This window comes from Pseudoalteromonas sp. SR43-3, from assembly GCF_014163875.1.
Taxonomy (GTDB): Bacteria; Pseudomonadota; Gammaproteobacteria; order Enterobacterales; family Alteromonadaceae; genus Pseudoalteromonas; species Pseudoalteromonas distincta.
This window is the reverse complement of sequence record NZ_JACJEC010000001.1, coordinates 142,349-373,034: the sequence shown is the minus strand read 5'-3', so window position 1 is coordinate 373,034 and position 230,686 is coordinate 142,349. Positions and strand designations below refer to the sequence as shown.

At 38.5% G+C, this 230,686-nt stretch carries 207 protein-coding genes, 2 tRNA genes and 3 pseudogenes (1 of these 212 only partly in view); 124 read left to right on the top strand and 88 right to left on the bottom strand.

Going from position 1 to position 230,686, the window contains the following annotated elements:
• Both H5088_RS01640 and H5088_RS01635 read left to right on the top strand, forming a co-directional pair.
• A protein-coding gene (locus tag H5088_RS01640; protein WP_182752057.1) for a GGDEF domain-containing protein crosses the window boundary here: on the top strand, nt 1-1,706 show its 3' portion. It extends 682 nt beyond the left edge of the window; 1,706 of the gene's 2,388 nt are visible here — the last part of the coding sequence; its start codon lies beyond the left edge, outside the window; its stop codon occupies nt 1,704-1,706.
• Between the two features lie 189 nt (nt 1,707-1,895).
• On the top strand, nt 1,896-2,315 hold the full coding sequence (locus tag H5088_RS01635; protein ID WP_182752056.1) for an MAPEG family protein: 420 nt from the start codon (nt 1,896-1,898) through the stop codon (nt 2,313-2,315).
• Between the two features lie 127 nt (nt 2,316-2,442).
• Here H5088_RS01635 and H5088_RS01630 read toward each other — a convergent pair whose 3' ends face one another.
• Nucleotides 2,443-4,290 carry an ABC transporter ATP-binding protein gene (locus H5088_RS01630; RefSeq protein WP_182752055.1) on the bottom strand — a complete coding sequence of 616 codons (1,848 nt, stop codon included), beginning with the start codon at nt 4,288-4,290 and terminating at the stop codon, nt 2,443-2,445.
• Between the two features lie 97 nt (nt 4,291-4,387).
• Nucleotides 4,388-5,224: a hypothetical protein gene (locus H5088_RS01625; protein ID WP_182752054.1), complete on the bottom strand. Its 837-nt coding sequence runs from the start codon at nt 5,222-5,224 to the stop codon at nt 4,388-4,390.
• A gap of 225 nt (nt 5,225-5,449) precedes the next feature.
• On the opposite strand from H5088_RS01625, the gene H5088_RS01620 reads away from it, so the two are divergent.
• Nucleotides 5,450-5,854 carry a GFA family protein gene (locus H5088_RS01620; protein WP_182696479.1) on the top strand — a complete coding sequence of 135 codons (405 nt, stop codon included), beginning with the start codon at nt 5,450-5,452 and terminating at the stop codon, nt 5,852-5,854.
• Nucleotides 5,855-5,860: 6 nt separating this feature from the next.
• Here H5088_RS01620 and H5088_RS01615 read toward each other — a convergent pair whose 3' ends face one another.
• The gene (locus H5088_RS01615; RefSeq protein WP_182752053.1) at nt 5,861-6,658 is read right to left on the bottom strand and encodes a hypothetical protein; all 798 of its coding nucleotides are present in this window, start codon (nt 6,656-6,658) and stop codon (nt 5,861-5,863) included.
• A gap of 14 nt (nt 6,659-6,672) precedes the next feature.
• Here H5088_RS01615 and H5088_RS01610 point away from each other — a divergent pair, with 14 nt between their 5' ends.
• From H5088_RS01610 to H5088_RS01600, 3 genes are all read left to right on the top strand, one after another.
• Nucleotides 6,673-7,221: a hypothetical protein gene (locus H5088_RS01610; RefSeq protein WP_259398074.1), complete on the top strand. Its 549-nt coding sequence runs from the start codon at nt 6,673-6,675 to the stop codon at nt 7,219-7,221.
• Between the two features lie 174 nt (nt 7,222-7,395).
• Nucleotides 7,396-8,799, top strand: a complete 1,404-nt coding sequence (locus tag H5088_RS01605) for a M28 family peptidase (RefSeq protein ID WP_182752052.1) — start codon at nt 7,396-7,398, stop codon at nt 8,797-8,799.
• A gap of 117 nt (nt 8,800-8,916) precedes the next feature.
• Nucleotides 8,917-9,363, top strand: a complete 447-nt coding sequence (locus H5088_RS01600) for a DUF4826 family protein (protein WP_024594685.1) — start codon at nt 8,917-8,919, stop codon at nt 9,361-9,363.
• Nucleotides 9,364-9,424: 61 nt separating this feature from the next.
• Here H5088_RS01600 and H5088_RS01595 read toward each other — a convergent pair whose 3' ends face one another.
• The 12 genes from H5088_RS01595 to H5088_RS01540 form a co-directional block, all read right to left on the bottom strand.
• Complete coding sequence (locus tag H5088_RS01595) at nt 9,425-9,883, bottom strand: GNAT family N-acetyltransferase (RefSeq protein WP_024594684.1); 459 nt, start codon at nt 9,881-9,883, stop codon at nt 9,425-9,427.
• 154 nt (nt 9,884-10,037) lie between these two features.
• Complete coding sequence (locus tag H5088_RS01590) at nt 10,038-11,195, bottom strand: cupin domain-containing protein (protein ID WP_182752051.1); 1,158 nt, start codon at nt 11,193-11,195, stop codon at nt 10,038-10,040.
• 88 nt (nt 11,196-11,283) lie between these two features.
• On the bottom strand, nt 11,284-12,654 hold the full coding sequence (purB, locus tag H5088_RS01585; protein ID WP_149602566.1) for an adenylosuccinate lyase: 1,371 nt from the start codon (nt 12,652-12,654) through the stop codon (nt 11,284-11,286).
• A 31-nt stretch (nt 12,655-12,685) separates the two neighbouring features.
• Nucleotides 12,686-13,288 (bottom strand): high frequency lysogenization protein HflD, encoded by a 603-nt coding sequence (gene hflD / locus H5088_RS01580; protein WP_182752050.1) that lies wholly within the window; start codon nt 13,286-13,288, stop codon nt 12,686-12,688.
• A complete protein-coding gene (gene mnmA, locus H5088_RS01575) occupies nt 13,288-14,388 on the bottom strand; it encodes a tRNA 2-thiouridine(34) synthase MnmA (protein ID WP_002962705.1) in 1,101 nt (366 codons plus the stop codon). Before mnmA ends, hflD begins: the two co-directional genes overlap by 1 nt.
• A 247-nt stretch (nt 14,389-14,635) precedes the next feature.
• On the bottom strand, nt 14,636-15,076 hold the full coding sequence (locus H5088_RS01570; RefSeq protein WP_182752049.1) for an NUDIX hydrolase: 441 nt from the start codon (nt 15,074-15,076) through the stop codon (nt 14,636-14,638).
• Nucleotides 15,069-15,755, bottom strand: coding sequence for a pseudouridine synthase (locus H5088_RS01565; RefSeq protein ID WP_165723496.1), 687 nt, complete (start codon nt 15,753-15,755; stop codon nt 15,069-15,071). The genes H5088_RS01570 and H5088_RS01565 overlap by 8 nt, the downstream gene beginning before the upstream one ends.
• A complete protein-coding gene (locus H5088_RS01560) occupies nt 15,755-16,084 on the bottom strand; it encodes a TusE/DsrC/DsvC family sulfur relay protein (protein WP_182752048.1) in 330 nt (109 codons plus the stop codon). Before H5088_RS01560 ends, H5088_RS01565 begins: the two co-directional genes overlap by 1 nt.
• Before the next feature lie 3 nt (nt 16,085-16,087).
• Complete coding sequence (locus H5088_RS01555) at nt 16,088-16,354, bottom strand: DsrH/TusB family sulfur metabolism protein (RefSeq protein WP_008133664.1); 267 nt, start codon at nt 16,352-16,354, stop codon at nt 16,088-16,090.
• Nucleotides 16,351-16,707, bottom strand: coding sequence for a sulfurtransferase complex subunit TusC (gene tusC, locus H5088_RS01550; RefSeq protein WP_182696472.1), 357 nt, complete (start codon nt 16,705-16,707; stop codon nt 16,351-16,353). Before tusC ends, H5088_RS01555 begins: the two co-directional genes overlap by 4 nt.
• The gene (gene tusD / locus H5088_RS01545; RefSeq protein ID WP_182752047.1) at nt 16,704-17,057 is read right to left on the bottom strand and encodes a sulfurtransferase complex subunit TusD; all 354 of its coding nucleotides are present in this window, start codon (nt 17,055-17,057) and stop codon (nt 16,704-16,706) included. The genes tusC and tusD overlap by 4 nt, the downstream gene beginning before the upstream one ends.
• 55 nt (nt 17,058-17,112) lie before the next feature.
• Complete coding sequence (locus H5088_RS01540) at nt 17,113-17,778, bottom strand: Bax inhibitor-1/YccA family protein (protein WP_008133668.1); 666 nt, start codon at nt 17,776-17,778, stop codon at nt 17,113-17,115.
• A 251-nt stretch (nt 17,779-18,029) separates the two neighbouring features.
• On the opposite strand from H5088_RS01540, the gene H5088_RS01535 reads away from it, so the two are divergent.
• The 24 genes from H5088_RS01535 (at nt 18,030) to H5088_RS01420 (ending at nt 49,526) form a co-directional block, all read left to right on the top strand.
• Nucleotides 18,030-18,120, top strand: a tRNA-Ser gene (locus H5088_RS01535).
• A gap of 83 nt (nt 18,121-18,203) precedes the next feature.
• Nucleotides 18,204-18,294: transfer RNA gene (locus H5088_RS01530), tRNA-Ser, on the top strand.
• 371 nt (nt 18,295-18,665) lie between these two features.
• Nucleotides 18,666-19,562, top strand: a complete 897-nt coding sequence (locus H5088_RS01525) for a LytTR family DNA-binding domain-containing protein (protein ID WP_259398073.1) — start codon at nt 18,666-18,668, stop codon at nt 19,560-19,562.
• Between the two features lie 118 nt (nt 19,563-19,680).
• Complete coding sequence (locus H5088_RS01520; protein WP_182752046.1) at nt 19,681-20,493, top strand: CPBP family intramembrane glutamic endopeptidase; 813 nt, start codon at nt 19,681-19,683, stop codon at nt 20,491-20,493.
• A gap of 13 nt (nt 20,494-20,506) precedes the next feature.
• Nucleotides 20,507-20,752 carry a hypothetical protein gene (locus H5088_RS01515; RefSeq protein ID WP_182752045.1) on the top strand — a complete coding sequence of 82 codons (246 nt, stop codon included), beginning with the start codon at nt 20,507-20,509 and terminating at the stop codon, nt 20,750-20,752.
• 173 nt (nt 20,753-20,925) lie between these two features.
• Nucleotides 20,926-21,306, top strand: a complete 381-nt coding sequence (locus H5088_RS01510) for a hypothetical protein (protein WP_002961912.1) — start codon at nt 20,926-20,928, stop codon at nt 21,304-21,306.
• 128 nt (nt 21,307-21,434) lie between these two features.
• Nucleotides 21,435-21,893 (top strand): GAF domain-containing protein, encoded by a 459-nt coding sequence (locus tag H5088_RS01505; RefSeq protein WP_002961911.1) that lies wholly within the window; start codon nt 21,435-21,437, stop codon nt 21,891-21,893.
• Nucleotides 21,893-22,171 (top strand): hypothetical protein, encoded by a 279-nt coding sequence (locus tag H5088_RS01500; protein WP_002961910.1) that lies wholly within the window; start codon nt 21,893-21,895, stop codon nt 22,169-22,171. Before H5088_RS01505 ends, H5088_RS01500 begins: the two co-directional genes overlap by 1 nt.
• 15 nt (nt 22,172-22,186) lie before the next feature.
• A complete protein-coding gene (gene proQ, locus H5088_RS01495; protein ID WP_002961909.1) occupies nt 22,187-22,837 on the top strand; it encodes an RNA chaperone ProQ in 651 nt (216 codons plus the stop codon).
• 26 nt (nt 22,838-22,863) lie between these two features.
• Entirely contained in the window at nt 22,864-24,888 is a 2,025-nt protein-coding gene (gene prc / locus H5088_RS01490; protein WP_165723491.1) for a carboxy terminal-processing peptidase, read from the top strand.
• 181 nt (nt 24,889-25,069) lie between these two features.
• Nucleotides 25,070-26,533 carry a Na+/H+ antiporter NhaC gene (gene nhaC, locus H5088_RS01485; RefSeq protein WP_002961908.1) on the top strand — a complete coding sequence of 488 codons (1,464 nt, stop codon included), beginning with the start codon at nt 25,070-25,072 and terminating at the stop codon, nt 26,531-26,533.
• Between the two features lie 47 nt (nt 26,534-26,580).
• Nucleotides 26,581-29,175 carry an aminopeptidase N gene (pepN, locus tag H5088_RS01480; protein ID WP_182752044.1) on the top strand — a complete coding sequence of 865 codons (2,595 nt, stop codon included), beginning with the start codon at nt 26,581-26,583 and terminating at the stop codon, nt 29,173-29,175.
• Nucleotides 29,176-29,397 carry a DUF2835 family protein gene (locus H5088_RS01475; protein WP_010552655.1) on the top strand — a complete coding sequence of 74 codons (222 nt, stop codon included), beginning with the start codon at nt 29,176-29,178 and terminating at the stop codon, nt 29,395-29,397.
• 252 nt (nt 29,398-29,649) lie between these two features.
• On the top strand, nt 29,650-31,749 hold the full coding sequence (locus H5088_RS01470; protein ID WP_154903039.1) for a DUF1302 domain-containing protein: 2,100 nt from the start codon (nt 29,650-29,652) through the stop codon (nt 31,747-31,749).
• 13 nt (nt 31,750-31,762) lie between these two features.
• Nucleotides 31,763-33,127 carry a DUF1329 domain-containing protein gene (locus H5088_RS01465; RefSeq protein WP_182752043.1) on the top strand — a complete coding sequence of 455 codons (1,365 nt, stop codon included), beginning with the start codon at nt 31,763-31,765 and terminating at the stop codon, nt 33,125-33,127.
• Nucleotides 33,128-33,253: 126 nt separating this feature from the next.
• On the top strand, nt 33,254-34,249 hold the full coding sequence (locus H5088_RS01460) for a YCF48-related protein (protein ID WP_182752042.1): 996 nt from the start codon (nt 33,254-33,256) through the stop codon (nt 34,247-34,249).
• Nucleotides 34,249-36,570 (top strand): RND family transporter, encoded by a 2,322-nt coding sequence (locus tag H5088_RS01455; RefSeq protein WP_182752041.1) that lies wholly within the window; start codon nt 34,249-34,251, stop codon nt 36,568-36,570. Before H5088_RS01460 ends, H5088_RS01455 begins: the two co-directional genes overlap by 1 nt.
• Before the next feature lie 208 nt (nt 36,571-36,778).
• Nucleotides 36,779-41,620, top strand: a complete 4,842-nt coding sequence (locus tag H5088_RS01450) for an NAD-glutamate dehydrogenase (RefSeq protein WP_182715536.1) — start codon at nt 36,779-36,781, stop codon at nt 41,618-41,620.
• A gap of 120 nt (nt 41,621-41,740) precedes the next feature.
• On the top strand, nt 41,741-42,751 hold the full coding sequence (gene pyrD / locus H5088_RS01445) for a quinone-dependent dihydroorotate dehydrogenase (RefSeq protein ID WP_039488000.1): 1,011 nt from the start codon (nt 41,741-41,743) through the stop codon (nt 42,749-42,751).
• A gap of 117 nt (nt 42,752-42,868) precedes the next feature.
• Nucleotides 42,869-43,399, top strand: coding sequence for a cell division protein ZapC (locus tag H5088_RS01440; protein WP_002961896.1), 531 nt, complete (start codon nt 42,869-42,871; stop codon nt 43,397-43,399).
• A gap of 91 nt (nt 43,400-43,490) precedes the next feature.
• A complete protein-coding gene (rlmKL, locus tag H5088_RS01435) occupies nt 43,491-45,608 on the top strand; it encodes a bifunctional 23S rRNA (guanine(2069)-N(7))-methyltransferase RlmK/23S rRNA (guanine(2445)-N(2))-methyltransferase RlmL (RefSeq protein ID WP_138489126.1) in 2,118 nt (705 codons plus the stop codon).
• Nucleotides 45,601-45,840 carry a glutaredoxin family protein gene (locus tag H5088_RS01430; protein WP_002961779.1) on the top strand — a complete coding sequence of 80 codons (240 nt, stop codon included), beginning with the start codon at nt 45,601-45,603 and terminating at the stop codon, nt 45,838-45,840. Before rlmKL ends, H5088_RS01430 begins: the two co-directional genes overlap by 8 nt.
• A 15-nt stretch (nt 45,841-45,855) precedes the next feature.
• A complete protein-coding gene (locus tag H5088_RS01425) occupies nt 45,856-47,769 on the top strand; it encodes an ABC transporter ATP-binding protein (RefSeq protein ID WP_002961781.1) in 1,914 nt (637 codons plus the stop codon).
• Nucleotides 47,770-47,780: 11 nt separating this feature from the next.
• A complete protein-coding gene (locus tag H5088_RS01420) occupies nt 47,781-49,526 on the top strand; it encodes a DUF3466 family protein (RefSeq protein WP_182692356.1) in 1,746 nt (581 codons plus the stop codon).
• A gap of 102 nt (nt 49,527-49,628) precedes the next feature.
• Here the strand turns inward: H5088_RS01420 and H5088_RS01415 are convergent, their stop codons facing one another.
• A complete protein-coding gene (locus H5088_RS01415) occupies nt 49,629-50,135 on the bottom strand; it encodes a DUF2062 domain-containing protein (protein ID WP_024595571.1) in 507 nt (168 codons plus the stop codon).
• Here H5088_RS01415 and H5088_RS01410 point away from each other — a divergent pair.
• The 7 genes from H5088_RS01410 to tcdA are packed head-to-tail and all read left to right on the top strand — an operon-like array spanning nt 50,115 to nt 57,576.
• Nucleotides 50,115-52,382, top strand: a complete 2,268-nt coding sequence (locus tag H5088_RS01410) for a DNA internalization-related competence protein ComEC/Rec2 (protein WP_182752040.1) — start codon at nt 50,115-50,117, stop codon at nt 52,380-52,382. The two genes, H5088_RS01415 and H5088_RS01410, sit on opposite strands and share 21 nt — an antisense overlap.
• Before the next feature lie 60 nt (nt 52,383-52,442).
• Nucleotides 52,443-54,188, top strand: coding sequence for a lipid A export permease/ATP-binding protein MsbA (gene msbA, locus H5088_RS01405; RefSeq protein ID WP_182752039.1), 1,746 nt, complete (start codon nt 52,443-52,445; stop codon nt 54,186-54,188).
• Nucleotides 54,185-55,165, top strand: coding sequence for a tetraacyldisaccharide 4'-kinase (lpxK, locus tag H5088_RS01400; RefSeq protein WP_182752038.1), 981 nt, complete (start codon nt 54,185-54,187; stop codon nt 55,163-55,165). Before msbA ends, lpxK begins: the two co-directional genes overlap by 4 nt.
• Nucleotides 55,155-55,352, top strand: a complete 198-nt coding sequence (locus H5088_RS01395; protein ID WP_002961789.1) for a Trm112 family protein — start codon at nt 55,155-55,157, stop codon at nt 55,350-55,352. Before lpxK ends, H5088_RS01395 begins: the two co-directional genes overlap by 11 nt.
• Nucleotides 55,340-56,101 carry a 3-deoxy-manno-octulosonate cytidylyltransferase gene (gene kdsB, locus H5088_RS01390; RefSeq protein WP_002961791.1) on the top strand — a complete coding sequence of 254 codons (762 nt, stop codon included), beginning with the start codon at nt 55,340-55,342 and terminating at the stop codon, nt 56,099-56,101. Before H5088_RS01395 ends, kdsB begins: the two co-directional genes overlap by 13 nt.
• Entirely contained in the window at nt 56,098-56,778 is a 681-nt protein-coding gene (locus H5088_RS01385; protein ID WP_182752037.1) for a TIGR01621 family pseudouridine synthase, read from the top strand. Before kdsB ends, H5088_RS01385 begins: the two co-directional genes overlap by 4 nt.
• Complete coding sequence (gene tcdA / locus H5088_RS01380) at nt 56,779-57,576, top strand: tRNA cyclic N6-threonylcarbamoyladenosine(37) synthase TcdA (RefSeq protein ID WP_182752036.1); 798 nt, start codon at nt 56,779-56,781, stop codon at nt 57,574-57,576.
• 6 nt (nt 57,577-57,582) lie between these two features.
• Here the strand turns inward: tcdA and H5088_RS01375 are convergent, their stop codons facing one another.
• The 3 genes from H5088_RS01375 to H5088_RS01365 form a co-directional block, all read right to left on the bottom strand.
• Nucleotides 57,583-57,999 carry a SufE family protein gene (locus tag H5088_RS01375; protein ID WP_182752035.1) on the bottom strand — a complete coding sequence of 139 codons (417 nt, stop codon included), beginning with the start codon at nt 57,997-57,999 and terminating at the stop codon, nt 57,583-57,585.
• A gap of 33 nt (nt 58,000-58,032) precedes the next feature.
• Nucleotides 58,033-59,259 (bottom strand): SufS family cysteine desulfurase, encoded by a 1,227-nt coding sequence (locus H5088_RS01370; RefSeq protein WP_182752034.1) that lies wholly within the window; start codon nt 59,257-59,259, stop codon nt 58,033-58,035.
• A gap of 114 nt (nt 59,260-59,373) precedes the next feature.
• On the bottom strand, nt 59,374-60,660 hold the full coding sequence (locus H5088_RS01365) for a citrate synthase (RefSeq protein WP_002961796.1): 1,287 nt from the start codon (nt 60,658-60,660) through the stop codon (nt 59,374-59,376).
• Between the two features lie 420 nt (nt 60,661-61,080).
• Between H5088_RS01365 and sdhC the strand changes: the two genes are divergently transcribed.
• The 8 genes from sdhC to sucD all read left to right on the top strand — a co-directional run bounded on the left by sdhC (nt 61,081) and on the right by sucD (nt 70,944).
• Nucleotides 61,081-61,458 carry a succinate dehydrogenase, cytochrome b556 subunit gene (gene sdhC / locus H5088_RS01360; RefSeq protein ID WP_122975019.1) on the top strand — a complete coding sequence of 126 codons (378 nt, stop codon included), beginning with the start codon at nt 61,081-61,083 and terminating at the stop codon, nt 61,456-61,458.
• Complete coding sequence (gene sdhD, locus H5088_RS01355) at nt 61,449-61,796, top strand: succinate dehydrogenase, hydrophobic membrane anchor protein (protein ID WP_002961798.1); 348 nt, start codon at nt 61,449-61,451, stop codon at nt 61,794-61,796. The genes sdhC and sdhD overlap by 10 nt, the downstream gene beginning before the upstream one ends.
• Entirely contained in the window at nt 61,797-63,569 is a 1,773-nt protein-coding gene (sdhA, locus tag H5088_RS01350) for a succinate dehydrogenase flavoprotein subunit (protein ID WP_002961801.1), read from the top strand. It abuts the gene before it with no gap.
• A gap of 10 nt (nt 63,570-63,579) precedes the next feature.
• On the top strand, nt 63,580-64,296 hold the full coding sequence (locus H5088_RS01345) for a succinate dehydrogenase iron-sulfur subunit (protein WP_002961804.1): 717 nt from the start codon (nt 63,580-63,582) through the stop codon (nt 64,294-64,296).
• A 91-nt stretch (nt 64,297-64,387) separates the two neighbouring features.
• Nucleotides 64,388-67,207 (top strand): 2-oxoglutarate dehydrogenase E1 component, encoded by a 2,820-nt coding sequence (gene sucA / locus H5088_RS01340; protein ID WP_033021680.1) that lies wholly within the window; start codon nt 64,388-64,390, stop codon nt 67,205-67,207.
• Nucleotides 67,208-67,210: 3 nt separating this feature from the next.
• On the top strand, nt 67,211-68,728 hold the full coding sequence (gene odhB / locus H5088_RS01335; RefSeq protein WP_039487977.1) for a 2-oxoglutarate dehydrogenase complex dihydrolipoyllysine-residue succinyltransferase: 1,518 nt from the start codon (nt 67,211-67,213) through the stop codon (nt 68,726-68,728).
• 177 nt (nt 68,729-68,905) lie between these two features.
• Entirely contained in the window at nt 68,906-70,072 is a 1,167-nt protein-coding gene (sucC, locus tag H5088_RS01330; protein WP_002961809.1) for an ADP-forming succinate--CoA ligase subunit beta, read from the top strand.
• Nucleotides 70,072-70,944, top strand: coding sequence for a succinate--CoA ligase subunit alpha (gene sucD / locus H5088_RS01325; RefSeq protein ID WP_002961811.1), 873 nt, complete (start codon nt 70,072-70,074; stop codon nt 70,942-70,944). Before sucC ends, sucD begins: the two co-directional genes overlap by 1 nt.
• Before the next feature lie 58 nt (nt 70,945-71,002).
• Here sucD and H5088_RS01320 read toward each other — a convergent pair whose 3' ends face one another.
• On the bottom strand, nt 71,003-72,073 hold the full coding sequence (locus H5088_RS01320) for a DUF3083 family protein (protein WP_182752033.1): 1,071 nt from the start codon (nt 72,071-72,073) through the stop codon (nt 71,003-71,005).
• A gap of 218 nt (nt 72,074-72,291) precedes the next feature.
• Here H5088_RS01320 and glnS point away from each other — a divergent pair, with 218 nt between their 5' ends.
• Complete coding sequence (gene glnS, locus H5088_RS01315; RefSeq protein WP_182711204.1) at nt 72,292-73,950, top strand: glutamine--tRNA ligase; 1,659 nt, start codon at nt 72,292-72,294, stop codon at nt 73,948-73,950.
• Nucleotides 73,951-74,223: 273 nt separating this feature from the next.
• On the opposite strand, the gene fur is transcribed toward glnS, so the two are convergent.
• The 5 genes from fur to H5088_RS01290 all read right to left on the bottom strand — a co-directional run bounded on the left by fur (nt 74,224) and on the right by H5088_RS01290 (nt 76,761).
• Nucleotides 74,224-74,667, bottom strand: coding sequence for a ferric iron uptake transcriptional regulator (gene fur, locus H5088_RS01310; protein ID WP_002962922.1), 444 nt, complete (start codon nt 74,665-74,667; stop codon nt 74,224-74,226).
• 186 nt (nt 74,668-74,853) lie between these two features.
• Entirely contained in the window at nt 74,854-75,381 is a 528-nt protein-coding gene (gene fldA, locus H5088_RS01305; RefSeq protein WP_007586856.1) for a flavodoxin FldA, read from the bottom strand.
• A 14-nt stretch (nt 75,382-75,395) separates the two neighbouring features.
• The gene (gene ybfE / locus H5088_RS01300; protein WP_002962928.1) at nt 75,396-75,674 is read right to left on the bottom strand and encodes a LexA regulated protein; all 279 of its coding nucleotides are present in this window, start codon (nt 75,672-75,674) and stop codon (nt 75,396-75,398) included.
• Between the two features lie 2 nt (nt 75,675-75,676).
• Nucleotides 75,677-75,898, bottom strand: coding sequence for a DUF2788 domain-containing protein (locus H5088_RS01295; RefSeq protein ID WP_002962930.1), 222 nt, complete (start codon nt 75,896-75,898; stop codon nt 75,677-75,679).
• Nucleotides 75,899-75,993: 95 nt separating this feature from the next.
• Nucleotides 75,994-76,761 carry an alpha/beta fold hydrolase gene (locus H5088_RS01290; protein ID WP_182752032.1) on the bottom strand — a complete coding sequence of 256 codons (768 nt, stop codon included), beginning with the start codon at nt 76,759-76,761 and terminating at the stop codon, nt 75,994-75,996.
• Nucleotides 76,762-76,981: 220 nt separating this feature from the next.
• Between H5088_RS01290 and seqA the strand changes: the two genes are divergently transcribed.
• From seqA to H5088_RS01255, 7 genes are all read left to right on the top strand, one after another.
• Nucleotides 76,982-77,578 (top strand): replication initiation negative regulator SeqA, encoded by a 597-nt coding sequence (gene seqA, locus H5088_RS01285; protein ID WP_002962932.1) that lies wholly within the window; start codon nt 76,982-76,984, stop codon nt 77,576-77,578.
• A gap of 9 nt (nt 77,579-77,587) precedes the next feature.
• Nucleotides 77,588-79,225 carry a phosphoglucomutase (alpha-D-glucose-1,6-bisphosphate-dependent) gene (gene pgm, locus H5088_RS01280; protein ID WP_002962933.1) on the top strand — a complete coding sequence of 546 codons (1,638 nt, stop codon included), beginning with the start codon at nt 77,588-77,590 and terminating at the stop codon, nt 79,223-79,225.
• Between the two features lie 120 nt (nt 79,226-79,345).
• Nucleotides 79,346-80,398 carry a succinylglutamate desuccinylase gene (gene astE / locus H5088_RS01275; RefSeq protein ID WP_182752031.1) on the top strand — a complete coding sequence of 351 codons (1,053 nt, stop codon included), beginning with the start codon at nt 79,346-79,348 and terminating at the stop codon, nt 80,396-80,398.
• A gap of 265 nt (nt 80,399-80,663) precedes the next feature.
• Nucleotides 80,664-81,878 carry a thiamine pyrophosphate-dependent dehydrogenase E1 component subunit alpha gene (locus H5088_RS01270; protein WP_182752030.1) on the top strand — a complete coding sequence of 405 codons (1,215 nt, stop codon included), beginning with the start codon at nt 80,664-80,666 and terminating at the stop codon, nt 81,876-81,878.
• The gene (locus H5088_RS01265) at nt 81,878-82,855 is read left to right on the top strand and encodes an alpha-ketoacid dehydrogenase subunit beta (RefSeq protein WP_165723475.1); all 978 of its coding nucleotides are present in this window, start codon (nt 81,878-81,880) and stop codon (nt 82,853-82,855) included. The genes H5088_RS01270 and H5088_RS01265 overlap by 1 nt, the downstream gene beginning before the upstream one ends.
• Before the next feature lie 8 nt (nt 82,856-82,863).
• A complete protein-coding gene (locus tag H5088_RS01260) occupies nt 82,864-84,450 on the top strand; it encodes a dihydrolipoyllysine-residue acetyltransferase (protein WP_182752029.1) in 1,587 nt (528 codons plus the stop codon).
• A gap of 415 nt (nt 84,451-84,865) precedes the next feature.
• Nucleotides 84,866-85,231 (top strand): DUF805 domain-containing protein, encoded by a 366-nt coding sequence (locus tag H5088_RS01255; protein WP_182692748.1) that lies wholly within the window; start codon nt 84,866-84,868, stop codon nt 85,229-85,231.
• A 61-nt stretch (nt 85,232-85,292) separates the two neighbouring features.
• On the opposite strand, the gene H5088_RS01250 is transcribed toward H5088_RS01255, so the two are convergent.
• Nucleotides 85,293-86,462: a putative manganese transporter gene (locus H5088_RS01250; RefSeq protein WP_182752028.1), complete on the bottom strand. Its 1,170-nt coding sequence runs from the start codon at nt 86,460-86,462 to the stop codon at nt 85,293-85,295.
• Between the two features lie 120 nt (nt 86,463-86,582).
• Nucleotides 86,583-88,208, bottom strand: coding sequence for a M28 family metallopeptidase (locus H5088_RS01245; RefSeq protein ID WP_182674321.1), 1,626 nt, complete (start codon nt 88,206-88,208; stop codon nt 86,583-86,585).
• Nucleotides 88,209-88,321: 113 nt separating this feature from the next.
• Here H5088_RS01245 and H5088_RS01240 point away from each other — a divergent pair, with 113 nt between their 5' ends.
• From H5088_RS01240 to H5088_RS01225, 4 genes are all read left to right on the top strand, one after another.
• Nucleotides 88,322-89,134 carry a DUF3025 domain-containing protein gene (locus tag H5088_RS01240; protein WP_182752027.1) on the top strand — a complete coding sequence of 271 codons (813 nt, stop codon included), beginning with the start codon at nt 88,322-88,324 and terminating at the stop codon, nt 89,132-89,134.
• Nucleotides 89,131-89,919 (top strand): ABC transporter ATP-binding protein, encoded by a 789-nt coding sequence (locus tag H5088_RS01235; RefSeq protein WP_024596859.1) that lies wholly within the window; start codon nt 89,131-89,133, stop codon nt 89,917-89,919. Before H5088_RS01240 ends, H5088_RS01235 begins: the two co-directional genes overlap by 4 nt.
• The gene (locus H5088_RS01230) at nt 89,912-91,120 is read left to right on the top strand and encodes an ABC transporter permease (RefSeq protein WP_165723504.1); all 1,209 of its coding nucleotides are present in this window, start codon (nt 89,912-89,914) and stop codon (nt 91,118-91,120) included. Before H5088_RS01235 ends, H5088_RS01230 begins: the two co-directional genes overlap by 8 nt.
• A 323-nt stretch (nt 91,121-91,443) precedes the next feature.
• A complete protein-coding gene (locus H5088_RS01225; protein WP_404936283.1) occupies nt 91,444-94,455 on the top strand; it encodes an ATP-binding protein in 3,012 nt (1,003 codons plus the stop codon).
• Nucleotides 94,456-94,474: 19 nt separating this feature from the next.
• Here the strand turns inward: H5088_RS01225 and H5088_RS01220 are convergent, their stop codons facing one another.
• From H5088_RS01220 to H5088_RS01195, 6 genes are all read right to left on the bottom strand, one after another.
• Complete coding sequence (locus H5088_RS01220; RefSeq protein ID WP_024596856.1) at nt 94,475-95,320, bottom strand: UDP-2,3-diacylglucosamine diphosphatase; 846 nt, start codon at nt 95,318-95,320, stop codon at nt 94,475-94,477.
• Nucleotides 95,321-95,553: 233 nt separating this feature from the next.
• The gene (locus tag H5088_RS01215) at nt 95,554-97,278 is read right to left on the bottom strand and encodes a proline--tRNA ligase (protein WP_182715517.1); all 1,725 of its coding nucleotides are present in this window, start codon (nt 97,276-97,278) and stop codon (nt 95,554-95,556) included.
• Nucleotides 97,279-97,367: 89 nt separating this feature from the next.
• Complete coding sequence (gene tsaA, locus H5088_RS01210) at nt 97,368-98,072, bottom strand: tRNA (N6-threonylcarbamoyladenosine(37)-N6)-methyltransferase TrmO (RefSeq protein ID WP_002961223.1); 705 nt, start codon at nt 98,070-98,072, stop codon at nt 97,368-97,370.
• Nucleotides 98,073-98,284: 212 nt separating this feature from the next.
• Nucleotides 98,285-98,854 carry an outer membrane beta-barrel protein gene (locus tag H5088_RS01205; RefSeq protein WP_002961225.1) on the bottom strand — a complete coding sequence of 190 codons (570 nt, stop codon included), beginning with the start codon at nt 98,852-98,854 and terminating at the stop codon, nt 98,285-98,287.
• A 259-nt stretch (nt 98,855-99,113) separates the two neighbouring features.
• Nucleotides 99,114-99,578 (bottom strand): acyl-CoA thioesterase, encoded by a 465-nt coding sequence (locus H5088_RS01200; RefSeq protein WP_024596822.1) that lies wholly within the window; start codon nt 99,576-99,578, stop codon nt 99,114-99,116.
• A gap of 132 nt (nt 99,579-99,710) precedes the next feature.
• On the bottom strand, nt 99,711-101,357 hold the full coding sequence (locus tag H5088_RS01195; protein ID WP_182752025.1) for an electron transfer flavoprotein-ubiquinone oxidoreductase: 1,647 nt from the start codon (nt 101,355-101,357) through the stop codon (nt 99,711-99,713).
• Nucleotides 101,358-101,578: 221 nt separating this feature from the next.
• Here H5088_RS01195 and H5088_RS01190 point away from each other — a divergent pair, with 221 nt between their 5' ends.
• Both H5088_RS01190 and H5088_RS01185 read left to right on the top strand, forming a co-directional pair.
• Nucleotides 101,579-102,328: an electron transfer flavoprotein subunit beta/FixA family protein gene (locus H5088_RS01190; protein ID WP_182752024.1), complete on the top strand. Its 750-nt coding sequence runs from the start codon at nt 101,579-101,581 to the stop codon at nt 102,326-102,328.
• Complete coding sequence (locus H5088_RS01185; protein ID WP_182752023.1) at nt 102,329-103,255, top strand: electron transfer flavoprotein subunit alpha/FixB family protein; 927 nt, start codon at nt 102,329-102,331, stop codon at nt 103,253-103,255. It begins immediately after the preceding gene.
• 139 nt (nt 103,256-103,394) lie between these two features.
• Here the strand turns inward: H5088_RS01185 and asnS are convergent, their stop codons facing one another.
• Nucleotides 103,395-104,792, bottom strand: a complete 1,398-nt coding sequence (gene asnS, locus H5088_RS01180) for an asparagine--tRNA ligase (protein WP_182752022.1) — start codon at nt 104,790-104,792, stop codon at nt 103,395-103,397.
• A gap of 297 nt (nt 104,793-105,089) precedes the next feature.
• Between asnS and H5088_RS01175 the strand changes: the two genes are divergently transcribed.
• On the top strand, nt 105,090-105,524 hold the full coding sequence (locus H5088_RS01175; protein WP_002961231.1) for an ATP-binding protein: 435 nt from the start codon (nt 105,090-105,092) through the stop codon (nt 105,522-105,524).
• 89 nt (nt 105,525-105,613) lie between these two features.
• Here the strand turns inward: H5088_RS01175 and H5088_RS01170 are convergent, their stop codons facing one another.
• The 5 genes from H5088_RS01170 to bioA form a co-directional block, all read right to left on the bottom strand.
• Nucleotides 105,614-106,630, bottom strand: coding sequence for an ABC transporter ATP-binding protein (locus H5088_RS01170; RefSeq protein WP_182752021.1), 1,017 nt, complete (start codon nt 106,628-106,630; stop codon nt 105,614-105,616).
• Between the two features lie 14 nt (nt 106,631-106,644).
• Complete coding sequence (locus H5088_RS01165) at nt 106,645-108,144, bottom strand: iron ABC transporter permease (protein WP_024597048.1); 1,500 nt, start codon at nt 108,142-108,144, stop codon at nt 106,645-106,647.
• Complete coding sequence (locus H5088_RS01160) at nt 108,144-109,184, bottom strand: extracellular solute-binding protein (RefSeq protein WP_182752020.1); 1,041 nt, start codon at nt 109,182-109,184, stop codon at nt 108,144-108,146. Before H5088_RS01160 ends, H5088_RS01165 begins: the two co-directional genes overlap by 1 nt.
• Nucleotides 109,185-109,997 (bottom strand): hypothetical protein, encoded by an 813-nt coding sequence (locus tag H5088_RS01155; RefSeq protein ID WP_002961238.1) that lies wholly within the window; start codon nt 109,995-109,997, stop codon nt 109,185-109,187.
• A gap of 171 nt (nt 109,998-110,168) precedes the next feature.
• The gene (bioA, locus tag H5088_RS01150) at nt 110,169-111,470 is read right to left on the bottom strand and encodes an adenosylmethionine--8-amino-7-oxononanoate transaminase (protein ID WP_182752019.1); all 1,302 of its coding nucleotides are present in this window, start codon (nt 111,468-111,470) and stop codon (nt 110,169-110,171) included.
• Nucleotides 111,471-111,564: 94 nt separating this feature from the next.
• Between bioA and bioB the strand changes: the two genes are divergently transcribed.
• From bioB to htpX, 6 genes are all read left to right on the top strand, one after another.
• Nucleotides 111,565-112,605, top strand: coding sequence for a biotin synthase BioB (gene bioB / locus H5088_RS01145; protein ID WP_002961242.1), 1,041 nt, complete (start codon nt 111,565-111,567; stop codon nt 112,603-112,605).
• A gap of 12 nt (nt 112,606-112,617) precedes the next feature.
• Nucleotides 112,618-113,775: an 8-amino-7-oxononanoate synthase gene (locus H5088_RS01140; RefSeq protein ID WP_182752018.1), complete on the top strand. Its 1,158-nt coding sequence runs from the start codon at nt 112,618-112,620 to the stop codon at nt 113,773-113,775.
• A complete protein-coding gene (locus H5088_RS01135; RefSeq protein WP_182752017.1) occupies nt 113,772-114,638 on the top strand; it encodes a methyltransferase domain-containing protein in 867 nt (288 codons plus the stop codon). The genes H5088_RS01140 and H5088_RS01135 overlap by 4 nt, the downstream gene beginning before the upstream one ends.
• Before the next feature lie 66 nt (nt 114,639-114,704).
• Nucleotides 114,705-115,388 carry a dethiobiotin synthase gene (bioD, locus tag H5088_RS01130; protein WP_182752016.1) on the top strand — a complete coding sequence of 228 codons (684 nt, stop codon included), beginning with the start codon at nt 114,705-114,707 and terminating at the stop codon, nt 115,386-115,388.
• 123 nt (nt 115,389-115,511) lie between these two features.
• Nucleotides 115,512-117,095 carry an FAD-dependent oxidoreductase gene (locus tag H5088_RS01125; protein ID WP_182752015.1) on the top strand — a complete coding sequence of 528 codons (1,584 nt, stop codon included), beginning with the start codon at nt 115,512-115,514 and terminating at the stop codon, nt 117,093-117,095.
• A 210-nt stretch (nt 117,096-117,305) separates the two neighbouring features.
• Complete coding sequence (htpX, locus tag H5088_RS01120) at nt 117,306-118,169, top strand: protease HtpX (protein WP_182752014.1); 864 nt, start codon at nt 117,306-117,308, stop codon at nt 118,167-118,169.
• A gap of 82 nt (nt 118,170-118,251) precedes the next feature.
• Here htpX and gloA read toward each other — a convergent pair whose 3' ends face one another.
• Entirely contained in the window at nt 118,252-118,779 is a 528-nt protein-coding gene (gene gloA, locus H5088_RS01115; RefSeq protein ID WP_182752013.1) for a lactoylglutathione lyase, read from the bottom strand.
• A 199-nt stretch (nt 118,780-118,978) separates the two neighbouring features.
• On the opposite strand from gloA, the gene H5088_RS01110 reads away from it, so the two are divergent.
• Together H5088_RS01110 and H5088_RS01105 are read left to right on the top strand one after the other, a co-directional pair.
• Nucleotides 118,979-119,431 (top strand): DUF302 domain-containing protein, encoded by a 453-nt coding sequence (locus H5088_RS01110; RefSeq protein ID WP_182752012.1) that lies wholly within the window; start codon nt 118,979-118,981, stop codon nt 119,429-119,431.
• 64 nt (nt 119,432-119,495) lie between these two features.
• Complete coding sequence (locus H5088_RS01105) at nt 119,496-120,005, top strand: DUF421 domain-containing protein (protein ID WP_182752011.1); 510 nt, start codon at nt 119,496-119,498, stop codon at nt 120,003-120,005.
• Between the two features lie 82 nt (nt 120,006-120,087).
• Here H5088_RS01105 and H5088_RS01100 read toward each other — a convergent pair whose 3' ends face one another.
• Nucleotides 120,088-120,708: a trimeric intracellular cation channel family protein gene (locus tag H5088_RS01100; RefSeq protein ID WP_058550084.1), complete on the bottom strand. Its 621-nt coding sequence runs from the start codon at nt 120,706-120,708 to the stop codon at nt 120,088-120,090.
• A gap of 416 nt (nt 120,709-121,124) precedes the next feature.
• Between H5088_RS01100 and H5088_RS01095 the strand changes: the two genes are divergently transcribed.
• The 3 genes from H5088_RS01095 to H5088_RS01085 all read left to right on the top strand — a co-directional run bounded on the left by H5088_RS01095 (nt 121,125) and on the right by H5088_RS01085 (nt 123,893).
• Nucleotides 121,125-121,733 carry a cold shock domain-containing protein gene (locus H5088_RS01095; protein ID WP_182752010.1) on the top strand — a complete coding sequence of 203 codons (609 nt, stop codon included), beginning with the start codon at nt 121,125-121,127 and terminating at the stop codon, nt 121,731-121,733.
• A gap of 276 nt (nt 121,734-122,009) precedes the next feature.
• Nucleotides 122,010-123,191 carry a DUF4062 domain-containing protein gene (locus tag H5088_RS01090; protein ID WP_182752009.1) on the top strand — a complete coding sequence of 394 codons (1,182 nt, stop codon included), beginning with the start codon at nt 122,010-122,012 and terminating at the stop codon, nt 123,189-123,191.
• Between the two features lie 108 nt (nt 123,192-123,299).
• Nucleotides 123,300-123,893, top strand: coding sequence for a hypothetical protein (locus tag H5088_RS01085; RefSeq protein ID WP_182752008.1), 594 nt, complete (start codon nt 123,300-123,302; stop codon nt 123,891-123,893).
• A gap of 1,008 nt (nt 123,894-124,901) precedes the next feature.
• On the opposite strand, the gene H5088_RS01080 is transcribed toward H5088_RS01085, so the two are convergent.
• Nucleotides 124,902-125,504, bottom strand: a complete 603-nt coding sequence (locus H5088_RS01080) for a thiamine biosynthesis protein ThiC (RefSeq protein WP_182752007.1) — start codon at nt 125,502-125,504, stop codon at nt 124,902-124,904.
• 348 nt (nt 125,505-125,852) lie between these two features.
• Complete coding sequence (locus tag H5088_RS01075; RefSeq protein WP_182752006.1) at nt 125,853-126,554, bottom strand: metal-dependent hydrolase; 702 nt, start codon at nt 126,552-126,554, stop codon at nt 125,853-125,855.
• 263 nt (nt 126,555-126,817) lie between these two features.
• Between H5088_RS01075 and H5088_RS01070 the strand changes: the two genes are divergently transcribed.
• Nucleotides 126,818-127,240 carry a hypothetical protein gene (locus H5088_RS01070; RefSeq protein ID WP_024594971.1) on the top strand — a complete coding sequence of 141 codons (423 nt, stop codon included), beginning with the start codon at nt 126,818-126,820 and terminating at the stop codon, nt 127,238-127,240.
• A 31-nt stretch (nt 127,241-127,271) separates the two neighbouring features.
• On the opposite strand, the gene H5088_RS01065 is transcribed toward H5088_RS01070, so the two are convergent.
• The 5 genes from H5088_RS01065 to msrA all read right to left on the bottom strand — a co-directional run bounded on the left by H5088_RS01065 (nt 127,272) and on the right by msrA (nt 132,766).
• Entirely contained in the window at nt 127,272-128,903 is a 1,632-nt protein-coding gene (locus H5088_RS01065) for a sensor domain-containing diguanylate cyclase (RefSeq protein ID WP_182752005.1), read from the bottom strand.
• The gene (locus H5088_RS01060) at nt 128,896-129,336 is read right to left on the bottom strand and encodes a hypothetical protein (protein ID WP_182752004.1); all 441 of its coding nucleotides are present in this window, start codon (nt 129,334-129,336) and stop codon (nt 128,896-128,898) included. Before H5088_RS01060 ends, H5088_RS01065 begins: the two co-directional genes overlap by 8 nt.
• The gene (locus H5088_RS01055; protein ID WP_182752003.1) at nt 129,336-130,598 is read right to left on the bottom strand and encodes a hypothetical protein; all 1,263 of its coding nucleotides are present in this window, start codon (nt 130,596-130,598) and stop codon (nt 129,336-129,338) included. The genes H5088_RS01060 and H5088_RS01055 overlap by 1 nt, the downstream gene beginning before the upstream one ends.
• A 335-nt stretch (nt 130,599-130,933) precedes the next feature.
• Nucleotides 130,934-131,848 (bottom strand): 2OG-Fe(II) oxygenase family protein, encoded by a 915-nt coding sequence (locus H5088_RS01050; protein WP_165743855.1) that lies wholly within the window; start codon nt 131,846-131,848, stop codon nt 130,934-130,936.
• A gap of 318 nt (nt 131,849-132,166) precedes the next feature.
• Nucleotides 132,167-132,766 (bottom strand): peptide-methionine (S)-S-oxide reductase MsrA, encoded by a 600-nt coding sequence (msrA, locus tag H5088_RS01045; protein WP_154903088.1) that lies wholly within the window; start codon nt 132,764-132,766, stop codon nt 132,167-132,169.
• A gap of 281 nt (nt 132,767-133,047) precedes the next feature.
• Between msrA and H5088_RS01040 the strand changes: the two genes are divergently transcribed.
• Nucleotides 133,048-133,242 (top strand): CPXCG motif-containing cysteine-rich protein, encoded by a 195-nt coding sequence (locus H5088_RS01040; protein ID WP_002962627.1) that lies wholly within the window; start codon nt 133,048-133,050, stop codon nt 133,240-133,242.
• A gap of 58 nt (nt 133,243-133,300) precedes the next feature.
• Here H5088_RS01040 and H5088_RS01035 read toward each other — a convergent pair whose 3' ends face one another.
• The gene (locus H5088_RS01035; protein WP_182752002.1) at nt 133,301-133,501 is read right to left on the bottom strand and encodes a hypothetical protein; all 201 of its coding nucleotides are present in this window, start codon (nt 133,499-133,501) and stop codon (nt 133,301-133,303) included.
• A 107-nt stretch (nt 133,502-133,608) separates the two neighbouring features.
• On the opposite strand from H5088_RS01035, the gene H5088_RS01030 reads away from it, so the two are divergent.
• The 3 genes from H5088_RS01030 to H5088_RS01020 all read left to right on the top strand — a co-directional run bounded on the left by H5088_RS01030 (nt 133,609) and on the right by H5088_RS01020 (nt 135,777).
• A complete protein-coding gene (locus H5088_RS01030) occupies nt 133,609-134,091 on the top strand; it encodes a GNAT family N-acetyltransferase (RefSeq protein WP_182752001.1) in 483 nt (160 codons plus the stop codon).
• 162 nt (nt 134,092-134,253) lie between these two features.
• Nucleotides 134,254-134,865 (top strand): MarC family protein, encoded by a 612-nt coding sequence (locus H5088_RS01025; RefSeq protein ID WP_033029579.1) that lies wholly within the window; start codon nt 134,254-134,256, stop codon nt 134,863-134,865.
• Between the two features lie 30 nt (nt 134,866-134,895).
• Nucleotides 134,896-135,777, top strand: coding sequence for an alpha/beta hydrolase (locus H5088_RS01020; protein WP_182752000.1), 882 nt, complete (start codon nt 134,896-134,898; stop codon nt 135,775-135,777).
• 761 nt (nt 135,778-136,538) lie between these two features.
• Here H5088_RS01020 and H5088_RS01010 read toward each other — a convergent pair.
• A complete protein-coding gene (locus tag H5088_RS01010; RefSeq protein WP_182751999.1) occupies nt 136,539-137,747 on the bottom strand; it encodes a porin in 1,209 nt (402 codons plus the stop codon).
• A gap of 637 nt (nt 137,748-138,384) precedes the next feature.
• On the opposite strand from H5088_RS01010, the gene H5088_RS01005 reads away from it, so the two are divergent.
• The 5 genes from H5088_RS01005 (at nt 138,385) to H5088_RS00985 (ending at nt 145,675) form a co-directional block, all read left to right on the top strand.
• Nucleotides 138,385-139,974, top strand: a complete 1,590-nt coding sequence (locus tag H5088_RS01005) for an ABC-F family ATPase (protein WP_182752123.1) — start codon at nt 138,385-138,387, stop codon at nt 139,972-139,974.
• Nucleotides 139,975-140,125: 151 nt separating this feature from the next.
• Complete coding sequence (gene purE / locus H5088_RS01000; RefSeq protein WP_002962540.1) at nt 140,126-140,608, top strand: 5-(carboxyamino)imidazole ribonucleotide mutase; 483 nt, start codon at nt 140,126-140,128, stop codon at nt 140,606-140,608.
• A gap of 2 nt (nt 140,609-140,610) precedes the next feature.
• Nucleotides 140,611-141,762, top strand: a complete 1,152-nt coding sequence (locus H5088_RS00995; RefSeq protein WP_182752122.1) for a 5-(carboxyamino)imidazole ribonucleotide synthase — start codon at nt 140,611-140,613, stop codon at nt 141,760-141,762.
• Between the two features lie 112 nt (nt 141,763-141,874).
• Nucleotides 141,875-143,038: an endonuclease/exonuclease/phosphatase family protein gene (locus tag H5088_RS00990; protein ID WP_182751998.1), complete on the top strand. Its 1,164-nt coding sequence runs from the start codon at nt 141,875-141,877 to the stop codon at nt 143,036-143,038.
• Between the two features lie 132 nt (nt 143,039-143,170).
• Nucleotides 143,171-145,675, top strand: a complete 2,505-nt coding sequence (locus H5088_RS00985) for a prolyl oligopeptidase family serine peptidase (protein ID WP_182751997.1) — start codon at nt 143,171-143,173, stop codon at nt 145,673-145,675.
• Between the two features lie 81 nt (nt 145,676-145,756).
• Here the strand turns inward: H5088_RS00985 and rrtA are convergent, their stop codons facing one another.
• Entirely contained in the window at nt 145,757-146,341 is a 585-nt protein-coding gene (gene rrtA, locus H5088_RS00980; protein WP_182751996.1) for a rhombosortase, read from the bottom strand.
• Between the two features lie 97 nt (nt 146,342-146,438).
• Here rrtA and ggt point away from each other — a divergent pair, with 97 nt between their 5' ends.
• The 3 genes from ggt to H5088_RS00965 all read left to right on the top strand — a co-directional run bounded on the left by ggt (nt 146,439) and on the right by H5088_RS00965 (nt 150,933).
• Nucleotides 146,439-148,217 carry a gamma-glutamyltransferase gene (gene ggt / locus H5088_RS00975; RefSeq protein ID WP_182751995.1) on the top strand — a complete coding sequence of 593 codons (1,779 nt, stop codon included), beginning with the start codon at nt 146,439-146,441 and terminating at the stop codon, nt 148,215-148,217.
• A 142-nt stretch (nt 148,218-148,359) separates the two neighbouring features.
• Nucleotides 148,360-150,054: an NAD-dependent malic enzyme gene (locus H5088_RS00970; RefSeq protein ID WP_002962527.1), complete on the top strand. Its 1,695-nt coding sequence runs from the start codon at nt 148,360-148,362 to the stop codon at nt 150,052-150,054.
• A gap of 153 nt (nt 150,055-150,207) precedes the next feature.
• Nucleotides 150,208-150,933: an SIMPL domain-containing protein gene (locus tag H5088_RS00965; protein ID WP_024604383.1), complete on the top strand. Its 726-nt coding sequence runs from the start codon at nt 150,208-150,210 to the stop codon at nt 150,931-150,933.
• Between the two features lie 16 nt (nt 150,934-150,949).
• Here H5088_RS00965 and H5088_RS00960 read toward each other — a convergent pair whose 3' ends face one another.
• The gene (locus tag H5088_RS00960; RefSeq protein ID WP_182695943.1) at nt 150,950-152,302 is read right to left on the bottom strand and encodes a DUF2254 domain-containing protein; all 1,353 of its coding nucleotides are present in this window, start codon (nt 152,300-152,302) and stop codon (nt 150,950-150,952) included.
• Nucleotides 152,303-152,454: 152 nt separating this feature from the next.
• On the opposite strand from H5088_RS00960, the gene H5088_RS00955 reads away from it, so the two are divergent.
• The 14 genes from H5088_RS00955 (at nt 152,455) to H5088_RS00890 (ending at nt 167,261) form a co-directional block, all read left to right on the top strand.
• The gene (locus H5088_RS00955) at nt 152,455-152,826 is read left to right on the top strand and encodes an MAPEG family protein (protein WP_002962524.1); all 372 of its coding nucleotides are present in this window, start codon (nt 152,455-152,457) and stop codon (nt 152,824-152,826) included.
• Nucleotides 152,827-152,840: 14 nt separating this feature from the next.
• A complete protein-coding gene (locus H5088_RS00950; protein WP_182751994.1) occupies nt 152,841-153,473 on the top strand; it encodes a sulfotransferase in 633 nt (210 codons plus the stop codon).
• Nucleotides 153,474-153,520: 47 nt separating this feature from the next.
• Nucleotides 153,521-154,093 carry a tRNA-(ms[2]io[6]A)-hydroxylase gene (locus H5088_RS00945; protein WP_165743839.1) on the top strand — a complete coding sequence of 191 codons (573 nt, stop codon included), beginning with the start codon at nt 153,521-153,523 and terminating at the stop codon, nt 154,091-154,093.
• Between the two features lie 212 nt (nt 154,094-154,305).
• The gene (locus tag H5088_RS00940) at nt 154,306-156,225 is read left to right on the top strand and encodes a pilus assembly protein N-terminal domain-containing protein (protein WP_182749449.1); all 1,920 of its coding nucleotides are present in this window, start codon (nt 154,306-154,308) and stop codon (nt 156,223-156,225) included.
• Entirely contained in the window at nt 156,222-156,899 is a 678-nt protein-coding gene (locus H5088_RS00935) for a lipopolysaccharide assembly protein LapB (protein ID WP_138489063.1), read from the top strand. Before H5088_RS00940 ends, H5088_RS00935 begins: the two co-directional genes overlap by 4 nt.
• A 374-nt stretch (nt 156,900-157,273) precedes the next feature.
• Nucleotides 157,274-157,663, top strand: a complete 390-nt coding sequence (locus H5088_RS00930; RefSeq protein ID WP_007586679.1) for a hypothetical protein — start codon at nt 157,274-157,276, stop codon at nt 157,661-157,663.
• Between the two features lie 83 nt (nt 157,664-157,746).
• Nucleotides 157,747-158,514, top strand: coding sequence for a hypothetical protein (locus H5088_RS00925; RefSeq protein ID WP_002960857.1), 768 nt, complete (start codon nt 157,747-157,749; stop codon nt 158,512-158,514).
• Nucleotides 158,515-158,520: 6 nt separating this feature from the next.
• Nucleotides 158,521-159,819 (top strand): CpaF family protein, encoded by a 1,299-nt coding sequence (locus H5088_RS00920; RefSeq protein WP_182751993.1) that lies wholly within the window; start codon nt 158,521-158,523, stop codon nt 159,817-159,819.
• On the top strand, nt 159,812-160,687 hold the full coding sequence (locus tag H5088_RS00915; RefSeq protein ID WP_182751992.1) for a type II secretion system F family protein: 876 nt from the start codon (nt 159,812-159,814) through the stop codon (nt 160,685-160,687). The genes H5088_RS00920 and H5088_RS00915 overlap by 8 nt, the downstream gene beginning before the upstream one ends.
• Nucleotides 160,684-161,499: a type II secretion system F family protein gene (locus H5088_RS00910; protein ID WP_182751991.1), complete on the top strand. Its 816-nt coding sequence runs from the start codon at nt 160,684-160,686 to the stop codon at nt 161,497-161,499. Before H5088_RS00915 ends, H5088_RS00910 begins: the two co-directional genes overlap by 4 nt.
• Nucleotides 161,500-161,508: 9 nt before the next feature.
• Nucleotides 161,509-162,675, top strand: coding sequence for a hypothetical protein (locus H5088_RS00905; RefSeq protein ID WP_182751990.1), 1,167 nt, complete (start codon nt 161,509-161,511; stop codon nt 162,673-162,675).
• A complete protein-coding gene (locus H5088_RS00900; RefSeq protein ID WP_182751989.1) occupies nt 162,672-165,542 on the top strand; it encodes a response regulator in 2,871 nt (956 codons plus the stop codon). The genes H5088_RS00905 and H5088_RS00900 overlap by 4 nt, the downstream gene beginning before the upstream one ends.
• A 96-nt stretch (nt 165,543-165,638) precedes the next feature.
• The gene (locus H5088_RS00895; protein ID WP_024604388.1) at nt 165,639-166,067 is read left to right on the top strand and encodes a response regulator; all 429 of its coding nucleotides are present in this window, start codon (nt 165,639-165,641) and stop codon (nt 166,065-166,067) included.
• A gap of 369 nt (nt 166,068-166,436) precedes the next feature.
• On the top strand, nt 166,437-167,261 hold the full coding sequence (locus tag H5088_RS00890; protein WP_182751988.1) for an alpha/beta fold hydrolase: 825 nt from the start codon (nt 166,437-166,439) through the stop codon (nt 167,259-167,261).
• Nucleotides 167,262-167,770: 509 nt separating this feature from the next.
• Here the strand turns inward: H5088_RS00890 and H5088_RS00885 are convergent.
• The 7 genes from H5088_RS00885 to H5088_RS00855 all read right to left on the bottom strand — a co-directional run bounded on the left by H5088_RS00885 (nt 167,771) and on the right by H5088_RS00855 (nt 175,904).
• Complete coding sequence (locus H5088_RS00885) at nt 167,771-168,520, bottom strand: hypothetical protein (protein WP_182751987.1); 750 nt, start codon at nt 168,518-168,520, stop codon at nt 167,771-167,773.
• A 526-nt stretch (nt 168,521-169,046) separates the two neighbouring features.
• Nucleotides 169,047-170,006 (bottom strand): sugar-binding transcriptional regulator, encoded by a 960-nt coding sequence (locus tag H5088_RS00880; RefSeq protein WP_154903126.1) that lies wholly within the window; start codon nt 170,004-170,006, stop codon nt 169,047-169,049.
• A gap of 248 nt (nt 170,007-170,254) precedes the next feature.
• Nucleotides 170,255-171,256 (bottom strand): ABC transporter ATP-binding protein, encoded by a 1,002-nt coding sequence (locus H5088_RS00875; protein WP_007377154.1) that lies wholly within the window; start codon nt 171,254-171,256, stop codon nt 170,255-170,257.
• Between the two features lie 10 nt (nt 171,257-171,266).
• Nucleotides 171,267-172,097 carry a carbohydrate ABC transporter permease gene (locus tag H5088_RS00870; protein ID WP_182751986.1) on the bottom strand — a complete coding sequence of 277 codons (831 nt, stop codon included), beginning with the start codon at nt 172,095-172,097 and terminating at the stop codon, nt 171,267-171,269.
• A gap of 2 nt (nt 172,098-172,099) precedes the next feature.
• Nucleotides 172,100-172,972, bottom strand: a complete 873-nt coding sequence (locus H5088_RS00865; protein ID WP_002960879.1) for a carbohydrate ABC transporter permease — start codon at nt 172,970-172,972, stop codon at nt 172,100-172,102.
• A gap of 146 nt (nt 172,973-173,118) precedes the next feature.
• Complete coding sequence (locus tag H5088_RS00860; RefSeq protein ID WP_007377152.1) at nt 173,119-174,423, bottom strand: sugar ABC transporter substrate-binding protein; 1,305 nt, start codon at nt 174,421-174,423, stop codon at nt 173,119-173,121.
• A 152-nt stretch (nt 174,424-174,575) separates the two neighbouring features.
• Entirely contained in the window at nt 174,576-175,904 is a 1,329-nt protein-coding gene (locus H5088_RS00855; RefSeq protein WP_165723449.1) for a hypothetical protein, read from the bottom strand.
• A 529-nt stretch (nt 175,905-176,433) separates the two neighbouring features.
• On the opposite strand from H5088_RS00855, the gene H5088_RS00850 reads away from it, so the two are divergent.
• Genes H5088_RS00850 through H5088_RS00830 form a run of 5 tightly spaced genes read left to right on the top strand, consistent with a single transcriptional unit; the run spans nt 176,434 to nt 182,030 of the window.
• The gene (locus tag H5088_RS00850; RefSeq protein ID WP_002960883.1) at nt 176,434-176,817 is read left to right on the top strand and encodes a response regulator; all 384 of its coding nucleotides are present in this window, start codon (nt 176,434-176,436) and stop codon (nt 176,815-176,817) included.
• 13 nt (nt 176,818-176,830) lie between these two features.
• Entirely contained in the window at nt 176,831-177,736 is a 906-nt protein-coding gene (locus tag H5088_RS00845; RefSeq protein WP_182751985.1) for a MoxR family ATPase, read from the top strand.
• A gap of 6 nt (nt 177,737-177,742) precedes the next feature.
• Complete coding sequence (locus H5088_RS00840) at nt 177,743-178,729, top strand: DUF58 domain-containing protein (RefSeq protein ID WP_182751984.1); 987 nt, start codon at nt 177,743-177,745, stop codon at nt 178,727-178,729.
• Nucleotides 178,729-180,699 (top strand): DUF3488 and transglutaminase-like domain-containing protein, encoded by a 1,971-nt coding sequence (locus tag H5088_RS00835; RefSeq protein ID WP_182751983.1) that lies wholly within the window; start codon nt 178,729-178,731, stop codon nt 180,697-180,699. Before H5088_RS00840 ends, H5088_RS00835 begins: the two co-directional genes overlap by 1 nt.
• Nucleotides 180,700-180,707: 8 nt before the next feature.
• Nucleotides 180,708-182,030 (top strand): Na+/H+ antiporter family protein, encoded by a 1,323-nt coding sequence (locus H5088_RS00830; RefSeq protein ID WP_182694104.1) that lies wholly within the window; start codon nt 180,708-180,710, stop codon nt 182,028-182,030.
• A 271-nt stretch (nt 182,031-182,301) separates the two neighbouring features.
• Here H5088_RS00830 and H5088_RS00825 read toward each other — a convergent pair whose 3' ends face one another.
• The 3 genes from H5088_RS00825 to H5088_RS00815 are packed head-to-tail and all read right to left on the bottom strand — an operon-like array spanning nt 182,302 to nt 184,407.
• Nucleotides 182,302-182,733 (bottom strand): acyl-CoA thioesterase, encoded by a 432-nt coding sequence (locus H5088_RS00825; RefSeq protein ID WP_002960891.1) that lies wholly within the window; start codon nt 182,731-182,733, stop codon nt 182,302-182,304.
• 5 nt (nt 182,734-182,738) lie between these two features.
• Nucleotides 182,739-183,557 carry a M23 family metallopeptidase gene (locus H5088_RS00820; RefSeq protein WP_149592377.1) on the bottom strand — a complete coding sequence of 273 codons (819 nt, stop codon included), beginning with the start codon at nt 183,555-183,557 and terminating at the stop codon, nt 182,739-182,741.
• On the bottom strand, nt 183,550-184,407 hold the full coding sequence (locus H5088_RS00815) for a 6-carboxytetrahydropterin synthase (RefSeq protein WP_024595367.1): 858 nt from the start codon (nt 184,405-184,407) through the stop codon (nt 183,550-183,552). The genes H5088_RS00820 and H5088_RS00815 overlap by 8 nt, the downstream gene beginning before the upstream one ends.
• A gap of 203 nt (nt 184,408-184,610) precedes the next feature.
• Here H5088_RS00815 and fabA point away from each other — a divergent pair, with 203 nt between their 5' ends.
• Nucleotides 184,611-185,126, top strand: a complete 516-nt coding sequence (fabA, locus tag H5088_RS00810) for a bifunctional 3-hydroxydecanoyl-ACP dehydratase/trans-2-decenoyl-ACP isomerase (protein ID WP_002960896.1) — start codon at nt 184,611-184,613, stop codon at nt 185,124-185,126.
• A gap of 65 nt (nt 185,127-185,191) precedes the next feature.
• Here the strand turns inward: fabA and rmf are convergent, their stop codons facing one another.
• Nucleotides 185,192-185,362 (bottom strand): ribosome modulation factor, encoded by a 171-nt coding sequence (gene rmf / locus H5088_RS00805; RefSeq protein ID WP_002960897.1) that lies wholly within the window; start codon nt 185,360-185,362, stop codon nt 185,192-185,194.
• Between the two features lie 410 nt (nt 185,363-185,772).
• On the opposite strand from rmf, the gene H5088_RS00800 reads away from it, so the two are divergent.
• From H5088_RS00800 to H5088_RS00790, 3 genes are all read left to right on the top strand, one after another.
• A complete protein-coding gene (locus H5088_RS00800; RefSeq protein ID WP_182724478.1) occupies nt 185,773-186,408 on the top strand; it encodes a TetR/AcrR family transcriptional regulator in 636 nt (211 codons plus the stop codon).
• Nucleotides 186,409-186,457: 49 nt separating this feature from the next.
• Entirely contained in the window at nt 186,458-187,450 is a 993-nt protein-coding gene (locus H5088_RS00795) for an MDR family oxidoreductase (RefSeq protein WP_182751982.1), read from the top strand.
• 72 nt (nt 187,451-187,522) lie between these two features.
• The gene (locus H5088_RS00790) at nt 187,523-187,939 is read left to right on the top strand and encodes a VF530 family DNA-binding protein (protein ID WP_002960902.1); all 417 of its coding nucleotides are present in this window, start codon (nt 187,523-187,525) and stop codon (nt 187,937-187,939) included.
• 97 nt (nt 187,940-188,036) lie between these two features.
• Here the strand turns inward: H5088_RS00790 and H5088_RS00785 are convergent, their stop codons facing one another.
• Nucleotides 188,037-188,468, bottom strand: a complete 432-nt coding sequence (locus H5088_RS00785; RefSeq protein WP_182751981.1) for a DUF3859 domain-containing protein — start codon at nt 188,466-188,468, stop codon at nt 188,037-188,039.
• A gap of 205 nt (nt 188,469-188,673) precedes the next feature.
• Between H5088_RS00785 and H5088_RS00780 the strand changes: the two genes are divergently transcribed.
• The gene (locus H5088_RS00780) at nt 188,674-189,678 is read left to right on the top strand and encodes a YHYH protein (RefSeq protein WP_182751980.1); all 1,005 of its coding nucleotides are present in this window, start codon (nt 188,674-188,676) and stop codon (nt 189,676-189,678) included.
• A gap of 13 nt (nt 189,679-189,691) precedes the next feature.
• The gene (locus H5088_RS00775) at nt 189,692-190,216 is read left to right on the top strand and encodes a hypothetical protein (protein ID WP_182751979.1); all 525 of its coding nucleotides are present in this window, start codon (nt 189,692-189,694) and stop codon (nt 190,214-190,216) included.
• A 114-nt stretch (nt 190,217-190,330) separates the two neighbouring features.
• Here the strand turns inward: H5088_RS00775 and H5088_RS00770 are convergent, their stop codons facing one another.
• Nucleotides 190,331-192,148 carry a protein kinase domain-containing protein gene (locus H5088_RS00770; protein ID WP_182751978.1) on the bottom strand — a complete coding sequence of 606 codons (1,818 nt, stop codon included), beginning with the start codon at nt 192,146-192,148 and terminating at the stop codon, nt 190,331-190,333.
• A gap of 225 nt (nt 192,149-192,373) precedes the next feature.
• On the opposite strand from H5088_RS00770, the gene H5088_RS00765 reads away from it, so the two are divergent.
• A complete protein-coding gene (locus tag H5088_RS00765) occupies nt 192,374-194,389 on the top strand; it encodes a TonB-dependent receptor (RefSeq protein ID WP_182751977.1) in 2,016 nt (671 codons plus the stop codon).
• 114 nt (nt 194,390-194,503) lie between these two features.
• On the opposite strand, the gene H5088_RS00760 is transcribed toward H5088_RS00765, so the two are convergent.
• A complete protein-coding gene (locus tag H5088_RS00760) occupies nt 194,504-194,950 on the bottom strand; it encodes a hypothetical protein (RefSeq protein WP_182751976.1) in 447 nt (148 codons plus the stop codon).
• A 121-nt stretch (nt 194,951-195,071) separates the two neighbouring features.
• A complete protein-coding gene (locus tag H5088_RS00755; RefSeq protein ID WP_182733511.1) occupies nt 195,072-195,731 on the bottom strand; it encodes an NADPH-dependent FMN reductase in 660 nt (219 codons plus the stop codon).
• Nucleotides 195,732-195,981: 250 nt separating this feature from the next.
• Between H5088_RS00755 and H5088_RS00750 the strand changes: the two genes are divergently transcribed.
• Together H5088_RS00750 and H5088_RS00745 are read left to right on the top strand one after the other, a co-directional pair.
• Nucleotides 195,982-197,028 carry a YHYH protein gene (locus H5088_RS00750; protein ID WP_182751975.1) on the top strand — a complete coding sequence of 349 codons (1,047 nt, stop codon included), beginning with the start codon at nt 195,982-195,984 and terminating at the stop codon, nt 197,026-197,028.
• Between the two features lie 12 nt (nt 197,029-197,040).
• On the top strand, nt 197,041-197,334 hold the full coding sequence (locus tag H5088_RS00745; protein WP_182751974.1) for a hypothetical protein: 294 nt from the start codon (nt 197,041-197,043) through the stop codon (nt 197,332-197,334).
• Nucleotides 197,335-197,428: 94 nt separating this feature from the next.
• On the opposite strand, the gene H5088_RS00740 is transcribed toward H5088_RS00745, so the two are convergent.
• The 6 genes from H5088_RS00740 to H5088_RS00715 form a co-directional block, all read right to left on the bottom strand.
• Nucleotides 197,429-197,578 carry a hypothetical protein gene (locus H5088_RS00740; protein WP_182751973.1) on the bottom strand — a complete coding sequence of 50 codons (150 nt, stop codon included), beginning with the start codon at nt 197,576-197,578 and terminating at the stop codon, nt 197,429-197,431.
• Between the two features lie 348 nt (nt 197,579-197,926).
• Entirely contained in the window at nt 197,927-198,217 is a 291-nt protein-coding gene (locus tag H5088_RS00735; RefSeq protein WP_182751972.1) for a hypothetical protein, read from the bottom strand.
• 247 nt (nt 198,218-198,464) lie between these two features.
• Nucleotides 198,465-198,782 carry a hypothetical protein gene (locus tag H5088_RS00730; RefSeq protein ID WP_310737265.1) on the bottom strand — a complete coding sequence of 106 codons (318 nt, stop codon included), beginning with the start codon at nt 198,780-198,782 and terminating at the stop codon, nt 198,465-198,467.
• A gap of 11 nt (nt 198,783-198,793) precedes the next feature.
• Nucleotides 198,794-199,030 (bottom strand): hypothetical protein, encoded by a 237-nt coding sequence (locus H5088_RS00725; protein ID WP_076926026.1) that lies wholly within the window; start codon nt 199,028-199,030, stop codon nt 198,794-198,796.
• Between the two features lie 71 nt (nt 199,031-199,101).
• On the bottom strand, nt 199,102-200,115 hold the full coding sequence (locus H5088_RS00720; RefSeq protein WP_182751971.1) for a DUF5924 family protein: 1,014 nt from the start codon (nt 200,113-200,115) through the stop codon (nt 199,102-199,104).
• Nucleotides 200,116-200,251: 136 nt separating this feature from the next.
• On the bottom strand, nt 200,252-201,001 hold the full coding sequence (locus H5088_RS00715; RefSeq protein ID WP_182751970.1) for an ATP-binding protein: 750 nt from the start codon (nt 200,999-201,001) through the stop codon (nt 200,252-200,254).
• A 620-nt stretch (nt 201,002-201,621) separates the two neighbouring features.
• Here H5088_RS00715 and H5088_RS00710 point away from each other — a divergent pair.
• Nucleotides 201,622-202,599, top strand: coding sequence for a DUF1852 domain-containing protein (locus H5088_RS00710; RefSeq protein WP_008136414.1), 978 nt, complete (start codon nt 201,622-201,624; stop codon nt 202,597-202,599).
• A gap of 78 nt (nt 202,600-202,677) precedes the next feature.
• On the top strand, nt 202,678-203,712 hold the full coding sequence (locus H5088_RS00705) for a methionine synthase (RefSeq protein ID WP_182751969.1): 1,035 nt from the start codon (nt 202,678-202,680) through the stop codon (nt 203,710-203,712).
• A gap of 116 nt (nt 203,713-203,828) precedes the next feature.
• On the opposite strand, the pseudogene H5088_RS00700 reads toward H5088_RS00705, so the two are convergent.
• The 8 genes and pseudogenes from H5088_RS00700 to H5088_RS00665 form a co-directional block, all read right to left on the bottom strand.
• A pseudogene (locus H5088_RS00700) lies at nt 203,829-204,250 on the bottom strand (aspartyl protease family protein).
• 157 nt (nt 204,251-204,407) lie between these two features.
• The gene (locus H5088_RS00695) at nt 204,408-205,004 is read right to left on the bottom strand and encodes a DUF6624 domain-containing protein (RefSeq protein WP_182751968.1); all 597 of its coding nucleotides are present in this window, start codon (nt 205,002-205,004) and stop codon (nt 204,408-204,410) included.
• Between the two features lie 357 nt (nt 205,005-205,361).
• Nucleotides 205,362-206,336 carry a transposase gene (locus H5088_RS00690; protein WP_182751967.1) on the bottom strand — a complete coding sequence of 325 codons (975 nt, stop codon included), beginning with the start codon at nt 206,334-206,336 and terminating at the stop codon, nt 205,362-205,364.
• A 98-nt stretch (nt 206,337-206,434) separates the two neighbouring features.
• A complete protein-coding gene (locus H5088_RS00685; protein ID WP_182751966.1) occupies nt 206,435-207,178 on the bottom strand; it encodes a DUF547 domain-containing protein in 744 nt (247 codons plus the stop codon).
• Nucleotides 207,179-207,776: 598 nt separating this feature from the next.
• Nucleotides 207,777-207,941 (bottom strand): annotated as a pseudogene (locus H5088_RS00680) (isochorismatase family protein); the annotation flags it as partial.
• A gap of 637 nt (nt 207,942-208,578) precedes the next feature.
• On the bottom strand, nt 208,579-209,811 hold the full coding sequence (locus H5088_RS00675; protein ID WP_182736122.1) for an AGE family epimerase/isomerase: 1,233 nt from the start codon (nt 209,809-209,811) through the stop codon (nt 208,579-208,581).
• Between the two features lie 10 nt (nt 209,812-209,821).
• Nucleotides 209,822-210,643: an SDR family oxidoreductase gene (locus H5088_RS00670; protein WP_220488809.1), complete on the bottom strand. Its 822-nt coding sequence runs from the start codon at nt 210,641-210,643 to the stop codon at nt 209,822-209,824.
• Between the two features lie 443 nt (nt 210,644-211,086).
• Nucleotides 211,087-211,308 (bottom strand): hypothetical protein, encoded by a 222-nt coding sequence (locus H5088_RS00665; protein WP_002961860.1) that lies wholly within the window; start codon nt 211,306-211,308, stop codon nt 211,087-211,089.
• 462 nt (nt 211,309-211,770) lie between these two features.
• Here H5088_RS00665 and H5088_RS20425 point away from each other — a divergent pair.
• Nucleotides 211,771-211,848 (top strand): annotated as a pseudogene (locus tag H5088_RS20425) (hypothetical protein); the annotation flags it as partial.
• A gap of 132 nt (nt 211,849-211,980) precedes the next feature.
• Here the strand turns inward: H5088_RS20425 and H5088_RS00655 are convergent.
• From H5088_RS00655 to H5088_RS00625, 7 genes are all read right to left on the bottom strand, one after another.
• Nucleotides 211,981-212,751: an SDR family oxidoreductase gene (locus tag H5088_RS00655; RefSeq protein ID WP_149592399.1), complete on the bottom strand. Its 771-nt coding sequence runs from the start codon at nt 212,749-212,751 to the stop codon at nt 211,981-211,983.
• Nucleotides 212,752-212,760: 9 nt separating this feature from the next.
• Complete coding sequence (gene mmsB, locus H5088_RS00650) at nt 212,761-213,660, bottom strand: 3-hydroxyisobutyrate dehydrogenase (protein ID WP_182693564.1); 900 nt, start codon at nt 213,658-213,660, stop codon at nt 212,761-212,763.
• Nucleotides 213,661-213,670: 10 nt separating this feature from the next.
• The gene (locus H5088_RS00645) at nt 213,671-214,822 is read right to left on the bottom strand and encodes an enoyl-CoA hydratase/isomerase family protein (RefSeq protein WP_182751965.1); all 1,152 of its coding nucleotides are present in this window, start codon (nt 214,820-214,822) and stop codon (nt 213,671-213,673) included.
• The gene (locus H5088_RS00640) at nt 214,822-215,613 is read right to left on the bottom strand and encodes an enoyl-CoA hydratase (RefSeq protein ID WP_182751964.1); all 792 of its coding nucleotides are present in this window, start codon (nt 215,611-215,613) and stop codon (nt 214,822-214,824) included. Before H5088_RS00640 ends, H5088_RS00645 begins: the two co-directional genes overlap by 1 nt.
• A gap of 10 nt (nt 215,614-215,623) precedes the next feature.
• Nucleotides 215,624-216,781: an acyl-CoA dehydrogenase family protein gene (locus H5088_RS00635; RefSeq protein WP_182703246.1), complete on the bottom strand. Its 1,158-nt coding sequence runs from the start codon at nt 216,779-216,781 to the stop codon at nt 215,624-215,626.
• A 162-nt stretch (nt 216,782-216,943) separates the two neighbouring features.
• On the bottom strand, nt 216,944-218,434 hold the full coding sequence (locus H5088_RS00630) for a CoA-acylating methylmalonate-semialdehyde dehydrogenase (protein ID WP_033031563.1): 1,491 nt from the start codon (nt 218,432-218,434) through the stop codon (nt 216,944-216,946).
• Between the two features lie 125 nt (nt 218,435-218,559).
• Entirely contained in the window at nt 218,560-219,741 is a 1,182-nt protein-coding gene (locus H5088_RS00625; RefSeq protein WP_182751963.1) for an acetyl-CoA C-acyltransferase, read from the bottom strand.
• 330 nt (nt 219,742-220,071) lie between these two features.
• On the opposite strand from H5088_RS00625, the gene H5088_RS00620 reads away from it, so the two are divergent.
• The 9 genes from H5088_RS00620 to H5088_RS00580 all read left to right on the top strand — a co-directional run bounded on the left by H5088_RS00620 (nt 220,072) and on the right by H5088_RS00580 (nt 229,879).
• Nucleotides 220,072-220,506, top strand: a complete 435-nt coding sequence (locus H5088_RS00620) for a MerR family DNA-binding transcriptional regulator (protein WP_008135264.1) — start codon at nt 220,072-220,074, stop codon at nt 220,504-220,506.
• Between the two features lie 56 nt (nt 220,507-220,562).
• Nucleotides 220,563-221,738 carry an isovaleryl-CoA dehydrogenase gene (locus tag H5088_RS00615; protein WP_182751962.1) on the top strand — a complete coding sequence of 392 codons (1,176 nt, stop codon included), beginning with the start codon at nt 220,563-220,565 and terminating at the stop codon, nt 221,736-221,738.
• Between the two features lie 10 nt (nt 221,739-221,748).
• Nucleotides 221,749-223,356, top strand: coding sequence for a carboxyl transferase domain-containing protein (locus tag H5088_RS00610; protein ID WP_182736441.1), 1,608 nt, complete (start codon nt 221,749-221,751; stop codon nt 223,354-223,356).
• A 12-nt stretch (nt 223,357-223,368) separates the two neighbouring features.
• Nucleotides 223,369-224,139 carry an enoyl-CoA hydratase/isomerase family protein gene (locus H5088_RS00605; RefSeq protein WP_182751961.1) on the top strand — a complete coding sequence of 257 codons (771 nt, stop codon included), beginning with the start codon at nt 223,369-223,371 and terminating at the stop codon, nt 224,137-224,139.
• Between the two features lie 8 nt (nt 224,140-224,147).
• Nucleotides 224,148-226,136, top strand: a complete 1,989-nt coding sequence (locus tag H5088_RS00600; RefSeq protein ID WP_182751960.1) for an acetyl/propionyl/methylcrotonyl-CoA carboxylase subunit alpha — start codon at nt 224,148-224,150, stop codon at nt 226,134-226,136.
• Complete coding sequence (locus H5088_RS00595; RefSeq protein WP_182711287.1) at nt 226,136-227,032, top strand: hydroxymethylglutaryl-CoA lyase; 897 nt, start codon at nt 226,136-226,138, stop codon at nt 227,030-227,032. Before H5088_RS00600 ends, H5088_RS00595 begins: the two co-directional genes overlap by 1 nt.
• 261 nt (nt 227,033-227,293) lie before the next feature.
• Nucleotides 227,294-227,992: a CoA transferase subunit A gene (locus H5088_RS00590; RefSeq protein ID WP_008135270.1), complete on the top strand. Its 699-nt coding sequence runs from the start codon at nt 227,294-227,296 to the stop codon at nt 227,990-227,992.
• 14 nt (nt 227,993-228,006) lie between these two features.
• Nucleotides 228,007-228,663, top strand: coding sequence for a CoA transferase subunit B (locus tag H5088_RS00585; protein WP_002961879.1), 657 nt, complete (start codon nt 228,007-228,009; stop codon nt 228,661-228,663).
• A 334-nt stretch (nt 228,664-228,997) separates the two neighbouring features.
• A complete protein-coding gene (locus tag H5088_RS00580) occupies nt 228,998-229,879 on the top strand; it encodes a LysR family transcriptional regulator (RefSeq protein ID WP_182694627.1) in 882 nt (293 codons plus the stop codon).
• Nucleotides 229,880-230,686: the final 807 nt, after the last annotated feature.

Genomic DNA, 230,686 nt, shown 5'->3' with positions numbered 1-230,686 from the left:
GAGAGCAAACGGCTCACTTTTATACAAAAGCTTTAGAGGTATATTCTAATTTAGGTGATTTAAAGCTAATGGCGCGTACTTTAAATACACTAGCAGAAGCCCACCGTTATTTAGATAACTTAGTTTTAGCCCTTGATTATTCTACTCGCGCATTAGAAATACATAAAGACATTGACGACCCTGTTGGCTTTGCTAAGGCATTACTAGGGGCGGGTATTATTTATCGTCATATTAACCTTTATGAAAAATCACTTGAACATATAAATGAGGCATATTTATATTATAAAAAAGTAAATAACATGCTTGGGATTGCTAAAACATCAAATCAAATGGGACTGGTATATACACGATTAAGGCAGTTTGATCAGGCCGAATTTTTCTATCAAATAACTATCGATTTGCCAAAAGGTATGGTCGAGGAAAAAACGCTCGCTTCAGCTTTAAGAGAAATGGCTGTTATTAACCTCGAATCTGGCGACTTAGCATCAGCAATGCAATATGCTAAAAAAGCTTATATCACTTATAAAAACAAAAACCTTACATCGTACATTTCTACAACAGCACGTATTATTGGTAATATTTATCGTGCCCAAGGAAATAACAACAAGGCTATAGAGTATTACAAAGAGTCATTGTCGTTTGCCAGAGAAGCAGGTGGTAAACTTTATGAGGTAAAGTCGCTTACTGCGCTTGCGGGCATTTTAATTGGTATTGATACAAATGAGGCGATTTCTTTACTGAAAAGGTCACTCGCTTTATCAACCGAAATAGATGATAAATTACATATGCTATATGCCTATCGTGAAATTCGAATAGCAGAAAAATTGCGTGGTCGTATAGAAGAGTCACTTCGTTATGCAGAAGAAGAAATAGCCCTAACCGATATTATTCAAAATGAAAGAAGTGAAGATAAGTTGGCGCTTGAAAAAGCACATTTGCATTCGTACAAAATGGAAATAGAGCTTGAGACGTTAAGAGAAAAAGAAAAACGCCATCAGCTTGAGCTTGAAAAGAAAAATAATCAAATTGAAATCGCCGCCCAAGCTAGAGTTATATCAGAGCTAGAGCTTTCAAAGAATAAATACGCCAGTATTGCGCTAGCATTTTTATTAGCCGCTTGTTTAGCTATTGTATTACTGGTTTATAGAAGTTTTATTGCCTCTAAAAAACGTAATGAAGAGTTAGACTATTTGGCAGCAAGAGACCCTTTAACCAATTGTTATAACCGTCGTATTTTATTTGAGGTTATGAATCGCGACTTTTTGGATTTACCTCAGATTGAAGAGTACTGTATTTTAATGGTCGATATTGATCATTTTAAAAGCGTTAACGACACCTATGGGCATAGCATTGGCGACACAGTACTTTGTGGCGTAGCCGAACTTTTACAAGCTAATATACGTAAAAGTGATAGCGTGGCCCGTTTTGGTGGCGAAGAATTTTGTATTATTTTGCCCAACACAACTCAAGAGCAAGCAATACGTATAGCTGAGGCTATTCGTATTAAAGTTGAAAAAGCGACATTTGATGATATTCCTGTTACGTGTAGCTTTGGGGTTACGTCTATTAAATTTAAAGCCAGAACACCTTCTGAGTTGATTGAACAGGCTGATTTAGCTCTTTATGAGGCTAAGTCCTTGGGGCGTAATCAGGTAGCGTTATGGGATGCTTCGCTTGAAGAGTTTAAACTTTATAGATCGGAGTAAATCCAGCAGTATACAGTTTAGTTTTGATGTTATTTTTTTAAATTATAACAAGTAAATCTTATACAATGCTGTGTGTTACTTACATATGTAATTAGGTTTATTAGATTAACCCTTTTAATATCAGTGTGTTAACTTAGGCTTCAAAATTGCAATCAATACTAAGTTAAAAACAAAATAAGGGATTTAATAATGACTGAAGTTGCACTTTCGGCCTATTTGGCATTTTACCTCTATTTAATTATGTTGCTTTTACAGTGGGCTGTGGCTACTTTTAGCAAAGCTAAAGAACCAAATGCTGTACCAGGTAAAATTGACGAGGATTTATCGCACGACAGCTTTATATTTAGAGCACATCGTACGTTTCATAATACGCTTGAAAACAGTGCATTATTTATAGGTACGGTGTTATTTGCGTTTGTAATTAATTATCAAAGCCCGATTTTTGCAATGTGTATTTGGGTGTATTTAATTGCGCGTTTAATTCACATGGCGCTGTACTACGCTATAGCAACGGAGAAAAACCCAAGCCCACGTAGTTACTTTTTTTTAATCGGCGTACTTGCTAATGTGGTTATGCTGATAATGATAGGGTTAAGGCTAATCTCTTAATTTATAAAAAAGTTATAAAATTTATTTATAACGATAAAAAAAGCGAAGAGCCTTTAAGGCATCTTCGCTTTTTTGTTTAAAGTAGAAGCAGAATAAAACTACCTCTAGCGTAATGTAATATTAATGGCTAATCGACGCCTATAAACCCGCCTGTTTGGTGTGTCCATAGGGCTGCGTATATTCCACCCTTAGCGATTAATTGTTCATGAGTGCCTTGCTCAACTACGCCGCCGTCATCAAGTACAATTAATCTATCCATTTGTGCAATGGTTGATAGCCTGTGCGCTATGGCAATAACTGTTTTACCTGTCATTAAATCATCAAGACTTGCCTGAATTGCGGCTTCTACTTCTGAGTCGAGTGCGCTGGTGGCTTCGTCGAGTATAAGTATGGGTGCATTTTTAAGTAGTACACGTGCAATAGCAATACGTTGGCGTTGACCGCCTGAAAGCGTAACACCGCGTTCGCCCACTTGTGCATCAAAGCCTTTATTGCCTTTGCTGTCGACCAAGTCGTTTATAAACTCAAGCGCCTTAGCTTGTTTGGTCGCGTTGATCATCTCATCGTGGGTTGCATCGGGGCGACCGTACAAAATATTGTCTTTTACTGAGCGATGAAGCAAGGAGGTATCTTGCGTTACCATTGCTATGTAGCGGCGTAGGCTTTCTTGGCTAACGTCTGTGATGTTTTGCCCATCAATTTTTATTGTTCCAGAGTCGGCATCGTAAAAGCGCAGTAATAAGTTAACAAGTGTTGATTTACCCGCGCCAGAGCGACCGACTAAACCAATTTTTTCGCCAGGTTTAATATTTAAGTTTAAACCGTTCATTACAGGGCTGCGATTAGTCTCTTTTGCAGCTTTGCCGTAGTTAAAGTGTACGTTGTTAAACTCAATAGCACCTTGGCTTACGTTAAGCGTATCAGCATTTGGTTTATCGGCAACTTCGATAGGGTTCGACAGTGTTTTCATACCATCGGCTACGGTGCCAATGTTTTCGAATAAGCTGCTTATTTCCCACATGATCCACTGCGCCATACCGTTTAATCTAAGCGCTAAGCTAACAGCAACAGCAATAGCTCCGGCGCTAATTACGCTAAGCGACCATAAATAAAGTGATACAGCGGCAACCGAAAATACTAATAGGTAATTTAAGCTTTGAATAACAAAGTTTAAACTGGTTACTAAGCGCATTTGCTTGTACACAGGCTGTAAAAATACATCCATGCTTTGTTTTGCGTATTGCTCTTCACGCTGGGTATACGAAAACAATTTAATAGTTGAAATGTTAGTGTAACTATCAACAATACGACCAGTCATTTCTGAGCGCGCATCGGCTTGTGAGCTGGCAATTTTTTTAAGGCGCGGTACAAAGTAAAGTTGCACGCAAATGTATAAAACCAACCAAACTAATAAAGGGATCATTAAGCGCCAATCAGCTTCGGCAACTAAAAATACCATTGAGCCAAAATAAACCACGATATACATTAATACATCGAGTAGTTTGGTCACTGTTTCGCGAACGGCTAAAGAAGTTTGCAGTACTTTAGTGGCTATTCTTCCTGCAAATTCATTTTGATAAAAGCTAACACTTTGGCGCAGTAAATAACGATGTGCTAACCAACGAATTGACATAGGGTAATTGCCAAGCAATGCTTGGTGCAAAATAGCAGAATGGAAAAAGACAACAATGGGCAATACTAATAACAGCATGACAGCCATTTTAATAAGTTCAGACTTTTGCTCTATAAACAAAGTTTCGGGCGTGTAGGCGGTTAACCAATCAACAAGCTGCCCCATATAGCTAAATAAAGAAACCTCTAAAATAGCGAGCATGGCGGCACTGATTGACATAAGCAGCAACGACAGTTCCATTCCTTTGGTGTAGTGGCGACAAAAAGCAAATAAAGTAGAAGGCGGCTGAGTGGGTTGGTCCTCAGGAAATGCTTTTGTCATTTTTTCAAATAATCGATACATTTTAAAAACTTAAATGGCAAATAATGACGAGTATCATACCATTTAAGTATTTTTAAATGCAGGTTTGTAGGGCACTAATTATGAGTATTATTCTTATTTATTGCGTTGGGTTACTTAGGTTTATTCCTTCGCTCATGTATAAATCGTCATATCTGAGACCACCATTTCCGTAAGGCTTTTTAATTGGGCCTGTATTACAGTTTGCTAAAAAGTATATAAGAGGTTGTTCGCGCTTCATTCTAAATTGTGCATTTTTATATACCAGCGTTTGACTGTTAAACTCACCACCTTTTACGTAAACATCATATTGCTGACCTTGCTCTGAGGCTGCTGCGTTATTAACAACGTACCATACGTCGTACCAAGTATTTGTTTGCAGAGGTTTAGCTGACTGTTTTGTAGTGTAGTTTTGAATGTTGCTATATCCGCTGTCGGTTTTAACCATTAAAGCGCCATCGTTTACAAACCCGTTTGATTCTGTTTTATCGGTTACGCGAAGTGTTGGCTCAAACGCATCGTACGCATGTTTATTTATTAGCGCTGGAGAAAGGTTACTCAATCCAAAAGCATGGTTATTAGGAAACGCAGCCACGTTTATACGCATATAAAATGTGTAGGTGGCGCCAACTTCAACCGCTTGTGGAAGTTTTGTATAAGAAAGCGCTTTACGATTTCCTACAATGCCCTCAGCTGCAGGCTTTTTTAGTAAATAATGATTTATTGATGAGTTTGCTTGTTCTGATTGTATAACTGTTATTTGTGGATTTTTAACCTGTGGTTTAGTTTCATTTTGGGTATCGACACTTTGCCAGTCGCTAAGAGAGTTTTCAAAATTATCAATAAGCAGCCAATCGCTCGATGTATTTTTGTGAATGGTTGAACACGACGCTAACGCGCTTAACAAACATAAAAGTGACATGTGTTTAAAATGCATAATTGGCTCTCAGTAAGTTTAGATGTTTTTGGTTAACCAATTATTGTTTTGGCTATAACTTCAAAGTAAAGGTTATGTAACCAATTTAATGTTTTTATGTCAATCACTAAAACAAAAGTTATGGTTTAATAGAGCTTGAGAAATATAATGTTGTTATTGTATTTATAAAATCAACTCAGCAAATTTTAACTGAGTATAAAAATAATTTAATAGTTAGGATGTTATATGTATACGGGTTCGTGTTTGTGTGGTGAAGTAAACGTTGAAGTGTCGGGCAGTATAACCAGCATTATTCATTGTCATTGTTCACTGTGCAGAAAAAACAGCGGGACTGCATTTGCAACCAATGGCTTTGTAAATACAAGTGACTTTACAATAACAAAAGGTCAAGAACGACTCAGTGAATATAGTTTTAAAGCAGGGCGCACACGTTATTTTTGTAGATGTTGTGGCTCGCCTGTTTACAGTAGCAACAGTGATGACAAAAGCAGAATACGAATTCGTTTAGGAATATTTGATAGCGATATTACTGAGCAGGTTTTATCGCATAATTTTGTTACGTCTAAAGCTAACTGGGAGAAGTTAGAAACAAGCTTACCGTGCTATGAAAAACATGAACCTGGGCGGTAAAGCGTTTCATTCAATGTGGTAAATGCTGTTAATACTTTTATAAAGGTCTGGCGCAAAGTTTATAAACACCGGTGAGTTTTGTATTTCATCAACGTTTATATGCATTAATGTTTGCTGGCTTAGTATAAGCACTATATTTTTGTATTCGTTAAACTCTATTATCGCTAAGCACTTAAAGTGTTGTCTTAAAAGTACTAAAAGCATTTGCAGCTCTTGGCCAGTTTGTGGGTTTAAATTAATGATTACTTGCGTATTTTGCTCACTGCAGCGATTTATATTTTGCCAAAAGCTATCGCTGGTTAAAAAAGGCTGATGATATTCACCACTAAAAATATCGATAGTGATTACGTTAAAGTGATCAGGGCATTGGGTAATATATTGTTCGGCGCATTGTAAATAGCTGCTGTGCTTAATTGGTAACTTAAAGTGCTGTGCAGCAATTAAGGCAATGTTTGGGTTTATTTCTACCGTGTTAAATGTATTGATGGTGTTTATGTAATGCGTATTACTTTGTAAGTGATACATAATTCGCTCAAACCCTGCAGTGCCTAAACCTAAATTTAATATATTTAGTGTATCTACCGGTTTAAGTAAAAATAACATCATACATTGGTTTACAGGCACTATTACTTGCTCAGGGTGTATAAGGTTCATAACGCCTTGAATTGTTATATCTTCATTGGTTTTTTGTGCAAGCGTTAACCAACGGTATTCTTTGTTTTGATACACGCATACGGGGCCGTATGCACTTTGCTGCGACTCAATAAGGTTACTTTTAATTGTATCTTCTTTTAGCTGACGCATAACTTAAACTATTAATGTATACACAATTACAGTGTGCCACGAAAATCGCATTTTTTTATAGATTATTGTGTAACAAGGTTTGTAATTTAACCTCTAAATATAATATTGTATTAGCAATTAATTACTTAGACGTTATTCAAGGATTGGAAATGGGGTTGATTCTAGGGCCTGCTGTTTTAGTGTGGTTTGCGGTATTTATCTATTCTTTACGATTAGGGTATGTGCTTATTTATAAAAATATGAGCGTGTTAACCACAGTGTCTACTTTTGCAATTAGTATTGTTGGTATGTTGGCTTTTATGACGTATGGATATAGGCAGTTTGTAAACAATACCTCTGTTTGGGCATTTGAGATCCCGAGTTACTTTTTATTTAGCAAAATAGCTTTTATAGGTGTATTGAGTGGTTTTTTACTTAACTACTATATTAAGCCTGAAAATAGTTCGGAGTTTTTGAGCTGTTTAGCATTTGTATTAATATTTATGTTTTCTGCTGGTGTGCTTGCAAGCTTAGGAGGACATGAGGCCTTTTTGAAAGAATTTGATATTAAAACCACTCATTAAAAGTATGCATAATAAATTTTGGCCCAGTACCTACTAAAGGTAGTGGGCTTTTTACTTTCCTAGTAACCTCTTGTAAATGCGCTTTAGCGTGCTCCTTTCTGCATCTACCTCAAATGTATTGCCATAAAATCTTAGTTAAGTAATGGTTACACTATAATAATTAGGAGCTAATAGATGCTTAAAACACCTTTGAAAATCACAACAACGTTACTTAAATTTACTGCAATTGCAGGCGCCTGCACACTTGCATTATCAGCACATGGGAAAACACAACTTCAATACACAGAACAGCAAAAATTACATGATATAGCAGCTCAAGTATCAGCCGAACGTATTGGTAGTGACATTCAAACGCTGGTGGATTTCGGTACCCGCCATACGCTTTCAGAAACTAAATCGGATACTCGAGGCATTGGTGCGGCTAGGCGCTGGATAAAAAATGAATTTGAAAAAATATCCGCGCAGTGTGGCGGTTGTTTGGAAATCATTGAAGTAAAGGACACTATATCGGGCGAAAAACGCATTCCTAATCCTGTTGAAGTGGTTAACATTGTGGCTATTCAACGAGGGTCAAGCGAACCTAATCGCATGGTGATTATGTCGGGTGATATAGATTCTCGTGTAAGTGATGTTATGGACTTTACGAGTGATTCACCTGGGGCAAATGATAACGCATCAGGTGTAGCGGGAGTAATTGAAGCTGCTCGTGTTTTAAGTAAATACAAATTTAATGGTTCGGTAGTTTACGCGGCGCTTTCGGGCGAAGAGCAGGGTTTGTTTGGTGGAAAAATATTAACGGCTTATGCGCAAAAGCATGACTGGCAAGTTCATGGCGTTTTAAACAACGATATGATTGGCAATATTACCGGTATTAATGGGGTAACTGATAATACAACTGCGCGTATATTTTCAGAAGGTACCCGTGTTGTAGAAACAAAAGAGCAAGCTAATACTCGCCGCTTTACGGGTGGTGAAGTTGATTCGGCGAGTCGAAATTTAGCGCGCTACATAGATACTATTGCTGACAGATACATTCCTAACCTAGATACAATGCTTGTATATCGATTAGATAGATTTGGCCGTGGTGGGCATCATCGTCCATTTAATGATGCAGGTTTTGCAGCAGTGCGTATTATGGAAACTAACGAGCACTACGATCGTCAGCATCAAGATTTACGCACTGAAAATGGCGTTGAGTATGGCGATACTATTGAAGGCGTTGATTTTGATTATACGGCTAAGTTAACTTCACTTAATGCGGTAACTATGGCATCTATGGCGTGGGCGCCCGCACCGCCAAAAGAAGTTAAAATAAAAGGAGCTGTTACAGCTGATACATCGTTTTCATGGCAACAAAGCAATGATGAAAATATTGCTGGCTATAAAATTTATTGGCGTTACACGAGCGAGCCGCAATGGCAGTTTAGTAAATACGTTGGTAAGGTTTCACAGTACACACTTAAAAACGTAGTGATTGATAATTATTACTTTGGTGTAGCCTCTGTTAGTAAAGACGGTTTTGAGTCGCCAGTAGTATTTCCGGGTGATGTGGGTTCGTTTGATCACAATATAAAATAATAGTTTGGCTAAAAACACAGCAAACAGAGCGCTTTAAGGTGCAAATGACCGTTTTATACTTGCACCTTATTTACTAAGCCCTTAGAGTGTTAAAAAAGAAGTAAAAGGTTAATAAAAATGCAGCAACAAGAAAAAAAGCCGTTAACAGCAAAAGAACAAGTTATAACTGATGAGCAAAGAATGCAGTGGCAACGCGAATGTTTTCAAACAGCGCAAAAGCATTTAGCCGAAAAGGGCATTATGCCAAAATCAGTAGTTGATAAAGACAGTCGATTTTTAGCACCACTTTGTGCAATGTGGAAATTTAAAGCACAGAACGGTAAAACATATTGGGTAGTAACAGGGCGGTTACCTACAGATCATGCTGAAGTAAGTGCAGCTACAGATGCTCGTGATGCAATGCGTTACTTTTCTTTGCAGTGGCAATTAAAAGCGGATCAGATTATGAGTACAGGCGCGCGTGATAAAACACAGGTAGACTTTGCTAACTTACTTATCAATAGAGCACATGGCTTGTACGAAATGTATGATAATGAGCCGCTATGGGCAAATGAGGCAAAGTAACGACGGTTTGGGTTAAGTAAAAAGTGGAGGGTGATAGCTTATTTATCGCCCTTTTCTTTATCTAATGCACAAGTGTGAAGGGAGTAGTATTAAACGCCGAAACAGGGCATTGCATACGTTGCCTAGGAATTCCCGCCTCCATAAATACATTCCCTTGCTGAATAAAGCCATTTCGCTTAAAACGTTCTACCTCATTTAAAATACAATTAATGCTTACTTCTTCAATACCTTGGTTTGAGGCTAATTCAACAATAAAGTTGAGAAGCGATTTATACACTTTGCGATTACGGTGCTCAGGTAATACAGCTATTCTGCCGATCAAGCCATCTTTACATAATCTACCTGTTGCTATTGGGCAGTTTGCATCGTCTGTAACAAGTACATGTAATGCAATTTTATCTAGGCTATCAAATTCGATATGCTTGGGGATATGTAACTCGTAAACAAAAACTCGCTCTCGAATTTTTTGTAGCATATCTTTTTTTATATCCCATTCAACCTTATCAACCAGATAGCCCATTGCAAACTCCTATTGATACCAAATTAGAATGAGTAAGCAATCACAGCAAAATTATTTAAGCCAATATCAGATGAAAATTAAAAATTTTAACTGACCTGTATACATAATATTTTACGCTGTAACGTGCTCATCATTATTAATAAAATTGGTATTATTACTCGTGGTCTATATTAAACCAGATCCCCTCATTAACAAGTGTAGTAAAAGTTTGAGTAAAAACTAAACTTGGCTTTATTAAATTTAATGCTGAACTTTCAAACTCAGTATGATCGGTAAGTAGTTTTACCGCCGCTAAGTCGGTTAACGGCATAGCGTAATTTTCGCCATTTACACTTAGTAAAACTTCTGTATCGAGTTGCTGATAAATAGCGCGTGTGCCACCTAAGCGTTCAAACACTGCTTCTTCATTACTTAAATCATCGCTTATTTGCTCTGACGTAAATGGAGGCTCTACTGGCGCTAAATCCATTTCATGTTTGGGCTGACTAAGCGTTGAGCCTAGCCATTGTTTAAATAAATCGTCATTTTCTAAAAGTGCCGCCATCAATGTTTTAACTTTATCAACTTCAAGGTTTGTAAGTTCACCCTTTGATTTTCTTAATGTGATGTTGTGATCGGTATAACGTTTTTGTCCGCTTTCGGTATCAATAATATGATCGGCAAAGCTCGACAATAAATCTTGTTGGTTTGGCGCCCTAAAACCAACTGAATAATTTAGTGCATTTTCTACAGCGTAACCTTCGTGAGGGCACCCTGGTGGAATATATAAAATATCGCCAGGCTCTAATATGCAATCGATTACGGCTTCAAATGCTTCTACTTGCAGTAATTTTTTGTTTTGAGCAAACTGCTTAAGTGTTGGATCGGGCAGGCCTACGCGCCAATGACGTTTACCTTCGCCTTGAATAATAAATACGTCATATTGGTCTAAATGTGGGCCAACACCACCATTAGGCGTTGAATAGCTAATCATTAAATCATCTATGCGCCAGTTTGGAATAAACCTAAATGGCTCTAGTAGTTGTGCAGCTTCAGGATGCCAATGATCAACAGCTTGCACTAATAAGGTGGCATTTTCGTCTGTTAACTTTTCAAAGTTTTCAAATGGACCTTGGTGCGTTTGCCAATCATTTTTATGATTGGTGATAATACGTGACTCTATGCTTTCTTCCATTGCGAGACCGGCAAGTTCATTAGCATCAAGTGGGTCTTGAAAATCAGCAAAACCTTGTTTGATTAAAAGCGGCTTTTTTTGCCAAAAATGGCTTAAAAACTCTTGCTCAGACAAATTATTTATTTTTAAATGATACATACATTATGCCTACTAGTTAGTGCAATGGGGTTAAAACAAAAAAAGCGAAAGGATGATCCTTTCGCTTTTTAAAAGAGCGATTTAGTTTTTAAACTAAATCATCAATAAACTCAACAGCACGACCAATGTAATTAGCAGGTGTTAGTTTTTTCATTTCTACTTTAGCGTGCTCTGGAAGGTCAAGACCATCGATAAAGTCAGCCATTATTTCTTGATTTACACGTTTGCCGCGTGTTAAATCTTTAAGTTTTTCGTATGGCTTTTCAATACCATATTTACGCATAACTGTTTGAATCGGCTCGGCTAGCAATTCCCAGTTTTGATCAAGCTCGTCAGCTAAACGTTGCTCGTTTACTTCAAGCTTGCTTACACCTTTAAGTGTTGATTGGTATGCAATGATCGCATAACCCATACCTACACCTAAGTTACGTAATACCGTTGAATCGGTAAGGTCACGCTGCCAGCGAGAAACTGGTAATTTTTGTGCAAGATGAGCAAAAATAGCGTTTGCTAAACCTAAGTTACCTTCTGAGTTTTCAAAATCAATTGGGTTAACTTTATGCGGCATTGTAGATGAGCCAATTTCGCCCGCAATTGTTTTTTGCTTAAAGTGATTAAGTGCGATGTAACCCCACATGTCACGGTCAAAATCGAGCAAAATAGTATTAAAACGTGCAATTGCGTCAAACAACTCTGCAATATAGTCATGCGGTTCAATTTGTGTAGTAAATGGGTTAAGTGTTAAACCTAAGCTTGATACAAATTTATCTGCGTGAGTATGCCAGTCGTAATCTGGGTATGCACTAAGGTGAGCGTTGTAGTTACCAACAGCACCGTTAACTTTACCTAGCATTTCTACTTGAGCAATTTGGTCTCGTTGACGCTTTAAACGCATGTATACGTTAGCAAACTCTTTACCCATCGTTGATGGTGTAGCTGGTTGCCCGTGCGTACGAGTCATCATTGGGATTGCTTTGTACTCAATCGCTTTTTCTTTAATTGCGCTTAAAAGCTCATCGCAATAAGGAAGCAAAACCTTGTTACGTGCTTCGCTAAGCATTAAACCATGAGATAGATTGTTAATATCTTCTGAAGTACAAGCGAAGTGAATAAATTCATTGATTGCATGAAGCTCACTGTTATCGGCTACTTTTTCTTTTAATAAGTATTCAACCGCTTTAACATCGTGGTTTGTAGTGCGTTCAATATCTTTAACGCGCTGTGCATCAGCTTCGCTGAAGTTATCTACAATGGCGTTTAGAAGTGCATTAGCTTCTTCGCTAAATGCAGGTACTTCTTTTATATCGCTTGCTGCAGCTAACGCTTGCAACCAACGCACTTCAACAATTACGCGGTATTTAATTAAGCCAAATTCGCTGAAAATACTGCGTAGTTCAGTGGTTTTGCTGCCGTAGCGACCATCCACTGGAGAGATAGCCGTTAACGCTGAAAGCTCCATAATAACTCCTAAATTTTAGTTTGAACGATAGTTAAATTTTTGTTTTAGCAATGGCGAGTATTTTTCTTTTTGCAAAGAAAAAGTGACGGCGTTTACCGCCCATTTGTCGCCATAATACTGCACTTCTAATGCCGGCTAATAATAACGCACGGATTTTATTTTGAGTGAGCTGCTGTTTTAATAACTCGGGTTTACCATAAACCTGTATTCGGTGCCCAAGGGGGCTCAGCACCGACGAGTATATATCTGCTAAACCGGCAACAACGCTCTCGTCGGTAATAGCAAAATGAGCTAAACGACGATGAATATCATCAATTCGTTTGCCTAATTCGTTTAAGCTTTTTTCGTTTGCACTTAGTGCTCGCTCAAGCTGCATCAAACCACCTACGTATTTTACTATTTCAACATCTTTTTGAGCGCCAGCAGTTAGCTGCGCCATTAATGTTTTATAGCCATCACGTAAGTTGTCAGTACCTTGGTAAACATCTTCTGGCGATGCCGGTGATGTTTGAATAATGCTTGAAAGTAATACTTCTAAGTCGTGCTCATTATTACTGCCGTACTGGGCAATTTTTTGAACTTGCTTAGCAACCTGGCACATGGCGGCAAGCGCCATGACTTGGTGTTCATTCATTACTTAATCACCGAGTCAATAATACCACCACCTAAACACACATCTTCTGCATAAAATACAGCAGATTGACCTGGCGTAACTGCTTTTTGTGGTTCATCAAATAATACACGAGCCATGCCGTCTTCACCTACAAGTAGGGTACAGCTTAAGTCTTCTTGGCGGTAACGTGTTTTAACTGTGCAGCGAGTGGTACCTTTAGGGCCAACGCGGTCTACCCAATGTAATTGGTTTGCATTAAGACCATTACTGTATAGGCGAGGGTGATCTTTGCCTTGGCCAACAACAAGTACGTTACGTTCTAAATCTTTATCAACTACGTACCATGGTTCGCCAGAACCTTCCTTCATACCACCAATTAACAAGCCTTTGCGTTGTCCAAGTGTGTGGTACATTAAGCCTTCGTGCTCGCCTACGTTATTACCGTCAGTGTCTTCGATAACGCCAGGTTGCGCTGGTAAGAACTTTTGTAAAAAGTCTTTAAATTTACGCTCACCGATAAAGCAAATTCCGGTGCTGTCTTTTTTATCGTGAGTGATTAGGTCTTGTTCTTCTGCTATGCGGCGCACTTCTGGTTTTTCGATATCGCCTACAGGGAATAACGTTTGGCCAATATGTTCATGGCTTAGGGTATATAAGAAGTAGCTTTGATCTTTATTGTTATCAAGTCCGCGACACATTACGTATTTGTCATCGCGAAGTTCACGGCGAACGTAGTGTCCGGTTGCAATAAAGTCAGCACCGAGTGCTTGAGCCGCAAATTCTAAAAAGGCTTTAAATTTAATTTCTTTATTACACATTATATCTGGGTTTGGCGTACGACCCGCTTTGTACTCTGCTAAAAAGTACTCAAATACATTATCCCAGTATTCAGCAGCAAAGTTCACTGTGTGAAGCTCAATGCCTAATTTGTCGCACACGGCTTGTGCATCTTTTAAGTCATCAGCGGCGGCACAGTATTCATCATTGTCGTCTTCTTCCCAGTTCTTCATAAACAGGCCTTCTACTTGGTAGCCCTGTTGTTGTAATAAATATGCAGATACAGAAGAATCAACACCGCCGGACATGCCAACAATGACTTTAATGTGACTATTTTCGCTCATGAATAATTTCGCTTATACAGATTGCTGTTAACTTGGAAAGGCCGCGATTATAGCATGTATTTTGTTTGTGCTTAAAGAGCGTAGGGCGGCAAAGGACATAATTTGTCACTATTTTATTTGTATAACAAATAGCAAAGTAACCTTACGAAGTATTATATAAATTTATTTATCGATTTTTTGATGAAAAAACGATACTTTCAAATTCCTCAAAAAACATAAACTAGGGATTAGTGCAGGAAACTATAATTTAGTCGTCGTAAATTGTATCTAATCTCAAAGCCTTTTTGCTTAAGCTATCTTCAACACACTTGAGCACTAAAGGGCTCCTAAGCGGTAATGATTTTATTTGCTCTAATGTATGCCAATTAGCGCTGATAATGTCAGAATCTATTGGTGTTGGTGCTTTTATATTATTAGGTGCTTCAAATAAAAAGCAGAATCGCAAATAGTGCACTGCGTTATCGGCATGCAAATTATAAACACCTAAAAAACCAATAGGCGCAAGCGCTAAGCCTGTTTCTTCTAGTAGCTCTCTGCTTGCAGCTTGTGCAAGTGTCTCATTTTGCTCTAAATGACCCGCAGGTTGATTGTAACAAATTTGCTTTGTAAATTTATCGCGCTCTTTTACAAGTAAAAACTCATTTTGCTTTTTTACTATTGCTGCAACCGTGACATGCGGTTTATGCATCAACTACGCCCTTAATTACTTTGTATTCACCACAATTAATATCATCCAACGTATAGTTGCCAATGCTATAGCGGATGAGGCGAAGTGTAGGGTGTCCAATATGCGCGGTCATTCGACGAACTTGTCTGTTTCTACCTTCATTAATGGTAATACTTAGCCAAGTGGTAGGGATTGCTTTTCGCTCGCGTACAGGGGGATTACGCGCCCAAATTGTTGGCTCATCAATTATTTTAACGTTAGCGGGGAGTGTAAGCCCGTCTTTAAGTTCTACGCCATTACATAAATCATTAATTGATTCACTCGTTGGTTCACCCTCAACTTGTGCCCAGTAGGTTTTATTCGTTTTTTTATCAGGAGCAGTTAAGGTGTTTTGTAGTTTCCCACAGTTTGTTAAAAGCAATAAACCCTCACTGTCTCTGTCTAACCTTCCTGCTGCGTAAACTTCTTTAATAGGTATAAACTCTGCAAGCGTTTTTCTGTCTGCGTCATCCGTAAATTGACATAGCACATCAAACGGCTTGTTGAATAACACAATTTTTCTGTCTTTAGATGCTATCTGCGGCTTTATTTCTCTTTTACCAGATGGCGTTTTGTTAAGTGCACTGCGTGAATAAGTACGCCCAGTACTTCTTTTTGGCTTGGTTTGTGTTGCTTGATTATTGCCTGATTTAGCTCTCATTATATGCACCTAGCTGGTTTTGGTAATCCGGCAATTTTTGTTGCTTGCTTGGCTGGGCCTTTAGGAAATAATTTATATAAATAAAGGCTATTTCCTTTATCTTCACCGAGTGCTTTAGCCATTGCTTTTACAAGCATTCTAATTGCTGGGCTGGTGTTATATTCAATGTAAAAATCACGAACAAAATTAATGACTTCCCAGTGTTGCTCACTAAGTGTGATGTTTTCTTGAGTAGCAATTACAGGCGCCAGCTCCTTTGACCATAAAGTATGGTCGAGCAAGTAGCCTAGTTTGTCGGTTTCAATCTGTTGGTTGTTAAATTCAAGCATGAGTTACCACGTAATTGATTGATTAGTTGATAAAGTGAGTGCCACAAAGTCTTCGTAGCTAATTGCTTTATCGTTATCTGCTAATTTTATTGCACGTACTTGCGCGTCTTGTTCAAGTATTAACAGTGTATCTGCAAATTGCCTAAATTGTTTTTTTGCAAAGCAGGCATCACCAACAAGTAGTACCTTATCGCCTGATAAAATTAAATTCTCAAGCTGATTTGCCGAGTAATAGTTAAGCGGCTTTGAAAAAATATGTAACGTACTCATAGGTTCACCACATGTTGCTGCGCTTTAATTAGTGTTTGTTGTTGACTAAAGTTAAGAGCTTTTGCCTCTATGAGTAAATCATGTTTATTTAAACCATAATCAAGCAATGATTTTTCACACACGAAAATGTTTTCAACATCATAAATTTCGAGTGTTTTAATATTTTTAAAAAGGTCTTTTAAGCCAATATTGTTTGGTTGCTGATGCTTTTTTAAAGCTAAAACGGCGGGGCCGCTAAACAACCAACTTACATTTTGGTCAACAGCAGCAAAAATCAATGTCATATCTAGTGCATCACGAATATTTAAATCGTCAAATGGGCTGCACTGACTCATTACTAATACGTTTATCATTTAAATTGCACCCATTTATCTGCGTCGCTTGCAAGCATTGCAAATTCAGCTAACCCTGCGACTTTAAATACACCTGTGTTTTTAATATCTAACCCGCGCTTTTGCGCGGCGGTAACACACAGCATTAAATTTAGTTTTTGATCAGCGAGTTGCTGCCAAAGTGCTGAAATTTGAAGTTCGTCTGAGGATAAATCAAAGTGGGTAGATGCATGATAAATACCTTGCTGGTATAAAAAAATAGCATCAATGGTGTGCCCTTGGGCTAAACATGCATTCGCAAATTTAGCTATGCGTTGCGTGGTATCGTGATCGGATGGTGGTGTATGTAATGAAAGAACAAAGCGTGCCAAAACAATTCCAATAAAAAAGCCCCAATAAAGGGGCTATTTTAACAGAACTATTTAATTAGTCATCACTTGCGCCAAGTAGAGCAAGCAAAGAAGTAAATAAGTTATATACGCTTAGGTATAAAGACACTGTTGCGCGAATGTAGTTAGTTTCACCACCGTTTATGATTCGGCTTGTATCAAATAAAATCAAACCAGACATAATCAGTACAACTGCTGCATTAAGCACCATAAACATCAATGAACTGCCAATAAAAATATTAACGATGCTTGCTACAATCACAACGATTAAGCCAACAGTTAAAAAGCCACCCATGAATGAGAAGTCTTTTTTAGTATTTAGTGCATAAGCAGATAAACCAAAAAAGATAAGCGCTGTAGAACCTAAGGCTTGCATAATAAGCATTGGGCCATTAGGTAATGCAGCATAATGGTTAAGCAATGGACCTAAGCCTGCCCCCATTAAACCTGTGAAAGCAAACACCCAAAATACACCAGATGCTGTATCTGCTTTTTTATTTACAACAAATAATAAACCGAACGAAACGAGTGTAAACACAATTCCCATAAAGTAAGGTAATTGTAGTGCCATTGAAATACCGGCTGTAACTGCACTAAATGCAAGTGTCATAGCTAGTAAAAAGTAGGTGTTTTTAAGTACCTTGTTTGTTTCAATGGTAGACATTACCGGTTTTGCGGTATTGTACGATTGATTAAACGCCATTGTAGAGCTCCTTTAAGTGAAACGTGTGTGTTTCGATAATTTAACTAAAATTAGATTATCAACTCTTATATGTTTGGGCAAACCTTTGTAGATCAATAGAGTTAAATATTTAAATAAAAGTATATTGATGGCTAAATTAAAAACATTTTGTTTTAACTTTAAACAAATCAATTGTTTTTTAGGCACTTAAACAATTAATTTAAAAAAAAGCTTCACAAAAGGGATGGGTTTCCCTATTATGCAGGCCGTGCGGAGAGATGGCAGAGTGGTCGAATGCACCGGTCTTGAAAACCGGCATGGGTTTATAGCCCATCTAGGGTTCAAATCCCTATCTCTCCACCACTTATTTAATAAGTGTGTGGTAATTAAAATATCATTCATTTAAAAAGTTATTAGTACACTCTTACTTTTAACTTAGCAGTATCGGAGAGATGGCAGAGTGGTCGAATGCACCGGTCTTGAAAACCGGCATGGGTTTATAGCCCATCTAGGGTTCAAATCCCTATCTCTCCACCATATAACAGAATAGCCCGCTAACTTAGCGGGTTTTTTTGTGTTTGGAACAATATCAGTACACTTATACCAACCCGCAATAATACTTAATCATTTTGCGTGGCTAAACGTGTCGCTCCCTGCGTTAAAAAATTCTCATTTTGAACAACTAAATAGCGAATTTATTGGCTAGCTGTAAACACGTTTATCCGCCCTCTAAATAGATCACTTAATTAAGCGAATTGGTATTACATCTCTTATCTCTTATTAGTAAAACCTTAAAAGCAGATAGAATTGCTCACACATCATCTTCTGATGTTAAAAAACGTTGATGTTCTCTTCCTATTTTTGTTTTTAATAAAACTACCATCACAAAAAACTTTAAATGAGTTGGAATGCACATATTAATGTGTGTTATTTTTAAATATTGGTGGATTAAAGGTATGCAAAATAGGATGTTGTGGCTCAAAGATGATCTAGATTCGAGAAAGTTAGTTGTATATCGTGCCGTCATGTTTTCGTTTATAACGCTTTTTGTACTTTTTGTATTCCAACCTTTTGGCACTTCAAGCGATACCGAGTCTTACAAGTTTCTGCGGCTTTTTGGCTATGGGTTAGTAACCTTTTGTGCTTTGCTATTGTCAGGTTTCATAGAAATAGTGTTACTTAAGTTTAAGCTGAGTAAATTAAACCGTTTAATTATTATTCCTATCACATATATTTTAATTACTGCGATATTCAATCATGGGTATTTTGTGGTTGCTGTACTTGGATCTTGGTATTGGCAGAATCAATTACTTTTTGTAGGGTATATTTTTTGTATTGGTGTATTTCCTCTTATTTTTTTACTTGTGGTAAATAGGCATGTAATAGATTTAACTAAGCCAAGTAAAGTTAGCGTTGCTCAAGAGCAGTTGAGAGAAGTTGAATTCAAGACAATTACTCTCAAAGGTGATAACAAAAACGACAAAATTAACACGCCTCCTCACCATATTTTATTTATTAAATCTTCAGACAACTATTGTGAAATAACAATACAAGAAGGAGCTTCAACTTCACGTAAACTATTACGTGTATCTCTTAGCGGTTTATTAAAGCAGCTTCCAGAAAAAACAATTATATTACGATGCCACCGTTCTTATGCGGTTAACCTGCAAAACATTCAACACTACAGTGGTAATGCTGGAGGGTTGCAATTATCGCTACATACAATTGATATTAAAATTCCTGTGTCTCGTTCTTATGTAAAAGTAATAAAAGATGCTTTGTCATTAATCCCAAAATCATGTTAATCCCCCCTAAAACATGGGCTTTATACCTCATCTTGTAATTGATACCTAATAGGTCGCTTTGTATTTTTACTATTGCCAAGATTAAGTTGAAATTTACAACTTAACGAGAAAAGTAGATATGAAATACGCTATCAAGGCATTTGTAATAATTTCTATATTTGTGTTTTGCCACTATGTAATGAGGCAGTTTTGGGGAGAAGTTTGGTCTATCTGGTTGTCTGAACTTGATAATCTGACTGGCATTTTATTTACCCCCGCTAAATATACTTTTTTATATGGACCGTTAGTTATTGCGGCTATTATTTTGTTTAAACAAAGTGAGCCTTTTGAAACTATAGGGCTCAATTCCTCTGGTTTTATTAACTATGCACTTGCAGCAATTATTTGTTGTACTCCTATGGCAATAGGTTATGGATTTTTGAGTGATGAACTTAACCTATCAATACCAGCAATAATAACTGGCTCAGTTTATGCGGGTTTTTTTGAAGAGCTAATTTTTAGGGCTGCATTGTTTGGTGTTTTATTTAAATATTGTAGATGGGGCTTTGTGCCTGCGGCATTAATTAGTTCAGTAATATTTGGTCTGGGCCATATTTATCAAGGCAATGATGCGATTTCTGCATTGATGGCGGTTGCAATCACTACTGTAGCAGGTACATGGTTTGCGTGGCTATATTGTGAATGTGGTTATCGTATTTGGTTTCCTATGTGGATGCATATTTTTATGAATGCAGCTTACGGAATATTTGGTATGTCGGGTGGCGCAGTAGGTGATCTACAAGGTAACTTATTTAAAGCAACAGCCATTGTGTTAAGTATTGTGTATGTTGAGATGCTAATTCGACGAGGAAAGCTGCGCGAAGTTACATTATCAAAATTATTTCAATGCACTAAAAATGGCATTTACACGCAACAAGCTAACTTAAACTGAGTGGGAAACGACCATGCTAGAATTATTTATTGTAATAATTATATTTAGCTCACCCTTTTTGATTCTTATTATTACTAAACGTTATTTCACCTATAAAACTACAATAATGGCAGCGCACGCAAAATTTAAAGGACTAAATAATAACAAGATAACAAAATTAGAGGAACAAACAGCGATGTTGAGCAAAAGGGTAGCAGTGCTTGAGGAAATAGTAACATCTCGCCACTTTGAGTTATCAAATAAAATAGCTAAGTTATAAGCATTTTGATAAGTGTAACCCAAACTTATGAGCCTATTAATAAAGTAATAGGCTCATACTGCAATAAGGTTTATTTTTAATCATAAATTACGACCATAGTCTCTGTTTCTAACCTTTAGATCTTGGTGCATGCTTTATACATAGAATTTAGATTTGTGTATTAAGGATTTTAAATGAAACATCAGCTAGCAAAAAGCGTAGGGCTTTCGTTATTATCGCCTGTTATTGTAGGCAGTTTACTTGGTGTTTATTACTCACTTACGCTTGAAGGCGAGTTTGTATCAATATTTCTTACCTTATTAATGACTGCTATATCAAATGCACACATAGTAGGTTTAACAATGGCTGCTTTTGTTGTGCCTGGGTATTTACTCATGTTTAAGTATTCTAAAGTTAATTATTCAGGGGTCTTAACTCTTGGATTACTAGGCGGAGCGATATTTAGTTACTTATTAAGTGCCACAACTGGCGAGATATTTTTGATCAATAGTGTAATGTCAGCATTCGCTGCAGGGCTGTTTTTGTTTGGTCTTCGTAAAACGGCAAAAAAATAATCGCAGCATTATTAACCAAGCGCACTGATAAACGGTGTGATTTCCTTTTTTTTACCTCCAAAAGGTTCCAATTTTTCACGACAAAGAGTACCTTTAGCTACTGTATGTTTAATAAGAAGTAGTTTGGTATGCAAAAGCACGATTTTTACCAGTCATTAGTTAAGCAAACTGAATCGCTGATAGCTGGTGAATCCAATGTAATTGCCAATATGGCAAACATAAGCGCGCTGTTATTTACCTCTTTAGAGGATGTAAATTGGGCGGGCTTTTACTTTATGGATTCTCCTACTGAATTAGTACTTGGTCCGTTTCAAGGTAACCCTGCATGCATTCGTATTCCAGTAGGAAAGGGTGTATGCGGAACTGCTGCGGCAACCGTAGAAACACAATTAATTGAAGATGTTCACGCTTTTGACGGCCACATAGCCTGTGATGCAGCGTCTAATTCTGAAGTGGTTGTACCTATCATGAAACATGGTAAAGTATTTGCTGTACTAGACATTGATAGTCCGAGTATTGGTCGATTTGATGCTGACGATAAAGCCGGTCTAGAAGCATTAGTAAAATGCTTAGAGGCGAGCTTGTAATGAAAGATTTGCTAAATGTTCAAGACTACCTATTTGCTGTACAAGATGTCGGCGATTGGGAAGGCGAAGAAGAACATGTAGCGGAAACGCTCAATGATTTGATTCATATTGCATGGGATCGTCTTCCAGATGATTCAGAATGTGAATTTATTGATGAAACAATTAATGGTATTTGGGAACACCTTCGAGGTGATATGGCTGTTATAGAAGCCGATTTCGAAGAGTTGGTCGACTGGGTAACACACTACGTCGATTCGTCCCTTGATGAAAAGATGTGAAAAATAGGTTCTAAAATGGAAACCACAAACAAGCTAAAAGATATTAATGAAGTGTTGGAATTTTTATATCAAGAATTCCCACAATGTTTTAAACAAAAAGATGGCATCAAGCCGCTTAAAGTAGGTATTTTTAAAGATATTGCTGAGCGTATTGAAGGGTCTGAAAAAGTAAGTAAGACTCAAGTTCGTCAAGCGCTTAGAAAATACACGTCTAACTGGCGTTATTTAGAAGCTGTGACCAAGTCAGAGTTTCGTATTGATCTTGATGGTAATCAAGGTGAAAAAGTTGAGCAAGAGCATATCGACCATGCACAAAAAGCATTGGAAGAAAGCCGCGCTAAAATGGCTAAACGCAAAAAACAACAGCGTCCTCGCCAAGATTCTGATTCTAAATCTTTCAAGAAAAAACCAGCTCATGCTAGCAAACCAGGCGATAAAAACGCTCCTGCAGCTAACAAACCTGCTAAAGCAGCGCCGGCTAAGCGTTCAGGAAAAATTGAACCTTTGCCAGCAACTGAGGTCAAGGTTAATAATAAGGTTAAGGTTAAACTTGGCCAAGCACTTGTAAATGCAGTAATAACTGAAGTGAACAAAGATGATGTTCATGTTGAGTTAGTAACAGGTATGCAAGTTAAAACCAAAGCTGACAGCTTATACATTGTTTAAGTTGTAAATAAATTAAGGAGTTGTGTATGAGTAAAAAGTTTACGCTCATTCCGTTAGTTGCTGCCCTGTTTTCAGGTTCATTATTTGCTGCTGTAGAAGCCGTCACTATTGACGATTTACCCCAGCTCAAGCAAGAGAGTCAACATGGTACTGCTAGCAAACGAGTGGCTAGCTTATTTGCTCGTTCACACTATACACCGGTTCAATTTAACGATGAGCTTTCTAGTAAAGTGTACGATCGTTATATCGAATCCCTTGATTTTAATAAAAGCGTTTTCTTAGCCAGCGATATAGCCTCATTTGAGCAATATCGTGATGACTTTGATAACGCTATTACTACCGGTAAATTAGACTTTACGTTTGATATTTTTAACTTAAGTCTTAAACGCCGTTTTGAACGTTACGAGTATTCACTTACTCTGCTTGAAAAAGAGATGACGTTTGATAAAGAAGATGAATACTTTTTTGACCGTGAAGATTCAGCATGGCCTGCGTCACAAGCTGAGCTTGATGAAATTTGGCGTGAGCGTGTAAAGTACGACGCACTGCGTTTAAAAATGACGGGTAAAGATTGGGAAGGCATTAAAGAGGTGCTGACCAAACGCTACAAAAATGCAGAAAAACGTTTAGTACAATCAAATTCAGAAGATGCTTTTCAAATTGTTATGAATTCGCTAGCACGCAGTATTGAGGCGCATACGTCTTATTTATCGCCACGTCGTGCAGAGCAATTCAAAATGGATATGGACTTAGAGCTTGAGGGCATTGGTGCCGTATTAAGCCCTGATGAAGATTACACCGTTATTCGCAGCTTAGTGCCGGGAGGCCCTGCAGATAAAACAGATCAAATTAAAGCTGATGATCGCATTATTGGTGTTGCTCAAGATGGCGAAGAGTTTGTAGATGTAATTGGCTGGCGTTTAGATGATGTAGTTGATTTAATTAAAGGTCCTAAAGGGACTAAAGTACGTCTACAGTATTTAAAAGGTGTTGATGCTCACGGCGCTCCGAAAGTTGTAGAAATCACTCGCGATAAAATCAGACTTGAAGATAGAGCGGCTAAATCAGAAGTATTTGAAGCAAAATATTCTGATTTAACAAGTAAAATTGGGGTGATTGAAATTCCTGGCTTTTACAATAATCTTTCGAAAGATGTAAAAGTAGAACTTGCTAAGCTTAAAGAAGAAAAGGTTGATGGTATTATTATCGACTTGCGCCAAAATGGTGGTGGTTCATTATATGAAGCAACACAATTGTCAGGTTTATTTTTTGACCAGGGCCCAGTTGTTCAAATTCATACCTTAAATAACCGTATAGAAGAGCAAAAAGATCGTGATGGTATAACTTACTATGACGGCCCTTTAACTGTGTTAGTTGATCGTTACAGTGCATCTGCTTCTGAAATATTCGCAGCAGCAATGCAAGATTACGGTCGCGCTGTAATTATTGGTGAGCAAACATTTGGTAAGGGTACTGTACAGCAGCACAAAGGCTTAGGCCGTGCTTATGACCTATACGATAATGCGTTAGGTAGTGTACAGTATACTATTGCTAAGTTTTATCGTATCAACGGTGGTAGTACGCAACATAAAGGTGTTATCCCTGATATTTCGTTTCCATCAGCAATTGATCCTGCACAGTGGGGCGAAAGTAAGCAAGATAATGCACTTCCTTGGGACAGCATTGTTAAAGCGAAATATAAAAAACTAGGTAATTTAACCCCTATTATTACGTACCTTGAAAAACAACACGAAGTACGAATTAAATCAGAGCCAGAATTTGGTTATGTATTTAATGACATTACCTTATACAACGAAGAGAAAGACCGTAAAACTATCTCTTTAGTTGAAGCAGACCGTATTAAAGAAAAAGATGAAGGTGAAGCACGTGCACTTGTACGTACAAACGAACGTCTTAAGCGTTTAGGTAAAGATCCGGTAGAAAACTTAGACGATATACCAGAAGTAATTGAAGAGCTTGACCCATTTTTGGAAGAGGCTGCATTAATTACTCAAGATTATATAAATTATGGTCGTATAGCTAAAAAGTAATAACTGGTTTTACCTCTGTAAAAAAGGCGCATTGGCGCCTTTTTTACTACCTAAAATTTACTAAATTGTTATAATCTTCGATTACATAAAGTTGAGCTGGATTAATGACGCTCAATTAATGCGCTTTACGTGCTAAAAATAATAATTAAACACACAGCAAGTGTGTGTAGGAGTCTCTATTTTGAAGCCATTGGAAGATAAACCAATCAAACCTGCCTCGTTTTTTGATGCATTAATTCCTATCTCTGTATTAATCTGTTTACTTGGCGCGGCTGTATACTTATTCGGTGACAACTCTTCATCCGGTCCTAACCAAATAGCACTTTTATTTGCCACTTTTGCAGCGGCTTTAATTGGTCTTAAAAACGGTTACACATGGAAAAAATTAGAACAAGCTATGATCGAAGGCATAACGCTTTCACTTGGTGCTATTTTAATTTTACTTATGGTAGGTGCATTAATTGGTACTTGGCTACTTTCTGGGACTGTACCAACTTTAATTTATTATGGCTTACAAGTTATAAATCCAAGTTGGTTTTATGCAGCGAGTTGTTTAATTTGTGGCATTGTAGCAATGAGTATTGGTAGTTCTTGGACCACGGCTGCTACGATAGGTGTTGCTTTATTAGGTGTTGCTACGGGTCTTGGACTTGAGCAAACAGTAACCGCAGGTGCAGTTATATCTGGTGCATACTTTGGTGATAAGCTAAGCCCGCTGTCAGAAACAACCAATCTGGCACCAGCAGTTGTTGGCGCTGATTTGTTTGAGCATATTCAACATATGCTGTGGACGACAGTACCGAGTTTTGTAATTGCACTGATTATATTTATATTCATGGGGTTTAATGCAACAGCTTCAAGCGAAGCAGGGCGCATTGATGAAATAACGGCTATTTTACAGCAAAACTTTAATATTGGTTTTGAAATGCTGATCCCGTTAATCGTACTTTTAGTTTTAGCTATTAAAAAAATGCCAGCATTTCCTGCTATCTCAATTGGTGCTGTTGTGGGCGCTGTTTGGGCTATGTTGTTTCAGTCTGATCTAATTGCTAGCCAAATTGATGTTTCTCAAGGACAGCTAGTTGGCTACTTTAAACTTGTTTGGACTACTTTCTTTGATGGTTTTAGCATAAGTACCGGCGATGATAAGATGGATTCGTTACTCAGCGGTGGCGGTATGGCCGGTATGCTTACAACTACATGGCTGATTATGACTGCACTGATGTTTGGTGCCATTATGGAAAAAACAGGTCTTTTGGATATTTTCGTAAAAAGCATACTTAAAATAGCTAAAAGCACAGGTTCGTTAATTGCGGCGACAATAGCTACGTGTATAGGAACTAACGTAATAGCGGCCGACCAATATATAGCGATTGTTGTACCGGGACGTATGTTTAAAGATGAATACGAAAAACGTGGTTTGAAGCCTGTTAACTTATCTCGTACATTAGAAGATGGCGGTACAATTACTAGCCCACTAATTCCATGGAATACGTGTGGCGCATACATGCAAAGCGTTTTACTTATAAACCCTTTTGATTATGCACTCTACGCTTTCTTTAACTTAATTAACCCTGTTTTAGCGGTTGTTTATGCCTACTTAGGCATTAAAATTTTACGTATTAAGCCAAAACAATCTGCCTAATTTTAAGCAGCTCCTTTTAACTTAAAAGGAGCTGCTTTGGAGTATCTATGACTGAATCAAGTAAACCTCAAGCACAATATCTTAAAGACTATAAAGCTCCTGACTTTCTAATTGACCACACAGAGCTAACATTTGACCTACAACCTTTATCAACCAAAGTAAGCTCTTTACTAACACTTATCCGAGTTGGTGATAAAAAAGCACCTTTAGTGCTTGATGGTGTTGATTTGCGTTTACTGTCTTTATCTGTTGATACAGTTGATATAACGGATTATGAAATTGTTGGTGAGCAGCTAATAATCAATAACCTACCGGATAGTTGCCAATTAAGTATTGTGACCGAGATATCACCTGAGACGAATACTTCTTTAGAAGGTTTATATTTATCGGGCGGTGCGTATTGCACACAGTGCGAAGCGCAGGGGTTTAGAAAAATCACCTATTACATGGATCGCCCTGACGTACTTGCCACGTTTGATGTAACTATTATTGCCGATAAAAAGTATCTACAACTTCTTTCTAATGGTAATCAAGTAGATAGCGGTGAAACATCAGATGGTCGTCATTTTGTGAAATGGCAAGACCCATTTAAAAAGCCGAGCTATTTATTTGCACTTGTAGCGGGCGATTTTGATGTTTTGAAAGATACGTACACGACTAAAAGCGGCAAAGACGTAGAGTTAGCATTATTTGTTGATAAGGGTAATTTATCTAAAACACCTCATGCTATTGCTTCACTTAAAAAAGCAATGCAATGGGATGAAGAACGCTTTAATTTAGAGTATGACCTTGATATTTATATGATTGTAGCCGTCGATTTTTTCAACATGGGCGCGATGGAAAATAAAGGGCTAAACGTTTTTAATAGTAAATGTGTATTAGCCAATCAAGAAACAGCGACAGACAAAGACTACCATACGATTGAATCCATTGTAGGGCACGAATATTTTCATAACTGGACAGGTAACCGAGTTACTTGTAGAGATTGGTTTCAATTATCGCTAAAAGAAGGATTAACTGTATTTAGAGACCAAGAGTTTAGTAGTGATTTAGGTTCTCGTGCACTTAACCGAATTGATGCAGTTAAAGTAATGCGTACGCATCAGTTTAGCGAAGATGCAGGCCCTATGGCGCATCCAATTCGTCCTGAAAAAGTTATTGAAATGAATAACTTTTATACTGTAACAGTATACGATAAAGGTGCTGAAGTTATCCGTATGATGCACACGTTACTGGGTGAAACTAATTTTCAAAAAGGGATGACACTTTACTTTGAGCGCCACGATGGGCAAGCAGTAACATGTGATGACTTTGTCAGTGCAATGAGCGATGCATCAGGTGTTAATTTAGAGCAGTTTAAGCTGTGGTATAGCCAATCGGGTACCCCGCGCTTAAATGCAATACAACATTTTGATAGCAGTTCAAATACGTATACATTAACAATAGAACAAGCAGCACCGGACAATCAGCCAGACAATAAACCACTTCATATACCTTTTGCTATTGAACTACTTGATGCGAATGGGGAAAGTATTGCTCTGCAATACAAAGGTAAAAAACTAGATCATGTGCTTGATGTAACAAGTACGACTCAAACATTTAGCTTTGATAATATCTTAGAAAAGCCCGTTGCGGTTTTACTCGAAGATTTTTCTGCACCTTGTATTTTAAATCAGCAAACAACAGAGCCCGAACTATTACATATTATGCGTTTTGCACGCAGTGATTTTTCACGTTGGGATGCACAACAGCAGCTATTTATTAAAGCGATTAAATCTCAGATTACCGACACAACTAATAGCGTGTTGAGCAGTGAAACTATAAATGCGCTACGTGTACTTATAAACACCAAAGAGGGCGATTTAGCCTTAATTGCAGAGCTGTTTAAACTGCCAAGTTTTGATACATTAGCCGCTGAATTTGAAGTAATACCTGTAGATGAGATTATTGAAATAACAGAAAAGTTTGAGCAACAAATTGCTGACGAACTTGCTGATGAACTGCTTGCTTGTTACGCATCTCTTGAAGATGATGGCAGTATAAGTGCAAGCTCCGTTGCTAAGCGCGCTTTAAAACAAACATGCTTGCATTATTTGGCTAAAACTCAAAAGCCAGAGGCTGTAAGCTTTATTAAAGAAGCCGCAAGTTCGACTAATATGACCAATGTACTTGGTGCACTAAGCGCAGTGGTAAAAGCATTCCACCCTATACAAGATGAGCTTTTGAGTCATTTTGATAGTCAATGGCGCCATGATGTTTTAGTGATGGATAAGTGGTTTGCACTGCAAGCTATGCAGTCAGGCAATAAAGCTATAGATAATATTAAGGCACTTTACGAACATCCGTGTTTTGATTTTTCAAACCCGAACCGTGTCCGTGCACTTGTAGGAAGCTTTAGTCACTTTAATACAGCACAATTTCATCGCTCAGATGCCCAAGGCTATACGTTATTAGGTGACTTGTTAATAAAACTTAATGCAATTAATCCACAAAATGCGTCTCGTATGCTAACACCGTTCATGTCATGGAAGCGTTACGATGATGTTCGCTCTCAAGCAATGAAACTGCAATTACAACGCTTAGCTAATCTAGATGGACTAAGTGCTGATTTGTATGAAAAGGTTGAAAAAGCGCTCGCATAAATGATTGAGTATTATTTTACCTTAAGATTGAGCTATAACGAGTGCATGGATTACTACCATGGCCGTTTTAGCTCTTTACAAGTTGTAGAAGATGGCGGTAAAACGATTCGTTTTGCTGCTACACATTTGAGGCCCTTCATTTCAAGTTTAGGTGTACGTGGCCGTTTTAGACTCTTATTAACCCCCGAAAACAAGTTTATCCGCCTAGAGCGAGTGGCCTGACACTCGGTTTTTATGTTATATATACATAAAAATATTGTATTTTTGTTAATTTCAATTTGTCCTATTGTTAAATTACGTGTATAAATTATCTGGTACGACGTCTTACCAATACGTAAGCGTCAACCAAAATATAAAGTATACGGAAGATTAGAGCGAGTATTTGTAATTTCACTGATTCGCTTCTATCGTTATGATTACACTAAAAACAATAACTTGATCACACAAAATGACCCGCGACAGGGGGGAACCAAAATGATAAGAAGATCGCTTTTTGTTAAAAATAGAATCGCTATAGGTATAGCAGCCGCTAGCTTAGGTTTATCTGCAGCAAGTACACAAGCTGTAACATTTGAAGCTGGAGGTTTTGACATTACCTTCGATTCAACCTTTTCATATGGGCAAAGTGTTCGCGTAGAAGACAGAGACTTTAGCCTAATTGGTAAAAGTAACAATCCGGCATTTGATTGGACAGGTTACAACCCTGCGCTAAACAACACTATTTACTCATCTCAAGATGTATGGGCTCAACCTGGCTCTTATTCAAATAATGGTGATGCTGGTAATTTAAATTTTGACAGTGGTGACTCATTTTCAAAACTTTTGAAGGGAACACACGACCTTTCAATAAATAAAGATAACTACGGTTTGTTCACTCGCTTCATGTATTTTTATGACTTTGCGTTGATGGATGGCTATCATGCATATTCAAATCCTACATCAGGGCAGGGGGTTGATCCGTGTGATGATAAAGACACTAAAGCACAAAGCTGTGCAGATATTCGTTTATTAGATGCGTTTGTATGGGCTGATTTTGATTTAAATGATGGTAATAACCCTTTATCTGTCCGTTTAGGTCAACAAGTAGTTAACTGGGGTGAGAGTACACTTATATCTCATGGTATTAACGTAAACCCAGTTGATATTGACCGATTGAAAGCGCCAGGTGCTGAGCTTAAAGAAGCATTCATACCTGTAGGCATGCTTTGGGCATCGCTTGGCATTACTGACAACATTACCCTTGAAGGTTTCTACCAATACCAATGGCAAGAAACGCGTTTACCAGCAGCTGGTACGTATTTTTCGACTAATGACTTTGCAGCAGAAAATGGTTATCAGCAGAATGTTCAATTAGGTTTTACGTCTAATCCTGATATTGATGTCGCTTTTTTAACAGATAGCTTGAATAACTTAACATCTGATTTTGCATTGGCCGCAGCAGCACAAGGTATTGATCCTTCAAGTGCAGAAGGAAGTGCTTTATTAGCTCAAATGTATCTTGCATACCCAACTAAAGTTGCTTTAAAAGGTAAAGGAGATAATGGTAAAACAGAGCCTGAAGATGGCGGTCAGTATGGTTTACGTTTAGGTGTATTTTTACCTGAATTTAATGATACTGAAATTGCACTCTATCACGTGAATTATCATAGCCGTCGTCCGCTTATATCTGGTCGCGTATCAAACTTTTCACAAGCTGCAATTGCCCAAGATTTAGCGATGATCATGACAACAGAAATCACGTCAGATAATGTTGCTGATTTAACTGCTTTTTCTAAAGCTGAAAACGAGTACCCTGAAGATATTAAGTTATATGGTTTAAGTTTTAATACGACTATTGGCGAAACAGCCTTCGCGGGTGAATTTGCTTTTCGCCAAGATGAACCGCTACAAATTGATGACGTAGAGTTACTTTACACAGCTATGCCTGAGCAATTGGCGGTTGCTGGTATTCGTCCTGATTTTGCGGGTATTTCGCAAATGAGTATAGGCGATGCGGTAAGCTCAGTTGGTGCAGGTGAAGTTGCCAAAGGCTACATTGAACGCGATACATCACAAATTCAATTTACAGCAACACATTTATTTGGTCCTTCATTAGGTGCTGATAGCTGGGCTGTAGTTGGTGAAGTGGGTGTAGTTAAAATTCACGATATGCCTGGCTATGACGAAATGCGTTTAAATGTATCAGGCACTGGCCGTAGTGGCACAATAACAGGCCCAGGTACTACTGATTATTCAACATTGCAACTTGGTCTATCAAATGGCGCTGAAGAGAAATCATTCGCTACAGCATCGTCTTGGGGTTACCGCCTAATTGCGAAAGGCGATTACTTCAACTTTTACAAAGGTATTAACTTTTCACCACGTTTTGTATTTTCTCATGACGTAAACGGTAATACACCAGATCCTATGTTCTTATTTATCGAAGATCGTAAATCTTTAGGTGCTACGATGAACTTTAACTACCAAAATGCGTGGTCACTTGATGTGAGCTATAACTCGTTTTGGGGCGGTGGCGGTGTTAATACATTCTCAGACCGCGATTACGTTTCTTTTAACTTAAAATATTCTATTTAGGGGTAACATTACTATGATTAAAAAACCTACCCTCATCGCTACAGCATTTTGTAGTTTGTTTGCAAGCAGCGCAGCCTTGGCTAAATTAAACGCTGATGAAGTTGCTCAATTAGGTCAAAACTTAACGCCAATGGGTGCAGAAAAAGCTGCGAATGCTGATGGTTCTATTCCAGCGTGGAATAATGGAATTACAACAGCGCCTGCAGGTTATGAAGCTGGTATGCATCATCTTGACCCATTTACAGCTGATAAAGTGCTTTTCACTATCGATAAAAGTAATATTGAAAAGTACAAAGCCAATTTAAGTCCGGGTCAAATTGCTTTATTTGAAGCATACCCAGACACATTTAAAATGCCAGTGTATGAAACACGCCGCTCAGCTTCGTACCCTCAGTTTGTTTATGACGCGACTAAAAAGTTTGCACCGACTGCTGAATTAATCGAAGGCGGTAACGGTATTAAAAATACCGCGATAGGTATTCCTTTCCCTATTCCTAAAACAGGTTTAGAGGCAATTTGGAATCACTTATTACGTTACCGTGGCCAGTCTATTGAGCGCTTTGGTGGTCAAGCTGCACCGACTGCATCTGGCTCTTACAACTATGTTGGTTTTGATGAGCAGCTATTAGTTAAATACTCAGACCCAAGCGCTACACCAGCAGAGCTACAAGACTCAAACATTTTGTTTAAGTTTAAACAAAGCGTTACAGAGCCTGCACGTTTAGCTGGTACTGCATTATTAGTTCATGAAACAATGGACCAAATATTAACGCCGCGCCAAGCATGGACTTATAATTCGGGGCAACGTCGTGTTCGTCGTGCACCTAATGTTGCATATGATGCACCAGGCACAGCTGCAGATAGCCTGCGCACTACCGATGATTTTGATATGTTTAATGGCTCACCAAATCGTTACAACTGGACGCTAAAGGGTAAGCAAGAGTTATACATACCTTACAACAGCTATAAACTTCATAGCGACAAGCTAGAGTACAATGATATTTTAATGCCTGGCCATATTAACCCAGAACATACACGTTACGAAAAACATCGTGTTTGGGTTGTTGAAGCTAACTTAAAAGATGATACACGCCATATCTATAAAAAACGGGTGTTTTACATTGATGAAGATAGCTGGCAAGTACAGGTAACTGATATTTATGATAACCGCGACCAACTTTACCGTGTAGCCATGGCTTATGGCCTTAACTATTACGAAGTTCCTACACAGTGGAGTACTCTTGAGGTTTATCATGATTTGAATTCTCGTCGTTATTTAGCAATTGGTTTAGATAACCAAGAAAAAATGTACGATTTTTCAAAGTCGTTTAACGATAACGAATTTACTTCAAGCGCTTTACGTCGCGCAGGTAGATAGTATTAAACTAGGCACTTAACAATATGTTAAGTGCCTTTTCCTTTCTCATCGCGTTTGTCTTACAGCGCGCAACGCACTCCCTAGTAAAAAGACAAACAACTCTCTCGTACAAGGCGATTAAAATTTATGAAGTATTTGGTATATGCCAGCCTGATAATAAGCGGTGCGAGTGTTGCACAAGAAGCCCCTAACTATGCAATCAGTGCAACAAATGCAGCTAAAACCTTACTCACTGATATAACTAACACGGGTAATGGCTTAATTGCTGTTGGTAAACACGGTACTGTTATTAAAAGTACATCGGGTGTTTCATGGCAACAAGCTGAGCTAGTTCCAACTCAAGTGCTCCTAACTGCCGTTGATTTTAGTAACGAAAATAATGGATGGGCGTGTGGCCACGATGCAACAATCATAAATACTACTGACGGTGGCGTTAATTGGCAGCTACAACAAGCATTACCTGAATTAGACAAACCATGTTTAGATATTTTATTTGAAGATGACTTAAAAGGTTTTGCAGTTGGCGCATATGGCATGTTTTATCAAACTACAGACGGTGGTCAACATTGGCAAAAACGCTTTTTAGATTCGCTACTTTTTAGTGATGATCGTGATTACTTAAACGATTTAAAAGAAAATGACCCACAAGGATACGAAGCGGAAACTGCTTCTATCTTACCGCACTTTAATCGTATAGAAAAAACAGACAATGGATTAATGCTCGTTGGTGAAATGGGTTTAATGGCCAGAAGCGTTGACGATGGTCAAACTTGGCAAAGAATAGAAGAAGTTTATCCCGGTTCATTCTTTGCAGTTGCCTCTGATAGCACTCAAGAAATTGTGGCGGGGCTACGAGGTAATGTTTTTACAAAGCAAAGTGGCGAAAAGCAGTGGCAGCATTTTGAAAATGTTAAAACAGCGACGATTAACAACATCATTAATTATAATAACAAACAATGGCTCATGCTCGCTAATAGTGGCGTTATTTTTCATCTTCAAGATGGGTTACTCACCCATGAGCAGCTTGCTGACGGTAAAGCGATTCTTGATGGTGTAATTTTAGATAACAGATTGATCATGGCTACAGAAGATGGCATTAAAGTGAAGGAGTTAACCCCTTAATGCATAAGTTACTCGATTTTATTGAAAAGGCGATTTTTAGACATCGCTTAATTATGCTTATAAGTTTTGCACTTATAACCTGTTTACTTGTATTTAAAGCGACTCAAATTCAACTTGATGCATCGTTTAATAAAAATATCCCGTTAAATCACGATTACATGAAGGTATACACTAAACATGAAAAACAGTTTGGTGGTGCAAACAGTATTTTAATTTCAGTATGTGACGACAGCGGAGATATATTTAATCCAGAATTTTTTACTCAATTAAAAGCGGTTCACGATCAGCTTTATTTTATTCCTGGTGTAAATCGTCCTTTAGTGAATTCTATATTTTCACCTAGTGCTCGCTTTGTAGAAGTAGTAGAGGATGGCTTTGCCGGTGGTCCAATTATTCCTGCAAACTTTAAAGCAGATACGCGTGGATTAGGTGTAGTAAAGGAAAACATTGAAAAAGCAAAAGTTGTAGGGCGTATGATTGCCAGCGATTACTCTTGTGCAATGGTAACGGCTCAACTTTTAGAAACAGATCCTCAAACACAACAAAAATTAGACACATTAGCTTTTGCACAAAAGCTAGAAAGTGATTTAAGAGAGCCTTTAAGTACAGACAAAGTAAGTATTCATATTATTGGCTTTGCAAAAATGGCTGGTGATATAGCTGAAGGCGCAAAAGGGGTAGTCGTATTTTTTGCCATTGCTATCGCCTTTACCTTTATTATGGTTTGGCTATTTTGTGGCAGTTTAAAGCTAACTATTTTGCCAATCGCGTGTTCTATTATTGCTGTTATTTGGCAATTAGGCCTGCTTTCAAGTTTAGGGTTTGGACTAGACCCTATGTCCATTTTGGTGCCGTTTTTAGTGTTTGCTATTGGTGTAAGCCATGGTGTGCAGATGATCAATGCGATTGGCAAAAAAGTAGGTGAAGGAAAAAGTACGCGAATTTGTTGTCAGTCAAGTTTCAGGGCTTTATTAATACCTGGTGGTATTGCACTGCTTTCAGATACCGTAGGCTTTTTAACATTACTTACTATTGATATTGGTATTATCCGCGAACTTGCTATTACAGCGAGTTTAGGTGTGGCAGTAATTATATTTACAAATTTAATTTTGCTGCCAGTTTGGGCGTCGTACATGAACTTTGAAAACAGTGTACATATTCAATCTGGTGATGCTGAGAAGCCTAATATACTTGATAAGATCAGAGACATTTTAGTAAAAGCAACCGATCCTAAAATCGCTAAAATGATTATCGGTTTTACCCTTGTTTTTTTTGCTCTAGGCTACTGGCAAGCTGATAAAATGCGTATAGGTGACTTACACGCAGGCGCGCCATCTCTGCATCAAGATGCCCGTTATAACCAAGACACGTTTTTAATATCGGATAAGTACACTATCTCGTCTGATATTTTAAAAGTAATTGTAGAGGCGTATCCTGCAGCATGTACTGAGCATGATGTGATGGAGCGTATAAGCCGTTTTCAATACAAAGTTGAGAATGTGGCCGGTGTGCAGTCTGCTGTAAGTTTGAGCTCTGTAGCTCAATCGGTTAACGCGGGCTACAACGAAGGCAATTTAAAATGGCAGAGTTTGCCAAGAAATTCAGCAAGCTTAGTACAGTCAACGTCTCGAGTTGAAACTAGTACAGGCTTACTTAACGGTGATTGTTCTGTTATGCCAGTGATTATATTCTTAGATGATCATAAAGCACAAACTATCGATACTGTAATTAAGAGTGTTAAGCAATTTGCCCAAGAAGAGGGCACTGATAAATTGGCATTTAAATTAGCATCAGGACCTGTGGGCGTAATGGCGGCTACTAATGAGTCTGTATCAGAAGCACAAATACCCATGATGCTTTACGTTTATGGTGCCGTTATTATTTTATGTTTAATGAGCTTTAGAAGCGTAAAAGCAACAGTAGCCGTGGTATTACCGCTTTATATTGTATCAACCCTTGCCCAAGCACTTATGGTACAGCTGGAAATAGGCTTAACAGTTTCTACTTTACCTGTAATTGCATTAGGTGTAGGCATTGGTGTTGATTACGGTATTTATATACTGTCGTCGATGATGGGGCAGCTTAAGCAAAACGTACCGCTTAGTGTTGCTTATCGTAATGCGCTTGTTGAGCGTGGCAGCGCGGTTCTATTTACTGGTATTACATTAGCTATTGGTGTGAGCACTTGGATATTCTCAGATCTTAAATTCCAAGTTGATATGGGTATACTATTAACCTTCATGTTTTTAGTGAATATGTTAGGTGCAGTGTTGTTATTACCCGCAATTGGTAGCCTTCTCTGGACTGACCAGAAAAAATAATGTGAATACTTTTGCTCCTAAATGGCCAGTAATGGCCATTTATATCTATATTTTGTGAATAGATGACCAAATAGCTGAAATGCTTAAAATGTTTTCATCGAAAAGGCTGTTTATTAGCTGTAAAAGGGTTAGAATTTAACTGACTCCACGCTAATAATACGCTGTACAAATATTCTGCTTTTAGCAGTAATAGATTAAGGAACATACAATGACACGAAATGAAGGCCAAGCCTCGGTTATCCTAGATAATGTCTGTAAGCTGATCCAGAAAAAAGTTCGCGCTGATAATGTGTTACTCGTTGAGAAATTCGCCAAAGCCTTGTACAGCAATATGTCTAAAGAGGATTTGGCAAACCGCAACGATAGTGACCTATATGGCGCAGCATTAAGCCTTTGGAACTCGCTAGAAAAAAATACTACTGACGACGCAGTTATCCGCGTTTTCAATCCAGAAGTGGCAAAAGATGGCTGGCAGTCATCACATACAATCGTTGAAATTATCACTAAAGATATGCCGTTCTTAGTTGATTCTGTTCGTATGGCCATGACTCGTGAAAATATCGCCTCTCACTTATTACTTCACTGCCCATTAAAAATTAAGCGTGATGAAAACGCTAAAATTTCTGGATTATCAAATTTAAAAGCAGAGCAAGAATCTTCATCTACTAAAACTGTATTTTTTATTGAAATTGACCGTCAAACAGATTCTTCTGTGATTGAGTCTTTCAAAAAAGAATTAGAGTCTGTGCTTGTTGATGTGTCAGTTGCTGTTGATGATTGGCAACCAATCCGTAAAAAATTGATTGCAGTGACTAAAGAGTTACCTAAACGTCATCATAATAAAAGTAAAGATGAAGTTTCAGAAACAACTGAGTTTTTAGATTGGTTAGCTAAAGATAATTTTACCCTAATGGGTTACCGTGAATATGAGTTAAGCCCAGTTCAAGGTGATTACCAACTAAAAGGTAAAATGGATACAAGCCTAGGCTTGATGAAAAACTCAACTGAAGAACACACTCGCTTATTATCAGAATTACCTGAAGTTGCACGTCAAGAAGCTCGTAGCAGCAACCTACTGATCTTAACAAAAACTAACTCTGTTTCTCGTGTTCATCGTCCAGCTTACATTGATTATGTTGGCATTAAGCGTTTTGACGATGAAGGCAATGTAATTGGTGAAGACCGCTTTATCGGTTTATTCTCATCAAGTTTTTACAATAACAGTGCTACTGATGTGCCTGTGTTAAAAAGTAAAATTAATCGCATTATGGAAATGTGTGATTTTGCTAAAGGTACTCACGCTTACAAAGCTGTTTTAAATATTTTAGAAACCTACCCACGTGATGAGCTAGTTCAAGCGCGCGAAGGTGAGCTACTTGAAGTTGCTATGGGTGTGTTACAAGTACAAGAGCGCGATATGTGTCGCTTGTTTGTACGTAAAGATGCGTATGGTCGTTTTTTATCTTGTATGGTTTATGTACCTCGCGAGCGTTATAACACGGCTCTTCGTCGTGAAACGCAAGATATATTAGCTAATGCATTTAATTCTGACGATAAAGTCGAATTTACTACTTATTTCTCTGAGTCAACACTGGCGCGTACTCATTACACCGTTCGTGTGACCGACAACAAGATCGAATATAACGTGAAAGACATCGAAAACAATTTAGTAGAAGCTGCACGTACGTGGGAAGATAAACTTCAATCTGCACTTTTAGAGTCTGCGGGTGAAGCTCGTGGTAACGATTTAAATCGTAAATACTGTAATGCGTTTGCACGCTCATACAAAGATGAAGTGCTTCCAAGTGCTGCGGTTGTTGATATTGAAAAGTTAGAACTACTTAGCGATGAAAACAAACTAGAAATGTTGTTTTACCGTCCTCAAGAAGAAGCAAACAGCAATATTGTACGATTAAGCTTATTCCATAAAGATGAGCCGATTCACTTATCTGATGTTATGCCAATGCTTGAAAACTTTGGCCTTCGCGTTGTTGGTGAAACACCATACTCAGTTAAAACTAGCGATGGTCGTATCAACTGGATCATGGACTTCTCGATGCTTATTGACAGCAAAGGGATGGCGGATTTTGATAAAATTTCAGCACGTTTTCGTGCTGCATTAACAAATGTTTGGGGCAACCGCCTTGAAAACGATGGTTTTAACCGTTTAGTGTTAATGGGTGGTCTAACAGGCCGCGAAGCCTCTATTTTACGTGCGTATGCTAAATACATGCGTCAAATTGGTGTAACGTTCTCACAAAGTTACATAGAAAGTACATTTGCAAATTATCCAAATATCGCAGCGCAAATTGTTAACTTGTTTGCTAAAAAGTTCTCAGTTAAAAGCCCTGCAAGTGCTAAAACACTTGAAAAGCTAAGCACGCAAATTTATTTAGAGCTTGAAAATGTAGCAAACCTTGATGATGACCGTATTATACGTTTATACGTAGATATGATTGTTGCGACGCTGCGTACTAACTATTTCCAAAAAGACGATGCCGGACAGTTTAAGTCTTATGTGTCGTTTAAAATACAACCTAGCTTAATTCCAGATGTACCACTTCCTTTACCTGCGTTTGAAATTTTTGTTTATTCTCCGCGCGTAGAAGGTGTGCATTTACGTTACGGCAAAGTAGCGCGTGGTGGTCTGCGTTGGTCCGACCGTCGTGAAGACTTCCGTACTGAAGTACTTGGCTTAGTTAAAGCACAACAAGTTAAAAATACGGTAATCGTACCTGTTGGTTCTAAAGGTGGCTTTGTATGTAAACAACTACCGACTGAGCGTGAAGCGTTTATCAAAGAAGGCCAAGAGTGTTATAAAATCTTTATCCGTGGTCTTTTAGATATTACTGATAATATTGAGCGTGGTGAAATAGTACCTGCGCGCGATGTTGTTCGTCACGATGAAGATGATGCTTACCTAGTAGTTGCAGCCGATAAAGGAACCGCTACTTTCTCTGATATCGCAAATGGCATTGCTAACGAATACAATTTCTGGCTAGGTGATGCATTTGCATCTGGTGGCTCGGTTGGTTATGACCATAAGAAAATGGGTATCACAGCAAAAGGCGCATGGGAGTCAGTTAAACGACATTTCCGTGAAATGGATATTGATTGTCAATCTACCGATTTTACAGTAGTAGCAATTGGCGATATGGCAGGCGATGTATTTGGTAATGGTATGCTGTTATCTAAGCATATTCGTCTACAAGTTGCCTTTAACCATATGCACATTTTTGTTGACCCTAATCCAGATGCTGCTACATCTTACCCTGAACGCGAACGTTTATTTAATATGCCGCGTTCTTCTTGGGAAGATTACAATAAAGAGCTAATTTCTGCCGGTGGCGGTGTGTTCTCTCGTGCAGCTAAATCAATTACGCTTAGCCCAGAAATGAAAAAAATGTTGGGCACTAAAAAAGCTAGTATGACACCAAATGAGTTAATGAAAGCCTCATTAATGATGGAGTTTGATTTACTGTGGAATGGCGGTATTGGTACATACATTAAACACTCTAAAGAAACTGATGCCGATGTAGGGGATCGTGCAAACGATGCACTACGTATCAATGGTAGAGATTTAGGCGCTAAAATAATAGGTGAGGGCGGTAACTTAGGTGCAACGCAATTAGGTCGTGTTGAATTTGCAGCTAAAGGTGGTCGTGTTAATACTGACTTTATTGATAACGTAGGGGGTGTTGCCTGTTCAGATAACGAAGTTAACATTAAGATTTTACTTAATGGCTTAGTCGCTGAAGGTGACCTAACACGTAAACAACGTGATGAGCTACTTTACTCAATGACAGATGAAGTTTCTGAATTAGTATTAAAAGACTGTTACCGTCAAACACATACTATTTCAATTACGCAGTCTAAAGGAACTTCAACGCTCAAAGAAAAGATTCGCTTTATTCATGCGCTTGAAAAAGAAGGCAAGTTAAACCGTGCTATCGAATTTATTCCAAGTGATGAAGAATTGGCAGAACGCGCCGCTGCAGGTAAAGACTTAACTCGTCCTGAGCTTTCAGTGCTAGTGTCTTACGCAAAAATGGTATTAAAAGAGTCTTTAGTAAGTGATGAAATTACTGAAAACCCTTACTATCGCCAATTGCTTGTTAAGTCATTCCCACGTCCATTGCGTGAGAAGTTTAACGATGCGATGAACAACCACCCACTTCGTAAAGAAATTATTGCAACTAAACTTGCTAACAGTATCGTTAACGATATGGGTTTAAACTTCATGGTACGTATGCATGAAGAAACCGGTGCTAATGAAGCTGAGATAGCAATGTGTTACTCAATTGCTAGCGAAATATTTGAAATGCGTGAAACATGGTCTTCTATTAGTGCACTTGATAATAAAATACCAGCAGCAGTTCAAACTGAAATGCTTTACCAACTTCGTCGTACTGTGCGCCGAGCAACGCGTTGGTTCTTACGTCATCGTAATAAGTCACAAACTATTGAACAAGGAATTGAATTCTTTGCGCCAACCTTTAAAGATTTAAGCGATAACTTAAATACGTATATGATTGAAAAAGAAAATGATCGTATTGTAATTGAGGCCAATAAGTTAATTGACGCGGGCGTTCCAACAGATATAGCTAATCGTATTGTTTCTTTATCAAGCTTATTCTCTGTGATGGATTTAGCAGAAGTTGCGAATAGTTCAGGTAAGAGTATTTCGATGGTGTCCAATACTTACTTTAAACTAGGTGCAAGAATGGGTCTGCATTGGTTCTTAGAGCAAATAACTAAGCAACCAGTAGCAAATCATTGGCAAGCACTTGCTCGCTCGTCTTATCGAGAAGAGCTTGATTGGCAGCAACGTACGTTATCTGAAGTTGTATTAAATAGCTTTGAAGGTGATGAGAGCGATGTTGATAGTCAAATAGACGAGTGGATGGATAGCCAAGATTTATTACTTCAACGCTGGAAACAAATGCTGGCTGAGTTTAAAACATCACAAAGTCACGACTTTGCTAAGTTCTCGGTTGCACTTCGTGAACTTATGTTGTTAAGCCACAATTGTGATACGTCAGGAAAATAATTTAGCTTTAATCAGTTAATTGTTTAGTAAATAAATAACTGATTGTTAAAATTGTTATACAATACCTCAGCCTTTTCTGAGGTATTTTTTTGTCTAAAATTTAAAAAGAGGATTATATTGATGTTTTATGATTTAGCTCGCCGTTTTATGTTTACCCGTGATGCGGAGTGGGCGCATGAGTTTGCACTTAATAATCTTCGTCGTTTTACCAATACACCTTTAAATTTAGCTTGGTCGCAAAATATTTCTGATAAGCCAGTCGATTTTTTGGGTCTGAAATTTAAAAACCCTGTAGGGCTAGCAGCTGGCCTTGATAAAAATGCGGAATGTATTGATGCATTCAGCCAAATGGGCTTTGGTTTTATTGAAGTTGGCACTATTACGCCGCGTGCTCAAGCTGGTAATGATAAACCTCGTATTTTTAGGTTGCCAGAATCAAACGCTATTATTAACCGTATGGGTTTTAATAATAAAGGCGTTGATAACTTAGTTGCAAATGTAAAAGCAGCAAAATACAGCGGCATACTCGGTATTAATATTGGTAAAAATAAAGATACGCCAAATGAACAAGGTAAAGATGACTATATTCATTGTATGCGTAAAGTGTTTGAACATGCCTCATATATTACGGTAAATATTTCATCACCAAATACACCTGGCTTGCGTGATTTGCAATATGGCGCTGCACTTGATGATTTACTGCAAAGTCTTAAAAACGAACAGTTAGATTTAGTTGCAAAGCACAATAAACAAGTGCCTATGCTTGTAAAAATTGCACCGGATCTAGATCAAATTCAAATTCAACAAGTAAGTGAATCACTTTTAAATAATAAAATCGATGGTGTAATTGCCACCAACACCACGCTTGAGCGAGCTGCAGTTATGGGCCAGCAATATGCAGAAGAAGCCGGCGGTTTATCAGGTCACCCTGTTAGAATGCGTTCTACAGAGGTAGTGAGTGAATTGAAACGCTTAACACAAGGTAAATTACCAATCATCGGAGTTGGCGGAATAGATGATGCGCAATCTGCAAAAGAAAAGTTCGATGCAGGCGCAAATTTAGTCCAGGTTTATACTGGGTTCATCTACAAAGGTCCACAATTGGTAAAGTCGATCGTTAACGGCTTATAAGGATCAGTTATCTAAGCTTTTGATCGTTCGATAAATGTTCTAAGCAAGCATTTTAAAAGTGGTCAAAAGCGGTTATACTGTGGGCAATAATTATTCAACATACCCAAGGAGGAGTAAATGTTACAAGCATCAAAGCAATGGCAGTGGATTACTTGTCCTAATAAAAATCGTTTATTACTTGATTTAAATGACGACATGCAATTATGTACGCCCTATAAGTTAAGACAACTCACCGATTCTGTTTTTAAAAATCCACGTTTTAGTTTAGAAGATGCTGCATTTTATGAACAAGTTTATAACTATTTAGATGGGTTTGAATTGTGGTCTGCTGCTCAAATTTGTCAAATATCGCTAAATGCAACCGCTGTTAAGTATCACTTAAAACCCGTTTTATCAAAAAGCTGGTTTTTTGAAGAATACACTGGAACAGAGCCAAGTGTAGAAGCAATAGTTAAATTAATATCTAAAGCGCAGACTGGCGATTTTTTAATTGTAGAGCATTGCCCTGATGCATCTATTTGCTTAAATTTAAGCGAAACCTTTAAATTAGACGAAAATTTATCTTTAGCGCAATTTGAAGTAATCCGTATTTTGAATAATCGAGTACACCCCATCCTAAATCAGCAATATCAAAGTCAAACCGCCTAACCAAATTTAAGTCTTAAGCGTGTCTTTATGGCGTGTTTGTCGCCCAACCTATGTTATAATCCTGCGCAATTAGCTATTAAGGGTTATTACTTTGCAATTTATCGCACTTACTTCTATCGGAATCGAAAATTTATTGGTTGATGAACTAACAGAACTTGGCGCAACTGTGTCTAAGCAAACTGTTGGTTCTGTTCGTTTTGAGGCTGACTCATTACTGGCGCAAAAGGTTTGTTTATCAAGTCGTTTTGCAACGCGTGTGCTTATGCTTATTGAAGAAAAAGAAGGCGTAGATGACAAGAATAGCCTGTATAATTTTGCTCGCTCGCAACCTTGGCAAGAGTGGTTTGGACCAACTCAAACATTCGCTGTCGACTTCAACGGTACCAATGACTCATTAAAAAACACACAATTTTCGGGTCTTGTAATAAAAGATGCGATTGTTGACTACTTTAATGATTTATACGAGCAGCGTCCTAACGTTGATAAGCAAGATGCAAATGTGCGTGTTGTTGCACGATTAAATCGTTACGGCGTTTCTATGTATATTGATTATTCGGGCCCTCGTTTGTCTGAACGTGGTTACCGTCAAGGTCAAGGTAAAGCACCAATTAAAGAACATTTAGCTGCTGCATTAATTAAACGAAGTGGTTGGCTTGATAATGTAAAACAACCTTTATTCGATCCATGTTGTGGTGCGGGTACTATTTTAATCGAAGCGGCTGGGATGGCACGAAACGAAGCACCGGGATTATTTCGTGAAGGCTTTGCTTTTGAGCGTTTACCCAGTTTTAGAGCCGCTAAGTTTAAAGAACTTAAAGAAGAGTTACTTGCTAACATTACCGATCCTAAATTGTGGTTAATTGGCCACGATTACGATGAACAAGTTTTAAATAAAGCGATTGATAATGCCAAACGTGCTGAGCTTGATGATGTTATTAAGTTTAAGCAAAGCGATGCAACTAAACTTACTGCTGTTGCAAAATTACCGGGTGTTGTAATTTCAAACTTACCTTATGGTGAACGTATTGGTTCTATGGCTGAGCTTGTTGATTTACACCGTAATTTAGGTGTTGGCTTTAAAAAGCACTTTAATCATTGGAAACTTGCCTTACTAGGTATGGACGAGAGCTTATTTAAACTTTTAAAACTTGTGCGCCTTAAGCGTTATAAGTTTAAAAATGGCCCACTTGATGTTGAACTTAACTTATATCAATTAGATGATAAGCAAGTAAGTTTGACTACCGATGATAAAAAAGCGCTTAATTTTGAGGGCTCTACGTCATTCGCAAATAGATTGAAAAAGAATAAGCAAGGCTTAAAAAACTGGCTTAAACAAAATAAAGTAGACGCTTATCGTGTTTATGAAGCGGATATCCCTGAGTACAATGTTGCTGTAGATATTTACGGTGATTCTGCGGTTATTTTTGAATATGCAGCGCCTAAAGAAATTGATGAAAAAACATCAGAAAAACGCCTGCAAGACGTAATAACATTGACTTCGCAACAACTTGATATCTCACCTGAAAATATTGCTGTAAAAGTGCGTAAAAAGCAAAAGGGCGAAGAGCAGTATACGGCCATGTCTAAACAAAACCGAACTATGGTAGTTGAAGAGTTTGGTGCTAAGTTTAAAGTTAATTTATTTGACTACTTAGACACAGGTTTGTTTTTAGATCACCGTTTAATGCGTCGTTATATTCAAGAAAATGCGAAAGATAAGCGCTTTTTAAACTTGTTTGCATACACAGGTACTGCCTCTGTGCATGCTGCACTTGGTGGCGCTAAAGCAATTACAACAGTTGATTTATCTAAAACCTATTTAAAATGGGGCCAAGATAACTTCGATTTAAACAATATCAGTAATACACGTTACCGTTTTGAACAAGCAGATTGTTTAAAATGGTTAGAGCATGCGACAGCACAATATGATTTGATATTTTTAGACCCTCCAACGTTCTCAAACTCAAAACGTATGAAAGACGCGTTTGATGTGCAAAGTGATCACATTAAATTATTAACGTGGGTAAAAAAGATCTTAAGTCCATCAGGTACTTTGATTTTCTCTAATAACAAACGTGGTTTTGTAATGGATGAAGTTGGCCTGATTGGTTTAGGTTTAAAAGCCGTTAATATCTCAGATAAAACGCTATCACCAGACTTCAAACGTAATAAAAAAATCCATAATAGCTGGCTAATTACGCATGGCTAAATGGATTTTATATCATACTGATGGTTGTCACTTGTGCGAACAGGCTGAGCAACTTATCACTGATGTACTAAATGACAACAGTGAGTTATTACTAATCGATATTATGACTGATGAGCAGCTTATTGCTGAGTATCAAATTACTATTCCTGTATTAAAAAGTGAAAAAGGCGAGAAATTATATTGGCCTTTTACTTTACACTCTGTGCGCGAATTTTTAGCACAAGCAGAATAAGAGCAAATAAGAACTATGGATTTAATAAGAATTTTAAAAGCACAACTTGCTTTTGGTACACATGCTTTGCTTAACAAAGCAGACGCTGTTATAGAAAGTGGCGAAAGAGTGTGTGTAGTTGGTCGAAATGGCGCGGGTAAGTCAACCTTATTAAAAGTACTCGATGGACAAGTTGTTTTAGATGATGGTGAAATAAATCAGCTTGGTGGTATTCGAATTTCTCGTTTAGAGCAAGATCCACCAAAAGGTGCAAGCGGAACTGTATTTGATTACGTTGCACAGGGTATGCCAGAAATCGCTAACCTACTCATTGATTTTCATCATGTTAGCAACGAACTGCAAACACAATGTACTGATAAGTTATTAAATAAACTTGAACGTTTATCAAACCAACTTGAAGCCGCTGATGGTTGGCGTTTTGATAGCCGAATTCAATTAGTTTTGACACAATTAGAATTAACACCAGAGGCTAAGCTTGAGTCTCTTTCTGGTGGCTGGTTACGTAAAGTAGCACTTGCGCGTGCACTTGTAAGTGAGCCTGACTTATTATTACTAGATGAGCCAACAAACCATTTAGATATGGCTAGTGTAATGTGGCTTGAACAGTTTTTAAAAGAATTTAAAGGCGGCATTGTATTTATATCGCATGACCGTGCGTTTATTCGCGCTGTCGCTACGCGTATTTTAGATTTAGATCGCGGTAAACTTATTTCCTACCCAGGTGATTACGCGACTTATCTAGAGCAAAAAGCGCATGATTTAAAAGTAGAAGAAGCGCAAAATGCATTGTTTGATAAGCGTTTAGCTGAAGAAGAAACGTGGATTCGCCAAGGTGTTAAAGCGCGAAGAACGCGTAACGAAGGGCGTGTTCGAGAGCTAAAACAGCTACGTAATGAGCGCAAGCAACGTGTTGATCAAGTTGGAAAAACTGACTTTAATATTGAAACAGCTGATCGCTCAGGTAAGTTGGTATTTGAAGCTAAGAACCTTTGCCATGCATTTAAAGACAAAGTTATTGCTGATGATTTTTCGACACTTGTAATGCGTGGCGACAGAATTGGCCTAGTAGGCCCAAATGGTATTGGTAAAACAACACTATTAAAACTAATGTTTGGTGATTTAGAACCTGATAGTGGTATTACTAAGCAAGGTGTTAATTTAGAGTTTGCTTACTTTGACCAATACCGTGAAAAACTTGACGAAGAAGCAACTGTTCAAGATAACGTTGCCGAAGGTAAACAAGAAGTGATGATGGGCGGTCGTTCACGCCATGTTTTAGGTTACCTGCAAGACTTTTTGTTCCCTCCAGCACGCGCTCGAACCCCGGTTAAAGCACTCTCTGGTGGTGAAAAAAATAGACTGCTATTAGCTAAACTGTTTTTAAAACCATCTAATATACTTGTTCTCGATGAGCCAACGAATGACTTGGACATTGAAACGTTAGAGTTATTAGAGGACATTATTAATCAATATCAAGGTACAGTGCTGATTGTAAGCCATGACCGAGAATTTATTGATAATACATGTTCTAGTGTATGGGCATTTGAAGGCAATGGTAAAGTAACAGATATCGTCGGTGGTTATAGCGACTATGAAGCTTATGTTGGTTACTTAGCTGAACAAGAAAAAAAAATTCAGCAACAACCAGTAAAAAAAGTTGAAAAAGTAGCCGCTCCAGCTGCAAAACCAGCAGCTAAGACAAATAAACTCTCTTACAAATTAAAACTTGAATTAGAGCAACTACCGAATAAAATGGAAAAACTAGAAGCTGAAATTGAAGCTCAACAAGCTGTAGTGAGTGACGCAAACTTTTTTAAACAAGAGAGTGATGTAACAACTAAAGCATTGAACCATTTAGCACAACTTGAGTCTGACCTTGAAGCTGCCCTTGAGCGCTGGGAAGAACTTGAAGAATTACAGAATCAGTAGTAAGGATTAAAATGAAATATAAATTACTCGCTGCCAGTATTTTAGCGACATTAAGCACTTCAGCAACAAGTGCGACGTACCAGTTAAGTGAATTAGGGACTCTTGAAGACGCTAAATATTCTTATGTAACAGATGTAAGCGAAAGCGGGCATATTATTGGTTTCGCAAATGGTTTATACAATTTACCTATTGATACAAGCTATATAGATTTTACTGAAAACCTTATTGAAAATAGCTATGACAATACAGAGGCAGCATTTGAATTAAGTGATAAAGAGATTACCTTCACACTTGATGACATTGAAAATAATGATGCGGTACTTACTAATGCTGATGCACACACTTTCATGGTTAGTTTTTTATCTTCAATTTCTACAAATTTTGAATATCAAAAATTAAGCTCATTAGTAGGCATAAAATATAATGATACACAAATAACTGAGCAACCATTATTTGATATTGCATCTGTTGATTATGACGGACTAACACGTTCAACTACTAACCTTTTTAATGCTGTAACTGAAGATGGTGTTACAGTCGGTTGGGGAAGCGCTCCATACGATAAAGTATCTTTTACACCTGATGGTGAAGATGATGCAGAAACATGGTTTACTCATGAATTTATCGAGCGTGGGATTGTAATAAGCGCTGATGGCAGTGTAAGTGTTGAGTTAGAGCCTGAGTTTAATGAATACGGTGGTACAAGTCGTGCCAACGATATTATTAAAACTAACAGTGGTTATACCGTTGTAGGTAACATGTCTACAAGCATTCCAGATGACAGACAAGATAATATTGATGATAACTGTGATAATGAAGACGAACCTACGTCAGTATGTATCAACTTGTTAAATACAAATATTACACGAGGCTTATTTAATAAGCGCGCTGTTAAATGGGAACTTGATGAATCACTTAATATCACGTCTGTTGAAGAGCTTGGTATGGCACTGACACCTGACGAAGGTGAAGCGGAAGATGATGCATTTACAAGTACTGCTTTAGCAGTGAACAACAACGGGACAATTGTAGGATCATCGAATACACGTTATTACAAAAATGACGATACAATTCTTACAATGCCAGTTTATTTTAAAGACGGTGCGGTTGTTGATTTTATTAATCAAGAAGATGACTGGCAGTCTGGTAAATCAATTGCTATTAATGATAACGATGTAATTACAGGTTATGCAACTAAGCGTATTGAAGGCACTCTTCGTAATAAATTCTTTTACCATGATATAGCAACGGGTAGTACGGTTTTCCCTACTGATTACTTTTCAAGCTCAAGTTCTTACGGTAACGATATAAACAACCAAGGTTATATTGTAGGTGAAGGGGAAGTGGGTGTTTCTGATAGCTCGCGACTCAAAGAGGCCTTTATTTACAAAATTGGTGAAGACAAAATCACTAATCTAAACGATTTACTGCCTTGTTATGACACCGACGGTGAAACTGATTACGCTTATACTATGGTTGAAGCGACTGCTATCAACGAAAATAATGAAATATTTGGTACTGCGACTAAAACAGTCGAAAAGCTAGATTCATTAGGCGGTGTAGTAACTGATATTAATGGTGAAATTGAATATGAGAGTATTGCAATAGCAGTTAAACTAACGCCCATTGCAAATGGTGAAGTAGAAAGCTGTGCTCCAGTAGAAGCTGAAGTTTATGAGCGTAACTCTGCTAGCTTCCCTTGGTATACATTATTGTTATTACCACTGGTTGGCTTAAGGCGTGTATTTCGCTTTTAAAGTTTATTGATTATAAAAAAACCAACTTGATAAAGTTGGTTTTTTTTCGTCTATAATATTTTATTAGATTAGGATTGCAGCGATTATTTAGCTTTAACGCCACTAATTATTTCGTGATAACCATGCTTTTTTCACAGAGCGGCGCCAAATAATATCGATACCAAAATATCCTATAATTGATGCAATAGAAGCACATACTAATGAACCTAATAAAAATGCAGGACCAATTGTTTCTATACTTTCTAAAAACCAAGACCAACTTGCTTCAAATACAAAGTGTTGTTCTGGCTGATTAAGTATTAACGTACCCACTAAGTATGAGCCATAAAAGATAGGTGGCATGGTTAATGGATTCGTAAGCCATACTAAAGCAACTGATATGGGTAAATTAACCCTAAATAATATAGCACCTGCTGCGGCTAAAACCATTTGAAAAGGAACAGGGATGAAAGCAAAAAATAACCCGACCGCGAAGGCCCCTCGAGCTGAACGTCTATTTAAATGCCAAAGATTTGCGTCTTGCAAAAGTCGTCCAAATATTTTTAGTGATTTATGATGTCTAATTTTATTTGGATCAGGTAAAAATCTTTGGATCGTTTTTTTAGCCATTTAAAGCAACCATTTACATCAGTGTGGATAAGTCTTGGGTTTGTAATTGGCTGTGTAGCAACCGTGTTTTATTATCAAACTCTCGAATTTACAGTCTTCACAATTTTCATTGTAATAGTGAGCGCTTATTTTAAGCCGTTTTTAAACGTATTGTTAGGCTTTATTTGTGCAATTTGCTTTGTTGGTATGCATTTTTACCTTTTTTATAGTTTTGAAATACCAAAACCGAACGAAAAGTATGCACTTGATTCTACATTAGTTGTTGAAGAGATTATTTCTGATAAAAAACCTCAGTATATCAAAGCCAAAATAGTGGCATTAGATGGGAGTAGCTTTTCGAATTTTAGAGCACCCAAAGCAATGCTCAGTGTTAATTCTGCACAGCCTTTTACAGTCGGGGATGAATTCTCTGCATTAATCCATTTAAAATATTTTCGCAGTAATAAAAATTTTAATGTGTTTGATACTGAACGTTATGCATTTATAAATAGAATATTATTTAAAGGCAAAGTTCTCAATAAAGAGCTTAATATAATACACAGCGATAAACAAAGCATCGTACTAGATTATCAAAACTTCATTAAAAATACCTATACAAATACAAGATTGCAGTGGCTCTATTATGCATTACTCAGTGGTGATAAATCGTTAATGAGCTATACAGATAAACAATTAATGCAATCACTTGGGTTAAGTCATTTACTGGCTATATCGGGTTTACATATTGGTTTGATTTTTAGCTTTGGTTATTTATTCATTCGATTTATCTGTACGAAAATAAACTTTTCAATTGGTCAATCATTTAATCTTACACTTTACTACAGTTCGTTCGGTTTTATAGCTGCATTAGTTTACGTATATTTAAGTGACTTTTTAGTATCAGCAACGCGAGCACTAATTATGCTGGGTTGTTATTTGTTACTTTATTTTCTTGCTAAGCAGCCGCTGCGATGGCGGAGTATTTTATTTGCCTTGGTAATAGTGCTTGCTGTTAACCCATTTAATTTACTTAATCCAGGTCTGTATTTTTCATTTTTAGCGGTCGCTATAATTTTTACTGTTATTAATAAATTACCAATATTAAATACACGAATCAAAAACAAAATTATTGCGTTATTTGTTATTCAAGTAGCATTGTTTATCGGTTTATTACCACTTTCACTTTATTTTTTTAATGGCGTAAGTATTGCGGGCCTAGTCATTAACTTAATTGCGATACCGTTTCTTTCCATCATTATTTTGCCATTTTTGATTGTTTTTACATTACTGAGTACTTTTTTAGATATAGGTAATTTAATACATTTGTTTGATACAGGGTTATATGCGTTATTTAAATTACTTTATGAAATACCCGAGTCGTTAAGATGGCTGATAACAGGAAGAATCGAGTTAATATTCGTCATTTTTACCTATATTACTATGTTGATGATTTACTTCCTCCCCTATAAATTGCTCTCTTTCATTCCTTTAACAGTACTTTTATTGAATAATCTTCTAAAAGAAAAGCCTAACTGGCAGCTTCATGTGTTTGATGTTGGGCATGGTCTCATGGCATTAATTGAAAAAGATAACCAAGTGCTTATTTATGATTTTGGTCCAAGTTATTTTAATCGTTTTAGCCGTACGCGAAGTATTTTATTGCCTTATATAAAAGCAAATAATTTCACAGTAAAAACAGCGATTCTAAGTCATGAAGACAGCGATCACGCTGGAGGAATAGAGCATTTTATTGAAGCTGGATTTGGGGAAACATTAAAGCAATTTCATCCTGAAAATACACTTAATGTGTGTGAAGTCCAAAGTGTTGATTTTGTCGGTTTAAGAGTAGAAAGCTTTAGCACTATAGGGTATGGAAATGAAAACGACGATTCATGCGTTGTTAGAGTATCGAGTAATACTTATAGTGTGTTATTTACAGGTGATATATCAAAATCCCGTGAAGCCTCATTATTAGCGAATAATACACCGTTGAAAAGTACAGTCATGTTAAGCCCGCATCATGGCAGTGATACATCCTCAAGTGTTAATTTTATTAGTAATGTTGGCCCTAAAGTTGTGATTCATTCAAGTGCTTATAAAGGACAGTGGGAATTTCCCAAGCCCGTTGTTGTCGAGCGTTACAAAGCAATAAGCGCCGAGCAATTTACAACAGGCGTTGAAGGACAAATTAGTATTAAATTCTACTCAAACAATTTGGTCATAGAAACAGCAAGAGGGCAGGAAAGTTATTGGTTTATCAAAGATTGACGTTTAGTTTTATCTCATCGAAGGATACAATACAGGGAGTTACTGTATTTAGAGAGTGTTATGGATCAAAGTACTGCACAAATTTATAAACGTCTTGTTTCGTATGTTGGCGCATACAAAAGCGTCGCTTTTATCGCAATTGTTGGGATGATAGGCTATTCAGCAATGGATGCTTTATTCATTCAATTAATGAAGCCGTTTATTGATCAAGGTTTAAACCAACGAAATACAGAAGTTTTAAAGTACGCTCCTTTTGTAGTTATCGCGTTAGTACTAGGGCGTGGTGTTTTTAACTTTATGTCTTCGTACTGTTTAAGTTATGTGGGCTCTCAAGTTGTACGCTCTTTACGCCAAGAGTTATTTGAGCACATATTGCATTTACCCGTTTCTTTTCATGACAAAAACTCAACAGGCGATTTAATTTCAAAAATCACTTTTGACACAGAGCAAGTTCAACAAGCAATTACTAAAGCGTTACTTATTGTTGTACGTGAAGGAGCCTTTGTTGTCTTTTTACTTGGTGTAATGTTTTATACCAGTTGGAAGCTCTCACTTATATTTTTAGTCATCATCCCTCTCGTTGCCATTATTGTAGCGGTTGTATCGAAACGTTTTCGCCATATTTCTAAAAGTATCCAATCAGCTATGGGGCAGGTTACACGTAGCTCTGAACAGATGCTTAGCGGACATAAAGTTATTCATGGATTTGGCGGACAAGACCAAGAAATAAACCATTTCTCAAAGATTAATAATCATAACCGCCAGCAGCGCATTAAAATGGATGCGACAAAAGCTTTAAGTGTATCAATTATTCAAATATTAGCAGCAAGTGCTATGGCTGTTATTTTATGGGCTGTATCTCTTCCATCAATGATTGATACGATTACCTCAGGTGACTTCATGGCATTAATTGCCTCAATGATGATGCTATTGCGCCCACTAAAACAACTCGCCAATGTTAATAGTGATATGCAACGTGGTATCTCTGCTGCACAAAGTATTTTTTTAGTGTTAGATGAAGAAATGGAAAAAGATACTGGCACCGTTTCAGTCGATAAAGTTAAAGGGGTAATTGAAGTTAAAAATGTAACCTTTAAGTACCCAACAAAAGATGAAGCCGTATTAAACGATTTGTCGCTAACGATTAAAGCGGGTGAAAGTATTGCCTTAGTTGGGCGCTCAGGCTCGGGTAAATCAACAATTTCTAATTTATTACCACGCTACTATGACTTAGAGTTACCGAGTGAAATATTACTTGATGGTATAGCCCTGCAGGATTATAAATTAACAGATTTGCGTCGCCAATTTGCTTTAGTGTCTCAGCAGGTCGTGTTATTTAACGATACGATTGCTAACAATATTTGTTATGGCATAAAGCATGATGTGTCTGAGGAAGAATTAGAGCAAGTTGCTAAACAAGCGCATGTTTGGGAGTTTGTTAAAGACCTGCCAGAGCAATTAAACACCATGGTAGGTGAAAATGGTGTAATGCTCTCCGGCGGTCAACGCCAGCGTATAGCGATAGCACGGGCAATATTAAAAGACGCACCTATTTTGATTTTAGACGAGGCAACATCAGCACTTGATACCGAATCTGAAAAGCTTATTCAGCAAGCATTAGAAATGCTAATGAAAGATAAAACCTCAATTGTTATTGCGCATCGCTTATCTACTATCGAAAACAGTGACCGAATCTATGTTATTGATAACGGTTGTGTAATAGAAAGTGGCGATCACAATAGCTTATTAGCAAATGACGGTACTTATTCAGCCCTTTGCAAAATGCAGTTTGGTGATCAGACGTGAGTAAAATAGAACAAAGCTGGTATAAACCATTTGGTCTAATTACTTTGCTGTTATTACCATTAAGTGCTTTTTTTTGGGTTGTATCGTCATTTCGAAAATACTTATACAGCGCTAAAATACTTAAACCTTTTGAGTGCAAAACGCCTGTAATTGTAGTTGGCAATATAAGTGTTGGCGGTAATGGTAAAACGCCTTTTGTTTTGTGGCTGTATGGTCATTTAACACAGCAAGGTTTATCAGTGGGAATTATTAGTAGAGGATATGGTGGGCAATCAAAAAATTACCCACTGTTAGTTACTGAGCTTGTAGATGCTCAGCAGGCTGGAGATGAGCCCGTACTTTTATACCATCGTTTAAAGTGCCCAATAGCGGTTGGGCCTAATAGACAACACAATATCGATTTATTAGAAAATAATTATACACTCGATGTTATTATTTCTGATGATGGAATGCAGCATTATAAAATGCCTCGTAGCATTGAGTGTTGTATTGTTGATAATGAGCGTCGTTTTGGTAATGGCTTTGTTATGCCAGCAGGGCCACTTCGTGAAACAACTAAACGTTTGCAAAGTGTCGATATAGTAATTGAAAATGGTGGTGAGGCTAATAATAGCTACACATTACAAGTAAGTAATCTTCGCTTAGTTAACTCAAGCGATTATGCAAAAAGTAACGTAAGTGAAGCACATGCAATAAGTGCAATTGGGAACCCTAAACGGTTTGAAAACTCATTAGAAGCACAAGATATTACGTTATTATCGACTCATCATTTTAGAGATCATTATGCTTTTAAAGTAGATGATTTTGCCCAATTTGGTGATGATTGCATTATAATGACCGAAAAAGATGCCGTTAAATGTAAGTCCTTTGCAAAGCCTAATTGGTATTATTTACCAGTAGATGCACAACCTACCGATAGCGTAATAAACACATTAAATTCAATATTAAAAGAAAAAGGAATACTCAATGGCCTTTGATACAAAATTACTCGAGATAATTGCGTGCCCTGTTTGTAAGGGAAAATTACGCTTTGACAGAGAAAACAACGAACTAATTAGCACAGCAGCTAAGCTTGCTTATCCTGTTCAAGACGATATTCCAGTATTACTTGAAAATGAAGCTCGTGAGTTATCTTTAGAAGAGGTTGAAAAGTGGAATTCGTAGTTGTAATTCCTGCTCGTTTTGCATCGACCCGACTACCAGGTAAACCGCTTGCTGATATTTGTGGCAAGCCAATGGTTCAACACGTTTACGAAAAAGCATGTTTATCAGGTGCTAGTAAAGTAGTTATAGCAACCGATCATCAAAAAGTATTTGATGCAGTAAGTATGTTTACTAATGATGTAGTAATGACGCGTGAAGATCACCAGTCGGGTACTGAACGATTAGCTGAAGTGGTTGATTTGCTTAAACTTGATAGCAATACAATTGTGGTTAATGTACAAGGCGATGAGCCATTACTTGCACCAGAAAACGTATCTCAAGTTGCTGCACTATTAAGTGATTCAACAGCACCAATGGCAACGTTAAGTGTTGCTATTGAAGAACGTGATGAAGTATTTAATCCTAATGCCGTTAAAGTGGTTAGCGATATAAATAAAAATGCCCTGTATTTCTCTCGTGCAAGTATACCGTTTGATAGAAATACGATGATGGGTGATAGCACTGCCCTTAATTTAGCCCCGTTTCAACGCCATGTAGGTATTTATGCGTACAGAGCGGGTTTTATTAAACAATACATAGAGCTGAGTGTATCACCATTAGAATTACTTGAATCACTTGAGCAGTTACGTGTTTTGTATCACGGTTATAAAATTAAAATAGAACAAGCTCAAATAGCCCCTCATGCAGGTGTAGATACGCCTGATGACTTAGCTAAAGTGATAGCGCATATTAAAAGTAAAAACGTGTGAGTGAGCAAGTAAGTAAGATATTAAAAGTTGTTCATACACATAACGACTTTTATATTTTAGAAAAGCCAGCGGGTCTTAATTTTCATTCTGAAGAGGGACCCGGCTTTGTTGTTTTAGCCGAACAACAATTATCGCAAAAGCTTTATGCCGTTCATCGTTTAGATAAAGTGACATCAGGGCTGATTATTTTAGCGCGAAACAAAGCCGCTGCAGCCGCCTTTACTGTTATGTTTACTGAGCATGCGATTGCTAAATTTTATTTAGCGATTAGTGATGCTAAACCAAAAAAGAAGCAGGGGTGGATAAAAGGCGATATGGCTAAGTCTCGCCGTGGCTCGTTTAAGTTACTAACGAGTACACTTAACCCTGCAATCACCCGATTCTATTCTCTGAGTTATAAGCCAGGGTTTAGAGGGTATATTTTAAAACCTTACTCTGGCAAAACACATCAACTAAGAGTGGCACTAAAAAGTGTGGGCGCAGCTATTTTAGGCGATGCAATGTATTCAGGTACACCATCAAATCGTACCTATTTACATGCATATGCATTGAGCTTTTTTTGGCAAAGTGAACAAATACAGCTAACTTTATTACCCGATAATGGTGATGAGTATTTGGCGTTAATTAAACATCAAGATTTTCAAACATGGCAATCGCCATGGCAACTGGATTGGTAAATGAGCGAAAAAGTTACAGATATACGTTTTGGTGGTATTAAACGTTTATATGGTCATCAACAGTTTGATTGGCTTCAAGAAGCACATTTTTGTGTAGTAGGGATTGGTGGTGTAGGAAGCTGGACAGCAGAAGCACTTGCACGTACTGGTGTTGGTAAAATAACACTTATAGATTTGGATGATATTTGCGCCACTAACGTAAATAGACAAATTCACGCGTTAACGGGCACTATTGGTCAAGCTAAAGTCGATGCAATGAAAGCGCGCTGCGAGCTCATTAATCCACAGTGCCAAGTTCATGTAATAGATGACTTTATTACGCTTGATAATATTCAAGAGCATATTCAAGGTTTTGATTATGTAATAGATTGTATTGATGCAGTTAAAGAAAAAGCAGCATTAATTGCTCACTGTAAACGTAATAAACTACCTATAATTACAACTGGTGGTGCTGGCGGGCAAACAGATCCTAGCCAAATAACCTTTGGTGATGTAGCTAAAACTACGCAAGACCCATTACTTGCAAAGGTGCGCTATATTTTGCGCAAGCAATATAATTTTAGTAATAATCCTAAACGTAAGTTTAATATTGATTGTGTTTACTCAACAGAGCAATTGGTTTACCCAGGAAGCGATGGCAGCGTATGTCATGCTAAGCAAAGTGCTGATGGCACAATGAATATGGACTGTAATAATGGTTTTGGCTCTGTGACTATGATCACAGGAAGCTTTGGTTTTTTTGTTGCTGCAAAATCGGTGCGTAAATATCTAGATAAAAAACAACGCTCACAAGCTTAGTTTTCGTTAACTAAGCTTGTGTTGTGCCATGGTTTGTATCTTATCAACCATGGCTTTAATACCATTACCACGTGATGCGCTTAAGTGGCTTATAAGGCCGAGCTTTTCAAATTCTTCATACGCATTTTTATTCACTACCTGTTCTGGTGTAAGCCCGTTGTAAAGCGCTAAAATAATGGCTAATAATCCTTTTACTATACGAGTATCAGAGTCACCTATTACAACAAGTGTATTTTCGGTTAAGTCAAATTCAACGAACATCCATACTTTGCTTTCACAGCCTGGTACAAGTGCATCATCAGTTTTCAAAACATCAGCTAAAGCCGGTAACGTTTTTCCTAAAAGCATTATCTCACGATATTTTTGCTGCCAAGCGCTCGCATTTTTTATAGATTCTGTGACTTTTTTAAACGTATTTGTCATGAGTTATCCTAATTAATTCTATTAAACTGGCGTTCAATCTAATAAAGCGATACATTTTTTAAGTGAATCAATGAATATATCTACATCTTTGTAGGTATTATAAAAAGAAAAACTCGCTCTTAACGTTCCATTAAGCCCTAAATGTGTCATTAATGGTTGCGTACAATGGTGTCCACTTCTGACTGCAACCCCATATCCGTCAAGTAAAGTTGCCAAATCATAAGGATGTTCATCTTTAAAATTAAAACAGAGTGTACCAATATTGTCAGATAGGTTGCTGAATATGGTAATGCCATCCACCTTTACCAATTTTTGTGCCGCGTAACTAAACAATTCTTGTTCATATTGCTGTATTTGCACGTGATCTAATTCATTTAAATAGTCTAATGCGGCACCAAAGCCTAAAACTCCAGAAATATTTGGTGTGCCAGTTTCAAATTTTGCAGGCGCAGGGCGATAAGTGCTATGAGTTAAGTAAACTTTATCGATCATTTCACCGCCGGATTGGTAAATATCTAGCGTATTTAGCTCTTCATATTGGCCATAAAGTACACCTAAGCCTGTTGGACCGAGCATTTTATGGCTTGAGCAAACATAAAAGTCACAGTTTAATTCACGTAAATCGGGTTTTAAATGCAGTGCACCTTGGGCTCCGTCCACTAAAACAAGCGAATTCACCTCTTTTGCAGCTACAATTAGTGGCTTTAAATCAGTGATATTACCCAGTGTGTTCGATGCTTGTGTAATAGCTAATAAGGCAGGTTTTGTTTCTTTTATAAATTCACAGCATTGTTGGGTGTTTAGCGTGCCGTTATTATTTAGCGGCAGAGAGACTAATTTAGCTCCCGTCTGTTGGCTTACTAGTTGCCAAGGCACTATGTTTGCGTGATGCTCAAGCGGAGATATTATTATGGTATGACTTTCATCTAAACGCTTTTTTAAGCCGTTAGCGACCAAATTTATGGCTTCTGTAGCACCTTTAGTCCATACAATCTCTTTACTTAAGACATTAAAAAACCTTGCAGTTTTATCCCGGACTTGTTCATAAGAATAAGTGGCTTGCTCGCTAAGTGTATGGCGTCCACGGTGTACATTTGCATTTTGAGACGTATAAAACTCAGTAATTGTATCTATAACTGATTGAGGCTTTTGTGAGGTTGCTGCTGAGTCTAAATAAACAAGCGGGCAGCCGTTTATTGTTTGATTTAATGTCGGGAAGTCTTTTCTAATTTTATTTATATCAAACTTTAAAGTAGGCATAGCTCATCTACATAGTGTTTTTAAGGCAGGGATTGTAATCGGTTTATGATAATTCTCAAGTGCTGTTAATAAAAAAGGCCGCAAAATGCGGCCTTTTAAACTAACCAGCGCTAATTAACGCTTGTCAGTTGATACGTAGTCACGTTGAGTGTAACCAGTATACATTTGGCGAGGACGGCTGATCTTATGACCAGGTTGAGATAGCATCTCATCCCAGTGAGTGATCCAACCAACAGTACGTGCCATTGCAAAAATTACAGTGAACATGCTTGTTGGAATACCAATCGCTTTTAAGATAATACCAGAGTAGAAATCTACGTTAGGGTATAGTTTCTTCTCTACAAAGTACGGGTCTTCAAGGGCAATTTGCTCAAGCTTCATAGCAATATCAAGAAGTGGATCTTGGATATTTAGCTCAGCTAAAACTTCATGACACGTTTGACGCATTACTGTAGCACGTGGGTCGAAGTTTTTGTAAACGCGGTGACCAAAGCCCATAAGGCGGAATGGGTCAGCTTTGTCTTTAGCTTTAGCAACGTATTCATCAATACGGTCCACAGAGCCAATCTCTTCTAACATGTTTAAACATGCTTCGTTAGCGCCGCCGTGAGCAGGTCCCCATAAAGAAGCAATACCAGCTGCAATACATGCATACGGGTTAGCACCTGATGAACCAGCAAGACGAACTGTTGAAGTCGATGCATTTTGCTCATGATCTGCATGAAGCATAAAGATTTTATCCATAGCTTTAGCAGTTACAGGGTTAACTTTATATTCTTCAGCAGGTACAGAGAACATCATGTGTAAGAAGTTTTCTGCGTAGCTTAAATCGTTACGTGGGTATACAAACGGTTGGCCGATGTTTGTTTTATAGGCCATTGCAGCAATAGTTGGTAACTTAGCAACTAGCTTAACTGCACTTGTTTTACGTTGTTCTGCATCAGTAATATCAAGGTCTTCATGATAAAAAGATGATAATGCACCCACTACGCCACAAAGCATTGCCATTGGGTGAGCGTCAAAGCGGAAACCTTGGAAAAAGTTAGCAATCTTCTCGTCAAGCATAGTGCTTGTAGTGATTTCATTCTTAAAAACTTCATATTGTTCTTTAGAAGGTAACTCACCATTTAAAAGTAAGTAGCAAAGCTCAATATAGTTAGAATCTTCAGCTAATTGCTCAATTGGGTAACCACGGTGAAGTAGTACACCTTTACCACCATCAATATAGGTGATTGCAGATTCACAAGAACCAGTCGACATGAAACCTGGGTCATAAGTAAAGTGACCATGTGAACCTAACGTACGTACGTCGATTACATCTTGGCCAGCAGTGCCTTGATAAATTGGAAGTTCGATTGGATCTAGTCCATCAATATGGACTGTGGCTTTTTTATCTGCCATCGCTATGTATCTCCTATTAAGATATCTATTCTGATTTTTAGATTTTAAAGTTCTGAAATATGTTTTAAGCACATCTTCGCATTTTAACGTGAAAGAGGGGGTTAAAGTCAATTTTTATAAACATTATGCATATATGTATAATAAATATTCGGTATTAATTAAATATAATACTATTGGCTAATTCGCAAACATCTCTAAATAAACAAGAATTGTAAAAAGTCCTGTGGGTATATATACTAACGGTGGTTTTAAACCGTATTGTATTTGGGTAAACATATTCTTAACAGCTTAAAATTTACTGTTTTGTGAACTTTAACTATTTTGATACGTTTATTCTGATAGTTCCATCAGTAATATTTGGTGGGTTTTTAGAAAAACAAGTAGATGAGCTCCACTGTGAGCAAAGATGGGCAAGTAACTGTGAAAAAGCAAAGACCTGTAAATCTAGATCTAACAACTATATCTATGCCGGCAACGGCTAAAGCTTCAATTTTTCACCGCGTCACCGGTGTTGCATTGTTTTTTGCTTTAACGTTTGTCATTTGGGCTTGGTCTGAGTCTCTCTCTTCAGCTGAAGGTTTTGAATTCGTCAAGGGTCTGTTTAACGGATTCATTGCCAAATTTATAGCTTGGGGCACTGTTTCTGTATTAGGTTATCACCTTATTGGTGGCATCCGTCATATGATTATGGATATGGGACATTGGGAAGAACTTGAATCAGGTAACCTCAGCGCTAAAGTATCAATGGCTCTTGGTGTTGTGTTTGCCGTATTGGCAGGGGTGTGGATATGGTTTTAAATCAAGCAACTCTAAAACGTGATGGTGTACAAGATTTCGTATCTTTACGTACCACGGCATTAATAATCAGCGCGTACGCGATTTTTATTATCGGCTATTTTTTAGCGACGCCAGAAGTCACTTTCGAAGCCTGGACAGGCCTCTTCTCTAACCTAGCAATGAAAGGGTTTACTTTAATTACCCTTATTTGCATTATGGTTCATACCCGCATTGGCCTTTGGCAAGTTCTTACAGACTATGTTAAGTGTTCGAAGTTGCGTGCTGTTTTAGGTTTTGTTTTAAACCTAATGGCCGTTGCTTACGTAGCTATTGGTCTAATCGTATTATGGGGTGTTTAAGTGAAATATTCTGTTCGTGAATTTGACGCCGTAGTAATTGGTGCAGGTGGTGCTGGTATGCGCGCTGCTTTAGCAATTACAGAATCTGGCAAAACGTGTGCATTAATATCTAAAGTATTTCCAACGCGCTCACACACTGTATCTGCTCAAGGTGGTATTACAGTAGCGCTTGGTAATTCACACGAAGACAACTGGGAATGGCATATGTACGATACCGTTAAGGGTTCCGATTTTATCGGTGACCAAGACGCTATTGAATACATGTGTCAAACTGGCCCAGAAGCTATTACTGAATTAGAAAACATGGGACTACCATTTTCTCGTTTTGAAAATGGCCGTGTTTACCAACGTCCTTTCGGTGGTCAATCGAAAAACTTTGGTGGTGAACAAGCCGCACGTACTGCTGCTGCAGCTGACCGTACTGGTCATGCTTTACTTCATCTTCTATATCAACAAAACGTTAAAAACAAAACAAATGTATTCTCTGAGTGGTATGCACTTGACTTAGTTAAAAACGACAATGGCGATGTAGTAGGGTGTACAGCAATTGAGATTGAAACAGGTGAAATCACTTTCTTCAAATCTAAAGCAGTTGTATTAGCCACTGGTGGTGCTGGTCGTATATTCGCATCAACAACAAATGCTCACATTAACACCGGTGACGGTGTGGGTATGGCAACACGCGCTGGTATTTCTATGCAAGACATGGAAATGTGGCAGTTCCACCCAACGGGTATTGCAGGTGCTGGTACGCTAGTAACTGAAGGTTGTCGTGGTGAAGGCGGTTATCTTTTAAATAAAGATGGCGAGCGCTTCATGGAACGTTACGCACCAAATGCAAAAGACTTAGCGTCTCGCGATGTTGTTGCGCGTTCAATGATGACTGAAATCCGTGAAGGTCGTGGTTGTGATGGTCCTTGGGGTCCTCATATCAAGCTGAAACTTGACCATTTAGGTGAAGAAACGCTTAACCTACGTCTTCCTGGCGTATGTGACCTAGCTAAAACTTTCGCTCACGTTGATCCAGCTAAAGAGCCAATTCCAGTAATTCCTACTTGTCATTATATGATGGGTGGTGTTCCTACTAACGTAAATGGACAAGCACTACAAATCGATGCTCAAGGCAACGAAAAAGTAGTTGAAGGTTTATTTGCTGTTGGTGAGATTGCATGTGTATCTGTACACGGTGCAAACCGCCTAGGTGGTAACTCATTACTAGATTTAGTTGTATTTGGCCGTGCTGCTGGTAACTTCTTAGGTAAATACCTTAAAGATGTTGAAGTATCAAAAGCGGCTTCAGAATCAGATTTAGAAGCGTCTCTTGCACGTTACAACCGTTGGGAAAATTCAACGGCTGGCCAAGGTGAAGATCCAGTTCAAATCAAAAAAGACCTACAACAATGTATGCAGCTTAACTTCTCGGTATTCCGTGAAGGCGATTCAATGGCTTCAGGTCTTCAAGAACTTAAAGAAATTCGTGAACGTCTTCAACATGCTCGTCTTGATGATAAATCATCAGACTTCAATACGCAGCGTATCGAATGTCTTGAACTAGATAACTTAATGGAAACAGCTTACTCAACTGCAGTAGCTGCAAACTTCCGTACAGAAAGCCGTGGTGCACATTCTCGCTTTGACTACCCAGATCGTGATGACGAAAACTGGTTATGTCACTCAGTATTCAATCCTGTAACGGATGAAATGAGTAAGCGTGATGTAAACTATGCGCCTAAAACGCGTGAAGCTTTCCCACCTAAAGCACGTGTTTACTAGGAGATAGACGATGGCACAAGTACAATTTTCAGTTTATCGTTATAATCCAGATGTTGACAACGCTCCTCGTATGCAAGAATACACCTTGCAAACAGAGGAAGGTCACGACATGATGGTGTTAGATGCACTTATTCTTTTAAAAGAACAAGATCCTACACTATCTTTTCGTCGTTCATGCCGTGAAGGTGTGTGTGGATCTGATGGTGTTAACATGAATGGTAAAAATGGTTTAGCATGTATTACTCCTTTATCTACGCTACAAAAAAATGGCAAAGGTAAAATTGTAGTACGTCCATTACCAGGCTTACCTGTGGTTCGTGACCTTGTTATTGACATGAGTCAGTTCTACACTCAGTACGAAAAAGTTAAACCTTATTTAATTAATGATCAGCCTGCAGCAGGCGAGCGTCTTCAATCTATTGAAGAACGTGATAAATTAGATGGGCTATATGAGTGTATTTTGTGTGCATGTTGTTCGACATCGTGTCCTTCGTTCTGGTGGAATCCAGACAAGTTCATTGGTCCAGCAGGCCTTCTTCATGCTTACCGTTTCTTAGCTGATAGCCGAGATACAGCAACTGAAGAACGTTTAGCGGATTTAGACGATGCGTTCAGTGTGTTCCGTTGCCACAGTATCATGAACTGTGTTAGCGTTTGTCCTAAGGGTCTTAACCCGACTAAAGCAATTGGGCAAATCAAATCTATGTTATTAAACCGAGCGGTTTGATTACTTAGTAAACGTAAGGTGGCTAATACAGATTATTAGCCATCTTGTTATGATAACTATTAATTTCTGCGCTAAAGAAAAGGGCTTATAAATGCACGAAGGTGTGATGAAGGCATGGCTAGAATCTTCACATTTAAACGGCGGCAACGTTGCTTATGTAGAAGAGCTTTATGAAGCGTATTTAGACGATGCGACTTCTGTGCCAGATGAATGGCGAGAAGTGTTCGAACAATTACCTAAAGTTGATGGTGTGGATGTTGAAGTAAAACATTCAGAAGTTCGAACGCAGTTTGCACAGCTTGCAAAAAACAAGCATAGAGAAGTAGTGGTAGCAGAGGGTAGTGGCGGAGACCTTAAACAGGTTAAAGTTCTACAACTTATTAATGCTTTCCGTTTTCGTGGACACCAAAATGCAAACCTAGATCCATTAGGTATTTGGCAACGAGAGCGTGTACGAGATTTAGAGCTAGAGTACCACGACTTATCTTCAAGTGATTTTGACCGCGAGTTTAACGTAGGATCGTTTGCCGTAGGCCGCGATACTATGCCTTTAGGTGAACTATACCAAGCACTAAAAACTACATATTGTGGTTCAATTGGCGCTGAGTATATGCACATCACATCAACAGAGGAAAAGCGTTGGTTACAACAGCGTTTAGAATCTGTCCAGTCTAGGCCAAAATTCGAAAAAGATGAAAAGCTGCGTATCCTAAAAGGATTAACTGCTGCTGACGGACTTGAAAAATATTTAGGGGCTAAGTTCCCAGGTGCTAAGCGTTTCTCACTTGAAGGTGGCGATGCGCTAGTTCCAATGTTAAAAGAGCTTATTCACCGCGCAGGTGAAAGCGGCCAACAAGAAGCTGTTATTGGTATGGCTCACCGTGGTCGTTTAAATGTTCTTGTAAATGTACTTGGTAAAAATCCATCAGAATTATTTGATGAGTTTGCTGGTAAACATAAAGAAACATTAAGTTCTGGCGATGTTAAATACCACATGGGTTATTCATCTGACTTTGCTACTAAAGGTGGCAATGTTCATATGGCGCTTGCGTTTAACCCGTCTCATCTTGAAATTGTAAATCCAGTTGTTATGGGCTCAGTACGTGCTCGTCTTGATCGCTTAGGTGACAGTTCTGGTATTAAAGCTTTACCAATTACAATTCATGGTGATTCTGCGGTTACAGGCCAAGGTGTTGTACAAGAAACGTTTAACTTATCACAAACTAACGCGTTTAGTTGTGGTGGTAGTATTCGTATTGTTGTAAATAACCAAGTTGGTTTTACTACATCAAAACAAGACGATGTACGCTCTACAGATTACTGTACTGACATTGCTAAAATGGTTCAGTCACCTATCTTCCATGTTAACTCTGATGACCCTGAAGCAGTTGCATTTGTTACTCAAATTGCACTTGATTTCAGAAACCAGTTTAAACGTGACGTAGTAATCGATTTAGTATGTTACCGTCGCCATGGTCACAATGAAGCTGATGAGCCTAATGCAACTCAGCCTGTTATGTACCAAAAAATTAAAAAGCACCCAGTTCCACGTTTAATTTACGCAGATCAACTTATAGCTGAAGGCTCTTTTTCTGAACAAGAAATAAAAGCACTTGCTGATGAGTACCGTAATGCATTAGACGAAGGCAACTGTGTTGTTTCAGAAATACAACCAGAGACATCGCATTCTTCAGATTGGGCAAAGTATGTTGGCCATGAATGGGATGTTGATTACGATGCTAGCGTACCTGTTGAAGAGCTCAAAGCACTCGGTGAGAAAATCGCTTCTTACCCAGAGCAATATAAAGCACAGTCACGCGTTAAAAAGATTTACGATGATCGTAAATTAATGGCTTCTGGTGAGAAACCTCTAGATTGGGGTATGGCAGAAACACTTGCTTATGCAACAATTGCAACTGAAGGCACTGACATTCGTTTAACTGGTCAGGATTCAGGGCGTGGTACATTCTTCCATCGTCATGCTGTTGTTCACAGTCAATCAGACGGCGCTACTTATACACCTCTACAGCACTTAAGCGAAGATCAAGGTACTTTTGAAGTATTTGACTCTGTTTTATCTGAAGAAGCTGTTGTTGCTTTTGAATACGGTTATGCAACTGCAGAGCCTACTTCATTAGTACTTTGGGAAGCACAGTTTGGTGATTTCGCCAACGGTGCACAAGTTGTATTTGACCAATTCCTAAGTTCTGGTGAGCAAAAATGGGGCCGTTTATGTGGTCTTACAATTTTGTTACCACATGGCTATGAAGGACAAGGTCCAGAGCATAGTTCAGCTCGCTTAGAGCGTTTCCTACAACTATGTGCTGATCACAACATGCAAGTATGTGTTCCATCTACTCCTGCACAAGTTTACGCTATGCTTCGTCGTCAATCAGTTCGACCGCTACGTCGTCCGTTGATTGTTATGACGCCTAAGTCGTTGCTTCGTCATCCTCTTGCAACTTCATCGCTTGAAGAGCTATCGCATGGTGTTTTCCATAATATGATCGACGAAGTTGATGATATTAACCCTGAGAAAGTTGAACGCGTTGTATTTTGTAGTGGTAAAGTTTATTACGAACTATTACAAGAGCGTCGTAAGCTAGAGCAAGATAATATTGCTATTGTTCGTGTTGAGCAGTTATATCCGTTCCCACATGACGAAATGCAAACAATTATGGAGCGTTACCAACACGTAACTGATTTTGTATGGTGTCAAGAAGAGCCACAAAACCAAGGTGCATGGTACTGTTCACAACATCACTTTATTGATGCAATCCCACAAGGTGCTAAATTAAAATATGCAGGACGTAAAGCGTCTGCATCACCAGCGTGTGGTTACATGTCAGTACATACTAAAGAACAACAAGCGCTCGTTGCCGACGCGCTTACTATAGAAAATAAAGGATAAGCAATGAGCACAGAAATTAAAGTTCCTGTTCTTCCTGAGTCGGTTGCAGATGCTACCGTTGCTACATGGCATGTAAGTGTTGGCGACAAAGTAACTCGCGATCAAAACTTAGTAGACATTGAAACAGATAAAGTGGTTTTAGAAGTTGTTGCACAGCATGACGGTGTAATTACAGAAATATCACAAGAAGAAGGTGCAACCGTACTTGGCGATCAAGTTATGGGTTTACTTGGTGATGCTGATGCAGCGCCAGCAAGTGAAGGTTCATCTAAAGAAGAATCAGCACCAGCTAAATCAGAAGACGCGCCAGCGGCGCAATCAGCACCAGCATCAGAAGGTAAAGAAGTGGACATTAAAGTACCTGTACTTCCAGAATCAGTTGCAGACGCAACAATTGCTACATGGCATGTACAACCGGGTGACGCAGTAACACGCGACCAAAACTTGGTAGATATTGAAACAGATAAAGTTGTTCTTGAAGTAGTAGCTCAAGAAGATGGCATCATGGGTGATATCATTCACAACGAAGGCGATACTGTACTAGGCGAGCAAGTAATTGGTTCGGTTAAAGCAGGCGGTGCACCAGCGGCTCCAGCTGCAAAAGCAGACGAAACGCCAGCAGCAGATTCTAGCGAAAGTTCAGATGTGTTAACACCATCAGTTCGTCGTTTAATTGCTGAGAAAGGCTTAGACGCTTCTAAAATTAACGGCACGGGTAAAAATGGCCGCGTAACTAAAGAAGACGTTGATACGTTCTTAAAAGCACCAGCGCCAGCGGCTAAAAAAGCAGAAGCTTCTGCTCCTGCAGCACCGATGGGCGATCGTACTCAAAAACGTGTTCCTATGACTCGCCTGCGTAAAACGATTGCTACACGTCTTCTTGAAGCTAAAAATTCAACTGCAATGTTAACAACATTCAACGAAGTGAACATGGAACCAATCATGAGCCTTCGTAAGCAGTACCAAGAAGTATTTGAAAAGCGTCATGGTATTCGTTTAGGTTTCATGTCTTTCTACGTGAAAGCGGTAACTGAAGCACTTAAACGCTTCCCAGATGTTAATGCATCAATTGATGGTGACGATATTGTTTACCATAACTATTTTGATATCAGCATTGCAGTATCTACTCCACGTGGTCTAGTTACTCCAGTACTTAAAGATTGTGACAAACTATCTGTTGCTGAAATCGAAAAGGGTATTCGTGAATTAGCACTTAAAGGTCGTGATGGTAAGCTAACGCTTGCAGATATGACCGGTGGTAATTTCACTATTACTAATGGCGGCGTATTTGGTTCATTACTATCTACACCTATCATTAACTTGCCACAGTCTTCAATTTTGGGTATGCATAAAATCCAAGACCGTCCGATGGCTGTAAATGGTAAAGTAGAAATACTTCCTATGATGTATTTAGCTCTTTCTTATGACCACCGTATCATTGATGGTAAAGAATCAGTTGGTTTCTTAGTGACTATTAAAGAGTTACTTGAAGATCCAACTCGCTTATTGCTAGATGTTTAATCTAGTTGTATGAAATGTAAGCTGTGAATGAACATTCACAGCTTTTTTTTTGCGCCTTTGGTCTTACTGGGGTTTTCATGTTAAGCCTTGGGATCTATACTAGGTGCGCAATTTGGGATAGTTGTTTATTTGAAAAAATATTCAGCTCTTTTAGTATAAAAAATTGGATAAAGCATCATGAATTTGCATGAGTATCAGGCAAAACAACTTTTTGCCGAATATGGTTTACCAGTTTCTCAGGGTTTCGCTTGCGATACACCTGAAGAAGCTGCAGCAGCTGCTGAAAAAATCGGCGGTGATATGTGGGTTGTTAAAACTCAGGTTCACGCAGGTGGACGTGGTAAAGCTGGCGGTGTAAAGCTAGTAAAAACTATCGACGAAGTAAAAGCGTTTGCAGCTAACTGGTTGGGTAAAAACCTAGTTACTTACCAAACAGACGAGAAAGGTCAGCCAGTAGCTAAAATTTTAGTTGAAAGCTGTACTGACATTGCTAACGAATTGTACCTAGGTGCAGTAGTTGACCGTGCATCTCGCAAAGTAGTTTTCATGGCGTCTACTGAAGGCGGCGTTGAAATTGAAACTGTTGCAGAAGAAACACCAGAGCTTATCCACAAAGCTGAAATTGATCCATTAGTGGGTCCTCAAGCTTACCAAGCACGTGAGCTAGGCTTTAAATTGGGTCTTAACCCAGTACAAATGAAGCAGTTTGTTAAGATCTTTATGGGTCTTGGTAACATGTTTACTGATTTTGATTTCGCACTACTTGAGATCAACCCGTTAGTAATTACAGACGAAGGTAACCTTCACTGTCTTGACGGAAAAATCGGTATTGATGGTAATGCACTTTACCGTCAACCTAAAATCCGTGAGTTCCACGATCCATCTCAAGAAGATGCACGTGAAGCACACGCAGCAAGCTTCGAGCTTAACTACGTTGCGCTAGATGGCAATGTTGGTTGTATGGTTAACGGTGCAGGCCTAGCAATGGGTACTATGGACATCGTAAACCTACACGGCGGCAAACCGGCTAACTTCCTAGATGTTGGCGGCGGCGCGACTAAAGAACGTGTTTCTGAAGCATTCAAAATCATCCTTTCTGACGATAATGTTAAAGCTGTTTTAGTAAACATCTTTGGCGGTATTGTACGTTGTGACATGATTGCTGAAGGTATCATTGGCGCAGTTAAAGAAGTTGGCGTAAATGTACCTGTAGTTGTACGTTTAGAAGGTACTAATGCTGAATTAGGTCGTGAAGTTCTTAAGAACTCAGGTCTAGATATCATTGCTGCTGAATCACTAACAGACGCTGCTGAGAAAGTTGTTGCTGCTGCGGAGGGCAAATAATGTCTGTATTAATCAATAAAGATACAAAAGTTATCTGTCAAGGTTTCACTGGTGGCCAAGGTACTTTCCACTCAGAGCAAGCGCTTGAGTACGGTACACAAATGGTTGGTGGTGTAAGCCCAGGTAAAGGCGGTCAAACGCACCTTGGTCTTCCTGTATTCAACACAGTTCGTGATGCTGTTCAAGAAACTGGCGCAACTGCTTCAGTTATCTACGTACCAGCTCCTTTCTGTAAAGATGCAATCTTAGAAGCTATCGATGCTGGCATCGAGCTGATTGTTTGTATCACTGAAGGTATCCCTACGCTTGATATGGTTGACGTTAAAGTTAAACTAGATCAAACAGGTACTCGTATGATCGGTCCTAACTGTCCAGGTGTTATTACTCCTGGTGAGACTAAGATTGGTATCATGCCTGGTCACATCCACAAACCTGGTAAAGTAGGTATTGTTTCTCGCTCTGGTACTTTAACGTACGAAGCGGTTAAGCAAACTACTGATGCTGGTTTTGGTCAGTCTACGTGTGTTGGTATTGGTGGTGATCCAATCCCAGGTACTAACTTTATCGACGTTCTAGAAATGTTCGAAAAAGATCCACAAACTGAAGCAATCGTAATGATTGGTGAAATTGGTGGTACTGCAGAAGAAGAAGCTGCAGAGTACATCAAAGCTAACGTAACTAAACCTGTAGTATCTTACATTGCTGGTGTTACTGCACCAGAAGGTAAGCGTATGGGTCACGCTGGCGCAATCATCGCAGGCGGTAAAGGTACTGCTGATGAGAAATTTGCTGCATTAGAAGCTGCGGGCGTAAAAACTGTACGTTCACTTGCTGAAATCGGTAAAGCACTTAAAGAGAAAACAGGCTGGTAATTGCTTGTTTCCTCTGAAAAGGCCCGCTTATGCGGGCCTTTTTGTTATTGAGGTAAATTTAGAACGGATAACTAATATGCTGAAAAAAGCGTACAGACAAATCTTGTCGTTGCTTATTTATGGCCAGCTCGTTACATAATGCATGAATTGTTTTCTCTACTTGGTTCATAAAGCGGCCATAACCAATTTCATGTTTATCCTGCTGCGTTGCGACAATAACAAAATGTAGTGTTTCTACTAATTTTGTTGCTTCATAAAAATACTTAATTTGATTTTCATTTGATTCAACATCAAAACTCAACTTTTGTAACTCTGTATTACCTTCATTTTTATCTATTTTACTGTTTCGGACAATGGGTATTGCGCCATTAGCTACCATTGCACCGTGTGTTAGTTTGTTTTGTTCACATGCGCGTTTAAAACTATCTGCAAAGTAATCATAAAACTTTTCCACATCGTTATTGTTCACCATTGTTTGAAACTGTGTTTTGATGGCCCGAGAAACCGCAATGGTAAATGTTGCGTAAGTCATTTCAGCATAGTCACTAGGAATATTACATTGCCTTGATTGATAGCGAGGGTAGAGGCTTCTGAGTTTATATCCATAACTCTCTTTATTTCCCTTATCTTTAGCAAATAAATCGTAAGTTAGATGTTGGTGATCGCGAAGTTTAAATTGGGGCTGATTTATAAATAACTGTTCTTGTAAAAGGGTCAATACTTTTTGTACTCTATTGTGAAACAAAGCTGAGTTTGCACGTAAGTCTTCACCCGTGGCTAAAAACAAGAAACGTATTTTCTTACTTTTTATATTTGATGAGTAATAAATTTTATGTGCTTCGTGATAACGAGGATTATAAAAAAACAACATCTGCTTGTCGGTTTCTAGTTGATATGACTCATCATGAAAGCGTACAACCGGTAGTTTATCGTTTGCTAATAAATGTACATTATGCAGTTCATACTCATCACAACATGCAAATAATTGACGCGCAATACGCTCGTAGCAACAGTTTATAGTGCTAAAGCTATTATAAAATGCTTCATTAGGTATTATTTCAGCCAATAAATAGTGGTTAGCGCGTGCATTAGTTGGAATATATACACGGTGTTGATTAAGTGTCGCCATCTTAGAATCCTTATAAAGTAGGTTATTTAGCTACTATAATTGGCTTTGATGACCTAAATGTTGCGTTAAAACAAATTTTATTCATAAACAATTGAACAAGTGGATTAAAGTTAATCAATATCTAAAATAAACCTTAATCTATTGCTGTATGTTAGTGTATGTTTTTGTAATAATGCATTAGTTTTGTTATTACGTAATATTTAGAGGATCACACTCCTATGGCGGAAATTGAGAATCGCCCAAGTAACTTTATTAGAACCCGAATTGATGAAGACTTAGCAAGTGGCAAACATGCGACAACGCATACACGTTTTCCACCTGAACCAAATGGTTTTTTACATATTGGCCATGCCAAATCAATTTGTTTGAATTTTGGTATCGCAAAAGACTACAACGGTTTATGTAACCTACGTTTTGACGATACAAACCCTGAAAAAGAAGACATTAACTACGTTAACTCTATTAAAGAGGATGTACAGTGGTTAGGCTTTAATTGGGATGGCGACATAAAGTATTCTTCTAACTATTTTGATACTTTATATGGTTACGCAGTAGAGCTTATTGAAAAAGGCTTAGCGTACGTTTGTTTTTTAACTGCAGACGAAGCACGACAGTACCGTGGTACATTAAAAGAGCCAGGTAAAAACAGTCCTTATAGAGATACTTCAGTTGAAGAAAACCTAGCGTTATTTGAGAAAATGCGCGCTGGCGAATTCAAAGAAGGTGAATGTGTACTGCGTGCTAAAATTGATATGGCAAGCTCATTTATGGTGCTTCGCGATCCAATTATTTACCGTGTACGTTTTGCTCATCATCATCAAACAGCTGACAAGTGGTGCATTTACCCAATGTATGACTTCACTCATTGTATTTCTGATGCGCTTGAAGGTATTACACATTCATTATGTACATTAGAGTTTCAAGATAACCGTCGTTTATACGACTGGGTACTTGATAACATTAGTTTAGAGTGTCACCCCCAGCAAATTGAGTTTTCGCGCTTAAATCTTGAATACACTATTATGTCAAAGCGTAAGCTAAATGATCTAGTAGTAAATAACTATGTAGAAGGGTGGGATGACCCTCGTATGCCTACTATTGCAGGTTTACGTCGTCGTGGTTATACACCAGGTTCAATCCGTGAATTTTGTTTGCGTATTGGTGTAACAAAACAAGAGAATATGGTTGAAATGGGCATGCTTGAAGCCTGTATCCGTGAAGACTTAAACGAAAATGCACCACGTGCAATGGCTGTACTCGATCCTGTTAAAATCGTTATTGAAAACTACGATGCAGATAAAGTTGAAACTTTATCAGTGGCTAATCACCCAAATAAAGAAGAAATGGGGCGTCGTGATGTTCCATTTACTCGTGAAATCTATATTGAACGAGAAGACTTTAAAGAAGAAGCGAATAACAAATTCAAACGTCTAGTACTTGATAAAGAAGTACGCTTACGTGGTGCTTATGTTATTAAAGCGCAGCGTGTTGAAAAAGACGAAAATGGCGAAATCACAACTATCTTCTGTACTTACGACAGCGAAACACTTGGTAAAAACCCAAGTGATGGTCGTAAAGTAAAAGGTGTTATTCATTGGGTTTCAGCACCAGAGTCTATTACTGCAGAAGTTCGTTTATACGACCGCTTGTTTAGCGTACCAAATCCAGCAGCTGCAGAGGAGTTTGAAACTACGCTAAACCCGGAGTCACTGGTTGTTTTACCTAATGCTAAATTAGAACCATCGCTTGCTAATTCACAAGCAGAGCAGGGCTTTCAATTTGAGCGTACAGGTTATTTCTCTCGTGATTCTAAATCAGAGAACGTTGTATTTAATCAAACAGTGGGTCTTCGCGATTCATGGTCTAAAACTCAATAAGTAATACCAATTCGCTTAATTAAGTGATCTATTTTGAGGCTGGAAAAACGTGTTGATAGCTAGGCAAAAAATTCGCTATTTAGTTGTTCTAAATGAGCATTTTTTAACGCAGGTAGCGACACGTTTAGCCCCGCGAAATGATTAAGTATTATTGCGGATTGGTATAATACTTAAAATATACCCAGGATTTACTGGGTATATTCAATATTATCGTCTTTTAGGCACAAAAAAACCTGCACTTAGCAGGTTTTTTTATTGTTAATAAAAGCGGTATTAGCTGTTAGCGTCGCTAAATTCTTTACACGCTGCTTTATCATTACACTCACCGTATAAATACAAAGAATGGTTTGTAAGAGTAATACCATTTTCTTCAGCAATTTCTAGTTGACGACGCTCAATCATGTCATCTTCAAACTCTACTACTTTGCCACATTTCAAACATACTAAATGATCGTGGTGAGTGCTTCCAGAAAGTTCAAATACTGATTTTCCGCCTTCAAAGTGATGACGGCTTACAATACCCGCATCATCAAATTGGTTAAGTACGCGGTATACAGTTGCAAGACCAATTTCTTCACCTAGATCCAAAAGAATTTTGTAAACATCTTCAGCACTGATGTGTTGGTTATCTGGAGATTGTAAAATCTCTAATATTTTAATACGCGGTAAAGTTACTTTTAAACCGGCTTTTTTAAGTTCCAAGTTATGATCAGTCATTAAATCTGTCTCAATTTTATTTGGTTATACTAGACATCTTGCAAAGATGTACACGACACATTAGCAACAAACAGGATAACGTGCCTAAGCGTTAAGTGCAAAGAACAATTGATATATATTGCCACTAAAGCTTAAAACGCTAACTGTTTGATAATTATTTAAACAGCTAGCGATATATGCAGTAAATTAGTCAGCTAATTCACTTAAACACATTTCTTCATATACTTGAGCAGACCATGCTTTAACACGTTGTTCTGTAAGCTCTGGTTGACGGTCTTCGTCGATACCCAAACCTACAAAGTGCTTATCATCAGCCATACCTTTAGACGCTTCAAAGTCATAGCTTTCACTTGGCCAATGGCCCACAACAATAGCGCCACGTTCAGTAACAATATCGTTGATCATGCCCATTGCATCTAAAAAGTACTCAGCGTAATCTTCTTGGTCACCACAACCAAAAATAGCAACAAGTTTACCTTCAAAGTCTACTTCCTCAAGTTCTGGGAAAAAGTCATCCCAGTCACATTGAGCTTCACCGTAGTACCAAGTAGGGATACCGAATAAGATTAAATCAAATTCAGCAATCTCTTCTTTAGAGCTTTTTGCAATATCATGAACAGCCACTAGCTTTTTACCCAATTCTTTTTGGATCATTTTTGCTACGTGTTCTGTGTTACCTGTGTCACTTCCGAAAAAAATGCCTACACTTGCCATGGATTTAAAACCTTTTATGTATCAATAGCCAATCTTTCTTGTAAAATCGTTTCAATCAGCGCACTGCGGCTAATATTTTGTGCATCTGCCATATCACTCAATGCTTGATATAACTGCGATGAAACTTTAAATTCAACACGCTTTAAACCACGTGCTTTATCTCTTTTTATTTGATTACGTTTATTTACCTTTAACTGCATATCCCGAGAAAGGGGATTGGTTTTAGGTCTGCCTGGGCGTTTTTCGTATTCAAATAAATCGAGTGTAGTTCTATCTGTTTCTGACTTCGCCATGCTTAACCTACACCTGCGCCTTGCCAAAATACTTGAATAAGCCCTTTAGCAATAAAGCCTGAACAACCTAAAAAGAGCACGCCCCAAACAATGTATTGTCCGAACTTTGGCACATTGCCACTTTTTAGTACGTCTTTAATTGCCATGCCGATGAATATGAAAATACCGGCTAAGCCAAAATACAACCCTAGGGTATCAAATTCGTTAATTAACTGACTGACCATCAACGTATAACCTTTAAATTAAACGGCGCGTACTATAGCATATAAATATTCATATATTTAGTGCGCTGAATTAAAAACACGCGATTAAAATTGCTTTAAACCGCAGTTAAAAAGTCATTTATCGCTTTATTAACAGCAAGAGGCTTTTGAGCATGAAGCCAATGACCTGCGCCATGAATAATTTTAGCCTTGGTGTTTTTAAAGCGTGCTGTAATTGCAGTACGATGCTCGGGCAATATATAGTCAGAATCATTACCTTTGATGAAAAGAGTATCGCATAAACAAGAATTGTTTTCATTAACATTGGACGTGATTGTCGAATATTTTTCGTCAAGCACATTTAGGTTAAATCGCCATGCAAAATGACCTTCTTCATTTTTAGCGAGGCTTTTAAGTAAAAACTGTCGAACCCCCAGCTCTTCAATATAAGGCTGCATAATTGCATCAGCTTGCTTTCTATCGTCTATTGACTGCGTTGAAACTGCTTTTAATGCTTGTAATATTTTTGTGTGGCGAGCAGGGTAACTAACAGGTGCGATATCAAGTACAACCAATTTATTTACCAGTTCAGGGTGTGTTAGTGCTAATTCCATTGCGACTTTCCCACCCATAGAGTGACCAACTAAATGAGCTTTATCTATGTTTAAATGTGCTAATAACCCAACAATATCTTGAGCCATTGCAGGGTAGTTCATTTCATCACTATGAGGAGAAAGCCCGTGGTTGCGTAAATCAACGTTAATAACATTAAAGTGTTCACTTAATGGTTTTGCGATTACATTTAGGTTTTCTAATGATCCAAAAAGTCCGTGGATCAAAATAACATTAGGGCCTTGCCCTTGTTGCTTGTAATTTAACTGCATACACGCCTCCTGAAAATTTCGCCATAGTTTGCCGAGCATTGCTCTAAAAAGCAAAAAATACAGCGACTATTTATTAAATTGGGCTTTTGTTTGTTAAATCAACAACAATCTAGTAAATATTAATATGTTTACGGGAGTGCTTGTTGTAACTCGCATTTCTGATTGGTTTGGGTATAATCACACGGGAGAAAAAAATGTGACCCGTAATGACAGGAAGAACATGAAACAAATCGACATAGACGACGAGTTATATCAGTATATTGCAAGCAATACGCAAAGTATTGGTGAAAGTGCATCCACTATTTTACGTCGTTTATTAAATCTGAGCGGCGAAAAAATTCAAACCGCAAACGTAGAACTAACTCAAAATAATCAAACTGCGACTACGTCTACCGCCACATTAAAAAGCTCAGAGCTACCTGCTGCTGAGACTTCAAAAAAACAAACGCCTGTAGCTCACGCACCCGTGAAGCAAAAAAGCGATAATGTTTTTAATGTATTAAATAAAGAAGAGCTGGCAATGCAAAAGGGTGTTGTTGGGCGCTTTTTGTTTATTTTAAGTGCATTTTACCGCACACATAAAACTGATTTTTCGGCTGTACTAGATATAAAAGGGCGTGACCGTGTTTACTTTGCTACTAGTAAAGAAGCTTTAGTAAATAGCGGTAGTAGTATGAACCCTAAAAACATAACTGATAGTGAATATTGGGTTATGACAAATTCTAATACAACGCGTAAAAAAATGATGCTTCATGAAGTTGCTCTTTGCCTTGGATATAGTGCAGAGCAAGCTGAAAAAATTCGCGATTACCTGTAAGGAAATATAATGGCTATTCACTCAGGCGCAGGCAAAACTGCTCCACAATCAGCACTGGTTAACGTACCTAAATTAGTATCTGCGTATTACTTAAACGAACCTGATCTTGAACAAAATCCAGAGCATTGTGTTGCTTTTGGTACATCAGGCCACCGTGGTTGTTCTTACGATGTTAAATTTAACGAGTCACACATTTTAGCGATTACTCAGGCTATTTGTGATTATAGAAAACAAAATGATATTTTTGGTCCGTTATTTTTAGGTAAAGATACACACGCACTGAGTGAGGCTGCATTTAATTCAGCTATTGAAGTTTTAGTTGCTAACGAAGTGCAAGTGATAACGCAAGAAAACGGTGACTTTACACCAACGCCAGTTATCAGCCACGCCATAGTTAGCCATAACAAGCTACACCCAAATGAGCTTGCAGACGGGATTGTTGTTACGCCTTCGCATAACCCTCCTGAAGATGGTGGCTTTAAATACAACCCACCTAATGGCGGACCTGCTGATACCGACGTTACTAAATGGATTGAAGACAGAGCAAATCAACTTTTATTAGAAGACTTGGTTGAAGTTGAGTTATTCCCATTCGCTAAAGCTTCACGTTCAGGCTTTATCCGCTACGAAGATTTAATGACTCCTTATATTGATGATTTAGCAAATATCGTTAATTTAAAAGCCATTAGCGATGCAGGTATCAAAATTGGTATTGATCCACTAGGTGGTTCAGGTATTAATTTTTGGCCTGTTATTGCTAAAAAATATAATTTAGATTTAACCGTAGTTAATGATGTTGTTGACCCACGTTTTGCTTTTATGCCACTTGATAAAGACGGCAAAATTCGTATGGATTGTTCATCACCTTATTCAATGGCGAACCTTATTGCATTAAAAGATGATTTTGATGTGTCTATTGGTAACGACCCTGACTACGATCGCCACGGTATTGTAACGCCAGATGGTTTAATGAATCCAAACCACTTTTTAGCAGTGGCAATTGATTACTTACTTAAACACCGTGATTGGAATGAAACAGTAGAGATTGGTAAAACACTGGTTTCTAGCTCTATGATCGATAAAGTAGCAGCGCGCAATAATCGTAAAGTAAAAGAAGTACCCGTAGGCTTTAAATGGTTTGTTGAAGGCTTAAGCAAAGGCAAGCTTGCTTTTGGTGGCGAAGAAAGCGCAGGTGCTGCATTCTTACGTTTTGATGGCTCTGTATGGTGTACAGATAAAGACGGCTTTATTATGGGACTACTTGCTGCAGAAATACTTGCAGTAACAGGTAAAACTCCATCAGCGCTTTATAAAGAACTAGAACAAGAGTTTGGTTCTCCAATTTATAAACGCCTTGATGCACCGGCCTCAAGCGGCCAAAAGTCACGTTTAAAAGCATTGAGTGCTTCTGATGTTAAAGCAGATACACTTGCTGGCGAACCTATTTTGCAAAAACTGACTCATGCACCAGGTAACGATGCGGCAATTGGTGGTTTAAAAGTGGTCACTGAAAATGGCTGGTTTGCAGCGCGTCCATCAGGTACTGAAGATATTTATAAAATATACCTTGAATCATTTAAAGGTGAAGAGCATTTAGCGTTACTTGAAAAAGAAGCTAAAAAGTTAGTCGATTCTGTGATCAGCTAACACTGCTTAAACTATTTTAAAACGGCTGATTTATTCAGCCGTTTTTGTTTCTATACCTTTACCTTGTGCATATATATGCATAAGAGTTTACTCTCACATTATTTTTAAAGGGCTTATTACATGTCAGCCAATCCATCTTACTTAAATGAATTAAAACAAACGGGCGATTTTTTAACGCTTAGCCGTAATAACGAATGGCATTTAGATGCAGGTGAATTTGTTTTAGATAATGGGACTTGTGTAAATATACACGATACCGGTGTAATTGAGTTTCAACCTGCTGTTAAAACAAGCAAAGATGTAATTTATTCAAGCGCTGTACACGGTAACGAAACTGCGCCAATTGAAATTTGTGATGCGCTCATTAAACAAATTATAAAAGGTGAGTTAGTCCTTAAGCAGCGTGTTTTATTTATTTATGGTAATCCACAATCAATTAATATTGGCCTGCGTTTTGTAGAAGAAAACTTAAATAGATTATTTAATGGTCACCATACAGTTGAAGGTGTACCAATGAATAATGAACGAAACCGCGCTGCAAAGCTTGAGCAATACGTAAGTGACTTTTATGCTCGTGGCCAGCAATGCAGTAGCCGATGTCATTACGACTTACACACTGCAATTAGAGGCTCTAAAAACGAAAAATTTGCTGTGTATCCATTTTTACATGGTAAGCCATGGAAAAAGTCACAGTTACAATTTTTATTGAGCTGTGGTGTAAATACCGTACTTATGATGAAATCACCCGCAACAACGTTTAGCTATTATTCGTCGTTTGTTCATGGTGCAGACTCGTTTACAGTAGAGCTGGGTCAAGTTAAGCCATTTGGCCAAAATGATATGACCCGCTTTGAAAAAACAAAGCAAACATTAACTGCATTAATTAGCCAAAATGAAGTTAAATACCCTGATTTTAATGCAAGTGAGTTTGAGTTATTTGCAGTGCACCGCACAATTAATAGAACGCAGGATGATTTTAGTTTCCCTTTTTCTGATGATGCAGAGAACTTTACTGGCTTTGCGAAAGGTGAACTACTTGCAACCGACGGTGATACAGCGATTTACGCTGACGTTGAAGGTGAGGCTATTATATTTCCAAATGCGAGAGTAGCATTTGGCCAAAGAGCACTGCTTACTGTTATTCCAATGGATATTGATAGCAATTTCGTCTAATTGAACTCATCAGACCACTGGTGGCTTCAAGTTAACTATATGATTACTATTAATTAAAGTAACCGTATCGTTAACTTGCCACTTATTTAACCTGTATTTGCTTTTGTTTCGTCCCAGATGTGTTGAATAACACTTTACGTTAACGTAAAGTGTTGGCAGCTTTAATTAAAGATAGTGCAGATGTTGCAAAGTTTAACCAGCAACAATCACCCACAATAATAATTTAAAGGGGCACTATTTTACCGACAACAAAAGAAGGTAGGTTATGAGTAATCCAAATAACGTATCGCTGAATATTAACCACGAGCTTGAATTTATTGATGGCCAAGCACTTAATATTCCAACCCTTAGTATTTTAACTGAGGACGGCGACATTCATCCTAGTGCAACCGCACCTGATATTTCAAAACATACCGCTATTAAGTTATATGAAACAATGCGTTTTATACGTTTGTTAGATGAACGTATGCAAGGCGCGCAGCGCCAAGGTCGTGTTAGTTTTTATATGCAATGCCTAGGCGAAGAAGCCGCAGTTACAGCCTCTGCTGCTGCACTTGATCAAGACGATATGATCATGGCTCAATATCGTGAACAAGCTGCCCTGCATTATCGTGGCTTTACGCTTGATCAATTTATGAACCAAATGTTCTCAAATGAATTGGATTTAGGTAAAGGTCGCCAAATGCCAATCCATTATGGTTCTAAAGCGCTAAACTACATGACGATTTCATCGCCACTGGGTACGCAAATACCACAGGCCACAGGTTATGCATATGGTCAAAAAATAAAGCATATCGACGCTAAAACAGGTGAGCTTGCAAGCACAATTGATAACGTGACTATTTGTTACTTTGGTGAAGGTGCTGCATCAGAAGGTGACTTTCATGCGGGCTTAAATATGGCGGCTGTTCACAAAGCGCCGGTTATATTTTTTGCACGTAATAACGGCTATGCCATATCTACCCCTGCTGATGAACAGTTTAAAGGCGATGGTATTGCGTCGCGTGGTGTGGGTTATGGCATTAAAACAATTCGTGTTGATGGCACAGATGCACTTGCAGTGTATGCGGCGACTAAAAAAGGACGCGAAATAGCCTCAACACAAGGTGAGCCTGTGCTTATTGAATCGATTGCTTATCGATTAGGCGCGCATTCTACCTCAGACGATCCCAGTGGTTATCGCTCTAAAGATGAAGAAGCAAATAATCAAATCTGTCCTATTGATAAATTTAGAAAATGGTTGGTCAAGCAAGATTGGTTAAACGAAGAGGACGACATAAAAGCAAAAGAGTCGATTCGTGAAGAAATTTTAGCAGCGCTTAAGCGTGCTGAAGTTGTTGCCAAGCCCGCTTTAGAAGAATTGGTATCTGACGTTTACGATACACCAATTCCGTTATTGCAACGTCAGTACGAGCAATTAAAAGAACATATAAAACAGCATCCAGATGCTTACCCAGTAACCGCAGGGAGAATTAAGTAATGGCTAAAATGAACATGCTCCACGCAATTAACTCTGCCCTCGATATTACGATGAACGAACACCCTCAAGCCTGTATTTTTGGCGAAGATGTTGGTTACTTCGGTGGTGTATTTAGAGCAACATCAGGTTTGCAAGAAAAGTACGGTAAGCATCGCGTTTTTAATACGCCTTTAACTGAACAAGGTATTTTAGGCTTTGCTAATGGTTTAGCGGCATTTGGTGCGCCTGCATTGGCAGAAATTCAATTTGCTGATTATATTTTCCCAGCGTTTGATCAAATAGTAAATGAAGCCGCTAAATTTCGTTATCGCAGTGGTAATGAATTTAATGTAGGTAACTTAACTATTCGTACGCCTTATGGCGGTGGTATTGCTGGTGGCTTATATCACTCGCAATCACCCGAAGCTTATTTTGCACATACACCGGGCTTAAAAGTGGTTGTACCGCGTAACCCTTATCAAGCTAAGGGTTTATTACGTGCCTCTATTAAAGATGATAACCCTGTCATATTTTTTGAGCCTAAGCGTTTATATCGTGCATCAACAGGCGAAGTGCCAGAAGAAGATTATAGTATTGAATTAGGCACGGCTGAAGTAGTACAAGAGGGTACCGATATTACGCTTTTAGCGTGGGGTGCTCAAATGGAGATTATTGAAGAGGCAGCACAGCAAGCAAGCGAGCAAGGTATAAGCTGTGAAGTAATAGATCTTCGTAGTATTTTACCATGGGATGTTGAAACGATTGCTAAATCGGTTATTAAAACCGGCCGTTTAATCGTGAGCCATGAAGCGCCTATAACTAATGGCTTTGGTGCCGAGATAGCAGCAACAATACAACAAGAGTGTTTCTTGCATTTAGAGTCACCAATTTTACGTGTATGTGGTCTAGATACACCATACCCGTTGGCACTTGAAAAAGAATACGTACCGGACGCACTAAAAGTGTTGGCTGCAATTAAACAATCAATGGATTTTTAGGGGTTACCATGGCGAAAGATTTTATATTACCCGATATTGGTGAAGGCATTGTTGAATGCGAAGTTGTTGAGTGGCTAGTTCAAGAGGGTGATACCGTATCTGAGGATCAGCCAATTTGTGATGTGATGACAGACAAAGCATTAGTACAAATTCCGGCAGTGCATGATGGCATTATTACAAAGCTATATTATCAAAAAGGTGAAATTGCTAAAGTACATGCTCCTTTATTTGCTATGGATGTAACTGGTGATAGTACGAGTAATGAAGTAGTAGAAGAGCCAGTTCAAGCTGAAAATCAAACTAATAACAATGCATCTGATGTAGTTGAGGACTTTATACTACCAGATATTGGTGAAGGTATTGTCGAATGTGAGATTGTTGATTGGTTAGTCGCAGAAGGCGATGAAATAGAAGAAGACCAAGCGGTTTGTGACGTAATGACCGACAAAGCATTAGTACAAATTCCGGCAAAATATACAGGCACAGTAAAAAAACTATATTACCAAAAAGGTGAAATAGCAAAAGTACATAGCCCGTTGTTTCAAATGACAATTGCAGGCAGTGCAGTAAAGCCAAATGTTGATATAAACCAAGCGGTCGTAAAGGCTCAAACTAATGCTGTAGTTGAAAAAACAGCACCAGTTGAAACGCAACAAGCTGCTAAAGTTATCAATCAAAAAGCGGTTGCATCACCTGCGGTTCGTCGTAAAGCACGTGAGCTAGATGTTGATTTAACGTGCGTACCAGGTAGTGGTAAAAATGGACGTATTTACAAGCAAGATATTGAAGAGTTTGTAAAAGGCGAAGTGCCAAATACTATTGATACTTCACCGCTTAATAGCGATGCTTCTCAAAGTGCAGTACAAAACCAAACACAGAATCAAAGCGGTGGCGTACGAGTAGAGCAAATTAAAGGCATTAAAGCGGCCATGGCCAAGCAAATGTTGGCTTCGGTTTCAACTATTCCGCACTTTACGTTTAGTGATGAAATCGACTTAACACAGCTTATAGCTTTGCGCAGCTCCTTAAAAGAGCAGTACAAAGCACAAGGCGTTAAGCTCACCATGATGCCATTTTTTGTAAAAGCACTCTCGCTAGCAATGAAAGAGTACCCTGTACTGAATTCAAAAGTGAATGATGATTGCTCAGAGCTTACCTATTATAACGATCATAATATTGGTATAGCAGTTGATTCAAAAATTGGCTTGTTAGTGCCTAATATTAAGTCGTGCCAGAGTAAGAGCATTGTTGATGTGGCAAGTGATTTAACCCGCTTAACTCATTCTGCGCGAGAAGGGCGTGTTGCACCGGATGATTTAAAAGGAGGGACGATTAGCATCTCTAATATTGGTGCAATTGGCGGCACTATCGCAACCCCCATCATTAATAAACCAGAAGTGGCTATTGTTGCATTGGGTAAACTGCAGCACTTACCGCGTTTTGATGAAAGTGGCCAAGTTGTGAGTAAAGCTATTATGCAAGTGAGTTGGTCTGGCGATCATCGCGTTATTGATGGCGGCACTATTGCACGCTTTAATAACCTATGGAAATCGTACTTAGAAAATCCTTCGGCAATGATGATGGCAATGAGTTAATAATATAATTGTTTAACTAGGGCGTGTTGATCTTTGATGGTTGAGTTTACAGCAGTATGTTTGGTTTTTAGGCAAGCCAGAGCCTATGAAGTGTGGTTACTCCCCATAAATAGGCGATAACGCAGCATAAATGCCAAACATGCGCTGCCCTTCGCGTTTTGCCTAGGGGCGATAAACTCTTTGTTGCTCGGTTTTTACTTAGCCCACTAGGTTACAAACCTCGCGCCGCGATTAAATCGCCCCTAGATTGAACAAATTACAATCCGCAAAGGTCAACACGCCCTAATAAAAAACCAGCAATTTGCTGGTTTTTTGTTTTAAATGAGTCTGTTTTTATTTAAGATACATGTGTTACTAAAAAGTAATAAAGTTAACCCCGTTAGGGAATATAAAAAAATAACACTAAGGAAATTTCATGGAACATTATATGAACGCGCTTCGCAGCTACGCGGATTTTTCAGGCCGTAATCGTCGTAAAGCATATTGGATGTTTGTATTATTTAACTTCATTTTTTCGGTAGTTTGTAATGCGATTGATGGTGTACTAGGTACAATGTTCATTGGCACTATTTATAGCTTAGCGCTATTAATTCCTGGCTTAAGTGCTGGTGCACGTCGCCTTCATGATACTGGTCGTTCAGGCTGGTGGCAGTTACTTTGGTTAGTGCCAGTAATTGGTTGGATTGTTTTAATTGTTTTTCTTGCACAAAACTCACATGAAGGTGAGAACGATTATGGCCCAAATCCAAAAGAACTAGCTGCAGAGCCAGCAGCCGTATAAATAAAATAAGTTAACATCCTAAAAGCTCAGCAATAGCTGAGCTTTTTTGTTTATGGCAATTTTAACTTAAAAAGTAAAGGCCATAGCCAACGGCCAAAGCAGGAATAGATGTATACACAGTCGCAATTACAGCCGCTTTAGGTGCCATTGCAATTGCAGGAAATAACGCATCACCATCGTTAGATATTGCATTAGCAGTTAATGCACTAAAGGGAACAATGCCTTGAATATATAACGTAGTAACAATTATTTGCGGACCACAACCTGGTAAAAAACCAATCACTACAGCAATAAGTGGCGCTAAATAAGCATAATGTGCAAACCAGTTTTTTAAATCAAGCCCTGCAATATTTACTAAAATCTCAAACAACATAAACGATGCCACTACCCATGCGGTCACAAAGTGTGTGTCTTGAAGTACTTTAATAATTTTAGAAGGTGGATTACATTCATCGTCTTCTGAGGTTACTTCTTTATAGCTTTCACCTTTAGAAGAATACGCCCATATAGTTACAGTAAATAACGCCATTGCAGCACCAAAAATACTAATACTTGTGCCTGTGTATTTTCCAAATTGATCAAAGTTGACATTAAATGCAATTAAAAAAGCAATAATGAGGCTTGGAATAATAGCAAACATCCAAACGGGTTTGCTTATTTTAATTATACTAGTTGGCAATACTTTAACTTGGTGTTTTTGTTCTTGCTTTGTTGGGCGTAAAAAGTCTTTTGCATGAAGGGCGTTTACTATAACACCACAAAGCGTGCCTACTACTAAGCCAATGGCCATTATGGTTAAACCCTCAGTAGGGCGAGTGGCAAGGAGTAAAAATGCGGCATCTCCCATTGTAGCTGTTAAAACAGCAACAATAGCCCCAAAACTTGCTTGGCCTTTTGTAAACTGGGTAACCACTATTATTGCACCACCACATCCAGGAAGGGCACCTAAAACGGCAGCAAAAAATATTTCTAATACCGGCGATTTAGCACTTAAATAACTAAGTTCTAATTGAGGTAAATGCTCTATGGCGTAGTAATAAATTAATAATGTAGCAGCAACAAATACGCTAACTTGAAAAAAAGCATCGCTTAGTGCTGTTATTGTAATTTCACGAAGTGATGGCACAGCTAAGCATACCAGCAAAAAAAGCGGTAATAATAAACGTTTATTTTGGCTAACAAAGCGTTTAGAAGCGGGCGTAATAAATCCTATTTGAGAGAGTAAAATCATATAGTGTTACCAATTAAATAAACTTAGTAACACTGTATATTTTAATTAAATGATAATCAATATCATTTGTATCTATTTAAATCGATTACTCTCTTTGAGTTTTTCGATGTTAAACCAATGCTACTTACGTTGAAATTCTGAGCTTGCATTCCACGTTGGCCATTGCTCTTGCTCAGAAATATCAAAACCTACTTTATAAAACAATTGTAAGTCTTGAACAGCACCCGATAAATCCCATTCGTCACGGTAACGATCACACGGTTGATGATAACAACCGCGAAGTACTAAACTCATGCGTTTACGGTAATTAGCTGTCTCTTCGTCAGCTGCGACTGTGCCGCCACCTGCGTACATGGCTGGAATCCCCATATTAGCAAATGCAAAGTGATCAGAGCGGTAATAGCCACCAGATGATGGTTTAGGATCGCCTGATATTGTTCTGCCTTGCTCTTTAGCTGCAGTTGCTAAAAACTCATCCATTTGTGACTTACCAATACCGACCACATTCATGTCTTTTACTTTGCCTAATAAATTTAAGCTATCCATGTTTATGTTAGCGACTGTTTTATTAGCTGCAATCACTGGGTTAGCTGCATAGTATTTAGAACCTAGTAAGCCTTGCTCTTCAGCAGTTACCGCTAAAAATGTCATTGAGCGGCTAGGATGCTTAGGTAATTTAGTAAAGGCTTCAGCTACTTCAATAAGCCCAGCTGTACCCGTTGCGTTGTCGTGAGCACCGTTGTAAATTTGATCGCCTTTACGTGTTTTATCTGTACCTAAGTGATCCCAATGCGCCGAGTAAATAACATGCTCATCTGGTTGCTCGCTTCCTGGTAACGTAGCGATAAAGTTATACGACACTGATTTTTTAATCGTATTTTTAACATTAACAGAAGCAGTTAAATCGCCCATATCAACATGGTAAGCACCTTTAGCTGCGTTTTCTTTCGCAGTATCGAAATCTAATCCTGCTTTAGTGAAAAGCTCTTTTGCTACGTCAGTTGTAACCCAGCCTTCAACAGCTACACGATCCATATTGTTGTTTTCTTTTTGAAAACCAAACTGCTCACCGCTCCAAGAGTTTTCAACTACTGACCATGGGTATGACGCAGGTGCTGTTTCATGAATAATAATTGCTCCAGCTGCACCTTGTCGACTTGCTTCTTCATATTTGTATGTCCAACGACCGTAATAAGTCATTGCGTCGCCAGTAAATAAAGCAGGGTCTTTTGTTGCAAAGCCCGGATCATTAACCAGCATTACAACCGTTTTGCCCTTAACGTCTAACCCTTCGTAGTCATTCCAATTGTATTCAGGTGCATTAACGCCGTAGCCCACAAAAACAAGTTCAGAATTTTCTATGCCTTCTTGTGCGCTAATGCGGCTGCTACCCATAACCATATCTTTTTTATATTGATAGTCTTTACCACCAATACTTAATACCATATTCGAATCAGCTTCTAAAGAAACCAATGGCACTTCTTGTAAGTAACTGTCGCCATTACCTGGTTTTAAACCTAAAGCTTTAAACTGCGCAGTTAAATAATCAAGCGTTAGCTTTTCGCCAGGTGATGAAGGAGCACGGCCACCAAACTCATCCGATGCGAGCACTTTTACATGTTTAGCCAGTTCATCAGCTTGAATACTGTTATAACCATTTGTTACATCAGTAGGGGTAATACTTGTTGTTGCGCAACCTGCTAAAACAGCAGTAGCGAGGAGTGTGAGAGAGAAATAATGTTTCATGTCAGCTCTTTTTTTGTTTTAAGTTGTGATTAGTATATTAACTTCTATTAAGCAGAACCAGTTTTTGCGGTAAACTTCTCGTAAATTATAGGCATAAATTGTTAAAGGTTTAAATGAAGCGTTTTACTCCCCCCGAGCAGTGGCAAATCAGTAGTTTAGAAACAGGTGCATTTGCGCATTTACGTGAGCTATTTAAAGTTAACGAACTAACAGATTGGCCGGCGCCGCAGTGGTTTTCTCCATTTTTAACTGCTATTAATGAGAATAATATTCCTATTACTTTTGAAGATGATGCAAAGGTAGACTTTGGCGAGCGGTATTACGAGCAAGTAATTTTTGAAACGGGTGTTGTACCTACACGAAGTAAAAGTTGGCATGACTTATTTGGTGGGTTTATATGGTGTTTATTTCCAAAAACCAAAGCGTTAATAAACCATAGACATGTGCAAGATATAGCTGAGCATGGACTGCAACAGCGTACTAAGCATCGTAATGCATTAACGCTTTTTGATGAATGTGGCGTTGTATTAGCTATAAGTGAGAGTAAATGGCAGCAGTGGCTTTGCGATCACCAATGGAAAACTGCATTCGTTGAACACAAACATGAGTGGGGTAAAACAATAAAACCTTTTATGTTTGGTCATGCTAATTATGAAATGCTAACAAAGCCTTATATAGGTTTAACGGGTAAAGCGTTATTTGTTTGTGTACCTAATGAAATATTTTGTAAAGATTTAGTAACTCAATATCAGTACCTTGACCAAGCCCTTTATGAGATGATTAATACAGATAACTGCTTAGCCGATAACAAAAAGCTTTCACCACTGCCTTTATTAGGTGTGCCAGGCTGGCATGACGAAAACAAAGATGACTCTTTTTACAACAATACAGATTATTTTAGAGCGAAACGAAGGATGCGAACATGATAGAAGTTGCTGGGCTTAAAAAGAAATTTAAGCTAACTAAAGATCACAAAAAAAATAAAATAGACGACATCGATCCTCGTGAAGATAAAGACTACTTTCACTCAGTACGAGACGTTAGTTTTAGTTGCGCTAAAGGTGAGGTACTTGGATTGCTCGGCCCAAATGGTGCGGGTAAAACGACGACACTGAGAATGATTTCAACCGCGTTAAAGCCCGATGAAGGCTCAATAACGATTGCCGGAAACGATATTGTAAAAAAACCGCTACTGGGCCGTAAGTCTATTGGATTTTTATCAGGCTCTACGGGGTTGTATGGCCGCTTAACTGTAAAAGAAAACATAGAGTATTTTGCAAAGCTTCATGGCATGAACAAAAGCGATATTGCATCGCGTTGTGATGAGCTATTTACATTGCTAGACATGCACAAATTTGTAGATAAACGGGCAGAAAACCTTTCAACGGGGATGAAGCAAAAAGCAAATATAGCGCGTGCAGTTGTTCATCGCCCAGCAGTTGTGGTACTTGATGAGCCAACAACGGGCCTAGATATTATGACCACACAAACCGTTATTAAATTTATCAAAGGTTTAAAGGCGCAAGGGACGCCTGTTATTTTCTCAACCCATCATCTAGATGAAGTAGCCCTTTTATGTGACCGTGTCGCTGTAATTAACGAAGGTATTAGCTGTTTTGACGGGACAGTAGAAGAGTTTAAACAAGCAGGTAATAGTGATGAGCTTAATCAAGCGTTTATGAATATATTAACGGAGAAACATGATGTTTGAGGTATTTAAAAAGGAATTAAGAGAGTTATTACGCGATAAAAAAACGCTATTATTTGTTGTCGCGCTTCCTGTTGCTATATTTCCGTTATTGTTTGCCGTAATGGCATTTATAAGCTCGCAAGCTGCAATGGACGCTGAGCAAAAAGTAAATACTTACGCGATAATCAACGGTGAATACGCACAAGAGTTTACAGATAAAGTGTTTTATCACAAAAGTTTTGAGCTTTATAAAGGGGATAAAACCTTTAACAATATTGATGAGCTTAAAGCAGGTGTAATCGCTGGCGATATTGATATGGGTATTTATTTACCAAGTCATGCTGTGCAAACATTGAACGATGGAAAACAAAGCCAGTGGCAGGTTGTTTTTAACGATTCAAAATCTATCAACTTTTTATTCGAACGCGTTAAAGAGCTCGCAAAAGAATACAGTGACGTGCTGCAAACTCAAAAGCTAATCAGTTTTGGTATTGAAGAGTCTGTTCAAAAATCTATTCTTAATCCAATTGAAGTCATAAAAGTAGATACCGCCGATAAACGTGAAAACCTTGGCGAAAAAATTGGCGGTTTTTTACCTTACCTACTTATTCCATTAGTATTGATGGGGGCAACTTATCCCGCTATTGATTTAGGCGCTGGCGAAAAAGAACGCGGCACACTAGAAACACTCCTACTTACACCTATTACGCGTACAGAGCTGGTGCTTGGTAAATTTATAACCTTGTTAACTACATCCATTGCCTCCACAACCATAACCGTCTTAAGTATGGGCTGTTGGATAGCATTGGCGCTCGCATTTGCCGATCTTGATTTTATTAAAGCCGCGTTTAGTACATTAGCAGTTACCGATTTACTTATGATATTTGTACTATTATTACCTGTTGCAGCTATATTTTCGGCCTTAGCTCTGGCTATATCTATCTATGCTCGCACGTTTAAAGAAGCGCAGAATTATATGGCACCACTTAGTATGGGCGTATTTTTCCCGATTATTATTTCAATAATGCCAAATATGGAACTAACTGCTAAAACAGCATTCATTCCTGTTACAAACGTAGCATTAGCAATTAAAGAAATAGTAAAAGGGACTGTTGATTACACATTTGTAGGCTTAATATTTTTAGCCACTGCAATCATTGCTGCTGGACTATTGGCATTTTGTGTTAAGTGGTTTAACAGAGAAGATGTGCTATTTAGATAATGTACATAAAGGGTTTTAAGAATATATAAAAGGTAGCAATTGCTACCTTTTATACTTTGAAGCGATTAATAGTTAAAATAGCTCATTTATTAATTTTGTAAGCCAATATTTTTTAACCCATTCATTTAAAATTCACATAAGGGTTGTGCTCTAAATAAAACTAATGATTTAGTCTTTTTATTATAAAAATTATAACGATAACTGATTAGTTAGAGGGTCCAATTCTCTCTTTAATACTCTATACTAATAACAATAAAAACTTATGGTGAAGGTAAATGTTAAAAAAGAATATTTTTTTGAACGTGACAAAAAATAATAACTTAATGCTTGTTGCAACAATAATATTTGTTCTTATAGCTTTACCATCTCTGTATTTGTTCGATCAAAAAGTAAGAAGTGATGTTTATAATTCAGCTCAAATAGAATTAAAGCGTGAACTTGAAACAAAGAGCTATTCATTAAAAAAACATCTTAAAGACAGTGTTACCGCCATTCGTTTTTTAGATGCTACACCACCAATACAAGGCATTACCCGCGCTAAAGAAAATAAACTAATTGATCCTGTTCTCGGTACGCCAATAGATGTTTGGCAAGAGCGCTTAGCAAGTATTTTTACTGGTTTTATGCAGACCGATGACAGTATTTTGCAAGCTCGCTATATTATGCTCGAAGATGGTGGGCAAGAGATTGTTAGAGTTGACCGAAATCAACTTGGAGAGATTAGTCGACTGCAAGGTCTGCAATTACAAAAAAAAGGTCAACGCGATTACATAATCAAAGCAAGCATGCTTGATAAGAAAAGTGTCTATATTTCTCCAATTAACTACAACCGTGAAAATGGACAGATACAAGAACCTTATATAAGCACTTTTCGTGTTGCTAAGCCTGTTTTTGATGAAAATAATAAAATATTTGCAATATTAGTTACTAATTACTTTGCGGATAAATTACTTGAAGATTTAACAGTTGAATCTCCACAAGGGACGCAGATTTACCTTATGAATAATGAAGGTGAATTTTTATATCATCCAAACCCTCAACTTCGATTCCGTTTTGAATTTAATAAAACTAAAACATGGTCTGAAGAATTCTCTACTGCAACCACCATGACAGAGCAAGGCACTTTACCAATAAGTAATTATCCAGTGGCTTACACTTTAAAAAAACGAATTTCGTTTGAGGGTGATATAGCCATGCTACCTTTAGAGCTTGGTGTAAGTGTTGATACAAAAACATTGTTTGCAAAGGTGAATGAGAGACGTCAAAACTTTATTGCAATGTTAGTGGTATTTTTTAGCATATTTTTAGTTATTGCTTTTTTATACCAACGCTTTATAAACCGTAAGCTGTTAATTAATTCTCTAAAAGAGCAAAACAATAAAGTAATAGAAAATTCTTTGGATGCTATTTTTACAATTGAGCAAAACGGCGAAATTGTTCACTTTAATAATACCGCTAAAGAGGTTTTTGGTAGTTCAATTTCAGGCACTAATCCTGATTTTGTTTCGCTGTTTAATTTAAACGACGCAGACACTAATTGTATACAAGAGACTATTACAAACGGTTCAAAAATGCCGTTTGAAGCTATCTACACAGATGGTTATGGCAACAAACAATACTTTTCTATCACGCTTAGTAGTATTTTTGACGTATATAATAACCGTTATCAGGTAGCGGCTATTTTAAGAAATATTAGCTCATTAAAAAATACGCAATCAGAGCTCGAAGCGTTAAACAGTACTCTGGAGCTAAAGGTTTCACAAAGGACCATTGAACTAGAACGTGCAATTGACCAAGCATTAGCAGCAAGCCAAGCAAAAAGTGACTTTGTAGCAAATATCTCTCACGAAATACGCACACCAATGAATGGCGTACTAGGGATGCTTGAAATGCTCAAAGAAGATGGCTTAACCGATCAACAATACCATTATTTAAAACTAGCAAATAGCAGTGCTAACTCACTGATGAACTTGATTAACGATATTCTCGATTTTTCGAAAATAGAAGCGGGTAAGCTTGATATTGATAATCATACATTTGATGTTGTGACAGTATGTAGCGATATGATTAGCTCTTTAGCGTTACAGGGCCAGCGCAAAGGTCTTGAAGTATTTTTAGATACTAAAGATGTAGTAGACAGAATGGTTATTGGCGACAGCCATCGCCTTAAACAAATTTTAATTAACTTAGTTAATAATGCTTTTAAATTTACCCACCGAGGTGAAGTAAGTTTAACTGTCGGCTCCAAGTACATTACCGACTCAAAGTTATTAATGAGCTTTACAATAAAAGATACCGGAATTGGTATAGCGCCAGAGAACATAGACAAACTATTTGAAGTGTTTACACAAGAAGATTCAAGTACAACCCGTCATTTTGGTGGTACAGGCTTAGGCTTATCTATATGTAAAAAACTTGCTCAGTTAATGGGTGGTAATATTACGGTTATAAGTGAAAAGGGTGCTGGTAGTACCTTTACCGCAACGGTTGAGCTACACGTTGCACAAGAGAAAAAATTAAACACAGGTATTGAACTTGCTACAAGTATTAACGTAGCAGCATTAATAGCGCGCGATAACGTTTATAAAAACGTGTGCGATTTATTGTTATTAACCTGCAAAGTAAAAGCAGAAAACATTGTACGACTTGACTACTTTAGTGAGCACAAAGAGTTTGAAGCTGATTTATTATTAATTGATGATGAGCATCCTCAAATTGATGCGTTAATTGATTACTGTAAACAGTTTAATAAAAAGTATGTTTTAATTTTACGAGATATGGTTACAGATAAGCCAATCAAAACGGTATTACCTGAAGGCAGCCATATTTTAAATAAACCGCTTACTCAAGATCAATTCAGCTATAAATTGGCCAGCTTATTTGGTGCTAGTAGTGACTGTATTATAGCGCCACCAAAAGGCTTGGAAGAGGAACAAGTAGAGCCTGACCTATCTGCGTATCATGTATTATTAGTTGACGATAATATGATAAACATTGAAGTAGCTAAGGCAATATTAAAACGTACTAAAGTAAAAATCACTTGTGCGTCAGACGGTATAGAAGCCTTAGAAGCACTGAGAGAAAACGAAGAGCAAGCTTTTGATGTTATATTAATGGATTGCCAAATGCCCAATTTAAATGGCTACGATACCACAAGTGAAATTAGAAATAGTAAGGCAGGGGTAGATTATACTCACATACCGATTATCGCTATGACAGCGAGTGCGATGGAAGGTGATAGAGAGCGTTGTTTAGCTGCTGGAATGAACGACTACATTACTAAACCAATTAAACCACAAACTTTAAAAGACAAGCTAATTACTTGGTTAAGTTAATCGTTTTGAAAATCAGCTGCTAAGCAGCTGATTTTTTTGGTTTGGTATTTGTTGACGTATTTAAAGGCGTGTTAAGAATAGCTATGTCTGCGCTATCGAGTATAAATTGTGTATCTGACCAATGTAGTAATTCTATCTTTCCATCTTGCTGCTCTACAAGCGCAGTACAGCTCTCAATCCAATCACCATCGTTACAGTACATAATACCGTCATCCACTTTAATTTTGGGATGGTGAATGTGTCCACAAATAATACCGTCTACGTTTTGTTTTTTAGCTTCATGAACTGCGGCATCTTCAAAGGCACTAATCGCTTCTCGAGCTTTGTGTACCCGAGCTTTTATCCACGATGCAAGCGAGTAGTAGTTACCACCAAATATTTTACGTATACGATTGGTCCAGCGATTTAAAAATAATAAAAAGTCGTATCCTGCATCCCCCGCAATACTAACAAGTTTGTTATAACGAGTCGCTGAATCAAAGTCGTCGCCGTGTATAAGTAAAAACCGTTTATTAGCTTTAGTGGTGTGAATAAACTGCTGGTGGATTTCAACACCAAATAATGTTTGATTTATATAGTTTCTAAACGCTTCATCATGATTACCGGGAATATAAATGACACGTGTACCGCTAGCTGCTTTTGTTTGTATGCAGTTTAATACTTCATAATGAGAAGGGTGCCAATAAAACTGTCGCTTCATTGACCATAAGTCAATAATATCACCCACTAAATAAAGTGTGTCAGATTCTACCGAGTTTAAAAAATCAAGTAAGTAATCAGCTTTACAATCTTTGTAACCTAAATGAACATCAGATATCCAAATGGCTGGATAATGTTGTTTTTTACGCAGTTGATTGTTTGTCATGCCCGTCATCCATAGTGTAATAATTAAACACTGTAGATAAATCTAATGACACTTATGAGACACTTTAGCGAAGCCTCCATGACAATTTATACCAAGGCCGTAATTAAATGATTTCTACAAAGCTAGGAAAGGTGAGTCATTGAGCAGCTATTATTACGTATTGCTATTAATCGCGCATAAAAAAGGCCGCATTTTAAATGCGGCCTTTTAGTCTATTTTGAGCGTGCGTGTTATTAACCTTTAACAGCCGCTTTAATTGCATCAATTGCTGTATCAATATCAATCATTAGCTTTTCACCGGTGCGGCGGTTTTTAAGCTCAACTTTATTCTCGTCAAGGTTACGCTCACCAATTACAAGCGTGTAAGGTACACCAATTAGCTCCATGTCATTAAACATAACACCAGGGCGTTCTTTACGGTCATCAAATAACACATCAAGACCTGCATCTTTTAAACCTTGGTAAAGGTTATTTGCAATATCAGGAATACGATGCGATTTGTGCATGTTCATTGGAACAATCGCTAAATCGAATGGCGCGATTGATTTTGGCCAAATGATCCCGTATTGATCGTTGTTTTGTTCAATAGCAGCTGCAACAATACGTGAAACACCAATACCGTAACAACCCATGGTCATGGTTTGGTTTTTACCACCTTCGTTTAATACTCCCGCTTTCATCGCTTCTGAGTATTTAGTGCCAAGTTGGAATATATGACCTACTTCAATACCGCGTTTTATTTGTAAAACGCCTTGGCCACATGGGCTCATATCGCCTTCAACAATATTACGAATATCAGCAACTTCGTAATCAGTTACGTCACGATCCCAGTTAATACCACTGTAATGCTCGTCGTCTTTATTAGCACCGGCAACAAAATCAGCAAGGATATTAGCGGCTCTATCAACAATAATAGGCATAGATAAGCCCACAGGGCCTAATGAACCAGGTTTTGCACCAATAGCAGCAACAATATCTGCCTCTGTTGCCATTTCAAGCGGAGAGTCTACTAATGGGTGCTTTTCAGCTTTTAATTCATTTAAATCATGATCGCCACGAAGTACAAGCGCCACTAAACCACGTACATCGTTTTCATCAGGTGCACCGTAAACAATTAAGGTTTTAACACCACGATGAGGTTTTACACCGTAATGCTTTTTAAGCTCATTAATTGTTTTAGCGTCAGGAGTAGGGAATGCTTTTAACTCTTTACTTGCTTCTGGCCGTGGATCGTTTGGCGCTAGTGCTTCTGCTTTTTCAATATTAGCTGCGTAATCACTGCCATCACTAAATGCAATGGCATCTTCGCCCGACTCAGCAAGTACATGAAACTCGTGCGATAGGCTACCACCAATAGACCCAGTATCAGCAAGTACAGGGCGGTAATCAAGGCCTAAACGCTCAAAAATGTTACAGTATGCTTTATGCATCGCTTGATAAGTCGCATCTAAACATTCTTCACTTAAGTGAAAAGAGTAGGCATCTTTCATTGTAAATTCACGAGCTCGCATCACACCAAAGCGAGGGCGGCGTTCGTCGCGTACTTTAGTTTGTACTTGATATAAAGTAACTGGTAACTGCTTGTAGCTGCTTATTTCTTTACGTACGAAATCAGTTATTACTTCTTCGTGTGTTGGACCAAGTGCAAACGTACGGTTATGACGGTCTGTGAAGCGCATAAGCTCAGGACCAAATTCATTCCAACGGCCAGACTCTTCCCACAAATCAGCGGGTTGAATTACAGGCATTAGCATTTCAATAGCACCTGCTTTATCCATCTCTTCACGTACAATGTTTTCTACTTTACGTAGCACACGTAAACCAGAGGGTAACCAAGTGTATAAACCCGAAGCGACGCGACGGATCATACCGGCTCTAAGCATTAACTGATGCGATACAATTTCAGCATCTGATGGCGTTTCTTTAAGTGTTGCGAGTATATATTGGCTTGTACGCATGTTTTTTCCGAAATAGAGTAATTATATTCTTTTAATAGAGCTTAAGTTTACCAGCGGATGCTTTTACACTAAAGCGCTAAGTGAGTTATTTAGTTTTTTTCTATGTTTGTTACTACGTTATGCTCGCCATTGACTTGCCAGCGAATATTATAATTGTACAAAGTCATACCATAGCTTTGCTCGCCGTCTTTTTGTTTTTTATAGGCAGGGCGGGGATCTTGTTTTAAAACATTAGCTATAAAATCATGTAAATCTGGGTATTGTGTTTGCGCATTAACAAACTCAATTGCCTGAGGGCTAAATTCAACCGTCATTTGTGTTTCTGGGCGTGTATCTGCAAAGCCAGCACTGGCGTCAAGCATTGCATCTGAATAGGGTAAGTACGGTTTAATATCGATAATGGGGGTGCCATCAAGTAAATCAATGCCAGCGAGTAATAAACTAAGTTGTCCGTTTTTATATTCAATACCTTCAAGTTTTACTGCGCTCATACCAATCGCGTTTGGTCTAAATGTAGCGCGGGTAGCAAATACACCTTTTCGCTCATTGCCACCTAAACGAGGTGGGCGCACCATAGCAGAATAACCTTTATCGGCCGTTTCATGAAAACGAAATAACAACCAAATATGAGTAAATTCATCCAAACCACGTACAAACTCTTCGCGATTAAAATCAGGTGCAAAAATAAGTTTTGCCTTGGCTTGTGGCACTAAACGAGGCTGCCTAGGTATAGCAAACTTTTGTTTATAAGGAGATTCAATGTGGCCAATAGCCGAAATGGTATAATCGCTCATAGTACTCGGGTACAAATAAAATAGAGCGCTATTCTACCTGCATTTAGTATTTATGGCATTAGTGTAAGTAAGTTTATTGCTTATAGACCAAGCGGTTCAAAATCATTTATTAGACTGAGTGGTTTATATTTTGTATTAATGTATTAAAAAGGACCTAAAACAAAAAAGGGCAAGCTCATAAGCTTACCCTTCTCATACATGTTAAAGATTAATTAAAACATGTATTGAACTGATACAGATGCTACATCCATGTCTGGATCAATATCGTCATCAAGTTTGTAGCGTTCGTACTCTAAACGAAACTGTACATTTGTTGTAAGTGCGTATTCAATACCCGCACCGTAAAATGCATCACCACCATCTGTAGACGCTGTTACGCCACCTACTGGTAAATCTTGTGTGTAATCTGCATCCCACTCAAGCCAACCGCCTTTTGCATATACAGAAAAGCTTTCTGTTATTGGGTAGCCCAAACGTGCGGCAAGCGATACGCCATCAATTTCAGCTTTGCTGTCTATATCACTTACTTCATCAAAGTTTTGATAAGCAAGTTCTAAGCTTAGGTATTCGTTAAACTGAGTACCAATATAGCCTTTAAGCATTTGTGCATCGTCGTCAAAGTCAGTGTCGTTGTCACTGTCTTCAAATTCAAAAGAATATTGACCGTAACCGATACCAGTATAAATACGTGGAGAATCGAAATCAGAAATGTCAGCGTGTGCTGCAGAGTTAAAACCCAGTGTTGCTAGTGCAATAGCTGAAAGAGAAAGTGTTTTAATCATTGAATAGCTCCTTTACAAAAAATAATCAAATGCTTGATTTCATTAATCAAACTTCAATTACTTACTTGCAGCGAGCGTGCCAATATTAAAATGGATTAAAAACACGCCATAATTAGTTATTTTGTATTGGTTTTTACATTGTTTAGCGTGTTTTTTAATCAGATTGAACTTTTGCGTAATCGTGTACTCTAAAATAAGTTGTATGTTTTACAAAGTATAATGAGTTTTTTACATAGCCTTACTCTATTTAAATTACTAATTAGACTTTATGAAGCAAGTTTTCTGTTTCAATTGCTATTTCTTTCATTTTTATAGCGTAATTTTCTAATTTAATGTCTTCATCGGTCACTGCTTTAAACGAAGGCACTTCTATTGGGTAGCCCGTTTCATCCATTGCAATAAAGCTGATAACACAATGGTTTGTTTCAACCATATTTTGCGTTTTTGGATCGCCACACCTAACTTGAATAAATATTTGCATGCTACTTCTACCCGTATGGGCAATTTTAGCTTCTACTTCGACTATTTGACCCACTAAAATAGGGCGTCTAAATTTAACACCCGCAACCGAAACAGTTACGCAGTAATGACCACTCCAACCTGCAGCGCACGCATAACCTGCTTGGTCAATCCACTTCATGACGGCCCCACCATGAACTTTACCACCAAAATTTACATCAGTAGGCTCTGCTAAAAAACGAAAAATAACTTTTGACGACGGCATAAATAACACTCTTATTATTAAAACTACTATTAGCATAACGTAAAAAAGGGGCCGAAGCCCCTGCAATTTAGGATATGTTTATAATTTATATGTAAAAAACGTAGTTATATAGCTATACAGCGCATAATTTAGTTACATATTAGGATAATTTGGCCCACCCGCACCTTCAGGTGTTACCCATGTAATGTTTTGGCTTGGGTCTTTAATATCGCAGGTTTTACAGTGCACACAGTTTTGGGCATTAATAACAAACTCTTTATTGCCTGCAATTTCTTGTACTTCGTAAACGCCTGCAGGGCAATAACGTTGTGCGGGTTCATCAAATTTAACTAAATTTACGTTAATAGGAATTGACGCATCTTTAAGCTTTAAATGACACGGCTGTGATTCTTCGTGGTTAGTATTTGATAAAAACACACTTGAGAGTTTATCAAAGCTAAGGTGTCCATCTGGTTTTGGGTATGCAATTTTGTCAGCGGCGCTAGCATCAACAAGGGTAGAGTGATCGGGCGTATTATCTTTAAACGTAAAGGGTAAAGCGCCATTAAAGATGTTTTGATCAAGCGTATTGTACGCACCACCTAAAAATTTACCGAGTTTGTGCATAGCAGGGCCAAAGTTACGAGATTGATATAACTCTTTATATGCCCACGATTGCTCAAACGCAGTTTGATAATGAGTTAAATCGGTATTTGCTAACTCATTTTGCAATGCTTCAAAAATAACCTCAGCGGCAATCATTCCTGATTTCATTGCGGTGTGGTTACCTTTAATTTTTGCAAAATTAAGAGTGCCTGCATCACACCCAACAAGTAAACCACCAGCAAAATGCATTTTTGGTAATGAGTGCAAGCCACCTTTAGCAATAGCACGCGCACCGTAAGCAATACGTTCAGCGCCTTCAAGTACGTTTTTAAATACAGGATGGTGCTTCATTCGCTGAAACTCATCAAACGGGCTCAAATGTGGGTTTGAGTAATTTAAATCAACAATTAAACCAACAACAACTTGATTGTTTTCACTGTGATACATAAATGCACCACCATTAGTATCGCCGCTAAGTGGCCAACCTGTACCATGAACTACCTTGCCAAGCTCATGTTTACTTTCATCTATTTGCCAGATTTCTTTAAAACCTAAACCATAATGCTGCGGTGATGAATCTGAATCAAGTGCAAACTCATTGATTAGTTGTTTACCTAAATGACCACGGCAACCTTCAGCAAAAATAGTGTATTTTGCACGAAGCTCCATTCCTGGCATGTAACCGTCTTTTTCATTACCATCTTTGTCTACACCCATATCACCAGTAATAATGCCTTTTACTGCTTCATCTTCAATTATTAAAGAGTGTGCGCTAAATCCTGGAAATATCTCTACGCCTAAGCTTTCAGCTTGCTCTGCAAGCCATCGACATACATTGCCCATAGATACAATATAGTTACCATCATTATGAAATGTTTTTGGTGTAGCAAAGTGGGGAATTGATGTCGCTTTTTGCTCGTTATTAAACCAATAAATTTCATCATTAGTTACTTTGGTTGTAACCGGTGCGCCAAGATCTTGCCAATTAGGTAGTAGTTCATCCAAAGCTTTGGTTTCAAAAACAGCACCAGAGAGTACATGTGCTCCTACTTCAGAACCTTTTTCGACTACGCAAATCATGCACTCTTGTTGTTTTTCTTGTGCTAATTGCGCGAGTTTAATTGCACTTGAAAGCCCAGCAGGGCCTGCACCAACAATTACTACATCAAATTCCATGGTTTCACGTTCGACCATAATAACCTCTTTATCTATGACGGACTTATTTGAATGTTTACTACGCATTTAAATAAGGTGTACAGCCTATTTATAACCTTGCAAATTAAACGTTACAGACTGTGAATAGTTAAAGGTTATTTTAGGTTGACGTTTACGTCAACAGGAAGTAGTCTAATTTCATAAAATAAATAGGTTGACGTGCACGTTACCTTGTAGGTTTAAATAATTATGGAGTTCCTATGAAAGTTCTCGTACCAATAAAAAGAGTGATTGATTACAACGTAAAAGCACGCGTTAAAAGTGATAACAGCGACGTTGATTTAAACAACGTTAAAATGGCAATGAACCCGTTTTGTGAGATTGCTATAGAAGAAGCAATTCGTCTTAAAGAAGCCGGTACCGCCACTGAAGTGGTTGCTGTAACTATTGGTCCAAAAGCATCACAAGAACAATTACGAACAGCATTAGCATTGGGTGCTGACAAAGCTATTCACATCGAAACCGATGAAAAGCTCGAGTCACTTCATATTGCAAAACTACTCGCTAAAATTGTAGAGCAAGAAACGCCTGAACTTGTCATTTTAGGTAAGCAGTCAATTGACTCAGATAATAATCAAACAGGTCAGATGCTTGCTGCATTAACTAATCGCGGGCAGGGTACATTTGCATCAAAAGTTGTTATTGAAAATGGCAAAGTAAACGTAACTCGCGAAGTTGATGGCGGGCTGCAAACGGTAGCACTTAATTTACCGGCGGTTGTTACAACTGATTTACGCTTGAATGAGCCTCGCTATGCATCATTGCCAAATATTATGAAAGCCAAACGTAAGCCGCTTGAAGTAATAGCAGCAGATTCGCTTGGTGTTGATTTAACACCGCGTATGCAATTAATAAGTGTAGAAGAGCCAGCTAAACGCACCGCAGGAATTATTGTAGAAGACGTAGCGCAGCTTGTAGAAAAATTAAAAACAGAGGCAAAGGTGATTTAAATGAAAACACTCGTAATTGCAGAGCACGACAACGGTGCCTTAAAACCAGAAACCTCAAAAACTATTAACGCTGCAGTAAAAATGGGTTTTCCTATTGATGTACTAATTGCAGGTAACAACTTAAGCGCAATGAGCTCACAAGTGGCCAGCATTGATGGCGTAGCTAATGTTTTAGTTGCTGATAATAGCGTTTATGAACATCAGTTAGCTGAGAGCATGAGCGATTTAGTTTTATCAATTAGCGACAACTACAGCCACATTGTTGCAAGTGCTACTACAACGGGCAAAAACTTTGTGCCACGTGTTGCTGCGCTATTAGATGTTGCGCAAATTTCTGAAATTATCGCAGTAGTGGACGCCGATACATTTAAACGTCCAATTTATGCAGGTAATGCAATCGCCACGGTTAAATCACTCGACAGTAAAAAAGTAATTACCGTACGTGCCAGTAGCTTTGATTTACAAGGTGAGCAATCAGCTGTTGCTATAACAAGCATTGATACAGTATCAGATTCGCAATTAAGCAGCTTTGTAAGTGTTGAGCAAACAGAATCAGAACGCCCTGAGCTTACAGCAGCTAGTGTGGTCATATCGGGTGGTCGCGGTATGCAAAACGGCGAAAACTTTGCATTACTTAATGGTATTGCAGATAAACTAGGTGCAGCTATTGGTGCATCGCGTGCAGCAGTTGATGCAGGCTTTGTACCTAACGACATGCAAGTAGGGCAAACAGGTAAAATTGTCGCACCTAACTTATATATTGCAGTAGGTATCAGCGGTGCTATTCAGCATTTAGCCGGCATGAAAGACTCAAAAGTAATCGTCGCGATAAATAAAGACCCAGACGCACCTATTTTTCAGGTAGCTGACTACGGTTTAGTGGCTGATTTGTTTGAAGTACTGCCACAGTTAGAAAGTGCTTTATAGCCTTCAAATAAACAAACTTATTCTGGTTGAAAGCCGTGGTGCTCTTTGAGTGCTGCGGCTTTTTTATTCGGTAAATTAAAGACACAAAAAAACCAGCCAATTGGCTGGTTTTTAGTATTTATAAACGGCTAACTTAGTATTAGTAAGTTGCGCTGCCTTTAGTACGAGGGAAGGCAATAACGTCACGTACGTTGCCCATACCTGTTACATAAGCAACTAAGCGTTCAAAGCCTAAACCAAAGCCTGAGTGCGGCACGCTACCGTATTTACGTAAATCGCGGTACCAGCTGTAATCTTCTTTGTTTAAGCCCATTTCTTCTAAGCGTGCATCAAGTACATCAAGGCGTTCCTCACGTTGTGAACCACCAATGATCTCACCAATACCTGGTGCTACAACGTCCATTGCGGCAACGGTTTTACCGTCTTCGTTTTGGCGCATGTAAAATGCTTTAATGTCACGAGGGTAGTTTTTAATAACTACCGGTGCTTTAAAGTGCTCTTCAGCTAAGTAACGCTCGTGCTCAGACTGTAAATCTACACCCCATTCAACAGCGTACTCAAACTTTTTGCCACAGTTTTTAAGGATTTCTACAGCGTCTGTGTAGTTAACTTGTGCAAAGTCTTTATCTACAAATTCTTCTAAACGCGTAATTGCGGTTTTTTCTACACGTTGTGCAAAAAATTCCATGTCATCACGGCGCTCTTCAAGTACGGCTTTAAACACATACTTAAGCATGTTTTCAGCAAGTTTTGCTATGTCTTCTAAATCAGCAAACGCTACTTCAGGTTCTACCATCCAAAATTCTGCAAGGTGGCGAGATGTATTTGAATTCTCTGCGCGGAATGTAGGGCCAAATGTATAAATTTTTGACATTGCAGACGCGTAAGTTTCGCCATTTAACTGACCAGATACAGTAAGGAATGCTTCTTTACCGAAGAAATCTTCGCTGTAATCAACATCGCCTTTGTCTGTAAGTGGTAAGTTTTGCATATCAAGCGTTGATACACGGAACATCTCACCCGCGCCTTCACAGTCACTTGCCGTAATGATTGGCGTGCTGATCCAGTAAAAGCCTTGCTCGTGGTAAAAACGGTGAATAGCTTGTGCTAAACAGTTACGTACACGAGTTACCGCGCCAATCATATTTGTACGAGGGCGAAGGTGAGCGTGCTCACGTAAGTACTCAATGCTGTGGCGCTTTGCCGACATTGGGTATGAATCTGGGTTTTCTACCCAACCTAACACAGTCACTGAGTTAGCTTGAATTTCGTAAGATTGACCTTGGCCAGCAGATTGAACTAAAACACCAGTAACCGACACAGAACAACCGGCTGTTAAGCTAGTAACTTCATCATAATTATTCAGTGAATTAGGAACTACCGCTTGAATAGGATCAAAACACGAACCGTCATGAACGGCTAAAAATGAAATTCCTGCTTTTGAATCGCGGCGAGTACGGATCCAGCCTTTAATTGTTACTTGGCTGTCTACCGCAACATTGCCTTTTAATAGCTCTGAAATCGCTAAATGGCTCATCTTCACTCCAATGATATAAGTTGCCTAACTATTTTATTTTAACTGTGCGCAACACTCGGGCATAAATTGCACATAAACGGTGCTGCACTTGAACCCTGTATCTTACCTAGTAAAGTTAAATAAAAAAACTATTGTGGGCAACTCTTTAAAAGTTTTTATGCATGCGGTTTATTTTTAAACAGTTTTTAGAGTTTAATTGCCACTATTATGATTTGTTGCTCTGAAATTTAATGATTTTGTGGCATTATTAACATCCAAACTAAATTAATATTTATTCACCCTTAAAAAATCGATGCTATGAAACAAGTTTTTATTTTACGAGGACTACCAGGAAGTGGTAAGTCTTACTACGCGCAAAGCCTTGCTGACGAATTAGGTGGAGCCGATGAAAGTCAGTATCTAATTTGCTCAACTGATGATTACTTTAATAATGAGCAGGGCGAATATCATTTCGATAAATTTAAGTTACCACAATTTCATAATTTAAATTTGGCGCGCTTTATAAATGCACTTGCTCAAGGCATTCCATTGGTGATTGTAGATAACACCAATATTAAAAAATGGGAATTTATAGCTTACTCTCAAGCTGCTGTTGCTTTAGGTTATCAAGTAAAAGAAGTGATAGTGGGTGAAGTAAAAGACAAAGCTATGCAGCACCTATACGCTAAACGAAACTCACATAATGTGCCGCTAAAAACAATAAGTAAAATGGCCTACATGTTTGAGTGGTAGTGCTTCGAGTTTAGTTAGTAACCTACATAGCAATACCTATTGAAAAGCCCATATATGGGCTTTTTTGGTATATGTAAGTTACAAGGTAGTTAAGCTTTTTGTTTATAAACCGCTAATGGGTGCGAGGTACTTAGTGATACATGCACTTCGTCGCCTGGGTTTACCACAACTTCATGGCTTACTCTGCTAGTTACAACCGTAGAGCACGCAAGTTTTACAGCGCACAAGCGGCTGCCACCTTCAAAGCGTACCCAAATTACTTCGCCGTTATTGCCAACACTGCTTTGTACAAGTAACACATCGTCTGGTCGAAGTAGTACATCAACGTCGCCACTCTCACAGTCAACGCCATGAGCGGGCGCATTACCAATTGAGGTAGTGGCTTGTCCTTGGCTAAATTGGCCGCTAATAAAGCTGGCTTCACCTAAAAAGCGTGCCACAAAGCGATTATTTGGCGTGCTAAAGCAGCGCTCTGGCGTGTCAATTTGCTGAATTTTGCCGCCTTTTAGCACACCAACACGATCGCCAACTGAGAGTGCTTCTTCTTGGTCGTGTGTTACCCAAATCGCCGGTACGCCAGCGGCTTTAAGTGCGTTTCTAATATCCCAACGAAGCATGTCTTTAAGAGCGGCATCTAAGTTTGAAAGCGGCTCATCAAGTAATACAAAGTCAGGTTGGTGGGCAAGGGTACGCGCAAGTGCAACGCGCTGCTTTTGTCCGCCAGAAAGTGTTGCTGGTTTTTTATCTCTAAAATCGCTCAACCCAAGTAGGTTTATCCAATACTCAGCAGGGGCTGTATCTTTTAATCTAAAGCAAATGTTTTGCTGTACGGTTAAGTGCGGAAATAACGCAAAATCTTGAAACACCATACCTACACTGCGTTTTTCAGGAGGTAGTGTTAATTTGGGAGTAGCGCGCCATTTACCCGTGTTTATTTCTCCTTCGCTAATAGGTATAAGGCCAGCAAGGGCTTGTAAAATTGTACTTTTACCACAACCTGTTGGCCCTACAAGCATAAGGATTTCGTTTTCACCCAGCGAAAAGTTTAAATCGCTTACTACGCGGTTACTGCCATAATCTATAGACAACTGACTTACAGATAGCATTGTTTCTTAAATCCTTAATGTTCAAACTGGTTGCGTTTTTCGCCAGACATCATAATAGCTAACCCGCAGGCAGATATCACTACTAACAATAATCCAGGAATAGCGGCGCGACCAAAATAGCCCGCTTCGTATACACGCCATAAATAGGTAGAGAGGGTTTCAAACCCTGTTGGGCCAAGTAGTAGCGTGGCTTCGAGTTCACGCATTGACTCTAAAAACACCAGTGCTGCACCGGCAATAATACCGCGCATAGTTAAAGGCAGTGTTATGCGAGTAAATACTTCACGTGGGCTTGCCCCTAATACGCGCGCAGACTTCACTAAGCTTGGATCTAAGTGTTCGGTGCTTGTTCTAACAGAGCCTACAGCAAGTGGTAAAAATCGCAGCATATAAGCAATAATAAGCAATCCCAGTGTTTGATATAAAAACGGCAACTGCAAACCACCGTAAACAAGCGCTGTGCCCATTACTATACCCGGAATACCAAAACCAAAGTAAGTAACACGCTCCATTATACGACCCGCTTTTCCACTCAGTGCAGCATGTGCAACAGGGATCGCAACGATAACGGCTACAATTGCCGCAATACCCGATGCATACGTAGAGTTCCATGCAATATTAAAATCAAATGAGCTAAAACCATCGCGAGCTAACCAAAGCGAAAATATAGCCAAAGGCAAGCCAATAGCAAGCAGTAAAACAGGTGCAAACGTAACAAACATGGCACTTAATTGTACTTTACTTGGAAATAAAATTAGCGGGCGACCATGGCGCTCAGGCGCTGTTTTTATTTGTGATTCAACTAAAAGTAAAAAACCGACAATAACCATCAGTTGAAGTGAAAGCATGGCAGCTCGCCCTAACGCAAAGGCATTGTATTCAACGTAAATTACGCGGGTAAAGGTATCTAAGCGCATCATTGCCGGCGTGCCAAAGTCTGATAACGTATAAAGCGCGACTAACAATGAGCCTGCTGCAATACCGTTAACTACGCGCGGTAATATAACTTTAAATATACTTTGCGTCATCGACATGCCCAGCGTTCGTGCGGCATTAACCATGCTTGCGTCAAGGCTCAGTAGGGATGAGCGAGTTGTCATCATTACAAACGGGAAGGTATAAAGCGTCATTACAATGGCGGCACCTGTTAGGCCATACATTGATGGTGTTTCTATTCCTGTTAAGGTGTTTATTTCGCCACCGGGGCCAAAAGCAGCATAAAGTGTAAATGCGCCAATATAACTGGGAATTGCCAGTGGGGCTGCAAATACAACCAGCCAGAGCTTTTTAAATGGTAAATGCACATACGCGCTAATAAACGCCAGTGGCACACCAATTAAAATAGACCCAAGTACCGTTAAACCCATTAACGATAAGGTGTTACCTAAAATTTGCAGGTTGTGGGTGTCAAACACTGAGCTCGCATCGCTTGCAAGCACAATTAATACATAAACAGGGGTAAGAGCAACAAGCGCTGCAAGCAGCGCCATTGGATAAGAGGCAGGTATTTTCATTACAATACGCCGCTGCTTCGCATCAAATCTATAGTAGGGCGTAAATCAGCTAGCTGTGTTAAATCTACTTTAGGTGGAGAAATATTAGCAAGTGACGGTAAACCCTCAGGTTGGGTAATACCATTTACTAACGGAATTTCGTACGCTTCACTGGCTAAGTAACCTTGTACTTCTTTACTTAGTAAGTAACGCATAAAGTTAGTTGCAAGCGGATCGTCGTTAAGCGCTAATACACCCGATGCATTAACTAAACAGCCCGCATCATTTTGTGTAAATGCTAAATCTAGCTTGGCATCAGGTTTACCTGATTTTAAACGCAAAGTGTAATAGTGATTAGCAAAACCAATATCAACTTCACCGCGTTCAACGCCCATAACAACACCTAGCTCGCCGGCGTATGTTTTAGCACGTTTTTGAATCTTTTTAAGCCACTTAGCGGTTTTGTCATCGCCTTCTAAGATTCGCATTGCGGTTACAAACGATTGAAAAGAAGCGTAGGCGGGCGCCCAGCCAATACTTAAATCGCTGTCGGCAATTTCCATAATACTTGTTGGAATTTGATCTTTAGTCAAACGCGACGTGTTATATGGCAATGTACGAATGCGGCCAGTTACTGGTGCCCACTCTTTATATCTAAATTGTGGTTGTAACTGAGCAGATAAATCACCTGGGATGGATTGTGCAAGGCCAGCATCGGTTACTAAACCAATTGCGCCTGAATCAACTGCCCAAAATAAATCAGCGCGGCGAACGCCAGCTTTAGCTTCTGCAACAATGGTATTTGCTAAAGCAGCAGTAGGACCTCGGCGTATACCGAGTTTAAAGTCTGGATTTTTTTTCTGGATTGCTTGTAATACGTTTTCATACAAACCACCTTCGCCTCGGCCTAAATAAAGGGTTAACTCGCCTTTAAGCTTTGGTAAATCGTCAACAGAAACAGGGTTTGCTATATCAGCGGCTAGCGCACGAGAAAGAGGCAGTGGCAATGAGCCAACCACCCCTAACGCAGCTAGGCCTTGAATAAAGGTCCTACGCTTCACTTAAAATACATCCTTACGTGCTTTTTCGGCTTTTTCTATTAAAACCTTAGCGCGGTCTAATTTTGTTTGCATATCACTGATCACATCGCGTACTTCGTCTACGCTTTTGCTGTTTTTAATGGCTTGTGGCAGTGTTACGTTAAAGTCTTTTTCCAGCACTTCAACTAGTTTTGCATCTTGTTCAATAAGTGTACCTTCAACGCCTTCAAACAGGTGCAGATAAGTATCGTGAACAATTTCAGTTGCTTCGTCTCGTAAACGCTCAGCAAATTTTGCTACTACACGGTCTAATTTGTGCTTAATTTCATCAATTGTGGCACTTTGTGTCATTTGAGTTGTAGCGGTTGCTTTTACAGTGTCTAACAAGCCTTTTTGCTGGAATTTTGCAGCAAGCTTAACAGCCCCAAGGCCTTGCCACAAGGCTATGTTCATCGCTTTTTGCTGTTTACGAACTTCCTCAGCAGGCTCTTTATTATCAATGGCCATTTTTACGCCATAAAGACCCTGCCAAATAGAAGCGTATACTGGTACAAAGTTAGTTTCTATTGCGCTGTGAAACTTAACTGATTCCCAATATTCAATTAAATCATCAGTTTTTACAGATTTTGCGCCTTTAGTATCGTAGTCGCTTACCATGGTATCAACTTTGCCTACCATCCATTCTACTTCTTCTGCGTAACTTTTAAGGTTAGCTTGAAGATGATTAACATGCTCGCCAATAGGGCCGTTAGCTAATACTGGTTGAGCCATAAACGCCGAGGCTAGTAAAAGGCTTGCACCTAAAGTTTTGGCTGGTTTAAATAGTAATTTCATAGCAAAGAAGTCCAAAAAGGTAATTGTAAATGATAGACATTATCATATAGCTAATGGTTAACGAGATCAATAACTACAAACTCGCTTAATAGATAAAAACACTAAATGTAGCGGTAGGTTACAGCAAATAGCGCTATAACCTGTATTAGGATTAGTTATTGAGACCGACTATTAAGCGTAATGCTTGCCTTTAATGGCATTATAAATGGCATCACACAGTGTTTTTATACTTGTGTCGTCACTTATATACGGTGGCATAAGGTAAATTAGTTTACCGAATGGGCGTATCCATACACCTTGCTCTACAAAATAGGCCTGAATTTTAGCAACATCAACATTGCCAGCAGCCTCGTTTAGTTCAACAACACCTATTGCACCTAAGGTACGCACATTGGCAACTGCATTAAGTTCACTGCATTTATGAAGTTGTTGTAGTTGGGTGTTAATTTGCTTTATTCGTTGTTGCCAGTTTTGCTTAAGTAATAAATCAATACTTGCGCAGGCCGCTGCACAGGCAAGTGGGTTACCCATAAACGTAGGGCCGTGCATTAAAACACCTGCTTCACCTTCGCTTATGCCAATCGCTATTTTATCGCTAGTTATAGTGGCCGATAACGTCATTGAGCCGCCAGTTAATGCTTTACCAATACACATTATATCGGGCTCTATATTGGCGTGCTCTACAGCAAATAATTTACCTGTACGGCCAAAGCCTGTGGCAATTTCGTCGCAAATTAGTAGTACGTTATAGTGGGTGCATAATTTACGGACGCAGGCTAAATAATCAGGATGATAAAAGTTCATGCCACCTGCGTTTTGTACAATAGGCTCAATGATAAAGGCTGCTACTTGGCTGTGGTTTGCTTTAAAATATTCTTCAAGCTCTAGGGCTTCTGCCTGATTAAACTCGCTACCAAAATTACTCACCGGTGCAGGTACAAAAATGTGCTCAGGTAAAAAGCCGCTATATAAACTATGCATTGAGTTAACGGGGTCGCATACGCTCATGGCTGCAAACGTGTCGCCATGGTAGCCCTTGTAAGGCGTCATTAATTTTTGTTTTGTAGTAATACCTTGGCTTAACCAATATTGCAGCGCCATTTTTATTGCCACTTCAACACTTACCGAGCCGCTGTCGGCTAAAAACACTTTAGTTAAACTAGGCGGCGTTATATTTACTATTTTTTTGCACAGCTCTACCGCGCTGTTATGTGTAATACCGCCAAACATAATGTGGCTCATATTATTAATTTGCTCAATCATGGCGTTATTTATAACAGGGTGGTTATAGCCATGTATTGCGCTCCACCACGAGGCCATGCCATCGATTAATTGCTCGCCAGTTTCGAGGTTAATAATATTGTGATTTGCATGTGTAACGGGGTATACCGGAATTGGCTTTGTCATAGATGTGTATGGGTGCCAAATGTGCTCACGATCAAAATCAAGGTCAATCGTATTCTTTTTAATCATATGTAAACTTTAACTTGGTGGGCTTCGTTGACAATGGTACTTCAACTCGTAGACTAAGCCAATATCACCGCTGAGAAAAAAATAAGAGAGTATTATGGAACTTGCACCTGTTCGTCACGATTGGACCCACGCTGAAGTTAAAGCATTATTTGAAATGCCATTTAACGATTTACTTTTTAAAGCCGCATCGGTTCACCGTGCTAACTTCAACCCAAATGAAGTGCAAATTTCTACGTTGTTATCAATTAAAACAGGCGCTTGCCCAGAAGATTGTAAGTATTGCCCGCAGTCGGGGCATTACCGAACCGATTTAGAACGCGAACGCTTAATAGAAGTAGAAAAAGTAGTAGAGCAAGCACGCCTTGCAAAACAAAAAGGCGCTACCCGTTTTTGTATGGGGGCTGCATGGTCAGATCCAAAAGACAGAGATATGCCATACATTTCGCAAATGGTTAAAGAAGTAAAAGAGCTAGGGTTAGAAACCTGTATGACGCTAGGCAAACTCACAAACGAAAAAGCCCATGAGCTTAGAGACGCAGGGCTTGATTACTACAATCACAACCTTGATACCTCACCTGAGTATTACGAGCAAATTATATCAACCCGTACTTTTCAAGATAGGTTAAATACCATTGACCACGTACGCGATGCCGGTATGAAAGTATGCTCAGGCGGAATAGTCGGTATGGGCGAGCAAGCAAGCGACCGCTTTGGACTACTTATGCAACTAGCTAATTTGCCACAACAGCCAGAAAGCGTGCCTATTAATATGCTGGTTAAAGTTAAAGGCACACCGCTTGAAAACGTAGACGATTTAGATCACTTTGAATTTATACGTACCATAGCAACAGCGCGTATTATGATGCCACACAGTTATGTACGTTTATCGGCAGGGCGTAATGCCATGAACGAGCAAATGCAATCAATGTGCTTTTTTGCAGGCGCTAACTCAATATTTTATGGTGATAAACTACTTACCACCGAAAACCCAGACGCTGATGCTGATATGAACCTAATTAAAAAATTAGGCATGAACCCAGAAAAACGTCACGACTATTCAGACGAAGCAGTAGAAGCCTCGCTTTCATCGCAAGTAGCCGACAAAGCAACGTCTGAATTGTTTTACGAAGCGTAGGCTTTTATATCTATGCCTTTTGATTTTATAAATACGCATCTTGAGGCTCGCCAGCAAGATGCGCTGCTTCGTAAACGCCACGTAGTACAACATGCAACAGCGCGCACCATAACGGTTAATAATAAAACCTACCTTAACTTTGCCAGTAATGACTACTTAGGCTTTGGGGATGAGGCTGTAAACCTTAATGACTCCTACGCATTAGGCAGCCACAGCTCAGCATTGGTTACAGGTTATCAGGCGCAGCAAAAAACGCTTGAGCAATACTTATGTGAGCAATTTGGTTATGGCGCAGGAATGTTATTTAATTCAGGGTTTAGCGCTAATAGCAGCGTAATTAAAGCGTTGTTTCAAGATAAAGCCGCTGCACAAAACAGTGCTATTTTTCAAGATAAGTTAAATCATGCAAGCTTGATTGACGGGGCTATGCACTCAAACGCGGCTTTAGTGCGTTTTAATCACAACGACATGAATCATTTACGTTCACGGCTCGAAAAATCAAAAGCGAAAAACAAGCTTATTATAAGCGAAGGCGTGTTTTCGATGGATGGCGATACCGCGCCTCTTAAAGAATTACTCGTCTTAGCAAAACAGCACAACGCATGGCTAATGATTGACGACGCACACGGCTTTGGTGCATTAGGTAAAACCGGGTTAGGCAGTTGCGAAGCATTGCTAGATGAGGGGATAGTACTACCCGAGGTACTGGTTATTACCTTTGGCAAAGCCGTTGCGAGTAGTGGCGCGTGTGTATTAGGCAACCAGCAGTTTATTGATTACATGCTGCAATTTAATCGCGATTACACGTACTCAACCGCTATGTCGCCACTTATGGCAAGCCACACACTTGCGCGTATTAAAAGCATAAAAACAGCTGATGATAAACGCGATAAGCTAAATGCCAATATTGCGTTATTTAAGCAACTCGCTAAAACCCATAATATTGCTGTAATGGAATCAAACACAGCCATACAGCCCATTGTATTAGGCTGCGCTGAGCAAACGCTACAAGCGGCAGATAAACTAAAACAACAGGGTATTTGGCTCACTGCAATTAGACCGCCGACGGTTGCACATAACACCTCACGTTTACGCATTACTTTAACCGCCGCACATACCGAGCAAGACATAACGCATTTAGTTAAACATTTAGTAGGTGCAATAGCATGACTGCTCAGCCAGTATTAAAAACAAACCTAGTGCAAACTCGCTTAGTAAAACAGTGCCTAGTAAGTAGCGATTTAAATAAGGAGCCAAATCGAGAGCTAAACAAGGAGCTTAAAAAGTCCACCCAAAGTAAGTTTTCAAAGGCGGCAGCGCGTTATAACACCCATGCAAATGTACAAAAACACGCAGCGAGCGATCTATTTGCGCTCATAAAACCAGGTATTAATAAAAATAAGCTTTGTGTTGATTTAGGCGCAGGCCCACTTGTTAATACACATACCTTACAAAGCGTATTTGCAAGCGTTGTGGCAATGGATTTAAGCTTAAACATGTTGCAAAGTAGTGATTTAACCGCACCTAAAATATGTGCAGATATGGATAATTTACCGCTGCAAGCAAATAGTGTTGATGTTATTTACAGTAATTTTGCAGTGCAGTGGTCTGCAAATTTTTCGGCTTTAATGCAATCACTTTACAGCATATTAAAACCAGGCGGGCAGGCGTACATAAGCACTGTGGTAGAGGGCTCACTAAACGAAATAAAAACAGCTTTTGCAGCGCTTGATTCTAACAGCCACATAAATACCTTTAATAGTGAGTTGCATATAAACCAATCAGTCCAAAATGCAGGATTTACTATTAACAGCACTAAAAAACGTATTTACACCGATGAATACACAACACCTTTAAAAGCTATTGCCTCAATTAAGGCTATTGGTGCAACAACGCAAAATCATACCAATACGCGCCAAGGGTTACTTACCAAATCGGCGCTACAAGAAGTATGCAGTGCGTATCCGCTTATAAATAATAAAGCATGTGTGTCTTATCATGTGGTGCTGTTATCATTAAAAAAAAGCCATTAGAAAAAAGCGATTAATTGCTTAAGTTAAAACTTAAACCAAAGTTAGATTCAGATCATAAGGCAACGCATGAAAGAATTTTTTATAACAGGCACCGACACCGATGCCGGAAAAACCCACGTTACCAGTTTGCTATTAAAGTTACTTGCCCAACACAAAAAACAAGCCATTGGTTTTAAGCCTCTTGCCGCTGGCTGCGAAATGGCGTTTGATCAGCTAGTAAATGCTGATGCCCTCATACTGATGGAAAGCGCAACAGTAAGCGCTAAATACGACGTAGTAAATCCGTTTGCGTTTGCACCCCCTATTGCACCGCACATAGCTGCTGAGCAAGTTGGAGTTAGTATTACTGTAGATAAACTAAGTGATGCTTATAAAAACGTAAAACAACAGGGCGCTGATATTATACTTACCGAAGGTGCTGGTGGTTGGGCATTACCTATTAATAAAAACGATTATTTATACGACTGGGTTAAAGCAGAGCAACTGCCGGTAATACTTGTTGTTGGCATGAAGCTAGGTTGCTTAAATCATGCGTTACTAACCGCTGCGCATATGCAAAGTATGGGTATAAACTGCGTTGGCTGGATTGCAAACCAAGTCGATAAAAGCATGGACGAATACCAAGCAAACCTTGATTCACTTAAAGCACGTTTGCCGTTTCCAATACTTGCTATAAGCCCCTACAGCGAGCAAACTCCTAAGTTACAAATATACAAAAGCTTGCTTAGTGCGTTATCTATAAACACTTAAGTGGTTTTTAAAAAAAAGTTACTTTTTTAGGTAAATCTTGAAATAGTCAGCCTTAGTACACATATAAACGTTTATAAATACATAGCTTGCTCAAAACAATGTTACTAAGGATATAACGACTATATGACGCACCCATTTATTGAAAGCTACGCCCCAAATTCGCACGTAAGTGCAGAGCCAAAAGCACTAAACAATGGTTTACCTAAAAAACGCGTAGGCATAATAGGTGGGGGCACAGCGGGTGCCACTATAGCCATCAGGCTTGCTGCGTTAGGGTTAGAAACTTACGTATTTGAAAAGAAAAAGTCGTTAATTGATGGTCCGCCAATGTGCCATTTGCATTCAGGTGGTAACTTATATCGCGAAATACCCGACGACGACTGCATAGATTTACTCAAGCAATGTATAGATATAGCGCGCCTTTATCCTCATACCATCGATGTTCGCCCTACAGTATTTGCCGTGCCCAAGCGCGACGACGACTCACCGGAGGATTTATTTCCGCGTTTAGATAAATTACTAAAAGCCTATAGCGAGCTTGTTGAGCAAGACAGCGCCAACAAAGTGTTAGGTGAGCCAGAGCATTATTATCAGTTATATAGCCGCGAGCAAATGCTAAAGCTTGCTCAGCAAAAACAAGTAGCTAAGCCCACGTCGTTAAATGAGTGGATGATACCCGTGGCTAAGCATTTAGATTTAGATAAGCTAAAGTTTCCGCTAATTGTTGCACAAGAATATGGTTGGAATATATTTCGTTTATCGGCCAGTGCTCAACTCGCGCTTGCACAGTACAAACACGCTCACGTTTTAACAAGCACCAGTGTTAAAAATGTATCGCCAGTTATAAATACCAATAATGATAAGCAAACACTTAAGTGGCGCATTGAATATCAATCAGAGCCAAGCCTTGATGAACAACCTGATACTTCAACCAATACACAAGCCGATACACAAACCATTGAGGTAGATTACCTTATTAATGCGTGTGGTTTTCAAACCGGTATTATTGACGACCTCGTTGGGGTAGATGTAAAACGCATGGTTGAATTTAAAGCCTCTTACATTACTCATTGGCAAGGTGCTGGTGGGCAAATACCCGAAATAATTATTTATGGTAACCGTGGCACGCCAGAAGGTATGGCGCAGCTAACGCCTTACCCTAACGGGTATTTTCAAATACATGGCATGACTAACAACATTACATTGTTTAATGATGGGTTAGCTGATGCAACGCCAATGAGCGCACAACCTAAACTTCCCAATAAATACCTGCATTATATTAAAGATGGCTGGGATGAAGCAGCCTTGCAAACACGCACCCAAACAGCAATTGATTATGTAGCCGAGTTTGTACCTGCATTTAAAACAGCTAGCACACAAAATAATGCCTTGTATGGCGGGCAACAAATCCCAGGGGATGACGACACTTTGCGCGTAGCCGATGTAAGTTTATATTCGCATATTAGTTACGCACGGGCCGAAAATGTTAAAGCATCGTCAACGTTAATAGCGGCAGATCAAATAGTGGGTGAGTTTATAAAATTAGGAATAATAAGTAGCGATCCTGCTGTAAACCATCACCGCAGTAGCCATCAATGGTCGTATCTTAAACACAATAGCGGCGAAAAAATTGACGAAGTTGCACGCATATTGGCACACGAGCGTGGTTTTCCAATTGATATGGCAGAGCTTAATAACAGCTTGTAATAAGCTGTTATTAAGAAACTTTAGTCTTAAATTTGCTGTAAAACCCTTCTCAAAAAAATTATCAATAAACACATAAATAACACTTGTGTTATGACATAGTTTGTCACAGAATAGCGCTAACGTTATGACATAGTGTGTCATAGCGCAGTGATTGCTTTAACCTAATTTAATTTTATGTTCGGTGATCAAACCTATTTTTGTGAGGACAATATGAAACGTATATTTTTGTTTTTATTAACTAACCTAGCGGTTATGTTGGTATTAGGTGTAGTGCTTTCAATAATAATGAGTGCGCTGGGCTTAAGCCATCGTAGCCTTGGCGGAATTTTACTTATAGCCACAGTATTTGGTTTTGGTGGATCGTTTATTTCGTTATTTATGTCGAAATGGATCGCTAAAAAATCAACAGGCGCGCACGTAATTACGCAGCCTCGAAACGAAACCGAACATTGGCTTGTACAAACGGTATCCGCGCAAGCACAAAAAGCAGGTATCAAAATGCCAGAAGTGGCTATTTACGACAGCCCAGAAATGAACGCGTTTGCAACGGGCCCAAGTAAAAACAACTCGTTAGTGGCAGTAAGCACAGGCTTAATGCACAACATGACCAAAGATCAGGCCGAAGCCGTACTTGCCCACGAAGTATCGCACGTGGCTAACGGCGACATGGTAACGCTTACGCTAATACAAGGCGTGGTAAACACCTTTGTAATATTTGCCGCAAAAGTACTGGCAGGCATTGTAGATAATTTTATTAATAGCGATGAAGAAGAGGGCGGTAGTAGCTGGACATACTTCTTATTCGATATGTTATTCCAAGTATTATTTGGCGTGCTAGCAAGCATAGTGGTTGCAAGTTACAGCCGTAAACGTGAGTTTGCAGCCGACAGCGGCGCAGCAAAACTAGTTGGTGCTGATAAAATGCGTTCCGCACTTGAGCGATTAAAGCAAAACCATCCGTCGCAATTACAAGGCTCAATGATGGCCTTTGGTATAGCAAGTGGTAAAGGGATGGCTGAACTGTTTTCATCTCACCCACCGCTCGATGCGCGAATAGACGCTCTGCGTAAATAAGCTAACCCTTATTTAAAAACACAAAAGCCAGCTAATTAGCTGGCTTTTTAGTATGTGGTAACCGGTTTATTAAGGATTAAAGTTATTTACCAAAAATAATATCGGTAATGCCCTCAGGTGAAAGTATTTCTATCCAGTAGCCGTCAGGGTCTTTTATAAATGCTAAGCCCTTCATTGAGCCATCATCTGGCTTTTTAACAAATTCTACATCGTATTTTGCAAAGCGCTCACTCGCGGCGTATACATCGGGTACGCTAATACCAATATGGCCAAAGCCTTTAGGCTCTTGGTTACCGCTGTGGTAGCCCTCAAAGCTATCGTCGTCTTCTGTGCCCCAGTTATGGGTTAGCTCAATTAGCGCAGGGCGACGAAACACCCATTCTGCTTTAGTTCTATCATCACCTTGCGGTAATTCTTGTTCGTAGCCTAAAAAGTACAATGTAAACTTCATTTCAGGAAAGTCATACTTACCTAACAGCTTCATACCTAATACATTTTGGTAAAATTCAAGCGACGGCTTTGGATCTTTAATACGTAACATAGTTTGCTGCATCACATAGCCTTTAGTGGCTTGTTCAATTTGCTCTGGAGATTCGTTATAGCTAGACATGGTGATCCTTACTGAAAATAATAAAGCGGAATAATATTTATCGACCCATCATAATAAACCGTAAGGTAAATTTAAACAGCTTTAAGTTATTCAAGAGTAATTCTACGTGTAAGAAGTAAATTTAATATAGTAAAGTGAAACTCTTCGATTTAACTTTTAAAGTAGTAACTTTTAGTTACTTATATTCAAAGGAGAAGGTATGAAAACACTAAATATTATTTTTGGACTCGCATTACTCTTTGCTATTACAAATGTTAACGCAGTAGAGGGACTAATTTCAGTAAAAAGCCCATTAAGCGCTAAAGCCACTATGGATAAATTTGAGAATTCGGCAAAACAAAAAGGGCTAAATGTATTTGCACGAATAGATCACACCGCTGGAGCTAAAGAAGTAGAACAACAACTACGCCCAACAGAGGTTCTTATATTTGGTAACCCCAAAGGCGGAACACCGTTAATGCAGTGCGCTCAAACAATAGGTATCGATTTACCGCTAAAAGCACTGGTATGTGAAGACGCACAATCGCAGGTGTGGTTAAGTTACTACGATCCTGCTTATATAGCTGAGCGCCATAATGCAGTAAATTGCCCAGCATCTAAAAAAATAAGCAAAGTATTACACACTCTCGCAACAACTACGGTTAAGCAATAAATTAAAAAAATGTAAGCAAGTAACGGGCACTTACATTAAGCGTTAAAATAGAAAAGGAGCCATTATGTTTTTTGATGATACGCAGGGTTTAATACGCGTACTTATTATTGGTGTACTGGGTTATGTAGTGCTGGTGTTTTGGCTGCGTATATCGGGCAAGCGTACGCTATCTAAATGGAACGTGTTCGACTTTGTAGTCACTATTGCGCTGGGCTCTATTCTTGCCTCGGTAATTATTTCAAAAAGTGTCGCGCTGCTTGAAGGCATATTAGCCTTTGTTGTTTTAATAGGGCTGCAATATTTAATTACCTGGCTCAGTGTTCGCTCATCTAAATTTGCAGCTTTAGTAAAAGCTGAGCCCTCGCTATTGCTGAGTAATGGAGAATATTGCACGGCGGCACTTAAATCGCAGCGGGTAACTAAATCAGAAATTCGTGCTGCCATTCGTGGTGCGGGTATATTAGCCATAGAAGATGTAGCCGCTGTAGTGCTAGAAACCGACGGCAGTTTTAGCGTACTTAAACAAAATAACAGTGGGTTAAAAACCGCGTTAAGTGATGTAAGCGAGCAATAAAGTAAGGCGCTATTACTTATACTTATACTTATATTAATTAAGGCAGGTTTAATACCTGCCTTATCTTTTATTAAAGCCTAATTTATTTAGCGTGCTGCTCTAACAAACTAAAGGTAGGTAAACGCCACTTAAAGCGAATTGACGCCATACGTATTAAGTAGCCTGCAACAAGGCTTACAATAATGCTGATGTTGTCATCAATATTGTAATGGTGCAGTGCTAGGAATAAGCAGGCAACCAGTAACGATACACTCGCGTATAGCTCGTTATGTAGTACTAAAGGTGCTTGGCGACATATTAAATCGCGCAGTAACCCACCAAATACACCGGTTACAACTGCAGCCACAACACAAATACCATAGTGCAGGCCCATATTTAGCCCCACTTGGCAGCCAATAATGCTAAATGCTGCAAGCCCCAGTGCATCTAAGCGCATAAATATGCCTTTAAATTTAACCACCCACTTAGCAAGCCAAGTAGTAACAATGCCCGCTATACAAGTAATTAATAAATACTCTGGGTGCTGAACCCAGGTAAGCGGGTAATTGCCAAGTAAAATATCTCGCACACTGCCACCACCAATTGCTGTTGCACTTGCAACCAGTACAACGCCAAACCAATCCATTTTCATTCTCCCAGCGCTAAGTGCGCCGGTCATGGCTTCTGCGGTAATACCAATAATATAAACAACGGTTAGTAGCATGCGATAATCACTTGAAATCTGTGTGTAAAAATAAGGTGTGGATTGTATAGATAAATTAAGTAAATAACGAATGAAAAATCACACTAAAAACGCTTAATTCAGATAGAAATAACTAATAACAAAGTCTAGTGTAAACAATCTGTTAAGCTAATCGCTTCGCAAAAGTTAGCAGTAGTAGAATAAAGGACAAATGGCCGTAATTTATAAAATAAAACAGGCTATTTTATTGCTGCATTTTAAACCTCAAAGCTCGGTATTTTCCCTATACGGTTAAGTGTTTTGGCAAGTAATAAGTGTGTTTAAATTAACCTAATATGAATATTTGGTTGCGTGGTAGCAATTTAGGAACGTATACTAACAAGTGTTAACTTAAATGGAATTTGCGTAATCGCAGCTTAATCAGCACAGGTAAATACATGAACAAAGGATTGTTAAAAGCGTGGAATGACGAAAAGGGCTTTGGTTTTATTAAATCAGACACCCTAGCGCACGACACCTTTATACACATTTCAGCGCTCAAACATATGAGTCGCAAGCCCAAAGTGGGCGACACCATTTACTTTGAAGTAGCAACGCAGCCCGATGGTAAATCAAAAGCCGTTAACTGCCGAATTGAAGGCGTAGCTGTGCTTAAAGTCACGCCTAAAAAATCAAACCATCATCGTGTTGCTAAATCTAATTTTACCGACAGCTTTTTAGGCAAAGTAGCCTCAATTAGCATTATCGCCGTACTTGGTTTTGTTGCCGTAAATAAATACAACCATTATCAAAGTAGTGAGCAATTTAATAACCACACTCCCGTTATTACCAACGCCGATTTAGCTACCTTTGATGAGCAATACCCAAAAATTTTAATTCCTAAAAACACACAAAACTTTACCTGTGACGGCAGGCAGCACTGTAGCCAAATGACTTCCCGTGCAGAGGCGGTATTTTTTATAAATAACTGCCCGAATACAAAAATGGATGGCGATAGAGATGGTGACCCTTGTGAGAGGGATTCACGTTTCCAAGATGAGTGGTAATTTTAGAAACCGATTAGTTAAAAGTTAAATTTAAGATGGGTTTTACCGTACGCTGTATAAAAATACAGTGGTGCGCAATTTGTCCCATAACATTATTAAAAGGCGTTATGGGGTTAAATAACAAAGGCTACAGAGTAGCAATTGTAATCGTTTGTTTAGAAAAGAGTTGTTTGGTGTGATTTTCGAGCAACCTAAAATACATCGTTTTGGGGTGTTATAATCCCCCCTAGGTGAGGCGCCAATAAGCTGTTATGAATTATAAGGAGTGCGGGGTATATGGCAGGATTGAGAGTATTTGTTTCATCAACATGTTATGACTTATCAGTCATAAGATCACAATTAAGAATATTTATACAAAATTTGGGGCATGAACCCTTAATGAGTGATTATAGCGATCTATTATATGACCCTAGATTACATACACACACAAGTTGTGTTGATGAAGTTGCCAATGCGGATGTAGTTGTACTTATAGTTGGTTCAAGGTTTGGTGGTAAGACCGTGCCTGAAGCACTAGCAAAACTTGATTTTGATGTGTTAAAAAATGAAAGTAAAAGTACTAAAACTCTCGTTAAAAAAGACAATTTGTCTGTTACACAGCTGGAAATATTAAAAGCTGTAGAGTCTGGAATTCCAGTATTTACATTTGTAGATTCAGCAGTTTGGCATGATCACTCTCTCTACGAGAAAAACAAAGATAAATCAATAATTAATGAGATATCATTTCCTTCTATTGAAAAGCCAGAAACAGCCTCGTTTATTTTTGAATTCATAAACTTCCTTAGACATAGAGCGAGAGGAAACAGTGTATTTACGTTTTCTAAGCTTCAAGATATTGAAGATACACTTAGACGACAGTGGTCGTCACTTTTTCAAAAACTAATTCAAGAGCAGAGAACAAAAGCGTTTGAGGCTAAACGCCTAGATAATTTAACTGAACAATTTGAAGATCTAAAAACAGCCATATTGACTTCTATAGGAACGACAAATGAGAGAGATGTTGCTAGAGGCGTTGTACGTTACAGGCGCTTACTCGATTTCGTCAAATCACTGGGGATTAAAGATCATAACTTCTTAATAAAAGGGCAACATCTTTGGGATGGGTTACTTCAATATGCAGAAATAGAAAAAATAATTGATGCTGCAGAATTACCGGATGAATTTCTATACAGACGCCGTAATATGAATTCCCCTCGAGCTAGGATGTACCTGATTAAACGAGATGGCACATTTTTCGAGCTGAGAACATCAACTGACTTTTTTCATAGTTTATCACTAGAGTGGGAAGCATTCATGGAGCTACCGGAAGATACCAGAGAGATTATTGTCGATGCTTTAAGTGAAATGAGACCAACTATGGGACCGCTAAGATATATAAGAGAGCCGTTTGAATTTTATTTACACGAAAGTTTAATGAAAGATATAGAAGACTCTGACATTGACGTAGATAATTCATAACAAGCCATTCAAGCAGGAAAAAAAACAGTTGGTTTTTACTCGTGCCTCGCTATTTTAACCAACTATTTTTTGCCTCTTAATGGGGCGTTATATTTTTTCAAGGCAATTATGAGTAAACAACATAAAATAAAATCAAATGCAAAGCACAGGGCGTTAATTGTAAAGTTAAAAAAGATAAAGAAGAAGCCTAGTATCGTTATTATGAAAGAGTCGATTTTTTCTTCGTTAAAAGCCTCTTTTTCTAATAGCACCGTGATTTTTATAGGAGCGCTAGTTTCGACTCTCATAACTCTATTTTCATATGAAAAGCAAGTATGGACAGGTCTTATCACATATGTAATTGCTTCAGCTCTATTGTTTTTAGCCTTAGGTATAGCTTGGTATAAACCTCTCAGCAAAGTTTTTAATGCCATAAATATATTTATTTCTTCATTGTTAAGTGTTATTGCATCCCTAGACTTAATGAAGATCATCTCTAATTTAATACTATTCAATAAATATGGAGAAACTCCATTAAATAAGGTCCCATCTATATTCATTGATAGTGCGACATTTTCAAATCCATACTCAGCTTTATTTTTTAGTATTTTGACGGTGTTTTATTTTATGTTTTTTTATTCGCTATCAACAACTTATTTTAAAGAAAAGCACTTACACAAGCATGAACTACTTCTGAAAGAAAAGCATGTAGGTCGTAATTAGTATATGAGCTCGACAATCATAACAGTACCTTTAGGCGGAACAAGAGCGGTTGGTTATGTTTCGTACCTCAACAAATTTAACCAACAATTTTTGTCCGCCTAGAAGTTACTAGAAGTTAAGGGGTCACCCATTAGAAAGTTCCGGTCAAGTAGGCAGCTGTGTTTTCTTGATCTTTTTATTCAAAAACCAAGTGTTGTTACTTTTTTAAACTCGATTTAAATATGACTACGCATCCAGAAATAGTTAACAGTGACTCCTAATCTAAATTTTGCTCTTTTTAAAGTGCCAGATTCAATTAAAGTGGCTGTCTAGTTAAGTTTGCTAAATAAAAAATAGGCAAAAGGGTATTACTTTACCTAAAATCGTAAAATGAAGGAATATCCTGTACTTGCATGTCCTCATTTAATTAGTTGCACAATTTTAAAATATTTTTTATTGTTAACTACTTAATAGCTAAGTCATTACGGAGTTAAATCATCAAAGAGTTAACACCCCGAGACGCAATTTTGGTAGAAGGTGAAGATAGTTTGTATGTAGATTCATTTTATGAATGTACATGTGGACAAAAATGGAAAGAAGAATTTGTTGAAGCAATGCAATATAATGGTAATCATGCTTGGCCAATTAGTGATGGTCAGTTCAATTCACGAATATAAGAGCCCAAAGGCTTAGATTTTGTCTTGAGTAGATAAGCACTCCCCAAAAATTATTCTACTTGTATACATAAAAGGCAAGGGGGAAAATATTGACTTCACACACCAAAACTTAAATTAGCAAAACTTTTTGTTTTAAGCTATTTTACCCTCTAAAAGCGAAGCGCCTCATATCCTCTTTGTGAATTAGCCTTTAGATTACGAAGAGGGCATTAACTTGGGAAGCTGAAGTCGAACGCTTTAAGTTGAAAGTGGGCGTCATTTTAAACGTAAAACATCGGCGAATTAGATCTCTAATACACGCCGATGTTTATAACTTATTTAAGTAACTACCTTACTCATAAGGTATTAAGCCTTAGTCTTGTTTACGGTAAAGGCTTATTAAACATATTGCTAAAAGTAACGTTGCGATCATGCCTGACGCGCCAGCAACAGCTGATGGCAAGAATCCATCACGGCCAAAGGTTATTAAAATACCATTGGCAAGCATTGCAACTGCGCCTGCTAAGGCTGTAAGGCCGCCAATGGCTTTGCCACCTTTAGCTAAGTAAGACAGGCCAAAAACAACAGCTGCTAATCCTAATAATAATTTAGCTGCGTAGTAAATCATGAATGACAAAGAAACCACGCCACCAATTAAAGGTTGTGCGCCTTCTACGGCACCCGCTACTTTTCCAAATGTTGAAAACAAAGTAAGGCCAATGCTTACCTGTACTATGTTAAGAATTGCGCTAAATGTTATAGCTGACCATCCTAGCTGAGCGTTTTGTGCTTGCACCATAGCAGAACCCGCAAAGGCAACAAGTAGAGTGAAAACTACGGCTTCTAGTCCCCATGCATACTGCCTTGAAAAACTAATTTCTGCACTGTAAAGGGCAGTAAAAACAGCCTGTGTTAACGCCAATACCAACAATAAAGATGCCGTAATTAGAGTGGTGCGTTTATTCGTAAATTCCATTATTTACCTCTTATAATTTTATATTTAATGCTTTAAAAAGATTCGACAGGTTTGAATACGTCAAACAGGGAGCTTTTTAGCTAATTAGCTTTTACACTTAGCCTATAAGACAGGTAAAGCTATTTAATTATTTCACTTAAACCTATAAAAATAATAATTAATTACAAATAGGCTCAAATTTTGGTTTTATTCAAAACTTAAATTGGGAAATCGTTTAGGTTCAAGCCATTTATGCCCTCTAAAAGCGCAGCGCCTCATACCCTCTTAGTAAATCAATGTTTCACTATCTTAATTATCAAGAGGGCATTAATTTTGAGTATGTGGTTAAACGGCTTAATACTTACGGCGTTAAGATAAAAACGTAAAATGGGACCAGTCACTTAACGCTGTAATAGTTTGCTTTGTAGGCGGGGCTACATAGATTAAACCTGCAATGGCAATTATTGATGCCAACGTAATTAGTTTATTGTCGAAGTCGGCTATTTTTAACGCGGTGCCAAAGGAGCGTTTAATGGTGACATTGCTTAAATCTACACTGTAAATTTCATCTAGTAATAAATGAATTAATCCGCCGAGTAAAATAAACCCACCCGTTAACCAGGCAAAAACGGCTGCTTGTGTGGTTGATTGGTCATTTAGTTTCCATGTTACTTGAGTTGTTAATAGCGCGCATAACAGTATAAATAGTAAAGAGTGGCAACTACCTCTGTGTACTGTGATCCATTCAAAAATGGGTCTAATAATGTATTTCATAAATCCGTAAACCAATAACGGCACTACGATTAACTCGATAAAGCTAATTTCAATAATGAGCTCGGTGGTTATGTAATGCAGTACCAGTAATACAGCGCTGAGTGCGAATAAGTTAAAAATAGTATCGAGTGATGTTGAGTTATCTGAATCTATGTCGGGCAATAAGCCGCCAATTGAGCCTAAAAACCAAAGCCAGAGCGCGCCCTTTAATTCAATATGGCTTGCAGATAGTAAGGTGGCTGAGGCTAAGCCTGTGATGATTACGGCAGTATTAAGATGAGTATTGAAGTTTGCCATTGTATCTCTTTATGGGAAAAAGTAGGGCATTCTATCAATTGAAAAGTTTATTGTTCAATATTCTTTTTAATTAGATTTTTTATTACTTTGATTAATTACTAATAGTACAATTGTTATTCTGTTTTGTGGTTAGTAGAGCAATCAAGTTGTAATTTTTTTATAAAAATCAATAATACGGACAGTTTTTATTGTCTATTGGCCTTTTGTGTTTTAAATAAAAGCCTAGCTATCAACTTATATAAAACGGCTTAACTGGAATCCACATGAACCAAAATAGATATAAAGCATCGTTTCCTGCGCCTGACATTGGTAGTAACTATTTTGTCTCATCAACTTGGAGCAGTTATGGTTTCTGGGCTTTATTAGCACTGACTCCGCTTGCTCATTACATGATGTACTATACCGAAGATGGTTTAGCGCATGGGGAAGATTTAAACACTTTAGTGTATGTAATACTTGGTGCTATTACCTTATTTGTTTTAAATATTGCAGCCCAATCTATATGTTGGTTAGGCAGGCTTTTGGCAGTGGTTTGCTTTAGCATTAGTCTGTTTTTTATATTATTGCTTATTTACCTCAGTGTATATTCACACTTTCCAATTGCTTATTTAGGTGCTATTTCTTATTTTGGTTTAGCGGCTTATTTTTATAATAAAGACTATTTGAAAGCCATAAAAACATTATAGCATTTACTATGTAGTTACTAATTCACGCCATCTAATTTTTTATATCGTCATAAAAGGCAACTTTCCCTCGGCCTGTTTCTTTTACGTGATAAAGAGTTTTATCACCGTTGTGCATTAATTGATGTAGTTCATTACCATCATATGGGGCTATTGCAATTCCTATGCTTGCACCTACTGCGCATGTTTTTGTGTTTGAAATACTAACCTGCTGTTGTAGCTCATTTAGTAAGGCGATTGCTTTTTGTTGTGTTGCCGTTTTATCGTAGGTTTTAAGTTGCCTTGCAACAATAAATTCGTCACCGCCTAGGCGAATACACATATCGTTTTGTTCGTGAAATAGTGTTTTAAATCGGTGCGCTGTCTCTATGAGTACTTTGTCTCCGGCTTCGTGGCCGTAGGTGTCGTTAATGGGTTTAAATTTATCTAAATCGATCATCATAAGCACTAAATGTTCATTATGTTTAATACATTCACGTAGTGCTTTTTTAAGGCGTTTTTCACCGGCGCGGCGGTTTAATAGGCCGGTTAGCGGGTCGTGGTCGGCTTCAAAGCGGGTTTGAAGTTCGCGCTCTGCGCGCTCGGTTACATCGTGTAAAATTACTTCTACTAGTTGCTCTTGTTGTGGGCCTCGGTTGGTATCTCTTTGGTCTGTTAACCTTACAAATAAACAATGAAACCATACCGTTTTATAGCCAACTTTACACTCTACATCTAAGGTGGTTTGTGGTGGGTTTTTAGCAGAGCGAATATCTGCCAGTAGGCTTTGTAATTCGTCTACATTGCTAAGTAACTCAGGAAAATGCAAGGTTGGTAATTCTTCTTCGCCGGGTACGGTAAAGTAATGCTTAAATGCAGGGTTAAAGGTGGTGATAATGTTTTTGTCATCTAGTAAACAAATACCTGCGCTGGCTTGTTCAAAAATAAGTCTAAATTTAGCTTCTAGCTCTTGAGTTTTTTTACGCAGTGTTTGCTCATTACTAATAGTTAAATGTAGCTCGTGCATTAAGGCATTTATACCTTGGGTTAAACGGCTTATTTCGTCCCGCTTGCCTTGCTTGAAGGTTAGCATTTTAAGGGTTTCTGGCTCGCTTGGATTTATTTTAGCAAAGCTGTCGGTTAGGTTTTGAATTGGTTGTGTAAGCCAGCGCTGAACTACCAGCGATACAAAAAATGCGATAACAATGGATTGAATCAGCATTAAGATAAATTCTTTTATAAGCGCTGACTGTGCTTGTTGTTCAATAAAGTTATCGTCAGGGTATATGGCAAGTACACCTATAAAAGTGTCTTCTATAAAAGGGTGAACTAATTTAATTAAAACAGCTTCATTTTTTTTGTTAGTAGAGCCTTTTGCTATAAATAAATCCATCTCTCCTTTAGGGTTTACTTCTCCTTCTAGGCTTGCACCTTGCACTAAGTCGTTACTGAGTAGGCCGTTAATAATTTCTTGGCTTAATTCTTTGTCATTTAAGTAAGCGGCAATAGCGGCTGTTTTTTCCATTGTTTGCGCTAACTGTTGAACAAGTAGGTAATTTGTGTTTTTTTTCTCTTTAAAGCCTGAGTAATAAGAGAGCATAGATGAGACTAAAGACACAACAATAGCAACTAACGCAATTGATATAGCGACGCGTATGTAGAGTTTTTGGCTAATAATTTTAATCAAATGTGTATACCACTTTTACTGCATCTGTAACTTGCGATAGCGGAATGTAGCCAATTGCAAATTGTGATGCTGCTATTTTGTTTATTGCGTCTTCTACCGATGTTGAAGGCGTGGGTGGCTTTGCGCGCCCTGAAAATAAAAGCCTTGCCCAATACGCATTTATTTTTTGCTCATTTTTGTTGACCAGCTGCAGGTAAAAGTCGTTTTTTAATATTGATTGCGCGGGCAAATCAAGCGGTTTTGAGGTCTCACCATCAGGGAAAGTTAAATACCTGCCCATGTAAATATCAATAATTTCTCGTTTTGATAATGCGTTAATCGCATTGCTTTTATTAACCACGACTACAAACTCTGTAGATTTAGCATAAAAGCTCATAAAAAGCAGGCACAAGGGCAGCAATGCAGTTATAAAAAAGTTGCGAGGGCTCATCATTAAAACACCATACTAGCATTTAGACTAAGTATATGTACTTTGTGGCCCTCATCAACATCTGAAGGGTTGCTAAGACTCCATAAGCCAGCGCCTTGAGGCTTTATATCAAAGCGGTCTAACTGGGCTTTTAATGCTATGCGCTCAGACAGTTGCCATTTTACGCCTACGTTAATTGAGTGTTGGTGAACATTGGTAACTTTAACAGCAGACTGACTGGCAACTGCGAGTTGTTGTATAGGCACTGAAAATTGCTCGGGAGTGCTTGGCGCAAAAGCAGGATCGTTTACTTTTATTACGTCATGTCGGTGTTTAGCCGCTGTAAAACCTGTATAAAATATTGCGTTATCTACACGGTAACCTGTACTAATATAGCCACTAAGAACTGACGGAGCAACTATCCAATCGGATTCTGAAATACCCACCTCAGATTGGATTAGCCAATTGTTGTGATCGTAAGTAAGCCCAAACGCGGCGTATTCTATACTGTTACCTTTGGTGTTAAATTTGTTTGATATTTTTTGCGCTTGCGGCCATATACTTTGTGGTATTGAGTTGAGTGCGGCTAAATACTCATCTAAAGAGGTTAACTTATAATCCCCAAAGTCTGACTTTGATAATGAAAAACGCATAGTCCATGCATCTAAAGAGTAGGTTGCGCTAAAAGTTGTTAAGTTATCAAAATCAATAAAAAAGTCGTCATTATAGGCTTGTAGCTTGGCTGTTGTACTACCATAAGCAAGTTTTAAACGTAAGAAGCCATCGTTAATTGCTTTGCTGTATTCCACATCTACACCATCGAAATTTCCTGCAATGTTTGCAAACGAGTAGTACGAATGAGGCGGGCGCACCCATAAATAGGCATATCCTACGTAAGGGTATTCCGATAGTAAGTAAAGGTCGCTATTTAACCTGCCTGCACGAATAGCCCAATGACGGGTAGGGCGATAGCGCACAAAGGCGAGCTCTAAAAAATTATCAAAGCTTTTAAAGGCATGATCTTGAATAACTACTTGAAACACAGAGTCCCAATTTTTTGAGAGTGATATATTAGCCTGCCCACCTAAAATTGAATCTCGCGTTGCTGAAAAACCAGATTCGTTGACATTTGAATAACTCGATGCAAAGCCAATATCTGAATCGTCCGTGTAGCTGAGTGTTAAGGATGCAAAACCACTAAATTGCACGTCTATGTCGTTTGCATAGGTTTTATTAGCAGCAGAAATTGCCAATATTGCTATGGCAATTGTACCTCGGAACAACATGTTAGCTCGTATTTTTATAATGTAGATAATAAAAAGATAGCACAATTTATTAAATTACCAACTTAAGCATTACAGTGGCTTATCCATCAAATACAAAAAAACATGACATCCCCCTAAATTTTGTACTTTGTTAAGCGAAGTACTGGGACATAAGAAAAGCAAGGCGGAAAATTTGTGTTATTTATTGTTATAAGTGGCGACAATATAGATTATGAATAGGGCGGTTTTTTTAATATTACTAAACTTAAAACGTGTTGGTTACTGGATGAGCTTTATTTTTATAAGGCTGCTTAAATTAGGCAGCCATTTCTATTTAAAACTTTAAAAGCGATTATTTAAAATGGTGCATAACCATCATTTGGTTTGTTTGGGTTAGTCCAGCGCTGTTTAGCATCAACAGGAATGCGTGGAGCACCTTGTGCTGGTAATCGACCGCGCTCCCCATACAACCACAATACAAAGTTAGTTCGCTCGCCACTGGTAATAGGCTTGGCTGCGTGTGCAATATTGCCTCGATGTAACATGGCAGTACCAGGCTTAAAGGTAAGTGATTTAATGTCACCTGTGTACGGGTGATAAAAGTCCACTTGTGACCCTGTAAACTCTTCGCCTGGTAAGTTTAAGTTAATGTTAAGCGTTACAGCTGATGCGTCGGTATGTGGGCGAATTGACGAATCTGTATTTGGCTCATAATAAATTGAAAAGCCAAATGTTTGTGTATCAAACCCCATAACTTCCGGGAACAGCATACGTGAAATAGGGCGCATATAAGTGTTTAGTATTTCGTTATAAAATGCCTGAAAGCTTGGCGCGGCTAAATAACCTTCTGATCGGCTATCAAGCATGGCACCACGGCGATTTAACACTATGCCGTATGGCGGGCGCATAGGGATTTGCGAATTCCATACTTGTTCTAAATATCCGCGTAATACTGCTAGGCGCTCTGGATCAAAAAATTGAAATTGAAACACATCAGGCGCTACTTCGTGTAATAACGCTTTTACGGCCAGCTCTTTTGATGGATCTTCCCATGCTTGCTTTACTGCTTCGCGTAGGTTTTTATCAAGTAGTGTGTCGTCTAGCGTAAACGTTGAGCTATCTATTGATGTTGCTTCCCATTCGCTCCACGCGTTTGTAATTAAGTCAGTGTTGTTTATCCAAAAGTTTTGTACTGCTGGTTCACGGTAAAGCATGGCTTGTCGTGTTGGTAACTCTAGAGCACGCGCTAGTTGTAATTGGTTGGCAAACATTTTGTGTAACTCCAGCTGTTAAATTTTGTTTATATCAATCTAGGAGTGCAATTTATTGTATTTGATTTAGTAGATAAACAGCCTGCTTTAGGAAACAGAATATACTATTTATTGATAATGAATCCTAAAACTAAGTATCTTAAGTCAAGCAGTGCTGTCCACTTAAAAGCGAAGTACCACGTATCCTATTTGCTATTTAAGCACTTAGCTTAATAACAAAGGCTTTATTAAAGAATCTCGCAATAACTAAAATATTAAAAAGCTGATAATTAAATCAGCCTTTTAATATTTTACAGTGGATTACCTGATTAAACGCGATTAATGGGTTGCTCTGTCGCCCCAAATTTCTTCTAGGCGGCTGTCGCGACCACAACGCCAACGATAGGTGTTGTATCGGATTGGATTGTTTTTGTAATAATCTTGATGAAAGCTTTCCCTCCCTTTTATAGGGTAAAAGGTGCTTGCATTTAGTATAGGTGTAACCACAGTTTGATTAGGGAACTCGGCAACTACTGCAGCTTTTGTTTTTTCGGCTAATTTACGTTGTTCGTCGTTTTGTACAAATATAGCGCTTAAGTAACTAGGGCCTTTATCACAAAATTGGCCTTTTGCATCAAAGGGATCGATATTAACCCAGTAATGATCAAGTATGCCCTGATAGCTTACTATGGACGGATCGTATGTGATTTCTACGGCCTCGTAATGGCCTTTATGATTACCATTGTATGTCGGGTTTTTAAGTTTACCGCCAGTAAAGCCCGATATTACATCGGTTACGCCTTCTAGCTTTTCAAAGTCACTTTCCATACACCAAAAACAACCTCCAGCTAGAACGGCTTTTTCGGTTTTAGCTGCATGGGAAAATGTACTAAACAAAATAACGGCAGATGTTAATGCAAGCGTAAGTGATTTTTTCATAAAATTATCCATCTGTACTGTGAGTTTATAAATACTTATAAAATTAGACCCGCTAAGTGCTAATACAATTTCATTGTAGAGGGCTGGCCAACTTATCTATGGTGAAAAATATTGCACTTTGACAAGTTTTATAGGGATAAGGCTAGTAACAAGATCACTATTTAAGTTAGTAGCACGGTTTAATTGGGTTAGCCAAGTATACGTTATTTAATGGGGTGTTGAATTATGCTTACGTGTTCATTAAAGTGACAACATCCGTGATATAAATTAGCAGGTGATAAATGAACCAGTTAACAGAAACATCAATAAGTTGCCCTTATTGTGGAGAAAGTATAGAAGTATTACTTGATGCAGCAGATATTGATGAGCAATACATAGAAGACTGCCAAGTGTGCTGTAAGCCTATTTCGTTTGTGGTATTTGAAAATGATGACGAGCTAAACGTTAATGTTTACAGCGAAGACGATGCATTTTAACTCGTTAATTAGATAGTAGGCTGCAAAATTGCAGCCTTTTTACTGTGTATGTGTTTGGTTAGCTATTTTGCTCACGCGCTAATTGGTTAGGAAGAAGTTCTTCTACTATTTCGCGTGCTGGAAGCTTATAGCGTGTGCCGTCAAACATTACTGAGGTAAACTCGTTAATATTAGTAATGCCTGTTAAGGTCCAGCCTTCGCCGCGCTTTGGGCAATATACTGTGGTAGTGGGTTGTATTACTTTAAAATCGTCACTCATTACGTTCTCTTACTCTTTTTGCTTTAAAGATAATGCTTGTTAATAGGGTATGGTAAGTTAATAATGCGTGCCCATAAAGAGCTAATTTAACTAACCACTTAAATAAAATGTTTAACACCACAAAGCTTGAGCGCGTTACGCTGCGTTTAGTTACCCACAAACACGCAGCGTGTTTATTTAATATTTTAAATCACCCGCACGTGTCAGAATTTAACGACTACGAAACACCACTTAGCAAAACGCAAATCAAACAATTAATACAAGATGATATTAGTGCATATTACGAAGGTGAAGTAATTCGAGTTGCAATTGAACATAATATATCTGGAAAGTTAATGGGTACTTGTGGGCTTTATAATTTAACCCCGTGTAAAAGTAGTGCGTTTATAGGATTTGAGCTGCATCCTGACTTTTGGGATAAGGGCGTAATGTTTGAAGTGATGACCGGTTTTATTGAAACTCTAGTTAAGCATATTCCGCTTAAACATTTGTCTGCTGAGGTGAGTGCACATAATGCACGTTCCCATAATTTACTTATGAAACTGGGCTTTAGTTTAAGAGAAAATTCTATTTGGCATAAATCACTTTAACTCAAGACGGCAATTATAAGTGCTTACCTTTTTTCAATCCTTAATCCTTAAAGCTGAGTAAATAAAATACAAAAAATAGCGGCTTTCTATTATAGTTAAGCGTAAGCAAATGAATTTGTTACCCGTGTTTTATTAAACATTTACGCTTAACAAGGATTTTATATGCTAGAAAAACTCTCTCAAGATGCACTTGTAATTTGGGCGACCATTGACCCAATAGGCACTATGGCGCTGTTTGCTGCGCTTACTTCTCATTTAACTGATCAACAACGTCGTAAAACTGCATTTAAAACGGTACTTTATGCCGGGGGCGTATTATTGGGTTCTATTTTAATAGGGCAACTAATACTTAATGCGATGGGAATTAGGTTGGTGTCGTTTCAGTTAGGGGGCGGAATTATATTGTTTTTGTTTGGCCTGCAAATGATTTTTGGAAACGATTCTAACAAAGCCAAACAAGACCCCGATCACGATATAGCCGTGTTTCCGCTTGCTATACCTGCAACGGCGACTCCTGGCGCTATTTTGGCGGTAATACTACTTACCGATAACCACATACACCCAATTACTACTCAAATAGGCACAGCGCTTGTTACACTTGGTGTGTTGGGTATTACCTTAATACTGTTGCTGCTTTCGGGTAAAATAATTAAGCTAATTGGTACTGGCGGCGCGTCTATTTTAACGCGTGTGATGGGGATGATTTTAGCCGCGTTTTCGGTTGAGCTTATTATGACCGCGCTGGAAATAAAGCAATGGGTTAAGCTCGATTAAATAACTCCTAAACATTGAAAGGAATGCCGTATGGCAATAAAAATAACTAAACACTATATTATTAATTTAAGTTTAGCCGTAGTCATTTTTGCTATTGGTATTTTAGCTATACGTTATTATAACCATTATGTATCGGCCTTTACAGATGTAACAATTAACTCAAGCGTGCTTAATGAGTCGCGCAAAGTGTTTATAAGATTACCGACTAATTACAATCCTAAAAAAGCGTATCCGTTAATTATTAAAACCGATGGTAACTTTAATTTAGATACATGGGATAAAGCACTTACAAAACAAGCTAAGAGCGAAAAAGGGGATAAGGCTATATTAGTGTCTATTCCTAATTTGTTTTTTACAGATACACGTAATCGTGATTTAGTACCTCCTTATGCCCGCCAAGATGTAAATACACAAGCGCGTCCAGAGCATGAAACACTTATTGAACCAAATGGTGAAGCCGACAAGTTTTTAGCGTTTATTGAAACTGAGTTACTTCCGTATTTATCGGTAAAATATAAGCTTAGTAATAACCGTGTATTAAGTGGTTTTTCGGCAGGTGGTAGCTTTGTACTTTATACACTGCATACAAAGCCTGAATTGTTTAATGGCTATTTTGCTTTTAGCCCAGCGGCTTGGTATGACGATATGACCGTAGTAAATAATTTAGAAGCGTTTTTAAGTGCTCAAAATAACAAAGTTAAGTCGTCTACTTATTTATATCTCTCGGTGGGCGGGGCAGAGCATCCGCTAATGTTAAAAGCGTTTAGTAATTTAGAGGCCGCTTTAACAGCCAACCCTAACAATAACCTTGTGTGGCAAAGTGCTATAAACAAAGGTGCTGAGCATTCAGATAATCCATCAATTAGTGTGGCTAAGGCATTAGCTGGTTATAGTACGTTTATTAAAAAGTAGGTTAGATAGGTTTAAGTAATAACTGTATATATATACAGTTATCGTTGTTTTATCTATTTATGACAACGAATCAGCTTTATTATTAACGACTTACAAAGAAAGGTTGGTTTAAATTATTTTTGCACAGTAATTACACATACTGTTTTTATATACAGTTTACAACTATTAAATTAGAATACCGTCAGTACCCATGAGCATATACACATCTATTTGTTACTGCTTTTAATCAGCCTTTCGCCTTTGTGATCAGCAATAAGCAGTGTAAGTACTTTGCTATTTCAATATAGTTTCACATACTCTTAATACAGTTAATATAAATTGGCTGGTGGCTTTACAGCAAAAGAACACATCATACTAAATATTGCTATAACGCTAAACTTAGCAATAGAGTCAAATTAGAAAAAAGTAATCAAAGAGGTAATCAAAATAATAAAGCCAGCGATAACTACATCCACTAAAAATATAAATGCCGAGTGTGGACTATGAGTGCTTAATTAAAGTTTTTCCTCGCTCATAGTAATGAGCAGCAAAATGGTAAACGTAAAAAATAGGGGCATCGTGTATGGTGCTATTACAAATTAAAAAAGCAGATACCAGTGCGGCTGTTGATGCATTTGTTGAAATAGCCTTAAATGCAAAATCGAGTATTGAAAAAAGTATGGAAAAATAAAAAAAGCCCAGTTAAAAAAGTTAAAAGGGCTAAAAGGGTTGTGCTTAGAGAAGTTGTAGTCGTTTTATAAACTTATATTTAAAACTTATATTTAAAACTTATATCTAAAACCAAATGCTATACCGTCATCTTCCGACTGCTCCATTTGTGCTTGTTGCTCTTTGTTATCACTTTCAAAGTCGCTAAAGTCTTTACGCGCTTCTACGTAGGCAATAGTGTCTTCGTCAATTAAGTAGTGAAGGCCAATAACAGCAAACTGACGTTTAAATATATCGTCTGGGTCGGCGTTAAAGTTTGGCTGAATTACGTAATCATCACCTGCATCAAACACGTTGTAGGCAATAAAAGGGCGAAAATCGTTATCAAAGCGGTAAGATGCAAATGTTTCTACACCGATTGCGTCTTTAATTAAGCGACCAATGTTATCTGTGTCGTGGTTTTTGTTTTTATTTACGTTGGCTGCAACGTATAGGCCGGGCTCATCAATGTTGCCCCACATAATACCTGCACCATAAATTAAATCTTCAACTTTGCGAGTAGAACCATCGCCAAACGTTAAATCAAACTCACCACGGTTAACACCTGCTGTAAGTGTTAGCATGTCAGTTGGGGTATAAGTTACAGACGCACCAAATGTGTAATTAAATTCAACTTCTTGGGCTGCACTATCGCCAGAGTTCCAAAGTGCTTCACATTCTTCTTCTGAAATGTCGGTGACGTCACAGGTATAAAATTCGCTGTTTTTAAGCTGCGCTTGTACTGCAAAACTAAAATCGTTATAGCTATTGCGGTACTGCACTAATTTATCTCCACGGCCAGTGCCATTAACAGCGCCATCGTCTTTGTTATAGGTGTAAACACCAGCCGCATTGCCATCCCATACAAAGCTATTATTTGTGCCGTAAACTACGTCGTACCATGCACCCCATTGTTTACCAATGGTAAGTTGGCCATATTTTTCGTGCGAAAGCCCTGCGTAACCTAAACGGTTGTATAAAAACTCATCCTGGATAGACTCAAAACGATTGTTATAAATAATATCGCTGCTGCCAACAGGGTTTACACCCCATTCTACGAGTGCGAGTGCGGTCCAGTCTTTCTTAAGCTTTCGGCTAAATCCAAAGTTAATGCGCGAGGTACCGTTAACAACTTCGGTTTCGTTTTGTGTATTAATTACACGCACATCAAGATATCCACCAACTTCAACAGTATTTTTGTCATCTTTGTATAATTCTACAGCCGAAACAGCGGGTGCGAATACAATACTTGCGCTAATAAGCGTCGCTAATTTTTTGTTCATCTTGTGTGTTGCCCTGTGTAAATTGGTCAATTTTTTACGTAGGTAAAAATTCAGATTCGAAGACTAACAAAGCAATAAACGGCTCAAAAGTGAAAAATACTCAATAAAATTAATCGTTAAACTTAACGGATATTCACTAAAGGTTAATTTTGTTTTTCAGGTGTTGCAAAAGTTTATGTTTTTAATGATTTGATAGGTAAATAGGATGATAAATTAGCGATGTATAAAAATTGTAATTTGAATTAATTTCATCTTGGTTAAAAAGTAGTAACTAGTGTAAAAGCTCTAAAAGTACTTTATTTTCATAAATATAACTTTTTATTATTACAAGGTGAACAAAAATGAGTTAAGTAGACACACAAACACGTTAAAAGTGTTTTTACTCTAATTTGTATCGTAATTTCTAATCTCTTATGCCTGTTTATAAAACATACTTTATGGATTTTAATTAGAATTAGTTGAATAAAAATTAACGAAACCATTAAATCTAATCCGTTATTTTTACTACTAACTACATAGCCATAATAAATGGCTAAAACGCAGTAGTTTGCTTTTAAACTTTCATAGAAAAACAGGCCATTTTGGTTTAAACTGCGCGCAATTTAAATACATCATTACTCCTTTGGAGGGTAGCGCTATTATTAGTACAGCTAATGTCACCATGCAATTTGGTGCTAAACCATTATTTGAAAATATCTCAGCAAAATTTGGCGATGGTAACCGTTACGGTTTAATCGGTGCAAATGGTTGTGGTAAATCAACATTTATGAAAATTTTAAGTGGTGAGCTTGAAGCGTCTTCAGGTAATGTAAGTACTGATCCTAACGAACGTGTTGCTAAACTTAATCAAGATCAGTTTGCCTACGAAGAATACTCAGTAATCGATACCGTGATTATGGGCCACAAAGAGTTGTGGGAAATTAAACAAGAACGAGACCGTATTTACTCTTTACCTGAAATGAGTGAAGAAGACGGTATGAAAGTAGCCGATCTTGAAACTGAATTTGCTGAAATGGATGGTTACTCTGCAGAATCTAAAGCAGGTGAGCTTTTATTAGGTGTAGGTATTGGCACTGACCAACACTTTGGCCCAATGTCAGAAATTGCACCGGGTTTTAAGCTGCGCGTGCTACTTGCACAGGTATTATTTTCAGACCCAGACATTATGCTACTTGATGAGCCTACTAATAACTTGGATATTTACACCATCAAGTGGTTAGAAGACGTGTTAAATCAGCGCGACTGTACCATGATAATCATCTCGCATGACCGTCACTTTTTAAACTCTGTGTGTACACACATGGCCGACATTGACTACGGCGAGCTTCGTATTTACCCAGGTAATTATGACGAATACATGTTTGCAGCAACGCAAGCACGTGAGCAATTACTTAACGAAAACGCGAAAAAGAAAAACCAAATTGCTGAACTTCAACAGTTTGTATCTCGTTTCTCTGCTAATGCATCTAAAGCTAAGCAAGCAACATCGCGTGCTAAACGTATCGACAAAATCCAATTAGACGAAGTTAAAGCATCTTCACGCCAAACGCCGTTTATCCGTTTTGATCAAGAAAAGCAGTTATTCAGAAACGCACTTGAAATGACAAACTTAACACAAGGTTTTGACGACAATATGTTGTTTTCTGGACTTGAAGGTTTAGTAGAAGTTGGCGAACGTATTGCTATTATTGGTGAAAATGGTGTTGGTAAAACAACATTACTTAATACATTAGCAGGGCGCCTAGCACCTAAAGCTGGTGAGTTTAAGTTCTCAGAAAACGCGAATATTGGTTACTACGCGCAAGATCACGCTGATGAGTTTGCAACCGACATGAACTTGTTTCAGTGGATGGAGCAATGGCAACAAGAAGGCGACGACGAGCAAGTGGTTCGTAGCTTCTTAGGCCGTATGTTATTCTCTCAAAACGATATTAAAAAATCAGTTAAAGTAATTTCAGGTGGTGAGCAAGGCCGCATGTTGTTTGGTAAAATTATGATGCATAAGCCAAACATATTGTTAATGGATGAGCCAACTAACCACATGGATATGGAATCAATTGAAGCGCTTAACTTAGCCCTTGAAGCTTACGAGGGTACATTGATGTTTGTTTCCCACGACCGTCAGTTTGTATCATCGGTTGCAACCCGTATTTGGGAAATTAAAGACGGTAAAGTTATCGACTTTAGAGGCAACTACGCCGAATACTTAGCGAGTAAAGAAGCTTAATTAGCTATTTACCCGTTAACTCTGAAAAGCCATGTTTAAACATGGCTTTTTTTGTTTTTGTGAGTCGCAATTAAACTTGGTTTGGGTATAATACCCGCCTAAAACCGGACATAAGTCCGCTATTTTTAAAATACATTACTGAGGAGTATTTATGACTGTTGGCATTATTATGGGTTCAAAATCAGATTGGCCAACCATGGAACATGCAGCACTTATGCTAGAGCATTTTGGCATTAAGTACGAAACCAAAGTCGTGTCTGCACACCGCACTCCTCAATTACTTGCTGATTACGCAAGTTCAGCCGCAGAACGTGGTATTAAAGTTATTATTGCTGGTGCTGGCGGCGCAGCGCATTTACCTGGTATGGCGGCTGCTTTTACGTCGCTTCCTGTACTTGGCGTACCTGTAAAATCAAAAGCATTAAATGGTGTTGATTCACTTTTATCTATTTGCCAAATGCCTAAAGGCGTTGCAGTAGGTACGCTTGCAATTGGTGAGCCGGGCGCAGCAAACGCGGGTTTATTAGCTGCACAAATTTTAGGATGTCAAAATCCAGAAATTTTTGCAAAAATTGAAGCGTTTCGTAAAGCTCAAACCGACACTATATTAGCTAATCCAAACCCTGCAGAGTAATGATGAATATTTTAATATTAGGTGCAGGGCAACTTGCACGTATGATGAGCCTTGCAGGAGCGCCGCTTAATTTAAACGTTGTTGCGTACGATGTAGGCAGTAAACAAATTATGCACCCGCTAACCGGTGAGGTTTATAACACGTCGCTTGAGCAAGCAATATCAAACGCTGATGCCATTACTGCCGAGTTTGAGCACATTCCTGATGATGTTTTAACCCTTTGCTGTAACAGTAATAAGTTTTACCCAGGTAAAGCCGCTATTAAAACCGGTGGCGATCGCTCGCTTGAAAAGGCATTGCTTGATAAAACAAACGTAACTTGTGCGCCGTACCAATTAATTACTGAAAAAGCGCATTTAGAACTTGCCGTTAAAACTCTAGGTAAACCACTTGTAATTAAAACATGCCAAGCGGGTTACGACGGAAAAGGCCAATGGCGTTTAAAATCAGATAGTCAAATAGACGAAATTTGGTCTGAAATGGCTGATTTTATTGCATCGGGCACAGAGCTTTCGCCACATACAATTATTGCTGAAAAAATGATCCCGTTTGATCGTGAAGTATCTATTATTGGTGCGCGCGATAAACACGGTAATGTTGCTATTTATCCGCTAACAGAAAACGAGCACACAAATGGTGTATTAACGCTTTCTATTGCCGGTAAAAATAATCAAAGTGTTGAAGCTCAAGCAAACGATGCATTTACAAAAATAGCAAACGAGCTTAACTACGTTGGCGTATTAGCAATTGAGTTTTTTGATGTAAGAGGCACGTTACTCGTTAACGAAATTGCACCGCGCGTACATAACTCTGGCCACTGGACGCAACAAGGTTGCCAATGCTCGCAGTTTGAAAACCACATGCGTGCTGTTGCAGGCTTACCGCTTGGTAATACAGAGCTTAAACACATTACCGCGATGATAAACGTATTAGGCCAACCAAGTATTCCAAGTGAAGTATTAAAAACAGTTGATGTAACGAGCCATTGGTACGGTAAAACTGCAAAACCAGGTCGTAAAATGGGCCATATTAATGTATCAGCTGTTAATATGAGTGAGCTTGCAGACAAACTTGGTGAACTTACAGAGTACCTACCAGAGCAAGATTATCCTGGTATTTTAAAAGCAGCTGCCAATTTACTGCTCAGTGAATAGTTATCATACCTTTATATAAATACCGGCTTAAGCCGGTATTTTTTTGTCATAAAAATGGGCTTTGAATATGTAATACTGTTAAAGTCTAATTTTAAATTTGTGAAGTAAAACAATGAAACTAAAAACAATATCTGGCGTGCTAGCCATTACTGCATTATTTAGCTTAAATACATTTGCATCGGAATCTCTTCGTGTTGCAACTTTTAATGTAAGTATGGATGCAACTAATCACACGCCTAAAGGTGAGCAAGTTAAAAGTGATGCTTTAGTTAATGCACTTAAAGCTAACCACCAGCAAATTAAGAACATAGCGGAAATTATTCAGCGTGTTCGCCCTGATATTATTTTACTTAACGAATTTGATTACATCCCAAAAGAGCAAGGCATTGAATACTTTAATCAGCATTATTTAAATGTAGGTCAGCAAAAACAAGCCGCTATTAACTACCCTTACTCTTATATTGCACCAGTAAATACAGGCCTAGCTACCGAGTTTGATTTAGATAACGATGGCAAAAAAAATGGCGTGATGGGCGATGCACAAGGCTTTGGCTTTTTTGAAGGGCATTATGGCATGGCTATTTTGTCAAAATACCCAATTAATTTTGATAAAGTAAGAACCCTTCAAACCTTTAAATATAAAGACATGCCAAATGCACAAATGCCTGTAATGCCTAAAACAGGTGAACACTGGTATAACGCACAAGAATGGCAAGCACTTAGGCTCAGTTCTAAATCGTTTTGGGATTTACCTATTAGCGTAAATGATAAAACAATTCATGTTATTGCATCTCACCCAACACCGCCTGTATTTGACGGTGAAGAGGATAGAAACGGCAAGCGTAACCACGATGAAGTAAAGTTAATTGCCGATTACATTTCAAATGCTAAGTATATTTATGACGATAAAGGCGAAAAGGGCGGTTTAAAAGTTCACTCTCGTTTTGTTATTTTAGGCGATTTAAATGCAGCCCCTGAGGGGGACAAAGCCCGTACAAATACCACCGACCAATTACTTAAAAACCCACTTATCAACGCAAGCTTTGTTCCAAAAAGCGAAGGTGCTAAAGAGCAGTATGATGTGCCATATGCACAAAATTACAGTGCTAATTGGCAAGCCCGTGTTGATTACGTTTTACCATCAAACTATGGTTTAAAAATTAAGGACGGTGGTGTGTTTTGGCCTACTAAAATGAGTAGTGAGTATCGCTTAATTAAAGATAGAAACGCATCGAGCGATCACCGCATGGTTTGGCTTGATTTGGTAATTGAATAACGCCTGTTAACAAGAGAAGCGCTAGTAAACTGAGCTTTACCCTGTTTAATGGCTATTTATCTTAAAAAATTGCAATAACTTAAGTGCTTCTGCTTAAATACGGCTTAATTATAATAACCGTATAGAAGCACTATGATTTTTAATTTTTCTTCATCTAAAACGTTAGTGGCCTTAGCTGTTGCCTCAAGTGTTATGCTTGCAGGTTGTAGCGCTACCGCTAATACCTCTTCAACACAGCAAAGTGCTTTACCAGCAACCAAGGTTGCTGCGGTTGTAAACACGCCAACAGATATCGGCTCACAAAAAATAACGCTAGAACAAGCAATGGCCGATCCCGATTGGATGGGTAATCAGCCAGAGAGCGCTTATTGGGCAAGCGATTCAGCTACTATTATTTATACTCAAAAAGAGCAAGGTAATACATTACGCAATTTATTTAGCCAATCTGTTACTAGCCAAACAGCAGAGCAAGTAGCTCTTAATAAACTTCATACTGTGGGTTCTAATAAAGCCGTATATTCTAAAAATAAAACAATGGCGGCTTACACATTTAAAGGCAATGTGTTTGTTAAAAACCTAAAAACCGGTGAACTTAAGCAAATTACAGCTACATCAGCAAACGAGTCTAAACCACAATTTTTAAATAACGGCGATTTAGTTTACCACCAAGGCAATGTGTTTTTTAAAGTTGATTTAAAAACAGGCTTAACGAGCGAGCTTGCTAACTTAAAACTTGCTGATGAGCCAAAAGGGATTGAAGAGCCAAGCACGTATATTGCTAAAGAGCAGCATAAATTGATTAAGTTTGTGGCGCTTCAACAAAAAAATAAAAAAGACAAGCAAGCACGTAATGAGCAAATTAATGAACAAAACGATTCAATTGCTAATACGGCTTACTACTTAGGTGACGGTAATAAAGTTGCTGAGGCTCAGCTTTCGCCAAATGGTGATGCGTTATTAGTCGTTGTACAAAAGCAAACTGATTGGCGTGGTGATGGTGATATTATGCCAAATTACATCACTAATGATGCAACCATTGAGCCTAAAAAAGCACGCCGCCGTGTAGCTGACGCTAAAGAAGAAACCTCAAAGCTTGTATACATCAATTTAACTAACAAAGAACAAACTTCACTTAGCTTTAATACCTTACCGGGCTTTGACGAAGATGTTTTAGCCGCAGTTAAAAAAGAAAATTATGCACGTGATGGTAAAGCATATAAGTCTAAAAAGGCGCCTCGTGGCATTAACCTTATTATGGACTGGGGTTTTGAGCAAAGCCCAATAGTATGGAACGATGACGGCTCGCAAGTGGCTATCATGCTCGAAGCATGGGACAACAAAGACCGTTGGCTTGCTACTGTAGATTTTAAAAACAACAAACTTGTGTCGCAACATCGCCTGCATGACGACGCATGGATTGCTTATGCGTTTAACGACTTTGGGTGGTTACATAACTCGAACACGCTTTATTACCTATCGGAAGAGTCGGGTTACAGCCAGCTTTATAAAAAACCAGTTAATGGTAGTGCAACCGCGCTAACACAAGGCCAATTTGAGGTTTCTAACTTAACGCTTACAAGTGACGACAGCGCAATTTATTATAAAGCGAATGTTGAACACCCAGGTCTGTACGAAATTTACCGCGTTAACCCGCAAACTGGTAAGAGTGAGCAAGTTACTGACTTAAACGGCATGACCGATTACACGTTGAGCCCAGATGAAACCAAGTTACTCCTTAAGCACTCTACAATTACGATGCCTAATGAGCTTTATGTAGCTGACGCACAAGCCAATACAAAAGCAACGCGATTAACTCATACAGTGTCGGATGAGTTTTTAGCTAAAAAGCTAACTGCACCTAAAATTGTTGCTGTGCCATCGAGCCATACCGAACAACCAATATACGCAAAAGTGTACTACCCAGCTGATTACGTTGAAGGTGAAGTAGGTAAAAATCGCAAAGCAGTTATTTTTAACCACGGCGCGGGTTACTTACAAAACTCACATATGGGATTTTCGGTTTATTTTCGTGAATTTATGTTTCATTCATTGCTCGCTGATGAAGGTTACATAGTAATGGATATGGATTACCGCGCATCTAAAGGTTACGGGCGTGATTGGCGCACCGCAATTTATCGTCAAATGGGAACGCCTGAAACACAAGATTTAGCCGATGGCGTTAAATGGATGGCGCAAAATGCCAACGTTGATACCAAAGCAGTCGGCACTTATGGTGGCTCTTACGGCGGCTTTATGACCTTTATGGCATTGTTTACCGCGCCTGAGTTGTTTCAATCGGGTGCGGCACTTAGACCTGTTACCGATTGGGCACATTACAATACAGGTTATACAGCTAATATATTAAACCATCCTGATGTTGACCCGATTGCGTATGAGCGCAGCTCGCCAATTTATTACGCTGAGGGCTTAAACAAACGTTTATTAATTAATGCCCCAATGGTTGACGATAACGTGTTTTTTCAAGACTCAGTGCGTTTAGTACAGCGCTTAATAGAGCTTGAAAAACAAAACTTTGAAACAGCTATATTCCCTGTTGAACCGCATGGCTTTGTACAGCCTTCAAGCTGGTTAGACGAATACCGCCGTATTCATAAATTATTTAAAGAAACGCTTTAAGCTTTAATTATAAAAACAAAAACGCCGCATTGGTTTAGTTAACTAATGCGGCGTTTTTATTGGGTTGAACAAAATCTAACTTTATTTTTTCTTTTTAAAGAGCTCTATAACCAGTGGTATGGCAAGCAGGGTCCCGCCAATTACACCAATTAAATGTGCATCAATAGCCACAGTGGAGTTAATAAGCTTTCCTATATCAGCATTAGGGCCGCTAAATTGCTCAAACGCTATTTTAATCCATACGCCTATAAATAATAAATAACCCGACTTAAGCCCTACGGTTATATCTTTAACTGCGCCCCAAATAATTACACCATGCAGTAGGGCACTTAATCCGGTGTAAATATGTATGTTTGGGCAAAACCAATAAACACCGAGTCCACACCACAGTGCTAGCGCACTTATATTAACGGCGTAACGAGTAGGTGATGTGTATTCGCCATGTAGTAACCATATTAGTAAAACACCACTGGCATTTAGTCCCAAATGAGCCCAATTAGCATGAACAAATTGGCTAGAAAAAATTCGCCACAGTTCGCCATCATCAATTAGGCTTCGGTTAAATTCAAGTAAACTATTTAAATCAAATGCAGCAAAAATGGTACTAAAAAGCAGCAAAATAATAGGCGGTAATATATAACGAGGTTGAATAGGTAAATTAAGCATTTTATTATATTTTTTTAGTCAAAATTTTTGCATATTGTGCCCGTTTAACTTTAAGATGCCAAATACAACTACGTAATTAAGTGTTTTTAGTATTTTTATGCATTTTAAACTTAACTCATTATTTGCCATTGGGCTGTGCGCAGTATCACTGCCTTCATTAGCACAGCAAACAACTCAAATTGAAACTCGCGAACCTGAAGCTGCTACCGGATTAATCCATAAAAAAGTGGTGCAAGGTGATAAATACATGGTAGCTGCGGCAAATCCATATGCCTCAAAAGCCGGTCAACAAATTTTAGCCCAAGGCGGCAGTGCCGTAGATGCTGCGATTGCTACTCAACTAGTGCTTACCTTAGTTGAACCGCAATCCTCAGGTATCGGCGGTGGTACATTTATGATGTATTACAACAAAGCTAACAATAAATTGACTAGTTTTGATGGCCGCGAAACAGCACCTGCAAATGCAGACGAAACGCTGTTTTTAGATAAACACGGTAAAGCCGTTAAATGGATTGAAGCCGTAGTAGGTGGACGCTCTGTTGGTGTACCCGGTATTTTACATGCCTTTGCAGGCGCACATAAACAATACGGTACATTACCGTGGGAAGCGCTTTTTAAACCGGCTATTGAACTTGCAGAACAAGGATTTGTAGTTTCGCCGCGTTTACATGGCTTATTAGCCCGACAGTTAAACCCTGGCGTGTTGAGCATGCCAATTATTAACGAATACTTTTACCCAAATGGTAAATTAATTGAAGTGGGTAGTGTTAAAAAGAATCAACCACTTGCTGATTTGTACAAAGACATTGCAAAGCAGGGCATTGATGCATTTTACAAAGGCGAAAATGCAAAACAAATGGTTAATGCGGTACAACACTCTAAAATTGCCCCTGGTAAATTAAGCGTACAAGATTTAGCAGATTATAAAAGTAAAGAGCGCGATGCGGTATGTATTCAATACCGTGCTTATAACGTGTGTTCTATGGCGCCACCAAGTAGTGGCGGCGTAGCAGTACTGCAAATGCTTGGCTTGCTGGAACATAAAGATATGAGCGCACTTAAGCCAAATGGCGAAAAGGCGATTCATTACTTTAGCCAAGCTTCGCGTATTGCATTTGCCGATCGCGATATGTACATGGGCGATCCCGATTTTACTCAAGTACCTACACAAGAGCTCTTAAACAAAGATTATATTGCCTCACGCGCTAAATTAATTACCGAAACAGACCAAAAAGCCGTAGCAGGTAATCCTGTAGGGTACTTAAGTTATGCAATGGATGATTCATACGAGTTACCTTCTACCTCACATGTATCTATTGTAGATAGTAAAGGTAATGCCGTTTCGATGACCAGTTCAATTGAAATGGCGTTTGGCTCTACGGTTATGGTTAATGGCTTTATTTTAAATAACCAACTAACTGACTTTTCGTTATCGCCACGTAAAAACGGCAAGCTTGTAGCAAACCGTGTAGAGGCTGGTAAACGCCCGCGTAGCTCTATGTCACCGGTAATGGTATTTAATAAAGATGGTAGCTTACGCTTAATCGTAGGCTCACCTGGTGGTAGCCGTATCATCGATTACGTTGCACAAGTTGTTGTGGGTGTTATTGACTGGAATTTATCAGCCCAAGACGCCATTAACTTACCGCGTACAACAAATCGTAACGATTACACCAGCCTTGAAAAAGGCACAACCATTGAAGCCATTGCGCCTGCGCTTACTAAACGCGGCCACAATGTACGTATTATTGATTTAAACTCAGGCTTACACGCAGTTGAAGTTAAAAATAATACCTTATATGGTGGCGCTGATCCGCGCCGTGAAGGTGTTGCGTTATCTGATTTAACTGATAATAACGCCACTATCAAATTTTAAATTATGTATAATATGCATGCGGGCAGTGAAGCCCGCATGTATTTTCTCTCAATGGTCTGACTAGCTTAATTGTCGTTGCAATTAAACCTCTAACACTGATAATGACAGATCATAACTTAAGACTCCGTTAAAGCCTGGAAATATGACAACTAATACTGATCCTAACTACTTATATATTCATCATTCTGGCCCTGGCCTAATTGAAACACCGCTATTAAATAAAGGCAGCGCCTTTAGTAAAAAAGAACGCGAAAATTTCAATCTTGCTGGTTTACTTCCTCCTCGCTTTGAAACAATTGAAGAGCAAGTTGAGCGTTGTTATCAGCAGTATTCTAGCTTTACCGACAACCTTAATAAGCATATTTACTTACGTGCGATTCAAGATAACAACGAAACACTTTACTACCGTTTAGTGCGTGACCACCTTGAAGAAATGATGCCAATCATTTACACACCGACAGTGGGCGATGCTTGTGAAAAATTCTCTGACATTTATCGCAGCGCACGTGGTTTATTTATTTCGTATGAAGATCGCTACCAAATTGACGACATTTTACGCAACGCTACCAAAGGTAAAGTAAAAGTTATTGTTGTAACCGATGGCGAGCGTATTTTAGGCCTTGGCGATCAGGGTATTGGTGGCATGGGTATTCCAATTGGTAAATTGTCACTTTACACAGCGTGTGGTGGTATAAGCCCAGCATACACATTGCCTGTAATGCTTGATGTGGGTACTAATAACGAAAAGCTTTTAAACGATCCTATGTACATGGGCGCACGCCATAAGCGAATTGCTCAAGACGAATACGATGAGTTTTTAGATTTATTCATTAAAGCGGTTAAACGTCGCTGGCCAAATGTATTACTTCAGTTTGAAGATTTTGCACAGCCAAATGCAATGCCATTACTTAAGCGCTACCGCAATGAAATTTGTAGCTTTAACGATGACATTCAAGGTACTGCGGCTGTAACGGTAGGTTCTTTACTTGCTGCGTGTCGTGTTAAAAATTCAACCCTAAGCCAGCAAAAAGTAGTATTTGTGGGTGCAGGCTCTGCTGGTTGTGGTATTGCTGAGCAAATTATTAGCCAAATGGTTTTTGAAGGTATTTCAGAAGCACAAGCGCGTAGCCAAGTATTTATGGTTGACCGTTTTGGTTTGCTTAGTGAGGGTATGGAAGGCTTACGCGATTTCCAACAAGCACTTGCACAACCTACAGGCTCGTTAAGTGATTGGACGTACAGCGGCGAGTACGCATCACTGCTTGATGTTATGCACTGTGCTGAGCCTGACATTTTGATTGGTGTTTCTGGTCAACCTGGCTTATTTACAGAACAAGTAATACGCGCTATGCATGCCGGTTGTGAACAGCCAATTATTTTCCCATTAAGTAATCCATCTAAGCAAGTAGAAGCGCATCCTGCTGATGTGATTAAGTGGACTGACGGTAAAGCACTTGTTGCCACAGGTAGCCCATTTGATCCTGTTGAGTACAATGGCGAGACGTTCCCAATCCCACAATGTAACAACAGTTATATTTTCCCGGGTATTGGTTTAGGGGTTATTGCCGCTAAAGCGACACGCATTACAGATGCAATGTTAAGTGTATCTAGCGAAATGCTTGCAGAGTCGTCGCCGCGTGCAAACACAGGTAAAGGTAGTTTATTACCAGCCTTGACTGAAATTGAAACGCTAAGTAAACGTATTGCATTTGCCATTGCTAAAAAAGCAATCGAAGAGGGCGTTGCTCTTGAGATTACTGATGATGCGTTATGGGCAGCAATCGACAAAAATTACTGGTTACCAAAATACCGTAACTATAAACGTTGTAGTGTTTAATAACGGTACCCGTAATTTAAAGTAAATGAGGCTGTACGCTAAGTTACAGCCATTAACAAAAAACAGGCAATTGCCTGTTTTTTTGTGCTTGTTCATATTTAATTAACCACGTAAGGTCTTTAATAATATTTACAAAATTAAAGGATCGACTTAATGAAAACACTGACACTGGTTTTAGGTAGTGCACTGGCTTTTAACGTACTTAGTTTTGATGCACTTGCGGCAGCAACTCCCGATGCTCCTCATATTTATGTTAAAGGCGAAGCGACTCTTACTACAATGCCTGATTACGTACAGCTTAGCGTAGGCATTACCGAAGTTGATAAAGACTTAATTGCTGCTAAAAATAAAACCGACTTAACTATCGCCAAGGCAATTAAGCTCGTAAAAGAGATTGGTGTTAAAGAGGGAGATATAAACGCAGGGCAAATTTCAATAAACCGTGATAGCCAATACAACCGCACTACCGGTAATCAAGAATTTAAAGGCTTTAAGGTTTCTCGTACGTTAACAGTAAAACTCAGCGATATAAATAAATACCCTGAGTTACTACAAAGCTTAGTTAACAACGGTATTAACGAAATTAATCAAACGCAATTTTTAGCAAGCAACTACAACGAGCTGCATAAAAAAGCGCAAAAGTTAGCAATTAAAGACGCACGGGATGCTGCAAAAGAGTTTAGTGAAGATTATGACGTTGATTTAAAAGGATTATACAGCGCGTCACTAAGTCCACTCAATGTGCAGTCGCAGCCTTATATGCGCGCAGAAAAAGTAATGATGGCTGATAGCGCACCAAGTAACTATGTACCTGATGCCTACCATGCTGGAGAGATTAAAGTAACAGCGTCAAGCTATGCTGTGTACTACATAGATTAAACTATGTTTTAAGTTTTTATTTTTGGTGGTGCTCAAAACGTGCCACCAACTTCTCACCTTGCTCTTGGCTGATACGCGCTATAGAGTTGAGCATATTAGTCACTTCGCGTCTGTCGTATTCATTAGTTACATGCTCATTTATGTCATCAACAATCGCATTTAAATAATTAAATAAACTGTTTCGTGCATCGGTATCTTTATGGGCTACAAACAAAATATTTTTGAATGCCTCAAGCACGTTTGTCATTACGTATGCATCGCCTTTGGCGTAATTACGCAGCGGTGTAAAGTTGTCATGTAATAACTCATCAAAGCTTGTTTCATGAAGGTACAACAATGGGGCATTATCACTGTGCTTAAACGAGTAGTTAATATCGTTAATTGAAAGTCGTTGAATAAGTAAAATACTCAGCATATCAATTGATTTAACCGCAGTACCGGGATCGTTGATACCTGGACTCATTGCCTTAACTGCAATTTCTGATATTTGCGTTAATCCATAACGGTAATGATCGCTAATGTACTCTTCTATATAAAAAATAAAGCAGTCGAGAATTTTATTAATCAGCTCTTCATCGTTTGCTATCTCTTTATTACATTTTAAAAACGGGTAACCTTTAACTGTAAAATAGCCTTGGTTTACAGATATATACACCTTTATATCTTGCTCAGCCAAAATGGCACACAGCTTATCGGTATGTACGCCTTTATAATATCCTTCTGTTTTACTGCTAACCGAATGCCATTTGCTAAAGTCAGGAAAGTCTTCAACTGGGTTCTCTTGTTGTCTTTGTATTATTGTTTTAATTTCGTTTTTAGTTTGGCTAAACAAGCCATTTAACACGTTATCAACTTGAATAGCACGTGAGATCGAATGTATAAAAAATACAAACAAACCTAATGAAATCAATCCAAAAACAAGTGCAAACAACACACCTATTGAAGGAATTGCCGTACTGCCACCATCAAGCTTATTAATATTTATAAGCATAATAATAGAGTAAATTATGCTGCCTAAATAAAACCCCAAAACCATTTGGTGTGATTTGCGCGTAATAAGCCCTGGCACTACGCGGGGCGATAAACTCGCGCTGGCTGAATTTAAAACCACCATTACCATCGAAAAACTAAACACGGTAAGCGAAATAATACTCCCCGCTAAAGTGCTTAAAATAGTCCGCGCGTTTTCGGCGCTATCTACAAGTACAACCGATATAAACGATTTTAGCTGCTCAACAGGGGCTAAATATTCAACCGACATTGTAATAATGGCAAATACCAAAAAGCCCACTGAAAGCATCGAAGGGTAAAAGCCAATACTGTTAATCATTTCACGGTAACTGTCGGCTACTTTACGAGGTACAAACATAAAATCCTTATGTATTTTCTACTAACTTAATACCTCTAGCTTAGCATAGGCAATTATTAAACTTCTGATAATGCTGCTCAAATTTATGTGTTATTATCATGCCCACAATAATAGAGCGCATATTTATGCGATAAAAATAACAGGAAAACGCCGTGATCATTTCAACTTATGCTGCATTACTTGCCTTCTTTTACATTTATTTAAGCTTTAACGTAATAAAAGTGCGCCGTGCGGAGCAAATATCGCTTGGTGATAACGGTAATGCAACGCTACAACGTGCTGTGCGTGCCCACGCAAATTTTATGGAATACGTGCCATTTGCTTTAATTTTGCTTTTTTTAGCAGAGTACCAAGGGCTTGCTAGCCATTACTGCCATATATTAGGTGGTGCGTTATTAGTAGGGCGTGTGTTTCAAAATTTAGGCATAGTAGAAAAAAGCCTTAAATATCGCCAAATTGGTACTATTACTACATTTTTAGTCATGATTATCAGCGCCTTTGTATTACTAGTAACACGCGGCTAATTAAAGAAAAGTTAATGAGCAAAATATTTATAATAGGTTTACCACGTACCGGCACCACTAGTGTGTGCCATGCATTTTTAGAACTTGGCATTACAACAGCGCATACCGCGTATACTAATGCCTGTTTTCAAAATGCCAGCGCAATTTCCGACACTCCCATATTTAATGACTTTAAAGCGCTTGATATTCATTACCCAGACTCTAAGTTTATTTATTTAGAGCGCGAACTTGGTGCATGGCTTGTATCAATAAAACAGCTTTTAACGCGTATGCACACTAATTTAACGCGCGGCGACGGGGGCTTTAATATTCATATAAAACGCTGTTATTTAAATACGTTTAGTGAGCTTTCGCTTGATAATATTAGCGACGATAGTTACTTAGCAGACTGTTATGATACACATTTTAATGATGCTCAAACGTACTTTAATAACCGTGACGACGATTTTTTATCCATTGATATAGCAAAGCCTAATAGTTACAAAAAGTTGTGTAATTTTTTAGGGTTAGAAAGTGATAAAACTGATTTTGAAAAAATGAATGTGGGCGGAAAAGTCACTGCATGGAACGATATTAAACACCCGTTAAAAGTTGAGTCTACGGCTAAAGGGCGCATAGATAAATTACTGCCTTACAAGATTTTTTAAATCAAATACGTTAAAATCCCCGCATTATTATTTAAGTTGTACAGAACATGTTTGAATTAAAATACCACACCCCATTTGAATGGACCGAAGTTGTCCTTGCTGACTTTAATACTTTTTTACAAGATCATGCCGCTGCAGAAAAAAAAGCATCGGGTATGGCTATGTCTATGCTTTCGCATTACCCAGACAAACGTAAATTAGTAAAAGCCATGACCGACTTAGCATTAGAAGAATTAATACACTTTAAACAAGTGCTTAAGTTACTTTTAGAGCGCGATGTAAACTTAGGTGACGACAAAAAAGACCCGTACATAAAACAAATACGCGCACTGTTTAGACATGGTCGTGATGGTTTTTTAATGGACCGATTACTGGTTGGCGGTGTAATTGAAGCACGTGGTCACGAGCGTTTTTCTTTAGTTGCACAAGCACTTCCTGAGGGTAAAGAAAAAGACTTTTATGTTGCGATTGCCAAGTCAGAAGAAAAACATAAAAACCTTTTTGTAGAGCTTGCTTACGAATACTTTGATAAAGAAGAAGTTGATACTCGCCTAGAAGAGTTACTTACAGCAGAAGCTAAAATCTGTGAAAGCATCCCATTTACAGCTGCTTTGCATTAACTAAAATTAGCGCAGAGCCTATTTTATTCGCTTTGCGCCACCTGCCTCTACTCTCATTTCTTGGTTAAACCCTTCATGAATTATTGATTTGCAATTTGCGAATCAAAATAATAAAACACACTTTCACACATCTTAATGCATTGATAATAAATACAAAAGCGTTTGGTCTCATACTTGCTACCTATACATTAAGCAAATTGAGGGAAAGGCTTATGTTAAAATTTACTTTTATACTATTACTAATATCTTTTAGCGCCGTAGGCAGTGAAAGTCATTTAGATTATATAGAAAATGCAAATGGTGAGCGGGTACAAAAAGTATCACACTTAGTTAAATGGACACATACTCGCTTTGTGTTTACCCGTGATATTTCGCGTATAGCACTTGGCCACGAAACAACGCTTGATGTGAACGTGGTTAATGGTCGCGAACTACTAATTTTAGCTAAAAAGTTAGGCCGTACATCTATGATGGTGTGGTACGACGATAAAAGCTCGGAAACATTTTTACTTGGTGTTACCGAAGACTATAGCGTACTGGAAAATGCCTTAAACGATATTCACCCTGACGTGCAACTAACCATAGCACCTGATCGCCATGCTGTTGTATTACGCGGTGAAGTACCTACTATAAATTATCGTCATGCCGCTTATGAAGCTGCAAAAAACTATCTATACGCCAGTAGCTCACAAGCATCACAACCCGTTATTACCTCAAACCCTAACCAAGGAATGTTTAATTCTCTCGCTCAACGCTTGCAAGGATTGGGTAACGCAAACGGTGGTACCTCTCAAAACTCGAGCAAAGTCGCTATTATTAATTTAATAAAAGTAACTCAAGCACCCAAGCCAAAAGAAGAACGTATTAGCGAAGTAATTAAATCAATGGGCGCAGATAAAGTGACCATTAAACGCATCTCGGTTGATGAGCTATCAAATGATGATAGCGATGTATTTTTACTGTCAGGCTCTGTAAAAAATCAAATAAAGCTAGTGCGCTTATTAAATACAATTAATAAATTATTCGAACCAGAGCAAGCATTACAAACTCAGGGATCTCCTCTTGATCCTAATAATTTAATGGGCGGCGCAACGCAGGATAAAAGCGCAGGTATTGAAGTGCTTGCCAACGAGTCGGGTGGGTTAATAAACGATGCTACATCAGGGTTAAACTTAAGTAATGTAAGTTCTAATATTGCCAGAGCAACGTTGCTTTCAGTGGCTGGCGGTAAAGTTTTGTCGAGCATTGAAGTTGAAGATTTACCTCAAGTGCGTGTGTCGGTGCAATTATACGAAGTAAATCAACGTAGATTAAAGCAATGGCGCCCAGATATTAGCGTGCTCTCTAATGGGTACGAAAAAGAAGCGGGATTGTTTGGTCGTGACGGTATGACTGAACGCGAATCAGGCTCTGCAACAATAGAAAATGCGCTGCAATTAATTGGCGGTCAATTAACTAATAACTTACAGCTTTCTACCTCACAGTTTGCCATTGATATGTTGTTTTCATTACTTGAACAAGAAGGTATTTCTCGAACGCTTTCTCGCCCTACAATCACGGTTTTAGCTGGTGAAAGTGCCGTATTTAAGGTCGGTGGAGAAGTACCCGTACCTACAAGTTATAGCCCTTCAGGAATTACAAGCGGGCAGCAAGGTAGTAGTGGGTCGGTGTTTAGCGGCACAGAATTTAAGTCATTTGGAGTTGAATTAAATGTACGCGCCATGGTTGACGACAAAGACAGAATCACACTTGATCTAAACCCAGTAATTTCGCTACCCGATACCACGTTAACCGCCGAAATTGCACAAAGCACAGGCAGCAGTTTGAACAGTAGTGCATTTAATACACGCAGCATGCAAACATCAACGCGTTTAAAAGACGGACAACCTCTTATTATTGGTGGCTTAATTAGCACCGATAACAATGCAAGCCACGACTTTGTACCTGATGGCAACGGCAATAGCATGCTAGGAAAGTTAAGCGAAACAACCAGTAAAAGTGAAAACAACCGCGAGCTTATAATTGTTGTAACTCCAAACCTGGTACGTGAGCCAATTAATACCTTACGTTCGTGGGAACAGGCAAATATAGACACCCAGATACTTAGCTATATACAGGAGCAAGGGCTATGAAAATACTTTATATAATTTTACTGCTTACTTTATCGGGTTGCGCTCATATTGATTACAAGCCAACAGTAAATCCTTACAACGCGCTGGGTGACATAGTTAAAAAATACCAATTAAATGCCCAACCATTAAAGTGCGAAGGTATTAATGCAAGTGACTGTTTGAACCTTGTGCATGAGGTGAATCAGTTAATGCTTGAACACCCCGATAACACGGCAATACTTTCAATATCGGCATATGTACTTTATAAAAGTGGCCGTGCTAATCAGTCTCAACAGGTTATAAACACTTTGCTTAATAAAGCTAACCCGCCGTTAAACGCAATTACTTTAGGAGTCACTTTAGCAATTGAGCAAGGCAATTTAGCTAAAGCGAAAAGCATTGCCCAATACGGCGTAGATGTTTTTGGTACACATGCTTCACCATACCTGCAAATGGCCTCTATACATTATGCCCAGGGTAACTACGTTGTAGCATCAAACTATTTAGAGCTTTCGGTTAAGTTTGGTTTAAATAGCACCGCCTATTTTTACCATAAAGGCCTAATTGAAGAAGCTAATACCAATAATTTATTGGCCTGTGGCTATTATGAGCAAGTTTTACGTGTCGAACCTACGCATCAAAAAGCACTTGCTAGGCGCGGTAAACTCTCTGTTTTAGGTAATTGTTATTCTTAAGGCCTTCGGGCCTTTTTTTATACATAAAATTTGGCATTATTAAGGAGCCAAAACCACTTTATTATTTATCAAAAATAGTAGTAGAGCTTACGCTAATCATACGTTTTATAAGTTACCCCACAAGACTGCTTCTAATATTTAACCCTTTTTGAATACCTATTAGTTTTAATAATTTAACAGAGCGTTTCTAACAATAAGTATCTAAAAATTATTTTTTAATATTGATTTGCATTTTGCAAATCAAAAGTAAAAACAGCTAAAGAACAAATAATCTAAACACACTAACCACATGTATTTAAAGGATTTAATTAGTTGGCATGGTCCTCGCTATATATAAAGTGAGCATAAGCTCTTCTAATTTAAAGGCTACGATTATGAAAACTATTAAACATAACTTAAATAGCAAAAAGCAAAAAGGTTTTGTACTAACGTCAGAGCTAATCATTCTTTCTACTTCAATGGTAGCGGCACTTGTAATTGGTTTATCTACATTACGTGACTCGGTAACCAGCGAACTTGAAGATGTAGCTGAAGCAATTGGCTCACTTGACCAAAGCTATGTATTTGACGGGATGATTAACGCCGAAGGCACAGCTGAAGTGTCTGGCTCAGGCTTTGTAGATTCAGTTGACGTGTACGCAGGCGATGGTAGTTCATTCACTTTTGTTGCATCAGACTTTAGTGAAAGTGCCGCACTTGTTAATGCAACACCAAGCGGTGATGCTGCAACACGTACAGTAGCAGGCGGTTCACAAGGTAACTAACGCAAGGTAACCAGGTTTGAATACCAAGCTTAAGGCTCACTGCCACAAAATTGTGGCAGTGAAAGTTACTCTGGAGGAATATTATGAAAAGTAAAAGTAACAAAGGCGCAACCACAGCGGCTCTCACATTACTCATCACCTCTGGCATGTTAGCTTCGGCTTTGGGTATTAGACAGGTAAACGATGAAAATAGCGTAACAGCTTGGGTAGTAAACAAAAATATGTCGGCCGGTCAAACAGTAACCGTTCACGATGTTGAGCAAAAGAGTATAGATCCAAGTAACTATTCAAATATTGCACTGAGCGTTCAAAACCCACGTGCATTAATTGGTCAAAAATTAGCAACTAATAAAATGGTTGAACAACCATTATTTGACACAGATTTTATTAGAGCGAAAAGCCAAAATTTATCAGAAGCCATACCAGCAGGGCGTGTTTTATATACTTTAAAACTAAACACCTTAGATATTCCGCTTTCGCGTATACACAAAGGTGACCGACTCGACATAGTCGCTAAAACTAATCGTCTAGTAAGAACAGTTGCCCGTGATGTACAGCTCATTGGTGTTTCAAAAGGCCCTAAATCGCAAGCCGAAAAAAATGGCGTAATGGATAACTTAGCTAAAGAGTCTAATTCTGCTACAGGCGGTGTTTCGTTAGTCCTTGCGGTACTTCCAAAAGATGTTTATTCGTTGGCGGGTATAGATAACGCCGACAAAGTTTCAATTATTGTGCATAGCGCTTATGACATTGAACAAGGTCGTTTGCAAAACTTTTCACGCTTACAAACCAGTCGCACAATCGAAGTGGTTAAAGGCGTTAAAAATGAAGCTGTATATGTAGCTAAGTGAGTTTTTATGTTTAATTTATCAAGCAAACATGAAGAAGTTCAAACCAGTTTAAGTACCTTTGAAGAGCTTAAAAAGCTATTGCACGATGCCGTTATCGAAGAGTACGAACAAGAACCAACCGCGCTTTTATCAAGTAATGTTCTCGAAAAAATCTCTGCATTGTGTAGTGAAATTCCACAATTTAATCAATCTTCATTTAACCAACATCAACAAGAGCAGGTTGTGCAGGCTGTTTTTGATGAAATTCAAGGCTTGGGACCTATTGCACAGTTTATGCTGGACGATCAGGTTAGTGATATTTTAATAAACGACACGCAAGATATATGGATTGATAAACAAGGCAAACTACTTTGCACTGCCAGTAAGTTTGATGACGAACGCCATTTACGCCGATTTGTTGATCGCTTACTTGATGGTTGTGGCCGACAAGTCAATGCGCTTATGCCGATTGTTGATGGCAAACTAAAAGATGGTAGCCGAGTTCATATTATTGTACCGCCTGCGTGTACCAGCGCCGCGATTGTATCGATTCGTAAGTTTAATCATAAAAAAATAAACGATGACTTTTTAGTTAATAATCATTTTTTAGATAAAAACATCTTATCATTTTTAAAAAGCGCAGTTAAAACAGGCGTTAATATTTTAGTGTGTGGCAATGCAGGTGCAGGTAAAACCTCATTATTAAACGTACTTGCTAACTCAATTAACCCAAATGAACGTGTTGTAACCATTGAAGAAAGTGCTGAGCTTAATTTGCATCACAACCACGTTGTGCAATTAGAAGCCCACGACACAAACAGCGATGGTAAAGGTGCAGTAAGCCTAAGAGATTTAGTAAAAGCAGCCCTAAGAATGCGCGCAGATAGAATACTTGTAGGTGAGGTACGCTCAGGCGAAGTAATCGATATGCTCCAAGCAATGAACTGTGGTCACCAAGGTTCGATGACGACCATACATGCTAACAGCGCAAGTGATGCCGTTATTCGTTTATCTACTTTAGTGCAGTTACACAATGCACAACTGAGTGATACCCATACAAGTTCGTTAATATCGTCTAGTATTCAACTTATAGTGCATGTTTCTCGCTCAACTAATGGTACCCGAACTCTAAAAAGTATTGGTGAAATTAAGCGTGTTAATGGCGGCGCACATTTCAGCCCCCTTTATAGTATTAACGAAGCAGAGCCTGTACAAAGTGAGTTAATAGATAACTCAAGTGTTATTGAGTTTATGAAAGGCCAAGGCGCAAATGCAAAAGAATTAAAAGCATTACTGCGCAATAACCCGGAGGCTAACAATGACTAAACTTGATTATTTATTAGCTATTGCTGCGGTTATTACTTTTGTACTTGCAGCTAGTGTGTTGGTTTCTTTGTATGCTAAAAATAAAAGTAACCAGAGCGCTAAAAACGCAGATATTTTAGAAGAAAAAGACGTCCTTACTTTGTCATTACGAGTACTAGGCTTAAACATAAGTAACGCTTGGTTTATAAGCATGGCGTGCTCGCTCTCTAGTAGTTCATGGTTTTTAGCTAAATTATATTACCCTGAGGCATCAACCAGCGCGTTTATTATTTCAATCGTGGTCTTTGTAACTTGTTTTATAACTGTTATTGACTTGGCTCATTATAAATTAGCTAAATTTGAGCATCATTTTTTAGAATTTATTGAAACCGTACAATCGTGTTTAAGTACGGGGCTGTCGCTACAACAATCAATGCAGTTTGCTGATGAACATGCTGACTCATATATAAAAAAACAAAGCTCTTTGCTATTACAACGCATGAGCATGGGTAGTGACGCCGAAACGTCGTTTGCTCCGTTAATTGAAAGATACAACTGCGAGACCGTAAGATTATTTGCTCATAGCATCATCACACATACACAAAGCCAGTGCGATTTAACTGACATGCTAAAAAGCGTATGCAACATGATGTCGCTTCGGACCCTCGACCGCCAACAGCTAAAAGCAAAGCTTTCGGGTACTAAGTACGCTGCTGTATTTAGTGGTTTTTTACCTTACGCACTAATTCCTTTATTTAGCTATACCGATCCAACCTGGTTTGAACCTTTATTAAACGATCCTAATGGGATTGCATTTATAACGGTTGCGCTTCTTTGTCAGCTATTTGGCTTTTTATGGCTACGCCTTAGCTTAAGGGTAACATTATGATTGATATACTTTTACTTATCGGACTTTTAGTAAGTATGGGCTCGTTTATCCATATTCATAGGCAATCTCTTAAAGTCGAATTAGATAAACCCGATACTAAAAACATTAATTGGTATCCGCTAATCATTATCTCTAAACGTCAATTAAGGCAAGCAGGAATTCAAGTTAATAAAATATTAATAAGCCTGTACTGCTTTAAAGTGGCAGCTACTTTTAGTTCATTTACAGTTATAGAACTAACAGGGTACGAGCTGAGCCAATCGATTAAATTATTACTGTGTTTTGTGTGTTTTTTTGCACCCGAATGCTGGTTTTTGTTACGTAAAAATCAACGTAAAACTGTTATAAATAATAGCTTAGAGTTTTTTTTACGGGTGTTACTGGTTTACATGCGCGCTGGATTTTCACTAGAGCGTTCATTTGCACTAGCAGTTGATCATGGATTAAGTCACAAACACCCATTATACAAAGAGCTAAAGTTATTTTTATTCGAACTAAGCGCAGGTAAAGATCGTGAATTTGCATTTAATTCACTTTTTGAAAGAACCGGCGTATTAGGAATTAAAAAACTCGCAAACTTAATGTTAATAGGGTCAAAACTTGGTACGCCACTTATCCAAGCAGTAGAGGCTCAACTTGAAGGCCTAGCTTTAAAAAAGAACATTTTACTCGCTAAAAAGGTAAACAAAAAAGCGATGCACACAACCTTTCCCATTATCTTAATTTGTTTTCCGATGTTTTTGGTATTGGTGTTTTTTCCCGCAGCATTACAAGTAATGAACGTACTTAAAATGCTTGTAGAAGTGTTATAGGAGCCTGATATGAAAAAGCATTATCAACAAGGGTACATACTTACTATTGAGCTTATATTAATTATAACTATTTTAATTATTGGCTCAATTGGTGGGGTTATTTTAGTAAGGGATGCCCTTATTAAGCGCCATCAAACTAAGGTAGATAATCAAATTACTGTAGTTGATGCTAACAATAGACCACTCGGTATTGCAGTAAGTTTTGATGAGCATCAAGCACCACTCATTTTTTATACAGATCGTGGAGCAAACAACACGTACAGGGCATTAATAGGCATAAGAGATGATAGGTTTACCTCGCGAGAAGCTGTTTATTACGATGCTCCAAATTGCCAAGGTAACCCGTGTTTAAAGGGCTTAAGCGACGAAGCAACAGACAGCCAAGGTGTGAGTAAACTAAATAATACCGGTAATGTAAGTTATATAAATGCGCTGCAGCAAGGTCCAAATTATGCAATAGGGCAGTTAGGTAACACCGTTATTGGTCAGTTATTAAGAAGTACGCCACAACAATGCCCTGCTAATAGTGAACAAATTCTATCTCGTTATGTATCGCAAAAAGTAGTAACAGGCTCACCTTGTGAAAGCTTTGAAATAGATAAGCAACCAGCCGACAGCAGTTGTTTAGTTGGAGTAACAGCTTTAGGAAACCCACTTTTAGGTACAAGCGATCAAGGTTTATCGCAATCGTGTGATACATGCCAAACAGGGTACGAATCGCAAGGTGACATACTTGATTTATATTTACCTCAGGTAGAACCGCTTTTAAATACAGCCCTTAATGCGCTTTCATTAGTAGGTATAGGCACAAACGTTGATATAGAGCTTGGCACAATATGCTGCCCAGAAGGTACACGCTTAGAAGATGATGAAAACATTGTAGAAACACTTGTTTTCACTATTTTACAAACCACATTTGAGCTGGTCGGTATCGATTTAGTAAATAACCTTATCATTAGTGAAACACTGAGCTTAATAGGGATTGAGCCAGGTATTACATATTGCAAAACATCACTTAATTTAGTTAATGCAGAACAAGTAATTAATATCACCACAGGCGAACCTGCTCTTAGTAGTTTAACGCCACCATTTAAAGTTTTACTGCCAGTACATAGCGGCCAAAACAGTACAACGTGGATACATACTCCCCCAAAAGGGGAAGGAGAACGTCAATGAACGCCTCAAATATATTTACCTCACATGCTAATTTAGTAGATACACCAACTGATGAAATATCAACAGAAATTAAAGAAACGCTAACACTACTAAAACAGTTTTATGATGTTCCAATTGTTAAATTTATCGATTTTAGAGAAGTTTATTCAGAGCAGTTAATAACCTGCAACGATAAAGAAAGTGTCGAAAATGAGTTATTAAGCTATCATCAACGCTGCACACAAGAAAAACTATATTTATTTGAAGATACTTTTTTTGATGATGTATCAAACAACACGCACAAATTAATTCGTTTTTATGCACAATATCCAATTTATAGTGTCACTAATAAATTAATTGGCGTAGTGCTGATGGCTGATTTAGCACCTAAAACATTAATAGGTTCACAAAAAGATCAGTTTATTTCATTTGCTCAATTATTGCAGACACAGTTAAATAAAAATTCAGATTCAGTAAGTAATCAAAGTACTAATCCTGTGAAAAAAAATTATGGGGAAAAGTATATTCATGTATTTAGTTTAGCGCCCGTGGCATTCTTAATCGCATTAGTATTATGCTCATTCACTGCATTACTTCTTTATACTATAGAAAAAAAGGAGCTACAAAGTAATTACAATGAACAAACTCAGCAATTACGTAAAACGTTATTTAATGCTTTAGAGCGATTTGATAATCAAGGATTATATATATCGCAAAAAGATTTAGTTATCGCAGGCTTTTTACAAAGCCAAAATAGCTATACAAAAGAGCAGCTTAATGATTTAGTACAGAGTCAGGTTTCACAAAGCTTAACTTATAAAGGGTATGTTGTGTTTGATTCTGAGTATAACCAACTTGCACTTTGGTCAAAAAATAATTTTGATTTAGCCGCGTATGGATTTAAAAACTGGTTAGAAAAATTCAATAATAGAGCGAATAAACAAGCAGTAGAAGTATTTACTGTTGCAGATACGGCCTTCTTAATTTCTGAAATAAAAATTAAACAAGGCTCTATTTATACACTTACAGCATTTGATTTAAGTAAGTTTTTAAAAGCCGTTATTGGCAAATTAAACACTGAAAATTATAACGTTTTTATAGCAACACCACAGTTTACTTTAGGAAAACAAGGAGAAGTAAACCCCAGTATAATTAAAAATAGTATTAGCGCTTTGAGCAGTCGTTTTCCACCTACTTGGCGTTTACATGTGCAACCAATGAATAAAATAGTACGTCCACAAATAACTAAATATAGCCTAATTAGATTAGGACTGATCGCCTTTTGTGTATTCGCATTCGTGTACTATTTTTTACGTTTGCCTAGGCGTTTACACAATGAAATAAAACAAAAAAATCAGTTAATACTTAATAGGGAAGAGCTATTTTCAAGTTCTCTTGATGCATTGCCACATGGGTTTGCTATTTTTAATAGCCACGAATTTCCTGTGATTACTAACAATGCATTTAATCTTTTATTTGCACAGGTGAATAAACAAAACAGTCAGCTATCGTATAGCCAGATGATAAGTATTGCGCAACAGCATAATATTATAAATCATTACCATGAGCATCATAAGCTTGATGATGATCGTAACCAATTAATAGATATAGGTTTTACAGACGGGAAGTGGATAACTGTATTACAAAGACATACAGATTTTAATGGTTTTGTTTGCTACTTTAGAGATGATACAGAGGCACATCAAAAAGAATGTTTACTCGCTGATGTTCTCGAAAAATCTAAACAGACAAATCAATTAAAAGAAAAATTTGTTTCAAGGCTTAGCCGTCAATTAAAAACGCCTTTATCATCTTTAAAGTCATTAATTGAAATATCAAAAGATCCTATAAGCTTTAACGAATTTAAAAACAATGTAGGGAATATTTCTGATGTGTGCGACCAGCTTGAAAGTGTGATTCAACAGCTCGTAAATATAAATAAATCAGAGATAGGTAAGTTAAAGCTTCAAGCCAAAAACGTAAACCTAAAGAAACTGATCAATAATAACATGTCAATTTTAACGAAAGAGGCTGAAAATAATAAAATAGTTTTGAAAAATAATATTACATCAGAGTTAACGGTAGCAAGCGATGAAAAGTTAATTTCTCAACTGGTTATTCAGTTAGTTACTGAAGTTTTGGATTCATCAAATAATACAACACTTTCAATTGACGCTCAGATTAAAAAAGAAAGTACTCGTAATTACTTAAACCTCGACTTTTCATTAAGTAATTTAATCAACACTAACCATTTTATAACTGAACTTAAAAGCATTTCGGGTGATAATATAACACGCTTTATAGATGATAAAGACTTATCATTAGAGTTAAAGTTTTTTATCTCGATATTTAAAATGCTTGGTGGGAAAGCGATAATTATTAGCAGTAATGCAAATAAAACGACGATATCACTTTCTATGTTGGTAAACCTAGCGAGTAAACAAAACAAAGATGATGAACAAGAAGTATTAAACAGTCCATTAATAACTACCGATCTAGTAAATATTAATCCATTAACTAATGAAGAACAAAACACGCTATTACTGGTTGATGACGATCCACTGGTTGAAATTGTTATTAGGGCAATGCTAAAAAATGAGAGCATTAAAATAGATTACGCGCGCAGTGCTATAGAAGCAATGTTAATGGTATCTCAAAACAGTTACGACATTATTTTAATGGACATAGTAATGCCAGAATTATCAGGAACTGATGCTATGTTAAAAATTAAAAAACACAGTGATAATTCTAAAACTAAAATAATTGCACATACATCGACACCCGATCCAGAATCTAAATATGTAAACCAGGGCTTTGATGACATGCTATTAAAACCTGTAAAACAAGGCATATTAATAAACCAAATAGCACGTATTTTAAAAAGATAGGCCGCTATACCAACCGCCTTAATGTAGATTTTATGTAACGATAAAATATTAATGCCGGTTGGTGTTACATATAGCGTAATATATTCGAGGTAAAAGATGAAAAAAACGATTGAAGATACGATGGAAGTTATCGGATTTAATACAGTAAAACCTATAAATAAAACTACACGACTGCTTTTAGTCGATGATGATTTACTAATAGAAATTGTAATAAGAAAAATGCTTAAAGAAGAAAACATATTAATAGATTTTGCATCCAGTGCAATAGAGGCGCTATTAATGGTTTCTCAAAATATTTACGATATTATTTTAATGGACATAGTCATGCCACAGTTTACGGGCACCGACGCAATGCTAAAAATAAGAAAGCACGCTGATGCATCAGCAACGAAAATTATTGCGCATACATTTAGTGAAAACGAAAATAGTAATAATAAATATATAAAGCTTGGGTTTAATGGTTTGTTATTAAAGCCAGTTAAGCAAGGTGTATTAATTGAAAATATTAGATCTTTCTTAAAGTGATTAATAGCAATAGTAGGGCGGTTCGGTGTTTATTACTTATTACTTACTAAAAACTATTTAATAAGAATAATTTCTTCAAATTAGTAGCAACTTCGCTTTTGTAATTGTTGCATATTTAAGAGCAAACGCTTCACACTTCATAAAGTGGTTTAACAATCACAATTATCAAACTCTATAATAATAAAAAACAAATAAACTTACTTAGCCTAGAGCCCAAGTATTACAAGGGTTTGGGTTTGACTTTAAATTATTATAATTTTTGAATAACTAAAAAATACTCATCTTGGGATGGAATTTGCTTTATAAGGTTATATTCCAATTTTATAGTTCACGAAACATTATAATTTTTAAAGTTAACGAGGCAAAATTATGAGCAAAACACAGTACGTTACAGTAGAAGGTCATCAAATTGCTTATCAAGAAATGGGACAAGGCACACCTTTATTATTAATACATGGCATACCAACTAACAAATTTTTATGGCGAAATGTGATGCCCAAACTCGCATCAGAACATCGAGTAATAGCGCCTGATTTACTAAACTTTGGTGAATCAGATATGCCAATTAACACCGATGTATCTATAAATGCGCAATGTAGAATAATGTGTAAGTTTATGGAAGAACTCGGTATTTCTAAAGTTAATATTGCTGCACATGATATTGGTGGTGGTGTTGCTCAATTAATGGCGGTAAATCATCCTGATAAAGTAAACGGATTAGTTTTAATAGATAGTGTATGTTTTGATTCTTGGCCAATACCAGAATTTGAACCTTTGCTAGAACCTGGTGTAGAAGAAAAGACAAGTGTAGCTGAATTTGTTGATACATTAAGAGATTTCATGCCAAAAGGTGTATACGATTCTAGCGTAATGACTGAAGAGTTAATGGAAATATACTTAAAACCATGGAGCAACGAGCAAGGAAAAGCCGCTTTATTTAGTAACATGCGCAGACTCAATAAAGAATATACAAAAGCTATTGCAGGCGATCTTAAAAGCTTACCTCATGAAACACTTATATTATGGGGTGAAGAAGACAAATTTCAAAAGCCAAAATATGCGCCAATGTTAGAAGAAGCAATTCCAAATTCATCATTGGTTTGGATAGATAAAGCCGCACATTGGGTTGTTGATGAGTATCCAGATAAAGTATCTACACTTATTGAAGAGTTTATGGTAGGCAAAATGTTTTAAAATTTTATTTGGTTTTACTTTATTTAGATATCAATAAATAAAGCATTACCGCATAAACTAAGGTACTAAGCATTTGTAATAAAAAGCCTGATAAAATACCGTTTGACTGCAAATAACCATCAAACGGTATTGTTCATAGATAAAGATTTAATTATCAGCAAGTAATAAACATCCAAAAACCGCAGCTTAACGTTAAATAATGAAGCCCGTAGCTCAATTAAATTCATTAGAAGTCAATTTAACATAACTGCAATCCATCTCGTTTAATACACCGTATGGTTACTTAAAATAAATAACTTTATTGAAAAGGGGCAGGAGTAAACCGCTCCATTAACTAAACCAGTAGGTAAAGCGCTTGCTGAGTTTCAGTTTTACGTAAAAGACAGTAATTACATTAAATATCCAAACGCGTGGTTTTATCTCAACCCAGAAAAATCAGATAACGAACTGGATGATGAATTAATTGCCGCATTGAGTGAAACGTTACAAAAAGCCGCTTAAATGTGGCTTTATTTTAAAATATGAAAGAACATTGAAAAAATTGAGAGCCATACAGGCAATCTAAATTCAGCTAAATTTGTAAGATTAAAGAACTTGATCTTTCTATAGTGCTTATCAAAATAATCCAAATCAGCCTGACTAGGTTTAAAGTCCCATTCAAATGTTACTCTCGAGTTTCCCTTTTTAGCGGGGATCGTAGATTTAGGGTTTTCAATAATATTAGTGGCATATCCAATATCTCTAATGTAACGTAAAAGATTTTCTTTGCTTTGGTTTCCTTCAAGGTTTCCATTAATAAATAGAGTAAATTTAGCCTTGCTAAGTGAAGGGTCTACTGTTGTCGCTGGGGCAGCCCTAACAATCTGAACGTGCTTCGTTTTTAGATGGTTTGCTATATGAGTCTCTATCAGCTCATAACACAGCTCTTTAATGTACCTTCGTTTATGAGTGCGATCTGTCATTTCGGTATATAAATCTTCTTTCAAAAACTGCATAAAGGCAACATATAAAAATGTATAGTAAAACGTAAGTATAAAAATGGCATTTGGAATAACTGCAGGGTAATTTATCTTCCCACTAATGAGGCCAATACTTGTACCTGTGATCTTTATCTCCGCAAGGTTAAAAAGCAGTAAAAAGATTGAAAAGGTAAGCATTGGCTTTTTGAATTTTTGATTTTTAACCCCTAAATCATAGAGTGATTGAGACTCACTAAATATCTTGAGTTCAACTCTTTTTTCATCTTGAATTTGAAACATTTTTCTTCCATTTATAGGTTTAATTTTATTAAAAAAGACCGCGTGTTATACGCGGTTAGGCGCGTTTTTATACCTTCGTATTTGGTTACAATTTCTTTCAATTTAAATCTATCACTCACTTTAATCAAGTCATTACCCATGATGCGCAAAACATCACTGGCAATCCAACGCTCTAAAGTGCGCTCAGAGTTCATAAGCAAAAACTCCATAGTGGCACAGCGATCTAATTTTACCAAAGTTCATAAAACCAGCGCGAAATAATAAATTTTTAAATGTCTCTATAACAAACAACCCTAATTAAGACAAAGCTAAGCGGGTGAGACGATAGGATTATGGGTAAATGTATTGCCATTGTGGCGCAAGATACTTAATTTAACATAATATAAATTATAGGTAGTTAATGTATATGTAGAAAGAGCGCCTAAATGCGCCCTTACTATGTCCAATACTAGACGGTATCGGACATTAAGTGTTTTTATTACAATAACTAGTATTACTAATACAGATGCTTTGTTTATCAATTTGTTTAATCAATACTAAGTAAACGCTCAGCTGTATATTCGTTAGTAATTAATCCACTGATCATGTTTGACCTTACTGCGCCCAAAATGGCTAACACTTTTTCTTCACCAGCAGCTATCGCATAAATCTGTTTGTTAGCATTTGTTTTTAATGGCGTACTTGCTACACGCTGATTAACTGTGCAATCTAAAAGCTTACCGTTTTTATCAAACACCCAACTAATCATTTCACCAACAGCACCCAGATCTTGTAACTCTTTAAGTTCTTGCGCATCAATAAAACCATCTATATGTAATGGCGACTTTTCACCTAAGCTACCAATACCCACAAATGTTACATCGGCATCTTTAGCGAGTTTTAAATTACCGGTAATATTTTGTTGTGCGTGTAACTGTTCTTTTTCTTCAATGCTTCTTGGTAAAACTGGCAATGGCATTGGATAATGTTTTGCATTGGTGTGTTCGGCCATTCTTACTACAACATCATAAGGTGAAGCCGATCCATCCAAAGCCATATTACCTAGCATGGCTACAATTTTATGTTGCGGACAATCAACGGTTCTTAGCTCATCCACACATGCACGTAAAACTCGACCGGTTCCCATAGCAAGTACTTTGGGTTGTTCTGATTTTAAATGACGTTCTATTTCTGCCGCGCCAGCTTGAGCCAAACCTAATGTAGATGAAGGTTCAGATGGATCGCTCGGTACAACTTCACACGAATCTAACCCAAAACGGCTTTTTAATTTTTCAGCTAAATCCATACATTTGGCAATCGGGTGGTCAAGTCTAACTTTAATTAATCCTTGGCTCACAGATAATGCGACCATTCTTTGTGCAGATTGGCGAGATATATTTAGCTTTTTAGCAATTTCATCTTGTGTGTTACCGCCAACATAATATAACCACCCTGCTCTGGCTGCATCATCTAGCTTTCTAATTTCTGTATTTGATAGCTTTACCACGTAAACCTCTTAAAATAGAAGGAAAACTAAGTCCTTATTTTCATTACAAAATTTAAATTATATGTGCTGCTATATAAATTATTTTATTAATTTTGGAGTATCTATTTATTAATAACGTTTTTGTTATTTATAGTTGTAAATATACCATTCCTTAATAAAAAATACCTAGGTTTCATAGGATTATGTAATTAGAATTTAGTTAATAGCACCATTATAAAGGTGCTATTTAAGGTAATTAAAGATTGGCTCTAGCGAATTGTTAAACCATTATTATCAAACTTTAATACTTTATCAGCCGGTGCGCTTAGGTAAATACTGTCGCCATATTTTAACGGACAATCACCATCTGCTTTTACTGTTACGGTCCCTTTGCCTTCAATATTTATATGTAAAAAGCTCTCCGATCCTAAATGCTCAATTACACCGACAGTACCAGCCCACGTTCCTTGCTCAGTAGAGAGTGTTATATGCTCTGGTCGTATACCAATACAACTAACATTCGCATCTTCATTTTGTGGAGCATCTATAAAGTTCATTTTTGGAGAGCCAATAAAACCAGCTACAAATTTGTTTACTGGGTTTTTATAAAGCTCTAAAGGTGTGCCTACCTGTTCAATAATACCGGCATTAAATACCGCGATTCTATCTGCCATTGTCATGGCTTCAACCTGATCGTGCGTAACATAAATCATTGTTGTAGCTAAACTTTTATGTAATTCAGATATTTCTAAACGCATATTTACACGTAATGACGCATCAAGATTCGAAAGCGGTTCATCAAATAAAAATGCCGAAGGTTGGCGTACAATTGCGCGCCCTATCGCTACACGCTGGCGCTGACCGCCCGACAATTGCCCAGGCTTTCGGTCTAAATAATCGGTCAAATTAAGAATTTTAGCTGCGTTAGCAATTTTACTCTCAATTTCTGCAGGGCTTACCTTGGCTCTTTTTAAAGGAAAAGCAATATTGTTACGCACTGTCATATGCGGATATAACGCATAGGATTGAAACACCATTGCTAAGCCTCTTTTTGCAGGCGGTGTTTTTGTAGCGTCAATGCCATCAATTTCTATATTACCACTGGTGGTATCTTCAAGCCCTGCAATCATACGAAGTAATGTAGATTTACCACAGCCTGATGGCCCAACAAATACGATAAACTCACCGTCTTTAATTTCTAAGTCTAGCGGTTTAATTACGTTAACTTCATCAAAGTTTTTAGTGACTTGTTTTAGTGTGATGCTGCCCATGTGTATTCTCCTATTTTACTGCGCCGAAACTTAATCCACGCACTAATTGTTTTTGACTAAACCAACCAAGTATTAAAATTGGCACAATGGCCATGGCAGATGCTGCCGATAACTTAGCGTAAAATAACCCCTCAGGGCTTGAGTAACTGGCAATAAATGCCGTTAAAGGTGCAGCATTTGCAGCGGTTAAAATAAGTGTCCAAAATGCTTCGTTCCATGACAAAATAACATTTAACAATAATGTTGAGGCTATACCCGGTAAGGCTATTGGCAATAAAACATGGAATATTTCTTCACCAATTGTTGCGCCATCCATACGTGAAGCTTCAAGTATTTCGTTTGGTATTTCTCTAAAGTAGGTGTACAGCATCCATACCATTATTGGTAAGTTAATGAGTGTAATTACAATAACCAAACCTAATTTTGTATCGAGTAGCGCAAAGTCTCGAAACAATAAATAAATCGGAATAAGTACCCCAACTGGTGGTAACATTTTGGTTGAAAGCATCCACATTAATAAGTGCTTTGTTTTTTTAGTTTGCACAAACGCCATAGACCACGCAGCAGGTACCGCAATTAATAACCCCAGTAAACTTGAACCTAGTGATATAACTACAGAGTTCCAAAAATGGGTAAAGTATGGCGAGCGCGACAGTACATCGCGGTAATTTTCGAGCGTCCAATCAAACGCATATAAGCTTGGACTTGCTGAAATTGCTTCAGCTTCCGTTTTAAAGCTGGTGATTAACGTCCATAAAATTGGAAAGAAAATCATGCCGCTTATTGTCCATGCAGCAATGGTATAAATTAGTTTGGAACGACGGCTATCTTTTATAGTCATAATTAACCCTCCAAGTTTTTGCCAATTAAGCGCATTAAAAATATAGCGACAATATTTGCAATTATTACTGCAACTATGCCCCCTGCCGAACCGCCACCTACATCAAATTGAAGTAGTGATTGCGTGTAAATTAAGTACGTTATATTGGTTGACGAATAACCAGGACCACCACTTGTTGTAACTAATATTTCGGCAAAAATTGACAGTAAAAATATAGTTTCGATTAAAATAACAGCGGTTACAGCGCGCGATAAGTGCGGCAAAACGATGTAAAAAAACTTACTAAATGGCCCAGCTCCGTCTAAATCAGCCGCTTCTAATTGTTCACGGTCTAATGATTGTATTGCTGTTAGCAGTATTAATGCTGCAAATGGTAACCACTGCCAAGACACAATTATGATGATTGAAAATAACGGCATTTGAGCAAAAAAGTCGATAGGTTCAAAGCCAAGCCAAATCGCGAAATGTGCAAATAAGCCATTAACTGGGTTCATTAGCATGTTTTTCCATACCAATGCCGACACAGTTGGCATTACAAAAAATGGGGCTAGTACCATAATGCGAACGTAATTTCGTCCCCATATTGCTTGGTCTAGTAAAATGGCTAAGCCAATACCACCACAAATAGTGATAAGTAAAACCCCAGTTACTAGGTAAAGCGTGTTAAAAAATGATTCAAAAAAAGCCGGATCAGTTAGGAAAAATTCATAGTTTAAAAAGCCTACAAACTCTTTATCCCCTGGAACGAGTAAGTTGTAATCAATAAAAGAAAAATACAGTGTCATACACAGCGGAACTATCATCCAAGCAAGTAATAAAATTACACTAGGAAGAAGCATAAACCGAGCAAGCGTGCGCGAGTTAGTTGTTGCCATAAAGGTGACCTTAAAAAAGCCAATTCTATTTACTTGTTAACTATCAAGTGAAAATCAGAAACCCTTGATAGTATTTATAACTAACAAGTAAATAGAATTGACATAAAATATTGGGTAAGTTTGAGTACTTACCCGCCCATTACATGCTATTTAGGATAGCGAGCTTTACGCATTGTTCGCTCAACGAGGTGCTGAGACGTACTAAGCGCTTGCTTAACGGTCATTTGGCCAGTTAATGCTGCTGAAAATTGTTGCCCAACAGCTGTACCAATTCCTTGAAACTCAGGAATAGCAACAAACTGAATACCTACATAAGGCACCGGTTTAACGGTTGGATTTTTAGGATCTGCAGATTGGATAGAATCTAAGGTAATTTGCGCAAACGGTGCTGCGTCCATGTACTTTTGATTACTGTAAAGTGATTTACGTGTACCTGGCGGTACTTTTGCCCAACCTTTTTTGTCAGCTACAAGTTGAGTGTATTCTTTTGATGTCGCCCAGCTAATAAATTTCATTGCGGCATCTGGTTTTTTGCTGCTTGCCGGTACGGCTAAAGTCCAAGACCATAACCAGTTACCGCGTTTACCTAGACCATTATCTGGCGCAAGTGCAAACCCTACTTTATCGGCAACTTCTGAATCTTTTTTGTTAGTAACAAATGCGCCTGCAACGGTTGCATCAATCCAAATACCACATTTTCCGGTTTGAAAAAGTGCAAGGTTTTCATTAAAACCGTTTGCAGATGAACCAGCAGGACCAGATTCTTTCATCACATCGACATAATACTGAAGGGTATTTTCCCACTCTGGGGTATTAAACTGAGGTTTCCAATTTTCATCAAACCAACGAGCACCAAACGAATTTGCCATGGATGTAATAAGCGCAACGTTTTCGCCCCAACCTGCTTTACCACGTAGACAAAGGCCATAAACACCTTCTTTTTTATCTGTCATCGCTTTAGCAGCTTTGCGTATAAAGTCCCATGTTGGGGCTTTAGGCATTGTCAGCCCTGCTTTTTCCATTAAGTCAGTGCGGTACATAACCATTGAGCTTTCGCCATAAAATGGCGCAGCATAAAGCTTGTCGTTAATCGTTAAACCGCTTCGAATTGCCGGAATTAAATCGTCTAAATCGTAGTTTTCACCTAAATTATCCAGCTCTTTTAGCCAATTTTGCTTGCCCCAAATTGGTACTTCATAAGTACCTATGGTCATAACATCGTATTGGCCGCCCTTTGTTGCAACATCGGTAGTGACACGTTGGCGAAGAATGTTTTCCTCTAGAGTGACCCATTTTAGATCTATATCAGGGTTTTGGCTGGTAAAGTCACTGCTTAATTCTTTCATGGTGATCATGTCACCATTGTTAACAGTCGCTATTGTGATTGTTTCTTTTGCCGCAGCGCCCATGCTTATAAAGCCACACGCGAGCATAATTAATTTATTTTTCATCGGGTATTCCCCATACACGTTATGTTTTAACAAGTGCTATTAAATTTCAATCTATTACCAATTCTATTTATGGCAGTTTTAACGCATAAAACTGCCCGCAAAGTGCCTTTTTAGGTCCTTTGTTTAAATAGATAGACTAGTTGGATAATGATTTAAAATTTAACAGATATTTCAGAAGTGAAGCCGTCAAATCCTTTACCGATTTGGCCGCCCGAATTAACACCTTCTTCTTGGTTAACATACTCAACTTTTAAAAGCGTTTTATCGTTAAACCAGTAACCTGCGGCTACTTGAATACGCTCTACTGTGTTGTCTGTTTGTTCAATTAAATCGGAAGTGTTATCGGCTTCTGCATAACGAGCCGCTACATATAGCTTTTTAGGGATTAGATATTGTTGTGCTTCAAACACGAAGTACTCAACCGATGAGTCGCCTTCTATTACACTGTTTGAATCAAAAGTAGTGCCATTTTCATCTGCTATGCCGTTTGTACCAAAGTAGGTAATACCGGCAACTGCATTACCAGCGGCATCTGCAAATGTGTAATCATCAGACGATTTACCAACCATAAAAATTAAGCTAGTTTCGTCAGATGGTTGATAAGCTAAATTTAACTGGATAATTGATTGCTCAAGGCCAGGCATGGCGCCAACATGTGTGTCACGCTCGTTTGACGGTGACGCTGAGAAATTATAGTTTTCACCATCGCCAAAGCGATAGTTTGTTGTGGTTACACCATCAAGACTTGCTACGCCATTTTCAAAACGTAACTGGTCGCCTTGATTCGCTTTTAATAAGTTTAAGCCTGCTTTAAAGCCACCTTCAAATTCTAGAGTACCTTGAAGTCGGTAGTTATAACCTCTGTCTTCTTGAAATGCTTCACCGAAACTTGAAGTCGTAATGTGACCTGTAACATTATAAGCACGTACTACACCACTATCGAAAGTTTCGCTGTAACTTAGCTGTGCGCCGTTTTCTGCGGTTGCGTAATCGGTAATACCATTACCAATAAGTGCATTACTTTGGTTATCTGCGCCGTCTTGAAAGCCTTTAAATTGAAATGGTGAGCCACCAATATTACCCAAACGCAGTGTTAAATTTGCGTTTTCTTTTGGTGTGCCATAAAGGCCTAGTAAGTCAAATTCAACACCTGCAAAATCGTTGTGAAATGAAAAGTCACGATCTTCGCCACCAAAGTCATTAGGCTCTTCTGCAATATCTATATCGGCAGTGATGAACTCGTTAATATGAAATTTAAGCATTAGATTAGCTCTAATACGGCCAAATCCTGATTCTTGTTCTTCATCTTCTGGACGAAATGCACCATCTTTAGCCTGAATTGACTGAAAGTTTTGCATTAGTAAAAAGTCTACGTCAACGCGATCTAAATATTCAGAAATATCAGCCTGTGCTGGAGCCGATGTAGCCATAGCTGCCGCTATGAGAGAAATTGCAAATTTAGTCTTTTTATTATTCAACATAATAAGCTCTTTATTTAGTGTGGTGTGTGATGCCAACTTTATTAAATTGCATTTTCATTTAATGAAATTGGTATTAATTCAGTGTGTATAGATGAGGCTGACTGAGCAAAACATTAAGTGGTTAATGAAACTGCATTTGTGAGCATAAGCCCATCTGTTGAGCATAATCACAGAATGAATTTAGAAGGTCAACGATTTTTTATTACAAAACGTTTACAAAAAATCGAATTCATATGTAAATATTTTTGAATCAATAAGTTAAGTAGCAAATTTGTTACATCAAATTTTGATGGAATGTTGTATTGGATTAAGGAATTTCTTATGAATACGTCATTATTGTTCATTACAATTAATGAAAATATAAGTTAGTAGAAGATATGAGAGCAGATAATCCTTTAAAAATACGTTGTTGGGCAAACCTATAAACAGTTTATTTATTGGTGTTTTTTAAGTAACGTTCTTGAGCTTATGATGGGGTTAGCTTAGTATTAAAGCACTTAGATGTATTCAAAATAGAAGTAACCTACATATGGAATTTGTTCGCCCGCTAGAGCCCATCCTCATTATTGATGACGTTAAGGAAATTCGTGATTATCTAAACCAAATTTTAACTGACTTAGGGTTTGAAGATATATTAGAAAGTGCTGATTTTAGCTCTGCCAAACCTATTATGGACAATAAACCGCCAGGCGTTATATTTGTAGATGTAGATTTACCAGACTCTAACGGTGCAGAGATATTGGAATACATTAATAGTGCTTACCCGCACACTCATGTTGTTATGTGTTCGGGCCACAATAGTCTCGAAAACGTACAAAACACGTGGGAAATGGGCGCTAAAGGTTTTATTGCAAAACCTTTTAATACAAAAAAAGTAGACACTGTAATGAAGCGTCTTGAAATAATAGAATAATAATAAGGTTAGCATGCATAGTACTGTTACTGCGATTATAGAAGATCTTTCGAGTGTTATATTTGGTAAACAACAACAAATAAAACTGGCACTTACATGCTTATTTAGCGAAGGGCATTTACTCATTGAAGATTTGCCTGGCATGGGAAAAACCACTCTTTCTCATGCATTGTCAGCTGTGTTAGGCTTATCGTATCAGCGTATACAATTTACCAGTGATCTTCTCCCTGCTGATATTTTGGGTACTAACGTGTTTAATTCTACTGAGCACAGTTTTACATTTCATAAAGGCCCTATTTTTAGCCAAGTTGTTTTAGCTGATGAAATAAACCGCGCAGGGCCCAAAACACAAAGTGCGTTGCTTGAAGCAATGGAAGAGCAACAAGTGACAGTTGATGGAAAAAAATATACGCTGCCAAATCCATTTTTTGTGATAGCAACACAAAACCCGCTTTATCAATCAGGTACCTACCCGTTACCTGAGTCGCAATTAGACCGATTTTTAATGCGCATTAGCTTAGGTTTTCCACCTAAAGAAGCCGAAAAACGCTTAATTTTGAATATGCAAAAACGAGATTACAGCCAATTACCTAAGCGTATTAACCAACAAGAGTTAGCGGCAATTCAATCCCAGATAAGCCAAATTACTTTAAGTAGCCCGGTTATTGACTACATTATAGAGCTTGTTAATTACACACGCACAAGCAACGCTTTTGCATCATCGTTATCACCTCGTGCTAGTATGGCTTTGGCTAAAGCAGCTAGGTCGTGGGCCTTTATTGATGGTCGTGATTTTGTAACGCCAGAAGATGTTCAAGCCGTATTTGTAAGTGTGTGTCAGCATCGATTAGGTTTGCATAATGAGTCAGGTGAAGCGCAAGTAAACGATATTTTAAAAAACGTATTAGTTCCGGTATAAACTTTTATGCCAAAAAAAACAGCTAAGCGCCCTTCTTTATTTAAATCATTTAAGCAAAGTGTATTTAATAAGTTATTAAAAAATAAACATTTAAAAAACTCAATTACACTTGAACACAGAACAATTTATGTATTGCCATCATCCCTTGGTTGGTATTTTATAGTTGTAGCTATTTTAAACTTTGTGATGGGCATTAATTATCAAAATAATTTAATTTTAATAATGTCTTATCTTATGTTTGTGGTAATGATTATTGCTGTATTAATGGGCTACAGTAACGCTAAAGGCTTAACAGTTAAATTTAAGGATGCATTTAACAGCTACGCTCCTCAAAAACCGAGTATTATATTTGAATTACAAAGTCCTACAGTTACCCAATCTATTAATTTAACATATCAAGGTAGTGAGCAAACTCACAAACATACCGGCCAAGTTGATAATAAACCTCAGTTACTTACACTCAACTTACCCTACAGCTCACGCGGTAAGTACTCAGTGCAACGTATTAAAATAGCGAGTAACTATCCCTTTGGTTTGATAACTGTTTGGAGCTACATTCAATTACAACAAGATGTATTTGTGTACCCGTCACTTGAACAGGTTCACTGTGATGCGCATGTTTCCATGCTTGATGAGCAAGCCGATAAAGGTATTTCTACACAATTTGGTAGCGAAGAGTTTGAGTCTCTTATCCCACATTTACCTGAGATGGGCTTGCAAAGAGTGTCGTGGAAGCATTACGCAAAAACACAGCAGTTGTTAGTTAAAGAGTTTGTAGACTTTAAAACAGCGAATGCGCTCTTCGATTTTACGTTAATGAATGGAGATACAGAACAACGGTTAAGCCAGTTATGCTTTTTAGTGTGTGAAGCAACCGAGAAAAACACCCCTTTTATGTTAAAGCTACCGAATAAAACAATAAATACAAATACCGGACAGCAACATAAGCAGCAATGCTTAGAATTCTTATGCTCATTTAATGGTGATGTGTAATGGACATACTTAAAAACGAAAAAGTAATAAATTATTCGCTGTCTTTTATATATGCATGTTTGATTGTATTTTTTGTATCACATTTACCGCTTGTTTTTGTTGGTGTACTTTCACTTATTTGTGCATGGAACTTTTACATAACGCTGAGTAATAAACCAAAGCCAAATGCTTGGCTGGCAAATATACTCGCAGGTGTGTCACTGGGTTTAATGCTCTACACAGTAGGCATGTCGGATACGGTTATTTTATTTGTGGCCATGCTGCTACTTGCTAGTTTATTTAAGCTGCTACAGGCTAAAACCAAAAAACACTATCATGTAATTACAACGCTTACGTTTTTTTCACTCTCATCTGTGTATTTATTTAACCAAAGCATTTTAACGACTTTAACTGTTAGTAGTTTATACATATTAAACTTTGCAGTACTTGGCTTACTCGAGTCCAAACATAATTTAAAAATAGCCTCTAAACAAAGCGGTAAACTGCTACTTTTAGCGCTTCCTTTAGCTATATTTTTACTGCTTTTTTTGCCAAAAATGCCCGCCTTTTGGCAGCTTCCTGGGCCTAAGCTTGCTAAAACAGGGCTTTCTGAACAAGTCGATCCATTCGATATTGCAAAGCTTTCAAACTCAGATGAACTTGTGTTTAGAGCTAAATTTAACGAAGAAAAACCTGTAGCGCCTTATTATTGGCGAGCAATAGTCCATGATGAGTTTAATGGTAATGCGTGGCTTACGTCTGACTTTTTAAAATATAATAATGTAAAAACAAATACGCAGAGCGAAAATGATGAGCAACTTATTGCAAGCTACTCAGTTATTACAGAGCCTGCTACACAAAAATGGCTCTATGGTTTAGCGTATTCCAGTAGTAACTCACCAAATGTTGAAGGTAATTCGCTAGGTTTATTGCGTAAAAAAAGTCGCCAAGCTAAAAACTTACAATACGATGTAAATAGCTTTAACTTCAAAGCTTTACCGCTTGGCGAATTTGAAGAAAAACGCTACAAATACCTCTCCAATAAAAAGAATGTAAAAACATCATCACTTGCTAAAAACTTAAAGCAAAATACACACTCTGATCGCGATTTTTATAACCGCTTATTACAATACTTTGCAGGTACGGGATTTACTTACACATTAACACCCACTCCTATGAGCGGCGATAACACCATAGATCAATTTATATTTGATAATCAACGTGGCTTTTGTGGCCACTATGCCAGTGCCGCTGCGTACATTTTTAGAACCGCAGGTATACCCGCTCGACTAGTAAGTGGCTATTTAGGTGGCGAATTAAATCAAGATAATAATACGCTCACTGTTCGCCAATACGACGCACACGCATGGGTAGAAGTATATTTACAAAACGAAGGTTGGGTTATTTTTGATGCAACCGCTGTTGTAGCTCCGGAGCGTTTGAATGGCTCGCTTTCGCAAAACGAAGAGCTGAATGACGAATTTAAAAGTAATCTTGATTTTGGTTTAGTGAGTTTAAGTAATTTCCCCGCTATTAATTGGTTAAGGTTGGAACTTGAAAACCTCGATTATCAATGGTCTAGCTGGGTACTTGGTTTTGACGAAGAAAAACAAAATGATTTTTTAAAATCAATTTTTGGTAGTAAAAATATTTGGCTTGTACCATTAATGGTTTTACTAACAGCTGGTTTTTGTTTTATAGGTTATTTTATTTATTTAAACTTGCCAAAACGCCCGTCTAAATTAGCGCCTATGGTTAAAGAGTTTTATGAAGTAAAAGCATGGGCTAAAAAACAAAAAATAAATACACCCGATAATTTAACACCGAGTCAGCAGTTAGACTTTTTTGCTGATCAACTTCCTCGTTCTGCACAATCTATAAACACTTTTAGGCAGTTATTTAACCAAGTACGCTATGGTAAAAAACCTTTTACGAAAGAGCGTAAAACTCAGGCTAAAGATCTGATAAAATTAATTAAAATTTCCAAATAGAGAATACTATGAATGCTGTTGTTATAGGCGTTATTTTAATGCTCGGGCTATCTCTGGCTCGCGTTAACGTCATTGTTGCCATGATCATAAGCGCGTTAGTTGCAGGTCTTACTGCAGGCTTGGGCATAAAAGAAAGTGTTGATGCGTTTAATTCTGGCCTTTCAGCTGGAGCTGAAATTGCACTAAGTTATGCTATGCTCGGCGCGTTTGCCGTTGCTATTTCTAAGTCGGGTTTAACACGCATTCTCGCTGATAAGCTACTTGCTAAAGTAAATGCAAAAGGCAGCGGTAATGAAACATTTTTAAGTTACTTCATTTTATTAATTATTTTAGGTTGTGCAATTTCTTCGCAAAACTTAGTCCCTGTACACATAGCGTTTATTCCTATTTTGATCCCGCCGTTACTTGTTGTTTTTAATCAGTTAAGATTAGACAGGCGTGCTATAGCGTGTATTTTAACATTTGGATTAGCAACGTCTTACATGGTGCTTCCTTATGGTTTTGGGGGTATTTACTTATATTCGATTTTGCACAAAAACCTAGTTGATAACGGCCTAGACATTGTAAATACCCAAGTCCCTGTGGCGATGATAATTCCTGCATTAGGTATGTTTATTGGATTGCTTATTGCGGTATTTATTACTTACAAAAAACGTCGTGAATACACCGAGCTCCCATTAACAACTGTGAGTAAATCTGCTGAGGTAGAAAACCCTAAAAAAGTAATGATTGTGGGGCTTTTTGCAGTACTTGCCTCACTTGTTGCACAAAACCTAAGTGGCTCAATGATTTTAGGTGGCTTAGTAGGTGTAATGATATTTAGTGTTTTTGGTGTAGTTAAGTGGGAAGAAAACGGCGACGTATTTAGTAAAGGCGTTGCTATGATGGCCATGATTGGCTTTATTATGATATCGGCACAAGGTTTTGCATCGGTTATGCAAGCCACTGGCGATGTAGCAAGCTTAGTTCACAGTGCAGCCGCCCTTTTTGATGGCAATAAACCTTTGGCCGCCGGTGTTATTTTGTTGGTCGGGTTATTAATTACTATGGGAATTGGTAGTTCGTTTTCAACAGTGCCAATTATTGCAACTTTGTTTGTTCCTTTATGTTTAGACCTTGGGTTTTCTGTTATGGCTACCGCTGCACTTGTTGGTACTGCGGGCGCTTTAGGTGATGCAGGCTCCCCTGCTTCAGACTCAACGCTTGGCCCAACATCGGGTTTAAATGCCGATGGCCAGCACGACCATATTAGAGACTCTGTTATTCCAACGTTTATTCACTTTAACATTCCGCTGCTAATATTTGGCTGGATTGCAGCAATGGTACTTTAAAAAGTATTTATGTAAGTATTAATAAATGTAATTAAAAGCTAAATATAACCAAAAAGGTATGTTAAAAGCATACCTTTTTAGTATCCAAATCCAACAACTCTCACCCCTATCAATTCCCTTCAGTTTGATTACTTTTTTAGTTAATACTTACTCTGTTGTCGAGATTATACTTCATGAATATTTTGTATGATGTGTTCTTTTAGGTGTTTTATATAAGCACCAATTAAGGTGCTTATATAAATTTGCTTTAGCGCATATTCAAAGCTTTAAGTTAATCAAAACCATAAATCATTTTGTCGCATACTACCGGAGTCGGTCTGTGGTTATCATCAACTGCAACAAAGGTAAAGCTGCCACTAATGGCTGAATGCTTATCGTCTTTGTGCATAGTTTCTAATAATATATCTACGTCAACTTTTAAGCTGGTGTTACCTACATGCACTACTTTAGCTATTAACTCTGCAAAAGTACCTGCTGGTATGGCTTCTTTAAAGTCGACTCTATCAGAAGATATAGTTACCAAAGGCTTACGACAAAAACGAGTCGCTGCTATAAATGCCACTTCATCCATCCACGCCAGTGCATCACCACCAAATAAAGTATTGTGATGATTAGTACGCCCTGGAAACACGGTTTTAGTTACCGATGTGGTTGAGTCTTCAATACGCTGAGCAATTATTGCATCGCGATTTACGTCAGTCATAATCTCTACTTTTTGTTTGCTAATGTATCTTGCATTAGTAATGCAGGATCAAGGCGTTCGCCTTTCCAGTTAAAACGCCAATCTAGGTGAGGACCCGTTACACGCCCTGTTGCACCAATTTCAGCCACTTTGTTACCTTGCTCAATTTTATCACCCACTTTTACATCAAGCTTACTTAAGTGAATGTAAGTTGAGGTAATACCATGGCCATGATCAATAATTAATGTTCCGCCAGAGTAGTATAAATCAGGTTCAGCAAATACCACGGTACCACTAATAGGCGCGTAAACAGGAGAGCCCGTTTTATTCGCGATATCTAAGCCAAAGTGCGGACGACGAGGCTCGCCATTAAAATAGCGCTGACTACCGTAAACACCCGATATGCGCCCTTCTGCAGGCTTTAACACAGGGTCTAAAAAGTACAATAAATCAGAGTCTACTTCTCTGGCTTTTCGCACAGCAACTGCTTCACGGCTTATACGCGCACTAACTTCTTTTGGCGGAGAGACATATTTTTTAGCTACACCGGTAATTTTATCAATTTTATATTCGCGCTTTGTGATAGCTATTGGCTGTGAATGCGATTTACCATTGTTATCTACCCATTTTAAAGTATGAGTAGTTTCAGCGTCACGACCAAAACCAAATACAAAGTCACCCTTTGGTGAAAGTTTTAAGCTTTTGCCATCTAAGCTTACTGATTTAGCGTTTTCTAGCTTTCCAGTAACTAAACCGCCTTGTGTTAAATGTCCTTTTAACTCAAGCGCCATAGCACTAAAGCTAGCAGAGGCAACAAGCGCTGTTACTAAAAGTGTTTTAAACATAACTAATCGATCCTTTTCCAACACCTTCATAAGCCGTTACTTTCACTGCTTTTTCTGGGTATTGGGCTTTAATTTGGCCAGCTACATGTTCAGCAATACATTCTACAGTGGTATCTACTGGCAAAATGTCGCAACGAGACTCGCTTATAGCCATTTCAAAATAGCCTTGTGCCGATGTATAAGCAAAACATACATCACCCGCTTTGGCTGTTATGTGTTTTAAATCAGCAGCGTTAATTTGATCTTCACTGGTGGCTAAGTAAATATCTTCCCACTTTTGAGACCATTCTTTTTGCAAGCGCGGCATAGAAATACCATCTAGGCTAATACCAATTTGAGAACGATGCCCATGAATAATACGCTGGCAATTACCGTCATGCTTTTTAAGGCCATGGCTGTAATGATAGTAAAAACTTTGGCTGTGTTCAGGCTTAAGAGACAACTCAATTTTTTCAATGTTATCTGGTAGCTTCGGTAAAATAGTCGCAATTAAAAATTCGGTAACCGATTCAACAGTTACTTCATCTGCGTTAATCATGCAATAAGCTTGATGAGGAGCGCTCATAGCTAAGTGATTATTTTCACCAAATGTACAGTCGAGTGTTTTATGCTCGTCAAATTCAGATACAGTACCATTAAGCCCTGTAGGAATTGCTAAACGGTGATCAATACACTCATCTATAATGCCTTTAATTTGCTTTTTAACTAAACCAAAGTCTAAAACCATAGACTCTTCGTTAAGTTTACCGTGCAAAGTTAAATCAACAATCCAGCTCTCGCCAACGGCGCCGCGTTTGTTACATAAGTAAGAAAAATCAATCACAGTTAGTGAGTTAACAAAAAGGATCATAAACTTCCTTTAGACTGGTTATAAGACAGCGTTAATTATAATGATTTCTGATTGTAATTGCGCGGTTTTATAGTGCAAAAACCAATCGCGTTGATTGATTGATGATTTAATATGCAATATTTTGATTTTTTAACTGCTCCGAGTTGTTTAGCGTACAAGTGTACGCTAAAGTACTTGGCAATTTCTAAGCGAAGATAAGTGTTATGGAACCTAAAAATAGCTATACAAAAGAAGAGTTGATCCTGTGTGGTCAAGGTGAAATGTTTGGTGAAGGTAACTGCCGTTTACCAAGTGACAACATGTTAATGATGGATCGCATTACCTCTATTACTGCTGATGGCGGTATTCATGGGAAAGGCGAAATTGTTGCTGAGCTTGATATTGACCCTAGCCTTTGGTTTTTCGATTGTCATTTTAAAGGCGACCCAGTAATGCCAGGTTGTTTAGGCTTAGATGCTATGTGGCAACTAGTTGGTTTTTACTTAGGTTGGTCTGGTGGCCCTGGTCTTGGCCGTGCGCTAGGTGTGGGTGAAGTTAAATTTACTGGCCAAATTTTACCAACTAATAAAAAAGTAACTTACCGCCTTGTAATGAAACGCGTAATTAAACGTAAATTGTTCATGGGCGTTGCAGATGGCACTGTAGAAGTAGATGGCCGAGTAATTTACGAAGCAAAAGATTTAAAAGTGGGCTTGTTCCAAGACACTAGCGCGTTTTAATTTTTAAATGCGTACAAAAAGGCCTCCAACGTGGAGGCCTTTTTGCTTAAATTCGATTATTGATTTTAGGTTTTGTACATGTTGCGGTTTTCAATCGCTTCACGCCAACCTCCTAACCACTCTGATTTGGGATCTACTTGTTGATAAGGGCATAGCTCTTTTGAGCGACCTGCTAAACCTGCTTTAAAACCTTGAGAATGAGCTCTTTCTAAACGATCTCTTTTCTGTCTCTTCATCGGTAATATCCTCACCTTTTTATTTGTATATTGTGTAGCATTAGTGAAATCTACATTTAATGAATAGTTAATAAAAATGTAAAATTCAAATCGTAAAAGCAATTAAATTGTTTGACTTTAACTAAGCTGCTGATGCAAAAATGAATTAACATTTAAAAAAGTAAGTGGTCATACAACATTTAATTTGACCGGTTTTATGCTAAAATAAAATGCGACTCAATAATCGCTAAAAAGCACTTATGTGCTTTATTTGTGACCGACTAATATTGACTAAGTTCCAAACAAAAATGTAATCGTGACACTTTTATTTCATTAATCTTAAATTAGTAGCCCGCCCCTAACTTGAAGTATTTTTAAACAATTTAAATTTATGCTTGATTATTTAAAGTCGATCGGTCTAATATATGTACATGGACAAAAATACATCAACACCAATACGCCGTGGTCGCCCACCTAAAATAGCCAGAGAGAACGCCGATACCAAAGCGTTACTTATTCGTACGGGCCTAGAAACCTTAACTGAATTTGGCTTTAGCGCCACGGGGCTCGATACTATTTTAAAAAAAGCGGCTGTACCTAAAGGCTCCTTTTATCATTACTTTAAAAGTAAAGAAGCCTACGGCATTGCCCTCGTTGATGCATACGACAGTTACTTTATTGCAAAGCTTACCCATTACCTACAGCAAGAAGATATTCCCCCACTTGAGCGAATCGTTAATTTTACCCAAAGCGCAATTAAAGGAATGAAAAAATACGATTACAAACGTGGCTGTTTAGTCGGTAACTTAAATCAAGAGCTTAACCATTTAAGTGATGAGTTTAAAACCAGATTAATGCAAAGCTACACCGCTTGGCAAAACCATGTAGAGGTTTGCTTAAACCAAGCTAAGCAACAAGGCACTATTGCAAGCCATGTAAATACAAAATTGATGAGTGAGTACTTTTGGATTGGCTGGGAAGGTGCGGTTATGCGCGCCAAGCTCACAAAATCAAATACTCCACTTACTTTATATACAGAAATGTTTTTACGCGCATTACTAACCTAATGCGTTTTTATTTACCAATTAAAAGACGATCGGTCTAAAAGGATATCCTATGAATAACCCAATTAAAGCCATTGTTATTAATAAAGAAGATAATAACTACAGCGCCTCATTATCGACTATCGAAAGCAGTGATTTACCAAACGAAAACGTTTCTATCGACGTGCTATACAGCACACTTAACTATAAAGATGGTTTAGCAATTACGGGTAAAGGCCCTGTTGTACGCAGTTTTCCTATGGTGCCAGGTATCGATTTAGTGGGTACGGTTACAAATTCCACCAGCGATGAATTTAAAAGTGGCGATAACGTAATATTAAATGGCTTTGGTGTAGGCGAAAAACATTGGGGCGGGCTTGCTCAAAAAGCGGCACTTAATAGCGATTGGCTAATCCACTTGCCTGCAGGTATTTCTCCAAAACAAGCGATGCAAATAGGTACAGCCGGTTATACCGCTATGCTAAGTGTTATAGCTCTTGAAAAACAAGGAATAAACCCTGAATCTGGCGAAATACTGGTAACAGGTGCCAATGGTGGCGTAGGCAGCTTTGCTATTTATTTATTAAACCAGCTTGGCTACAACGTAACAGCAGCAACAGGCCGATTAGATCAAAGTGAATATTTAAAAGAGTTAGGTGCTAAACAAGTAATTGACAGAAACGAGCTTTCAAATCCTGGTAAGCCTTTGCAAAAAGAGCGCTTTGCAGCGGCAATAGATTCAGTAGGTAGCCATACACTTGCTAATATTTGTGCATCATTAAAGTATGGGGGTGTAGTAACCGCCTGCGGACTTGCCCAAGGCATGGATTTACCTGCCTCAGTTGCCCCATTTATATTACGTGGTGTGTCACTAATAGGCATTGATAGCGTAATGCGCCCTAAAGCCGACAGAATTGAAGCGTGGGATCGTTTAGCTAAATTAGTAAACGCTGATTACTTAGATAAAATTTCGACAGAAATATCACTAGAACACGTAATTGATAACGCAGAGCTACTTATGCAAGGCAAAATTCGCGGTCGTGTTGTAGTTAATTGTCAAAGTTAAGCTATTTACTCTGTTAAAGCCTCGTTATTAAATTTATAATGCAATTTGTATTTTAATAACGAGGCAACACCTATGAGCAACCAAGAACTTTTCAGTAATAATCCACTGCAAGGCGTTAAATTAGAACAAGTGGTTGAAGAGCTGGTTGAACAATACGGGTGGGAGCTCCTACACGCTTATTTACAACTTAACTGCTTTAAAAACAATCCTGATATAAAGTCAGCGGTTAAATTTTTACGTAAAACACAATGGGCACAAGAAAAAGTAGATAACTTTTACCTTTATCGCCTAAAAAACTTACCTAGACCTGATGATGTGCAATACGAATTACCGCCACGTGATCGCGTGATCCCTGCTGATCATAAACCTGGTGAGCCATGTGAGTTAAGTTTCAGTGACGCAAAACGTATTATGGAAAAAAAAGCATCAAAGCAACGTGCTCGTGATCGCAAACAACGCTCTAATTCTAGTAACCCTTGGGGTAACTAAACACGCTAATTTAATTTTGTAGAGCTATTTTAAATGGCTCTACAACTCTCTTTTATTAATTTTTATTACATCCACACCATATAGCTAAAAATAGAAATCAATAGCCTCGGTTTTTCCAAAAATCTGTTTCAGTACGCTCTAGCTCTAATGCTACCTTAAAAGTTTTATCAGCAATAATTTTCCCATTTAGCTCAATCGTCATACGCCAATCACCCAATTTATTCTCTATTGGCAACCAAAGCGTGTCGCCTAAATAAAAGTTCCAATCACTGTTTTTAACGTATACATCGCCTTCAAAGGGGTCCATTACATCACCGTGACTGTCTGGAATATCTGGATGATATATACAATAGTGAAGCTTTTCGCCTTTACCCTTTTTAATATTTACGATTAAGCCAAACTCAACATCTACCTCAGCTATTACATTTGTTGTAAATTGCTCTATTTGTGGCAGTGCTTTACTTTCGCTATCCCACTTAGAGTAAATACCGTGACTTTGTAACGTCACTACAGGTTTTGTTTTAGCCATTAAGGTAACCTTTTATATTAGCTATTTTTGCATTAGTTTAACTTTTGAAATTTTAAAATAAAACACAATCCAATAAAGTTAAATCTCAACTTAGCTTTAATACTTTGTCTATTTACATCATTGCTAATTTGTCATCATTGTTTACACATTATTTGCACAATTGCTGATTATTGTTTGAGTAACTTAATTGATCAGGTAAGCAGCAATGAAACTACACGCACTTAATATTAAAAACTCAAATAGGGTAAATGCTATAAAACTAAGCACCTTGGCTCTAGTTGTTTCATCGTTAGTTGCTTGCGGAGATGGCGAAGGCATAGTTGATACCTCAACAACTACAGATTCATCATCAACCACCTTAGATAACGGTACAGGTACGAGTAGCTCAACCCAAGGCGTGCTGTGCGAATATAGCTACAGTGAATATAACGAGTCAGTATCAGTACAGGCCACCAGCGTGGCAGATTGGTCATGCACAGGAACTACACGCGACATAGTCGCTAATAGCATACCTGATCACGAAGTAGGTACATTCCCTAATGCCGATAACCCAAATACTATTTCTGAACAATCAGTAAATGAAAGCTACACACTTGAGCCTGTAGAAACAACACAAGCAACCATGCTTGGTGGCCCTCTTGGAATGATAGGTGTTGTACTTAACGGCATTAAAATAGACGCCGGCACAGGCGGAAGTTGCGATGATTCAGGCACCGATTGTGATTTAGGCGACAACAGCGGTAATTGGAATATAGAAGCTTTAAGCCAAGACACGTTTAGTTTTGGAACAGACGACAACAATGCACACGTACAACCCGATGGCACATATCATTATCACGGTATGCCTGAAGGCTTTGTAACACTGCGAGGTGGCAATAGCTCCACTATGACTCTAATAGGCTGGGCAGCAGATGGCTTTCCTATATATGCACGTTACGGCTATGCAGACTCAAATGATGCAACTTCAGCGCTAACCGTAATGACCGGTAGCTACCAACACACAACATCTGTAAGCGCAAACCGCCCTTCTACCGATATATACCCATTAGGTACATTTGCACAAGATTGGGAATACGTAGCAGGCTCTGGTGATTTAGATGAATGTAATGGCCGCGTTGGCGTAACACCTGAGTTTCCTGATGGGATATACCACTACTACGCAACAGACACTTACCCGTTTTTTCAACGCTGCGTTAAAGGCGAAGTTTAATTAGGAGTAAGTTATGCCTTATATAAAAAATTATCTGTTAAGTGTGACCACATTGGGCTTATTGAGCACATCAACATTAGCAAACGCGCATTTAATGGTTGCAGAGCACGGTACGCTGAATTTTGTTGATAATAACGTGTTTATTGTACTTTCAATCCCTATGCCGGCTTTTAAAGGGGTTGATGAAAACAAGGATGGCAAAGTGTCAATAATTGAGTTTAACGCTCATAAAAAGCTAATAACTAAACGAGTTAAAAAGAACGTTTATTTAGCGGATCATCAGTATAAATTTACTATTGACGGACTTTTGCTAAACCCAGAAGCGTCGCATAAACATAAAAGCGACAATATAGACCAAGTAACCATTACTGGGCGCTACTCTTTGCCAAGTAAACTAACCAAAGTTAACTTTAACGTTAAGCTATTTAGTAACAATGAGCACAAGCAGCATTATCAAATAACAGCAACTAATAAAACGCAAAAACTTACTCATCAATTTGAGCTATCACCAACGTCGCCCTTTAGTAAGGTGTTTTAATAATTAGTAATACTTACCAAATAATTAAGTAGCAAAGAGTACAATTTGAACAAACTTGTGCTCTTTTTTTTATCTTTGTCTTTTTATGCAGCTCTCTTTATTTAAGGGCTATTTCTACAAAGATACAAGCTTGGGATTTTTAGGAAAATAATTCTCTTGTTGCTGCTCACGTAAACTAAACTCACGGGTGTTTTTATATGGCAACTTCATAAAGCCCGCAACACCCACGTCCGTAATATTTACTGCGTATTGCATAAGTTTATTTAGCAAACGTTTAAACTCAACCTCTTTGCTCGAATCGAGTAAGCGGTAGTAATGGTGAATCTTCATTCTGTCCGGCAGTGCTTCAAAAATAATACACCCCGTATGATGAATTTGGTTAAGCTCAAATACGCACTTAATAACTTTTTTAGGTAGCTGTAGTTGCTCGTCAGGGTCTTTACCGTCTTCAAAGTATGAATGCGGGCGGGTTATGTCATTTGCTTTCATACTTACTACTTCGTATTCAAGCTCTGGTAGGCTATCAAACTTAAATGCACCGGTGCCATCTCGCTCTAACTGAATGGTTTTACGGGCATCAAACAAACAACACTTAAATAACCCTTTTTGATTAATCGCTTGAGCAAGCATTACCGTGTTATTAATCGCATCGCTAAACGCATCACCCAATGATTCGTCATGCATAATTAAAGATGATTCAACAAACATTGACTCATCCTTCCAATGAAAACTAAGCCCACCTACTACAGGGTACTTAGCTAATCGGCTTATTGATGCTAAAAATGCTTTTTCGGTATCGCCTGTATCAAATAAAAACTCTTTATAATAGCGGTCAAGTTGCGCGTCGTTTATATCTAGTAATTGCTGGTTATGATCGGCTTGGCGTAAAAACTGTTTTCGTGAACTATATACCACCGTGTCGGGCTGCTCGTCGTTGCCATACCAAAAAGGAATATCTGCTTTTCTTTGTTTTTTATCAAGCTCAGGTAAATACATTTTGGCCATAGTTGTAATGTTACGCATAAAGTAATCACCAGCACCATCACGTATGGCCTTACTTTTTGACAGCATGCCATCAATCACCTTAGCCAGCTCTTTTGGGAGCCCTAAGCTGCTTGCAGGGATGGCTTGCGCACCAAAGCGGCACGACTGCGCCGACGCTAACGCATACAACGTAGCGGCTACACCTTGTTCGTCAAATCGTGGGGATGATTGCTCTCCCGACATTTGCGCTTCACCAATAAAGTACACATCGCCCATACGGGCATTCGTTGTGCTTAAATCGCCCGACATTAAATCCATAAAGTTACTAGCAACAGGGTTACCATCACTATCGAGCTGTGCATACACAGAGCTACCCCAATCCACTAACGAAAGCGCATCAGTGTTTGCATCCCAAACAAGGTTTGAAGGTTTTATATCGCCATGCACTATAGGTTGTGGGCTAACGCCGTTTTTGTGACTACGTAAATCAATTAATACATTACGTAACCTAACAGCTAGCGCCATTATTTGCGCGGCACTAAAGCGTCCTGTTTTAAGCGATACTTTTTCAAGGTCCTCTCCAATGGCGCGAGCCATCATTAAAATCCCTTGTTTTTTAATTCGCTCAAATGCATAAAAGGTAGGCACTAAGGGGTTATTAATTTGCGAAAGCATATACGCTTCGTCTTCTAGGCGGTCGCGTACACTTTGGGCAAGTGTAATACGCGAAAACTTAAATACCCAAGGTAAGCCGTTATCGTCATCACCTGCAAACACAAAACCAAAAGCACCCGAGCCAATCATTTCAACGTTTTTGTAGCCCAGCAGTGTTAGCTGCTTAATACAAATATTAAGCCACTGGCGGTGTTTTTTAGCATCGCGGTGCGAAAGCAAATAAACAGATTGCTCTTCGTTGATATAAAAATTGCGGATTTCTTTGGCTTTCAATACGGGGTCTCTGTCTTGTTAGTGTTATACAGTCATTTAAAGCACTCGATTATTAGTTTTATGTAATAAGATTACAATAGCGTGCGGCGTAGTTTTTAAGTTACCCATCTTTACTCACCCCTAAATAATTACAAATAACCAACAAATGTTGCATCCAATAAATTATCTAAGCCGTATTTAACATAGCTGCATTAATAACAAATACATTAGATAGGGATTTTAGTCATGAGAACATTAGCAATTTTAGCGCTAGGCACTTTGTATAGTGGTTATAGCTATGCAAACATTGAAAAATTAACCGTTTATGGTCACAGAGATGGGCTAATTGGTGAGTCAATCAGCGCATCTAGCGGTATTATTGGTCAAGGTGAAATTCAGCAGCGCCCAATGTTAAGAAGCGCCGAAATGTTAGAGTTAATCCCAGGTATGGCGGTCACTCAACATAGCGGCTCTGGTAAAGCTAATCAGTACTTTATTAGGGGGTTTAATTTAGATCACGGCACCGACTTTGCCACCAGCATAGATGGCATGCCAATTAATATGCGCAGCCATGGCCACGGACAAGGTTACACCGACCTAAACTTTATAATCCCTGAGTCTATTTCAACTATTAACTATCAAAAAGGCTCATATAGCGCAAGCCAAGGTGACTTTTCAACCGCTGGTAGTGCTCAATTTCAACTTGCTGATAACCTAAAACATCACCAAGTTGAACTCAGTATAGGAGAAGATAATTATAGACGCGCTGTTGTACTGGGATCTACTAACATTGCAACAGGTAAGCTCATTGCAGCGGCAGAATGGCAAGGCTATGACGGCCCATGGGATGATATAAACGAAGATGTAAATAAAAAGAATGCCCTACTGCGCTATGTTGGTAAAGCTTTTAATGGTGACTTATCAATAAGTGCCATGGCATACGACAATACATGGAATTCAGCAGATCAAATTCCACAGCGCGCTATATCACAAAATTTAATTACTCAATTAGGCTCTCTTGACACCACACTTGGCGGTAGCTCTAGCCGTTATAGCTTATCGAGTAACTGGCAGGGCGAGCATATAAAAGCCAGCGCTTATGTAATTAATTACGATTTAAACCTGTATTCTAATTTTAGTTATTTTTTAAATGATCCAATTAATGGCGATCAGTTTAATCAGCAAGATAGCCGAAATATTTATGGAACAGATATAAGCTACCAGTTTGAAACCAAAACATCAGATATAAACATACAACATACCGTAGGTATTGAGCTTCGCCACGACGATATAGATAACGTAGGGCTTTATAACACACAAGCAAGAGAGCGACTTAGTACGGTTAGGCAAGATGAACTAAAGCAAACGAGCTACTCAAGCTTTTGGGAGTCTAAACTTTTACTTACTCCAAAACTTGAAGCAACCGTTGGCGTTAGGTACGACTATTTTGATACAAACGTGACTAGTATTACCGCCGTAAATTCAGGAAAAGCAAAGGATGATTTAGTAAGTTTTAAAGGGAGTTTAAATTACCGTTTTACAAATTTAGTAGCTGCATATGCTAATTGGGGACAATCTTTTCATTCAAATGATGCGCGCGGATCTACTATTAATATTGACCCTGTTACCGGTGAGCAAGCAGAGCAAGTTGACTTATTAGTTAAAAGTGAAGGCGCTGAAATAGGCGTCCGATTTGCTGATGAGCAAAAGTTTAATCTATCAGCTGCACTTTGGTGGCTAACACTCGAATCAGAGCTTTTATTTGTTGGCGATGCGGGTAACACAGAACCAAGTGATGCATCTAAGCGTTACGGATTAGAAATAAGCGCTTATTATTGGATTAACGACAGCTTTAGTATCGACGCAGAAGCATCGTTCACGCATTCACGTTTAGATATTAATGACAATAATGATTATATAGAAGGTGCTGTTCCGGTTGTTGCAAGTACAGGTTTAAATTGGCACTTAAGTGAGCAATGGCAGTCATCAGTTAGAGTTCGCCATATTGGCAAACGTACATTAACTAGCGATGGTGACGAGCGTTCGGAGCCTTTAACAGTAGTAAATAGCGCAATTAGCTATGAGCAGACTCACTGGAAAGTAAACTTTGAATTACTTAACTTATTTAATAGCACCGACCACGATATAGATTACTATTATGCATCGCGTTTACCTGGCGAATCAGCACAAGGCGTTGAAGATAACCACTTTCATCCAATAGAGCCAAGAACAGCGCGACTAACATTAAGCTTGTTATTTTAGTATTCATTGAGATTTACAGTGGCACTGTATATAAAAACAGTGACACTGTAAAACATACCCTTAGCCAATAAGTATCTTAGTAATTAATCCGATGCCTCAACAAGCTGGCTGATGTTACTCAACAATGCGAAGTTGATTTATTGAGTTAACAGCAACATGTGTTTGATAGTAATATTTATTGGTTTTTCTGCCTTTACTTAAAAAATCGATAGTTACCCGCTTCGCTTCACCTGTTACTTCAATTGCTTTACCAATAAAAAATGTGTCGGCTGATTGTCCGTATTTTTCTGTGAGTTTAGCAGCTACGTTTGAATCAATTGAAATTGTAATAGCACGTCGATCACGATAGTCAGCTTCGGTATTTAAAAATACGTCACCGTACTGAGAGCCTGCAGTTTTAATATAAAACTTAAATGTACCGCTAACACCTTGTGGCGCGCTCTGCTCCGAAAGAGCTATTAAATTCATATTAGCAGTAGTGCCTTCGCCAAGCGCCGGTAAGTGTTGTACAGAGCTGCAAGCACTAAGTGTTAATACACTTAAAAGAGTAAGGTATTTCAAGATATAACATCCTTTTTTATAAGTAGATGTTAATAGTAACATTTATATATTTTAAGTTTCTATAAAAGAAACAAATTTAGCCCAATCAAGGGCTAAATTTGTTATATTTTAAAAGTATTCGTTATGGGGCATTTCGCTGCGATGGATTTGATTTAAAGCTTTTTAGCATCTGCTCAGGATCCTCAACGCCACTCTGATTTTTAGCCGCTTGCGCCCACCAAACCAATTGCCCAAAAGTACGGTGAAAATAATTAAACCACGATGACTGCTCTTCACCAACTTGCACAGATCCATTATCATTAAATACTTCTTGCGCTTTTGGAACATGGATCATTGCAGATACAGGCAAACAGCCAAGCTCTGATAAAAACGAGCGCATACTAATTGCCGCTCTGAGTCCACCCCACTGCCCAGCAGAGTAAGTAACAATAGCACTGGGCTTATATGAAAATAGTGAGCTACCAAAGTGATTAAGTAAGTCAGCGAGAGCTGGGCTCATACTGTGATTATATTCAGGGCTAACCATTACATATCCATCAGCCGCTTTAATTTTATCAGCTAAAGTATTTAGCATTGAAGGCGCCTTACCTTGAGCATAGGCAAAATGTGGTTTAAAAACTTGATCACTTGGGTAATCAAGTGCATCTATAAGCTCAAACTCATGTTCGGAGAATTGCTCGTTTAAGCACTCCATGCAGGCTTTAGACACTCTCTCACCTAAGCGAGCAGGTTTTGGTGGCGTGCTGTTACGCACTGTCCCTAAGAACACTAAAAACTTCATATGTAATCCTCATATGTATTTGAATAACATCTAAACACTAACACTTTTAGCTTATGTGTATTACACATATCCGTTTTTATTAATTTTGAACACTAATAATTAAATTTAAAACTGCGCTTTAGCAACCACACACTGTTAAAGGTTTTTTATCATGTGCTTATTTTGTCGTTCTCCATACTTTTTGCACATTTAGCCAGTAATATGCCACAGTATAAGTACATCAAAACCTATACTGAAAAGGATACAAGTAATGGGCTCAAATAATTACAGCGCGTTTGCAATCATTATTACCGCAACAGTTTTAACTCTAAGTGGCTGCGACGACTCACCAACTCATAAAAATACTAAGCAAGTTAGTAGCTCCCTTAGTGAAGTACAAAAAACGAATCAAACAATAAATTTATCTATGTTTAAAAAAGGGGCCTTTTTATCTGAGCCTAACATTGTTGATTGCGAAACGGCGCAAGGAACTAAAACTAAGTGTTATGAGTTAATTACATCAGGCGCACCTGCAGGTAGAGAGCCGGGTCCATTTTGCCCGCGCACATCGACCGATGGCGCTGATGTAACTGGCAGTTGGTTTAGTAAAGAAGGTACTGGTGATTTAGTTGATTTAACAGGCCAATTTGTCCTAAAGCTTGATGAATACTACGGCGATGAAAAGTGGGTACTTTACGACACTAAAACAAATAAAATTAGATATACAGCTACAAAAGAGTCTTGCGCTGGTGCAGCTCGCCCTGATGTTGAAGAGCAATATAAACAAAATTGTATTGAGTGTGAACTTTCGTATTTAGAAGATAATTTTTCATTAACGTATTTAATTCCTGTTACACCTATTCCAGCATCTGATACTGGCCGATTAAGAACCGTAGGTATAGCACTAGACGGTACTGAGCTATCAGGGCCTGCTCCAATTAATGCAATTTTAGAGAGCTATACCATTGCGGCATTTGATGATTGTGGTGGCCATATAAATTTACACCAAGGTTATCACTATCACTCTACCACTGGTTGTACTGACTCAGCTGCTACAGAAGGTGGACATGCACCTCTTATAGGTTATGCAATAGACGGTTATGGTATTTATGCAATGCGTGATACAAGCGGTAAAGAAGAGTCACTTGATGAATGCCGAGGTAATACAGATGAAGTAAGGGGTTATCACTACCACGCAGCCAGTCCTAGCGAAAATATGTTTATAGGGTGCTTACATGGAGAATCAGTTAGGCCTGCAGGTGGGCCACCAGGTGATCACAACGGTCCACCGCCAGGCCATGATCCTGAAAAACATTAAAAAGGAGTTGTTATGTTTATAAAAAGTAGTTGTTTAAGCTTGTTTGGTATGGCTTTACTTGCAGCACCCACATTTTTAAATGCTCATTCAGGGCCGTTAAATGATGTTGCAGTTAAAGCATGCGCAGATAAAGTAAAATCTCAATCATGTAAATACGAAGGCGGCCATAACGATTTATATATTGGCAGCTGCCAGTATATGGCTGATGATTTAATGTGTGTACGAAGCCAACCGATTCAAAAAATTGATAATGAAATTTCCGCCCCTATAAAAAGCCACACTCACGAAAAAAAAAGAGTGATTTAAAAACCAACGTTAATAAAGCTATGTAAATTTAGGGCTAATTTTTATTGATAAACTCTTAATAAGCAGCACAACCATTTTATTGTGCTGCTAACTTTTAACGATATAGATAGCTCAGACCAATACCACTCCATAACACGTTTTTTAAGGTTTGATCACCCACAAAGCGCTCAGCATTTTTATTAATTGCCATGGTGTAGCTAGTATATGCGTATACTTCAAGCTGCTTAATAACTTTATACGACACGTTAGCTGTAAGCTTAAGGTTGTTAATACCATTATGGCCATCACTTACATAACCTGCATTAAATCCTAGCCCCGTTTGAAAATCGATATTAACAGCTTCATTTATCTCGTAGCCTTTATTTATCGTAAGCTCTATAAATGTGCCTTGAGAATCAAACGAATAATATGCGCTGCTAGTGAGCTGAAATTTATCATCGTAAAAATACGAAAAATCTAAGCTAACCTCATTGTCGTGAGCATTAGAGGTATTTTCACGCGATCTTAAATGGTTTAACCCATAAACATATCAACGGTATTAAATAACTGAGTTGCGTAAATAGCATTTAAGTTAAACTCGGTATAATCGCTATCAACACCCGTTGCAAGCTATTTCATTATAATTGAATTCAGTTGCGATTGAGGCAATACCTTTACCCGCTAAATTGTCACGGCCCTCACTTACATATCGGCCTTCCCAAAGTGGATGCACATGAAAATCAAAACCGTCATCAACATAAGCCGTACTTGCCTCATCTAGCTTAATATTTCCGCCAACACCTAATTCAGGCTCAAGTGCATGAACGTCTTGGGCCTGCACTTTAGCTAAAAGAGATGCACAAATAAGAGCTGCAAGCAAAGTACTCAATAACGTTTTATTCATTTATAGATACCTAAAGCCAAAATATATGCGCGTAAAAAATAGTCGCACATAGTATTTCGCAATATAAAAATAAGCTATCAGTATTTAATAATTTGAATTTAAAAGATCAGGAAATCTAGCATTCATACATTTTTTATTCGCCACAATTTAAGGGTACCAAATAAGTAAAATGACCCATAAATGCAGCAGATTATCGAGCTTATAATCCAAAATTGAATAGAATTCTGATGAACGATTTGGCTTGAAGTTAAAAAGGAATGATTAAACCCGCAATACCTCGTATTAAATACACTGCGGTTATTAATACGAGTGCAGTTTTTAAAAATGGCAGTTTTAAAATGGCGCCTGCACCAGAGAGCGCATAAAAGCCCCAAATAGCAATAATAACTGAAATAGCTAAAGTTACATAAGTAGGATACATACTGCCCTGCTCTGCCATTTGAGCCATTTGCTCACCAGCACCCAAAAGGCGATACCAATCAGGCCCTCCAAAAACACAGGCTACATGTAAAAGTGATGCTATAAAGCTTAAAATGCCTGCTGTAAATAACGTATTGTTATTCATGTAATTATAATTTAATGACTCATGTAGGCAACAAAGCCAATTAATAGCACGTAAAAGCTAAACCCGAGCACACAAATTAAATAAACATTTTTAGCTTTATTCGCCTTAAACGATACGTAATCGGTAATATCACATTTAAACTTACCAAAGGTAACTATTTTTAAAATAGTACAACCTGTTGAGTAAATAAAAAAACCTAAAATAGTCTCTACCATTAACCAAATAAACAGATCAAATGCAAAACTCATAACGTTCATCCAATAAACACTGTAAAAATAGCCTATCAAATATTTATTAGATTACAAACCTATTACCATCATTAAGGTGTAACAGTAAATTTCGTTAAACCTATTAACTGGCCTGATTCGGTGACTACTTTTACTTGCCACTTACCAACAGAGTCACTAGGGAAATTTACCTTGTGAGTCCATGCTCTGTAACCTAGCTCTCTCCCGCCGTTTATACTTAACGTGATCCGATCAACTTCTTTTTTATTATGAAGCCACACATGAAATATTTTTTCATTTAAGCCTCTTGGTGCTTTAACAGCAGTCCAACTATATAAACCTTGATGATGCAGTGTATAAGAGTCTAACTGTTTAATACTCCCTACTGGCTTTTTATGCAGTAAATCAACTTCATGAGCTAACGTAATATCGGTTAATCGCAGCGCTGCAGGAGGCACATAGCTTCTTAATTGCCACACAGCAGTGCTCAATGCACATAAAATCAATACAAGAATAGGAAAACGCCACCAGCGTGCATTAGGCATTAAATTGTTTAAACTCGGTAGAGTGACCACTACAGCCGTTACAAGGGCTGCAGCTAAACTTTGGCTCGTTGTAAGGTTTAACAAAATAGGTAAGGTAACAAGTAAAACAACGAATAAAGCAAAGTTATGAAACACACTAAATAACGTACGGTTTTTAGCAAGCTTCTTATAATAAAAGGGGTCGATTACCGATATAACCGCACATAACACAATGAGGGAGGTAAAAAACGCTTGAGGATGGTCCCACTGCGTAACCGCTAAAAAAAACGGCAAAGCAAAAAATAGACTTTCTTGTTGCACCATTTGTAGCGCAAAACGCATTACATTAGGAGATACAGCCACACCAAATTTTTCTTCTACTTTGTCTCGTAGCCAATTATCAATAATTAGCCACAACCAACTAATAAGTAAAAATATCGCAATAACTTGCGAAAAAGACTCTTTTCTGTCTACAAGTACAAAGCTAGCAACGCCCGACAAAAACGCCAATACAGCCAATAATCCAGGCCGCTTTTGCATCGCGCTTATAAATTTAGCGATTATATTTTTACAGTAATCCATGTATGAGTGTTTCCGTACGGGTACGTACTTTATTATTTTTATTCAGAGAATGATTAGTTTAACCAAGTTTAAATGAACAACAGATAGATGGATGGATTTAAACGCGCCATTTAACAGTACATCAAACTAACCATTTTTAATTAAATAAAAGCTCGGCATAGCGCGTCATTGGTACGTTTATTAATTTTTGTAACGCGTAAGCCTTAGCAAGTAATTCGTCTTCACTAAGTGCAGGTATTGTATTGTTAAAAGCAAAAACAATTTTATTACCGCCTTCAATAATAAAACTAAGAATCTTTCCTGCAAATTCTTTCTCAAGTAGTTGATCGAACGCTTCCCTCTGCCCAACTTTGGTATGGCAAATATTAAGTACTAAAACACCATCAAAAGTGAGCGCGTTTTTACAATCACGTAAGTAAGATGATTGCACCTGATCTGATTCCATCCCTTCTGAGCTATATAAATCAGAAAAAATAACGTCTGTTTTTATCTGCGTGTTTTTCATGTAGTTTGCCGCATCATCAATATGAATAAACAAACGTTCTGACACAGGAACTTCAAAATATTTTATAGCCATATCAGCAACGGCTTTACGGTATTCAACGGTATGTATAGTCAGTGCAGGAAACGCATGATAAAGACTTTTTGCTATAGAGCCCGCCCCAAGTCCCATTATCATCGCGGTTTTTAAGTGCGGAATAAAAAAAAGCGCAGCCATCATCGCTTGCGTATAAGCTAAGCTTAACCCGTTAATATTATTTAATTTAATACAGCTTTGATAAATTTTTCCGTCAAAGCTGAGAATAAGATTTTTTTTTGTTTGATATACATAAACAGGGCCATGCTCATCAATAGTTGATGCAATACAAGTGCCTTTGATATCCACGAATACTCAATAGGTGAGGTGATGAAAAACGAGTATAACTTACTTAACGTACTGCCATGGCTATTAATATGATTTATAGCCTTTTATTAATTTACAGGCATTTATATACGTACTCAGAAAAGTCGGTTTATCTTTTGAGATTAGATTAGCTAAGGTATCTACTCATATAGCTAGCTGGAACTTACCCATGACGACATTTATTATAAACAGCGACGCAATATGCTAAAAATCAACTAATACACTGATATAGCTACAAAAAACTCTTTGAATATTCCTCATGTTTAACATGAATAAAGTACACACCAACACAAAAGAAGTCTAAACGGCTAAACATCCGTCCTTTATTTTTATCGATTTATGCCTTTTTCTCGGCAATTACTACGTAATCGCATCTAACAATAATGATTAATGAATATGACTCATGTTTTATGTGAAATTAAACCGTTTTTCTTCATATACCAATCAACGTATAAATTACTCATCCCTTAGCGCTAAACACTATTGCTAACAACTTAAAGCTGCTGAATACCTAAACCAGCTAAGCCAGCTAAGTAAGTTGCAAGGTTAATAAAGCGCAAAGCATCAATCAGGTTTAAATTATAAAATTGGATATAAACACGATGAAAAAAGATTTTACATTTAATATAAAGAGCGTTTCACTCGACGAAAATTATCATCCATCAACTAATACGCGTATCACAACCAACTTTGCTAATTTAGCCAGAGGTGAATACCGCAAAGCAAACTTACGCAACGCCTTAAACATGATTAACAACCGTTTTAATGCCCTAGCCCACTGGGATAACACCAAAGGTGAGCGTTATGCTGTTGAGCTTGAAATTATCTCTGTTGAGATAGGTATTGAAGACGGCGGCGAAAGCTTCCCATCAATCGAAATATTAAAAACAAATATTGTTGACCATAAAACTAATAAGCGAATTGAAGGCATTGTAGGAAACAACTTTTCATCGTATGTGCGCGACTACGACTTTAGCGTACTCCTACAAGAGCACAATAAAGGAAAGCCTCAATTTAGTATTCCTGATGACTTTGGAGTTTTACATGGCAAGCTATTTCAGTCATTCGTAAATTCGGATACATACAAACAAAACTTTAAAAAACCACCGGTTATATGCCTAAGTGTGTCAGATAACAAAACCTACAACCGCACTGAAAACCAACACCCGGTACTTGGCGTTGAATACGAACCAAATGAATCGTCTTTAACTGAGCAATACTTCAAAAAAATGGGCTTGCAGGTACGTTACTTTATGCCGCCAAATAGTGCAGCGCCTTTGGCATTGTTTTTCTTTGGTGATTTACTTAATGATTACAGCAATCTTGAGCTTATAAGCACCATTAGTACGATGGAAACGTTTCAAAAAATCTACAGACCAGAGATTTATAATGCCAACGCAACAGCGGGTAAATCATATAAACCAAACTTAAAAAACTTGGACCACTCACTAACGCAAATTGTGTATGACCGAGAAGAGCGCGGCAAGTTAGCAAATGAACAAGGCAAGTTTGCACAAGAGCATTTTATCAAGCCGTACCAAACGGTTCTTGAGCAATTCTCTACTAGCTATCTGTCATAACAACTAATAGTAACAACCAGTAATAACGCGCTTAACGCTCCGTTTAATAATTAACTAAAATATACGGCATTATTTATTATGAAAAAATTACTACCTACATCTACCGCTGGCAGTTTACCTAAGCCTTTATGGCTTGCAGAGCCAGAAACACTTTGGTCACCTTGGAAATTACAAGGTGATGAATTAACCCAAGGAAAACACGACGCCCTACGCTTGTCATTATTCGACCAACAACAAGCAGGTATTGATATTGTTAGCGATGGTGAGCAAACAAGGCAGCATTTTGTAACTACATTTATAGAGCACCTAAACGGTGTTGACTTTGAAAAACGTAAAACAGTAAAAATTCGTGACCGATACGACGCAAGCGTGCCTACAGTTGTTGGCCCTGTTAGCCGTCAAAAGTCTGTGTTTGTTGAAGACGCTAAATTCTTACGCAAGCAAACCAAACAACCTATTAAATGGGCATTGCCAGGCCCAATGACAATGATTGACACGCTTTACGACGATCATTATAAAAGCCGCGAAAAACTAGCGTGGGAATTTGCCATAATACTCAATCAAGAAGCAAAAGAATTAGAAGCCGCAGGCGTTGATATCATCCAATTTGATGAGCCCGCGTTTAACGTATTTTTTGATGAAGTGAACGACTGGGGTATTGCCTGTTTAGAGCGCGCAATTGAAGGGCTTAAATGCGAAACCGCGGTGCATATTTGCTATGGCTACGGCATTAAAGCCAATACAGATTGGAAAAAAACACTAGGAAGCGAATGGCGACAGTACGAAGAAGCGTTCCCTAAACTTCAGCAATCTAAAATCGATATTATTTCACTAGAGTGCCATAACTCACATGTACCAATGGATTTACTAGAACTCATTCGCGGAAAAAAAGTAATGGTTGGTGCTATTGATGTAGCAAATCATACTATCGAAACGCCAGAAGAAGTAGCTAATACGCTGCGTAAAGCACTGCAATTTGTAGATGCCGACAAACTCTACCCGTGTACAAACTGCGGTATGGCTCCACTACCTCACCATATAGCTAACGGCAAATTAAATGCCTTGAGCGCTGGGGCTGAAATTATAAGAAAAGAGTTATTAGAAAAGAACTAGAAAAGTAGCTTTGAAATAAAAATTGTAAACAATAACAGCTGTCGCACCATGCCATAGTAAAATCCATAAACATGGTGCGTTAGTTAAAATCTACTAACAAAATTTAGGTTAGATATTTAATTTTTTTTATTAAAAAGCTCCAACCTGTTTTTTGAAAAATCGATAACTGCTTGGTATTGAGTAAAAAAGGAAGAGCCTAACAAGCCATGTACTCCCTTTCACCACCCGCGACCTGAACATGGTCAAGATTAAGTGAAACAAAGTCAGGACTTTCAAACAAGGCATTTCCAAACTCAATTGAATCAACTTCTATATCTCCCATAGCGTGATCCGAAGTGCCTAAGCCTGCTGCATTCTCAACATTGAGTGTTTCTTCAATGCTAAGCTCACTTAGGCATGCCCGGTCTAAAACAGATGTTCCAGCGCCAGTATCTAAAATAAAACGTAACAATTTACCGTTAATTTTAGCTTCAACAATTTGGTGGCCTGTTTCTGATATTTCAAACTCAATTACGGTTTTGTCTTCAAATATATTCATATACGTTCCTTGTTAGATTTTATTTAGGTGTTGGAAAACGAATACACCCTACGATGAATCGACTTATTTAGCGGCTTTAAAGCTCCACTATTAAAAGTTGCAATTAATAGACAAATTTTACTAATTGCCCACCTCAGGACATTTTGTTGTATGTACATTAATTCAAGTCTATTTCAGGGTGTTCTTTAATCCCGTACATTTTTTCTATTATTTTTAAGTAAAAATCTAAAGAGGGCATATTCATTTCTTCACGGCGTATATCTACATTAGTTTCATCTTCTATAGGGCTAAACACAACTTTACCTTCACTCACGTCAGCTTGAGTACCATAGATTTGTTTCTTTCCTTGTGCAATAAGAACTCTATCAGTTAAAAGAGCAACTTGTTGCCCGCTAACACCTTCGCCATTCAAATATGATTGCTTTAAATAAGGAAGCATTTTTACTTTAAATGCAACATCAGGTGAATGCTGGATGACTAAAAATGCTGCTCCAACTCCTTTAACTCCGACTAAATCTCTTGTTAACCAATGATGCTTTTTAATGATAGCTTTAAGTTTTCCTGTATTACTTTCATCTATTTTCATCATTTGTTCTAGGAGTGCTTTAGGCGGGTTTTGCCACCCAGCTTCTCCTATTTTGTTTCGAATATGCTGATCTTCAATTTCCATTTCAATTAGTTCTTTTTGCAGAGGAAGGTTAATTTCGGCAAAAGAATGAAGAGGTATTATCAACAGTAAAAATAGGTAACGCATCAACTAAACCCTCCTTGTACATATAACGAGTCTTTAGATTAACTCGCTTTTTTATTTATTTTTATTGATAAACAAACCATAGCTGAGTTCCTGTTTTGGTTCAATTTATTACTGTATTTTTACGCAGAATATAAAAAGAGTTTGGTGCTGTTTTAATTGACCAAACCAAACAGCCACTTTAATTGAACAAACAAAACTGTGCCACAAAATTAGCCCTTCAGATTCAAAATTTACCTTTTATTACTGGGTCACTTTCATTTCATCTATTAAATAAGTCACTACATTCTTAAACCCATATTACACGCATGAAAATAACTCCGTAATGGCAGTTTTAACTTTTACTGAATGGTTTTTAATTTATGCTAATAGCTTTTCGCAGTTACTGATATTCGCTCGCCGCTTTCGCTTTAAGTTTTCACAGTAACTTGCTTGTGAGGTCGGCCTGCCTACTGCGCCGTGAAATACGCGCGTAAATTGCGTAGTGAGTTTTAGCCAGTTATCTGGGGATATATTAAGCCTTTCTAGTAAAGGAAGGTTCATATTATCAATATGCCAGCGCTTATCCTCTCGTATTATTCGCCCTGTTAGCTCAACGAGTTCAAGGTACGATTTAAGCTCAAACGGCAGCCCTTTAGGCATAATCTGACGTGGCATGCCTGCAAAACGTAGTAACTGCTTAGGTTGTTTACCTTCTGCGGCGCATGTTAAGCGATTTTGTACACTGGTATGGTCTGACTCTTCTGGTGTGTTAGCCATTTTAGCTCTAATGGGATTTAAATCAACATAGGCCATACAGGCTGCAAGTGCTGCTTCATCTAGTAATGCTTGCGATTTGAATCTACCCTCCCAGAACCTCCCTGTGCAGTTATCTTCTTTATTTGCTCTGCGGGCAATGTCTTCATTTAACACCCGCATAAACCAGCTAATACTTGATAGGCGCTCTCGATATTCCTTTACTGTTTGATTAAAAAAGATAAGCTCAACTTTACTTAGCCTTTCACCCTGTATGTACTTTTGCGTTAACAATGTGCCTTTGCACAGCTTGTGCCAGTGAATAACAATCGCTTTATCATTCAGCCTGTTTGCTTTCTTATCATCTACATACAGTACTAAATGGGTGTGATTACTCATTACGGCATAAGCACATACATCAATACAAAATACTTTAGCTAATTCAAGCAGCTTATCTTCAACCCACCCTCGTCGATGCTCATAAGATTGACCAGTAAAACGATCTTCCCCACATAAAAATGCACGACGAACACAGCGTGAAATACAGTGATAGTATTTTGTATCAACCAAACTTACTTGACGCTTTCTTGCGATAGCCATAAGACACCCTGCTTATTTTTTAGACTAAACAAAACGTAGTCCTTAATTTTAAAAAGAGCAAAATTAAGGATGGGTGTCACTGTTATTTCTTTTCACTGTTATTTCTTTGTACCTCTATTCGAATTGACAAAATCTGTTGCATTATTTTTTAATAGCTTATATACATTTTTACCTGAAAAGGCTTTTTTATTGATATTTGGGCTGCCGATATACCCTTGATATAATCCATAAATAATTAAAGGTTCTTTACTATAGTTTTTATCTAAAATCCCATACTGTATGTCACTGAGACTCAACTGAAGACTACCAATATTCACTAGCTTTTTATCCAATAGTGAGTCAGGACCAGTTAATATTTTTTCTAAACTAACTATTGGATACCGCTTAACAATTTCGTTAATTAAAGTAATGTTATAAAGATTAAGCCAATAGGCCAATTGCTCTTGTTTTGAATATAAATTAAGGTTGTTTTTCTCGGGCAATGATTCTAAATATTTTTTAACATCATTGACTAAACTTTTTTGTTTAGGAGATTTTATCAACTCATATGTGAATCTGTTACTTTCATTATGGGTAGCACTGGGGAAAACATTTCTTAACCTAGTACCTATCAGAGGTTTGTCAAGTTTAGCATTTATTCTTCTGGATGGCCCCATATCAAGAACATTCGATTCTAATAATATGTTCACAGGTTCAAAGTTTATTGTTAACTTAGATTTAGGTGAATAACCGCTAAATTGAGGGTAGGCTTTATCCTCAGCATGAAGATATTTTGGGGCGCTTAAAAGCAACAACAAACAACTAAACTTGATCAATAAACTAACTAATTTAAATAAACTCATAAAAAATCCTTATTTTGAGTAGAATAGCCCACATTCTTCATGAGCAACATAACGAATCTGTAGATTAACTCGTTTTTTATTTATTTTTATTGATAAACAAACCATAGCTGAGTTCCTATTTTCGTTCAATTGATTACTGTAATTTTACGCAGAATATAAAAAAGTGTTTGATATTGTTTTAATTGGCGTTTTGGAAGGGGTTGCGGCTGGTTGAGTAGCTTTAATTTAGGGTAAAAGGGCCTCCCTTTCTTAATTTATCGTCTTTTGCAACTTTTCTATTTTATGAACAAGGCAATACAGTTGCCGCAGTGTAAAGTAAAGGCATTCACTTTTTTTGACCCCGTAAGGTCAATTTATTCATGCCTTTATTCACTGTAATATTCCGCTTTTTATTTAAAGTAAAGCGGGCTCTATACAGCCGAGTCGTTTGCCATTCTTTAATAAACAGCTATTGTCTTCCGATTCGGCTATCTATTTTTGCTTTCATTATGCCTACATGGCTCAGCTTTTTTTCGTGATTCATTATATAACAATGAAAACTTCATACTGTTTTAGTTGGCTTTTTTCGTAATAATTAGAATGGGTGTCAGCCTAATTATTCATCAGGATTTTGTTCAAGATAAATAATTGGCAGCGATAATGCTTGAGCTCCTTTAATTAACTTTTCACAGTTAGATATTAAAACATCACTTTCATGAACTAAACACGCGAGCTTGCCTTGAATATCAACAACAATAAGCCCAGTATTCTCTTTAGTTAACATATTAGCCCTTAAATTAAATATATAAGTAATAACAAGTTTATTGAAAAAGAGATCACTTATCTTCTGTGAATTTAGGTAACGCCAACTAGAATGTATCTTTATATAGTTGATAACCGTTAAGACCAAGTAAGTGTTATGCCTATTAACGCTTCACAACAAATGATAGAGGCGACTCATATGCTTACGTTGCAATTTTTATGGTAAATATACTACCTAAAAACATTCTCGCCTCAAATAATAACTCACGACGTTAATTAAATTTTTTACTATGTATTTATCATCACTACATAAAATGTTTTACTAACACATTATTTATACTTATTTTTTCATTGGAGCGGTATAGAAGATATTGTAAATTTAGTAATGAATATGCCTTTTCAATGCTTTCCACTCGCTTAAAAGTAGTACTTATAGCCACAAAACAGCCATTATTTAAAAAACCGAAAATAAAGTAGATGCCCCCCAGTTAAAGTAGAAGGCACTCTACAAGTGTTTATCTCATTGATAATTGTTAATAACAGTTTAAAAAACTCTAGATTTTTAGATTAAAAAAATAATTACAATCTATTACAGCTAAAGCGTGGTTAAAAGACAATCTAACCACACCTTGCTTTATTGTGTAATGACTTTCCAAAACTTATAGGTTGTGGTTTCTCAACCCGCCAGCAAGGGATGCGCTGATTGGCAGCAGCGGCGTTAAGGTTGCTTGAAATGCATGGTAAAGATCTTCGCGAAGTGGGTAAACCTTTTCGGTTCGCTGTCCATCGTTGTCAACCTCAGGAAGCCAACCACCCTTTTCCGAGTCAATTATCATGCTGGCAATATAATCCCAGACTTCGCGATATATTGCCTCAAACCTCATGTCATCTGTGCGTCTGATCAATAGGTATGCTGTATTAGCAGCCTCCGCCTGAACCCACCAAGGCCTATTGGCAACCGAAACTTGATTGTCCCATCCAATTGTATAAACCATTCCCTGCTTACCATCGGCATTCCAACCATAGTGCATGGCACTATCTAATAGTCTTATTGCATCTTCTAACAACCAATCTGGTGCTGCTTGCCCGCTTGCAACAAGTCCAGCCTCAACTTTCAACAACAATCCACCCCACTCTGCAAAATGACCAGGGGTTAGCCCCCACGGACGTAAATCATCTGTGGGTTTATTTGCGTTGTAATCCGTCAATATCTGCCAGTTAGTATCAAAATGCTCAGGTAAACGGTAATCATACGAGCTAGCAATGTCATGGCCGAAGCGCTCTACCAGCCCCATAGCCCGATTTAGCCATATTTCTTCACCTGTCGCATCAAACAATGCTAGGAAGGCCTCAGTTGTATGCATATTGGCATTAGCACCACGATAGCACTCGCTTTCATTCCATTTCTCATCGAAACTTGGGGCCATTACGCCTTCAGCCTCAACCCAGAAATGCTGATTAATAATCGCAACGATAGCATCAAGCAGTTCCTGTGAGCGAGGTCGCTCGGCCATACTTGCGCTCGCCGCGGCGAGCGCCACAAAAGCATGAACATATGCCTGTTTAATGCCTTTGTGGCCTTCATCCTCAAACCAACCACCCTGCTCATGGTCTCTCAATGCCCCATCTAGCAGTGCTTGCAAGCCGTGATCGACTAATTGGCTCGCGCCAGGAACACCCAGTAATGAGGCAAGACTATAGCAATGAACCATTCTAGCGGTAACGATAGTGACAGCCGAGTGGCCAGTCAATTGCCCTTTATCATTCAGCGTGCCAAAACCTCCGCTTACTTTCGCTTTTTTATAATGCTCAAGCAAATGCTGGCCTTGATTGCTCAACCAATTCCTATGAGTACTGCGTTTATACCAAGTATCTTTGTTTATTTGTTTCATAACAAAAGTCTTAACCATTGATAATCATGCCACCATTGACGTGAATAGTTTGGCCGGTAACGAAAGAGCTATCTTGACATGCTAAATAAACAAATGCGGCAGCCATTTCACGTGGTTGTCCCATTCGCTGCATTGGAGTGACCTTATCCATGTCTTTTATAATATCGTCGTCATATCCTTTGAAAGTTAGCTGAATTTCAGTCACTACAGGGCCAGGTGCGACCTCATTAACACGGATACCTTTCTGTGCTAATTGCAACGCAAGTGCACGGGTAAATCCGTTGATGGCTCCTTTGGTCGCTGTGTAAGGCACCAAATGCTTATTACCAGCAAATGCATTGACAGACGTGGTATTGATGATGCTAGCACCTTCATTTAGATGTGGCAGCGCGGCTCGCGCCAGATAGAACATACCGTGCATATTGACATCAAAATGGGCTGCCCATTGCTCATCACTAATATCAGTTAAGCTATCAAATGGCTTTTGAAAACCAGCGTTATTAACCAAAACATGCAACTCACCCCAATGATCAATCACTTTAGCCACCGCCGCATCACAGTTTGAACTTTTACCAACATTTCCCTGTATAACCAAAACCTCTGCCCCTTCGGATTCTATTGCTTTGCGGGTGTGCTCTGCAGCGTCAGCATCAGTATGGTATATAAAAGCTATCTTCGCGCCTTCACGGGCCGCATGCAATGCCACCGCACGGCCAATGCCACTATCACCGCCGCTTATTAATATTGTTTTGTCCTTCAACTTTCCTGAGCCTTGGTAGTCCTGCGCGATGAATTCTGCTTGTGGCATTGCTTTATCTATCTGCTTACTCATGGGGATCTCCATAATTTAATTAGTAGTGCGAGCACTGGATTAATTTCAGGTAATAATCATATTGATAATAACTGAACCTAGGTTTAACAAAATTGATACGTACGAGTATTTTAAATAATTCGTTATAATTTGATGTCTTAACCATCCCCAAGCTCTAGTCCAGGTACAGTCGATTACTGACTTTTTACGTAAAATTAAAAAGCCGTTTGTGCTTTTTTTTGAACGAAAGGTTAGGTTAAAGAAAAGCTTCTCTTTAATAAAACGTGTTTAGAGTTTTGGGTAAAAAAAACTATTTTTATCCCTGTTAAATTTTTTGCAAGCCTGTTGATTTAATAAATTAAGGATGGGTGTCACTGTTATTTTTTTTATTTTCCTCAAAGTGATGAGGAGGTGTCCACTAAAACGGGTCAGGAGCATTGTCCTTGTTTAACAGCTTGTTATAACTAATTACCACTTCTAAGCTGCTCTTTTAAGTTAAGGTTTTCATTTTTCAATATTTCAACTTGCTGCTTGTAAGATGCAACTTCACTTTTTAAGCTAGAAACATCAGACTGTATCTCATCTAGTTTTTCTACAATTTCTATGGAACGTGCATTCCCCAAAAAGAGAACAATTAACGCTATTACGAATAACGTGCCACCAGTTAACTTTACTTTTGATTCCATCCACTACAGCTCCTTTGGTTATAACAATTTTGTCTACGACATTTGTCGTTTTATAAACCGACAAATGTCCATATATTACAGTGCATTTATCTTAATCATCAAATAAACACCTGTAAACAATTAGTTAACTGGAAATTATTTTTAATCAATGCACAAATACACGAAATGGTGGAGCTCAGTAATATTGGACAAAACAACAAGTACTGTCTATATATACAGTTAACTTTTACTAGAGATTCATATCATGAAATCATCTTTTTTAACTATGATAGCCGAACAAATGTATCTAAAGCGTTATGCTAAAAGTACTATTAAAGCGTATTTATACTGGATAGCTTCGTTTATTTGATTTAATTCTATGAGGCACCCAACAACGATGGAGATAATGAGGTCGAACTTTTTTTAGCTTTTTAAACTCGTTTAGTCAACCAACAAAATGTTGCTCCTAACACTCAAACACAAGCCTTAAATGCGTTGAGCTTTTTATTTAAAGAAGTGATTAAAAAGCCACTCTCATTAGGTTTTATTAAGAGCAAATGAGCAACTAATTTCACAACAAATTTCCAACGCCGTTATCAGCCCTTTTTCAAGATTATAAACTCCCCGATTTAAAACAAAAAAGCACAGCCCACAAGCGCCATGCTTTTTAAATCAATCTTAATCCAGTTCGGTTTACAAACGAATGCCGCCGTCTATTTCAACAACGCGGCCGGTAAAAAAGTCGTTTTCGATTATGTATTGTGCAGTATGCGCAATTTCGTCGCTTTCGCCTAAACGCCCTACCGGCGTTACTGCAAGCATACGTTGTTTGGCTTCTGGCTTCATGGCGTCGGTCATGGCGGTGCTTATAACACCTGGTGCAATAGCGCCTACGCGTATACCAAATCGACCAAGTTCTTTAGCCCATGTGGTGGTAAGTGCCACTACGCCTGCTTTTGATGCCGCGTAGTTTGTTTGGCCTATGTTACCTGCGCGCGCTACGCTCGACATATTAACTATAACGCCGCCTTTACCAGATTCAATCATGTGGCTTGCAGCTTCCCGCCCTGCTAAAAACACACCGGTCAGGTTTACATCAATCACGGATTGAAATTGCTCAAGAGACATTTTTTTAACGACTTTGCCGTCTTTAGCCTTTATAAACATGCCGTCGCGTAAAATACCGGCGTTGTTTATAAGCACGCCAATATGGCCAAAATCGCTGTTGATGGTATTAAATACGTTTTCTACTTCGCTCTCATTTGTTACGTTTGCGGCATAACCTTTAATATTGCTAGTTACACCTTCAAGCTGCGTTAATTGCTCGCATGCGTTGTTTAATAAGTCTTGCGCCATATCTATTAAAGCAATGTTGGCACCCATAAGTGCAAACTTTTGCGCCATTGCAAAGCCTAAACCTTGTGCGCCACCGGTTATTACTACCGTGTTATTTTTAATTTCCACGCGTTGCTCCTACTTAGAAAACAGTTTAAAAATGGCACTAAAGTCATCACTACCCGCACCTTGGTGCTGTAGCATAGTGTATAAATTTTTAGCCATTGAACCCATTGGGGTTGATGAATTACTTTGCTGCGCGGCTTCCATGGCAAGTCCTAGGTCTTTAGCCATTAAATCAACCATAAAGCCTGGTTTGTAATCGTTACTAGCCGGTGCGGTATCCATTACACCTGGGCAAGGATTGTAAAGCTCAAGCGTCCAGTTACGGCCAGAGCTTGCAGTCATAATGTCGCTAAGTACTTTAGGATCGAGGCCGTTGTTAATACCCATTTGCAGTGCTTCGCTGGTACCTGCCATTAAAATGCTAAGTAGCATGTTATTACATATTTTTGCTACTTGCCCTGCTCCAATATCGCCTGCATGAAATATGTTTTTACCCATATCACTCAGCACTGTATTTGCTTTATCGAACGCTGCTTTTTCGCCACCTACAATAAAGGTAAGAGTGCCAGCAGTTGCGCCTGCAACGCCGCCCGATACCGGTGCATCCACGAAGCTTATGCCCTGCTCGCCAAGTTTACTGCCTACAATACGTGCTGATTCTGCATCTATTGTTGAGCAATCAATTACTAATGTATTGTTGCTCAGCACGTTAATTAAACCGCTGTCGTCGTTATTACCCAAATACAGCGATTTAACATGTTTGCCTGCAGGTAACATACTAATAAGTACGTCAGCATTGGTTGCGCACTGCTTTGCATCAACTGCGGCTTTTGCGCCTTTGCTTGCAAGCTCATTTACGACCGACTGGTTTAAATCAAACACGCTAACAATATGGCCTGCTTTAATTAAGTTAGCCGCCATTGGGCCGCCCATATTACCTAAGCCGATAAAACCAATATTTAGTTTAGTCATCGTCTTTCCTTTATTTGTGTGATGGCGTGTCTAAGCCATTGAGAGGGTGTTTTTCGCCAAAGCGGTTAGCAAAAAAACTGTCGATTATTGTTTGTGGTACATCACTTAGTGTTTTGTACTGCCAATTAGGCGCGCCGTCTTTATCTATTAATAACGCCCTTACACCTTCTTGAAATTCACCTACTTCGCCAGCGCGAACCGACATACTTAGCTCCATTTTAAAACACGCTAATAAGCTTTTGCCTTTGCTGGCTTTTAATTGCTCACTAACGAGTGCACAACTTAATGGGCATCCGTGTTTAAGTGATTTTTGAGCGCGTTGTAACCACTTGTCATCTGTGGTTAGCCCTAAAATATAATCAACTTGCTCCTGCAAGGTTGTAAACTCACCCAGCTTTTGAATTGTTTTTAAATTAGCTTTTATATTGCCTTTTGGCATACGCGCAGATTGGTTGTCTAAATCGGTTAATAACTTAGTTAAACGCTCATGATTTAAGCTTGCGGTTTTGCCCCAGTTAGCTGCTAAAATTTGCGCAAGCATGGAATCATATTTAGTGCTGTCGATGAAGTGATCGGCAAGTGATACAAAACGTGCGTCTTCGCAGTTAATTGATGCCGACGTTAGCCCTAAAAATAACCCGACGCTTTGTGGCATTTTATGTAAAAAGTAACTACCGCCTACATCTGGGTATAAACCAATGGTTTGCTCTGGCATGGCAATGCGAGATGTTTCGGTTACAACGCGGTGGCTAGCACCGGCCATTAGCCCTAAACCGCCGCCCATCACTATGCCGTTACCCCAAACAAGGATTGGTTTATCAAAGGTATGAATAAGGTAATCAAGCTTGTACTCAAGCGTAAAAAACTCTTCAACTAAGCTTGTTGGTTTACCTTGCGCCATTGCATGATGAAGGCTTACAACATCGCCGCCTGCACAAAATGCTTTATCGCCTGCGCCTTTTAACAACACCATTGCAATAGCATCATCGTCTTGCCAAGCTCGCAATTGCGGCTCAAGTAATTTGATCATCTCAAAATTAAGTGCATTTAAGGCTTTTGGCGCATTGAGTGTAATAAGCCCAATTAAACTGCCGTTTTCTGCGGTTGCGGTTTCAAATACCACGGGCTCATCGGCGCTATTTAATAATGTTAAAGCACTCATTAGCCATTTACCCAGTTAGCGCGGCGTTTTTCTAAAAAGGCATTTACGCCTTCTTGTTGATCTTCGGTATCAAATAAACCAACAAATAACTCGCGCTCAAGAGGCAATACACTTGCCATTGGTTGATGGCGCCCTTTTTGAATCAATGTTTTACATGCTGCAACTGAGGTGGGGCTTTGATCGGCCACTTGGTTGGCCAGTTTTAATGCCGCCGCAAAGCTTTCACCCTGTGGTACTACTTCTTCTACTAAGCCAATTTGCAGGGCTTTATCGGCTTTTAAGCGCTCGCCGCATAAAATCATGCGTTTTGCCCAGCCTTCGCCAACTAGCCATGCTAAATTTTGTGTGCCACCCGCACAGGGTAATAACCCTACTTTAGCTTCAGGCAATGCCATTTGTGCTTGCTCTTCCGCTATACGTACGTCGCACGCAAGCGCCACCTCTAAACCGCCGCCCATTGCATAGCCGTTTATGGCAGCAACCGACACGCCTCTAAAATTAGTAAGCGCTTCAAATGCTTCACCAAATACACGCGACATATCAGCAGCTACGCCTTTATCGCCACCAGCAAATACGTTTAGGTCGGCACCCGCGCTAAAAAACTTCTCGCCTTCACCAGTCAGTACTAATGCATAAATATTTTTATTATTATTAAGCGCGTTAACGGTATTTTTTAAATCAACTAGGGTGTCTTTTGTCCAGGTGTTTGCTGGCGGGTTAGACATAGTTAAAATAGCAACATGACCTTCGGTTGTAAGTTCAATACTCGGATTAGATTTAGATTCTGACATACATTGCTCCTTATAAAACGTCGCTTGCAGACTCAGCCAAAATACGGCGCGCTATAATCACACGCATAATTTCGTTAGTGCCCTCTAAAATTTGATGAACGCGTACATCACGTACATGGCGCTCAAGCGGGTATTCTTTTATGTAACCGTAACCACCATGAATTTGCAGTGCGTCGTTACACACAGTAAAGCCAACATCGGTAGCAAAGCGTTTAGCCATGGCGCAGTAAGTGGTTTTTTCAACGTCGTTATTATCAAGTTTAAATGCAGCAAGCCTTACCATTTGGCGCGCAGCTACAAGCTCGGTGTTCATATCGGCAATTTTAAATTGCAATGCTTGAAACGAAGCCAATGGTTTACCAAATTGTGTACGTTCTTTTAAATATTCACGGGCTGTATTAAGCGCCGCTTGCGCTGTACCAATTGAACATGTGGCAATGTTAATTCGACCGCCATCAAGGCCTTGCATCGCAAATTTAAAGCCTTCGCCCTCTGCGCCTAACAAGTTATGCGCAGGGATGCGCACATCTTCAAAGCTAATTAGCCGTGTTGGTTGTGCGTTCCAACCCATTTTTTCTTCAGCTTTGCCGTATTCAACGCCTTTTGCGTCGGCAGGCACTACAAATGCCGAAATACCCGCAGCGCCTTCGCCGCCTGTACGTGCCATTACCACTAATACTTCGGTTTCGCCCGCGCCTGATATAAACATTTTTGAGCCATTAATAACGTACTCATCACCCTCAAGCACGGCTTTTGTTTTAAGTGATGCGGCATCTGAGCCCGAGCCTGGCTCTGTTAAACAGTAAGAGGCAAGTAACTCGCCCATGACTAATTGCTCTACGTATTTGTCTTTAACGGCATCGGTACCAAAACTTGCTACCATCCAGGTAGCCATATTATGAATAGTTAACATGGCCGTTGTTGCTGTACAGCCCATAGCAAGCTGCTCAAAAATAATGCTCGAATCTAAACGTGATAAACCAAGGCCGCCTGCTTCCTCTGGCGTGTATAAACCACAAAAACCAAGCTCGCCCGCTGCTTTAATCGTGTCTTTAGGAAAGATATGTTCGCGATCCCATTTTGCTGCATGGGGCGCAAGTTCTGACTCGGCAAATTGACGTGCAGTTTGTGCAAAGGCTTGTTGATCTTCAGATAAGTTAAAGTCCATGGTAGACCTCTTTAATTGTGTTAGTTGTGTTGTTAGTGTTTCCCGTCACAGGGATAGTTTGTGACGAGCGGCGAAGGCTTATGTGTGTGTTGTGTGTGAAGTAGCCTTCGCGCCCATCTTTTTTATTAATTATTCTTTTATTTACTCATTTTTTAATTACGATTATTTTAAGTTAATACTCATGTTTGGGCCCGACGCAATGTCGTCTTCAAACCAACGTGATGTAATTGTTTTAGTTTCTGTGTAAAAGCGAATACCTTGCTTACCGTACGTGTGAGTATCGCCGTAAAACGAGCCTTTCCAACCAGTGAATGAAAAGAACGGAAGTGGCACCGGAATTGGCACATTAATACCTACTTGGCCTACTTCAATTTCGTGTTGGAATTTACGAGCCACTGCGCCGCTTGAGGTAAATAACGAGGTGCCGTTACCGTAAGGGCTGTCGTTAATAAGTGCGATTGCCTCATCAAGCGTGTCTACAAACATACACGCGAGTACTGGACCAAATATTTCTTCTTTGTATAAATCCATCTCTTTGGTTACATCGGTAAATAACGTCGGACCAACCCAGTTACCTTGCTCATACCCTTCAACCGTAAAGTCAGAGCCATCAATTAAACAGGTAGCGCCTTGCTCTTTACCACCAGCAATGAGTGATAAAATACGTGCCTTTGCTGCTTTTGATGTTTGTGGACCGTATGCCGCGTTTGCATCATCCCACACGCCTGGGCGTACATTTTTAAAGCCTGCTTTTATTTCATCTACCCACTGACTTGCTTGACCTACAAACACAGCAACCGAAATACCCATACAACGCTGGCCAGCAGCACCTACTGATGCGCCTACTAGGTTGTTTACAACGTGCGATTTACTTGCATCAGGCATAATAACCATGTGGTTTTTAGCGCCAACACACGCTTGCACGCGTTTAAGATTTTGTGTGCCTTTAGAATAAATATAAGCACCTACACCACACGAGCCTACAAACGAAATAGCACGCACTGCTTTATCTTCTAGTAAGCGGTCTACTTGTGGTTTTGTACCATGAACAACCTGTAATACGCCTTTTGGTGCGCCGGCTTCAATAAATAGCTCTGCTAAGCGCATTGGTGTAAGTGGATCTTGCTCAGACGGTTTTAAAATAAAGGTGTTACCACACACAATAGCCAGCGGGAACATCCAAAGTGGGATCATTGCAGGGAAGTTAAACGGGGTTACGCCCGCACATACGCCAAGTGGCTGCATGTAAGAATACGTATCGATTTTACGCGCTACGTTTTCCATTGTTTCACCCATCATTAATGATGGTGCGTTTGCTGCTTGTTCTACTACTTCAATACCACGCCAAACATCGCCTTTTGCATCTTCAAATGTTTTACCCAATTCGTGGCAAATAATGGTAGCAAGCTCATCATGATGTTCTTTTAATAGCGCAGCGTACTTCATCATAATGCGAGCACGTTCAGTAATAGGTACGTCTTTCCATGTTTTAAACGTCTCAGAAGCTGAGGCGATTGCCGCGTCCATTTCTGATTCTGTGGTACATGGCACTTGTGCAAGTACTTCTTGAGTTGCTGGGTTTATAACATCGATAAGCTCTTTTGATGCTGATTGAATAAATTCGCCATTTATAAGTAGTGGTACTTGGTGCATGATTAAATCCTAGTGTGTGAGTTGTGTGTTCTCTTTTAAAATTGGTAGCGCCGCTTTGTTAGCATTATTAGTGCAGCGCTTTTGTAGTTATTCGTACAGCTTTCTTATAACTATTTAATACCTAGTTAATACGCTTCTACGGCCATAGCAACCGCTTCACCGCCACCAATACATAAAGACGCAATGCCTTTTTTAAGACCTCGGTTTTTAAGGGCATGAATCAGCGTTACTAAAATACGCGCGCCGCTTGCACCAATTGGGTGGCCAAGTGCACATGCACCGCCGTTAACGTTTACTTTGCTTTCATCAAGTTTTAACTCGTTAATAGCCAGCATGGTTACCATGGCAAATGCTTCGTTAATTTCCCAAAGATCAACGTCGTTTACAGCCCAACCTGCTTTTTCAAGCACGCTGTTCATAGCCCCTACTGGCGCTACTGTAAATTCACTTGGTTTTTGAGAATGCGTGCTGTGCGCCACAATTTTACAAAGCGGTGTTAAGCCCTGCTCTTTTGCTTTTGATTCGCTCATTAATATAAGCGCTGCGCCACCGTCTGAAATTGACGATGAATTAGCCGCTGTAATAGTGCCGTCTTTTTTAAAAGCTGCACGTAAGGTAGGGATTTTTTCTGGGCGGGCGTTACCTGGTTGCTCATCAATCGATACTGTTACATCGCCTTTGCGTGTTTGCATTGTATGGGGTGCAACTTCGTTATCAAAGCTACCGTTTTGTATAGCGGCTTTAGCTTTACTTAATGAGCCTAATGCAAACGCATCCATTTGCTCGCGGCCAATGCCGTATTCGTCGGCGGTGTCTTGTGCAAAACAACCCATAGCTTTGTTGTCGTAAGCGTCTTCAAGGCCATCGCTCATCATGTGATCTTTTATTTCGCCATGTCCCATGCGCATACCGCCACGCGCTTTAGGTATGAAGTACGGTGCGTTTGTCATGCTTTCCATGCCACCGGCAATAGCAGATTGAATAGAGCCTGCTTTAATTAAATCGTTTGCAAGCATGGCCGCTTTTAAACCAGAGCCACATACTTTATTAATTGTTGTAGCACCAGTGCTAAGTGCAAGGCCTGCTTTTAACATTGCTTGGCGTGCGGGTGCTTGTCCAAGGCCTGCTGGTAATACACAGCCCATAATTACTTCGTCTATTGCATCATTAGCTAAACCAGTTTGTGCAAGTGCGCTTGCAATGGCGGTAGCGCCAAGCTCGGTAGGCTGCGCATCACTTAACGCTCCCATAAAACCACCCATTGGGGTGCGTTTTGCTGCTACAATTACCACTGATTCTAAAGTCATAACTAACTCCATTGTATTTATATGCAAATAGTTGTTAGTATATTTGCTCTATTAATTTAGTATTCATTTATTATTTAATACCCTTACACAATACTAACGTTTACGCCAACGTCAACTAAAAACAGCTTAATTTTTAGTTTTATAAGTGTAAGGATTATTTTCCATCGGTTAGGCTACACTGATAAAATAAAAATAACCCATTGAATATTAATAATATAAATCAATACCTCACTTAAGCATCCCTTTATAAATAGTTTCAAATCACACCAAGCTTTACCTTTACGTAAACTTCACTTATATTGGAGTTATTCGAATGAGGTAAATACAATTATGAAACCAGATAATCAAACAAACTTTGCAAGCTCAGCCAAAATGCCGGCCAGTAATGAACAAACATTTAGCATTAGCGAACTCGCTAAAGAATTTGACATTACAACCCGCTCTATTCGCTTTTACGAAGACCAAGGGTTAATAACGCCAGAACGTAATGGTCAAACCCGTATTTATTCAAAACGCGATAAAGTGCGTTTAAAACTAATATTACGTGGTAAGCGCCTTGGCTTTACATTGGCCGAAACCGGTCGTTTGTTTGAACTGTACGACGCAGATAAATCAAGCGCTAAGCAGTTGGTTACTATGCTTGACCTTATTTCAGAAAAAAAAGCAGACCTATCTCAACAAATGGACGACATTAAAGTTGTTCTTATGGAGTTGGTGACGGCCGAGCGCCGCTGTAGAGACACGCTTAATAAAATAGACGAGTAAGTTTATTTTTAAAATAAAAACACATTGACAACACACACGTCACACAGGAATGAATCATGAGCACTATTTCACAATATAAAGAAATGAACTTTGGCCTTGGCGAAACCGCCGATATGATCCGCGACCACGTAAACAGTTTTGCGAGTCAGGAGATTGCCCCGCTTGCTGAAAAAACGGACTTAGATAACGCTTTTCCAAATCAACTTTGGTCTCAAATGGGCGAAATGGGCGTACTAGGTATGACCGTATCTGAAGAACTTGGCGGCGCCGGTTTAGGTTACTTAGAACATGTTATTGCTATGGAAGAAATTAGCCGTGCCAGTGCCTCTATAGGGTTAAGCTATGGAGCACATTCAAACCTGTGCGTTAATCAAATTAACCGTAACGGCACACAAGCTCAAAAAGAAAAATACTTACCAAAGCTTATTAGTGGTGAGCACATTGGTGCCCTTGCAATGAGCGAGCCTAATGCGGGTTCTGACGTTGTATCGATGAAACTCAAAGCCGAAAAAAAAGGCGATAAGTACATTTTAAACGGCAATAAAATGTGGATCACCAATGGCCCAGACGCGCACACATTAGTTATTTACGCTAAAACAGATTTAAACGCCGGCGCTAAAGGCATTACCGCATTTATTGTTGAGAGCAACTTTCCTGGTTTTTCAACAGCGCAAAAGCTCGACAAACTGGGCATGCGCGGCTCAAATACCTGTGAGCTAGTATTTGAAAACTGCGAAGTACCCGAGGAAAACATTTTAGGTAACTTAAACGAAGGCGTTAAAGTACTTATGAGTGGCCTTGATTACGAACGCGTAGTACTTGCAGCGGGCCCGCTTGGCATAATGCAAGCGTGTATGGACATAGTGGTGCCGTACATTCATGAGCGTAAACAGTTTGATACCCCTATTGGTCAATTTCAGTTAATTCAGGGCAAAGTAGCCGACATGTATACACAAATGAATGCTGCGCGCTCATACGTATACACGGTAGCTAAAGCGTGTGACCGAGGCGAAACCACCCGTAAAGATGCCGCCGGTGCCATTTTATACGCCGCAGAGCTTGCAACTAAAATGGCGCTAGATGCAATTCAAATTTTAGGTGGTAATGGCTACATAAACGAATACGCAACGGGTCGTCTTCTTCGTGACGCTAAATTATACGAAATTGGTGCAGGTACATCCGAAATTCGTCGCATGCTTATTGGCCGCGAACTTTTCACAGAAAGCCGTTAAGGATTAAACCATGACTATTTTAAAATCGAGCGTTAATCCTCACGACCCAACGTTTGTGCAAAACCATAAAAATATGTCAGCGCTGGTGGATGATTTACGCAGTAAAGTAGCCACAATTAGCCAAGGCGGAGGCGCTGCATTAAAAGAGCGCCACGAAGGCCGTGGTAAATTATTTGTACGCGACCGCATAAATACATTAATTGACGAAGGCTCACCGTTTTTAGAAATTTCGCAATTTGCTGCCTTTGGTGTGTACGAACAAGCAATACCTTGTGCAGGCGTTGTAGCCGGTATTGGCCGTGTTAAAGGCGTTGAATGCATGATTATTGCAAACGATGCCACGGTTAAAGGCGGTACATATTTTCCGCTTACCGTTAAAAAGCATTTACGCGCACAAGATATCGCCGAGCGTTGCCACTTACCATGTATTTATTTGGTGGATTCGGGCGGTGCAAATCTGCCAGAGCAAGATGATGTATTTCCAGATAAGCTGCATTTTGGTCGTATTTTTTACAATCAAGCCCGTATGTCGGGTAAAGGCATTCCACAAATTGCTGTAGTAATGGGCTTATGTACCGCAGGTGGTGCGTACGTACCTGCAATGGCAGATGAAAGTATTATTGTAAAAGATCAAGGCACTATATTTTTAGCAGGTCCGCCCCTTGTAAAAGCAGCAACCGGCGAAGAAGTAACAGCCGAAGAGTTAGGCGGCGCCGATGTGCACTGTAAAATTTCGGGTGTTGCCGATCACTACGCTGAAAACGACGCCCATGCGCTGTCTATTGCGCGCCAATGTATTGAGCGTATTAATTATACACGCCCTACGGCCCCTCTTCTAGATGATGTAAAACCACCCCGTTACGATATAAACGAGCTTTACGGCATTGTGGGCACCGACCTTAAAAAGCCATTTGATGTACGCGAAGTAATAGCGCGCACAGTGGACGACTCATCATTTGATGAATTTAAACGTTACTTTGGTGAAACGCTGGTCACCGGTTTTGCCAGTATTTACGGCAATCCTGTTGGCATAGTGGCTAATAACGGTATTTTATTTAGTGAGTCGGCGCAAAAAGGCGCGCACTTTATTCAACTGTGTGCTCAGCGCAATATTCCTTTAGTATTTTTACAAAATATTACCGGCTTTATGGTGGGTAAAAAATACGAAGCCGAAGGTATTGCTAAGCACGGCGCTAAAATGGTGATGGCGGTTTCGTGTGCTGATGTGCCTAAATTCACAGTACTTATTGGCGGCTCATACGGCGCAGGTAACTACGGTATGTGTGGCCGCGCATTTGAACCAACCATGATGTGGATGTGGCCTAATGCCCGTATTTCGGTAATGGGCGGCGAGCAAGCAGCTGGTGTAATGGCGCAAGTTAAACAAGATGGTTTAGCACGCAAAGGCCAAACCATGAGCGAGCCAGAAATCAGTGATTTTAAAAAGCCAATTATTGAACAGTACGAAGAGCAAGGTCATCCGTATTACGCAAGCGCACGCTTGTGGGATGACGGCATTATAGACCCTGCCGATACGCGTAATGTATTAGGGCTTGCGTTAACGGCTGCGAATAACGCACCAAAACGTGATTCGAAATTTGGCGTATTTAGAATGTAACCGGAGCGCAAAATGTCAGTAACACTACAAATAACAAAATCTAATGTGGCTGTACTTGTGTTAAGTCGCCCAGAAAAAAGAAACGCATTTAACAGTGAAGTAATACATGAGCTGATCCAGTGTATTGAACATGCAAATACGCTTGATATTCGTGCTTTGGTTTTAAAAACAGAAGGTAAACACTTTTCAGCCGGTGCCGATTTAGCCTGGATGAAATCAATGGCTGATAACAATTACACCGATAACCTAGCTGATTCAATGCAATTAGCTAAATTAATGCAGGTATTGGCAAGCTCCCCGCATCCTACAATTTGTGCTGTGCAAGGTGCCGCTTTTGGTGGTGCTCTGGGCTTAATAGCCTGTTGCGACATAGCCCTTAGTAAAGACGATGCACAATTTTGTTTAAGTGAAGTAAAACTGGGTCTTATTCCGGCGGTTATTAGTCCATACGTTATTAAAGCTATTGGTGAGCGCGCTGCTCGCAGGTACTTTTTAACGGCTGAAGTGTTTGATGCACATACTGCTAAGCAACTTGGCTTAATTCATCAAGTAACCGGTAATTTAGACTGTGCGCTCGATAATATGCTGCAAACACTGATTGATAACGGACCTGTTGCAGTAAAAGCCGCAAAAGCATTAATTAACGATGTAGCAAATAAAGAAATTACCGATGAACTCATTGAGCTTACCGCAGAGCGTATTGCAAAAATTCGCGTATCTGAAGAAGGTCAAGAAGGGCTAAGTGCTTTTTTTGATAAACGCTCACCCGCTTGGCAACTGTAGGATTGATTATGAACACACAACGATTACAAAAAATACTGATTGCCAATCGTGGAGAAATTGCGTGCCGTGTAATGCGCAGCGCAAAACAAATGGGCTTAACCACAATCGCGGTTTACTCTGATGCAGACAAACATGCCCAGCACGTAAAAATGGCTGACGAGGCTTACCATATTGGTGCCGCGCCAAGTAAAGATTCGTATTTAGTAGCAGACAAAATTTTACAAGTTGCCAAAGACTGCGGCGCTGACTGTATTCACCCAGGCTATGGTTTTTTATCTGAGAACAGCGAATTTGCTAAAGCCTGCGAAGCTAATAACATCGCTTTTATAGGGCCACCAGCAAGTAGCATTGAAGCAATGGGGTCTAAAACCCGCGCTAAAGAAATAATGGCAGCTGCTAATGTGCCATTAGTACCTGGTTATTATGGTGATAAACAATACCCTGCTTTTTTACAAAGTGAAGCTGAAAAAATTGGCTACCCTGTACTCATTAAAGCGGCCTTTGGCGGCGGCGGTAAAGGCATGCGCGTTGTACAAAAAGCAAAAGACTTTATGAGCGCACTACAAGGTGCGCAACGTGAAGCGATTGCCGGTTTTGGTAACGACTTAGTGTTATTAGAGCGCTACGTTAACCAGCCTCGCCATGTTGAGGTGCAAGTATTTGCAGATAACCACGGCAACTGTGTTTATTTAGGCGATCGTGATTGTTCTTTGCAACGTCGTCATCAAAAAGTAATTGAAGAAGCCCCTGCTCCGGGTTTATCTGACGCACTACGCAAAGAAATGGGCGAAGCGGCTGTACGTTGTGCACTGGCTATAAATTATAGAGGCGCAGGTACGGTTGAGTTTTTACTTTGTGGCGATGAATTTTTCTTTATGGAAATGAATACGCGCCTTCAAGTAGAGCACCCAGTGACCGAAATGGTAACGGGTGTAGATTTAGTCAATTGGCAAATTAATATTGCGGGTGGGCAAACATTGCCACTGACACAAAGTGATATTCAATTGCAGGGTCATAGCTTTGAAGCGCGTATATACGCAGAAGATCCAGCTAACGACTTTATCCCGTGCTCGGGCACTATTGAAGCACTACACACACCCCTTAACAGCGAATTTGTACGCATTGATACAGGCATTGCACAAGGCGACGGAATCAGCCCGTTTTACGACCCGATGATTGCAAAACTTATTGTGCATGACGACAATCGCGAACAAGCACTGAGCCGCTTACAACAAGCCCTTGAGCAATTTCATTTAGCGGGTTTTAGCACTAACATTGGCTTTTTACATAATTTAGCAAGCCACCCTACCTTTAAACAAGGTGCGCCAAGCACACACTTTATTGCTGAGCAAGGTGATTCGTTAGTTGCGGTTAATGAATCGTTATTACAAGCAAGTCAGCTTATTGGTGCTTTTGCATATTTAGAATCGCTAACTAACACCCAAAATGCGCAATACAGTGCAAGCCCGTGGCAACAACTGAGTGGTTTTACACTCAATGCACCACAAGCAATTAAAGTCCCTTTTGCCGATTTACAGCTAAGCGCTATAAAAACAGCAGCGGGTTATAGTATTACGCATAACGAGCATGTATTTAAACTACAAGGCACATTAAATAATAATCTGTGCAGTGTATTTATCAACGGTGAAAAACATAGCGCGCACGTAACTACGGTAGGCAATAGTGTGACAGTGATGAATAAAGCACTGCAAACTAAGCTTGAACTAGTTGATAAACATTATATTAGTTCGCACGAAAGTGAAGCACTGCCACTTGCGGCGCCGCTTAATGGCACAGTAGTTAAGCACTTAATCGACATTGGTAGCACAATTACCAAAGGCGATGCGGTTGTTATTATCGAAGCCATGAAAATGGAATACACGCTAAACGCACCGCATGACGGCATTTTAAAAAGCTACTGTTTTGGTGAAGGCGAATTAGTAACGCATGGAGCCTTACTTGCTATTGTCGAAGATACAACTGAGGAAGGTGCATAATGAGTGCCTTTCCAAGTAAAGTACGTATTGTTGAAGTTGGCGCGCGAGACGGCCTACAAAACGAAAAAACAGTAAGCACAGCCGATAAAGTAGCGCTTATTAACGCCCTAAGTGCTGCAGGTTTAAAAGATATTGAAGCGGGCGCGTTTGTCTCCCCTAAGTGGGTGCCACAAATGGCAGACTCAGCGGATGTAATATCAGCCCTTGATTTACCCAATGTAAATTTAAGCGCCCTTACCCCTAACTTAAAAGGTGCACAAGCAGCGCACGCTGTTGGCATTAAAGAGTTTGCTATATTTACCGCTGCAAGTGAGTCGTTTTGTCAAAAAAATATCAACTGCTCAATTGAGCAAAGTATTGAACGTTTTAGCGAAGTAATGGCGTTTGCTAAAGCTAATAATATTCGTGTACGTGGTTATGTAAGCTGTGTACTCGGTTGCCCCTATGAGGGTGATATTGACCCGCAAGCAGTACTAAGTGTATCGCAAAAGCTATTAGATTTAGGCTGTTACGAAGTAAGCCTTGGCGATACCATAGGTGTTGGCACCGCAAAAAAAGTAACGCAATTAATCGAGTTACTTTTAACGCACATTGATAAAGCCAAGTTGGCCGTGCATTTTCATGATACATACGGCCAAGCGCTCACAAATATTTACGCAGCTTTAAGCCTAGGTATTGCAACGGTTGACGCGGCAGTTGCGGGCCTTGGTGGCTGTCCTTATGCTAAGGGGGCGTCAGGAAATGTTGCCACCGAAGATGTAGTTTACTTACTGCAAGGGCTTGGCATTGAACACTCAATTGATTTACAAAGGTTAAGTGACGCTGGCTGGGAGATAACCAAAGCACTTGGTAAGCAACCTGTGAGCAAAGTATCTGTGGCACTGCACACAAAATAACCTGAGCTCTGGATAATAAATCTATCTCGAGCAGCTATTTTCAGCACTAACTGCGTTGAATTTACTTGCAATAGGCCAGCTATTGACGCGTAAATTCGCCTTGTTTTCACTGAAAATCTCTGGCTAGAGAAAATAAATTTAAATATCACCCTGATTCATATGTTAGTAAATCTATTAACCAGAGTTCAGGTTAAATAGTTATCTTATGAAATAATGATTAAAGATAGTTAACAACAAATAGCACACAATGAGGAGAGACTCATGGCCGGTTTTGATAAGGTAGTTTCTAGTTACGAAGCTGCAATGGAAGGATTAAAAGACGGCGATACCATTATCGCCGGTGGTTTTGGTTTATGTGGTATTCCTGAGGGCTTAATTAAACAAATTAAGCACATGCAAACAAAAAACTTAACCGTAGTATCTAATAACTGTGGTGTTGATGACTTTGGTTTAGGTATTTTATTACAAGACAAACAAATTAAAAAAGTAGTTGCCTCGTACGTTGGCGAAAATGCCCTATTCGAGCAGCAGTTATTAAGTGGCGAAATTGATGTAGAGCTTACGCCTCAAGGTACACTAGCTGAAAAAATGCGTGCTGGTGGCGCGGGTATACCTGCGTTTTACACCGCAACCGGTTACGGTACTCCTGTGGCTGAGGGTAAAGATGTAAAAGAGTTTAATGGTCGCCCGTATATTTTAGAAGAATCTATAACGGGTGAATTTGCTATTGTTAAAGCGTGGAAAGCCGACCGCTTTGGTAATTTAGTGTTTAGACACACCGCCATGAACTTTAATCCAATGGCGGCAACAGCGGGCAAAATTACCGTTGCCGAAGTAGAAGAAATTGTAGAGCCGGGTGAGCTTGAACCAAGCCAAATTCATACCCCGGGTATTTTTGTAAATCGCGTTATTAAAGGCAGCTTTGAAAAACGCATTGAACGTGTAACAACACGAGATTAAGCAGGAGCAAAATTATGGCATTATCACGTGAACAAGTTGCAATGCGCGTTGCACAAGAACTACAAGACGGTTACTACGTAAATTTAGGCATAGGAATTCCGACACTCGTCGCAAACTATGTACCAGATGATATTGAAGTTATGTTACAGTCCGAAAATGGCCTTTTAGGCATGGGCCCTTACCCAACTAAAGCAGAGCTAGACGCCGATATGATTAACGCGGGTAAAGAAACCGTGACAGCAGCCACAGGTGCAGCCATATTTAATAGTGCAGATAGTTTTGCCATGATACGGGGTGGTCATGTAGACTTAACCGTTCTGGGTGCATTTGAAGTTGACCAGAACGGCAACATCGCTTCGTGGATGATCCCTAAAAAGCTGATTAAAGGCATGGGTGGCGCGATGGATTTAGTCGCTGGCGCGAAAAATATTATTGTTACTATGACCCATGCAAGTAAGCATGGTGACTCTAAACTATTAGAAGCCTGCTCTTTACCGCTTACTGGCGTTAATTGCGTAAAAAAAATAGTAACAGATTTAGCCGTATTAGAAGTTAAAGACGGCGCATTTCATCTATTAGAACGTGCTCCGGGCGTTACTGTTGATGAAATCATTAGTAAAACAGCAGGTAAATTACTTGTTGATGGTGAAGTTCCAGAAATGGTTTTTTAGGCTCTAGCTTAAAAATAACGCTTTACCCTGTACCGACCTCATTCCCAGTGCCAATGGCGCTGAGTTACCCAAAATCCCTCTTACGAGGGATTTTTTTTATCTTTTGTCATTATTTTTACCGTCATTCATACATCTGTAGTAAATTTTATCTATAATACAAATATAAACTAAATGTAAGCGCTTAGATTCTTTGCACTATTTTGTGGATAGCCTGCACCCTTTTTGTGAACTAGCGTTAATTTTATTTTTAACCTATTGATATTTAAACATTAAATAGTTGGTTCAAATTTTGCCTAAGTAAGGCGTCTCAATAAATTAAATAATTCTGGAAAACATGCAAACTCCTATTCGTGGCCTTCGCTCTTTTTGCTTTGCCGCAAGAAGCCTAAGTTTTAAGCATGCAGCTAATGAGCTGTACTTAACGCCGTCTGCGGTAAGCCATCAAATAAAACAACTTGAAGAACAACTTGGTATTGAGCTTTTTCAACGTAAAACGCGTTCAATTAGCTTAACCACAGCGGGTAAAAACTTTTTTGATGCTGTGTCTCCTATCATCACAATGTTAGAGAGCACCATTAATGAGTTTAGTCAGATGCAGCAAAATACAAATTTGACGATTACCCTGCCTGAATTTTTTGCCAGCGAACTACTCATGCCTAAATTAAGTGAGTGGACCTCAGAACACCCTAATATAAACCTGCAAATGGACACGCTTAAAACACGCAAAGAATTAACGCGTCATAGCGATTTATCTATTGTATTGTCCTCTGGTAAACCTACTGAAGGGTTAGCGACTGAGTTGTTTAACCTTGAATATATTCCTGCATGTAATAAAAAATTGCTCGATCAGTGGAGGGACGATCATCGTCAAGCCCTTAACCAAGTTCCGCTAATCTTGCACAAAGCTCGCCCTTGGGCTTGGCATCAGTGGGCCGAAAAAGCAGGGATTGATGATTTTTCTCCTTCGCAGATTATTCAAATAGATAGCATGTTTGGTGTAGCGCGTGCAGCGCAGCAAGGCATGGGCATTGCACTTATTCCACTGCCTATTAGCCAAAGCTGGCTAGATGAGCAATGGCTTTACAAGTTATTCGAACAGCCTTTAACAACTAAAGATAAATACTATTTAGTGCAGCACGAATCAAACACGCCTAATCACCCCCTTGATTTATTTGCGAAGTGGGTTGTAAATACGTTTAGAAAAATCCAAGAATAATCCCTATTAGACGAGTTCAGTAATACAACCTACTCTATGTTGTATTACTGAACTCGTCTAAACCTCTCTGCAAATTTAAATAATTTTTTAATTAAATACATAAACTTAGCACCATGCATTAGACTAAAGTCTATAGTTTAATTTTTTTCACTCATTGGTTTTGTTTTTATCGTTTGTCGAAAATAAAGTTAAATATTAAAGTTGCTTTATCAGCTCAAAACAACTTAGTTAAATTGTTTCTTAAGAGCAATAAATGCAACCTTTAGAGTTCTAGTAACTCAAACGTAGCAGTGAAAAGAATCTTATATTGTGTGTGTAAGATGTTGTCAGTGTGAAAAAGCGGTTCAAGTTAGGTGGTGACTTGGCTTGAACTGTTTTTATTTTTGGCGCAAACCACATGGTATGCAATACAAAGCTACCAAAGCGTAGTAAACAGAATCTTTATATTGTGTGTGAAGATGTTGTCAGTGTGAAAAAGCAGTTCAAGTTAGGTGGTGACTTGGCTTGAACTGTTTTTATTTTTGGCGCAAACCACATGATATGCAATACAAAGCTACCAACGTGTAGTAAACAGAATCTTTATATTGTGTGTGAAGATGTTGTCAGTGTGAAAAAGCGGTTCAAGTTAGGTGGTGACTTGGCTTGAACTGTTTTTATTTTTGGCACAAACCACATGATATGTAATACAAAGCTACCAAAGCGTAGTAAACAGAATCTTTATATTGTGTGTGAAGATGTTGTCAGTGTGAAAAAGCAGTTCAAGTTAGGTGGTGACTTGGCTTGAACTGTTTTTATTTTTGGCGCAAA

Excerpts from the sequence above, each read along its gene's own strand:
- H5088_RS01635 (WP_182752056.1), top strand. The coding sequence starts at position 1,896 with ATGACTGAAGTTGCACTTTCGGCCTATTTGGCATTTTACCTCTATTTA.
- H5088_RS01630 (WP_182752055.1), bottom strand. The coding sequence starts at position 4,290 with ATGTATCGATTATTTGAAAAAATGACAAAAGCATTTCCTGAGGACCAA.
- H5088_RS01625 (WP_182752054.1), bottom strand. The coding sequence starts at position 5,224 with ATGCATTTTAAACACATGTCACTTTTATGTTTGTTAAGCGCGTTAGCG.
- H5088_RS01620 (WP_182696479.1), top strand. The coding sequence starts at position 5,450 with ATGTATACGGGTTCGTGTTTGTGTGGTGAAGTAAACGTTGAAGTGTCG.
- H5088_RS01615 (WP_182752053.1), bottom strand. The coding sequence starts at position 6,658 with ATGCGTCAGCTAAAAGAAGATACAATTAAAAGTAACCTTATTGAGTCG.
- H5088_RS01610 (WP_259398074.1), top strand. The coding sequence starts at position 6,673 with ATGTATACACAATTACAGTGTGCCACGAAAATCGCATTTTTTTATAGA.
- H5088_RS01605 (WP_182752052.1), top strand. The coding sequence starts at position 7,396 with ATGCTTAAAACACCTTTGAAAATCACAACAACGTTACTTAAATTTACT.
- H5088_RS01600 (WP_024594685.1), top strand. The coding sequence starts at position 8,917 with ATGCAGCAACAAGAAAAAAAGCCGTTAACAGCAAAAGAACAAGTTATA.
- H5088_RS01595 (WP_024594684.1), bottom strand. The coding sequence starts at position 9,883 with ATGGGCTATCTGGTTGATAAGGTTGAATGGGATATAAAAAAAGATATG.
- H5088_RS01590 (WP_182752051.1), bottom strand. The coding sequence starts at position 11,195 with ATGTATCATTTAAAAATAAATAATTTGTCTGAGCAAGAGTTTTTAAGC.
- purB (WP_149602566.1), bottom strand. The coding sequence starts at position 12,654 with ATGGAGCTTTCAGCGTTAACGGCTATCTCTCCAGTGGATGGTCGCTAC.
- hflD (WP_182752050.1), bottom strand. The coding sequence starts at position 13,288 with ATGAATGAACACCAAGTCATGGCGCTTGCCGCCATGTGCCAGGTTGCT.
- mnmA (WP_002962705.1), bottom strand. The coding sequence starts at position 14,388 with ATGAGCGAAAATAGTCACATTAAAGTCATTGTTGGCATGTCCGGCGGT.
- H5088_RS01570 (WP_182752049.1), bottom strand. The coding sequence starts at position 15,076 with ATGCATAAACCGCATGTCACGGTTGCAGCAATAGTAAAAAAGCAAAAT.
- H5088_RS01565 (WP_165723496.1), bottom strand. The coding sequence starts at position 15,755 with ATGAGAGCTAAATCAGGCAATAATCAAGCAACACAAACCAAGCCAAAA.
- H5088_RS01560 (WP_182752048.1), bottom strand. The coding sequence starts at position 16,084 with ATGCTTGAATTTAACAACCAACAGATTGAAACCGACAAACTAGGCTAC.
- H5088_RS01555 (WP_008133664.1), bottom strand. The coding sequence starts at position 16,354 with ATGAGTACGTTACATATTTTTTCAAAGCCGCTTAACTATTACTCGGCA.
- tusC (WP_182696472.1), bottom strand. The coding sequence starts at position 16,707 with ATGATAAACGTATTAGTAATGAGTCAGTGCAGCCCATTTGACGATTTA.
- H5088_RS01540 (WP_008133668.1), bottom strand. The coding sequence starts at position 17,778 with ATGGCGTTTAATCAATCGTACAATACCGCAAAACCGGTAATGTCTACC.
- H5088_RS01525 (WP_259398073.1), top strand. The coding sequence starts at position 18,666 with ATGCACATATTAATGTGTGTTATTTTTAAATATTGGTGGATTAAAGGT.
- H5088_RS01520 (WP_182752046.1), top strand. The coding sequence starts at position 19,681 with ATGAAATACGCTATCAAGGCATTTGTAATAATTTCTATATTTGTGTTT.
- H5088_RS01515 (WP_182752045.1), top strand. The coding sequence starts at position 20,507 with ATGCTAGAATTATTTATTGTAATAATTATATTTAGCTCACCCTTTTTG.
- H5088_RS01510 (WP_002961912.1), top strand. The coding sequence starts at position 20,926 with ATGAAACATCAGCTAGCAAAAAGCGTAGGGCTTTCGTTATTATCGCCT.
- H5088_RS01505 (WP_002961911.1), top strand. The coding sequence starts at position 21,435 with ATGCAAAAGCACGATTTTTACCAGTCATTAGTTAAGCAAACTGAATCG.
- H5088_RS01500 (WP_002961910.1), top strand. The coding sequence starts at position 21,893 with ATGAAAGATTTGCTAAATGTTCAAGACTACCTATTTGCTGTACAAGAT.
- proQ (WP_002961909.1), top strand. The coding sequence starts at position 22,187 with ATGGAAACCACAAACAAGCTAAAAGATATTAATGAAGTGTTGGAATTT.
- prc (WP_165723491.1), top strand. The coding sequence starts at position 22,864 with ATGAGTAAAAAGTTTACGCTCATTCCGTTAGTTGCTGCCCTGTTTTCA.
- pepN (WP_182752044.1), top strand. The coding sequence starts at position 26,581 with ATGACTGAATCAAGTAAACCTCAAGCACAATATCTTAAAGACTATAAA.
- H5088_RS01475 (WP_010552655.1), top strand. The coding sequence starts at position 29,176 with ATGATTGAGTATTATTTTACCTTAAGATTGAGCTATAACGAGTGCATG.
- H5088_RS01470 (WP_154903039.1), top strand. The coding sequence starts at position 29,650 with ATGATAAGAAGATCGCTTTTTGTTAAAAATAGAATCGCTATAGGTATA.
- H5088_RS01465 (WP_182752043.1), top strand. The coding sequence starts at position 31,763 with ATGATTAAAAAACCTACCCTCATCGCTACAGCATTTTGTAGTTTGTTT.
- H5088_RS01460 (WP_182752042.1), top strand. The coding sequence starts at position 33,254 with ATGAAGTATTTGGTATATGCCAGCCTGATAATAAGCGGTGCGAGTGTT.
- H5088_RS01455 (WP_182752041.1), top strand. The coding sequence starts at position 34,249 with ATGCATAAGTTACTCGATTTTATTGAAAAGGCGATTTTTAGACATCGC.
- H5088_RS01450 (WP_182715536.1), top strand. The coding sequence starts at position 36,779 with ATGACACGAAATGAAGGCCAAGCCTCGGTTATCCTAGATAATGTCTGT.
- pyrD (WP_039488000.1), top strand. The coding sequence starts at position 41,741 with ATGTTTTATGATTTAGCTCGCCGTTTTATGTTTACCCGTGATGCGGAG.
- H5088_RS01440 (WP_002961896.1), top strand. The coding sequence starts at position 42,869 with ATGTTACAAGCATCAAAGCAATGGCAGTGGATTACTTGTCCTAATAAA.
- H5088_RS01430 (WP_002961779.1), top strand. The coding sequence starts at position 45,601 with ATGGCTAAATGGATTTTATATCATACTGATGGTTGTCACTTGTGCGAA.
- H5088_RS01425 (WP_002961781.1), top strand. The coding sequence starts at position 45,856 with ATGGATTTAATAAGAATTTTAAAAGCACAACTTGCTTTTGGTACACAT.
- H5088_RS01420 (WP_182692356.1), top strand. The coding sequence starts at position 47,781 with ATGAAATATAAATTACTCGCTGCCAGTATTTTAGCGACATTAAGCACT.
- H5088_RS01415 (WP_024595571.1), bottom strand. The coding sequence starts at position 50,135 with ATGGCTAAAAAAACGATCCAAAGATTTTTACCTGATCCAAATAAAATT.
- msbA (WP_182752039.1), top strand. The coding sequence starts at position 52,443 with ATGGATCAAAGTACTGCACAAATTTATAAACGTCTTGTTTCGTATGTT.
- H5088_RS01395 (WP_002961789.1), top strand. The coding sequence starts at position 55,155 with ATGGCCTTTGATACAAAATTACTCGAGATAATTGCGTGCCCTGTTTGT.
- tcdA (WP_182752036.1), top strand. The coding sequence starts at position 56,779 with ATGAGCGAAAAAGTTACAGATATACGTTTTGGTGGTATTAAACGTTTA.
- H5088_RS01375 (WP_182752035.1), bottom strand. The coding sequence starts at position 57,999 with ATGACAAATACGTTTAAAAAAGTCACAGAATCTATAAAAAATGCGAGC.
- H5088_RS01370 (WP_182752034.1), bottom strand. The coding sequence starts at position 59,259 with ATGCCTACTTTAAAGTTTGATATAAATAAAATTAGAAAAGACTTCCCG.
- H5088_RS01365 (WP_002961796.1), bottom strand. The coding sequence starts at position 60,660 with ATGGCAGATAAAAAAGCCACAGTCCATATTGATGGACTAGATCCAATC.
- sdhD (WP_002961798.1), top strand. The coding sequence starts at position 61,449 with ATGGTTTTAAATCAAGCAACTCTAAAACGTGATGGTGTACAAGATTTC.
- H5088_RS01345 (WP_002961804.1), top strand. The coding sequence starts at position 63,580 with ATGGCACAAGTACAATTTTCAGTTTATCGTTATAATCCAGATGTTGAC.
- sucA (WP_033021680.1), top strand. The coding sequence starts at position 64,388 with ATGCACGAAGGTGTGATGAAGGCATGGCTAGAATCTTCACATTTAAAC.
- odhB (WP_039487977.1), top strand. The coding sequence starts at position 67,211 with ATGAGCACAGAAATTAAAGTTCCTGTTCTTCCTGAGTCGGTTGCAGAT.
- sucC (WP_002961809.1), top strand. The coding sequence starts at position 68,906 with ATGAATTTGCATGAGTATCAGGCAAAACAACTTTTTGCCGAATATGGT.
- sucD (WP_002961811.1), top strand. The coding sequence starts at position 70,072 with ATGTCTGTATTAATCAATAAAGATACAAAAGTTATCTGTCAAGGTTTC.
- H5088_RS01320 (WP_182752033.1), bottom strand. The coding sequence starts at position 72,073 with ATGGCGACACTTAATCAACACCGTGTATATATTCCAACTAATGCACGC.
- glnS (WP_182711204.1), top strand. The coding sequence starts at position 72,292 with ATGGCGGAAATTGAGAATCGCCCAAGTAACTTTATTAGAACCCGAATT.
- fur (WP_002962922.1), bottom strand. The coding sequence starts at position 74,667 with ATGACTGATCATAACTTGGAACTTAAAAAAGCCGGTTTAAAAGTAACT.
- fldA (WP_007586856.1), bottom strand. The coding sequence starts at position 75,381 with ATGGCAAGTGTAGGCATTTTTTTCGGAAGTGACACAGGTAACACAGAA.
- ybfE (WP_002962928.1), bottom strand. The coding sequence starts at position 75,674 with ATGGCGAAGTCAGAAACAGATAGAACTACACTCGATTTATTTGAATAC.
- H5088_RS01295 (WP_002962930.1), bottom strand. The coding sequence starts at position 75,898 with ATGGTCAGTCAGTTAATTAACGAATTTGATACCCTAGGGTTGTATTTT.
- H5088_RS01290 (WP_182752032.1), bottom strand. The coding sequence starts at position 76,761 with ATGCAGTTAAATTACAAGCAACAAGGGCAAGGCCCTAATGTTATTTTG.
- seqA (WP_002962932.1), top strand. The coding sequence starts at position 76,982 with ATGAAACAAATCGACATAGACGACGAGTTATATCAGTATATTGCAAGC.
- pgm (WP_002962933.1), top strand. The coding sequence starts at position 77,588 with ATGGCTATTCACTCAGGCGCAGGCAAAACTGCTCCACAATCAGCACTG.
- astE (WP_182752031.1), top strand. The coding sequence starts at position 79,346 with ATGTCAGCCAATCCATCTTACTTAAATGAATTAAAACAAACGGGCGAT.
- H5088_RS01270 (WP_182752030.1), top strand. The coding sequence starts at position 80,664 with ATGAGTAATCCAAATAACGTATCGCTGAATATTAACCACGAGCTTGAA.
- H5088_RS01265 (WP_165723475.1), top strand. The coding sequence starts at position 81,878 with ATGGCTAAAATGAACATGCTCCACGCAATTAACTCTGCCCTCGATATT.
- H5088_RS01260 (WP_182752029.1), top strand. The coding sequence starts at position 82,864 with ATGGCGAAAGATTTTATATTACCCGATATTGGTGAAGGCATTGTTGAA.
- H5088_RS01255 (WP_182692748.1), top strand. The coding sequence starts at position 84,866 with ATGGAACATTATATGAACGCGCTTCGCAGCTACGCGGATTTTTCAGGC.
- H5088_RS01250 (WP_182752028.1), bottom strand. The coding sequence starts at position 86,462 with ATGATTTTACTCTCTCAAATAGGATTTATTACGCCCGCTTCTAAACGC.
- H5088_RS01245 (WP_182674321.1), bottom strand. The coding sequence starts at position 88,208 with ATGAAACATTATTTCTCTCTCACACTCCTCGCTACTGCTGTTTTAGCA.
- H5088_RS01240 (WP_182752027.1), top strand. The coding sequence starts at position 88,322 with ATGAAGCGTTTTACTCCCCCCGAGCAGTGGCAAATCAGTAGTTTAGAA.
- H5088_RS01235 (WP_024596859.1), top strand. The coding sequence starts at position 89,131 with ATGATAGAAGTTGCTGGGCTTAAAAAGAAATTTAAGCTAACTAAAGAT.
- H5088_RS01230 (WP_165723504.1), top strand. The coding sequence starts at position 89,912 with ATGTTTGAGGTATTTAAAAAGGAATTAAGAGAGTTATTACGCGATAAA.
- H5088_RS01225 (WP_404936283.1), top strand. The coding sequence starts at position 91,444 with ATGCTTGTTGCAACAATAATATTTGTTCTTATAGCTTTACCATCTCTG.
- H5088_RS01220 (WP_024596856.1), bottom strand. The coding sequence starts at position 95,320 with ATGACAAACAATCAACTGCGTAAAAAACAACATTATCCAGCCATTTGG.
- H5088_RS01215 (WP_182715517.1), bottom strand. The coding sequence starts at position 97,278 with ATGCGTACAAGCCAATATATACTCGCAACACTTAAAGAAACGCCATCA.
- tsaA (WP_002961223.1), bottom strand. The coding sequence starts at position 98,072 with ATGAGCGATTATACCATTTCGGCTATTGGCCACATTGAATCTCCTTAT.
- H5088_RS01205 (WP_002961225.1), bottom strand. The coding sequence starts at position 98,854 with ATGATTAAAACACTTTCTCTTTCAGCTATTGCACTAGCAACACTGGGT.
- H5088_RS01200 (WP_024596822.1), bottom strand. The coding sequence starts at position 99,578 with ATGCCGTCGTCAAAAGTTATTTTTCGTTTTTTAGCAGAGCCTACTGAT.
- H5088_RS01195 (WP_182752025.1), bottom strand. The coding sequence starts at position 101,357 with ATGGTCGAACGTGAAACCATGGAATTTGATGTAGTAATTGTTGGTGCA.
- H5088_RS01190 (WP_182752024.1), top strand. The coding sequence starts at position 101,579 with ATGAAAGTTCTCGTACCAATAAAAAGAGTGATTGATTACAACGTAAAA.
- H5088_RS01185 (WP_182752023.1), top strand. The coding sequence starts at position 102,329 with ATGAAAACACTCGTAATTGCAGAGCACGACAACGGTGCCTTAAAACCA.
- asnS (WP_182752022.1), bottom strand. The coding sequence starts at position 104,792 with ATGAGCCATTTAGCGATTTCAGAGCTATTAAAAGGCAATGTTGCGGTA.
- H5088_RS01175 (WP_002961231.1), top strand. The coding sequence starts at position 105,090 with ATGAAACAAGTTTTTATTTTACGAGGACTACCAGGAAGTGGTAAGTCT.
- H5088_RS01170 (WP_182752021.1), bottom strand. The coding sequence starts at position 106,630 with ATGCTATCTGTAAGTCAGTTGTCTATAGATTATGGCAGTAACCGCGTA.
- H5088_RS01165 (WP_024597048.1), bottom strand. The coding sequence starts at position 108,144 with ATGAAAATACCTGCCTCTTATCCAATGGCGCTGCTTGCAGCGCTTGTT.
- H5088_RS01155 (WP_002961238.1), bottom strand. The coding sequence starts at position 109,997 with ATGAAATTACTATTTAAACCAGCCAAAACTTTAGGTGCAAGCCTTTTA.
- bioA (WP_182752019.1), bottom strand. The coding sequence starts at position 111,470 with ATGATTAAAAAGAATACGATTGACCTTGATTTTGATCGTGAGCACATT.
- bioB (WP_002961242.1), top strand. The coding sequence starts at position 111,565 with ATGGAACTTGCACCTGTTCGTCACGATTGGACCCACGCTGAAGTTAAA.
- H5088_RS01140 (WP_182752018.1), top strand. The coding sequence starts at position 112,618 with ATGCCTTTTGATTTTATAAATACGCATCTTGAGGCTCGCCAGCAAGAT.
- H5088_RS01135 (WP_182752017.1), top strand. The coding sequence starts at position 113,772 with ATGACTGCTCAGCCAGTATTAAAAACAAACCTAGTGCAAACTCGCTTA.
- bioD (WP_182752016.1), top strand. The coding sequence starts at position 114,705 with ATGAAAGAATTTTTTATAACAGGCACCGACACCGATGCCGGAAAAACC.
- H5088_RS01125 (WP_182752015.1), top strand. The coding sequence starts at position 115,512 with ATGACGCACCCATTTATTGAAAGCTACGCCCCAAATTCGCACGTAAGT.
- htpX (WP_182752014.1), top strand. The coding sequence starts at position 117,306 with ATGAAACGTATATTTTTGTTTTTATTAACTAACCTAGCGGTTATGTTG.
- gloA (WP_182752013.1), bottom strand. The coding sequence starts at position 118,779 with ATGTCTAGCTATAACGAATCTCCAGAGCAAATTGAACAAGCCACTAAA.
- H5088_RS01110 (WP_182752012.1), top strand. The coding sequence starts at position 118,979 with ATGAAAACACTAAATATTATTTTTGGACTCGCATTACTCTTTGCTATT.
- H5088_RS01105 (WP_182752011.1), top strand. The coding sequence starts at position 119,496 with ATGTTTTTTGATGATACGCAGGGTTTAATACGCGTACTTATTATTGGT.
- H5088_RS01100 (WP_058550084.1), bottom strand. The coding sequence starts at position 120,708 with ATGCTACTAACCGTTGTTTATATTATTGGTATTACCGCAGAAGCCATG.
- H5088_RS01095 (WP_182752010.1), top strand. The coding sequence starts at position 121,125 with ATGAACAAAGGATTGTTAAAAGCGTGGAATGACGAAAAGGGCTTTGGT.
- H5088_RS01090 (WP_182752009.1), top strand. The coding sequence starts at position 122,010 with ATGGCAGGATTGAGAGTATTTGTTTCATCAACATGTTATGACTTATCA.
- H5088_RS01085 (WP_182752008.1), top strand. The coding sequence starts at position 123,300 with ATGAGTAAACAACATAAAATAAAATCAAATGCAAAGCACAGGGCGTTA.
- H5088_RS01080 (WP_182752007.1), bottom strand. The coding sequence starts at position 125,504 with ATGGAATTTACGAATAAACGCACCACTCTAATTACGGCATCTTTATTG.
- H5088_RS01075 (WP_182752006.1), bottom strand. The coding sequence starts at position 126,554 with ATGGCAAACTTCAATACTCATCTTAATACTGCCGTAATCATCACAGGC.
- H5088_RS01070 (WP_024594971.1), top strand. The coding sequence starts at position 126,818 with ATGAACCAAAATAGATATAAAGCATCGTTTCCTGCGCCTGACATTGGT.
- H5088_RS01060 (WP_182752004.1), bottom strand. The coding sequence starts at position 129,336 with ATGATGAGCCCTCGCAACTTTTTTATAACTGCATTGCTGCCCTTGTGC.
- H5088_RS01055 (WP_182752003.1), bottom strand. The coding sequence starts at position 130,598 with ATGTTGTTCCGAGGTACAATTGCCATAGCAATATTGGCAATTTCTGCT.
- H5088_RS01050 (WP_165743855.1), bottom strand. The coding sequence starts at position 131,848 with ATGTTTGCCAACCAATTACAACTAGCGCGTGCTCTAGAGTTACCAACA.
- msrA (WP_154903088.1), bottom strand. The coding sequence starts at position 132,766 with ATGAAAAAATCACTTACGCTTGCATTAACATCTGCCGTTATTTTGTTT.
- H5088_RS01040 (WP_002962627.1), top strand. The coding sequence starts at position 133,048 with ATGAACCAGTTAACAGAAACATCAATAAGTTGCCCTTATTGTGGAGAA.
- H5088_RS01035 (WP_182752002.1), bottom strand. The coding sequence starts at position 133,501 with ATGAGTGACGATTTTAAAGTAATACAACCCACTACCACAGTATATTGC.
- H5088_RS01030 (WP_182752001.1), top strand. The coding sequence starts at position 133,609 with ATGTTTAACACCACAAAGCTTGAGCGCGTTACGCTGCGTTTAGTTACC.
- H5088_RS01025 (WP_033029579.1), top strand. The coding sequence starts at position 134,254 with ATGCTAGAAAAACTCTCTCAAGATGCACTTGTAATTTGGGCGACCATT.
- H5088_RS01020 (WP_182752000.1), top strand. The coding sequence starts at position 134,896 with ATGGCAATAAAAATAACTAAACACTATATTATTAATTTAAGTTTAGCC.
- H5088_RS01010 (WP_182751999.1), bottom strand. The coding sequence starts at position 137,747 with ATGAACAAAAAATTAGCGACGCTTATTAGCGCAAGTATTGTATTCGCA.
- purE (WP_002962540.1), top strand. The coding sequence starts at position 140,126 with ATGACTGTTGGCATTATTATGGGTTCAAAATCAGATTGGCCAACCATG.
- H5088_RS00995 (WP_182752122.1), top strand. The coding sequence starts at position 140,611 with ATGAATATTTTAATATTAGGTGCAGGGCAACTTGCACGTATGATGAGC.
- H5088_RS00990 (WP_182751998.1), top strand. The coding sequence starts at position 141,875 with ATGAAACTAAAAACAATATCTGGCGTGCTAGCCATTACTGCATTATTT.
- H5088_RS00985 (WP_182751997.1), top strand. The coding sequence starts at position 143,171 with ATGATTTTTAATTTTTCTTCATCTAAAACGTTAGTGGCCTTAGCTGTT.
- rrtA (WP_182751996.1), bottom strand. The coding sequence starts at position 146,341 with ATGCTTAATTTACCTATTCAACCTCGTTATATATTACCGCCTATTATT.
- ggt (WP_182751995.1), top strand. The coding sequence starts at position 146,439 with ATGCATTTTAAACTTAACTCATTATTTGCCATTGGGCTGTGCGCAGTA.
- H5088_RS00970 (WP_002962527.1), top strand. The coding sequence starts at position 148,360 with ATGACAACTAATACTGATCCTAACTACTTATATATTCATCATTCTGGC.
- H5088_RS00965 (WP_024604383.1), top strand. The coding sequence starts at position 150,208 with ATGAAAACACTGACACTGGTTTTAGGTAGTGCACTGGCTTTTAACGTA.
- H5088_RS00960 (WP_182695943.1), bottom strand. The coding sequence starts at position 152,302 with ATGTTTGTACCTCGTAAAGTAGCCGACAGTTACCGTGAAATGATTAAC.
- H5088_RS00950 (WP_182751994.1), top strand. The coding sequence starts at position 152,841 with ATGAGCAAAATATTTATAATAGGTTTACCACGTACCGGCACCACTAGT.
- H5088_RS00945 (WP_165743839.1), top strand. The coding sequence starts at position 153,521 with ATGTTTGAATTAAAATACCACACCCCATTTGAATGGACCGAAGTTGTC.
- H5088_RS00940 (WP_182749449.1), top strand. The coding sequence starts at position 154,306 with ATGTTAAAATTTACTTTTATACTATTACTAATATCTTTTAGCGCCGTA.
- H5088_RS00935 (WP_138489063.1), top strand. The coding sequence starts at position 156,222 with ATGAAAATACTTTATATAATTTTACTGCTTACTTTATCGGGTTGCGCT.
- H5088_RS00930 (WP_007586679.1), top strand. The coding sequence starts at position 157,274 with ATGAAAACTATTAAACATAACTTAAATAGCAAAAAGCAAAAAGGTTTT.
- H5088_RS00925 (WP_002960857.1), top strand. The coding sequence starts at position 157,747 with ATGAAAAGTAAAAGTAACAAAGGCGCAACCACAGCGGCTCTCACATTA.
- H5088_RS00920 (WP_182751993.1), top strand. The coding sequence starts at position 158,521 with ATGTTTAATTTATCAAGCAAACATGAAGAAGTTCAAACCAGTTTAAGT.
- H5088_RS00915 (WP_182751992.1), top strand. The coding sequence starts at position 159,812 with ATGACTAAACTTGATTATTTATTAGCTATTGCTGCGGTTATTACTTTT.
- H5088_RS00910 (WP_182751991.1), top strand. The coding sequence starts at position 160,684 with ATGATTGATATACTTTTACTTATCGGACTTTTAGTAAGTATGGGCTCG.
- H5088_RS00905 (WP_182751990.1), top strand. The coding sequence starts at position 161,509 with ATGAAAAAGCATTATCAACAAGGGTACATACTTACTATTGAGCTTATA.
- H5088_RS00900 (WP_182751989.1), top strand. The coding sequence starts at position 162,672 with ATGAACGCCTCAAATATATTTACCTCACATGCTAATTTAGTAGATACA.
- H5088_RS00895 (WP_024604388.1), top strand. The coding sequence starts at position 165,639 with ATGAAAAAAACGATTGAAGATACGATGGAAGTTATCGGATTTAATACA.
- H5088_RS00890 (WP_182751988.1), top strand. The coding sequence starts at position 166,437 with ATGAGCAAAACACAGTACGTTACAGTAGAAGGTCATCAAATTGCTTAT.
- H5088_RS00885 (WP_182751987.1), bottom strand. The coding sequence starts at position 168,520 with ATGTTTCAAATTCAAGATGAAAAAAGAGTTGAACTCAAGATATTTAGT.
- H5088_RS00875 (WP_007377154.1), bottom strand. The coding sequence starts at position 171,256 with ATGGGCAGCATCACACTAAAACAAGTCACTAAAAACTTTGATGAAGTT.
- H5088_RS00870 (WP_182751986.1), bottom strand. The coding sequence starts at position 172,097 with ATGACTATAAAAGATAGCCGTCGTTCCAAACTAATTTATACCATTGCT.
- H5088_RS00865 (WP_002960879.1), bottom strand. The coding sequence starts at position 172,972 with ATGGCAACAACTAACTCGCGCACGCTTGCTCGGTTTATGCTTCTTCCT.
- H5088_RS00860 (WP_007377152.1), bottom strand. The coding sequence starts at position 174,423 with ATGAAAAATAAATTAATTATGCTCGCGTGTGGCTTTATAAGCATGGGC.
- H5088_RS00855 (WP_165723449.1), bottom strand. The coding sequence starts at position 175,904 with ATGTTGAATAATAAAAAGACTAAATTTGCAATTTCTCTCATAGCGGCA.
- H5088_RS00850 (WP_002960883.1), top strand. The coding sequence starts at position 176,434 with ATGGAATTTGTTCGCCCGCTAGAGCCCATCCTCATTATTGATGACGTT.
- H5088_RS00845 (WP_182751985.1), top strand. The coding sequence starts at position 176,831 with ATGCATAGTACTGTTACTGCGATTATAGAAGATCTTTCGAGTGTTATA.
- H5088_RS00840 (WP_182751984.1), top strand. The coding sequence starts at position 177,743 with ATGCCAAAAAAAACAGCTAAGCGCCCTTCTTTATTTAAATCATTTAAG.
- H5088_RS00835 (WP_182751983.1), top strand. The coding sequence starts at position 178,729 with ATGGACATACTTAAAAACGAAAAAGTAATAAATTATTCGCTGTCTTTT.
- H5088_RS00830 (WP_182694104.1), top strand. The coding sequence starts at position 180,708 with ATGAATGCTGTTGTTATAGGCGTTATTTTAATGCTCGGGCTATCTCTG.
- H5088_RS00825 (WP_002960891.1), bottom strand. The coding sequence starts at position 182,733 with ATGACTGACGTAAATCGCGATGCAATAATTGCTCAGCGTATTGAAGAC.
- H5088_RS00820 (WP_149592377.1), bottom strand. The coding sequence starts at position 183,557 with ATGTTTAAAACACTTTTAGTAACAGCGCTTGTTGCCTCTGCTAGCTTT.
- H5088_RS00815 (WP_024595367.1), bottom strand. The coding sequence starts at position 184,407 with ATGATCCTTTTTGTTAACTCACTAACTGTGATTGATTTTTCTTACTTA.
- fabA (WP_002960896.1), top strand. The coding sequence starts at position 184,611 with ATGGAACCTAAAAATAGCTATACAAAAGAAGAGTTGATCCTGTGTGGT.
- rmf (WP_002960897.1), bottom strand. The coding sequence starts at position 185,362 with ATGAAGAGACAGAAAAGAGATCGTTTAGAAAGAGCTCATTCTCAAGGT.
- H5088_RS00800 (WP_182724478.1), top strand. The coding sequence starts at position 185,773 with ATGGACAAAAATACATCAACACCAATACGCCGTGGTCGCCCACCTAAA.
- H5088_RS00795 (WP_182751982.1), top strand. The coding sequence starts at position 186,458 with ATGAATAACCCAATTAAAGCCATTGTTATTAATAAAGAAGATAATAAC.
- H5088_RS00790 (WP_002960902.1), top strand. The coding sequence starts at position 187,523 with ATGAGCAACCAAGAACTTTTCAGTAATAATCCACTGCAAGGCGTTAAA.
- H5088_RS00785 (WP_182751981.1), bottom strand. The coding sequence starts at position 188,468 with ATGGCTAAAACAAAACCTGTAGTGACGTTACAAAGTCACGGTATTTAC.
- H5088_RS00780 (WP_182751980.1), top strand. The coding sequence starts at position 188,674 with ATGAAACTACACGCACTTAATATTAAAAACTCAAATAGGGTAAATGCT.
- H5088_RS00775 (WP_182751979.1), top strand. The coding sequence starts at position 189,692 with ATGCCTTATATAAAAAATTATCTGTTAAGTGTGACCACATTGGGCTTA.
- H5088_RS00765 (WP_182751977.1), top strand. The coding sequence starts at position 192,374 with ATGAGAACATTAGCAATTTTAGCGCTAGGCACTTTGTATAGTGGTTAT.
- H5088_RS00755 (WP_182733511.1), bottom strand. The coding sequence starts at position 195,731 with ATGAAGTTTTTAGTGTTCTTAGGGACAGTGCGTAACAGCACGCCACCA.
- H5088_RS00750 (WP_182751975.1), top strand. The coding sequence starts at position 195,982 with ATGGGCTCAAATAATTACAGCGCGTTTGCAATCATTATTACCGCAACA.
- H5088_RS00745 (WP_182751974.1), top strand. The coding sequence starts at position 197,041 with ATGTTTATAAAAAGTAGTTGTTTAAGCTTGTTTGGTATGGCTTTACTT.
- H5088_RS00735 (WP_182751972.1), bottom strand. The coding sequence starts at position 198,217 with ATGAATAAAACGTTATTGAGTACTTTGCTTGCAGCTCTTATTTGTGCA.
- H5088_RS00730 (WP_310737265.1), bottom strand. The coding sequence starts at position 198,782 with ATGAATAACAATACGTTATTTACAGCAGGCATTTTAAGCTTTATAGCA.
- H5088_RS00725 (WP_076926026.1), bottom strand. The coding sequence starts at position 199,030 with ATGAGTTTTGCATTTGATCTGTTTATTTGGTTAATGGTAGAGACTATT.
- H5088_RS00720 (WP_182751971.1), bottom strand. The coding sequence starts at position 200,115 with ATGGATTACTGTAAAAATATAATCGCTAAATTTATAAGCGCGATGCAA.
- H5088_RS00710 (WP_008136414.1), top strand. The coding sequence starts at position 201,622 with ATGAAAAAAGATTTTACATTTAATATAAAGAGCGTTTCACTCGACGAA.
- H5088_RS00705 (WP_182751969.1), top strand. The coding sequence starts at position 202,678 with ATGAAAAAATTACTACCTACATCTACCGCTGGCAGTTTACCTAAGCCT.
- H5088_RS00695 (WP_182751968.1), bottom strand. The coding sequence starts at position 205,004 with ATGCGTTACCTATTTTTACTGTTGATAATACCTCTTCATTCTTTTGCC.
- H5088_RS00690 (WP_182751967.1), bottom strand. The coding sequence starts at position 206,336 with ATGGCTATCGCAAGAAAGCGTCAAGTAAGTTTGGTTGATACAAAATAC.
- H5088_RS00685 (WP_182751966.1), bottom strand. The coding sequence starts at position 207,178 with ATGAGTTTATTTAAATTAGTTAGTTTATTGATCAAGTTTAGTTGTTTG.
- H5088_RS00675 (WP_182736122.1), bottom strand. The coding sequence starts at position 209,811 with ATGAAACAAATAAACAAAGATACTTGGTATAAACGCAGTACTCATAGG.
- H5088_RS00670 (WP_220488809.1), bottom strand. The coding sequence starts at position 210,643 with ATGAGTAAGCAGATAGATAAAGCAATGCCACAAGCAGAATTCATCGCG.
- H5088_RS00665 (WP_002961860.1), bottom strand. The coding sequence starts at position 211,308 with ATGGAATCAAAAGTAAAGTTAACTGGTGGCACGTTATTCGTAATAGCG.
- mmsB (WP_182693564.1), bottom strand. The coding sequence starts at position 213,660 with ATGACTAAACTAAATATTGGTTTTATCGGCTTAGGTAATATGGGCGGC.
- H5088_RS00645 (WP_182751965.1), bottom strand. The coding sequence starts at position 214,822 with ATGAGTGCTTTAACATTATTAAATAGCGCCGATGAGCCCGTGGTATTT.
- H5088_RS00640 (WP_182751964.1), bottom strand. The coding sequence starts at position 215,613 with ATGTCAGAATCTAAATCTAATCCGAGTATTGAACTTACAACCGAAGGT.
- H5088_RS00635 (WP_182703246.1), bottom strand. The coding sequence starts at position 216,781 with ATGGACTTTAACTTATCTGAAGATCAACAAGCCTTTGCACAAACTGCA.
- H5088_RS00630 (WP_033031563.1), bottom strand. The coding sequence starts at position 218,434 with ATGCACCAAGTACCACTACTTATAAATGGCGAATTTATTCAATCAGCA.
- H5088_RS00625 (WP_182751963.1), bottom strand. The coding sequence starts at position 219,741 with ATGACTTTAGAATCAGTGGTAATTGTAGCAGCAAAACGCACCCCAATG.
- H5088_RS00620 (WP_008135264.1), top strand. The coding sequence starts at position 220,072 with ATGAAACCAGATAATCAAACAAACTTTGCAAGCTCAGCCAAAATGCCG.
- H5088_RS00615 (WP_182751962.1), top strand. The coding sequence starts at position 220,563 with ATGAGCACTATTTCACAATATAAAGAAATGAACTTTGGCCTTGGCGAA.
- H5088_RS00610 (WP_182736441.1), top strand. The coding sequence starts at position 221,749 with ATGACTATTTTAAAATCGAGCGTTAATCCTCACGACCCAACGTTTGTG.
- H5088_RS00605 (WP_182751961.1), top strand. The coding sequence starts at position 223,369 with ATGTCAGTAACACTACAAATAACAAAATCTAATGTGGCTGTACTTGTG.
- H5088_RS00600 (WP_182751960.1), top strand. The coding sequence starts at position 224,148 with ATGAACACACAACGATTACAAAAAATACTGATTGCCAATCGTGGAGAA.
- H5088_RS00595 (WP_182711287.1), top strand. The coding sequence starts at position 226,136 with ATGAGTGCCTTTCCAAGTAAAGTACGTATTGTTGAAGTTGGCGCGCGA.
- H5088_RS00590 (WP_008135270.1), top strand. The coding sequence starts at position 227,294 with ATGGCCGGTTTTGATAAGGTAGTTTCTAGTTACGAAGCTGCAATGGAA.
- H5088_RS00585 (WP_002961879.1), top strand. The coding sequence starts at position 228,007 with ATGGCATTATCACGTGAACAAGTTGCAATGCGCGTTGCACAAGAACTA.
- H5088_RS00580 (WP_182694627.1), top strand. The coding sequence starts at position 228,998 with ATGCAAACTCCTATTCGTGGCCTTCGCTCTTTTTGCTTTGCCGCAAGA.